Origin of the sequence: Rhodopseudomonas sp. (genome assembly GCF_013377015.1) — a bacterium.
Lineage (GTDB): Bacteria > Pseudomonadota > Alphaproteobacteria > Rhizobiales > Xanthobacteraceae > JARJEH01.
In genome coordinates this window covers 897,691-1,124,154 of record NZ_JACABA010000002.1, presented here as the reverse complement: position 1 = coordinate 1,124,154, position 226,464 = coordinate 897,691, and the positions used below count along the sequence as shown (strand labels likewise).

The window sequence follows — 226,464 nt, the reverse complement described above, 5'->3', positions numbered from 1 at the left end:
GACCTGCTGGCCGGCTTCGTAATTCGAATAGCCCATCACCGCGGTCTTGATCTTGAATTTGTGCTCGTCGCGTAGCGCGACGATGAAGTCGTTGATGGTCTGGGCGTAGCCACGATCGTACGGGTAACCCAGCGTGAACATGTAGTCGGAGCGCGCGCCGCCGGCCCACACCGACAGCGTCGGCATCTTCAATTCGTCGAGCACCGGCGTCAGCGCCAGCATCTGCGCGCTGAGTATGGTGCCGGTGAGCAACTGGACTTTTTCTTCGGTGATCAACCGCCGCGCCTCGGCGGCAGTGCGCGCCGGCTGGCTGGTGTCGTCGGCCATCACCAGCTCGATCTGGGCGCCGCCCTTGCTCTTGATGCCGCCCTCGGCGTTGATCTTCTTGATGATGTATTCGAACGCCGGCTGCCCTTCCTGCGCATAGGCGGCGAGCCCGCCGCTCATGGAATTGACGACGCCGACACGGATGGTGGGCCCGGCGGCGCCGGCACGGCCGATGAACGGCGCGGCAATCGATCCCAGCAGCACGCCGGACGCACCGATTCCGAATGTTCTCCGATTGATGGCCATGTCGTCTCTCCCATATTCACGCGTCTTCAATTTGCGCGTCTCGAGGCGTGGTTTTCGCCGAAACTTAGGCGTTGTTTTTCCCGCGCCGTCAAATGTCATTTTGCTTCGCGCCGGGTCGGCGGCCGCGGCGAAACCATGCGCCGCCGCGGCGTCCGAGAACGCGCGCGTCGGTCAGACCCTGCCGTACAGCGTCACCACGCAGGCCCCGCCCAACCCGAGGTTGTGTTGCAGCGCGTGCGTGACGTTCGGCACCTGCCGGCGATCGGCCGTGCCGCGCAATTGCCAGACCAGCTCCGTGCATTGCGCGAGACCGGTGGCCCCGAGCGGATGCCCCTTCGACAGCAACCCGCCCGAAGGGTTGGTGACGATTTTCCCGCCGTAGGTATTATCGCCGTCCATGATGAACTTCTCGGCGGTTCCTTCCGGGGTCAGGCCGATCGCCTCATAGGTCAGCAATTCGTTGGCGGTGAAGCAATCGTGCAACTCGGCCACCTGGATGTCCTCCGGGCCAAGGCCCGCGGATTCATAAACCGCGGCGGCGGCATCCTTGGCCATGTCGTAGCCGATCAGCTTGATCATCGAGCGATCGTCGAACGTGCTGGCGGTATCGGAGGTCATCGCCTGGGCCTTGATGGCGATCGATCCGTCGAGACCGTGGCGTGCGGCGAATGCCGGCGAACAGACGATCGCGGCGGCGGCGCCGCAGGTCGGCGGGCAGCATTGATAGCGGGTCATCGGGCCGTATTGCGGCGGCGAGGCCAGCACCTCCTCGACCGACAGCAGATTGCGGAACAGCGCAAAGGGATTGTTGGCGGCGTGCACGCGCGCCTTGACGGAGATCTTGGCGAAGGTTTCCGGACTTGCCCCGTACTTCGCGGCATATTCGGCGCCGGCGCCGCCGAAGAACTGCGCCGCGCGCGGCGCCTTCGGATCGTGTGTCTGCAATTCCCCCATCAGCCCGGCATGCCGGGCCATCGGACCAACCCGGTCGGGGAAATTCGAGCCGAGCGCGCCGGGCCGCATTTCCTCGAAGCCGACCGCGAGCGCGCAGTCGATCTGCCCGCTGGCGACCGCCTGGCGGGCCAGGAACAGCGCCGTCGATCCGGTCGAGCAGTTGTTGTTGACGTTGACGATCGGGATTCCGGTCAAGCCGGCGGGATAGAGCACGGCCTGCCCGCAGGTCGAATCGCCGTACACGTAACCCGCATAGGCTTGCTGGATCGCCGAATAGGGCAAGCCGGCGTCGGCCAGAGCCGCCGCCACCGCTTTGGACCCCATCTCGATATAGCTTTCGCTTGCACCCGGCTTGGCGAACGGCACCATGCCGACGCCGACCACCCGTACATCCATGCTCATTGTTGCTTCCCTCGCGGCGGCAGGTTTCGGTGTTACGGCTCGATCGCGTTGATCAGCGCGCCTTCGGGCTCCCAGGTGGTGCCGTTGAAGCGCGCGATCTGCATCTGACTGAACGGCGTATACCGGGTGGGCGTCGTGGTGATGGTGATGCCCGGCAACAGCAGCGGCGCCGGAAGCGCGGTCAGGTTCGTCGCCTGTTTCAGCACATTCTCCCGCGTGAGTTCGTCGCCGCAGCGTTCGAGAATCTTCACCGCTACATAGGCCGCCATGTATCCGGCAATGTTGCTGCTGTCGGTCAGGTTCCCCGCCGGGTACCACTGCTTGAGAAAGGCCTTGTAGTCCAGGACGTCTTTCTCGTTCTCCCACCTCGGATCTTCCGGCCGTTTGACGGCGAGCGCGGTGATCAATCCCTTGGCGTTCTCCACGCCGGCGGGCTCCAGCACCGTCTTGATCGACGACGACACCGCCGACAGGTAGGTCAGCGGCTTCCAGCCCAATTCGGCGATCTTGCGGATCGCCTGCGCCCCGAATTTCGGCGTGGTCATCATGAACAGCGTATCGGCGCCGGTGGATTTCAGCGTCACGATCTGCGAATCGATCAGCGATTCGGTGGTCTCGTAGGTCAGTTCCTTGACGATCATCGTCGCGACCTTGTCGCCGAGACCATCCTTCAGCCCGCGGACATAGTCTCGGCCCGCATCGTCGTTCTGCGAGAACACGCCGAGCTTGGCGTCCGGCTTGTTCTTCAGCAGATACTTGGCGAAGATCTGCCCCTCCAGATGGTAAGGCGAATACAGGTAGGTGGAATAGGGAAACGCCGTCGGATTGTCCCATTTGGCGGCCCCCGAGGTGATCAGGATCTGCGGGACTTTCTTGATATTAAGATATTTCTGCACGGCCGAGGCGGTCAGGGTGCCGAGCTGTCCGACGATCGCCAGCACCTCATCCTGTTCCACCAGCCGGCGAGTCTGTTCCACCGTCTTCGGCGGGCTGTAGGAATCGTCGAGGCTGATCAGCGTGATCTTGCGGCCGTTCACCCCGCCTTGCGAATTGATCATTTCGAAATAGGCGGTTTCCAGCCGGCCGACGGTGCCGTAGGCCGACGCCGGGCCGCTATAGGCCATCGTCTGACCGATCTTGATTTCGGTATCGGTGACACCGGGGCCGTATTTCTTCTCGGCGGCCGAGGATGCGAACGGGGCGGCGCCGGCCATCACCACGGCCAGCACAAGAATCGAGAATCTCATTCGCATGTTTCGCTCCCTCAGTGGTGTTTGCCGATTCCTGCAACGACCAACCTTTGATTATATGGATCGCGTCATTCAGATCGCATCCCAATTGAAGATGTCGGCGGAGCGGTCGAGTTTGTAGAACGACGACTTCAGCGCCGGCATGCCGTGTTCGGCCAGCGACTGGCAGGTCCAGCCTTCGGAGCGATGGATCGAGCGGATCGGACGCGACTGGCTCATCAGGAAGATCTCGTTCATCCGCACCGCGAAGATCTGGCCGGTGACGTCCTTCGCTGCGTCGCTGAGCAGGAACACCGACAGCGGCGCGATCTTCTCCGGCCCCATCTGCTGGATCTTCTTGACCCGCGCCTTCTCCTCGTCGGTCTCGGTCGGAATCGTGCCGATCAGCCGGCTCCAGGCGAACGGCGACACGCAGTTGGAGCGGACGTTGAAGCGCTCCATATCGAGCGCGATCGATTTCGACAGCCCGACGATGCCGAGCTTGGCGGCGGCGTAATTGGCCTGGCCGAAATTTCCGATCAACCCCGAGGTCGAGGTGAAGTGCACGAAGCTGCCGCTCTCCTGCTCGCGGAACAGCCGCGCCGCGGCATGCGAGGTGTAGAACGAGCCCATCAGGTGCACCTTGATGACCTGCTCGAAGGCGTCGATGCTCATGCGGTGGAAGATGGCGTCGCGCAGGATGCCGGCATTGTTGACCACGGCGTCGAGCTTGCCATAGGTGTCGACCGCCATCTTGATGATTTTGCTCGCCGGAACGGCTTCGGCCACGGTCTCGAAATTGGCCACCGCGGTGCCGCCGCGCTTCTTGATCTCTTCCACCACCTCGTCGGCGGGCGCCGCGTCGGTGCCGGAGCCGTCGGCGGCGACGCCGGGATCGTTGACCACGACCTTGGCGCCTTCGGCAGCTGCCAGCAGCGCGATCTCACGACCGATGCCGCGCCCGGCGCCGGTGACGACGATGACTTTGCCGTCGAGTGATTTGGTGGTCATGCTTATTCCCTCCCGTTGTTTCGGTCTGAATGTTCAGTCGTCATTCCGGGGCGCGAGCGGCGCGAGCCGTGAGCGACCCCGGAATCCAGAGATGGTTGAACAGCTCGGGATTCCGGGTCTGCAGGCCAGCCGGCTGCGCCGACCGACCTGCATCCCGGAATGACGGCTATGTCTCATTGGTAAAGATGATCGTGCCTGACGCTGCGAACATGCCGCCGACGCCGTGGCACACCGAGATCTTGGCGCCCGGCACCTGCGCCGGCGCGATGCCGCGCATCTGCCGCACGCTTTCCTGCAGCGCATACATGCCGTACATGCCGGAATGCATGTAGCTGAGGCCGCCGCCATTGGTGTTGAGCGGCAGCTTGCCGCCGGGCCGCGTATGGCCAGCGGCGATGAATGGACCGGTCTCTTCGTGCGGCATGAAGCCGAGATCGCCGAGGCCGTACAAAGGCAGATGCGCAAAAGCATCGTAGATCATCAGATGATCGACGTCCTTGTGGGCGATGCCAGCTTCCCTGAAGGCCGTGGGCCCCGCGGTGCGGAACGCGCGCGAGGAGTCGAACGTCTGCATTTGGCTGACCATCGGGGTCTCGACGCTCTCGCCGGTGCCGAGGATGTAGACCGGCTTGGTCGGAAAATCCTTGGCGCGCTCGGCCGAGGTCAGGATCAAGGCGCCGCCGCCGTCGGTGACCAGGCAGCACTGCAGGATGCGGAACGGATAGGCGATCATCTTCGAATTCAGCACGTCCTCGACGGTGATCGGCTTCTTCATCGTGGCGCGCGGATTCTTCGCCGCCCATTCGCGCTGCACCACCGCCACCATAGCGATCTGCTCATGGGTGATGCCGTGGGTCTTCATGTAGCGCAGCACCGGGATCGGAAACATGCTGGGCGGGCCGTAGACCCCGAACGGCGCTTCGAACTGGCCATTGAGGCTGTCGGCCGGGGTCGAGCGCGGCTGCTTGCCGATCATCGACTTGCCGCTTTCGGCGTGCGTAATCAGCACGGTCTTGCACAGCCCGGCTTCGATCGCCGCCGCGGCATGGCGGACATGCAGCATGAACGAGCAGCCGCCGACCGAAGTGCCGTCGACCCAGCTGGGGGTGATGCCGAGGTAATGCGCGATCTGCTGCGGCGTCTCCACCGCGGTGGCGACGCCGTCGATGTCCGACGGCTTCAGCCCGCAATCCGCCATCGCGTTCAGCGCGGCGTCGGCGTGCAATTGCAGCTGCGACATATGGGGAATGATTCCGAGCTCGGTGGTCTCGGCGGCGCCGACGACGGCGACCTGATTTCTGCGCATCAGACTAACCCTTCGCCGGACGGAACTGGGGAAGGGTGATGGCGTCGTCAAGCTGTTCGAACGCCACTTCCAGCTTCATGTCGAGTTCGAGCGCCTCCGGGGTCTGCGGGCAATCCAGGATGTTGCTCATCATCCGCGGCCCTTCGTCGAGCTCGACCACCGCGATGGCGTAAGGCGGCGTGAAGCCGGGCGCGGCGGGACGGTGATTGATGACGTAGCTGTAGAGCTTCGCCTTGCCGGAGGCCTTGAACACGCTGACCTTGCGGCAGCCGCAGGACGGACAGAACGGCCGCGGTGGAAAGTACACATGGGCGCAGTCGTCGCAGCGCTGCAGCCGCAATTCGCCGGCGCGGGTGCCGTCCCAGAAATGCTGCGTCTCCGGCGTCGGTTTCGGCTTGGCGCGGGCGGGTTCGGCCATGATCGGTGTTCTCTCCCTGAAAATCGGGCTATCGGCCCGTTGATTGCGGTCTTGATGCGACATTTGACCGGCCAGCGTCAACGCCCTGCGGCGCAACGCATAGCCGTATCCGCTGGGCGCACAGCGCGTCGGTGGCGCGCCTTGTGCGGCTGCGACCGGCCGGGTTAGGTTGAGCAAGGCCGCAGGGCCGCCCGAGTGGTTTCGCTACGAATTGCCAAATGTCGCGGCGCGGGATTTCGTGGTGCAACGGCAGTGGGCAATGCGGGGCGTGTGCCGTAGGCGCAGGCGACGTTATCAGGCCCCGCATCGCGCAGACCGACCACGCTGAACAGGATTTCTCATGACATCGCTTCCAACGCTCGCCGCGCTCGCGGCCGATCTCGACGCCGGCCGCACCACCGCCCGCAAACTGGTCGATCAATGCTTGGCCAATATCGCCGATCAGAGCGGCGAGGGCGCGCGGGCCTTCATTCATGTCGATGCCGAGGCCGCGATCGAAGCCGCCGAAGCGATGGACCGGCTGCGCGAGGCCAAGGCGGCGCCGTCGCCGTTCGCCGGCATCCCGGTATCGATCAAGGACCTGTTTGACATTAGGGGCCAGGTGACCCGTGCCGGCTCCCGTGCGCTCGACGACAATCCGCCAGCCGAGATCGACGCGCCCGCGGTGGCGCGGTTGCGGCGCGCCGGCTTCGTGGTGATCGGCCGCACCAACATGACCGAGTTCGCCTTTTCGGGGATCGGCATCAACCCGCATTACGGCACGCCGAAGGGCGCCTGGCAGCGTCAGGTCGGCCACGTTCCCGGCGGCTCCTCGGCGGGCGCCGCCGTCTCGGTCGCCGACGGCATGGCGCATGGCGCGCTCGGCACCGACACCGGTGGTTCGTGCCGGATCCCGGCGGCGTATAACGGCATCGTCGGCTTCAAGCCGATGCAGCGCCGGGTGCCACTCGATGGCGCGGTGCCGCTGTCGTTCAGCCTCGACAGCATCGGCCCGCTGGCGCGCAGCGTGGCCTGCTGCGCCACGATGGACGCCGTGCTGGCCGACGAGCCATTGCAGTCGTTGCACCCCCGCTCGGTTGCGGGGATGCGGTTGGCGGTGCCGACCACGGTGGCGCTCGACGAGCTTGACGATGCGGTGGCTGCGGCGTTCGAACGCGCGCTTGAGCGACTCGCCAACAACGGCGCATTGATCGAGCGCATCGAAGTGCCGGAGTTTCTCGACATTGCGCCGATGAGCGCAAAGGGCGGCTTTGCCGCCGCGGAAAGCTACGCCTGGCATCGCTATCTGATCGTCGCCCATGGCGACGTCTACGATCCGCGGGTGCGCGATCGCATTTTGCGCGGCGAATCGCAAAGTGCGGCGGACTACGTCGACCTGATCCACGCGCGCAAATCGCTGATCGCCCGCGCCGGCGTCCGCATCGCCCCTTACGACGCGCTGGTGTTGCCGACCACTGCCAACACCCCGCCGACGATCGCCGAGATGGCCGACGACAAGGCGTTCACCAAGGCCAACCTGCGGGCCTTGCGCAACTGCACGCTGATCAACATGATCGACGGCTGCGCGATCTCGCTGCCATGTCATCGCGACGGCGAGGTCCCGGTCGGCCTGATGCTGGCCGGTATCGGCGGTTCGGACCGGCGGATATTTCAACTCGCGGCGGGGATGGAAGACATCATTCGTGGTTGATATCGCCTTCGCGCTGGACGCGACCGGGCACCGTTCGCCCCTGACGCTGCCGATCCGCCAGCTGGTGATCGCCGGCTGGACCGGCCGCGATCCGGTGGCGCGCGATCACCATATCGCCGAACTCGAGGCGATCGGCATCGCGCGCCCGGCCTCGACGCCGATCTATTATCGGGTCGCGGCGCGGCGGCTGACCACCGCGAGCAGCATCGAGGTCAGCGGCGGCGACTCCAGCGGCGAGGTCGAATTCGTCTTGTTCGGAGCGCAGGGGCGCATCCTGGTCGGCGTCGGCTCCGACCACACCGACCGCAAGGTCGAGACCTATGGCGTCACGGTGTCGAAGCAGATGTGCGACAAGCCGGTCGCGCCGGAGCTATGGGACTTCGCCGAGCTCGCCGATCACTGGGACATGATCGTGCTTCGCTCCTTCGCCACCATCGATGGCGCGCGGGCGCTGTACCAGGAAGGCAAGCTCGACGGCATGCTGCCGGTCGCCGACCTGATCGCGCGCGGTTTTGGCGGAACGCTGCCCGATGGCTGCGCGCTATTCGGCGGTACCTTCGCCGCCAAGGGCGGGATACGGCCGGCGACACGATTTGATTTCGAAATCGAAGACCCGGTGCTGAAGCGCAGTATTCGCCACGGCTATGATGTGATCGAGTTGCCGGTATTGGGCTGAGGTCGGTGAGCCTCCCCGCATCCGTGGAGCGCGCGCCGTAGTTCCGGGTGAGCTGACGATCACTGCGTCGCGGTCGTCATTGCGAGCCAACGGGCCCGGCTTCGCCGGCTCGATGACAGGCTCCGTGAAGCAATCCAGTGCCCCGAATGCTGAGTTCCTGGATTGCTTCGTCGCTTTTCTCCTCGCAATGACGGCCTTGGGCGCTCGCTCAATACGGCAGCCCGACATAATTCTCCGCCAGCGACGCCGTCGCTGCCGCGGAGCCGACCAGATAGTCCAGTTCGGCGCTCTGAATCCGGCCGGCAAAACCGTCGCTGTCGGGAAAGCGATGCAGCATCGAGGTCATCCACCACGAAAACCGCTCGGCCTTCCAGATCCGCGCCAGCGCGCGGCCCGAATAGGCGTCGATCCCGGCGCTGGATTTCTCGGCGTAGAATTCGCGCAACGCCGTCGACAGATAGTGCACGTCGCTGGCCGCGAGGTTGAGCCCCTTGGCGCCGGTCGGCGGCACGATATGGGCGGCGTCGCCGGCCAGGAACAGTTTGCCGAATCGCATCGGCTCGGCGACGAAGCTGCGCAGCGGCGCGATGCTCTTTTCGATCGAGGGACCTGTGACCAGATGGTCGGCGGCCTCCGGATCGAGCCGCCGCTTCAACTCCTCCCAGAACCGGTCGTCGGACCATTGCTCGACCTGATCGTCGAGCGAGCACTGCACGTAATAGCGGCTGCGATGCTTTGAGCGCATTGAGCACAGCGCAAAGCCGCGCTCGTGATTGGTGTAGATCAGTTCCGGCGACACCGGCGGAGTGTCGGACAACAGCCCGAGCCAGCCGAACGGATAGATCCGTTCGAAATTGCGCACGGCGCCGGCCGGCACGCTTAGCCGCGAGATGCCGTGAAAGCCGTCGCAGCCGGCCATAAAATCGCAGGCCAGTTCCTGTGTCGCGCCGTCCTTGACGTAGCGCACCGTCGGGTTGGCGCCGTCGAAATCGTGCAGGCTGACATCGGCGGCGTCGTAGATCGTGGTCAGCCCGGCCTCGGCGCGGGCTTCCATCAGGTCGCGGGTGACTTCGGTCTGGCCATAGACGGTTACGCTCTTGCCGCCCGAGGCTTGCTTCAGGTCGATGCGGTGGCGCACGCCGCCGAACGCGATCTCGATACCGTCATGCACCAGGCCCTCGCGGTGCAGCCGCGCGCTGACGCCGGCCTCGTCGAGCATGTCCACGGCGCCTTGTTCGAGCACACCCGCCCGGATCCGCGACAACACGTAATCGGGGTCCTTGCGCTCCAGGATGACGTTGTCGATGCCGTATTTGTGCAGCAACTGTCCGAGCAGCAGGCCTGCCGGTCCCGCGCCGATGATGGCAATCTGTGTCCGCCCCATCGTTTTCCTCCCTTATTGGCATTACAGCCTCGTTATGGGATCGCCCGGCCGCCGTCTAGCTGCTGCTCGTTGTCTAGCAGCTATTACGAGTCGGTCACTTGCATTGATGGTTATGGCATATAACAATGTAGCCAAGGGGCCGCGGAAGCCCTGCCAATTGGGAGAGACCTGAATGAGGAAAACCGTTCTCGCGCTGCTGCTCGCCGCCAGCGTGACGCCTGCGCTTGCGCAAGACAAGACCGTGAATTGGAAGGTGTCGCTGTGGGTGCCGCCGGCGCATCCGCTGGTGCCGGCCACCCAGGCCTGGGCCGCGGATATCGAAAAGGCCTCGGGCGGCAGCATCAAGATGACGGTGTTTCCATCAGAGCAGCTCGGCAAGGCGTTCGACCATTACGACATGGCGCGCGACGGCATCGCCGACATCACCTATGTCAATCCCGGCTATCAGCCCGGACGATTCCCGATCGTCGCCGCGGGGCAGCTTCCCTTCGTGTTCTCCGACGGCAAGAAGGGCACGCTGGCGCTGAACGAATGGTACCACAAATATGCGCCGACCGAGATGAAGGACACCAAACTGTGCTTCGCCTTCATTCACGATCCGGGAGCGCTGCACGGCAAGAAGAAGATCGAGGTGCCGGGCGATCTCAAGGGCGTCAAGGTGCGGCCGGCGCAGTCGACGATCGGCGAAATGGTCAAGATGTTCGGCGGCACCAATGTGCAGGCCTCGGCGCCGGAAGCGCGCGACGCGATCGAGCGCGGCGTCGCCGACGAGATCACTTTCCCCTGGGGATCGATCTTCCTGTTCGGGATCGACAAGGTGGTGAAGTATCACATGGACGTGCCGCTGTATTCGACGGTGTTCACCTACAATATCGGACTGAAGGCCTACGATGCGCTGTCGGCGAATCAGAAGAAGATCATCGACGATCATTGCACGCCGGAATGGGCGTCGAAGGTGACCGATCCGTGGACCGAATTCGAGGCCAATGGTCGCGTCAAGATGAAGGCGCTGGAAGGTCACGAGGTCTATCCGCTGACGCCGGCACAGCTCGCCGAATGGAAGAAAGCGGTCGAGCCGCTACACGCCAGCTGGGCCGAGGCGGTGAAGAAAGCCGGCGGCGACCCGGTCGCGGTCGACGCCGATCTGAAGGCGGCGCTGAAGAAGTACGACGCCGGGCTGTGAGACCTGTCATTCCGGGCTCGCTCGCAAGTGCTCGCGCCCCGGAATGACGCTCCTCTTTGTTTGTAAGGTTTCATGACCGCCACCCCGCAAATCTCCAGTGACGGCACGCTCGGCGCTCCGCCGGCCGAGCCCACGCGCAAGAGCGGCATGGACCGCTTCATCGATTCGATCGAATGGATCGCCGCGCTGTTCGTCGGCATCGTGGCGCTGAACACGTTCGTCGCAGTATTCATGCGCAAATTCTTCGCGGTGACGATCCCGGACTATTACAATGTCGGGCAGTTCATGCTCGGCATTTTGATCTTCTGGGGCATCGCCGCCACCAGCTATCGCGGCACTCACATCACCGTGGATCTTGTATGGGCCAACGTCAGGCCGCGCTATCAGCGCTTCATCGACATCTTCGCCACTTTGGTCCTGTTGTTCGTGGTGACGGTGCAGACCTACACGCTGTTCGACAAGGTGATGACGACCCGCGCCGATCATATTGTCACCATGGATCTGCAGATTCCGATCTGGCCGTTCTTCCTGGTGTCCTGGATCGGCGACGTCTCCGCGGTGCTGCTGATCGCGATCCGCACCTATCGTCTGATCTTCCACCCGGAAGATATCCACGACGCCAAAATCAAGCCGGTCGAGTAGCGCATGAGTAACGAGGCAGTCGCTATCTTCGGCTTTATCAGCCTGTTCGTGCTGATGCTGTTGCGCGTGCCGGTCGGCATGGCGATGGGGCTCGTCGGCATTACCGGCTTCGGCTATCTCACCGGCTTTCAGCCGGCGTTGAAGCTCATCGGCCAAACCACGATGCGCACGGTGACGGATTATTCGTTCGGCGTGATCCCGATGTTCCTGCTGATGGGCGCCTTCGTCTCGGTGTCCGGCATCAGCCGCGAGTTGTTCCGCGCCGGCAACACCATCGTCGGGCACTGGAAGGGCGGGCTCGGCATCGCCACGATCTGCGCCTGCGGCGGTTTCGCGGCGATCTCCGGTTCGTCGGTAGCGACCGCTGCGACGTTCTCGGCGGTGGCCTATCCGGAGATGCGCCGGTTCGGCTATCCGCAGTCCTTCGCCACCGGCGTGATCGCGGTCGGCGGCACGTTGGGCGCGATGCTGCCCCCATCCACCGTGCTCGCCGTCTACGGCATCATCACCCAACAGGACATCGGCAAGCTGTTCATCGCCGGCATCATGCCGGGGCTGCTGGCGATCGTGATGCACATCATCACCATCGCGATCATCGGCGTGGTGAAGCCAGGATTTTTGCCGGCCGGGCCGCGCAGTTCGTGGAAGGAGCGCCTCATCGCATTCCGCGACGTCTGGTCGCCGCTCTTGCTGTTCCTGTTTGTGATCGGCGGGCTGTATGGCGGGCTGTTCATTCCGACCGAGGCTGGCGCGGTCGGTGCAGTCGGCGCCTTCATCATCGGTGTGGCGCGCGGCAAATTGAACAAGGACAGCATCCTGCAATCGCTGTTGCAAGCGACCCGCACGGCGGCAGCCGTCTTCACCGTGCTGATCGGCGCGCTATGCTTCGGTTATTTCCTCACCATCACCCAGACGCCGCAGCACGTCACCGAATTCCTGACCGGCCTCGGGCTCGGACCCTACGGCGTGTTGGCGCTGATCCTGCTGATGTATCTGGTGCTGGGCTGCCTGATGGACGCGATGGCGATGGTAATCCTCACCGTGCCGATCGTGTTCCCGGTGGTGATGGCGCTCGGCTTCGATCCGATCTGGTTCGGCATCATCATCGTGATGACGGTCGAGCTTGGCCTGATTCACCCGCCGGTCGGGATGAACGTGTTCGTGATCAAGAGCGTGATCAAGGACGTCAAGATGTCGACGATCTTTGTCGGCGTGCTGCCGTTCGTGGTGACGGACCTGATCCGCCTCGTCATCCTGATCCTGTTCCCGATGATAGCGACCTGGCTGCCGCAACGGATGATTGGATAATTCATGGTCCCAGTTCTGGCGACGAAATACGTCTTCACGATTACGGCGCTGGTCGGCGACGTCACCACGGCCGGCGAGATCGGCCACGGCGTGCGCCGGATCGTTCCGATCCACGGCGGCGAGGTCAGAGGAGAGGGCGTCAACGGCAAGGTGCTGCCGTTCGGCGCCGACTTCCAGATCATCCGGCCGAACGAGCTGATCGAGCTGGAGGCCAAATACGCCTTCGAGACCGACGACGGCGCGGTGGTCTATGTCGAGAACCCCGGCATAAGGTTCGGACCGATCGAGCTGCTGCAGAAGCTGAAGCGCGGCGAGCCGGTCGACCCGAAGCTGATCTATTTCCGCACAAGGCCGAAATTCGAGACTGGCCACCCGGCCTATCAATGGCTGATGCACAGCCTGTTCATCGGGTCGGCGGCGCGCCACGTCGACCGCGTGGTGATCGACGTGCATCAGGTGCTGTGAATGATTGTGCCGAATTGACCAGTTCTTACCCTTCCCGGGGGAGGGGCGCTCGCGCAGCGAGCGGGGTGGGGTGGCAGCCTCTCGTCTTGTGAAGCGTGAATTGTGAGCGCTGTGCTTGTGTCTCACCCCACCCCGGCGAACTTCGTTCGCCGACCGTCCCCTGCAGGGGAGGGTGAAGGCAAGGGCAACGCGTGATTGACTCCGGTCAAAATCGTTATAGTCTATAACTATTCTTCACAGGACCTAAAAGTGCTCACAGGAAACGCCGTCTCTGCCGCCGTCGCGGACCCCGCGACGCTGGTGATCGAAACCGTCGGCCCGGTGCTGACGGTGGGCCTCAATCGTGCCAGCAAGCGCAATGCGCTGAACGACGGCATGATGGCCGCGATCCAGCAGTGCTTCTCCGATTTGCCCGACGGCATCCGCGCCGTCGTGGTGCACGGCATCGGCGAGCATTTTTCCGCAGGGCTCGACCTCTCCGAATTGCGCGAACGCGACGCCACCGAAGGTCTGGTGCACTCGCAGACCTGGCACCGGGTGTTCGACCGTATTCAATATTGCCGGGTGCCGGTGATCGCGGCGCTGCAGGGCGCGGTGATTGGCGGCGGGCTGGAACTCGCTTGCGCGGCGCATATCCGTGTCGCCGAACCGTCGGCCTATTTCGCATTGCCGGAGGGCAGCCGCGGCATCTTCGTCGGCGGCGGCGGCTCGGTGCGGCTGCCGCGACTGATCGGGGTGGCGCGGATGGCCGACATGATGCTGACCGGGCGGGTCTATTCGGCGACCGAAGGCGTCGTGCACGGCTTCACGCAATATCTCACCGAGGCCGGCGGCGCGCTCGCCAAGGCGATGGAACTCGGCGCGCGGGTCGCCGGCAACGCGCCGCTGACCAATTTCGCCGTGCTGCAGGCGCTGCCGATGATCGCCGAGGCCAATCCGCAGACCGGTCTGCTGATGGAATCGCTGATGGCGACGGTGGCGCAGAGCGACCAAGAAGCCAAGACCCGGATTCGCGCGTTCCTCGACCACAAGACCGCAAAGGTTCGTCCGACCTGAGATGGATGCGATGACAAAGCTGAATTCGATTCCGCCCGACGATGCGCACGCGCGTGACGATCGCCATCCATTGCGCGACATTTCGTTCGGCGAGATCGGGATCTCGACCGAGCGTCGCGCCGACGGCACCATCTATGTCCGCTCGACCACCACGCTTGTGGACTATCCGGTGCGCATCACCGACCGGCTGCACCACTGGGCAGAGCAGGCGCCCGACCGCGTGTTCATGGCCGAGCGCAACGCGGCGGGCGGCTGGCGCGAAATCAGCTATTCGGAAATGCTGCGAGCCGCGCGAAAGATCGCCTCGGCGCTGTTGACGCGGGGGCTGTCGGCCGAGCGGCCGGTGATGATCCTGTCCGGCAATTCGATCGATCACGCGCTGATGATGTTCGGCGCGCTCTATGCCGGCGTCGCGATGTGTCCGGTGTCGCCGCCCTATTCGCTGGTATCGAAGGATTTCGGCAAGCTCGATCACATCGTCAAGCTGCTGACGCCGGGTCTGGTGTTCGCCGACGAGGTCTCGGCGTTTGCGCCGGCGATTCTCGCCAAGGTCCCCGCCGACGTCGAGATCGCGGGCACGCGCGGCGAATTGCCCGGGCGCCGCGTCACCCTGCTGGCGGACTTGCTGGCGACGCCCGAACATCCCGATCTCGAACGGGCGCACGACGCGATCGGCCACGACACCATCGCCAAGTTCCTGCTGACCTCGGGCTCGACCGGCAATCCGAAGGCGGTGATCAACACCCAGCGGATGATCTGCGCCAATCAGGTGATGATCCGCGAGGCGATGGCGTTCCTGAAGGACGAACCGCCGGTGATCGTCGACTGGCTGCCGTGGAATCACACCTTCGGCGGCAATCACAATATCGGCCTGACGCTGTTCAACGGTGGATCGATGTATCTCGACGCCGGCAAGCCGACGCCATCGGGGATCGCTGAGACCATCCGCAATTTGCGCGAGATTTCGCCGACGGTGTATTTCAACGTCCCGAAAGGCTACGAGTCGCTGCTGCCGGTGCTGCGCGAGGACGCTGCCTTGCGAAAGATGTTCTTCAGCAAGCTGCATGCGATGTTCTTTTCCGGCGCAAGTCTCGCGCCGCATGTCTGGAACGGCCTCGACGAACTCGGCGTGCAGGAAACCGGCGCGCGGGTGCCGATGCTGACCGGGCTCGGTTCGACCGAAACTGCGCCGTTCTTCATGTCTGTGACGCCGCAGACCAGCCGCTCCGGCCATGTCGGCCTGCCGGTGCCCGGCAACGAGGCCAAGCTGGTGCCGAACAACGGCAAGCTCGAGGTGCGCGCCCGCGGGCCGAACATCACGCCGGGCTATTGGCGGGCGCCGGATTTGACCGCGAAAGCCTTCGACGAGGAGGGCTTCTACAAGCTCGGTGACGCGCTGAAGCCGTCCAACCCCGACGATCTCACCGCAGGGTTCGATTTCGACGGCCGGATCTCCGAGGATTTCAAGCTCGCCAGCGGCACCTGGGTCAGCGTCGGCCCGCTGCGGGCGAAATTCGTCGCCGCCTGCGCGCCGCTGGTGCGCGACGTGGTGATCGCGGGACTCGACCGTGACGAGGTCTCGGCGCTGGTAATCCTCGATCTCGACGGCTGCAAGCTGATCAATCCGACGCTGCCACTTGAGGATCTCGCCGCGATGGCGGCCGACCCGCTGATCCGCGCCGCGTTCACCGAACGGTTCGAGAAATTCCTGGGTCAGGCCACCGGTTCGTCGACGCGGGTGACGCGGGCGATCCTGCTCGCCGAGCCGCTGTCGATCGACCGCGGCGAGGTCACCGACAAGGGCTCGGTCAACCAGCGCGCGGTGCTGGATAGTCGCGCCGCCCTGATCGCCGATCTCTACGCCGAGCCGCCGCCGGCGCACGTCGTCGCGCTGGGGTAGGGCATGTTTACCAACCGACGCGATGTGCAGATCCAGTGGGGCGATTGCGATCCTGCCAACATCGTCTATTACCCGCGTTACTTTGCGATGTTCGACGATTCCACATCGATCCTGTTCGAGACCGCTGGTTGTTCGAAACAGGAGATCATTCATCATTACGGCCTGGTCGGCATTCCGATGGTCGACACCCGAGCGAAATTCTACATTTCCTCGACCCATGGCGACTGGATCACGATCGAAAGCCGGGTCGAAAGCTTCAAGCGCTCCAGCTTCGAGGTGAGTCACAAAGTGTTCAAGGGCGAGGCGCTGGCAATCGAGGCGTTCGAGACCAGGGTGCTGGTCGGGCGTCACCCCGACGATCCTTCGAAGCTGAAATCCGCACCGGTGCCGGAGGATATTGTCGTAAAATTCATGCGGGGCTGACTCGCGGCTCCGCCTGCCTTAAGACTACAACGACCAAGCAAAAGACGCTGGCAAAAGCCAGTTTGTTCGACGCCGAACCAGTACCGTCACCTTGAGGGAGGAAAATATGAAGAAGATTGCTATTTCCGCCGTTGCGATCGCGGCCGCCTTGGCGCTGCCGGGATTGTCGGCGCCGGCGCGGGCGCAGACCGCCGAGATCAATATCGGCATCACTGTCACCACCACCGGCCCCGGCGCCGCGCTCGGGATTCCGGAGCGCAATGCGCTGGAATTCGTGCCGAAGCAGATCGGCGGCGTGCCGATCAAGGTCACCGTGCTGGACGACGGCGGCGACCCGACCGCCGCGACCACCAATGCGCGGCGTTTCGTCACCGAAACCAAAGCCGACATCATCATGGGCTCGTCGGTCACGCCGCCGACGGTGGCGGTGTCCAACGTCGCCAACGAGGCAGGGATTCCGCATTTCGGCCTGGCGCCGTTCCCGATCACGCCGGACCGCGCCAAGTGGTCGGTCGGCATGCCGCAGCCGGTCCCGATCATGGGCAAGGTGCTGTACGAGCATATGAAGGCGCACAACGCCAAGACCGTCGGCTATATCGGCTATTCGGATTCCTACGGCGACCTGTGGTTCAACGACCTGAAGAAGCAGGGCGAGGCGATGGGTCTCAGCATCGTCGACGAAGAGCGCTTCGCGCGGCCCGACACCTCGGTCGCCGGCCAGGTGCTGAAGCTGGTCGCCGCCAATCCGGACGTCATCCTGGTCGGCGCCTCCGGCACCGCGGCCGCCTTGCCGCAGACCGCATTGCGCGAGCGCGGCTACAAGGGCCTGATCTATCAGACCCATGGCGCGGCCTCGATGGACTTCATCCGGATCGCCGGCAAGGCCGCCGAGGGCGTGCTGATGGCGTCGGGACCGGTGATGGACCCGGAAGATCAGCCCGACACCGCGCTGACCAAGAAGCCCGGTCTGGCGCTGAACAGTGCCTATGAGGCCAAGTATGGCCCGAGCAGCCGCAGCCAGTTCGCCGGACATTCCTACGACGCCTTCCTGGTACTGGAACGCGTGATCCCGGTGGCGCTGAAGACCGCGAAGCCCGGCACGCCAGAATTCCGCGAGGCGATCCGCCAGGCGCTGATGACCGAGAAGGACATCGCCGCCACCCAGGGCGTCTACAACTTCACCGAAAAGGATCGCTACGGCCTCGACGACCGCTCGCGCATTCTGCTGACGGTGAAGGACGGCAAATATTTGATGGCGAAGTAGGGCGCCGCGGTCGAGCTGTTCTCCGCCAACCGATCCAGAGCCGGCCTTCGCAAGGAGGCCGGCTTTGACGTTATCCGACTGTTAAGCTTTCCGGCCGGGCGAGGGGCTGTCTTAACATTCCGTGAAAAGATTGGCTGGTAGATTCCCGAGGCAGCAACGGGGCCTCATGACCAGCCAGTTTCTCACCCGCCGGGACGTGATCCGCTACGCCGCGGGGCGTGTGACCTTTACGGTCGCGGCGACCGGCGCGACGACGGCGGCCGTGGTCACGATGCATCTGGGGACCGATCCGGATGCCACCGTGCGTGTTGGGCAGGTGATCGCTTTCAGCATTCTTGTCAGCGTCGCGGTCTCGATGGTGCTGTCGGCGGCGCTGAGTTATCGGTCGGCAATTCTGATGCGGGAGCTGACGAAGACGCGCCGGGAATTGCTGCGGATCTCACGCACCGATCAATTGACCGGCCTGCTCAACCGGCGCGGTTTCGACGACGAGGCCGGCGTGACGCTGGCGCTCGCACAGCAGCAGGATCAGCAGGTTGTCGCGTTGATGTGCGACATCGACCGCTTCAAGTCGATCAACGACCGGTTCGGTCACGAATTCGGCGACCGGGTGCTGGTCGCGATCGGCGATATTCTCCGGGAGTTTTCCGATGTCAGCGATATCCTGATTGCCCGGCACGGCGGCGAGGAATTCGCCGCGCTGATGGTCGGGGTCAGCAACGAGCAGGCGATGCTCTACGCCGAGACGCTGCGCCGGCTGTGCTCGACCGAGGTGTCGGAAAACGGCACCTCCACGCCGGTGACCGTCAGTATCGGAATCACATCGCCGCAGCGCAAAACCGATCTGTCGACCATCATGCGGTTCGCCGATCAGGCGCTCTATCAGGCCAAGGATAACGGTCGCAATTGCGTGGTTCAGATCAACGCGATGCCGGTCGCCGTCGCCGCCGAAGCGGCGTGACGTCTCAGACCGCGCCCTTCTCGGCGTGCGAAAATCCCAGATAGCTTGCCTCGACCTGGGCGTTGGCGGCGATCTCGGAGGCAGTGCCGTCGAGCACGAACTCGCCGAGCTCCATCACATAGGCGCGGTCGGCGATCCGCAGCGCCGCCTTGGCGTTCTGCTCCACCAGTAGCACCGAAACTCCGGCGGCCTTCAGCTCGGAGACGGTCCGGAAGATGTCGGCGACGATAATCGGGGCGAGGCCGAGGCTCGGCTCGTCCAGCATCAACAGCTTCGGTGCGCCCATCAGCGCGCGGCCCATCGCCAGCATCTGCTGTTCGCCGCCGCTCAACGTGCCGGCCAATTGACTGCGGCGTTCCTTCAGCTTCGGAAACAGCGAGTAGACCCGCTCGAAGGACTGCGCCGCGACCGCCTTGACGATCCGGAACGCGCCGAGCTGCAGATTGTCCTCGACCGTCATGGTGGCGAACAATTCGCGATGCTCCGGCACCAGCGACAGGCCGGCGGCGACGCGATCCTCGATATCGTGCCGCGCGATCGACTCGCCGGCGAAGGCGACGTCGCCCTTCAGCGGCAGGATGCCCATCACGGCGTTGAGCAGCGTGGTCTTGCCGGCGCCGTTGGCGCCGATGATGGTAACGATCTCGTTGGCGGCGACCGCCAGCGTGACCGCGCGCACCGCCTCGACCTTGCCGTAGGCGACCGAAACGTCGGTGACCTGCAATAGCGCGCTCATGTCGCCGCTCCGAGATAGGCCTTGATCACCGCGGGATCGGTCTTGATCGCATTGGGCGTGCCCTCGGCGATCCGTGTGCCGAAATCCAGCACCACGATGCGGTCGGCTAGATCCATCACGAACCCCATGTCGTGCTCGACCAGCAGCACGGACATGCCGCCGTCGCGCAATTGCCGCAGCAGCGCGGCGAGCTGCTGCTTTTCCATATGCCGCAGACCGGCGGCGGGTTCATCCAGCAGCAGCAGGATCGGGTCGGCGCATAGCGCCCGCGCGATTTCGACGATGCGCTGCTGGCCGAGCGACAGCGAGCCCGCGAGCTGATCGATCTCCGCGGACAATCCGACGCGCTCGATCTGCCGCGCGGCCTCGGCCAGCAACCGCGCTTCGTCGGCGCGGTCGAGCCGCAGCATGCTGGCGAACACGCCGGCGGTCCCCCGCAAATGTGCGCCGATCGCAACGTTTTCCAGCACGGTCATGTCGGGCACCAGTTTCACGTGCTGGAAGGTGCGGGCGATACCGAGCTTGACCACCTCCTGCGGCGGCGAGTTGTCGATGGTCTTGCCCTGCACCGCGATGCTGCCGCCGCTCGCGCTCAGCACGCCGGTGATCAGATTGAAGGTGGTGCTCTTGCCGGCGCCGTTCGGCCCGATCAGCGCCACGATCTCGCGGGACTGGACCTCGAATGAAACGTCATTGACGGCGATCACGCCGCCGAACTGCTTGCGCGCATGATCGACCCGCAGCAGCGCGCCACTGTGGGCATCGCTGCGCGCGCGTGGCAGCAGCGGCACCGTTGCGTCAGGGCGCTCGCGGCGCGGCTTGATCGGCAGCAGTGCCGTCAGCCACGGCCACACGCCGGTCGGCGCCAGTTGCAACAGCACCACCAGCATGATCCCGAACACGATGATTTCGAGCTGACCCTGGCCGCCGAACAGCAGCGGCAGATAGCCCTGCAGGATCTCTTTCAGGATCACCACCAGCGCCGCGCCGAGCACGCCGCCCCAGACATAGCCAGCGCCGCCGACCACGGCGATGAACAGATATTCGATGCCGGCCTGCGGTCCGAACGGGGTCGGATTGGAGGCCCGCTGGAAATGCGCATAGAGCCAGCCGGACAGCCCGGCCAGTACCGCGGCATAGATGAACACCAGCAATTTGGCGCGCGCGGTCTGCACGCCGAAAGATTCGGCGGCGATATGGCCGCGCCGTAGCGCGCGGATCGCGCGGCCGGTGCGGGAGTCGAGCAGGTTCATGCTCAGTAGCGCGCAGATCAGCACGGCGATCCAGATCACATAATAGATCGAGCCGGGATCGAGCATCTTCAGCGATCCGATTTGCAGCGGCGGGATTCCGGAAATGCCGTCGTTGCGGCCGAGGAATTCCAACTTGCTGAACAGGTAATACAGGCTGATGCCCCAGGCGATGGTGCCGAGCGGCAGATAATGGCCGCTCAACCGCACCGTCATCAGCCCCAGCAGCACCGCGGCGCCGCCGGACACGATCAGCGCCAGCGGCAGCGTCAGCCAGGGCGAGACGCCATAGGCGGTGGTCAGCACCGCGGTGGTGTAGGCGCCAAACCCGCAGAATGCCGCCTGGCCGAACGAGGTCAGTCCGCCGACCCCGGTCAGCAGCACCAGGCCCATCGCCACCAGCGCGGCGAGGCCGATATTGTCCAGCAGTACGATCCAGAACGGCGGCATGCCCGGGATCAGCGGCAGCACCGCCATCGCCAGCGCGAACAGGGCGATCGGGAGTAAACGGGTCATCGCGCTAGTCCTTTTCTTCTTCGACCGCGGGGGCGGCGAGCGAGCGCAGCACCAGCACCGGAAGAATCAGCGTGAAGACGATGACCTCCTTGTAATTCGAGGCGTAGAACGATGAGAACGCCTCCACCGTGCCGACCACCAGAGCGGCGACGGCGGTGAGCGGATAGCTGACCAGCCCGCCGATGATCGCGGCGACGAAGCCCTTCAACCCGATCAGGAATCCAGTGTCGTAATACAGCGTGGTGATCGGCACGATCAGAATGCCGGAGATCGCGCCGATCACCGAGGCCAGCAGGAACGCGATCTGACCGCTCAATGAGGTCCTGATCCCGACCAGCCGGGCGCCGAGCCGGTTCACCGCAGTGGCGCGCAACGCCTTGCCGTACAGCGTGAAGCCGAAGAACAGCCAGAGCGCGACGATCAGCGCGATCGTGATGGCGTAAACCGCGATGCTCTGGCCGGTGAAGCGTAATGACCCGATCGTCACCGCCGCGTCGGAGACGGTCGGGCCGCGCAGGCCCTCGGCACCGAAGAACACCAGCCCGAAGCCCTGCAGCGCCAGGTGGCAGCCGACCGAGGCGATCAGCAGCACCAGCACCGAGGTGTGGGCGATCGGCTGGAATGCGATGCGATAGAGGAACAGCCCGATCGCCGCGACGATCAAGAGTGACAGCGCGATGTTGACCGCGATCGGCGTATGGCTGCCGGCCAGCGCCATGGTCAGGCCGAGGACGGCCAGCGGAAAGCCGAGGTCGACCGCGGCCGCGCGCAGGATCCGTCTGGCATGCAGCGATTTTCGCGCGGCGAACAGGTCGAAGCCGAACGCCACCACGCCCATCGCCAGCGCCAGCCGCGCCGTGCCCGGCACGTTGCCGGTCGCCAGCGTGGCATAGGTCAGTGCGCCGTAGGTGATGAATTCACCCTGCGGAATCAGGATCACGCGGGTGACCGCGAATACCAGCACCAGCGACAGGCCGAGCAGCGCATAGATCGCGCCGGTGGTGATGCCGTCCTGTAGCAGGAACAGCAAGATCGTGGTGTTCAAAGCCGGCGCTCCCCTCACGCGTCGGGCTGTAGCGGGCCTGGAGCCCGTCCAACCATCGCCATCCGGCAGTTGAATTCTGCGCGGGCTATTTGATATGATCTATAACAATTATCGATTATAATCTCAAGGCCCGCGGTCCAGCGCCGGGCTTTTTGAACCATTTGATCTGGATCGCGAGCACCGGGCGATGACCGCTTCAAGATCCGCCATTGTCAAGGCGCCGCGGGCCGGGCGCAAGTCGCCGCCGGTCGAACCGGTCGCCGATGGCGGCGCGCTGCTGATGGGCGAACTGTCCGAGTTGCTGGGCTATTCGCTGAAGCGGGCGCAGCTTCGGGTGTTCGAGGATTTTCTGCACTGCGTTGCGCCGCTGCAGCTGACGCCGGCGCAGTTTTCCGTGTTGCTGCTGCTGGACAATAATCCCGGCCGCAACCAGACCGAGATCGCGACCACGCTCGGCATCCTGCGGCCGAATTTCGTGGCGATGCTCGATGCGCTGGAGAGCCGCGGATTGTGCGTGCGTACGCGGTCGGCCAATGATCGCCGCTCTCATATCCTGATGCTGACCGACAAGGGCCGCGCCACGCTGGCGCGCGCCAAGAAACTGGTGGCGACCAAGCACGAAGCGAGACTCAGCGAATTGCTCGGCCCCGCCAACCGCGCGGCATTGCTGTCGATGCTCGCCACCTTGGCGCGGGAATTCTGAGCTGCATCGATGATTGATCTCAAGCCCGATCATAGACTGCATGAAGATCGGGCCGAGTTCGGAAATCACGCCGATCGAATCCTATGATTTCACCACCCAAGGCCGAATGGACCAATCAGGAAGCCGGCGATAAGGTAGGCGAGGATCAGCGGTTGTCGGAAGAAATGCGCCGAAAGCCCGAGCATCCAGGCGAGCAGAATGCATAGCGTGATGTCGCGAATAGGCTCGTGCATGCGCCAATAGCCGTTATCGTCATCCGAGATTCGAAGACTAAAGGTGCCGCCATGCCGATCAAAGACCTCATTCGCCGGAGCGTCCGTGCGATTTGTCATAATCGCGCGGGCGGAGTGGTTGTGTCGGGCCTGCTTTGCCTGATGCTGGCGCAAGCCGCGCCCGCCTGCGCCGAGCCCAGCAGCATCGAGCAAAGCTTCGCGACGTCGCTGACGGCGATGCCATCGCAGCCTCTCGCGGTGACGGGATCGTTCTACGTGCCGGCCTATTCGAGCGTCTCGATGAGTCAGGGAAAACTGCGCGCCGATTTCTCGGTGACGCTGAGCGTGCACAATGCGTCCGAGACCACGCCGCTGGTGATCAAGCGGATCGCCTATTTCGACACCGCGGGCAAACTGGTCGAAAGCTTTCTCAAGGCGCCGGTGGCGCTGAAGCCGTTCGCGACCATCGAGGCGTTCGTCGCCGCCACCGATATCCGCGGCGGCACCGGCGCCAACTTCGTGGTGGATTGGGCGGCATCGGGCGAGATCGCCGAATCGGTGGTCGAGGCGCTGATGATCGGCAGCATCGCCAGCGGCCATTACGCCTTCATCACCCAGGGCCGATCGGTGAAAACGGTCGGCAAGAACCCAGCTGGGAACTGATAGCGAATGGCGGGGTCGCGCTCAGGGCATACGGCCGGCTTCGAACCGGAAGCTCCAGCCGGCGGCGACAACCGACTGCGCGATGGCGTCGCGCAGCTTCGCGTAGTCGATGGTGCCGCCGCCGCCGACAGATACGTCGCGGCGCCGTCCGGACAGCTTCGATCCGCTCAGCGTCGTCGTCTCGACCGACAGGGTCGGCGGCGGAAGCCCCCAACTCCGTTCGACCACCGCTTCGCGAAAATATACGCTGTGATCGGCTTCGGTCAGCCGGCATGACATGCGGTAGCTGACCTTGCGACCGCCAAGCCACCACTTCGCCAGAATCGATTCGATGTCTCCACTCACCCCGTGTTCGGCGTCGGCGCCCACGTGCAGCCCGTGGGCTTCGGCCTGCTGCCGCAACCGGATCATGAGATCGGCCTCGGTGAGGTAGTCCGACATTGGCATCCTCCACAATTGCCCGACGATATGAGGATGTGTTGCGGCTTTCAGGCATTGACGCAGATCATAAGCACGCCCGGACCCGCGATATCTTGAATTGTTGAAGTTGTGACCCAGACCGGCATTGCGAAGCCGCGGTGTCGCCTAAGTCAGGATCACCCTGATATCGTTGACATTGGTCAGCGTCGGGCCGCTGACGAGCAGATCGCCGGTGGCGGCGAAGAACGCGGTGGCGTCGTTGTTGGTGAGATAGGCGGCGGGGTCGAGCCCGAGCGCTTTGATCTTGGCGAAGCTGCCGTCGTCGATGATGGCGCCGGCCGGATCGGTCGCGCTGCCGGCGCCGCCATCGGCGCCGTCGGTATCGGCGGCCAGCGCCGCGAGACCGGGCATGTCCTTGAGATGCATCGCCAGCGCCAGCGCGTATTCCTGGTTGGGGCCGCCGTGGCCATTGCCGCGCACCGTCACCGTCAGTTCGCCGCCCGACATGATCGCCAGCTTCTTGCCCTCGGCGCGCGCCTGTAGCGCCAGCCGGGCGTGCTCGGCGGCGACGTCGCGGGCCTCGCCTTCGAGATCGGCGCCGAGATCGGCGATGGCGTAGCCGGCGTCGCGCGCGACTTCGATCGCGGCGTCGAGCGATTGCCGCGGCCGCGCGATCAGCTCGAAACTGGCGCGGGCGAAGGCGGCGTCGCCGTGCTTGCAGCTCTCATTGGCCGGATCGTCGAGCGCGTGGCGGATCGCGTCGTCCACCGCGAGGCCGTATTGCGCGACGATGGCGCGGGCGTCGGCCAGCGTGGTCGGGTCCGGCACTGTCGGCCCCGAGGCAATTGCGGAGGGTTCGTCGCGCGGAACGTCGGAGATCGCCAGCGTGACGATTTCGGCGCGCTGTCCGGCGCGGGCAAGCCGGCCGCCCTTGATTCGCGACAGATGCTTGCGGACGGTGTTGACCTCGCCGATCGGCGCGCCGGAGCGCAGCAGCGCCCGCGTCAGCTGCTGCTTCTGCGCGAAAGAAATGCCGGCGACCGGCGCGATCCAATTCGCCGAGCCACCGCCCGACAGCAGCACCAGCAACAGATCCTCCGCGGTGGCGCCATGCGCCAGCGCGAGGCTGGCTTCGGCGCCGCGCAGCCCGGCCTCGTCGGGCACCGGGTGGCCGGCCTCGATCACTTCGATCCGCCGGGTCGGCACGCCATGGCCGTGGCGCGTGGTGGCGACGCCGATCAGACGCTGCGGCTCAAGTCCAAGATCGTCGAGATAATGCCGCTCGGCGGCTGCGGCCATCGCGGCGGCGCCCTTGCCGGCGGCGAGACAGATCACCCGGCCGCGCGGCAAGGGGCGCAGATGCGCGCGCAACACATGAGCGGGATGCGCGGCGGCGACGGCGGCGTCGAAGATCGCGCGCAGCAGTTTGCGTTTGTCATTCATTGCAGCGGTTATGCCGGGCCTTGCCCGGTCCAGCAAGCCGGGGCTGCCCGTCCGGCGCGGCGGGGAACGACGAAGGCCTTGATTCAGTTCAGCAAAAAACTTGATCCCGATCCCGATTGACTCTCGGGCCGCTGTTAGCTTTATATTAGAACATATCATGAACAAATGGGCCGGACATGGGTTGATCCCGACCTGTGACGGCAACCCATTCCAAAGGAGCGGCGCATGACCAGCGCACGCCTGACCGCGCTTGCGGATTTGCGCGGCGATATCGAGCGGATCGAGAGTCACACCGACGCGCAGGATTTGCGCCGGGTGGCGCTCGGCCATGCCGGGGCCGATGCCGCGCTGCAGGGCGGGCTGGCGCTCGGCGCGCTGCATGAGGTGTTCGCCGAGGCCAGCCGGCACAGCGCCGCGGCGACCGGCTTCGTCGCCGGCCTGGCGCGGCGGATCGGCGTCCGGCCGCTGCTGTGGGTGCGGCAGGATTTCGCGGAGCGCGAATCCGGCGCGCTGTCGCTGAGCGGCTATCGCGAACTCGGTCTCGATCCGCGTCTGTTGGTGACGGTGCGCGCACCCGACGCCGAAGCCGCGCTGCGCACCGCCGCCGATGCGCTGGCCTGCGACGCGCTGGGCTGCGTGGTGCTCGAGATCTGGGGCGAGACACGGCATCTCGACCTGGTCGCGTCGCGCAAGCTGACGCTGGCGGCGCGTGGCTCCGGCGTCACCGGGCTGCTGCTGCGGGTGGCGGCGGCGCCAATGCCATCGAGCGCGGAGACCAGATGGATCGTGCGGGCAGCGCATTCGCCGCCGACGCGGTTCGGAACGGCTCCCTGGCAACAAATCTGGGGGGCGCCGGTGCTGGAAACAACACTGGTCCGCAATCGTCATGGCCCGAACGGCCACTGGATCATGGAATGGAAGTGTGATGAGTGCCTTTTCCGTGACGCGCCGGCGCATCCTCAGCCTGTGGCTGCCGCGGCTGCCGACCGATCGCATCCGGCGGCTGCTATCGCATGGCAACGCCGCGCCGGTTAGTAACCAGGCAATTCATCCGCCGTGGATCGTCGTCGCCAAGCACAACAACGCGCTGCAGATTGTCGCGCTCGATGACGCAGCCTCCGCGATCGGCCTCACGGTCGGCGTGCCGCTCGCCAATGCTCGCGCGATCTGTCCCGAGTTGCAGGTGTTCGACGCCGACGCAGCCGCCGACGCCCAGACGCTCGATCATGTCGCCGCTTGGTGCGACCGCTTCACCCCGCTGGTGGCGCTCGATTCCCCCGATGGCTTGCTGCTCGATATCACCGGCTGCGCGCATCTGTTCGGCGGCGAGGTCGCGTTGCTGCAAATGCTGTGTACCGCGCTGGCCGCGCAGGGCTTCGCGGTCAGCGCGGCGATCGCCTCGACCGCGGTATGCGCGCGCACCATCAGTCGCGCTCGCCATGGCCGCATCGTCGCTGATGGCGACGAGGCCGCGGCGGTGGCGCCGTTGCCGGTGGCGACGCTCGGCGCCGATGCGGCGATCACCAGCGGGCTGCGCCGCGCCGGGCTGAAGACCATCGGCGATGTTGCCGCGCGTGCGCGCCACGAGATCACCGCGCGGTTCGGCGCCGGCTTCACCACGCTGCTGGAGCAGGCGCTGGGGCAGGGCGACGCGCCGATCTCGCCGAAGCAGCCGTTGCCGGACTACATCGTCGAGAAGCGCTTCGCCGAACCGGTCGCCACCGATGGCGTGATCGCCGCGACGCTCACCAGCCTTGCTTGCATGCTGGTCGCGGCGATGGACCGGCAGGGCAAGGGCGCGCGGCGCTTGCAGGCCAGTTTCTTCCGCACCGACGGCGCGGTGCGCAGCATCGCGGTCGATACCGGGCAGCCGGTCACCAAGGCCGAGGTGATCGACCGGTTGTTTCGCGAACGGCTCGACGCGATCGCCGATCCGCTCGATCCCGGCTTCGGCTTCGATCTGATCCGGCTGTCCGCCAGCCGCACCGAAATCGTGGTGCAGCAGCAGCGCGATCTCGGCGCCCACATCCACGACAATGACGAACTGTCGGCGCTGATCGACCGCATCGCGGCGCGGCTCGGCGATCGCCGCGTCGTGGTGCATCTGCCGCAGGACACCCACATTCCGGAGCGCGCGGTGCTGGCGGTGTCGGCGCAGCAGCACCTCGGCCACGCCGCGCAGGCGGTGTGGCAGACGCGGGTCGCCGACGAGCCGCCGCTGCGGCCGCTGCGACTGTTCGAACATCCGGAGCCGATCCAGGTGATCGCCGGGGTGCCGGACGGCCCCCCGGCGCAATTCCGCTGGCGTCGCGCCACCCATGCGGTGGTGCGCGCCGAAGGCCCCGAACGCGTCGCGATGGAATGGTGGCGCGCCGAAGGCGTGACGTTGACGCGCGATTATTTCCGGGTCGAGGACGAGGCCGGCTTGCGGTTCTGGCTGTATCGCGACGGGCTCTATGGCAGCGAGGTGATGCCCGCCGCCGGCCAGCCGAACTGGTTCATGCACGGATTGTTCGCGTGACCGCGCCAGAGACCTTGCAAACGACTCCGCAGGACTATGCGGAGATCGGCGTCACTACCAATTTCTCGTTCCTGCGCGGCGGCTCGCATCCGCAGGACTATGTCCGCCAGGCTGCCGAGTTGCGGCTCGCCGCGATCGGCATCGCCGACCGCAACACGCTGGCCGGCGTGGTGCGCGCCTACAAGGCGCTCGACGATCCCGAACTGAAACACAAACCGAAATTGCTGATCGGCGCCCGCCTGGTGTTTGCCGATGGCACGCCGGACATCCTGGCCTATCCGCGCGACCGCGCCGCCTATGGCCGGCTGTGCCAGCTGCTGACCCATGGCAAGCGCGCCGCCGACAAGGGTGAATGCGAGCTGATGCTGGCCGATCTGTTGGGCTACGCCGAAGGCCAGTTGCTGGTGCTGGCGCTGCCGCATCGCTTCGACAGCGCCGACGCGCTGAACGTGCTGGATCGATTGCGGCACAGCCGTGCCGACGGGGTCTGGCTCGGCGCCAGCCTGCTGTATCGCGGCGACGACCGGCGCCGGCTCGCCCGCTTGCTGCGCCTCGCCGCGATGGCCTGCATGCCGTTGCTGGCGAGCAACGAGGTGCTGTATCATCACCCGTCGCGCCGGCCGCTGCAGGACGTGCTGAGCTGCATCCGCGAGAAGGCCTCGATCGAGACCATCGGCAAGCGGCTCGAGGCCAATGCCGAGCGCTATCTGAAACCGGCGAGCGAAATGCTCCGGCTGTTTCGCGATGCCCCGGGCGCGATCGCCGAAACCATCCGCTTCGCGGCGCGGATCTCGTTCTCGCTCGATCAATTGAAATATCAATATCCCGACGAGCCGGTGCCGGCCGGCAAGACCGCGCAGCGGCATCTGGAGGATCTGACCTGGGAAGGCGCGCACCGGGCCTTTCCGGCCCGGATTCCGCCGCGCACCAGAAAGGTGCTGCACAAGGAACTGCGACTGATCCGCAAGCTGCGCTACGCGCATTACTTCCTCACCGTGCACGACATCGTGCGGTTCGCCCGCTCGCAGAACATCCTGTGCCAGGGCCGCGGCTCGGCGGCGAATTCCGCGGTGTGCTTCGTGCTCGGCATCACCGCGGTCAATCCGGCCGAGATCGACCTGCTGTTCGAGCGCTTCATCTCCAAGGAGCGGCTGGAGCCGCCCGATATCGACGTCGATTTCGAGCACATCCGCCGCGAGGAGGTGATGCAATATGTCTATCGCCGCTACGGCCGCCACCGCGCCGCGATCGTCGCCACCGTGATTCACTACCGGCCGCGCAGCGCGATCCGCGACGTCGGCAAGGCGCTGGGGCTGACCGAGGACGTCACCTCGGCGCTGGCCGATACGGTGTGGGGCAGCTGGGGGCCGGGCCTCGACGAAGCGCAGGTCAGGCAGGCCGGACTCGATCCGCACAACCCGATGATTGCCCGCGCGGTTGCGCTGGCCGCCGAGCTGATCGAGTTTCCGCGGCACCTGTCGCAGCATGTCGGCGGCTATGTGCTGACCCAGGACCGGCTCGATACGTACGTACCGATCGGCAACGCCGCGATGGAGGACCGCACCTTCATCGAATGGGACAAGGACGACATCGACGTCCTGAAGATGATGAAGGTCGACGTGCTGGCGCTCGGCATGCTGACCTGCATCCGCAAATGCTTCGACCTGATCGATGCCCACAAAGGCGAACGCTGGGAGCTGGCGAGCGTCCCGCGCGAGGTGCCGGCGGTCTACGACATGCTGTGCCGCGGCGAGTCGCTCGGCGTGTTCCAGGTCGAGAGCCGGGCGCAGATGAACATGCTGCCGCGGCTGAAGCCGCGCCGGTTCTACGATCTGGTGATCGAGGTCGCGATCGTGCGGCCGGGGCCGATCCAGGGCGACATGGTGCATCCCTATCTGCGGCGGCGCAACGGCCAGGAAAACGTCTACTATCCGTCGCCGTCGCCGCTTCATGGCGACAAGGATGAGCTGCGCAAGGTGCTGCACAAGACCCTCGGCGTGCCGCTGTTCCAGGAACAGGCGATGCGGATCGCGATCGAGGCGGCGAAGTTCACGCCGGAGCAGGCCAATGGGCTGCGTCGCGCGATGGCGACGTTCCGCAATGTCGGCACCATCGGCACGTTCGAAGCCCGGATGGTCAGCAACATGGTGGCGCGCGGCTACGATCCGGTGTTCGCGCAGAACTGCTTCGAGCAGATCAAGGGATTCGGCAGCTACGGTTTTCCGGAAAGCCATGCCGCGAGCTTCGCGCAACTGGTCTATGTCTCGTCCTGGCTGAAGCATTTCCATCCCGACGCGTTCTGCTGCGGGCTGCTGAATTCGCAGCCGATGGGATTCTACGCGCCGGCGCAGATCGTCGGCGACGCCCGCGCCAATGGCGTCACGGTGCGCGGCATCGATGTCGGCTTCAGCCACGGCCAGAGCACGCTGGAAGAACGCTGCGGCCGTTATCGCGCGCTGCGGCTCGGCTTCCGCCAGATCGACGGCTTCGTCTGGGCCGATCCCGACGAGGCGCGGGCGCGGCGCGCCGGCGGCAAGCCGCCGGCGGAGGACTGGGCCGAACGCATCGTCGCGGCGCGGACGAGGGGACCATTCACCTCGCTCGAGCAATTTGCGCGGATCACCGGCCTGCCGAAGCGCGCGCTGATCCTGCTGGCGGATGCCGACGCGTTCCGTTCGATCGGGCTCGATCGTCGCGCCGCGCTATGGGCGGTGCGGCGGCTGCCCGACGATGTGGCGCTGCCGCTGTTCGAAGCGGCTTCCGCGCGGGAGCAACCCGATGAAGCAACGCAGCCGTTGCCGCAGATGTCGGTCGCCGAGCATGTGGTCGCCGACTATCAGACCATCCGGCTGTCGCTGAAGGGCCACCCGATGGAATTTTTGCGCGCGATGTTCGATGCGGAGAAGGTGGTCACCTGCCGCAGCGTCTCGGAAAGCCGCCGCAACGGCCGGCGGCTGCGCTGCGCCGGCGTGGTGCTGGTGCGGCAGCGGCCGGGCAGCGCAAAGGGCGTGGTGTTCATGACGCTGGAGGACGAGACCGGGATCGCCAACATCGTGGTGTGGCCGACGGTGATGGCGCAATTTCGAAAGGAAGTGATGGGCGCGCGGCTGCTGCTGGTGGAGGGCCGCATCCAGGCCAGCCCCGAGGGCGTGGTACATCTGGTCGCCGAGCGCTTGACCGATCGCAGTTTCGAGATGGCGCGATTGTCCGACACGCTGACCCGGCGCGCAATTCCGACCGGGCCGTTCCTGGCCGAGCCGCTCAACGACGACCGCCGCGACCATCCGGAAAACCCGGTACAGAAAATCCGTCACCCGCGCGACGTCCGGATACTTCCCCTTTCGAGGGATTTTCACTGAGGACGCTCAGCGCTGTTCCAGCACGCGCAGCTCGGTGTCCGCCACCCTGAGCCGCTTCGACAACGTCAGCGCCAGCCGTTCGAAGATCTCGCCGTACAGCGCCGGGTTGTTGCGAGCCAGTTCATCGAAGCGGCTGCGCGAGAGCACGTAGAGCTCTGTCGGCGTCTCAGCCTCGGCGTCGGCCGAGCGCACCTGATGATCCAGAAATGCCAGTTCGCCGAAAAAGTCGCCGGCCTCGAAAGTGGCGACGTGGTGCCGCTTGTCGCCGGTTAGCGGCAGCAACGCGCGAATTCTGCCGCGCCGCACCATGAACATTTCATCGGTTTGGTCCCCGGCGGCGAAAACGCGGCGGCCGGCCTCGACCGACAGCTCGGTCACGATGCCGGCAAGCGCTGCGATCTCATGGCGTCCGAGGCCCGCCAACAGCTCGATTCCTTCGAGACCGAGCGGTGGCGCTTCACCGTGTGGCGTCCAGCCGGCGGCTTCCAGAATACGTTCCTCCATCCACTGGATCGCAGCGTCGTGCGTCTCGAATGTGCGGATGCCGCCTTGCGCGCCGACCAGGCCGAGCTGAGCCAGGTAGTTTTCGATGTCGTAGCGGGTCGGCAGGCTGGACGGCATGCCGCTGAGCAGCAATTCGCCGTCGCGTTGCTTCAGCCGTTCGCGCATCTGTTCGAACAGATGAGCGGCGGTAAAATCCATCGATTGCACCCGCCGCAGGTCGAACAGCAGAAAGCGCAGCGTCTTCAGATCGGGTTCGAGCTCAGAGAACAGTTCGTCGGTGGTGCCGAAAAACAGATTACCCTGCAACTGCACCGCCATCGCCTGATCGCCGTCGCGCAGCAGCAACTCGTTCTCGGCACCGAGCCGCCGGCGCTTCGATCGTGTCGTGCGCAGGTCGAGTTTGCGGACGATCACCGAGGACCTCACCTGGTCGCGGATGAACAGCAGGATCGCCAGGCCGATACCGGTGGCCGAGGCGGCGATCAGATCGATTTGCGCCACGATCATCACCGCGGCGATCACGGCGAGATCGAGCCGCGTCGAACGTCGCAGCGCCAGCCGGAAGATGCTCTTGTCGAACATCCGCCACGCCACCGCCAGCAGCAATCCGGCCAGCGCGCCGATCGGCACCCAGGCGATCAGGCCTCCGAGCAGCACGAAGGACGCCACCACCAATACGCCCTCGATCACCCCGGACCGGAACGAGCGGCCGTTGCTGGTAATGTTGACCAGCGTCGCGCCCATCGTTCCCGCGCCCGGCATGCCGCCCAGTATCGCCGCCGCCGCATTGGCAACGCCCTGTCCCAGCAGTTCACGATTCGAATCGTGCCGGCTGAGCAGCAGCGAGTCGACCACCACGCCGGTTTTCAGCGTGTCGATCGACAGCAGCAGTGACAGCGTGATGGCAGATACGAGGATCGGGCCGACATCGCCGGGGTGCATGGCGAGCAGGCCGTCGATGCGTGCGTCGATCATCTGGACGAACGAACCGGCGGTCTGGATCGGTCCGATGATCAGCGGATTTCCCGCCAGCTTCAACAGCGCCGGGTCGAACGCGGCGAGTATGAAATAGGTGGCGATGCCGGCGAGCAGCCCGATGATGGCGGCCGGGACCTTGCGGATCACGGTGGGTGCTACGAAGATCGCCACGATGGTGACGATGCCGACCGTGATCGAGGTCCAGTTCCAGAGCTCGGGCGAAATGATCCCGTGCGCCAGCAGCACGCCTTTGGGCAGGCCGAGCAGCTTCGGCATCTGCCCGGTCGCGATCAGCACCGCGACGCCGGACAGATAGCCGGTGACGACCTGATAGGGAATGAACTTGATCAGCCGCCCGGCCCGGATCGTGCCGTAGAACAGCTGCAGCGCTGCCGCGAGCAGCGCGGTGAGCGACAGCAGCACTGCGATTCGTCCCGGCGCGTGGCCTGCGCCGGCGAGTTGCACGGCGAGCGCGGTCAGCACGGCCGCCGCCGGCGCGCAGGGCGCGCTGATAAAACCGCCGTTGCGACCAATCAGCGGCGCGATGATCCCGAGCGTCGCAGCGCCGATCACGCCGGCGAGGGCGCCATCGCCCGCATGCTCCGGCCCGATCCCGGAATACACCAGCACGCCAAATGCAATCGACGAGGGCAGCGCAACCAGCATTCCAGCCAAGCCGCCCCAGGCATCGCCAATCAAACCGTCCGAACCTGGCTGTATCGTCTTCGACATGACTAATGTGAAGCTTGGTCCGGGTGCAGCGGTCCCACCTTGATCCGCATCAACGCCCCGGCATCCAGCCGCCATCGCCCGATTTTCAGGAGGTCCCTGACCTGCCATCACGCCAAGTGTGAGCAGGAGTGCCGGAACCACAACGCCCCCGCGGACAACGGCCTCACTCCGACGCTCAGCGCCGGCTTCGCCCAATCGGTCACAGTGGCGAGCCGCCCTATTCGATAGCAGCCATCGGAAATCCTCCATGGTGGTGCGACAAGCCGAGGGCTATGGAGAGGTTGGAGAAAAACTTCAGCAAACTTGGCGCCCGTGGCCGCTTTTGAGCCTTGAGAGAAGCTATATCATGCGATCCCCCCACGATATTCTCGCCGAGTTGTGGACTGCTTCCGGCGGTGAGCTTGCGGCGCTCGACGCCGTTACGCTGACCGGCGAGGAGCCGCAATTGCCGTCATCGTTTCGGGTCGGCGTGGCGGCGCAGGTCAGCATCGCCGCGGCGGGGCTGGCGGCGGCCGAGATCTGGCGGCTGCGCAGCGGGCAATCGCAACAAGTTTCGGTCGACATGCGCCACGCCGCGGTGGAATGCCGCTCTGAACGCTATCTGCGTTGCGACGGCAATCCGCCGCCGCCGATGTGGGACCCGATCGCCGGAGTCTATAGCACCGGTGACAACCGCTTCGTCCGGCTGCACACCAACTTCCCGCAGCATCGCGACGCGGTTTGCAAGGTGCTGAACTGCAAGCCAGAGCGCGATGCGGTGCAGGCCGCGCTCCGGCAATGGGACGGCGAAGCCTTCGAAACCGCAGCCTACGCCGAAGGCGGCGTGGTGGCGTTGATGCGCTCATATGAGCAATGGCGTGCGCTGCCGCAGGCCGCCGCACTCGCCGCACTGCCATTGGTCGAGATCGAGAAGATCGGCGAGGCTGACCCGAAGCCGTGGCCGGCTGGCGAGCGACCATTGTCCGGATTGCGCGTGCTTGATTTGTCGCGGGTGATCGCGGGTCCCGTCGCCGGTCGCACGCTGGCGGCGCACGGCGCCGACGTCATGCTGGTCTCCGGCCCGGAACTGCCGGCGATTCCGTGGCTCACCATCGACACCGGTCGCGGCAAGCTATCGAGTTTTGCCGATTTGAAAACAGAGGCCGGCCGTGCGGCGCTACGCGACCTGCTCAAGGACGCTGACATTTTCTCGCAGGGCTATCGGCCGCACGCGCTGGCCGCACTCGGCTTTGCGCCGCAGGACGCTGCGCGGATCAATCCCGGCATCATCTCGGTGTCGTTGTCGGCCTATGGCCGTGCCGGGCCGTGGGCCGAGCGGCGCGGTTTCGACTCGCTGGTGCAGTGCGCCACCGGCTTCAATCACGCCGAGGGACAGGCCGCCGGCATCGAAGCGCCGAAGGAATTGCCGGCGCAGATACTCGATCACGCCACCGGCTATCTGATGGCGTTCGGCGCGATGATCGCCAAAGCGCGGCAGGCGCGCGAGGGTGGCAGCTGGCACGTCCAGGTGTCGCTGGCGCGCACCGGGAAATGGCTGTGGGACATGGGCAGGGTCAAAGACGGGCTGGCCGCCGAGGACATCAAGGCCGAGGCGGCAACCCCCTTCATCGAGCAGATCGAGTCCGGCTTCGGCGTGTTGTCCGCGGTGCGCCATGCGGCGGCGCTGTCACGGACGCCGGCCAGTTGGGCGCGTCCGGCGGTGCCGCTGGGCAGCCATCCGCCGCGCTGGCCGTCGTCTTAGGCTGCTTTGTCACCATTCTAGTTAGTAACAGGTCGCAGGAGCGACCGGCGATCGGGGCGGTCGCCGAAGCGATTCGAGCGCCGCGGATGATCCAGATTGTGCGACCGGCGCCGATTTCGTCTTTCCCGCGCCGCCGCGAACGATAGTCATGTTGGCCGGGAGCAGCGCCAACCGTCGAGCCATCGGCTGACGGCATCGACGGCGGCTATGTTGTCGGCGCCTCGATCGATGGGGCATCCTCGACCGGTAGCGCAAACGCGTAGTAATCGTCGCTGCCGTTTGCTGCGTACAGACCCGCGGCCGCGCGATCGTGCGTCGCGGCTCCGGTTGTGGCGGTTCAGCGGGATCAGCCTGGCCCGGTGCGGATCTCGTGCGCCTCACGCCGCCACCACCGATATTCCGTGAACCGATCCGTCAGGCCGTTGCCGCCCAATCGTCCAGACGCGGGGCCATTATCGGTCTGGCGTCGAGTTTGCGGGCAAAGCCGAGCGCCTGCACGGCCGGAGTCGGGCGCGCGAACACGTAGCCCTGGATGATATCGCAATTAAACCGGCGAAGGATTTCGATCTCCGCGGGCTGCTCCACGCCTTCCACCACGATGGTCATGCCAAGGCCGCGGCCAAGGGCGATCACGCCCTGCAGCAATTTCCGCGCGCGCTCCGAGGTGGAAATCCCGTCGACGAAGATGCGGTCGATCTTGAGCTTGTCGAACGGCAACTGGGTGAGATAGCCGAGCGAGGAATAGTCAGTGCCGAAATCATCGAGCGCCAACGTGACGCCGAGCCGTTTCAGTTCCATCAGCACCCGCCGCACTCGGCCCTCGGCGTGGTCGGCGAGCAGACTCTCGGTCAGTTCCAGGCAGAGCAGATGCGGCGGCAGCGCTGTTTCCTCGAGCACGCGCACGACGTCGCCGACGAAGTCGGTGTGCCAGATCTGCGCCGCCGAGACGTTGACCGCGATCTGGCGCGGCGCCTCGTCGGCGTCGAGCCAGGCCTTGGCCTGCCGCGCCGCTTCGCGCAGAATCCATATCCCGAGATCGCAGATCAGATGCGAACTCTCGGCGATCGGGATGAATTCCGACGGTGGAACGTTGCCCAGTGTCGGATGGGTCCAGCGCATCAGCGCCTCGAATCCGGCGACGCGGCCGGTCGCCAGCTCGATCTGGGGCTGGTAGTGGACGAAAAGCCCACTGTTCTCGTTGACCGCGTGACGCAGGTCGCGGCTCAGCGCCATCTTGTGCTGAACTGGGGCGTTCATCGCCGCCTCGAAGAAGTGATAACGACCGCGGCCGTCTTCCTTGGCGCGATACAGCGCGAGGTCGGCGTTGCGCAGCAAGTCGTTCAGGCTGGCGCCGTCGAGCGGCATCATGGCGATGCCGATGCTGGTACCGATCATGACCTCGCCGCGCTCCAGCTGGATCGCGCCGGAGATCGCCGTCAGCACGTCCGTCGCGATGGCTTCGACCGCGGACGCGTTCGTACAGTCGGCCATGATGATCGCGAATTCGTCGCCGCCGAGCCGGGACAGAAAATGATCGTTCCCCAGGACGCGCGAAATCATATTTGCGACCTTGGTCAGGAGTTCGTCGCCGGCGGCGTGGCCGAGTGAGTCGTTGACCTCCTTGAAACGGTCGAGGTCGAGCAGCAGCAGCGCCGCTTCAGTCCCATTGCGGCTGCAGCGCTGCAACACGTCATTGACCTGACGATGAAACAACGCGCGGTTGGCAAGGCCGGTGAGCGGGTCGTAATAGGCAAGCTTCTCCAGTTGCTCTTCGGCGTGCTTGCGCTCGGAGATGTCCTGGATGGTGCCGCGGAAGCCGATGACGCGGCCCTCGGCATCGGTCATCGCCTTGCTGGTCACCGCGCAATCCATCAGCGATCCGTCGCCGCGCCGGCCCTTGACGTCGACAGTCTTGACCTGGCCGGTCCGCAACACTTCGGCCTGCGCTTCCAGAACCCGATGCGCGCCATCGCCGACGTAGATCGACATCACCGCGGCGTGGCTGGAGCCGAAGCTGGGGTCGTAGCCGAGCAGGTTGTAGATTTCGGGCGCCCAGTCGACATGCGTCTCGCCGAGCCGATAGCTCCAGTCGCCGATCTTGCCGAGCTGTTGAGCTTCGATCAACTGGCTGGAGCGATGTTTCAGGGCCGCCTTGGTGGTTTCCAGCGCCCGTTCGCGCACCCGCAGCGCGCGATTCTGGATTTCCAGCTTGGTATTCTTGTCGTGAATGATCTCGTTGGCCTGCTCGAGGTCGCGCAAGGTCCGGTCGAGCGCTCGCAGTGGGAACACGCGCACCGCGAAATAGCTGCACAGGCCAAGCAGCAGGCTGATCAGGCTGGCGATGCCAATTCGCTCCAGCAGCGGGTCCAAAGCAGCGTCGAACTGGACGATCCCTTCGGTGACGCCGGCAACCACGATCGGATAACTCCGGGTGATCAGAAAATGCGCCGGCAACTCGCCGTTGCCTTCAACCAGTAACGTTCGGCCGGCACGATTGACGATCCGGTTTCGGCCGAGTTTGAACGGCGCTTCGGGCAGCTCGATCAGCTCGCCCAAACGCGCCGGTTGATACTCCCACATCTCGGGACTGCGGTAGATGTAACGAGCCAGACGGTTTGCGCTGAGCTCCGCCCTGAACGTCGCGCGTGTCGCTTCGATCTGATATCCGATCAGCCCAAATGCGAGTGGCGCGGAAATCGTGATCGTCAATGCCACGACGAGCGCGACGACATTGACGGTCTTGCGCAACGACCGGGCGTTGGTGGCGATCGAAGTGCGGTCAGGCCCGCTCATGGCTGCGCTGCGAGATTGCCGGTTTCACGCAGCAGCTTTTCGCCTTCGGGGGATCGAATGAATGCGACCAAGCGTTCGATCGCGGGTTTGTTGCGCGCAGGGAATACAATGAACAGGTCCTTGCCATACGGGTAGGTGCCGCGCTCGAAATTCTCCAGCGTCGGCTCGACGCCGTCAATTGCGAGGAAGTGCAGGTAGGGGCTCTCGGTCACGACCTGGGTCAGACTGACCGCCGTCAGCGCCCCCTCGACTTGCCGGGCGATCCGGACATTGTCCTGGTCGGTCACCGCGATCGGAATTTCGGCACGCTGCCTGAGTTGCTCGACCGCAGCCAGCATTCCTGCAAAGGCGGCGCCAAGGGTTGACGTGTCGGAGTCATCCCTTGTCCTCAGGATGATGCGAACCCTGGTGCTGTCGGGCCAGGCCGCCGTCGGATTCAGGAAGAAGGCCGCAATGTCACGGCTGGCGATGTTGCCGGGAGCCGGATACGAACTCGCCAGCCCAAATGGTGTGCGTGCGAGCACCACCGAGGTCAGTGACTTGACGGCCTCGTCGGGCTTGAGCGGACGCCCTGCGACCGCGAAATCGAGCGCGCCGTCGGCGACGGCCGCGATCGCGCCTGAACTGCCGAGACCGGGAATCACCTCGAGCTTGGTGTCGAGATCATGCGCGCTGAAAGCGGCGCTGAGTTGCTGCAGCATTCCGACCGCCGCGCCGGTTCCGCCGGTCCGCAGCGTCTCGCAGTGCGAGTCGGTCGGTGCGATTCCGAGCGCAAACACGACACCCGCGGCGAAGCCGCAGAGCCTTGCGGCTGACAGCGACGGACACGCCAAGCGACGCCTGAGACCTGAGACTGACATGGTGGTTGTCATTCCAAGAGCGACGGACCGGTTGCCCGCGAGCAATAGGTAGCCCCAAAGGGCTAACATTGAGCCAACTCAACCGCGCGTATAACTACGAGGTTCAGATTTCTGGCACGTCCGATTCGGGACTCCGGATTCCGGAGCCCGGCAATTTCTCGCACGCGACCGTATGGCGACAGGTCGCGCGGCAAAAGACCGCATATCGAGATTGACCTGCGTCAAGCAACCCACCGTCATCGCGTGCAAAATTCACGATATGGCTACCTTATTAGTTTACCGATGTCCGCAAATTGGTCTGATGACCCAGACTTGGCTGGCCGAGACGCCGTCAGCCGATCGGCTGACCTATGAGGCTGTGTTCTGTCTCGCCTGCTCGCAGCAGCATTTCATCTGCGCCGCGACTGGCCGTGCCTTGGGCGACACCAACGTGGCGGTCACAAAGGTTCGCGGCCCGACGTTTCCGCCGAAGCAGATCCAGAAGTGCCACGACCGCGTCGCGTCGCCGCTCGATGAGATTAGCCACAGGGCGCCTGGAGTTGCGACCGAACGAGCCTGCAACTACCAGAAGCTGCATTGAGCTGCCGCGAATCTGACGGTTCAGCGGTTCTTGTTCTGCGGCTTGCGTTTCTCGATGAAGGCCGCCATCCCCTCGGCGCGATCCTCCAGCGCGAAGGTGGCGTGGAACAGGTCGCGCTCGACCGCCATCCCCTCGGTCAGCGTGGTCTCGAAGGCGCGATTGACGGCGCTTTTCGCCATTGCCGCCGCCGGGCGTGACATCGACGCGATCTTCTCGGCGATCGCAACGGCTTCTTCCATCAGCTTGTCGGCGGGTACGATGCGGCTGACCAGTCCGGAGCGCTCCGCCTCCGCGGCGTCCATCATCCGGCCGGTCAGGCACAGGTCCATCGCCTTCGACTTGCCGATCGCGCGGGTCAGGCGCTGCGTTCCCCCGATGCCGGGGATGGTGCCGAGCGAAATCTCAGGTTGCCCGAATTTGGCGGTGTCGGCGGCGATAATGATATCGCACATCATCGCCAGTTCGCAGCCGCCGCCTAGCGCGTAGCCTGACACTGCGGCGATCGTCGGCTTGCGGCATTTGGCGACGCGGTCGCCGCCGATGCTGGCGAAATCGCTGTTGAACATGTCGATGAAGGTCTTCGGTTGCATCTCCTTGATGTCGGCGCCGGCGGCGAATGCCTTTTCGCTGCCGGTCAGCACGATACAGCCGATCGCGTCGTCGGCCTCGAGTTCGTCGATCGCCGCGGCGATCTCGCCGAACACCCCGAACGACAAAGCGTTGAGCAGCTTCGGCCGGTTAAGCTGGACGATACCGACCGCGCCTTTGCGCTCGACGATAATGTATTCGAAGCTGCTCATGTTCAATTCCCACGCTGCGCGGCCGACCGCGGCCGCGCGCAATGTGCCCGCTGGCGCGACCGGGTTCAAGGTGGGTGACGCCGGCGGAATTCCGCGTGTCGCCGCGCACCCTAGGCCATGAACATCCGAGCCGCGGAGGCCAGCGTCAGCAATCCGCCGAACGCGATGAAGATCTTGCCGATCAGCGAGGATTTGCTCCAGGCGTCGTCGTCATTGGCGGGCTTCACCTCGGCCGGCGGGGCAACCAGCTTGGGCTTCTCGTCGGCGACCGCGAGATCGAGTTCGTTCAATTGGTCGGAGGCGACGATCTCGGCGTTAGCGGCCGACCCAACCGGTCGCGCGGTTTGCGCATCGCCTTGGCCGACGACCTTCGCCGACGCGGGCTCGCCGGCGGCGACATTGGCCGCAGGCAGTTGGGCATTGGCATTGGCGACCGCAGGTGGCAGTTGCTCGTCGCGGGTCGCGGTGGCTGGAGCGTCGCTGGACTCCGTTTTGGCTGCTGCTTCGGCGGATTTGCGCGATCTGGCCGAGGCATCCTTCTTTAGATGCCGGTGCCTGTGTTTGGCGACCTTCTTGGCCGCCACCGGCGCGGCGGCGTGCTTGATCTTCGCCGCTGCGCCGGAAACTTCCGGCGACGCGGCCGCGCTCTCGGTGATCTGCAACGGTCCCCAGAAGCAAATCCACAACCCTGCTGCGATGATCAATGCCGAGCGCCCGCTGGCTTTGAACTTCATGGCAATCTCCCCAGTTGCCAGCCCCTGCGCCCAAACACACGCGCGGCGTGTCACCAGCGGGGCCAAAACAAGGGGATTCTTCGCTGATCCACGGCAAAACCGGGGCAACTGCAGACCGACGCCGCGGCGGAGGTGGCTCCTGCCGCCCGAACGATGCTATGGGAGGGTCCGGTCGCCGGTGGCTCGGGCGTGCTGAAACCGATCCTTTTTTGGCAGATCACAGTTTCGTGATCGTGCCGATAGCGGTAACAATCTGACAATCGGGCCGAACTGGCTTGTAGGAGCGCGTGTGCGCGGACGTGACGACGAGTGGACCGACCTGATGCGGTCGGCGAATGCAGGGGACACGGTTGCTTATCACCGCCTGCTCAAGGCTGTCGCGCCGGTGTTGCGGGCCGCGGCGCGCCGCGGGCTGGCGCGAGCCGGGCAACCGGTCGATCAATCCGAGGACATCGTGCAAGATATTCTGTTGGCCGTGCACTTGAAACGACAGACTTGGGACCCGACCGCGCCGTTCGCGCCGTGGCTGTTCGCGATCGCGCGCAACAAGCTGATCGACGCGCTACGCCGTCGCGGCCGCCGGGTGTTCGTCAATATCGACGATTTCGCCGAGACGATCCCGAGCGAGCCGGTGGCGGAGACGTTGCCGCCGGGTGAGGTCGCCAAGCATCTCGAGGCGCTGCCGCCGCGGCAACGCGACGTACTGCAATCGATCGCGGTGGAGAGCGCATCGATCAAGGCGACCGCGGACAAATTGTCGATGAGCGAAGGCGCCGTGCGGGTCGCCCTGCACCGCGGGCTGTCGGCGCTTGCAGCCAGATTGAGGTCGACATGAGCATGGACACTGACAGGCTGATCCAATCGCTGGCGGCCGACGCCGGCAACCGTGCCATGCCGGTCGCGCCGGTGCTGGCGGCGTCGCTGCTGGTCGCGATCCCGGTTTCGGCTGCGATGCTGCTGTCGACCATCGGCCTGCGCCCCGACATCATGACCGCGATGCATAATCCGTTCTTCGATCTCAAATTCGTGGTGACGCTGGCGCTGGCAATGTCGGCGGTCGCGGTCAGCCTGCATCTGTCGCGGCCCGAGGCTTCGGCGCAGGGCTGGATCCTGCTGCTGCTGATTCCGGTGGCGGTTCTGGCGCTTGCGATCGGCGCCGAGATGATGGTGCCGCAGCGGCAACCGATGATGCGGCGGCTGGTCGGCAACAATGCGATGCTGTGCGTGAGTACGATTCCGCTGCTGTCGCTGCCGTTGCTGGCGGCGGCGCTGTTGGCGCTGCGCCGCGGCGCTCCGGCGCGGCCGGCGCTGGCCGGCGCGCTCGCCGGTCTGGTATCGGCGGGACTGGCGGCGACGCTCTATGCCGCGCATTGCAACGACGATTCGCCGCTGTTCGTCGCCGCCTGGTACACGCTGTCGGCCGCGCTGGTCGCCGCGATCGGCGCATTGGCGGGCGCGAAATTGCTGCGGTATTGATTGCAAGGCGCGCGCTGACGGGCCGCGATCTGGCGGCCTGCTGCAAATGACTTTGAATCGCCTCCCGGCCATGTTAACCAAAAGTTAAGGGATGGCGGATTTGGGGCTTTTTTCGCGCAAGAGACGGATCGGAACGGCGGCTGCCTTCGCCGCCGCCTATGCGCTTGTGCTCAACGTCATCCTGTCCAGCGCGCTGCTGGCGTCGCTATCGCCGCCAGCTTTCGCCGCCGCGCATGAATTCTGCCTCAATGGCGGCGACGCGACCGCCGCGTTGGATGATGCCGGCAAGCCCGCCAAGTCGGCCACGGTCCGCTGCCCGATCTGCGTCGGCAATCACGTCGCCGGTGCGTTGCCGCCGGCGCAGCCGGTCCTGCTCGGCCGCGTCGCCATTGCGGTGGCGCCGCAACCGACGTTCGAGACGCCGCGCGTCGCACCCGATCCGACCCATGACCACCAGCCCCGCGGTCCACCGCGACTGATCTGACGACCCGCGCTTTTCGCGCTCGCTTCACCGTCACATCAGTAGTTGGGGTTCTCCTATGTCTTCCGCGTTCATGCGGATGCGCAGCGTCATGCTGGCATCTGCCGCCGTTCTCGTGTCCGTCTCCGCCTTCGCCCAAACCGGTCCGCAGCCGTCGCTGCCGGCCGTGACCGTCGACGCTCCGCAGCAGCAACGCGCGGCCGCCGCGCGCCAGCCGCAGCGCAGCGCCGCGCGCGCCACCCGGGCATCGCGGGTTCGCAATCCGGCGCCGGTGGCGCCGCAGGCCAGCGATCAGGCTAGAGGACCGTCGCTGACCGTGCTCACCGTGCAGCAGGCGCTGCGCGACATCCAGCAGACCCCCGGCGGCGTCGCCATCGTGCCGGCCGAGGCCTACAAAAACTCCACTGTCGCCAACACCATCAAGGACATTCTCGACTACGTGCCGGGCGTGTTCGCGCAGCCGAAATGGGGCGACGACACGCGGCTGTCGATTCGCGGCTCCAGCCTGTCGCGCAATTTCCATCTGCGCGGCGTGCAGCTCTATATGGACGGCATCCCGATCAACACCGCCGACGGCTATGGCGATTTCCAGGAGATCGATCCGACCGCGTATAAATATGTCGCCGTCTACAAGGGCGGCAACGCGCTGCAATTCGGCGCCAATTCGCTCGGCGGCGCGATCAATTTCGTGACGCCGACCGGCCGCGATCCGTTCGTCAACGGCGTCAGCATCGACGGCGGCGCGTTCGGCTTCCGGCGGCTGCAGGCCAATGCCGGCGGCGCCAACGGGCCGTGGGACGGTTTCCTCACCGCCTCGACGCAGGCCACCGACGGCTTTCGCGATCACAGCGACGGCCACGCCACCCGCGTCAGCGGCAATGTCGGCTACCAGATCTCGCCCGACATAGAGACGCGGTTCTATCTCAACGCCAACGAGGTGCGGCAGCGCATTCCCGGCAGCGTCACCAAGGCCTCGGCGCTGAATTCTCCGGAAACCGCAGCCGCCGGCAACATCGCGCTCGATCAGCAGCGCAACATCGACACCGTGCGGCTCGCCAACAAGACCACGATCCGGTTCGAGAACACCACGGTGGATGTCGGCGCCTTTGGCCTCGACCGCCATCTGATGCATCCGATCTTCCAGTGGCTCGACTATCGCTACCAGGACTATGGCGGCTTCGCCAAGGTCACCGACGATCGCAATATCGGCGGCTTTCGCAACGTGCTGATCGCCGGCGTCAACGTCGTCAACGGCCAGATCGACAACAAGCAATACGCCAACGTCGCCGGCCAGAAGGGCGCGTTGCTGTCATCGTCGATCGACAATTCGAAGAACACCTCGCTGTATCTGGAGGATTCGTTCTACTTCCTGCCGACAGTTGCATCCGTTGCCGGCACGCAGTTCTTGCACGCCACGCGGAATCGTGCCGACCGTTTCCTCGTTGACGGCGATCAGTCCGGTTCGACGTCGTTCGATCTGTGGAGCCCGAAGGCCGGCTTGCTCTGGAATATCGATCCGACCTGGCAAGCGTTCGGCAATATCTCGCGCAGCGCCGAGGTGCCGAGCTTCGGCGAAAGCTCGTCGGGGCCGGGAATCCCGTTCATCCCCTTCACCAGCATCCGGCCGCAGCGCGCCACCACCTATGAGCTCGGCACCCGTGGCAAGCGGCCGGATCTGACATGGGAACTGACCGGCTATCGCGCTGAGATCAAGGACGAATTGCTCTGCCTGTACAGCGCGTTCGGCAATTGCAACGTCACCAATGCCGACCGCACCGTGCACCAGGGCATCGAGGCGGGGCTGGGTATTGCGTTCTTCAAGGGCCTGTTCGACGCCGGCCCGCAGCCCGACAAGCTCTGGCTCAATCTCGCCTACACGCTGAACGACTTCCGCTTCGACAACGATGCCCGCTTCGGCAACAATCAGCTGCCCGGCGCCCCGCGGCACTATCTGCGGGCCGAACTGCTCTACAAGAATTCGAACGGCTTCTACATCGGTCCCAATCTCGAATGGGTGCCGCAAGCCTACTATGTCGACAGCGCGAATACGCTGACGACCGAGCCGTATGCGCTGCTCGGCCTCAAGGCGGGCGTCGACAATGGCGGGCCGTACTCGATCTACATCGAGGGGCGCAACCTCACCAACAAGGCCTATATCGCCTCCGCCAGCATCATCGATCGCGCCAATGCGGGATCGGCGCTGTTCGAACCGGGCAGCGGTCGCGCGGTCTATGCCGGCGTCAAGGCGCGCTGGTAATCGGCAAATGCGAAACGATCCTGGCGTCCTTGCGGGCGCCGGGATCACGACCGGCGGTGGATCGTCCCGGTTGCACGCCCAAGGAGTTCATGGTGATCGCGAATCGATATCGCCTTGTCGTGGCGATCTTCTTTCTCTCGGCCGGAGTCGTCCGCGCCGAAACCGCCGACGAGATGGCAATTTCCCGCTTGCTGCGAGGCATGTTCGACAAGCCGGGGGCGGTGCTCAGCATCGCCCCCGTTGTCGTGGCAGGAAACCATGCGATCGCCGACTGGTCGCAGAGCGATATGGGCGGGCGCGCCTTGCTGCGTCGGACCCAGGCGGGATGGGCGGTGGTGCTGTGCGCCGGCGATGCCATCAGATCGCGCGACGCGCTGAAACGGGCCGGCGTTGCGGCGGACGATGCCGTTCGGCTGGAGCGCGATCTGGCGGCGAGCGAAGCGACATTGAGCCCGGCGGCCGTCGCGATGTTCTCCCGTTTCGAAGGACTGGTGATGATGGATGCTGCTGAAGGCCAGCCAGCGTCGAGCGACCGCCATCATCGCCGCTAGCGACCGGCTTCGAGCAATTCCGCCTACGCCGCCGGCGCCGAGGCGGCGGCGCCCTGCTGCATCCGGTGGAAGCGGAGCACCTGCTGCGCGGTCGAGGTCCGCAGCCGCTCATAGGTGACGCGGCATTCGTCGAGATCGGTCGATTTCATGCCCGCCAGGTCGTCGCGCATGTCGATAATCGCCTTGACGGTCGACCACGTTAGACCCGCGACCTTGGCCAGAATCAGCACGCCTTCGTCGCGGGATTCGACCATCATCGTCTCGGCGACTTCTACCGTGACATGGGCCAGGCAGGCGATCGCCGCGTTGGTCTCGTCGAATTTCCCGTCGTTCGCGAAGTTTGCGATCATGCGCTCGTCGAGCCGGCCGTCTTCGTACAGCGACCGCACCAGGCCGTGGGCGATGGTGGTCTCGCGGTTGATCGTGCCGGGCGCCGACCGCGCCAGTCTGGTCGCCTGTCGGACTGCATTGCTCACGTCGGCCGCCGCCTTGGGGTTCGCCGCCTCCAGCCGCTGCCGCACCGATGCCGAGGCCACGGCGATCAGCTTCAGATACTGCGCGCGCGGTATCGAGGGCCGCAGGCCGAGTTCGACGGCGATCGCGTCGTTGCTCTCGGCGCGGGCCACCAGCGCGGAATAGCCGTTGTCGGTGAACTGCGCGCCCGGATTCTTCACGGTGCTGTGCACGACCTCCTCGTTGCCGAGTTCGACCAGCACGTCAGTCACCGCGCCGCTCAGCGCGCGCCGGGTCGAGATCGCCAGCATGTGGCCCTGGCTCTTGCTGCGCGCATTGGCGATCAATGTGGCGTCGTCGAGCTGTTCGGACTGCGACAGCACCGGCGCTGCGACCTCGATCAGATCCTCGAACGCCAGGTGATGGATGATACGCGGCGGCGCCTTGGCGATCGGCGCGAGGCGCTGCGCCAGCAGGGCTTTCGCCTGGGTTTCGATCTGCTGGACCATGGCGTTGAAGACGTCGTCGAACACCGCGATCTGATCGTCGGAATAGTCGACGACTCCGTCGAGGAAGAGGTCGGTGACGCGGCGCAGGGTTTCCACCCGGCGCGCCACGGTGCCGTGTGCCAGCGTGGTCTGCAACTCATCGAGCAGGCTTGCTGCGGAACTATTTGATCTGGAACTCATCACTCTATCCTGGAGCATTGTTTCGGTACGCCATTTTCTCAGGCGCTGGCGATCTGGTTTCGTCCGCGGTCCTTGGCTGTGTAAAGCGCGCTGTCGGCGCGCGCCAGGAATGCGTCGGGAGATTCGTCCTGCATCAGTGTCGCGAGGCCGGCGGAAATCGTTACCGACATGCCGGGCGAGAACGCGCTCCAGTCCAGATCGGCGACGATCGCGCGCAGCCGCTCGAGAATGAAGACCGCCTCGTCGTGTGCGGTGTTCGGCAGCACTAGCAGGAATTCCTCGCCGCCGTAGCGGCCGAATTTGTCGAGGTTGCGGATGTTGGCGAAGATCGTGATCGCGAAGGTCCGCAGCACCTCGTCCCCGGTCGGGTGGCCGTGGGTGTCGTTGATGCGCTTGAACCAGTCGAGGTCGATCAAGGCCACCGACAGCGGGCTATGGGTGCGTTCCGCCTGCGCGATCTCGTTGTCCAGCATCCGCATGATGCAGCGGCGGTTGAACGATCCGGTGAGCTCGTCGAGTTCGGCGAGCTGCTCGATCCGTTCATAGGCTTCCTTGAGCTGCACGCCGCGCTTGTAGAGCGACTCACGCAGCGTGCTGGAGATGATGCCGAGGAACATGCAGCGCCCGACCGACAGCGCGATCACCAGCGTGGTGGCGAGGCGCTCCAGCGGCGAGCCGTGCGGCATCGACAGCGGCCGGTCGGTGAGCATGAACAGCACGGCCAGCGCGATGGTCATCGCGACCCAGGCCACCACGGTCTGGCGCGGGGTCGAGCGCAGCGAACTGAAGCTGAACACCACGAACAGCGTGCACAGGAACATGAAGCCGACTTCCGGCACCGCATAGGCGAAGGACAGCATCACCAGCAGATTAACGATCGCCTGCTGGACCACGAAATAGTGATCCTTGAAGCGGTCGTTGAACCCTGCTTCCGACAGCGCTATGAAGACCGCCACCGCGATCAGGCCGCAGGCTGCAAACGCCGGTCCGACCGTGACCGGGATGGTCCCCGCATAGGCATAAAGCAGCAAGATGCCGGCATCGACCACATAGCTGAGACCGATCAGGTCCAGCATCTGGCGACGCTGCCGGCCACGCCGAGCGCGAACCGCCAGTGTCCGAACCTGGTCCGCACCGTCGAAATTGTCAGCAATGGCGCTAGAAATGGCGGCCGTCATGCCCATGGGGCCCCGCAAGGGTGGAACTCAGTTCCCGAAAGCTACCGGCAAAGCCTTTAGGTTTGGTATCCAACATATCTTGCTGGGTCACGCTCCGTTTCGTTACACCATTGATTTGGCTGCAAAATTGTACCTTTTGGCAAAACCAGGGCGCTGGGTGAGCGACAGTCGGCAATTGCTGCGGATATATCGTGCAAATTCTGCTAAGCGGGCGGAGGCTTGATAAGGTTCCAGGGGCTTCGCCGGCCAGGCAATTCGAGTCGCCCGCTCAGGGCTGGTGCCAGTTGCGGCATGTGCGAGCTCGGGGATCGAAACGCGCCGACGCTGATGGATCGGTTCTGTGCGCTACCTCACAGATGCGCCGCGCCTAGCCGGCTAACAGGAAGATTTTGCCTTTGCCCGTCGAACCTTCTGCCCGATCAAACCGACCAACTTTGCGAGACGGCCAGTGAGTACCACGCAAGCCGATGCGGACGACGTTCTGATCGCCCGGATTGCTCAAGGCGACCGTGCCGCGATGCAGGTTCTGTACGGCAGGCATCATGTCAGGGTCTTTCGCTTCGGGCTACGGCTGGTGCGGAACGAACAGCTCGCGGAGGATCTCATCAGCGAGGTTTTCCTTGATGTCTGGCGCCAGGCCGGCAAGTTCGAAGGCCGTTCCGCGGTTTCCACCTGGCTGTTGGCGATCACTCGGTTCAAGGCGCTGTCCGCGCTGCGACGCCGCAAGGATGCTGAACTGGATGACGAGGACGCCGCTGCGATTGAGGACACGGCCGACAATCCGGAAGTGGCGGTGCAGAAGAAGGACACGGGCGAAGCGCTGCGGAAGTGCCTGACGTCGCTTTCGCCGGACCATCGGGAAATCGTCGACCTTGTCTATTACCACGAGAAATCCGTGGAGGAGGTCGCCGAGATCGTCGGGATTCCGGAGAACACCGTGAAGACCCGGTTGTTCTATGCGCGCAAGAAATTGGCCGAACTGCTCCAGGCAGCCGGCGTGGAGCGAGGCTGGCCATGATGGCGATGAGCAGGAAAATGCTGGAGCAGGATCCCGGGGAGATCGAGGCGCTGTTACCCTGGCGCGCCGCCGGCACCTTGAACGCACGCGACACCCGTCGGGTCGACGACGCGCTCGCCCGCGATCCAGCGTTGGCCAGGCAATACGCGGCGATCCAGGAGGAATATTCCGCGACCATCGAACTCAATGAGAGCCTGGGCGGGCCGTCGCCGCGGGCTATGCAGAAGCTGTTCGCGGCGATCGACGCGGAGCCGGCGCGCGGCGCGTCGGCCTCGTCCGGGCTGTCGGCGCGGTTCGCAGGATTTTTTGCCGGTCTGTCGCCGCAGGCGCTGGTCTGGTCGGCCTCGCTGGCCGGGCTGGCGCTGCTACTGCAGGCCGGCCTAATCGGCGCGATGCTGTTCTGGCCGCAGACCGGAGCCTTCCAGGTCGCATCCTACCAGTCGCGGCCGGTGGAAGCGCCGGCGTCGCGGCAGGCCGAGCCGATTACCCGCAGCCTCGGTGTTGAGCCCGCGCCGCGTGCCTTTGTGCGATTTGCGCCCGACGCGCGCGCCGCCGAGATCACAGCGCTGCTCGACCGCTACCAGGCTTCGGTGATCGACAGCGGCAAGGGCGGCATCTTCAGGCTGCAATTCGGCGGCCAGTCGCTGTCGAAGCAGGACACGGCCGCCCTGATCAATCGGCTGCAGGACGAGAAGATCGTCAGCCTCGCATTGCCCGCGCCATAGCGCGCCGCCGGCGATCGGATTCAAATGATGAGTAACCGTGCCGGCCGCCGAATCGCCCGACCGGCAATGCTGGCGCTGGCTACCGTTGCTGCGCTGCTCGCCAACGCACCGGTCGCGCGCGTGCAAGCCCAACTCCGGCCGCCGACGTTCACACCGCCCCCTGTCGTTCCGCCGCCGACGTTCACGCCGCCCCCGGTCGTCCCGCCGCCGACGCTCACGCCACCTCCCATCGTGCCGCCGGTCGTCCCACCGCTGCAACCAACCAACCTCGATCCCGGACGCACCCCCAGGGGGACAGTTCCTGACGTCCTGCCGATGGTCGATCGTGAGTTTCGCCGATTGCGGCACACCAGGATCACGCCCTCGCAGTGCAACTATCTGAACGGCGGCGCCACTTGCGCGCCGCTGTGGGTCATCGACGACTGGCGGGGGGGTAACGGTGGCAAGAAACGCAAGCGGGTGCCTCGCGAGGCCGGCGGCGTACGCCGCGCCAGCCCGCGCGCGGTCGCCGCTCGCAGCTTCGTCCCTGACCAGATCGTGGTCGAACTCGACGGCGCGCTGACCGATGCCCAGACCGATACCCTGGCCCGGCGTCATCGGCTGACGCGGCTCGGCTCGCAGCGCATTTCATTGCTCGACAGCACGATCGCGCTGTTCCGCATCGGCGGCCGGCGTTCGCCGCAGACGGTGGTCCGTGAACTCGGCGCCGACGTCGGCGTACGCTCGGTACAGTCGAATTTCCTCTACGCGCTGCAGGGCGACAAGCCGGCCGCCGCGGCAGAGGAGGGCGATCCCGCCCAATACGCGCTGACCAAGCTGCGCCTGCCGCAGGCGCATGCGCTGTCGCGCGGCGGCAACGTGATCGTCGCGGTGATCGATTCCGGGATCGATGGCGCCCATCCCGAACTGGCCGAAGCACTCGCTGGTTCGTTCGATGCGCTGATCAGCAAGCAGGGTCCGCATCTTCACGGCACCGGCATCGCAGGCGCGATCGCGGCACATGCCCGGCTGATCGGCAGCGCGCCATCGGCGAAGATCCTGGCGATCCGCGCGTTCGGGACGGCGAAGGCCGGCGCGGAAAGCACCTCCTTCGTGATCCTGAAAAGTCTCGATTATGCCGCATCGCATGGCGCCCGGATCGTCAATATGAGTTTCGCCGGGCCGAACGATCCGCTGATTGCGCGGGGGCTCGCGGCGGTCGCAGCGAAGGGAATCGTGATGGTCGCAGCCAGCGGCAATGCCGGTCCGACCTCGCCGCCGCTCTATCCGGCCGCCAATCCCAGCGTGATCGCGGTCAGCGCCACGGACAGTTCGGACGGGCTGTTCGCGGCGTCGAACCGCGGCAGCCACATCGCGGTCGCAGCACCCGGCGTCGATATCTTTCTGCCCGCACCGGGCGGCAAATACGAGATGATGTCGGGGACGTCGTTCTCGGCGGCCTATGTCAGCGGCGTGGTCGCGCTGATGATCGCGCGCGATCCCTTACTCAAGCCCGATCAGGTCCGCGCCATTCTGACGCAGACGGCGCACGATCTCGGCGCGCCGGGGCGCGACGACCTGTTCGGTGCTGGTGAGGTCGACGCCTTTGCCGCGGTTTCCGCGGTGCAGGGTGGGGCGATTGCGGCCCCCGCGGTCGCAATTCCCGAACCGTCCGCGGCGAAATAGCGCCGAGTCCGAAAGTTAAAAATCTCGGCGATCGGCTTGAACGTTTTTCGATGTCTTGAACACCAATAAGGGTGGGAGAGGAAATCCCTCCCCGACGAGGCTGTATTCGGCGCGAGCGCCCATCCACCCCGGCGCCAATATGGCTTGACCCGCCCGGCTGTCCCCCCGGGCGGGTCTCTCGTTTCTGATGTCCCCTGCGGGACAGGCCCGCGTGGCAATGCGCCGAATTGTCGGCATCCGGCGCCGTCGTTGCAACTTTGACGATAGCGTACGGGCCGGCCTTCTCAGCGAAGCGCGACCGCCGCGGTCCGACGGTTAGTCACTCGGCATTGCCCCCTGCTGATCACAGCCGCGCGCCGCTCGTAACGTGCAGGTAGCGCAACTGAGTGGACTCAGTAAACTTTTGTTAACAATATCGCTCGTACAATTCAGTCGATTCGTTCGTGTTGCGTCCGCGTCTGTCCTTCCTCCTGGCGGACCTTTTCATCATGGAACTAACCGACGCAGCGCGTGGGCGCGCCATCCTTGAGCGGTGGTGCGTGCTCGCTGAGCAACGCCTAGAATACCTCACCGATCTGTTCGAAACCGGCCGCTGGCGACGCTATTTCGGCGAACTGGCGTTCCTTGAGAACGTCCAGGAAGCCAAGACCGCTGTGGCGACCTGGCATGGGCTGCTCAACCGCGAGGCCTCGCCGGACAACCGGCCGATTGATCTGTCCTGGCTCGGCCGTCGCTCCGCGCTGCCGCCGCGGTACGTCGCCTTTTTCGAGGACGAGGCTTGCGATCAGCCGTCGGTGCCGATCGCGATCGACCTGCCGGACAGCCTCAGCCCGCCTTCAGCCCCGATGCTTTCCGCTGCGCCGCAACCCGAATCTGCGTTGCCGTCAATTTCGATCGCAACCGAGGACGCCGAGCCGTGGCAACAGGCGCTCGATGCCGAACTGTTGCAGCAGCGCTATCCGCTGTTGCGCAACGCGTTCTGAAGCCAGCGCCAGCTCGCGACAGCACGGCTCAAGTTCCAGGCGAGCAGGTTGCGGGCAGGGCAGGCGCGGTATGCCGCCGCGTCATCGCGTCGCGTTGCTGCCAATCACCACCTGCGGATAGCGCGCGGCCCCTGCGGCGGTTAGATCCGGCGTCACCGGCCTGGCATGATCGAGCCCGACCACGGCGCCACGCGGCGCGCCCGAGATCATGTTGTTATTGACCAACGCGCTGCCGGCACCGTCCGCCACTGAGACGCCGACGCCGATGAAGGTGTCGCGAATCACGTTGCCGGTGATGGCGACGTCGCGCAGGTACTTGCCCCATCCGGCGACAATTCCGAACGACGGCGCCTTCTCGATCACATTGCCGGTCACCGCGGTGTCGGCCTCGACATAGATGCCAACGCCGGCGTCATCGTCGGGTGCGGTGCCGATCGGCCGCTTCGGCAGCAGGTTGCGGATGATGTTGCCCTGCACCACGCTGAGCCGGCCGCCTTCGTTGAAATTGCAGACCGAGACGCCGACCGCGGCGCCGTCGACGGTGTTGTTGGCGATCACCGCGCCCTCGAACGCGAATTCCGAATACAGTGCGACCTCGCGGACGCCGCTGATGCTGTTGCCGGTGATCTGGATGTTGGACGCCGAATTGCCGCGCACGGCCGAATAGTCGCAGTTGCTGATGCGGTTGCCGCTGACGATGACATTGCCGGCGCGAAACGCGTTGATGGCGTTGCCGTATTGTCCGGAGCCGCCAGGCCCGGCCTTGATGTTCTCGATCCGGTTGCCGCTGACGATACTGCCGTCGTCGCCGATCGCGGTGCGCAGGATTTCGATGCCGTTGTCGTTGGTGCCGATGATGGTGTTGCGCGCTACGGTCAGGCCCTGGGCGTCGAACGACACCACTCCGGTGACGGCGATGCCGGTCAGTGTATTGCCGCTGATCTCGCCGGCGACGTTTTCCAGCCAGATGCCGCTGCCGCCGCTGGCGGCGATCTCGCAGTCCTGGATGCGCAGGTCGCGGCCTTGCAGGCAGTGCACCAGTCCGCGTCGGGTCGGCAGCTTGATGCGGGCGCCGTCGAGCGTCAGCCCGGTGAGGCCGATACCGCCGGCACCCTGGCTTTCGAACAGCGATGCCCCGCCGGTGAAGATCAGTTTCGTCGCGCCGCGCACGCCGATCAGTTGCGAGCCGCCGGACAGCCGCAGCATGCCGGAGCGGTAGGTGCCCGGCGGCAGCGCCAGCGGCAGCTGGGCCCGCGCCGCCTCGTCGATCGCACGCTGCAACGCGATGGTCTGATCGTCCGGGCTGTTCGGTCGCACGCCATATTGGGTGGCATCGCGCCCGAGGCTCGATGTCAACGGTGCCGCGCGCAACGGCGTGACGGAGATCGCCAGCGCGCCAGCGGCGGAGGCTGCGAGAAAATTGCGTCGGCTGACGTCCATGGCTGATGCTCGCTGTCCGACCGATATCTGCGTTTGGAGTAACGCAGAATAAGCCGCGCGGTGGCCTGCAGCGTGGACCGGAACCGACGATGTTTGGCGGTAGGGTTAACCTGCGCGGGCGACCCGCCGCGCTTCGCCCACCATCGCCAGCAGGATGGCTTCGCCGGCGTCGACCAGTTGCTCGGCGGTGACGCGCCCAGACGCCTGCCGTCGCGGTGTGACATCGCGCGGCACCGCCGGCACATGCACGAAGGCGGCAAGGCGTGGGCCATCGGCGTCGCCACAGGCCTCGATCGCCCGCCAGCTCAGATAATTGCAGAGGTAGCGCCCGGCGTCGCGCGAAGCGCGCGCATCGATCCCGGTGGCAAGCGCGGCGCGCAGCAGCCGCGCGGTATGCGGCCCGAACGATTGCGCGGCGCTGCCGGGCGCGATCGAGGCGCTGCGCAACTTCGCATGCGCGGCATCCGGCCAGAGCTGGGTGACGGCATTGCGGGCGCGGGTTTCGACGCGCAGATACGGCGTCCGCGTCGCCAGTCCGAACATCAACAGCGCATCCGGCCGATGCTGCGCCAGCAGCATCGGCAACTCGGTATCGACGGCGCGATAGCTCACCGGGAAGATGTGGCTGCGCAGCTCGACCTCGGCGAACGCCGGCCGCCGCAAACGTGTCAGCCGCGCCACCAGTACCGGGGTCGGATTGTACGGCGCGCCGGGAAACGGCCCGAACCCGGTGATCAGGATGCGCAGCGTCAAGTCATCAGCTCCGCGATCTGGTCGGCGCCGAGCGCTGGCGTGACCCGGCCATCGGCGACCGCAGCCTCGGTCGACTTCACTTTGGCGCGGATCGCGGGGTCGGCGCGCAGCCGCGCCTTCCAGCGGTCCTCCAGCATGGTCCACATCCATTTCACCTGCTGCTCGCGGCGGCGCGCGGCGAAATCGCCGCAGGCCTGCATCGCGGTGCGATGGTCGAGAATCTTCTGCCACAATTCCGCGATGCCGGCGCCGGTCAGTCCCGAATAGGTCAGCACCGGCGGGTGCCAGTGCTCCGAGCGCGGGGTCAGGATATGCAGCGCGCCGCGATATTCGGCCGCCGCCAGATTGGCGCGCGCGACATTGTCGCCATCGGCCTTGTTGATCGCGATCATGTCGGCGAGTTCGACCAGGCCCTTCTTGATGCCCTGCAATTCGTCGCCGGCGCCGGGCAGCATCAAGGCGAGGAAGAAATCGGTCATGTCGCAGACCGCGGTTTCGGACTGGCCGATGCCGACGGTCTCCACCAGCACGACGTCGAAGCCGGCGGCCTCGCACAGCAGCATCGCCTCGCGGGTCTTCGCCGCGACGCCGCCCAGCGTGCCGGAGGACGGCGAGGGGCGGATGAACGCGTGCTGTTCTGCCGACAGCCGCGCCATCCGCGTCTTGTCGCCGAGGATCGAACCGCCGGTGCGCGCCGAGGACGGGTCGACTGCCAGCACCGCGACCCGGTGGCCGCGTTCGATCAGGAACATGCCGAGCGCGTCGATGGTGGTGGATTTGCCGACGCCCGGCGAGCCGGTGATGCCGACCCGGATTGCCTGGCCGGTCTGCGGCAGCAGCGCCTGCACCAGATCGCGCGCCGCGGCCTGGTGATCGGCGCGGCGGCTTTCGATCAAAGTGATGGCGCGCGCCAGCGTGGCGCGGGAGCGTGCGCGGAGTTCGTCAGCCATCGATGCGACGTCGATCGGCTTATTGGCGGTCATCGTCGCCCTTCGGCCGCGCGCCGCCGAAAATCGCAGCGCCTTCCGCAGTGAGATACGGCTTCAGCTTCTCCCATGGCACGAAGGCCAGATAGCTGCCCTCCGCATAGGCGCCGACCGCATAGGGCGGATAATGGTAGGTCAGGCCCGAGCTCTTGCCGGCCTCGGTCGATGGAGCCAGCGTCACCGCGCCGAGCTTCAGCAGTTTGGGTTCGATGGTCTTGACGTAGTCGGTGTCGCCGCTGTCGGCGCCGCGGGCTTTCTTCTCGACCTTCAGCGACTCCAGGATGCCGGCGGCGATGGCTTTCAGGGCGGGGCCGCCGTCAGCGGTCTCGGTGAAGAACGGCCGGATGCTGATGCGCTTGCCCGTGGTCTTGTCCCACAGGATGGTGTCGACGTCGGAATTGGGGTGCGCGCCGCCGGTGTTGCTATAGTCGGATCGCACGATGCTGACATAGCGGTCGCCGACCACCGATCGGATCGCGTATTTGCGCTCATAGGTCCAGGGGCCATTGCTGAACTGCTTCGGCTCGTCCTTGTATTCCTGCTCGGCGTCGAGCTTGTTCTGCGCGATCCATTTCCTGCCCTCGGCGAGACTGTCGGCCTCAAGCGCCGGATCGGCTTTGATGCCGGCGTCGAGCAAGACGGTGCCGTCGATCGCCTTGGTCTTGACGGCAAAATCCGGCTTCGGACCGGCGGCGAAGGCGGGAGCGAGGAGCGCGAGGCAGGCGATGGCAGTCAAAAGGCGCATTTGCATTGAAGTATTCATTTCGAAGTTGAGATTGAGCGGAACATCCCGCTACACCGCATGCAAAGTCTCAGCGCCGGACCATCCCGCGTGGCATCGCGAGGATCGAATCCAGCGACACGTCGGCGACGTCGGTCATGTCTCGTGTCTACCACAGAATCGGGCGCCGATCACGCCGGCAGAACGACGACGCCGCGCTGCTGGGCTGCCTCCCGCATCTGCTTGTCAAAGGTGAATAGCGGCAGTGTGTTCGATTCCGCGAGCCAGACATAGAGTTCATCGTAATAGGTGAGGCCGGCCTTGGCGGCCCTGGTCACCGTCGCTTCGATCTCTTCGGTGCGGGGAACGGGCTGCGTGACGATCTGCAAGATGGCCAGATTCTCGATTGCGTAGGCCAGTTGTCCATTGCTCAGTCGGCCGCGTCGCAGATTCGTGACGAACGCGTTGCCGATCTCCGCATGCCAATGCGCGGGCACCAGCAATTGCTGTTCGGCGAGGCTCTCGAATGTTTGGTCGTCGGCCAGAAGGTCTCGCTCGTCAAGACACAGTGCGACAATCGCGGACGCATCGATGACGATCAACGGCGCCCCTCATTGATCCATGCCTTGATCTCGTCCTGCGTTGCAGGGATCTTCAGTTTGCGGGCCAGCGCGCGCAGATTGCGGATGGCGTGTTTTCGTTTGGCGATCTCGTCCGGCGATAGTTCGGCAGTCGCCTGGACCAGCTTTGCGATCGGCTTGCCGTGACGCGTGATCGTGACCTCGCCGCCACGCTCGACCTCGTCGAGCAGGCTGGATAGCTGCGCTTTCGCTTCAAAAATCCCGATCTGCTTCATCTGAATATTCTGGTTTGATCAGACCAGAAAGTCAACGAATCCGCAGTTACGCCGCCGCCTCGCTGTGCCCGAGCCGCGCGTTGAGCTTGTGGATCAGCTCCTCGGCGGCGTCGGCGATCACGGTGCCGGGCGGGAAGATCGCTTCCGCGCCGGCCTTGTACAGCGTGTCGTAGTCCTGCGGCGGCACCACGCCGCCGATGATGATCATGATGTCCTCGCGGCCCTGCTGCTTCAGCGCCGCCTTCAATTCCGGCACCGCGGTGAGATGCGCCGCCGCCAGCGACGATACCCCGAGAATGTGGACGTCGTTCTCCACCGCCTGCCGGGCGGCTTCCTCGGCGGTGGCGAACAGCGGCCCGATGTCGACGTCGAAGCCGATGTCGGCGAACGCCGAGGCGATCACCTTCTGGCCGCGGTCGTGGCCGTCCTGGCCGATCTTGGCGACGAGAATCCGGGGGCGGCGGCCCTCGGCGTCCTCGAAGGCGTCGATCAGCGCCTGTACCTTTTCCACCCGGTTCGACATCGTCGCGGTCTCCCGTTTGTAGACGCCGCTGATCGAGCGGATCTCGGCGCGATGCCGGCCGTAGACCTTTTCCAGCGCGTCGGAGATTTCGCCGACGGTGGCCTTCGCCCGCGCCGCGTCGATCGCCAGCGCCAGCAGATTGCCATTGCCTTCGCCGGCCGAGCGGGTCAGCGCCGCCAGCGCGGCGTCGACCTCGACCTGGCTGCGGTCGCTCTTCAGCCGCTTCAGCTTGTCGATCTGCAGCCGCCGCACCGTGGAGTTCTCAACCTTCAGCACGTCGATCGGCGCTTCGTCGACCGGCTTGTACTTGTTGACGCCGATCACCGATTGCCGGCCAGCATCGATCCGCGCCTGGGTCTTGGCGGACGCTTCCTCGATCCGCAGTTTCGGCACCCCAGCTTCGATCGCCTTGGCCATGCCGCCCAGCGCCTCGACCTCCTGGATATGGCCCCAGGCTTTCACTGCCAGATCGTGGGTCAGCCGCTCGACGTAGTAGGAGCCGCCCCACGGATCGATGATCCGGTTGGTGCCGCTCTCCTGCTGCAGGAACAGCTGGGTATTGCGCGCGATCCGGGCCGAGAAGTCGGTCGGCAGCGCCAGCGCCTCGTCGAGCGCGTTGGTGTGCAGCGACTGGGTGTGACCTTGAGTCGCCGCCATCGCCTCGATGGTGGTGCGCATCACATTGTTGTAGACGTCCTGCGCGGTCAGCGACCAGCCCGAGGTCTGGCAATGGGTGCGCAGCGACAGCGACTTCGGGTCCTTCGGATTGAACTGGGTCAAGAGCTTGGCCCACAGCAGCCTAGCTGCGCGCATCTTGGCGACTTCCATGAAGAAGTTCATGCCGATCGCCCAGAAGAACGACAGCCTTGGCGCGAAGCGGTCGACGTCGATGCCGGCGGCCAGACCGGCGCGCAGATATTCGACGCCGTCGGCCAGCGTATAGGCCAGTTCGAGGTCCTGCGTCGCGCCGGCTTCCTGCATGTGATAGCCGGAGATCGAGATCGAATTGTATTTCGGCATCTTCTGCGAGGTGTAGGCGAAGATGTCGGAGATGATCCGCATCGAGGGCGCCGGCGGATAGATGTAGGTGTTGCGCACCATGAACTCTTTCAGGATGTCGTTCTGAATCGTCCCGGTGAGTTTTTCCGGCGGCACGCCCTGTTCCTCGGCGGCGGCGACGTAGAGCGCGAGGATCGGCAGCACCGCGCCGTTCATGGTCATCGACACGCTCATCTGGTCGAGCGGAATGCCGGAGAACAGTGTGCGCATGTCGTAGATCGAGTCGATCGCCACGCCCGCCATGCCGACGTCGCCGGTGACGCGCGGATGATCGGAATCATAGCCGCGATGGGTGGCGAGATCGAACGCCACCGACAGGCCCTTCTGGCCGGCGGCGAGGTTGCGGCGATAGAACGCGTTGGAATCCTCCGCGGTGGAGAAGCCGGCATATTGCCGGATCGTCCAGGGCTGGTTGACATACATGGTCGGGTAGGGGCCGCGCAGGAACGGCGCGATGCCGGGCCAGGTGTCGAGGAAGTCGATGCCCTCGAGATCGGCCTCGCTGTAGCCCGGCTTGACCAGGATGCCTTCGGGCGTCAGCCACGGCTCGGCGCTGCCGCCGCCGGCCGGCGTCGCGGCGGTCTGGTACGCGATATCGGCGAAGTTCGGAATCTTGCTCATGTTCGTCTTGCTTCCGTCGTCGTGCGAGGCGCGCCTGGGTGCCAATTGATAGCACGCGCGACGCCAAGCGTCATTTCATTGGCCGCCATCAGTCATGGTCCGGCTGCTGATAGCTGAACACGCTGGCGAGCTTTTCCGCGCCGTAGATCTGCTGCGTGGTCTTGCTCGGCATATTGGCGATGGCGCCGACCCAGCCGAGCCGGGATTCGGCGCCGAGCTGCACCGTCGGCACCACCCGGTCCGGGCGGTCGAACGCGCCGGTCATGATCTCGATGCTGGTGCCGTCGTCCTGGCGATAACTCAGCGGCGTGCCGCAGGCCTTGCAGAAATCACGCTCGGCGATCGAGGAGGAGCGGAACGCCGCCGGCTTGCCGTGGGTCCAGGCGAAATTCTCCCGCGCCACCTCGGCCAGCGAGGCGAACGGCGCGCCGGTGGCCTTCTGGCACATCCGGCAATGGCAGATGGTGATCCGGATCGGCGCTGCGGTCAGCGCAAAGCGGATCGCGCCGCATTGGCAGCCGCCGGTGAGCAGGGGTTTGGCGGCTTGCGTCATGCCGCGTCGATCCGCTGCCAGACGTCGGTCAGCAACGCCAGCGCATCGCCGCCGGCGAAGATGAACTCCTGCACCCCGGCCTCGCGCAATCCGGCTTCCAGCTCGCCGGGCCGGCCGGCGAGGTAGATATGCCTGGCGCCCGCGGCCTTGAGCGCGGCGGCCGCGGCGGCGGCGTGGTCGGCATAGAGCTTGTCGGACGAGCACAGGCAGGCCAGCGCCGCGCCGGAGCCGGTGAAGGCGGCGGCGAGCGCGGCCGGGTCGGCAAAGCCCTCGGTGTCGATCGCCTCGATGCCGCCGGTCTCGAACAGGCTCTTGGCGAAGGCGGCGCGCGCGGTGAAGTCGGCCGCGGTGCCGAGGTTGGCGAGAAACACCTTCGGCCGCGCGCCCTTGCGCGCCAGCAGGTGGTCGGACTTGTCGCGTAGCTTCTCGAACGGGGCTGCCAGCCGGATCGGCTCCAGCGCGTTGAATTTGATCTTCTCCTTGCCGTAAGGCCCGGGCTCGACCGGCTTGGCCTTCAGCACGGTGGCGCGGGTCTCGTGTAGGTTCGGGAACTCGCTGGCGCCGGTCAGCACCTCGCGGCGCTTGGCGATCGCTGCCTGCCGCGCCGCGCGGGTGGCGGCGACCTTGGGCTGGATCACATTGTTGCCCAGCGCCTGGAACGCGCCGCCGGCGGCTTCGATCTCCTGAAATTGCGCCCACGCGGCGGCGCACAATTCCTGCGTCAGCGCCTCGATGCCGCCGGAGCCGGCGGCCGGATCGGAGACTTTGGCGAGGTTGGATTCTTCCAGCAGCACCAGTTGGGTGTTACGCGCCGCGCGCCGCGCAAAGGCATCCGGCAGGCCGAGCGCGGAGCTGTGCGGCAACACGCTGATCGAATTGGCGCCGCCGAGCCCGGCCGAGAAGGTCGCCACGGTGGCGCGCAGCATGTTCACGTAAGGGTCGCGCTGGGTCAGCATCCGCCATGCGGTTTCGGCGGCGATGAACAGCGGCTTCGGCGTCAGCCCGCAGCTTTCCTCGACGCGCGCCCATAGCAGCCGAAGTGCGCGGAATTTCGCCAGCGTCAGGAACTGGTCGGCATCCGCGCTGAGCCGCGCGTAAATCATGCCGCGCGCGTCGTCGAGCGGCACATTGGCGTCTTCCAGCGCGCGCAGATAGGCGACGCCGATCGCCAGCACGTAGGCGAGTTCTTGCACCTCGGAGCCGCCGGCATCGTGGATCACGCGACCGTCGGCGACCGCGAACGGGCCCTTGAAACCGGCGGCTGCGACCTTCTTGATCGCATCGGTAAAGGCCGGCGCGATCTCCCACCAATTATAGGCGCTCGATCCCCACACCGCGCAGGCGCCGATCGGGTCGAGCCCGAACCGGATCTCGCATTTGCCCGGGTCGATCCCGCGCTGCTTGATCAGCTCGGCGAGATAGATCGCCGCCATCCGCGCTTGCGGCCCGACCTGCAGTTCGATCGCGATCCCGGCGTCGAGGAATACACCCTCCAGCACCTTGGCGACGGCTTCCTCGGTGGCGGGAAGGCCGAAGCCGCGCGCGCCATTGGCGCCGGCGAACACCAGGGTCAGGCCGTTGGCGCCGTTTTCCAGATCGTGCAGCGCCTGCGCATTGGCCTGTTTGGCGTCCGGATGGTCGATCCGCTGCATGATCTGCCAGGGCGCCGCCGCGGCCCGGCCGGCGATCGGGGCTGCACCCTGCGCGCGCGGATAGATCGGCTGGATCTTGACGCCGTCATAGGTCTTGCTGATCAGCTTCTCGAACGGCGCGCCCTTGAGGACGCCATCGACCAGCTTGCGCCAGTCGTCATAGCTCGCAGGCGCGAAGTCGGCGGCGAGTCGAAGCTCTTTGGTTGCAGAAGGCATTGCTGGAAAATCGCTCCCGGGGCGGCTTGTTCGGTTTCGGCCGGAAAATGCCACGTGCGGCGGCGCAAGCCAAACGGTTGTTTTGGGCCAAAAGGCTAGCCGTCGAGATCGGGCAGCCGCTCGATCCCGGCGCTCGACAGTGTCGCCAGCGCCTGACGCGGGGTCCGGCCGGCGATGATCCGGTCCGGCGCGATCTCCGCCAGCGGCACCAGCACGAAGGCGCGCTCGAACAGCCGCGGATGCGGCAGCGTCAGCTCCGGCTTGTCGAGCGTGACGTCGTCATAGGCGAGCAGATCGAGGTCGAGCGTGCGTGGTCCCCAGCGGGTCTCGCTGGCGCGATCGCGGCCGAACTTCTTCTCGATCTTGTGCAGTGTGAACAGCAGCGCGTGCGGATCGAGACTGGTGTCGATGGCGATGCAGGCGTTGACGAAGCGGTCCTGCTGTTCGTCGCCCCAGGGCGGCGTGGCGTAGTCCGAGGAGCGCGCCAGCAAGGCGGCCTGGGTCATGCCGCAGATGTTGGCGATCGCCTTGCGAAAGGTCGCGCGGACGTCGCCGACATTGCCGCCCAGCGCGATCAGGACCTCGGCCATCAGCTTCGCCGGCTGCGGCTGAGGATCACGCCGACATCGTCGAAAATCGCGGCGATCGGCGCGTGCGGCTTATGCACGGTGACCTTGACCGCGTCGATGCGCGGAAACGCCGTCAGAACGGCGTCGGCGACGGCGCCGGCGGCGCGTTCCAGCAGCCGGTAGTTGGCGTCCTTGAACGCGGCGGTCGCGCTCGCCACCACGTTGGAATAGGACACGGTGTCGGCGAGCCGGTCGGTGCGCGAGGATTCCGCCAGATCGGCGGTCAGCTCGAGGTCGATCACGAAGCGCTGCCCGACCTCGGTCTCGTGCTCCATCACGCCGTGGCGCGCATGGATCACCAGGCCCTTGATGAAGATGGTGTCGTTCATTGGCTGTCCTCGATTGCCTGGGCCACACGCAGCGCCTGCACGGTCTGCGCCACGTCATGGGTGCGAATGATGCGCGCGCCGTGTTGCGCCGCGATCAGATGCGCGGCGATCGAACCGCCGAGCCGCTGTCGCGGTTCCGACGGCGACACCGCGGCGATGAAGCGCTTGCGCGACGCGCCGACCAAGAGCGGCAGGCCGAAGTCGTGGAGCTCATCGAGCCGCGCCAGCGCGATCATGCTTTGCTCCGGCGTCTTGCCGAAGCCGATGCCGGGATCGAGCACGATGTTGCCCCGAGGGATTCCAGCTTGCGCCGCGATGCCGAGCGAGCGGGTGAAGAAAGCCCTGATATCGTCGATGATGTCGAGCGCGGGATCGACGTCATTGCGATTGTGCATCACGATCACCGGCGCGCCGCACGAGGCGACGACCGCCGCCATGTCGGGATCGCGCTGCAGACCCCAGACGTCGTTGGCGATCGCGGCGCCCGCATCCAGCGCCCACGCCACGACCTCGGCCTTCATGCTGTCGATCGAAACCGGCGTGCCCAGCGCCGCCACCTCGGCGAGTATCGGTTGCAGTCGCCGCAGTTCTTCCGCGGCGGACACCGCCCGCGCGTCGCCATAGGGCCTCGTGGATTCCGCGCCGATGTCGATGATGTCGGCGCCCTCGGCGATCATCCGCCGGGCCTGTTCGATCGCGCTTTCCGGCGCCAGGAATTGTCCGCCGTCGGAGAACGAATCCGGGGTGATGTTGAGCACGCCCATCACGGCCGGGCACGGCCGCTGCAACAGCGCGCGCAGCAGCCGATGATCCGCCGGTTCGGCAGTCTCGGCGGGGCTGGACGTGGTTGCGATCATGCGAAGCGCTTTGCGCGGTCGGCGGATCGGAGTCAAGCGCTGGCGGGGAGGGGCGTGCCGCCGGTTAGTAGCTGATCTTGAGCGGAAGCTTGCGCGCTTCTTCGATCAATTGCCCTACCGATTTCTCCGAAGGCAGGACCCGCACCAGCTTGCGCTTGGTATTGGCATCCTTCATGTTTTGCGCCAGCCGCGCCGGATTGCGATGGGTGAATTCGCGCAGCGTGGAGACCCCTGCAGCGCGCAACAGCTCGGCTTTGGCCTTGCCCATGCCCGGAATCCGCATGCAGTCGGCGATGTTCGCCCATTCCAGCAATTGCTGTTCGGCGATACCGGTCTTGGCGGCCAGTTCCTTGCGGCCCTTCACGGTCTTGGCTGCCTCCAGCAGCGCTGCCGTGGTACGAATTCCAACCGATTTCAATCTGGTTGCGGCGACTGCGGTGATACCGTCAATCTTTGAGATCGAATATGTCATGGTGCTCGGAAATACAAAGGTTCAAGAAAACTGGCGCAGGCCTGGCGTTCCGGAGATGATCGCGCCCATCTGATCCGCTCCGATCTTGTCGCGGCCGAACTTGAAAAGTTCACGCGCCACACTTTGAATTTCTGCCATGCCGAGACCGAGGCCCATCAGCTTGGCGCCGAGCGCCATCACGCCGCCGCCCATCAGCCGGCCAATCCCACCGCGCGTCGAGCCGGCGGATTCGATTGCCGCTTCAGCACCCGGAATGGTGTCGATCAATGCCTGAACCTGATCGGCGGGACCTTCGTTGCGAAGGAAGCCGAGAATGATGCCGACGGTCTTACCGGCAACAGCTTTCTCCAAGCCGACCTTGATGGCCAGCCGCTCAATCAACTCTTCCATAACGCCCCCGCCGCTGCGCTCCCGGTTTTTTGCCGGATCGTTCTTATGTTTTCATCCTGATCCTCCGCGCCGCGAAACACAAGCGATGCCAGCATTCATGGGCTCGATTCGGCTTCATCGAGTCGCGAGTGTTGCAACATTGCAAGAGCATGTGCGCTGTTTGCGCGCTGCAGCAGTGGATTTTCCGTTGCGATTTCGGCCGACAATTGTGTCTTGAATTTGGTTTTTGGTTTTCGGTTTCGATTGCAATCGACGTTGAACAGTTTCAACCGATGTGCAGGATATGCCGGCAATGGGACGCCCAGCGCCGGGCCGCTCCTGCGCGCGGAGAAGCGATACGATGGCGACCAAAGATACCGGTATCGGAGACACCGAGGACAAGATCTTCATCGGCAAGGGCGAGCAACCGGCGTGGCTGACCCTCGGCTTGGCCAACCGCCACGGTCTGGTCACCGGCGCTACCGGCACCGGCAAGACGGTGTCGCTGCAGGTGATGGCGGAAGGCTTTGCGCGCGCCGGCGTTCCGGTGTTCGCCGCCGATATCAAGGGTGACCTCTCGGGAATCTCCGAGGTTGGCGAGCCGAAGGATTTCATCCTCAAGCGGGCCGCCGAGATGGGGCTCGCGTTCCAGCCCGACCAGTTCACCACGGTGTTCTGGGACGTGTTCGGCGAACAGGGCCATCCGGTGCGCGCCACGGTCTCGGAAATGGGGCCGCTGCTGCTGTCGCGGATGATGGACCTCAACGATGTCGCGGAGGGCGTGCTCAATATCGCCTTCCGGGTAGCCGACGAGCAGGGCCTGCTGCTGCTGGACATGAAAGACCTGCGCGCGATCCTGTCGTTCATCGCCGAACACGCTGCCGAACTGACCACGGAATACGGCAACGTTTCGAAGGCAACGGTCGGCACGATTCAGCGCCAGCTGCTGGTGCTGGAAAACCAGGGCGCCGACAAATTCTTCGGCGAACCGGCGCTGGCGCTGAAGGATTTCATGCGGACCGACCGCGACGGCCGCGGCAACATCAATATCCTGGTCGCCGACAAGTTGATGCAGTCGCCGCAGCTCTACGCCACCTTTCTATTATGGATGCTGTCGGAACTGTTCGAGCAACTGCCCGAGGCCGGCGATCCGCCGAAGCCGAAGCTGGTGTTCTTTTTCGACGAGGCGCATCTGTTGTTCAACGACGCGCCGAAGGCGCTGCTGGACAAGGTTGAGCAGGTGGTGCGGCTGATCCGCTCCAAGGGCGTCGGCGTGTATTTCGTCACCCAGAATCCGATCGACGTGCCCGACAAGGTGCTGGCGCAGCTCGGCAACCGGGTGCAGCACGCGCTGCGCGCCTTTACCCCGCGCGACCAGAAGGCGGTCGCCGCGGCGGCGCAGACCTTCCGGCCCAATCCGAAGCTCGATACCGCGAAGGTGATCACCGAGCTCGGCAAGGGCGAGGCGCTCGTGTCCTTCCTCGAAGGCAATGGTACGCCGGCGATGGTCGAGCGCATCATGGTGCGGCCGCCCTCGGCGCGGATCGGGCCGATCACGCCGGAGGAGCGCCAGGCGATTATGGCTGCGAGCCCGGTGAAGGGCAAATACGACACCACGATCGATTCCGAATCCGCCTATGAGATATTGCAGAAGCGCGTCGCGACCACTGCCGCGCCAGCCGATGCTGGCGCCGGCGGCGGCGTGCTCGGACAGATCGGCGCCATTGTCGGCACTATCTTCGGCACCAACACGCCGCGCGGCAAGCTGTCCACCGGCCAGGTGATCGCCCGCGACGTCACCCGGTCGGTCACCAACAAAGTGGTCGGCGGCGTCGTTGCCGATCTGGGAAAATCGATGGGCGGCTCGCTCGGAAGCTCGGTCGGCCGCGCCATCGTGCGCGGTGCGCTCGGCGGCCTGTTACGGCGCTAGCCGGCTCACGCAAGGAAAATGAAAATGTCCAGCCCTTCGCAACTGCAAGCGGTGCTCGACCGCGTCGATGCCGATTTCGACCAATCGCTGGAGCGGCTGTTCGCGTTGCTGCGGATCAAGTCGATCTCGGCCGATCCGGCTTTTGCCGCCGATTGCAAGGCGGCCGCCGTGCATCTGGCCGCCGACATCGCCTCGCTGGGCTTTGCCGCGGAGGTGAGGGCGACCGCGGGCCATCCGGCGATCGTCGCCAAGGCGAAAGGCAATACCGGTAGCCGCCCCCATGCACTGTTCTATGGCCATTATGATGTGCAGCCGGTCGACCCGCTGGAGCTGTGGCATCGTCTGCCATTCGAGCCGGTGGTGACCGACCACGCCGACGGCCGCAAGATCATTGTCGCGCGCGGCGCCGAGGACGACAAGGGCCAACTCTCGACCTTCGTCGAGGCCTGCCGCGCCTGGGTGGCGGTGACAGGTTCGCTGCCGCTCGACCTCACCATCGTGATCGAAGGCGAGGAAGAGGTCGGCTCGAAGAACTTCGTGCCGTTCCTCGAGGCCAACAAGGCCGATCTCGCCGCCGACTTCGCGCTGGTGTGCGATACCGGGATGTGGGACCCGACTACGCCGGCGATCACCACCTCGCTGCGCGGGCTGGTCTATGAGGAAGTGAAGATCAAGGCCGCCAACCGCGACCTGCATTCCGGCATTTTCGGCGGCGGCGCGCAGAATCCGATCCGGGTGCTGACCCGGATACTCGGCGGGCTGCATGACGAGCACGGCCGCGTCACCATCCCGGGATTTTACGAGGGCGTGAAAGACCTGCCGCCCGACATCCTGGCGCAGTGGAAGAAGCTCAACCTGACGGCCGACTCCTTCCTCAAGCCCATAGGGTTGTCGATTCCGGCGGGCGAGGACGACCGACTGCTGATCGAGCAGATTTCGTCGCGACCGACCTGTGACATCAACGGCATCGTCGGCGGTTACACCGGCGAGGGCTCGAAGACGGTGATCGCGGCGGAAGCCTCGGCCAAGGTCTCGTTTCGCATCGTCGAGGGTCAGGACCCGATGAAGATCCGCGACGCCTTCCGCGCCTATGTCACAGCAAGGTTGCCGGGCGATTGCAGCGCGGAATTCCTCGATCACTCCAACGCGCCGGCGATCGCGCTGGACTGGAACATGAAGCCGCTGGCGGCGGCGAAGCGCGCGCTGACCGACGAATGGGGCAAGGACGCGCTGCTGATCGGCTCCGGCGCCTCGATCCCGATCGTCGCGGATTTCAAGCGCACGCTCGGCCTCGACAGCGTGCTGATCGGCTTCGGCCTCGATGACGACAACATCCATTCGCCGAACGAGAAGTACGACCTGCAGAGCTTTCACAAGGGCATCAGGTCCTGGGTGCGGATTTTGGCGGCGCTGGCGGAGGCGCCAAAAACCTGACCGGGCGGCACGATCGGCCGCTACCGGTGGCCAGCGGACAGTTCTATTTGCTCAGGTCGTCGAGCAGCCGCAGCACTTCTTTCGAAGCGACATCCACGTGTTGGATCTCGGCGATGGCGCCCTGAAGATCGCCCGCCTGGAACATTTTCGCGGCCTGCTTGCCGTGCTGATGAACCAGCGCGTGTGGTTTTTCGAGCGCCTGGAAAGCCCGATGATTGCGGGACTCCAGTGAGGCATCGCCGTAGTACCATTTGCCGAGCCGGCAGGAATGATGGTCGGTGAGTTCGTCCGCATTCAGCTTGGTGCGTCCAACGGCCATATCGCAAAGGCGCTTTTTCCAGATCACGTGATCAGCCTTGGCCAGGCGCGTGATCTTGTTGGCGAAGCTCGAATGGGACAGTTCCTGAAGCTCTTCGTCGACCAGGGCATGGGCGACGTCGAGCTGGTTTGAAATCTCGTTGACCTGTTCGACGCTTCTCTTGGTCATCGTGGCGATCGACAGAATACCGCCGGCGATCTCGCGGGATGCCTCGGTCTGCTGGTTCAGGATCGAGGCGATTTCCGACATCCCGTTAGTGACCCCGGAGACCTGTTCGCCCACGCCCGCCATCGCGCCGCCGAGCGAGGTGACGACCTCACGGCTCTCGTTCGCCGCATTGGTACAGTCGGACATGGCCGTCACGATGGTTCCGATATCGTCTCGCAACCGGTCGATCCGCGCGCGAATATCCACGGTTGCGCTGCTGGTTTGTTGCGACAGACTCTTCACCTCGGTGGCGACGACCGCAAACCCTTTGCCGGCTTCGCCGGCCCGGGCCGCTTCAATTGTGGCATTCAGGGCCAGCAGGTTGGTCTGCTTTGCGATCGCATCGATCGAACTGACAATTGTTCCAATCGCCTCGGACGCCTCGCTCAGCGCGGTAATTCGTTGCGAAGCCAGTTCGGCGGTGCTGCTGACGCGTCCCATTGCCTGGGATGCCGAACTGGCAGTCGACATGCCGCGCTCGGCGCTGGCCCGCATCTCCGCTGCCCCCATCGCGGCCGCCTGGGCGGTGGCGCGGATCTGACCGATCGAGGCCACAAGCTCCTCGCTCGCGGTCGCCAGCGTCTGGGTACGGCCATCGATGTCGCGCGACGACGACAGCATGGAGGCGGCCGACATCGCATTCTCGCTGCCCTGGATGCTCAGTTTGACCATGCGGTCGAGATCGCGCGACAGACTCGCTGCGAGCCTTTGCTGCAATTTTCCGATGGCGCGGGACATCGGATCGTTCGCCGAGGGCGGTTCGATATCGAGTTGGCCTTCCAGGATTTTGTCAATACAGGCCATCAGGGCTTCGTCCCGCGCCTGGAGACCTGCGAGTTCGCTTGCCAGAAGCGCCTCGCTGGCCGATTTTCCCTCGGAGCGCCCACTGAGGACCCTGCTTGCAGAAGCTAGAATAGACATCGGACCTCACAAGGTTGCTGCGAATCATGTGCACCTTGTGGTCACGTTAGTTAAATTTATGTTGGAGCAAGATCACCGCATTGGTCTCTGTCCGCTACTTGTCATAGCGGTCACGGCCGCGACTGATCGATCCGCTCACGAAAACGCCGCCCGGAATTGGGCGGCGTTTTGAATCGGCGTGCAGAGGTATATAGGGTAAAGCTACATCAAATCCGCGAGCGGTTCAATTGCGATAGCTCGGGTCGATCCGGTCCAGCTTGCGCAGCAACGGCGGCCACACCAGCTTGGTCGAGCGCAGCTCCATCGCGTCCTGATTGGCGATCAGATTGTGGTTCTTGTCGACCACCATCTTCTCGATCGGATAAGCGCTCGGGCCCAGCATCCGGGTCCGTACCTGCATCGTGCAGGAGCGTTCCAGATGATACATCCGCTCGAACGCCGAGGCGACCGAGCGGCCGACCGTCAGGGTGCCGTGATTGCGCAACAGCATGTGGTTGTGGCTGCCGAGATCGCGCTGCAGTCGCGGCCGTTCGTCGTGATCGAGCGCGACGCCCTCGTAGTCGTGATAGGCGAGGTCACCGGTGACGAAATGCGCGGTCTGGTTCAGCGGCAGCAGCCCTTCCAGGCAGCTCGCCACCGCGGTGCCGTCCGGAGTGTGCAGATGCATCACGCAGCCGGCGTCTTCGCGGACTTCGTGGATTGCCGAGTGGATAGTGAAACCAGCGGGGTTGATCTTGTACTCGCTCTGCGTCAGCTGATTGCCGTCGAGATCGACCTTGACCAGGCTTGAGGCGGTAATCTCGTCAAACATCAACCCGTAGGGGTTGATCAGGAAGTGATGGTCCGGTCCGGGGACGCGGGCGGAAATGTGGGTGTCGACCAGATCGTCCCAGCCGTAATGGGCGACAAGCCGATAGCACGCGGCGAGATTGACCCGCTGGCTCCATTCGGCATCCGTCATCTCCGACGGCACTTCCTTCAGGCGAGCTTCCGCTGGCGACATGGTCGTTTCCCCGTTGCTGGTTATTATTTTCGGACCGCAGCTTAATCCTGCGACTGCCTCGCAGCAAGCCGTTGGCCCGCGGGGCTGTCATGTTGAGTCGGGGCCGTCGTAACGGCGTGGCGCGGGCATGGCCAAGCCGCCTGAACGGCCCGGGCGCAGCGTGGCCAGATGCTGCAATTGCGAATACCGTCGGGCCCGGAGAGTCGTCCCGCCAATCCGGCGGCGGGGGCCGAACTCTGTCCGAACAAGTTGTTTGCAATCTGCGACGGCAATTGCCGATCCGCACATTATGACGTTATCGTGGCGGAGGCGGCCGCAGCTCCAGAGCTGCGGGGGATTGGAGCTGAGAATGATAGTGCTGTTGCTGGCGGGAATTGCCCTTCTGTTGGCTGGCTTTGTGGCAATCGCCTTTGGCGTTCCGGTCAAGGAATTCAGTTTCGGCAACACGTTGATCATGTCGGGCGTGATTGCAGCCGGGACCGGCGCCATCCTGCTTGGGCTCAGCGCTGTGCTGCGCGAGTTGAAGTCGATCACAGACGTGCTTGCCGCAGGCGTGCCGATCCCGGCGGCCCGGATGCCGACCCAGCCGCGGCTTGCCGCGCTGGAAGCCGACGACAAGGTAGAGCCGGCGGCCGGCAATGACGGCTTCCCGTTTCCGCGCGATCATTCGGCGGCTGAGCCTTCGATCGACGTCCAGCCCTCTTTGCCGACGTCGCCGGGCGCCGAATCGACGCTGGCCCCCTGGCAGGAGGAGGCGCGCGACCGCGCCCGCCAGCGCGGCGTGGCGCCACCGGCCGATCAGGCTCCGGAACCGGTCGCCAAGCCTCGGCGCAACCTGCTGTTCTCATCATCGTCGCGCAAGGAACGGGAGCGCGCGGACAAAGCTCAAGCCGCGATCGATGGCGCGCCCGCGACCGCCGCGGCGGCCGAGCCGCCGCCGCGCACATTCGAAGAGGCCTGGCCGGAAACCGAGCGGGGGCGTAGCGACCTTGCGACGCGGCGCAGCCGACCCGCGCCGGCCGCCGCTGTCGCGACCGACGCGGTCGCCGTGCCCGAGCCGGCTCCGGCCGAGAACGCCGCGCAGGTCACCGTCCTGAAGTCCGGTGTGGTCGATGGCATGGCCTATTCGCTATATTCTGATGGCTCGATCGAAGCGCAGATGCCGGAAGGTATGATGCGGTTCGCGTCGATCGACGAATTGCGCTCGCACCTCGACCAGCGCCCCTAGGCTTTTGGTCTAGCTTTGCTGTGACTGTATATTTTGAAATGATGCACGTATTCGCAGGGTCGATGAAGTCGTTCGGCCGCGATCAACCCAAAATTGCCTAGTAACAAAAAGGTTTCGATCGGTGCAGCGCGCAGCCGATCCAGATCGCAGGCCAGCCGGCTTTTCGAAAGACAAATTTGATGAGTGATGTTTCGAGCAAGAGCTTCATCGAACTGACTGCCAATATTGTTTCCGCCTATGTCAGCAACAATCCTGTTCCGGCCGCTGAATTATCGGCTCTGATTGGCCAGGTTCATGGCGCATTGCTGCGGGTATCGAGCGGACGCGTCGAGCCCGCCGTGGAGCCGATCAAACCGGCGGTGCCTTTAAAGAAGTCGATGACCCCGGAATATCTGGTCTGTCTCGAGGACGGCAAGCGCTTCAAATCGCTCAAACGGCACCTGCGGACGCAGTACAAGATGACCCCGGAACAATACCGTGAGAAATGGGGCCTGCCGGCGGACTACCCGATGGTGGCCCCGAATTATGCGGTGGCTCGCTCGAATCTCGCGAAGAAGATGGGCCTCGGACAGCAGCGGCGTCGGCGCAAATAATTCCGCCATCGCCCCCGCCATCGTTCCGACCGGCGGATCGCGAAATAATTCGGCGGATGCTTATCCCCGGGGTTGGAATGCCGACTAGGATATGTGAAAATATTCCTAGAAAGGCGTCCCCATGTTCCAGCCCGCTCGCTTCACCGATCCGCGTTCCGAACCGCCTCCCAGTCTGCCGGCCTCGCCGGAGGTGATCTGCCAATTCGTGGCCAGCTGCGTCGCGGCCGATTTCAATCTCGACGCGGTCGCCTTGACCGCCGCCACCAGGGGCTCGCCGCGGGTGGCGTTCGCCCGGCAGGTCGCGATGTATCTCGCGCATGTCGGCTTCGCGCTGAGCTTCGAGATGATTGGCCGCTGCTTCGGGCGCGACCGCACCACCGTTGCCCATGCCTGCCGGGTCGTCGAGGATGGTCGCGACGATATCTGGCTCGATTGCCGGCTGGCCACGCTGGAACGGGTGTGCCGCGCCGATGTGACAGGTTCGCGGGAGGCCGAGCGATGAAGCGCCGGGATCGCGGTGCCGAAGCAGCCGCACCGCGCGGTGCGAAGGCCGGCCCGACCGAAGACATCGATGGCTTTCGCGCGCAGCATCTCGATCTCGCCACGCGTGAGATCATGACCGCGGACGGCGTCGCCAGGGTCACCGTCAACGATAGCGAAAGTCCGCTGGCGTGGCTTGCGCGTCGCAAGGGTCGTGACGGGCGCAGCCTGATCAGTCCGAACCAGTTCGTCGCCGGCGAACGACTGCGCGCCGATTTCACCCGCGGCAATCTGTCGCCGCGCGTGACATCGAACTGGGGCGCACCGATCGGGCGCGCCGGCAGTGGTGCCGGCGCCGGTGAGATGACCGATTGGGTCGTGGCCTCGCGCCAGCGCGTGCAGCTGGCGCTCGAAGCCTGCGGTCCGGAATTTTCCGGAATCCTGATGGACGTCTGCTGCTTCCTGCGCGGTCTTGAAGATGTCGAGCGCGAACGCGGCTGGCCGGCGCGGTCGGGCAAGATCGTGCTGCAACTGGCGCTCGACCGGCTGGCGCGACACTACGGTATCGACCAACACGGCGGCGAAGGCAGCGCGCGAATTCGCACTTGGCTGGCCGGCGACGCCTGCTCGACCGACGGTTAGTCGACCATCAGGTCGAGGCGGCGAGTGTTTCGCGGGCGTCGTTGCGAATCCGCTCGACCATCGAGCGCAATCCATTGGAGCGCTGCGGCGTCAGATGTTCGCGGAATCCGAGTTCGTCGAACACCGCGGCGGGTTCGGTGGCGAGGATTTCGGTCGGCGTGCGGCCCGAGCACAGCGTCAGCAGGATCGCGATCAGGCCGCGCACGATATGCGCGTCGCTATCGCCGAGATAGCTCAGCACCGGCTCGCCCTTGTCGTTCCGCGTCAACTGGCGCGACAGCCAAACCTGGCTCGCGCAGCCCTGCACCTTGTTGGCGGCGGAATGCTCGCCCTCCGGCATCGGATCGAGCGTACGTCCGAGTTCGATCACATAGCGGTAGCGATCGTCCCAGTCCTCCAGCAGCGCGAAATTGTCCCTGATCTCGTCAATCGTCATCGTGACCCGTATCTGTTCCGAGGTGTTCCCGCAGGGCGGAACCAGTTCAGACAGATATATGGGATCGCGCCCGCTCGAAAGCGAAGAAATTGGGCGATTGGCGCGAAACCCGCCGCGCTAGTTGACTGCCTTGGGATCCGGCTCCGGCAAGCGCCATTGCGCCTGCAAATCGTCCGGCAGCAGCGTGTCGCGCGGCGCGATGCCCATCAGCGATTCATCGACATTGTCGACGCCGCCGATCGAGCCGGTGTGATCGCTCGAGCGCTTGTCGGTGATGATCTGGTACAATTTGCGCGCGCCTTCCTGGGCGCGATGACCAATCACGGTGGCGGCCTGGCCGCCGACCTCACAGGCCGCGGGCTGGCGTTTACAGAACTGGCTCATGTCGGACACCGCCGCGGTTGCGGCGGACACCGCCTCAGACGCGCCGAGTTGCGGAAGTTTTTCGGAATCCGGCGTCTTGTCGCGCGGTAGCAAGACCAGCACCAGCCCGAGCCAAAACACCATGCGAAGCAGAAAGAACATCTCGCGACCCCGTCCGTCCTTCATCCCGTTGCGATTGATCACGCAATCCGGTCGGGTTTTAGCAGCCGTCGATAAACGCGGGGTGTGCGGGGTCCTTTCAATTCGCACAAAATATGCGGAAAATCCGATCGATGCGATTCGCCGTAAATTTTCGATTGATGCTGTTTGCGCAATTGGAAACGAACAATTGGCGCATCCACCAATTCGAAACCATACGGTGACGGTTTTTCGAAACGATACGTTCACCATCAGCATCGAATACGGGCGCCGCGGAGCGCCAAAATGGCGGGAACACGCGCCGTTCGCCAGAGCCCGCGCCCGCCTTAGCGTTCGCTTAATTCGGCTCTGACACGGTGGCTCAACAATAAGGGGGCGTTCCGTCCCGTCAGATCTGACGAGCGAGCGCAGAAGAAGTGGCCGTGTCGAATATCATCAGCGATTGTCTTGATGCGTTGCTGCATCCGTCGGCGCGGTACGATGCGCTGGCCAGCGCGCGGCATCGCGCCTTCATCGCGCCGCGGCTGCTCGGAAGCCTTGCGGCCTTCGCCGCGTTCCCGATCTATCTCGCGGTGCGCGGCGCGCCCGCCGCGCTCGAGGTTGCCGCCTTCGCCTGGCTGATCGCGCCGATCCTGCTGTCGTATTTCCTGTCGCGGACCGGTCGCTATGAAAGCGCGCATGTGCTGTCGTCGCTGGCGCTGGCGGGCCTGATCATGGTGGTGACGATCACCACCGGCGGCATCGAATCCTTCGCGGCGGTCTGGCTGGTGGTGGTGCCGCTGGAGGCCGCGCTGTCGGCATCGCGCCGTGTCGTGGCGTTCGCCTCGGCGCTGGCGCTGAGTTGCGCGATCGCGCTGATCGCGATCGGTCATTTCGACATGCTGCCGCCGTCGATGGCGAACGCCGGCTCTAACGTCGTGCTGATGGCGTTCGGTGTCACCTCGGCCACGTTGTACGCGGCGGGGCTTGCTTTCGGCGCGGAATCGTTGGCCCGTATCAGCGTCGCGCTGCTCTATGACGAGGAAGACCGCTATCGGCTGTTGGCGCGCAACATGAGCGACGTGATTTCCCGGCATAGCCGCAACGGCGCGGTGCAGTTCATTTCGCCCGCGGTGGAAACGCTGCTCGGCACCACTGCATCGCGGCTGAGCGGGCATGGCCTATTCGACCGCGTCCACGTGGCCGACCGGCCGGCGTTTCTGACGGCGCTGTCGGACGCTGGGCGTGGCGAAGCCCGCAGCGTGGAATTCCGGGTGCGGCGCGATCTGCCGCGTGACGAGCGCGGCCGCAGCGCGGCGGTCGATTTCATCTGGCTGGAAATGCGTTGCCGGCCGCTGGAAACGGCGAACGGAAAAACCGCCGCGGACGAGACCGAAGTGGTGGCGGTGATGCGCGACGTCACCGACCGCAAGAATCAGGAACAGGCGCTGGAGCTTGCGCGTGCCGAGGCCGGGCGCGCCGACGCCGCCAAGAGCCGTTTCCTCGCCACGATGAGCCACGAATTGCGCACTCCGCTGAACGCTATCATCGGTTTTTCCGAAATGATCGTACAGGAAGACGCGCTCATGATTGGCGCCGCGCGCCGCAAGGAGTACGCGCAGCTGATCAACGATTCCGGTCAGCATCTGTTGAGTGTGGTGAACGGCATTCTCGACATGTCGAAGATGGAGTCCGGCAATTTCGAGATCACGCCCGAGCCGTTTGCGCCGCGCCCGGCGCTGCTGAACTGCTGCAATCTGCTGGCGCTGAAAGCGCGCGACAACGACATCGACCTGGTAACCCGTGCGCCGGAAGACCTGCCGCAGATCCACGGCGATCCGCGCGCGTTCCGGCAGATCGTGCTGAATCTGGTATCCAACGCGATCAAGTTCAGCGAGCGCGGCGGCACCGTCACGGTATCGGCCGCGGTCGACGGCCAGCGGCTGACGCTGCGCGTTAGCGACACCGGCGTCGGCATTTCCGAGGACGATCTGAAGCGGCTCGGCGATCCGTTCTTCCAGGCCGGCAAGACCTATCAGCGCCGCCACGAAGGCACCGGGCTCGGCCTGTCGATCGTGAAGAGCCTGGTTGGCTTGCATGGCGGTGAGATCAACGTGCAAAGTCGGATCGACCAGGGAACCACCGTGACCGTGACATTGCCGCTGGCATCGCCGCAGCAGGGGCCGAACAATATCGCGACGCTCAATCCGCCGTCGCCACCAGCGGGCCAGTCTCAAGATTATCAGGTGAAGAAGAGTGCGTAAGATCAAGAGTAAGAACGACAGCGACGGATCGCGCCGCCGCGGCGCGCTTGCGATCGCGGATGGCGACGAACGCGGCCTAGTGCTGCGGCTGCTGCTGCACAGCCCGAAGGATCTGGCCGCAGCGATGTTCGCATCGGCTGCCGTGATTGCCATCGTCTCCAACGCGATGTTCATGCAGGCCGGTCGTCATCCGTCGCCGATGTTCGGGACCACCGTATCGTTGTCGTCCGCGCCGGAGACGGCCAGCCCGTTGCCGCGACCGCGTCCGATCGATGCGCTGGCGCGGCCTGAGCGGCTCGAGATGCGGGTCGCCGAGCCGAAAGCCGCCGACCTCCGCAGCGTCGAGATCCACCCGGCGGAGCCGCGGAAGAGCGATCCGCTCGCCAATCTGGTCCGAACAACGGCTCCTCCGGCTGCGCCGGTTCCCCTGGCTCCCCCGGTTGCGCCTGCAGCAGCGGCGAACCATGTCCCGCGCCCGCCGGCGCCAATCCCGTCGGCGGCGCGCGATTCGCTCGGCGAGATGATCGTATCGTCGCGCCGGGTGGCTTCGGTTCAACGCGCGCTGACCGAATACGGCTACGGCCAGCTGAAACCGACCGGGACGGTCGGCTCCGATACCCAGGCGGCAATTCAGCGGTTCGAACGCGCGCGCAAGATTCCGGTGACCGGGCAGATGTCCGACCGGCTGGTGCGCGAACTCATCGCGATGACCGGCCGTCCGATCGACTAGCGCGGGTCCCGTGGCTGGCCTAACGTCGATCCCATGAGATTGAAAAGCAGCATTTGGGTGGCGGCCTATCTGCGCCGTTGCCAGACCGAGGGCATTTTCGGCGCGGTGCGCCGGCGCGGCGCCGAAGAGGCGGGCGCGGTGTTCGTCAAACTCGCGCTGCTCGACGGCACTGCCATGCTGTACATGCCGGCGCCGCAAACCGCCTATGACGACAGTCGTCCGTTCGAACGGGTGTTCACGCCGTCATCCGCGACGCCGGTCGCCGAGCAGGCAATCGAGGAGCGGCTCGCCAAGGAGATCCGGTTCGATCCGGATGTCTGGATTGTCGAGATCGAGGACAAGGCCGGCCGGCACTTTCTCGATCTGGCGAAGCACTAGCTTCCGGAATCCCGGTCGGTGCCGGTGCGTGGCAGCACGCTGGCTCCCGGCTGCACCGCCGGGCGGCTCTGCGGCTGCGCCGCGCGCGCGCGCTGGCGTTCGTCGTCATATAGCGCGGCGCGATATTTGGCCCGCGTCGTCGCCACCGTGGCGCCGCGCCATGCCGCCACCATGATCAGCGCGGAGCGCTCGCTCAGATTGTCGTACAGCCGCGACAGCCGATAGACCCGGTTGACCGACCCGCCGAGCGCGGGATCGAGGAACATCAGCACGCGCTCGAACAGCTCGCCCGACATGCCCAGCGCCATCGCGGCGCAGGCCAGCGGCTCGCCGCCGGGATCGTTCACCACCCGCTCGGCGACCTTCGCCGGCAGGATCAGCGCGTCGCCCAATTCGCGGATGAAATTCTCGCCGTCGGCTGCGAAGGCGGCCATCTGCAGCGTCTCGATCGCGCGTTCGGCGCGCGGCTGATAGATCCGCGCCGCCGGCTTCAGCGGCGTGTCGGCGAGGTTGTGCAGGATCAGCGCGCGCTCGCTGGCGTTGGCGGCGAAGAACATCTCGTTGATCTGCGATGCGTCGTCGGGCTGCATCGACAGGTTCGACGATCGCAATTGGGCTTCAGTCGGCGGTCGCGCCGTGGGCACGGACGGTTCAGCCGGCTCGATCCGTTCGGCCTGCGGGACGCGCTGACCCGGCGCCGCGGTTCGCAGCGACAATCTTTGCGCGATCGCGGTCGGGGTGTTCGGATAGATCGAAAGCCTGGCGCGGACTGCCGCGCGCGTCGCATCGTCGACCTGATCGATCAGTCGCGACGTCAGTTCGACGAATTGCTGCTCTTCGTCGATGCTGTGGACGTTGCTCTGGACATAGAGATCGGTCAGCACCCGCAGCAGCGTCGGACGAATATCGACGCCCTCGCGACGCGAGAGCGTCATCAAGCCGTCGAAACCGGGAAACATTGGCGGTGCGGTCATATCGGCGATACGCGACTGAGGAATTGTCGCTTGGAATCTATCGCGGTCGATTTAACAGGCCGTTAAGGCAAACGTTTGGTTAATGCCCGCGGCGCGCGCCGCGGGCATCGTGGCGGGAATTAGTTGGCGCCGCCGCTGACGGTGCGGACCACGCTGGCGATCGGCCGGGCGTCGCTGCTGCGAACCGGCTGGGTCGCGGCGACGATCGCGGAATCATATTCCGGCAGCGTGGTGACATTGTCCTTGGCGGTGATGAACACCACCTTGTAGCCGCCGGCCTTGAGCTGCAACAGCAGCTCCGGCAGCGCCAGCGCCGTGGAGTGCTGGAAGTCGTGCATCAGGATGATGCCCTTGCCGGCCTTTTTCAGCTTCGCCATGGTCGAGGCGATCAACTGATCGGGCTTGTGTATTCGGAAATCCTCGGAGTCGATATCGATCGAAAACGTCGCGATGTTGCGTTCTGCCAAATAGGCTTTGAGTTCCGGGGTCTGCCGCAGCTGCGGGAAGCGGAAGAACGGGGCGGTAGGCCGGCCGGCCGCCATCACGACTCCGCTGACGCCCTTTTCGATTTCGGCTTTGGCCTCGGCCAGCGGCTTGATCGCGAGATTGAGATGCGACCAGGTGTGCGAGCCGATAGTGTGGCCTTGGGCCACCACCTGCTTCAGGATCTGCGGGTGCCACGAGGCGTGCTTGCCGATCGGAAAGAACACTGCCTTGACGCATTGCTGGGCAAGCGCGGCGAGCACGGCCGGCGTATTGACCGGCCACGGACCGTCGTCGAAGGTGAGGGCGACTTCGCCCGGCTGCAGGAAGTCATAGTCCCTGTATTGCGACATGCCGAGGCCGGGGCCGCCTTTGCTGTCGATCTCCACCGTGCGGGAGATGCCGAGCGCATCGGGATTGGCGCAGGCGGGCGGGGCGGGCCGGATCGGCGCCGGCGTTGCGGCGACCGGCTGAATGCTCGGCGCAGGCGCGGCGGCGGCGCTGGCCTCCGGCACTCCCGGCCATCGGGCCGCGATCGTTCCGGTCGTCAACTCGGGCGCGGCGGTGGCACGGGACGCCTCGCTCGCACCGGGCCTGCTGTTGAAATAGGAGCGACCGGCTCCCAACCCGATCAGGACCGCCAGCACGCTGCAGCCCGCAGCCAGAACCACACCTCTACGCATTACCAACTCCTGAACACGACCATCGCAATTGAAGCGACGTTCGACGGAATTGGTTAAGTCCAGGTTCGCGTGGGTAACCTAACTGTGCGATTTGCCGCGTTTGCGCGCCGCGCTGTCGAGCCGCGGCTTCGTCCTGCCGTGAACGCGGCTGTGCCTGGCTGGCTTGCTGCGCACCGTGGCCGATGGGGCGGCTTCGGAAGGCTGAACGCTGGCGAAGGATTGCCGCAGATGATCGAGGCTCTCGGTGAGGCCACCGACCTGCTCGGACAAGCGCTTCGATTCCAGTCGCTGCTCGGCGAGAAGCTGCCGGATGCCCTGCAGCTGATCCTGAACCACCTGTAACTGGTCGATTGACTGCAGTTGCGACGCTTCCAGGTCCTTGGTCTTCTCGACGATCTGCTCGGAAACCTGCGCGACGCGGGCCTGCATCATCCGGCCTTGGGTGACTCGCTCCTGCTCGGGTACGGTGCCGGTGGCGCTGCGCCAGGCAACAATGCCGCCGATGCCGAGGACGATGACGATCAGCGCCGCGGTCGCGACGGCGATCGGCTGCCCGCTGATTCGCCCGATCGATCTGACTTGTGTGTGGTCCATGGGGAACTCCAACATGGTAACCAAAACCCTAACGCCGGCCAAAGTTCCCCGCAAGCACAAGGCTTCGTCAAGTCCTGGTCGAGTCTTCATCAGTTTTCGCCAGGTTACTGTCCGCGCCGCGAAAAGCCCATGACTATGCCGGATTTGAACCGCGTAGCAGGCGGAACCAGATGCGCGCCATTAACAGGCCATTAACCATGCCTGTACTTAATGAAGCTGCGCCGGCCGGATCGTGGCCAACGGCGCGGAGAGAATCGACATGGGCACCATCATTGAATTTCCGGCGGATGCGGCTTCGCGACGCCCGGGGTCAACCATGGTCGCGCCGCGCGAGGGCGGGGGGACAATCGTGATACTCCCCGTGGTCCGGATCGAACGTCATGCCGAATCCAACGGCGACGGCGGCCCGGAACAGGGAGACGCGCCGCGCCGCGGCCGCCGCCGCCGGGCCCGTTCCTGATATCGGATCCGATGCAATGCCCGCGACCAATCATTCGGTCTCGATCAAAGCCGATCGCGGGCCTTTCCTATTGCCGGCGACGACGCTGCTTCTGACGGCGATCCTTGGCGGTTGCAGCGGCGGCGATTTCGGCCGCACCCGCCAGGACTTCGTCAATGACGACATGCATCGATGGATCGGCGCCGAGGCGACCGGCAGTATCGGCATGCGCGCGTCGCAATTTCAGCTCACCGAAGCCGAACGAAGCCTGCGCGATCTCGCCTATCCGCTGATCGAGCCGCCGCACTCGCGGCCGGCCTGGAAGACCGTGTTCGGCGACTACCAGTCGATCGCCGCACCGTGGCGGCAGGCGCCGGCGTTCGATCGCGCCGCTTACGGAAAGCTGCTGATCGACGAACCGCACCGTTCGCATAGCTCGCGTTACGCCGTGCTGATGGACGACGTGCGCAGCGATCTCACCCGATTCGATCCATTCTACGCCAACGCGGCGCGGGTGATCGAACTCGACAACAAGCGCAACGCCAGCCTGAAATTCGTTTCCGAACTGTCACCACGCGAACGCGACGACGCGGTCGCGCGTATGCAGGAGAATGCGCTGATCGTGCAGTGGGTCGAGCAGTGCCTGCAACGGCGGGTCGCCTCGTATCGCTGGGCGTTGCAGCGGATGGTGATTCAGGCGCCGGACAATATCGCGGCCGACGCCGACCGGCTGATCGCCGAGCTCGAAGCGCGCGCCAACAGTGCCACCATCGCCGTGCAGTCCGGGCGCGGCCACGCGGTCAGTGCTCGCGGCTAGGCCGCGTCGCTCGCGGCGATCAGCGCTTCGCCGGTGGTTCGGTCTGGACCTGGCAGCTCGAAGCAGCGATCGCGGCGCGGGCCTGCGGCATCAGTCCGGGCTCCGACGCCAGCGCCTTCAACACGATCAGGCCGGTGGTGCTGGGGGAATCGATGATCAGTCGGTCCGCCGCCGTGACGTCTTCGTCTTCCGGCAATTCGCCGTGCTGGGCGGCGGTCATCAGGTCGAGCTCGATCACCTTGCGGCCCGCCGAGCGATCGTTGATGGCGTAGTAGGCGATTTCGCTGCGGGTATAGAACGACACCGAAGTATAGGCCTGGCTCACCGGCACGGAGAGCTTGATCGGACCGCCCGACAGGTCGTAGCGGCAGATTGCGATGGCGAAAGCCGGATCGAGGAACGGCATCGGCGCGTTGCTAGGGTCGACCTGCGGCAATGCCGTCACCGCATTGAGCTTGGTCAGCGGCGTCAGCCGCGAATAGGCATCCTGGGTCGCGATCCGCGGCAGCGCCAGCACGCTGACGAGATGCACGACTCCGCCCAGCACGATTCCAGCGACGATGGCGAATAGCAGCCGGATCATGGGCAGCCCACCGTAGTGATCGACGGCATCGGCGCTTCGCGCTGGCTGCGCGTCGCGACCCCGACCGGCGTATCGTAGAGTCGAAGCGTCAGGATGTAGCGGTCGATTCCGCCGGTCGGCAGCCAGTTGCCGGATCGCGACCGCGCCGCCACCCGCAGTTCAAACGCGCCGTCAGAGCCCCGAACGATTTCCTGACTGGTGAAACCATAGCGCTGCAGCGAATTGGCCACCAGGTAGCCCTTAGGATCGTACAGCGTCAGCGTCCAGAACCGCGCCGCGGGCGTCACGCCGCTGACGACGACATCGCATCTGCCATCGAGCGGACGGTTGTTGTCGTCCATCGTCGCGGTGAACGCCACGCCGTCGCCGGTACCGACCGGCAATTCACCGCTGCGGGCGATCGAAGCGCGCGCATAGGGGTCGATGTCGGCGGTGCCGTTTTGCGGTCGCGCGGTCCAGGCGCCGATCTTCAGGGTGCCGAGATCGGTTCCGCGCGTCGCCGTCATCCAGGTCGCGCCGACACCGATGCCGGCGGCGATCATCAGCGCCAACAGAGTGAAGAAGATCAGGCGCACGTTCGAACCGTTCTCATGCTCACCACAAGACTCAATTCTTGCGCGGCGAAGCTGCGGCCGGATTGCCGGGAGTGGCGGCAGCAAAACTGTCCGGGAAAGCGACCGGATTGGACGACACCGGCTTGACTGGTTCGGTCGCGGGAATCTTCTCCAGCGCCTTGCTCGCCTCGTCGAACAGTTTCTCCACGCGCACCAGGATGTCGGCGCCGCGCTTGGTGAGGATTGGCGGCGGGCCTGGCTTGGTGTCGGGGGCATTGGCCGCCTGTCGGCCGGCGGCGGCCTCCGCCGGCAGCTTGGTTCCGGCGCCGATGCCCGGAATTTCCTTGATCTCGACGCCTTGATGCGCGGCGACCATGATGTCGTGCCAGGTTTGCGCCGGCAGCGAGCCGCCAGTCATGCGGTTAGTCGGCGAGTAGTCGTCGTTGCCGTACCACACCGCGCAGGTGAAGTTACCGGTGTAGCCGACGAACCAGGCGTCGCGGTACGCATTCGTGGTGCCGGTCTTGCCGGCGGTCGGAATGCCGTCGAGCGCGGCGCGGCGCGCGGTGCCTTCGGAGACGACGTGGCTCATCATGCCGGCCATGTCGGCGGCGACCGATGCCGGGATCGCCTGTAGTGGCTTCTTGCCGTCGCGGTCGAACCGCCACACCAGGTCGCCGGCGCCGGTGCGGACTTCCAGCACCGCATGCGGCGTCACCGACTTGCCCTTGTTCGGGAAGGTGACGTAGGCCACGGCATGTTCGAGCACGGTGACTTCGTCGGCGCCGATCGGCAGCGACGGCGTATCCGGCAGCGGCGCCTTGATGCCGAAGCGACGCGCGACTTCGACGATCTTGGCGCGGCCGGCTTTGGCGGGATTGGGGCTGCCCTTGCCGAGGGCAATCGAGATCTTCACCGGCACGACGTTGATCGAGCGGGTGATCGCCTGGGTCAGCGTCACGTTGCCGGAATAGGAGTGGCCGTAGTTCTGCGGGCACCAGTTGCCGATGCAGACCGGGCCGTCGACGATGATCGATGTCGGCTTGAAGCCGTTGAGCAGCGCGGTGGTGTAGACATAGGGTTTGAACGACGAGCCGGGCTGCCGATAGGCGTCGACCGCGCGGTTGAACTGGCTGGCGCCGTAGTCGCGTCCGCCAACCATGGCGCGCACGCCGCCGTCAAGATCCGACACCACGGTCGCGGCTTGGGTCGCGTGATAGTCGCGGCCGAACTGGCGCAGCTGGTTTTCGATCGCGGATTCGGCGGCGCGCTGCACGTTCATGTCGATCGCGGTGCGTACCACGAACACCCGCTCGACATAGGATTTCGGAAACGTATCGACCAGCTTGCGCATCTCGTCGAACGCCCAGTCGAGATAGTAGTTCGGCGAATTTTCGTCGCGACGGTCGACCGCGTTGGCGGGATTGCGCCGCGCGCCGAACACCTGGCCCTCGGTCATGAAGCCGGCTTCGACCAGATTGTCGAGCACCTGGTTGGCGCGGGCGCGCGCCGCGGGCAGGTTGATGTGCGGCGCGTATTTGGTCGGCGCCTTGAACAGCCCGGCCAGCATCGCGGCCTCGGACAAGTTCACATCGCGCACCGACTTGTTGAAGTAGAAATGCGCCGCGCCGTCGACGCCGAAGGTGCCACCGCCCATATAGGCGCGATCGAGATACAGCTTCAGGATCTCGTTCTTGGTCAGTCGGGTCTCGAGCCACACAGCGAGGAAGGCCTCGTTGACCTTGCGCTCGATGGTGCGCTCGTTGGACAGAAACAGGTTCTTCGCCAATTGCTGGGTGATCGAGGAGCCGCCCTGGCGCACGCCGCCGGCCTGCGCGTTGGTGACCAGCGCGCGCGCGGTGCCGGCGAAATCGATGCCGAAATGATCGTAGAAGCGGCGGTCCTCGGTGGCGAGCGTTGCCTTGATCAGGCTGTCGGGAAATTCCTCCAGCGGAATCGAATCATTGTGCTTGATGCCGCGGTTGCCGATCGGGTTGCCGTAGCGATCGAGGAACGTCACCGCGAGGTCGGACTTCTTCAGCCAGTCGTCGTCGGCGGTTTCGCGAAACGCCGGCACCGCGAGCGCCAGCATCAGGATCAACCCGCACAGACCGATGGTGGCGGCTTCCGACAACGGCTCGATGAAGACCCAGCGTTTCCAGCGGCCGACATAGAACCGATCCATGAAGGTGGAGAAGCGCTCGTACAGTTCGCGCACGCCGACCGCGGAAGAGAACAGCGTGGAATCGATACGCGCGTCGAGATCCAGCAGCCAGTGCCGGATTTTCGTCGTCCATTCGCTTGGCACGAGCTTGCGCACCGGGGCCCTTGATCAATTTGCAGCGTTCGGGAACCGAAGCGGCGCCGATGGAACGTCTTGCGGCAGTGTTGCGGCAAACCCAAGGCGCCGATCGCCCCCGTGGGGAATCTGTCACCTTCTAGCCGAGCGCGACCGATAAACCAATGGTCGGAAAGGGATTTTGATGACCACAGTGAACGTCGGCACGGCCCCTGGCGCCGCCGCTGCTGCTAACCGCTTGCGCCGTCGGCATTCCTGCCCCTAGAAGGGCTTCCTCCCGCGATCCGGACGGCCTCGACAGCATGACAGCAAGCCCCAAACGCCCCTCGGATCAGGACGAATTCTTCTGGAAAACCAAAACATTGGAGCAGATGTCCAAGTCCGAATGGGAGAGCCTGTGCGACGGCTGCGCGCGCTGCTGCCTGGAGAAGCTCGAGGACGAGGACAGCGGCCGGATCTATTTCACCCATGTGTCGTGCCGACTGCTCGATGCCGGACTCTGCGCCTGCAAGGATTATCCGAATCGCTCCAAGAAGGTTCCGGACTGCGTGCGGCTGACGCCGGCCAATGTCCGCACCCTGAACTGGCTGCCGCCGAGCTGTGGCTACAAGCTGGTGGCCGAGGGGCGCGATCTGTATTGGTGGCACCCGCTGATCTCCGGCAATCCCAAAACCGTGCACGAAGCCGGCGTGTCGGTGCGCGGCCGGGTGCAGGGCAGCGAGAACGATATTCCGGACCATGAGCTGGAAGACCACATCGTATCGTGGCCGGCGCTGCTGCCCAAGCGTGCCAAGCTGAAGAAACGGCCGGCGTAACCGGCGGCGATCGGGCGATTGTCCGGCGCCAACTGGAAGTTTCCCGAGGTGCAGCCGGGGAAATAGGGATACTCATCTCCGGACCGGCTCCTCCGTCCCCGAGGTCCGATGATCCGGACCGCAGATCATTGACGATCACGTCTCGGTTATCTGTCCAGAACCTTTCCGGGGTCTGACGAGACCTACGAGTCATCGCGGAACAATGCCGAATGATGATTTCGCGCTGACAGGATGGTTGGTGATGTGGGGACGCGATGGATAGCAGCTTGAAAATGCACTTCGATGAGATCGATCGTCCGCCGACAATGCGGTGCAAGCGCTGCCGGCTGGTTGCGGATGCCGCCTCATGGCGCGGGCATGGAGTGAACGCATGACCACCCTCGTGTCCGGGGGCCCGCGGATCTCGGTGCGCACGGGCGAATCCGGTTTCTATTTCTATATGTCGCTGTGCTGCGCCGCGGTCGCCTTCATCGGCTTCGCTCCGACCTACTGGCTACCGATGGCAACGAAGACCCTGAACGTGAATCCGGTAGTTCACCTGCATGGAGCGCTGTTCTTCGCGTGGTCGCTGTTCCTGGTGTTTCAAACCTGGCTGGCGTCATCGGGGCGGATCGCCAGGCATCGTGCGGTCGGCATGATCGGCGTGTCGTTTGCGACGGCGATGACGATCTTCGGCACGCTGGTTGCGATCAACGCGATGAAGGCGGCCGCTGCGATCGGGATGCGGAGCGAAGGAATCGCCTTCGCCATCGTGCCGCTGAGCGGCATCGCCTTCTTCGCCGTGGCGTTTACGCTCGCCGTGGCCAATGTGCGCCGCCCGGAGATTCACAAGCGGCTGATGATGCTGGCGGCGATCTCGATCCTGGATGCCGCGATCGCGCGCTGGTTCATGACCTTTCTGGCACCGCCTGGCGCAGTCGGCCCGCCCCCGGTTGCGGTCGCCATTCCGCCGGCGATCGTTGCGTATCTGCTGGTCGTCGTGGCGATGATCTACGACTGGCGCAGTCGAGGCCGTCCGCACGCGGTCTACCTGATCGGCGGAACGGCGCTGCTGCTGGTCAAGCTGCTCAGTCTGCCAATCAGCAGTTCGCAAGCTTGGCACGATGTCGCCGGTGGCATCTTGAATCTCGCGCAATAGCCGACGCGGAGCACCTTCGCTGAGCCGCTGGCGGACCTTCTCATAGGCTTGCGATTTGCCTGCTGAAACCCAGTCGCCATAGTTCCGGGGCGCGGAACCGCCGCGTCAGGCCTTGAGCGCGCTACTGGCCCGGCTTGCCGGCGGTGACGCGCGCCGGCGTCGTTTCCGGCGGAGGGGCCGCTGATAAGGCCCGTCCGACTTCCCTCAGCAGGGTGCACGCTTGTCTGGCGCAATGCGCGACCAGCCATCGCTCGAAATCCGCTGGCGCCATGGCCGGGGCATAGAGGAATCCCTGGACGACGTCGCACCCGAGTTGCATCAGTAACCGGCGCTGGTCTTCGGTTTCGACACCTTCGGCCACCACGATCATCTTCAGGCTCTGGCCGACACGGACCACGGCAGTGATGATAGCCTGAGCGCTGTCGTCAACCTCGATTCTGTTCATGAGGCTGCGGTCAATCTTGAGCTCGCCGATTGGCAAATGTGCCAGCCGGCTGAGGCTCGAATAACCGGTGCCGAAATCATCCAGCGACAGGCCGACGCCGAGCTTGCGGATCGCATCCATGGTCTGGATCGCGGCCGAATTCTCGTCCAGGATCACGCCTTCGGTGATCTCGAGCATCAGCGCTTCGGGCGGCAGGCCGCTGTCCCGGAGCACGTCGGCCACCACCGTCGCGAGCTTCGCGTTGTGGAAATTCAGCGGCGACAGATTCACCGACACGCAGGGCACGTCCACCCCCGCATTACGCCACAGCGCGATCTGCCGGCACGCCTCACGCATCGACCAGACGCCGATCTGTTCGATCAGCCCGCATTCTTCGGCGAGCGGAATGAACTTCGACGGCGAGACTTCACCGAGCACCGGATCATGCCAGCGTGCCAGCGCCTCGACGCCGTACAGAGCGCCTCCGTCGGTGCTGATCTGGGGCTGGTAGTGCAGCTTCAAATGGCCTTGCGCGACGGCGTTGCGCAGCGCCGTGACGTAGGCCAACCGTTGCTCGGCCATCACGTTCATATCGACGCTGAACACGCGGTGGGTGGATCGGCCGGCCTGCTTGGCCTTGTACATCGCGGCGTCGGCAAATTTCATCAGTGAGTTGATATCCGTCGCATTGTCCGGATAGACGCTGATCCCCATGCTGGCCGAGACCTGTACCGTGTGGCCGCCAAGACGCATCGGGACCGCCAGCACGTCGGTGATGCGGCGGGCGATCGTCGCGGCGCCCTCGGCATCGCAGTCCGACAGCATCAGGATGAATTCGTCGCCGCCCAAACGGCTGAGGAAATCCCCCGACCGGGTCTGGCCCATCAGGCGTTGGGTGACGCCGACCAGCAATTCGTCGCCGACCGAGTGTCCGAGTGTGTCGTTGACATCCTTGAAATGATCCAGGTCGATGAACATCAAGGCGATGTGCTGGTCGGCCGGGCAATCCCTGATCGCCTGCTCGGTTAGTTCGAGCAGGCGCGCGCGGTTGGGCAATCCGGTCAGCATGTCGTGGTAGGCGAGCCGCGCGATCTGGTTGCGGGATTCCTCGCGCTCGATGGCCAGTGCGCCGAGATGAACGCAGGCGTCGACGATTTTCTGATGCCAGCGGCCGGGCGCGCGCGATTCCCTGAAATAGAACGCGAAAGTCCCGATCACGCGGCCGTCCTTCGCCTTGATCGGCGACGACCAGCAGGCCCGCAGGCCGCCTGCGAGAGGCATCTCATTATAGGGCAGCCACCGCGGATCGGTTGCGATGTCCCGCGCCAGGACGGGGACGCCGAGGGCGGCGGCCGCCCCGCAGGAGCCCACCTCGGGACCGATCGCAACGCCGTCGAGCGCCTCGCCATAGCCGGCGGGAAGATTCGGGCCGGCGAGAGGACGTATCAAGCCGGCCGCAGTGATCTGCAGCACCGACGACACCACGTCGGGCGCGATGATCTCCACCCTGCGACACAGCAGGTCGAAGACGTCGCGGATCGGCATTTCGAGGGCGAGTGCCTCGAGCACGTCGCGCTGCAGCGAATGCAGCTGCCGGCTCTCGGTGATATCGGTGAGCAGCATCACAATGTTCTTGAGCTTGCCCTTGTCGTCCGTCACCGCGCTGATCGCGGCCGATATCCAGACCGCATTGCCGGTCTTGGTATAGGCCAGGATCTCGTCTTCCACATCATTGCCAAGCTCGATCTGGCGGCGCAGCCGCTCGAGCGTCGCCTGGTCGGTGTATTTGCCGGCGAGCAGTTCACTCGGCAATGCTCCGATCGTCTCCGATGCAGAGTATCCGAACATCCGGAAGAACGCGTCATTGGCATAAGCGATCCGCCGATCATGGTCGGTCACGAGCACCATGCGCGTGGTCTTGGACGAGACCAATGAGTGCAGCGCCAGCGCTTCTCGGCTCCTCACCTCGGCGGTGACGTCGCGAACGAACCCCATGTAGGTGATTTCGTTGCCGAGCGCGACGCGCGACATCGACAGCGCTCCCCAGATCTCGCTGCCGTCCTTGCGGGTGATCTTTACTTCACGGCTGGTCCCGACGATGCGATTGACGCCGGTCGTGCGGTTCGCCTCGATGTATCCATTGTGATGCGCCTGAATCTGCGCTGGCACGAGACAGTTGACATTGCGGCCAAGGATCTCGTCGCGGGGATATCCCCACATCAGCTCCGCGGCGGCATTGAAATGGGTGATGTTGTTATTGCAGTCGATGATGACGATCGCATCGATCGCCTGATCGAGCGCGGCCAGAAGGAATTCCGGTGCCTCTTCAGGATTTTGAAGATCGGGATGCATCGATTGACCAGCACTCATGCTTGCAACCCGCGAACCCGGACAAGAACGAGCACGATTGGCTGGCGACGAAAAACGAAAAGCCGGCGAGTCTTATGATCGAGGTGGTAGAATTGTAGGGCGATTCCGTTAAGAATCCAATAAATTGCTGAACTGCCGGCCTCGCTTTGCGAACGGATGGCGCCTGCCTGTTGCGGCGGGCCGATACGTCCGGGGAGGCTTCTCGCTCCCGTACCAATACGCCTCGGAGTCTCACGCAATAGCGGTGTGACGACGAATCGGAGAGAGAGGGTGAAGCCGCGACGCCCGCGTCGCGGCTGCCCTGCTTGGGGCGTTTCCTCCCTTGACTTGGCCCGGGCCGCTGAAGCGACCGGGCCGTTTTCTTGTCGGGACGTTTTCCGGGCCTGACCGGAGCTGCGCTGGAAAGATTGCGGACCGATATCGCCATCGCAAGTGCCGCGCCGGCTGCGAGCTGCCCAATCCTGAGCTCCGCGGGACCCTCCCATGCGCTGTGGCGGCTGTCTTGCAAATCATTCGCAGGCTAATGTCCTCGCGACCCCGACGCGGTGCAGCCATTCCGGTTTCGCGTCGTCTTTCAACAAGAGCGATTTTCCCCGCCGCATGAGCATGTCCGAACGCCACGGCCGCGAGCCCGACGAAACCGTTTTGTCCGACGAGGCCGCCGCCGAATTGACGCGGATCGCCACCGAGGTGATCGACATCGGCGAGGCACCGCCGCTGGCGCCGTCCTCGCCGCTGACCAAGGCCGAAGTTCGCGGCATCCTGATCAGCCTGCTCCTGGCGATGTTTCTGTCGGCGCTGGACCAGACCATCGTCGCCACCGCGCTGCCGACGATCGGCCGGCAGTTCAACGACGTCTCCAACCTGTCCTGGGTGATCACCGCGTATCTGTTGGCCTCGACCGCGGTGGCGCCGGTGTTCGGCACGCTCAGCGACATCTATGGCCGCCGCGCCACCATCGTCACCGCGATGAGCCTGTTCATCGCCGGTTCGTTGCTGTGCGCGGTGGCGCCGAACATGATGGTGCTGATCGTCGCGCGCGGCCTGCAAGGACTCGGCGGCGGCGGCATTCTGCCGATCGTGCAGACCGTGATCTCCGACGTGGTGAGCCCGCGCGAGCGCGGCCAGTACCAGGCCTATTTTTCCGGCGTCTGGGTCGCCGCCGGAATCGGCGGACCGATCCTCGGCGGCGTGTTCGCCGAACATCTGCACTGGTCGATGATCTTCTGGATCAACCTGCCGCTCGGGATCGGCGCGCTGGCGCTGCTGCTGCCGAAGATGGCGAAGATTCCGGTGTTTCATCGCCGCCGCAAGGTCGACTGGTCGGGCGGCGTGCTGCTGATGGCCTCGGCGCTGGCGGTGATGCTGGTGCTGACCTGGGGCGGCAACCGCTTTGCGTGGGCATCGCCGACCATCGTGGCGCTGACCGGCGCCGCATTGCTGCTGGCGCTGAGCTTCATCTGGCACGCACTGCGGACGCCCGAGCCGTTCCTGCCGCTGCAACTGATGGCGGGATCGGTGGTGCCCTGGGCGATGGCGGCCGGCGGTTTTGCGATGGGGGCGATGATCGCGCTCACCGTGCACATGCCGCTGTACTACGAGGTGGTGTATCATCTCAGCGCCAGCGAATCCGGGCTGGCGCTGATCCCGATCGCCGCGGTCTCGGTCGGCGGCGCCGCCATTGCCGGCCGCGCCATGACCCACATGATTCACTACAAGCGCGTCGCGATTCTCGGCACCGGCTTTGCCGCGCTGATGGCCTGCGCGCTGGCGGCGGTGGCGCCGATGCCGCTGTGGTTGCTGCTCGTACTATTGTCGCTGTTCTCGCTCGGGCTCGGCACCGCGTTTCCGGTCTCCACCGTGTCGGTGCAGAACGCGGTGGCGCGGGCACAGGTCGGCACCGCCACCGGCGCGATGAATTTCTTTCGGGCGCTGCTGGCCTCGTTCACGGTGGCGGCATTCACCGCGATCCTGCTGACGGCGCTCGGCGGCAATGTCCCGCTCGCCGGCGAACATCGCCAGACCGGTGCGCAGGTCGCCGCGATCCCGGCCGCCGACCTGATCGCGGCGTTTCGCTACGTGTTCGCGGCCGCCGCCGCGATGCTGGCGGCGGCGGCGATATGCGTGGTGACGATGGAAGAACGGCCTCTGGCCGGACCCAAGCTGCCGGCGGAGCTGGCGGAGTAGGGCGGTCTGCCGTCGCCCGGCATCCCCGCGCTATCAATGTGCGGCGACTTGATCTAAAGGGCGGCATCCAGGGCCCGAGTTGGCGTCGACCGCCCCCCAAAGACAGGAAAGTCCATGAGTAAGCCCACCGTTGAGCAAACCAAAATGGGAACCGAAGCGGTCGCATTCTGCATCGCCCGCACCCTGATCGAGCGCGATCCGTCGCTGAAGGCGCCGATGCGCGCCAATCTGCGCAAGATGTGGGAGCTGCTGGAAGCCCGCGACGACCACGGCGCCGCCGACATCGTCGATACCCTGATCAAGGCGCTGAACGATCCGGCTTTCTTCAAGCCGTAACCACAACGTGCTAATACTGCCACGCGGAAATTGAGTAGGCTGGCCACCAACAGCCAAAACGGGCGCGGGTCGAGGCAGATGGCAATATCCGAGGGCTCGGCCAAAACGGCCAGAAAACCGCGCCGTGGGCAGCGTGCCTTGCTGACGCTGGTGGTGCTGCTGGGCGTGGTCCTGGCGCTCGCTGCGACCGCCGGAGCGGTCTGGTATGCACTGCAGCCGGTGACGCTGCGGATCGCGGTCGGGCCGCCAGGCAGCGACGATCAACGGCTGATCCAGGCGCTGGCGCAGGGCTTCGCGCGCGAGCGCAGCTCGGTCCGGCTGGCGCCGATCCAGACCGCCGGCGCGACCGAGAGCATCGCGCTGCTGGCCGCGGACAAGACCGACCTCGCGGTCGGCCGCGGCGATCTGGAGATGCCCGCCGCCGCGCAATCGGTCGCAATCCTGCGCAAGAACGTCGCGGTGCTGTGGGCGCCCGCGTCGTTGCCGAAGGGCGCCAAGAAGTCTGGCGCCGCGGTGAAGTCCATCGACGGGCTCGCCGGCCATCGCATCGGCGTGATCGGCCGCACCAAGGCCAATGTCACCCTGCTCAACGTCGTTCTGACCGAGTCGGGGGTTGCGCCGGACAAGGTCACCATCGTGCAGTTCGGCACCGACCAGATCGCCGACATGGCGCGCGATCCGAGCCTCGATGCGTTCCTGGCGATCGGTCCGCTGGACAGCAAGATCACCACCGAGGCGATCGCCGCGACGGTGCGCAGCCGGGGCGAACTGAAATTCCTTCCGATCGACGTCTCGGAATTGATTGCCAAGAAGCATCCGCTCTATGAGTCCGAGGAAATTCCCGGCAGCACGTTCAGCGCGGCGCCGGCGAGGCCGGAAGACAAGGTCGAGACCGTCAGCGTCAATCATCTGATCGTGGCGCAGAAGTCGCTGTCCGAGGTCACGGTGGCCGATTTCACCCGGCAATTGTTCGCGGCGCGGCAGTCGCTGGCGCACGAAGCGCCCGGAATCACCAAGGTCCAGGCGCCGGACACCGACAAGGACGCCGCATTGCCGGCGCATCGCGGCGCCGCGGCCTTCATCGACGGCACCGAACGCACCTTCCTGGAGCGGTACAGCGACTACATCTGGGGCGCGGTGCTGCTGCTGTCCGGCGTCGGCTCGGTCGGCGCCTGGTTTCGCAGCTATCTGAAGCGCGACGAGACCAGCAAGAGCACGCAGATGCGGGATCAGGCGCTGGCGCTGGTGTCGCAGGCGCGCCAGGCCGCCTCGGTGGACCAACTCGACCGGATGCAGCTGGAGGTCGACGGCATTCTGCGCGAGACGCTGGAATATTACGACGACGGCGCGATCGAGGATCTCTCGGCCTTCAGCCTGGTGCTCGAGCAGTTTCAGCAGGCGATCGCCGACCGAAAGGCGACGCTCGGCAACATGGACACAGAAGCCGACGCAGACGCGCCGCAGGCGCGGACGTCGGCGACCTTGATCGATCTTCCCGGCCGCTGATCGGGTGACATCACAAGCGCCCGCGGGTCGTGGGTGCGGCCTCGCGCCCGGACAACCGCTTACTCGTTCGAAGCAGGCTACGCCGGCGACCGGATGCCGTCGGCTTCGAGCAGCGTCGTGGCCGCTTGCCTGGCGGCGCGCGCCATCGCCGGGTCGCGTCGGACCAGCCCCGCGGCGATCGCGCTGAGCGGTTTAGCGGATTGTCATGCGCGCCGGTCAACCATCCGTCAACCATTCGGCTTTAGCTTTGCGGCAGCTTCGAAGCGGAAGAAACCGCGAGCCATCAACAGGAGTGTGCGGTGCGACGCCTGGTTTCCAGATTTTTCGCCGATGATTCCGGCGCGACCTCGATCGAATACGCGCTGATCGCGGTCGGCCTCAGCATCGTCATCGTCGGCGCGGTGACCAATATCGGCACAGCCGTCAACGGCAAATACGCCGCCGTCAATTCTTCGATCAAGTAAGCGCGGCGCCTTGCCATGCGCGATCGACGCCCTGCAGCCGAACCGCCGCCGCTCGGTTAATCCACGGTAACGACTGTGTTCAAATGCGAGCGAATTCGCGACCGGGATCTTAGAATCCGAGCGCTACTACTTGCCCCCGATAGATCAATCACCGTGCGGGGGCACAATGGAGCTGACTCAAGTCGAACCGGCGATCAAGCCGGATACGCTGACCGTTCACGACATCCTGGCGTCGCTGGCGCTGACCGCGGTCGGACTGTTGCTGACGCCGGTGGTGGGATTTTTCGTGCTGCTGGTCGACTAGGGCGATCTGTTCAATCACCGAACTGACTGTGATCCCGTAACGGACCGGCGGCGCAATGACGGCGTCCGGTCGGGGCGAGCGCGGTTATTTGGTGATATGCGCGGTCACCAGCGCCTGGTTGAACATCGCGTTCAGCGCGGCGGTGATGTCGGCCGGCGTGTTGGCGGTGAAGAAGAAGTTCGGTGACGCGCAGGCCTTCAGCGTCGGCGGGATGTTTGGGATGATCGCGTTGACGGCAAAGTCCTCGTTGTTGGCGAAGCTGGTCGGGTTCTGGATCGGCTGATAGGGAATATACAGCACCGCGATGATGACGCCGCGGTTCTTGATCGTCGTGCACGGCGAGGTGTCGATCACGGTGGCGTTGTTGTTGCCGGACCAGTCGCCGTTCCACTGGGTCTGGTTGTTCTGCGCGCCGTCGGTGACCAGGAAGACGTACGGCAGGGTGTTGTTCCAGCTGCCGCCGGTGCCGACGCTGGTGATCAGGCCGTTCATGGTCGGGAATGCGTTCTCGAAATGGGTGCCGCCGGAGCCGAGCGTCGAATTGGCGCCGGTGTCGAGCAACGTCGCCAGATTGGCCGCGGCGTAGTTGATTGTCGAGGAGTTGGTGGACGAGCCGGAAATGCTGCTGGTCAGCGGGAAATACGCGTAGAGATTCTGGATGAACGGGTACAGCCCGATCCGGAACTGGTTGGCCACCTTCGCGGTGCTGTTGGCGGTCAGCAGCAATTGCTGCACGGCGTAGCCGACCGCGTCGGCGCGCAGCTGGATGCAGGCGCTGGTGCCATCGGTCGAACAGGCCGTCACCGGCGTATTGTTGGAATGCCCGGCGGTGCGCGACAGCGCATAGCCGGTGCAGTAATTGTTGGTGCTGTATTTCTGCGTGGAGTCGTCGCAGGCGCCCTGCCTTGTGAAGTGGCAGGCGAAGGTGCAGCCATTGGGATACAGCGTGAAGTTGTCCGGGTTGATCGCGGCCAGCCGGGTCTGCTCGGCGTTGGTCGAGGGCAGTCCCATCGAGCCGGAGACATCGAGCATCAGATAGAAGTCGAGATACAGCGGCAGCGACGAGGCCGAGCTCGAACTGCCGCCGACCGTCAGGGTTTGGAAGCCGATCACCTTGAGGAAGGTCACCGGCACCTGGGCGCTGAACACCACCTTGGCCGCCAGATCGGAGCCGGTCTTGGTCACCGTCGCCGAGGACGTCAGGTTGGTGTAGCCGGTTTCGCCGCTCATGTTGCCGTTGAACACGTTCAGCGCGTCGGTAACGCCGGCGGCAACCGAGCCGTTGCCGGTCATCGCGGTGGCCGCAAGGAATCCCGGGGATTTCGCCGCCAGCGCCGCCACGCTGGCGGCGTCCGCCGCGGCCTGCAGCTTGGCACGCACCCTTGTTGCGGTGGAATAGTCGACCGCGCAGCCGATCGCAGTCAGAAGCGGAAGCAGCGCGATGGCAAAGATCACGGCGACGTTGCCGCGCTTGTTGCGGCGGAAATCGGCGGCAACTCGCATCAGTCGGATCATCGAGGGCATGCTGGCTTGGTCACCGATCTGATGTCGGGTTTGGCTTGCGAATCATGCACCATGATACCTGAGGAATGCCCGTGCGGCCGGACGGAGTTCCAAAAATGAAACCCGCCAGGAGCCGGCCGCCTGCCGCGCTAGAACACAACCACGCCGCGCAAGTTCTTGCCGGCCTCGAGGTCGGCGTAACCGCGGTTGATGTCGGCCAGCGTGTAGGTTTGCGTGATCAGCTCGCGCAGCTTCAGCGCGCCGGTCCGGTACAGCCTGAGCAGCTCCGGGATCTGCAGCCGCGGGCTGTTGAAGCCATAGACCGCGCCCATGATCGCCTTCTGCGTGACGAACAATTCCAGCGGCGGGATCTTGATCTCGGTGACGCTGTCCGGCGTCAGCGCGGTCACCACCACATTGCCGCCCCGCGCGGTGGCGCGAAACGCCGGCAGCAGCGTCGCCGGCGGGTCGATGCAGACGAAGGCGTGGTCGACGCCGATGCCACCGGTCAGCGCCAGCACCGCCTCGGTGAGGGCTTCGCCCTGCGCATCGACGACATCGGTCGCGCCGAAGCCGCGCGCCCAGACGAGCTTGGCCGGCACGATATCGGCGGCGATGATCTGCGTGGCGCCGCACAGCCGCGCGCCCTGCACCACATTCATGCCGTCGCCCCCGCAGCCGACCACCAGCACGCTGTCGCCGGGTTTGACCTTGGCGCGGTGGCGTGCGGCGCCGACCCCGGCCGGCACGCCGCAGGCGACCAGGCTGGCCAGATCCATCGGAATGTCGTCGTCGATCGCCACCACAGAGGCCTGATCCACCACTGCGTATTCGGCGAAGCCGCCGATCATGCAGAACGCGCCGACGTCATGGCCGTCGCGGTCGCGTCGCCGGAAGCTGCCGTCGAGCTGCGGTCCTTTGGTGATCCGCGCGCCTTCGGCGCACAGATGATGCAGGCCCTTGCGGCAGAAGTGGCAGACCCCGCAGCCGGGAATGAAGGTCAGCACGACGTGATCGCCGGTCTTGATGTCCGCCACCTCGGCGCCGACCGCCTCCACGGTGCCGGCAGCCTCGTGGCCCAGCACCATCGGCCGCATCGCCACCGCACGCTCGCCGCGCATCACGTGATAGTCGGTGCGGCACAGGCCGGCCGCGGCGATCCTGACCAGAAGTTCGGTCGGGCCGGGCGGATCGAGTTCGATGCGCTCGATCGACAGCGGCGCGCCGATCTCGCGAAACAAAGCGGCCTGGGTTTGCATCGATGACAACTCCATGTCGCAGCGTGTCGCGGCTGCGATCGCGCGCGAATCGTGCGCGCTTCAGTTCGATTTGCCGTCCGGATTCTCCACCGGCTGGCCGATCAGCAGTGCCGCATTGAGGGCGTCGCGCAATTGGGCCGCGGCGACCGTCGTGCAACGCAGATGCGCGACCGCGACCGGCACCACATTGGTGGCGGGGCTGGCAGTCGGCAGCACGATTCCGGCGGCCAGCATGATGTTGATCAGGCCGTTGTTGTTGCCGAGCGTCGGGCAGAATTCGAAGAAGATGATCGGGGCGCGGGGCAGATCCTGGATCGGCTGGAACCCGTCCTCGGGCTTGGCTGCTGGTTTCTCTGTCATGACCGCTCTCTGGGTGGTGTGAGGCTATTGAATCCGCAGGCAAATCGATCTGGCCGAGGGGTGCTGTATGCTGACCTTGCCGTGGTGTCGAGCGGATTTCGACAGAGCGGCCGGCATCGCAGGATCGGGGCGCGAGCGTCGACTCCCGAAATCGGAGAGTACGTCGAGGCCAATTCGCCTGCGCTGCCTCGGTCTCAATCACCGGCGACCGGCATCGGACGTCCTTGTCCAGCATGTCGGAATAGAGCCGGTCGATCGCGTCGATCTTCGATGCGGAATACCAAGGGCACCGGGAGGCATCGAAGCCATGCGGCCGTCATTCCGACGCAAGGGCTGGCCGCATTCGGAATCCTGGCGGCGCTCGCCAACGGACTGATCCGCGAGAGCGAGTCGGCCGCGGGTTGATCGGCTTCGCCTGCAGCAATGATCAGTCGGACTTGCCGTCCGGATTCTCCACCGGCTGACTGATCAGCAGCGCCGCGTGTCCGCCGAGAGCTGATCGCATCCGCAGCGACTTTTCGATTCGTATCGGGTGTTTCGTTTCGTGTGAGTCGTGCCCGCGGTTGGCGCGAAGCCTTTGCAGAAATCGCGAATGACAACTGATATCAGTTAGTTGTGACTGTCAAAAATACCGGCCGCGCCAGTCAAGCGCGGCCATCGCTATTGTATTACCATGGGCCTGCGTAGAAACCTCACCATTTGATCCGGCGGGCTTTGAAATTTTACCAAGCTTGAAGAATCTTTTGACTTACTACCTTGGCACGAGAGGTCGTTCCTCGTCGTCATCAGAAGATGTGCGCTCCGATCCAACGGACCCGACAAGTAGTTCATCGCAGCTTCGGCTCCGCTCAGACTCTGATCGGCTGACCGCAACAAGACGAGGCAATTCCGTGAAAATTTCGAATGTGAAGATACTCTACAAAATTCTCGCCTGCTTCTTTCTGCTCAGCATCGTGGTCGGATGCGGGGTCTGGTATTCCGCGTCGAAGATGGAGGCGATCGATCGGCTGTATTCCGACATGCTGGAGAAGGATGTCCAGGGACTGAAGGCCGGTATGCGCGCCAACCAGCGAGTTTACAATTTCGGTCGGCTGTCGTGGCGGATCATCGCCGAAAGCGACATCGCCGACATGCAGAAGACCAGCCAGGAGATCGCGGAGAACTACAAGGAGTTCGTCGATTACATCGCAACGGCGAAGAAGCTGTTGCCGGCTTACGCGGCGGATTTCGACCGGGCGGCCCGCATTTTCGACGACGTCCAGACCAAGCAATACCCGCCGGTCGAAAAGGCGACGATGGCCAACAACAATGACGAGGCCGTTCGGTTGTCCAAGTTGATGGCGCAGCAAACCAAGCTGTTGCGCGACCAGATGGTGGCGATCACCGCGAAGCTGGAAAAGTCGCTCGAAGAACGTTCCGGCGCGGCCTCCACCGACGTCGTCAGCACCGTCTGGTTGACGGTCATGGCGATTGGCGGCGCGTTCCTCGCGGTGCTGGCGCTGGCCTTCGCGATCATACAATTCGGCATCGCCCGGCCGATGGGCCGGCTGGTCAGCGACCTCAACGCGCTCGCCCGCGGCGAGACCATCGAGATCGTCGGCACCGACCGCCGCGACGAGATCGGCCAGACCGCGAACGCCGTCAACGGCATCAAGCAGATGCTCGACGACAAGGCGCGACGCGAGGCCGCCGAGAAGGCCGCGGCCGATCGGAAGCTCGAGGCCGAACGCAAGGCTGCGATGATCCACCTCGCCGACGCGTTCGAATCCGCCGTCGGCGAGATCGTCGAGACGGTATCGTCGGCCTCGACCGAGCTGGAAGCGTCGGCCGGCACCCTGACCAAGACCTCGGAGCGCTCGCAACAGCGCACCACGATGGTCGCCACCGCCTCCGAGGAAGCCTCGACCAATGTGCAATCGGTGGCCTCGGCGACCGAGGAGATGGCCTCGTCGGTCAACGAGATCAGCCGCCAGGTGCAGGAATCCGCCCGGATCGCCAACGAAGCGGTGGCGCAGGCGCGCAAGACCAATGACAGCGTCGGCGAACTCTCGACCGCGGCGGCAAGGATCGGCGCCGTGGTCGAACTGATCAACACCATCGCCGGGCAGACCAATCTGCTGGCGCTCAACGCCACCATCGAGGCGGCGCGCGCCGGCGAGGCCGGCCGCGGCTTCGCCGTGGTGGCGTCTGAAGTGAAGGCACTGGCCGAGCAGACCGCAAAGGCCACCGGCGAGATCAGCCAGCAGATCACCGGCATCCAGGCCGCGACCGATCAGTCGGTGATGGCGATCCGCGAAATCGGCGCGACCATCGGCAAAATGTCGGAGATCGCCTCGACCATCGCCTCGGCGGTGGAAGAGCAGGGCGCGGCGACGCAGGAAATCTCCCGCAACGTCCAGCAGGCCGCGCAGGGCACCCAGCAGGTGTCGTCGAACATCGTCGAGGTTCAGCACGGCGTCAGCGAGACGAGTTCGGCCTCGAGCCAGGTGTTGGCGGCCGCGCAGTCATTGTCGGGCGACAGCAACCGGCTGCGGCTCGAGGTCGGCAAGTTCCTGGCGACGGTGCGCGCGGCGTGATCGACCGGCGCGCGCCCGGCTGATCCCGGGCGCGCTGCCAGATCAAAATCCTAGGAAAATATCCCTTGACAGCGTGGCGCTGCCGGGGTAGGTTTGCGGCATGCTCCACAAGTGGGTTCGAGACGAGCCAGCGCCGGCGCTTTGCGCCGCGCGCTGGTGAAGCAAAGCGCTCCTCGCCTTAACGCCGCGATAGCTGTCGTCCGTTGCGATTGCCCACAAGGGTTTCCGAGAAGCATGGCAGCAAAGCGACCAGCCGGACCGGTGCGCAAATCGGTGCGGACGACAGCTGTGTCCAGGGCAAAGAAGACGACCGCAAGCAAGAAGGCTGTCGTCAAGAAGAAGCCGGCCCCGATGAGGACGATCGGCAAGACGCCAGGCATCACGACATCGATCAAGAAGCCCGTGACGGCGGCGAAGCGGACGACAGCGGACGCCGCGCCGACAATCTCCGCCAAACAGCGTCGGCTGCTCGCGGCGAAGCGAGCCGCCGCGGTCGAGGCGCGCAAGGCGACGATGTCAGCCACCATGGTCCGTGGCGACAGGTCAGGGTTGATCGCCGATCCGGACGATGAAGCCGCCCGCGCCGCGATCGACAAGCACGCACCCTCGGCGCGGCGAAAGCGCAGCGCCACCGAACGCCTCGACGATCCGCCGCCGGCGACCGGCCTGCCGCTGCTCGACCGCGTCACCTCGGCGATCGAGCGCGAACTGACCCAGATCGAACGCATCGTCGGCGGCCACCACGTTCCGCCCGCGCAGCGCACCGAGGCGGAGCGCCGCGCCCGCACCCTGGCCTCGCTGGCGCGCACGCTCGGCGCGGTACGCAAGCTGCGCGCCGAGGAGGAGCACAAGAGATTGCCCGATGACGACGCCATCCCCCGCGACCTCGACGAGCTGCGGCGCGCGCTTTCGCGACGACTGGAGCAGATGGTCACAGGCGCAGCGGAACTACCTGCTGCAGGGGATGAGTGAGGCCGAACTCGCCTTCCTCGACGCGCAATGGGACATCTTTGCGCATGATCACCAGCGCCCGCCGGAGCTGGCGCCGAACGGCGCCCCATGGCTGACCTGGCTGATGATCGGCGGTCGCGGCGCCGGCAAGACCCGCGCCGGCGCCGAATGGATCCGCTGCCAGGCGCTGGGGTTGCCGCCGTTCGCGACGCAAGCGGTGGCGCGGATCGCGCTGGTCGGCGAAACCGAACATGACGTCCGCGAGGTGATGATCGAGGGCGTCTCCGGCTTGCTGGCGGTGCATCCGCCGGACGAGCGGCCGATCTGGCTGCCGTCGCGCAAGCGGCTGGAATGGCGCAACGGCGCGGTGGCGCAGGCATTTTCCGCCGAGGACCCGGAAAGTCTGCGCGGGCCGCAATTTTCCTGCGCCTGGTCCGACGAGATGGCGAAGTGGCGCTACGCCGAGGCGGCGTTCGACATGCTGCAATTCGGCCTGCGGCTGGGACCGCAGCCGCGGCAGTTGATCACCACCACGCCAAGGCCGACCGCGCTGCTGAAACGGCTGATCTGCGATCCCGCCTCGGTGACGACGCGGGCGCCGACCCGCGCCAATGCGCTGAACCTGGCGCCGACCTTTCTGCAGGGCGTGATGGCGCGCTACGCCGGCACGCGGCTGGGGCGGCAGGAACTCGACGGCGAGATCATCGAGGATCGCCCCGACGCGCTGTGGTCGCGCGCGGCGCTCGAGCAATGCCGGGTCGGCGAGGCGCCACAGTTGCGGCGCATCGTCGTGGCGGTCGATCCGCCGGCGTCGAGCGGCAAGCGCGCCAATTGTTGCGGCATCGTCGCCGCCGGCATCTGCGACGCCGGCATCGTTTACGTGCTGGCCGACGACAGCGTCGCCGCCGCGACGCCGGCGCTGTGGGCCAACAAGGCGATCGCGCTGTGGCGCCGGCTGGAGGCCGACGCGCTGGTGGTCGAGGTCAACCAGGGCGGCGACATGGTGCGCGCGGTGATCGGCGAGGTCGACCCGGCCGTGCCGGTGACGCCGGTGCGGGCGCATCGCGGCAAATGGCTGCGCGCCGAACCGGTGGCGACGCTGTACGAGCAGGGCCGGGTGAAACACGCAGGCTGCTTCGCGGCGCTGGAAGACGAGATGTGCGACTTCGCGACCTCGGGATTGAGCTCCGGCCGCTCGCCGGACCGGCTCGACGCGCTGGTCTGGGCGGTGTCGTCGCTGGCGCTCGGCCCGAAGGGTGGCGGCCCGCGGGTGCGGGGCTTGTGAAATAGCGGAACACAGAAGGATGTCGCCGTGTTCAACTTCGTCAAATCGATCCTCGCCGCGCCCGAAACCAAGTCGAGCCGCACCGCGAAATTGCTGGCGTTCGAGAGCGGGGGGCGGGCGCAGTGGACGCCGCGGGACTATGCGGCGCTGGCGCGCGAGGGCTATCTCAGCAACGCCATCGTGCATCGCTGCGTGCGGCTGATCGCCGAGAACGCGGCGTCGTGCAGTTATCTGGTGTTCGACGGCGCGCAGGAGAAGGACGGCCATCCGCTGGCGCAATTGCTGACGCGGCCGAATCCGCGACAGGACGGCGGCGCCTTCTTCGAGATGCTGGTGGCGCATCTGCTGCTCGCCGGCAACGCGTATGTGGAGGCGGTGACGCTCGGCGATAGCGTGCGCGAGCTCTACGCGCTGCGGCCGGACCGGATGAAAGTGGTGCCCGGTCCCGACGGCTGGGCCGAGGCCTATGAGTACAGCGTCGGCGGTCGCAGCGTCCGGTTCGACCAGCTGGCATCGCAAGTGCCGCCGATCCTGCATCTGACGTTCTTTCATCCGCTCGACGATCACTATGGGCTGGCGCCGATCGAGGCCGCGGCGATCGCGGTCGATACCCACAACGCCGCGGCGCGCTGGAACAAGGCGCTGCTCGACAATTCGGCGCGGCCGTCCGGCGCGCTGGTCTATGCCGGACCGGAGGGCGCGGTGCTGAACGATCAGCAGTTCGATCGGCTGAAGCGCGAGCTCGAAGATACCTATCAGGGCGCGCGCAACGCCGGACGGCCGCTGCTGCTGGAAGGCGGGCTGGACTGGAAGGCGATGGCGCTGTCGCCGAAGGAGATGGACTTCCTCGAGGCCAAGCACACCGCGGCGCGCGAAATCGCGCTGGCGTTCGGGGTGCCGCCGATGCTGCTCGGCATTCCCGGCGATAACACTTTCGCCAACTACCAGGAGGCCAACCGCAGCTTCTTCCGCCAGACCGTGCTGCCGCTGGCGCAGCGGGTCGGCGCGTCGCTGGCGCAATGGCTGGCGCCGCAATTCGGCGATCAGCTTCGCGTCGCGATCGACACCGACAAGATCGACGCGCTGGCCGCCGACCGCGCCGCGCTGTGGGATCGCGTCTCGGCTGCGGCCTTTCTGACGCTGAACGAAAAGCGCGAGGCGACGGGCTACGCGCCGATCGAGGGCGGCGACCGGCTGGGGTAGGGGCTCGGACTAATTCTTTCGCCAATCGGATGCCCGCTCCGCGCTCTCGAACGGCGCGCGCCTGAGCGCGGCTGCCGTGTTCTAAGCCAGCGGATCACCCAACATGATCGATCAGCAAGCTGCCTGGCTGGCGCATCAGCGCCAGCGATGGATGCGGCCGGACGCGCAACGCTTCATGCGCCCTGACGCTGCGCGCTGGATCAGGCCCGACGTCGCGCGGTTTCTCAGGCCCGGTACCAACCCCGCCGACGTCTTCCCCGCGCTTGACCGCAAATACAATCCGAACCAGCCGCGCGTACCGGCGGGACATCTGGGCGCCGGGGAATGGACGGATGGGGGAGGGGGCGATCGTCGAAATCGGGACGCTGGCGGGTACGACGCCCGGTTGGCGAGTTCGGACAAGCCGCCGCTTGGCCGGGCCTCAGTTCTCGGCATCATGGCAAGGGCGGCCGCGCGGTTGATCGAAGCCTATCGATCAGAGAATGGCCTGCGTGACTTGTTTGGGCGCAACGAGGGAACGGTTGCCTTCACCCAGATCGATGGTCATGACATCTTTGGCTCGAACTCCAGTTCGCCGACCTATACATCGACTGATCGGCGTGACGCCGAGACGATGCGGGATCGATTGATAGCGAAATATCCGGATGATATGGAGACCGAGTTAGTCGGACGAATGCCAAACGACGCTCTTTTTCATGCAGAATCAAACGTGCTGATGAGAGCGTCACGAGAGTTTGGCGGGACCTTGCAAGGCCGCGATATGGTGGTCGTGGTGGATCGACCCATGTGCAATATTGCGGTGCCGTGCTGCCGCTGATCGGAAGAGAACTGGGCAACCCGAGGGTTACCTTTGTAACACCGTCAGGTTCCTCTAAGGTCATGCAGGACGGACGCTGGTCGAAATGAGGGCATCATGTGGAAGCGGGTTTATTTCGACGAATTCTTCGGTGATTTCTGGCCTAGTCTAGATCAGTTGCGGCCGTATTTTCTGTTGCCTCCAGGACAGCGATGGTTCTTTGATAGCGGCAATGACGGTGCGGTGTTGTCCGCAGGGACCGGCGAGTACACGGGTGATCCGGTGGCCCGTCGCGCGCAGGATAAAGTAGACTTCTACATTAACGGACACCCGACTCATGGCGTCCTTTTATTTTACAGGCGATGGGACGGACGTCACCAGAAACAGCAGGGATTCTACTCAAGAGGCGATCTTACCCGCTTGAACGAATTCGTCCGCACCCTGCATGATGATCGCTTGTCGGTCGGCCTGTTCATTCCGTTCGAGCAGGCCTGGAATGCGGTTAAGGAATTCATCGAGACCGACGGCGCGTTGCCGACCAGCATCGCATGGATCGCCTCGCGCGATCTGCCGCCGGAGGTCTTTCCAGAGCCGTGATCTTTGCCGCGTTGTGTCATGTGGAATGGCGCATAGGTGATCTGGAGACGGAGGTGAAGAAGACCATCCATTTTCAGGAGTTCGATTGGATCGGCTGGCCGCCATCGAGCGCGCTGGAGCCATATTTCCTCGCGCCGAACGAGAATCCATGGTCCCCCGGTGTGCGCGGCAATGACGAGTGGGGATTGGACATCGATGGGTTGTACGGCACCGCCGACAAGCCGGCGGTCGACCAGGTCAAGGTGCAACTGACGATGGTCGGCACGCCCGATTTCGGCGTCTACCTTTACTATCGCAAATGGGACGGCCGGATCAGGCAGTCGCAGGATTGTTTCTCCAAAGGCGACATGAGTCGCATACGGGAATGGCTGCGGACGCTGCAGGGCGATCTGCGGCCGATCGGTCAGTTCATCCCGTATCCGCAAGCCTGGAAAGCCGTGAAAGAGTTCATGGAGCGCGATGGCGAGTTGCCGACCAGCATCGAATGGGTCAGCAGCCGCGATCTGCCGCCCGACACGTTTCGCTTTCCGGGATTTTATCGGCCCGGGCCGGAGCCGCGAGTTTTGCGCGAAGAGGATCTGTGATGCTTCGCTCGCGGCCCTGACGTTGCGGTGCCGGATTGCAGCGACGTCGGCTTCTTTCCTCACGCAGCGGGGGCAGACAAATTCCAATGTCCGATCTGATCAAGACCTTCACCGAGCGCGGCGATCTGGCGCATCTGGCGCTGCTGCTGTGGGCCGGCGCGGCGTCCGCGGCGCTGTGGTTCGTGCTGCGTGAGCTGGCGGCGGCGTCGCGGCGGTTCGACGATTTCGTCCACGCGCTGGAACTGTTCAACCGCCGGGCGCGGCGTCGCGCGCCGGATGAGTCCGATCACGACTGAGGAGGGCCGCGATGGATAGCTTGCACAAGATGCTGTCGTCGATCCGCACCGAGACCAAGGCGAAGACTCATCTCAGCGTATTCCGCGAATTCCTCGCCCATCTCGATCAGGTGCAGCGCCAGGCGCCGGTCCAACGCCCGCGCAGCAAGCCGCGCCGCCGCGTCGCCAAGCGCGCGAAGTAGCTCGTCGCCGTCCCCGCAAGGGGGCGATCGCCGCGCGCAACCACGACCTCTCGTTCTGATCGCCATCGTCTTCAATTGTTCACCCACGCAGTTGCGAGGCCGCCGATGCACGCCCCATTGCCAACGCCCGCTCGGTTGTCACTCGGCGCCGACGGCAGCGTCGAGGGTTATGCCAGCCTGTTCGGCGAGATCGACCAGGCCCGCGACATGGTGATGCCGGGCGCGTTCGCCAAAACGTTGCAGCAGCGCGGCTTGCGAAAAATCCCGATGCTGTTCCAGCACGATCCGGCCGAGCCGGTCGGGGTCTGGCTGGAGCTGATCGAGGATCTTCGCGGACTGCGCGCGCGGGGCCGGTTGATCCCGGATGTCGCGCGCGGGCGGGAGCTGCTGGCGCTGCTGCGCGCCGGCGCGATCGACGGGCTATCGATCGGCTATCGCACGGTGCGCGGCGCGATCGATCCGCGCACGCGGGTGCGGCGGCTGTACCAGGTCGACCTCTGGGAGATCTCGATCGTCACCTTCCCGCTGCTCGCTGGCGCGCGGGTCAATGCGGTGAAGGACGCGCCGCGCGTCTCGCAGCTGCGCGAAGCCGCCGAGCGCGAGTGGCGCAGTTTGCAGGTCTCGGGCGCCGCGGACGCACCGGCGCCGCCGGCGCGGCGCGGGAGGAACGCGGTGACGCTCGCCTCCCGCGCCGATCGCAAGCGGGCCTTCGCTTGTGTCGCGCGCGGCGGACTGTAACCGCGGCGCCGTTCGCCGCGCCGCCGACACCGATCGCAATTCAAACATCGCAGGCCTGACGATGCCGAGTTCCGCCGAGGCTTACGCCGCGCATCAACGCGCGCGTCTCATGCGCCCCGATGCCGCGCGCTGGATGCGCCCGGACGCGGCGCGCTGGATCCGGCCCGACGTCGCGCGGTTCCTGATCCCGGGCACCGATCCTGCGGACGTATTTCCGGCAATGGACCGCAAATACAGTCCGACCCAGCCGCGCGTGCCGGCGGGGAATCCGGACGGCGGGCAGTGGACGGATGGAGGAAGTGATGGCGGTCTCAGCGCGCGAACCGGACGTAACGATCCTCGTGTGTTGTCGGACGCTACCCCCGATCGCGTCAAGCCTGGTGAACAGTACGCCCAGGCGCGCGGTCGCCGCGGCGGCGGCACCGTTCTCATCAATGGACAGCAATTCGAATTGACGCCCGCGCAGGGCGCGCGCCTGACCGCGGCCCAGGCGCGCGCCGACTCCGCCATGTCCCGCATTCGGGAGATGAATCCGGAATGGAAACGGCCAGCGAGCGAATACAACACGCCCGAGGGACTAATACGGGCATACGAAGCCGATGCTGCTGCGGCAGAAATGCGGGCGAACGAATTGGCAGCAGGGCGTGCGTTGCCCGGTCCATACTCCGGTGAGTCGATCCCAGCGAGAGGCCCTGAACGCAATTTTACCGCGGCCGAGAGGCGAGAGATCAATCGCATCGGTGCCGAGACCGGATGCCACAGCTGTGGTACACGTGATCCTGGAACGACGAGTGGGAATTTTTACATCGATCATCAATTGCCGAATGCGATCAATCCTGCAGGTCGACCGCAGCGGCTCTACCCGCAGTGCCAGAGCTGTAGCGCCCGGCAGGGACCATTCGTCAGAGACCTTCGATGAATGAAAGGTATCAGATGAAGCAATCAGTTCGCATTGCTCCGCCGAATTCCCTGTTTTTTCTCGAAGACCCCTCAGGCGGCAAGTCGCCGGAGATCGACGACAGACCGGTCAGGATATGGTCGACGCGGTCATGCATCATCGTTGCCTGTCTGTGCTTTGTCGATGGTGAGACAGAGTTTGACGCATCGACATCGGCTGCGGATGTTCCCTCAACACCGGCCGCATTTGACGGCATTCTCGATACGCCAAGCGGCATCGTCGAAGTCTCCACGTCGGAGCGAGAGGTGTTGTTGCGATGTGATGTTGGTACCCACGTCACGCGTGTTCGCGTCTGGACGGACCATCCGACGGAGCCCGAGCACATCCACGTCTCGTTCGGATGACGGCAATGACGCGCGACGCCGTGCGCGGCTGAACCAACTCCCATCACCCCGCTACCCACCCGCCGTGGCCGTCCGCCGCGGTGTCTTCGTTTGCCGCCTCACTAAGGAGAACCCCATGGACTACGACATCGCCACCGCCGCGCTCGAGACCAAGGCCGGCTTCGCTTCCGCGCAGGACGCCCAGGACGAGCTGCTGCGCAGCCACGAGGACTTCAAATCCGCCAATGACGAGCGGCTTGCCGCGATCGAGCGCCGGCGCGCCGATGTGCTGCTGGAGGAGAAGGTCGACCGCATCAACGGCGCGATCGACGCCCGGCTGCGGCGGGTCGAGGATCTGGCGCTGAAGCAGGCGCGGCCGGCGCTCGAAGGCCGGCGTGCCGTCAGCGATGTGTCGAGCCGCGAGCACAAGAGCGCGTTCGACGCTTACGTGCGCTGCGGCGAGGCCGGCGCGCTGCGCGCGATCGAGACCAAGGCGTTGTCGGTCGGCTCCAATCCCGACGGCGGCTACCTGGTGCCGGTCGAGCTCGAACACAGCATCGGCACGCGGCTGGCGGCGATCTCGCCGATCCGCGGCATTTCCTCGGTGCGGGAGATCTCCGGCAGCGTCTACAAGAAGCCGTTCATGACCGCGGGCCCGGCCACCGGCTGGGTCGGCGAGACCGACGCACGCGCCCAGACCGCGTCGCCGACGCTGGACGCGCTGTCGTTCCCGGCGATGGAGCTCTACGCCATGCCGGCGGCGACCGCGACGCTGCTCGACGACTCGGCCGTCAATATCGACGAGTGGATCGCCTCCGAGGTCGAGCTGACATTCGCAGTGCAGGAGGGCGCGGCATTCGTCAACGGCGACGGCGTCAACAAGCCGAAGGGCTTTCTCAGCTACCCCACGGTGGCCAACCCGTCGTGGAGCTGGGGCAATCTCGGCACCGTCGCCACCGGCGCCGCCGGTGCGTTCCCCGTCGACGATCCTTCCGACGTGCTGGTCGATCTGATCTACGCGCTGAAGGCGGGTTACCGGCAGAACGGCGTGTTCGTGATGAACCGCAAGACCCAGGCGCAGATCCGCAAATTCAAGGATTCCGGCGGCGCCTATCTGTGGCAACCGCCGGCGCAGGCCGGCGGCCGCGCCTCGCTGATGACGTTCCCGCTGATCGAGGCCGAGGACATGCCGGACATCGCCGCCAATTCGCTGAGCTTGGCGTTCGGCGATTTCCGCAGCGGCTATCTGGTGGTCGACCGGCTCGGCGTCCGCGTGCTGCGCGATCCGTATTCGGCGAAACCCTACGTGCTGTTCTACACCACCAAACGCGTCGGTGGCGGCGTGCAGGATTTCGACGCCATCAAGCTGTTGAAGTTCGCGGTGAGCTGAGGCGACCGATCGCAACGACGAGCGGCGCGCCCGATCGGCGCGCCGTTCGCGTTTCAAGCCCGTCCCTGCATTGAACCACGGACCACGTCGCATGCCGCAACGTGACGATGCCTGGCTGCGCCATCAGCAGACGCGATGGCTGCGGCCGGACGGCGACCGCTGGGTCCGCCCCGACGCCGCGCGTTTTCTCATTCCCGGCAGCGATCCAGTCGATTCGTTTCCGGTGCTGGCGTTCAAATACAGCCCGACCCAGCCGCGTGTGCCGGCCGGCCATCCGGATGGCGGGCAATGGACCAGCGAGGGCGGGGGCTTCTCGGCACAACTTGACCCAGGACCACCTCCCAGCAACGCGCAGCCGATGGGCAACTTCGATCCCGGCGATGTGAGCAGCTTGGGCGAGGAGTTGGGACTGTTTCAGATCGCGCCAAGCAAGCCGGATCGATCCGGCGTGCGGCTGGCGGGAGATTCTCCGGAGGGAGGAACGCCGAGCGAGAAGCCGCCGGAGATTCCGCAGCAGATGCCTGAGACGCGCGATGAGCGAATGGGATTCGTGCGCGAAGCGGCCAGATGGATTGCAAGAGTTGGCCGGTTTGCGCCTGCCGTCGACGCGTTTCTGGGAGCGCTGGATCAGATTGAGGAGATCAACCGACTCGCTGACATGATCCGAACGGCCAACGATCCGCCCCTGCCACTCCAAGAACTTCAGGATCGGGTCCTGACGTCGGCAGAACCGGGCTATCATAAACATAATCTTGCGGAAGAATCAGCGGCTCGCGATGCTGGTGATCCCGAGTCGTTGATCCAAGGCCGCGACAACCTCGTTCAAATTCCAATCTTGAAGCATATCGAAATTACCAGATACTATGCCACCGCAGTGAGGCAAGCTGACGGAACTTATCTCTCACCGCGCGACCAGTTGAGAGGCGCTGATTTCGAGACGCGACGGCAATTCGGAATTGACGTGTTGCGGCGATACGGAGTGCTGAAATGAGCGAGGCCGGCCTTTCCAAGATGAGCATCGATGGGTTGCTCGACGCGTTTGTTCGGCTGAGTGCCGCGCGCGGCATCGCGATGGATCTGTCCAAGGTGTCGGAAACGAATCGTCTTGGCGCCAAGATCGGGAAAATCGAGGACGAGTTGAAGCGTCGGCCAGGTGATCAGCGATTTGTTCTAGCCAAGAACTTTGCGCATCCAAATCCGTACGTTCGGTTCAGCACCGCGACCTGTCTTATCGAAGTCATGCCTGAAGAGGCAAGACGGCAGCTGCAGCTCATCGCCGACTCGAAATATTATCCGTTGGCCGGTGATGCGGGGATGTATCTCAGCAATCTCGATAGTGGTTTCTTTGAGCGTGGAGCGCTTTCCAGGTAGCCGCAGATCGCGCTGGACGGGCGTCGTTCTGGACAATATCGCCTGGAACAGATCACCCCGGCATCGACTTGTCGCGACGGGTCGGGCAGGCTGAGCGCCGATCGAACGGGAGTGACCGCCATGCCACGCATCGTCCCACTCGCCGCAGCTTTGGTGCTGCTCGCCGGCACGTTCGGCGTCACCGTCATCGACGCCGCATCGGCGCGCGGCGGGGCGGCGAATCTGATGAACTCGCCGGGCTATCAGCGCCGGCTGCAGGAATCCCGGCAGCAGCTGGCCGCGCCGGAGCCGCGGTCGCCGCGCGTCCATCATGGCAAGGTCCGGCATCGCCGCCACTGAGCCAGCCGCGCGGCGCTCAGCAGTAGCCGTGCCAGCCGCAGGCGTAGGGCAGGCGGGTGAAGATCGTCACCGGCGAGGTGCCGTAATACGAGTTGTGATAGTACGAGTTCGGCTTGCCGTAATAGCCGTTGACCAGCGGCGGGAGATAGACCTGCGGCGCGTAGAAGAACGGCGTGCCGGCCTCGACCGGCTCGTCGATCGTCGCGACCGGGTCGGCGAAGATCACGCCGATGCCGCCGCGGCGCGCCGCCAGGTCGGCGGCGCAGGCCGGTGCGGCGATCGCAATCGCAAGCGTGATCAGGATCGCAAGGCGCGGCATGGCGAGGCTCCGGTTGATCCGGCATCCTGGCGCAACATGGTTAACAAAGGTTAACGCTGACGGGGTGTCCCGCCGGCCGTCGCCGCGCAAGGCAGCGCGGGCGCGTGGTCACGCGCGCCGCGCCGCTCATTGCAGCGGCGGTCGATCAGTCCCGATCGCGGTCGCTGTCGCGGTAGCCGCCGCGTTCGCCGTCGCGGTCGAAATTGCGGTCGCGATGACGGCCGCCCTGCAGCAGGACGTCGGCAAAGCGGCGCTTCTGCTGGTCGTCGAGGCTGTCATACAGCGGCTTTGCCGCCTTGCTCAGGGTCTTCCAGTCATTGGCGCGCTCGATCCTTGCGTCGGCGTCGCGGTTGATCTGGTCGATCAGGTTGAACCGGTCGGGCGCGGCGCTGCCGGTCGTGGTCTTGTCAGTGGTGCTCTTGTCGCTCTTGTCGGTGGTGCTCTTGTCGGCGTCCTTGTTGCGCTCCTCGCGCATCGCCATCACACGATCGGCGCGACGCTTGCTCATGTCGTGCATCGCGGATTCGAAGCCGGGCCAGTTCTTTTCCTGCTCCGGGGTCAGGCGCAGATCGACCTTGATCCGCGCGGTCTGCGCGTCGGCCTCGTTGACGATCTGGTTGCTGGTCTGCTCCGGGCGGTCGCGATCACGATCGCGGGCATTGGCCGACATCGGCGCGATGGTGATCAGGGCGGCGCTTGCCATCAGAAGCATAGCTTTTCGCACGTTGTATCCTTTCGGGGGAATGGTCACGCCGGACGAAGTCGCAACCCCCGCAAAAGGTTCCCGTGGCACGGAGATATTTTCCGGCGGCGGCCGGCGCCGGGTGCGCGCTACAGCGCCGCGCCCCAGGCCTTGGCGGTGCGCAGGATCCAGTCGCGATACAGCGTCAGCGGGGTGACGCCGGTGAGGCCGCCGCAACCGGCGGCGTTGTTGGCGGCGGTCGACCACGACACCAGGCCGACGATCACCGCGCCGCCGGCCTGGCGCTGAAACACCGGCGCGCCGGAATCGCCGGTGCAGGCGCCGAGGCCGGGGCGCGCATTGTTGGTGATGGGGTCGACCAGGCGGATCTGCAGCCGGCCGGGGTGGCTGATCGACACCAGCGTCGCGGCGCGGACCACGCCGCCGCTCTTGCCGTCGCCGCGTCTGGCGACGCCGATTCCGGCGACGCTGAAGCTTTGTCCGGCGGCGATCGGCTCATCCGGCGCGCCGATCAGCGCCGGCGCGTTGGCGCGCGGCAGCGGCTCGGCGAGTTGCAGCAGCGCCACGTCGGCGCTGGCGCGATGCGCCAGGATACCCTGGACGTTGAACCCCGGATGCGTTGCGACGCGTCTGACGTCGCGCAGCGTCGGCTGGCGCTGGGCGTCGTACAGTACGATCTTGTAGTCGGCGCCGGGGCTCACGCAATGCGCCGCGCTCAGCACCAAATCGGGCGCGATCACCGCGCCGGAACAGAAATTGCCGCGCGAGCCGACGATGGTGACGACGCTGCGGCCGATCTCGTCAGCGCTGGGCGGTGCGCCGCCGACCATCGCCACCGCGGGCGATGCAGCGGACAGCGCGATCAACAGCGGAAGGATGCGATGCAGGCGGACCATCGCGCAGCTTGAGCGCATCCGCGGCCGCGCTGTCAACACCACAGCAACCTCGAGGACATTCCATGTCAGCCATGCTTCTGGCCGGGCCGAGCGCCGAGCCGTGGACGATCGCCGAGCTCAAGTCATATCTGCGGGTCGAGCATGACGACGACGACGCGGTGATCGCCGCCTTGCTGGCCGCGGCGCGCAACCAGATCGAGGCGCTGACCCGCCGCGCGCTGCTGCTGCAGAGCTGGCGGCTGGTGCGCGACGCCTGGCCGGCGGACGGCCGCATTCGCTGCCGGATCGGGCCGCTGCGGACTCTGAGCGCGGCGCGGGTGTTCGATGCCGCGGGCAATCCGCATGCGATCGCTGTCGATGGCTTCGTGGTCGATGCGGCCGACAACGCGATCGCGGCGCCGTGCTGGTCGTTGCCGCAGCCCGGGCGCAGCGTCGCCGGGATCGAACTCGATCTCGAACTCGGTTACGGCGCGCTGCCGACCGAGGTTCCGGCGCTGCTGCGCCACGCGGTCCGCGCGCTGGTCGCGCATGGCTACGAGAATCGCGGGCTGGCGGCGATCGGGTCGAGCGTGGCGATGCTGCCGGGCAGCGTCGCTGCGATGATCGCGTCCTATCGGGTGCTGTCGCTATGATCGATCCGGGGCGATTGAGGACAAGGCTCACAATCGAGGCGCCGATCGAGAGCGACGACGGCCAGGGCGGCGTGACGCTGAGCTACGCGACGCAAGCCGTGGTGTGGGCGGCGGTGACGCCGCTGGCGTCGCGCGAAGCAGTCGAGGCCGGCGCCTCCGGCGCCACGCAGCGGGCGCGGATCGTGATCCGCCGCGGCGTGGCGCTGACGCTGCGGCACCGCCTGCTCGACGGCGCCAAGCGCTATCGCATCGTCGCGCTACGCGAGGTCGATGACCGCCGCTTGATCGAGATCGACGCCGAGCAGCGGCTGGAGTGAGCGCTACGGCGCGCGATGTCTTCACCCTCCAGGGGAGGGTGAAGCGCAGTCTGTTTCGGAGAAAACCAAATGCCCACCGCACCGGCGGCGCTGCGCGCTGCGATTCATCAGGCGCTGATCGCCGATGGCGGCCTGATCGCCGCGCTCGGCGGCGCCAAAGTCTATGATGAGCCGCCGCGCGATGCCGCGTTTCCCTATGTGGCGCTCGGCGAGGCGCGGATCGTCGACGCTTCGGTCGACGACGGACCGACGCAGGAGCATCAGCTGACGCTGCACGCCTGGTCGCGGCAGGGCGGCCACAAGGAGGCGCATGTCATTACCGGCGCGCTCCTGCAGGCGCTCGACGACGCGCCGCTGGCACCGATCGGGCATCGGCTGGTGAATCTGCGTTTCGCCATCGCCGACATCCGCCGCGAGGCCGACGGCCGCACCTATCACGCACTGGTGCGGTTTCGCGCCGTCACCGAACCCGCAAGCTGACTGGAGATTTTCATGGGTGCGCAGAAGGGCAAGGACCTCTTGGTCAAGATCGACAACGGCGCCGGCTTCGTCACGGTGGCGGGGCTGCGCAGCCGCAAGATCGCCTTCAACGCCGAACTGGTCGATATCACCCACGCGGAGTCGGCCGATCGTTGGCGCGAATTGCTGGCCGGCGCGGGCGTCAGGCGCGCGTCGATCTCCGGCCGTGGGCTGTTCAAGGACGCCGCCTCCGACGCGCTGGTGCGGCAGGCGTTCTTCGATGGCACGATCAATCTGGCGCAGGTGGTGGTGCCGGATTTCGGCACCATCGAGGGCCTGTTCCAGATTTCCAGCCTGGAATTTTCCGGCGAGCACAATGGCGAGGTGAGTTTCGACGTCGCGCTGGAATCCGCCGGCGCGCTGAGCTTCACCGCGATCTGAGGACCGATCATGGCCAACAAACACCGCGGCGAGATCGACGCCGAGATCGGCGGCAAGCGCCGCACGCTGGTGCTGACGCTGGGCGCGCTGGCTGAGCTGGAAGCAGCCCTGCAGGCCGGCGATCTGGTCGCGCTGGCGGAACGCTTCGGCAGCGGACGATTGAGCGCGCGCGACCTGATCCGGATCATCGGCGCCGGCTTGCGCGGCGCCGGCGAGGCGGTCAGCGACGACGAGGTTGCGGCGATGAGTGTCGACGGCGGCGCGGCGGGCTATGTGCGGATCGCGGCTGAGCTGATCGCCGCCAGTTTCGAGGATCGCGCGCGATGAAACCCTTTCCCTGGGCCGAGGCGATGCAGTTCGGCTTCGGCGTGTTGCAGCTTTCGTCCGATGCGTTCTGGCGGCTGACGCCGCGTGAACTGGCGGCCGCGATCGTGGCGCGGCATGGCGGTTCGGCGACACCGCTCGATCGCGCCGCGTTCGATGCGCTGCTGCGACAATTCCCCGACCGCCAGGAGCAAGCCCATGACTGACACCAGCCTGCTCGACACCGCCACCACGCTCGACAGTCTCAATCTGAAGACCCGCGATCTCGCCAGTTCCGCCAACGGTTTCGCGCGGGCGATGACGACGGCATTTTCGAGTTCGATCACCGGCGGCAAGCAGTTCGATGACGTGCTGAAATCGCTGGCGCTGCGGATCTCGGACCTCGCGGTGCGGCTCGCCTTCAAGCCGCTGGAGCAGAAGCTGGCGAGCGGGATCGAAAGTCTGTTGTCGGGATTGACCGGGACCGCCGCGACGCCATCCGTGAAAGCCGCGGCCGGCGCAATCAAACCATTCGCATCCGGCGGCGTGATCGGCACGCCGACCTACTTTCCGATGCTGAATGGCGGTGTCGGCCTCGCCGGCGAAGCGGGGCCCGAGGCGATTTTGCCGCTGGCGCGTGGCCCCGACGGGCGACTCGGCGTGTCGGGCAGCGGCGGCGGCACCACCGTTCATATCCAGATCGCGACGCCCGATCCCGACAGCTTCCGCCGCTCCGAGACCTACATCACCGGCCAGATCGCCCGCGCAGTGTCGCGCGGCCAGCGCGGGTTGTGAGTTAGCAACAGACCGCGCTGCTCTACCCTCCAGGGGAGGGTGACGAAGCAACTAATCGGACTTCGCGCATGACTGCCTTTCATGAAATCCTGTTTCCGCTCGACATCGCGCTGAAGAGCGTCGGCGGGCCGGAGCGGCGCACCGATATTATTTCGTTCGGCTCCGGCCGCGAACAGCGCAACGCGCGCTGGGCGCAGTCGCGGCGGCGCTATGACGCGGGTTACGGCGTCAAGACGCTGGAGGCGTTGCAGGCGGTGGTGGCGTTCTTCGAGGAGCGGCGCGGCCAGCTCTATGGCTTTCGCTGGCGCGACCGGCTCGATCATACGTCGAGCGCGCCCGGCCAGCCGCTGTCGCCGTTCGACCAGGGCATCGGCGCGGGCGACGGCGCGACCGCTTCGTTCCAATTGCAGAAGACCTATGGCGCGGACTTTGCGCCCTATGCCCGGCCGATCGCCAAGCCGGTCGCGGGCTCGGTGCGGGTCGCGGTCGGCGGTGTCGAGGCCGCGTCCGGCGCGTTCGCCTGCGATGCCGCGAGTGGCATCTTGAGCTTCGTCGCGGGCCACATTCCGCCGCCGGGCGCGGCGATCACCGCGGGCTTCATGTTCGACGTGCCGGTGCGGTTCGATACCGATTACCTCGAAGTCGATCTGTCGGCCTTCGCGGCCGGCGCGATCCCGAAGATTCCCGTGGTGGAAATCAGGGTGTGAGTTTCACCCGAAGAAAGAGGGTCTCTCCATGCGCGCCATTCCCGCTGCGCTGCAGGTGAAACTGGATTCTGACGTCACCACGCTGGCGCAGTGCTGGATCTTGCGACGGCGCGACGGCGTCGTGCAGGGATTCACCGATCACGACTCCGATCTCGCGATTGGCGGCGTCAGTTGCCGCGCCGGCACCGGCTTTGCCGCCTCCGAAGCGTCGCAGCGTTTCGCGCTTTCGGTCGATGGCGCGGAGATCTCCGGCGCATTGAGCGACACGGCGCTGACCGAGGCCGATCTCGCCGCCGGACGCTATGACGCGGCGACCATCGAGACCTGGCTGGTGGACTGGAGCGATCCGTCGCTGCGGATCCTGACCGCGCGCGGCTCGCTCGGCGAGGTCAAGCGCGAGGGGCAGGCGTTCACCGCCGAATTGCGCGGGCTGGCCGATCTGTTGTCGCAGGAGAGCGGGCGGCTCTACACCGCGAGCTGCGGCGCCGATCTGGGTGACGGCCGCTGCCGCGTCGATCTCGGCAATCCGGCGTGGCGCGGCAGCGGAACGGTCACCGCGGTGCTCGGCACTTCGAGCGTCGCGGTCTCCGGCCTCGACGGTTTTGGCGCGGCGCTGTTCAACGCCGGCCGGCTGAGCTGGACCAGTGGCGCCAATGCCGGCATGGCGATCGAGATCAAGCAGCACCGCGTCGTCGCCGGGCAGGTCCGGCTGTCGCTGTGGCAGGCGATGGCGGAGCCGATCGCGGCCGGCGACGGCTTCGTGGTGACGGCGGGCTGCGACAAGCGCTTTGCGACCTGCCGCGATCGCTTCGGCAACATCGCCAATTTCCGCGGCTTCCCGCAGATTCCCGGCAATGATTTTGTCATCAGCTATCCGGTCCCCGGCGCGCCTGGCAACGACGGCGGCCCGTTGGGGGAAAAGGGGTGAGCTGCGATCCAATTCGAAATGGGTCTGGCATGGCGGTGCGTCTGAGTTCGTCATTGCGAGGAGCTCTTGCGACGAAGCAATCCAGTCCTTGCTTGGCGCACCTGGATTGCTTCGCCTTCGGTCGTCGCTCCGCGCCGGCCTCGGCTCGCAATGACGAACTTGCTGGAGTTGGCTTGCTGCATTCCCACGCACGGCGCTCAGATGGAGATCCGATGATCGAACCTCTCACCCGCGACGCCATCGTCGCCGAGGCGCGGAGCTGGATCGGCACGCGTTATCGACATCAGGCCTCGCTGAAGGGCGTCGGCTGCGATTGCCTCGGTCTGGTGCGCGGGGTCTGGCGCAACTGCATCGGCGACGAGCCGGAGACGCCGCCGCCTTACGCGCCGGATTGGGCCGAGGCGCGCGGCGAGGAGGCGCTGGCGGACGCGGCGTTACGGCATCTGGTGCCGATCGCGCGCGAGGATTTTGGCGCCGGCGACGTGCTGCTGTTCCGCTGGCGCGATGGCTACGTCGCCAAGCACGTGGCGATCGCCAGCGCCGCCGACACCATGATCCACGCTCATGACGGCGCCGCGGTCTGCGAAGTCAGGATCGCGCCGTGGTGGCGGCGGCGGCTGGCCTATGCGTTCCGGTTTCCCGGACTGGATTGAGCTGGCGCGGTCGCGGCCGTAGCTTACCGCGCGATCAGCAGATCTTCTTGAACCGCGCCTTCCAGTTCGGCGCGTCGACCGGCGGCAGCACGTAGCTTTTGCCTTCGGCCGAAATCGTCAGCGGCTTGCCGGAATCGAGCAGGTTGAACAACTTGTCTTCGAGCTTGTGCCACGCCTTTTCGTACAATTCGGGGTCCTGCCTTCGGTAGCCGAGATCCTGCTGGGCAAACCGCGCCGGCCCGGTCTCGCCTGCCTCGGGCTCTTCGATCTCGCCCTTGAGGGTCATCGACGATTGGGCGCTGCTGATCGTAATCGACGCCGCGCCCTTGCGGTCCTGCGCGCCAGGGTAGTTGGCGTTGATCGCGAAGGCATGGCCGCACCCGACGAAGAATACGTCCCGATCGCCGACCGAGTAGGTCAATATCGGGTGTTCACGATCATCGACGACGAATTTCCAGGCGCCATCAGCGGCGAAAGCTGGGAAGCCGGAAATCGCGGCCATCGCGGCCAGCAAGATCAGTCGTCGTGTCATTCGGCCCTCCGCGGCGATCCGATGCCGGGGCGTTGGCCGGCGTCGCAAGCATAACCGAAGTCAAATCCCATGGCAGCTCTCGTTCTCTCCGTCGCCGGCGGCGCCGCCGGCGCGCTGTTCGGTCCGGCCGGCGCGATTGCCGGACGGATCGCCGGCGCGCTGGTTGGCAACATCATCGACCGCTCGCTGTTCGGCGCCGGGGACCGCAGCGTCGAGGGGCCGCGGCTGGCCGATCTCGATGTGATGGCCTCGACCGAGGGCGCGCCGATTCCGCGCGTTTATGGCCGGGTGCGGTTGTCGGGGCAGGTGATCTGGGCAACCCAGCTCGAGGAAGTGATCTCGACCGAGACCACATCCGGCGGCAAGGGTGGCGGCGGCGCGACCACGACCACCACGAACTACAGTTACTTCGCCAATTTTGCGGTCGGGCTGTGCGAGGGGGCGATCGGCCGGGTGGCGCGAATCTGGGCCGACGGCAAGCCGCTGGATCTGTCCGGCATCAACGTCCGAGTCCATCGCGGCAGCGAGGACCAAAGCGCCGACGAGTTGATCGTCGCCAAGGAAGGCGCCGCCAACGCCCCGGCCTATCGCGGGCTGGCCTACGTCGTGTTCGAGCGGCTGCCGCTGGCGGATTTCGGCAACCGGATTCCGCAATTGTCGTTCGAGGTCATCCGGCCGATCGGACTGCTGGAAAAGATGGTGCGTGCGGTGACGCTGATCCCGGGCACCACCGAATTCGGCTATGAGCCCGCGACCCTGGTACAAATCATCGACAAAGGGACGTCGGCCCCGGAGAACCGTCACGTCGCCAACGCGGCGTCGGATGTGATCGAAGCGCTCGACGATCTGCAGGGCATCTGTCCGGCGCTACAGCGCGTCGCATTGGTGGCGGCGTGGTTCGGCTCCGATCTGCGCGCGCAGGTTTGCACTGTGCGGCCCGGCGTCGAGAACCGCGGCAAGCTGCTGAACCGAACGACATGGTCGGTGGCCGGCGCGACCCGCGCCGACGCCTGGCTGGTGTCGCAGGTCGCCGGCCGACCGGCGTTCGGCGGCACGCCGTCGGACGACAGCGTGGTGCATCTGATCGGTGAGCTGAAAGCGCGCGGGCTCAAGATCACGTTCTATCCGTTTGTGATGATGGACGTTCCGATCGGCAACGCGCTGCCGAATCCCTGGACCGGCGCGGCGTCGCAGCCGCCCTATCCGTGGCGCGGCCGTATCACCTGCGATCCGGCGCCGGGGCGGCCGGGATCACCGCAAGGCACCGCGACGGCCGCGGCGCAAGTGGCGAGCTTCTTCACCGGCGGGGTGTGGAACTATCGCCGCATGATCCTGCACTACGCCAATCTCTGCGCCGCGGCGGGCGGCGTCGATGCGTTCCTGATCGGCTCGGAACTGAAGGCGCTGACGCGGGTGCGCTCCGGCCCCGGCGTCTATCCGGCGGTGCAGGCGCTGGTGTCGCTCGCGACCGAAGTGAAGGCCATCGTCGGCGCGTCCACGCTCGTTACCTATGGCGCGGACTGGACCGAATATGGCTCCGACGTGATCACGCCCGACGCCTCCGAAGTCCGGTTTCCGCTCGATCCGCTGTGGGCGTCGAGCGCGATCGGCGCGGTCGGGATCGATTACTACGCACCATTGGCGGACTGGCGCGACGACGCCGGACATCTCGACCAGGCGGCGGCGGCTTCGACCTACGACCGGGCCTATCTCGCCGGCAATGTCGCCGCCGGCGAGGGCTATGACTGGTACTACGCCGATGACGCGGCGCGCGCCGCGCAGAATCGCGGCGCCATCACCGACGGCCTCGGCAAGCCCTGGACCTATCGGGTCAAGGACATCTGGAATTGGTGGTCGCAATCGCATCGTGAGCGGGTTGGCGGCGCCGAGCTGTCGCCCACCGCGTGGTTGCCGATGAGCAAGCCGATCTGGCTCACTGAAGTCGGCTGCCCTGCGGTCGACAAGGGCGCCAACCAGCCCAGCGTGTTTCCCGATCCGAAATCGAGCGAGAATTTCGCACCGTATTTTTCCAGCGGCGAGCGCGACGATCTGATTCAGCGCCGCTATCTCGAAGCCATTATCGCGGCGTTCGATCCGGCGTTCGGCGCCGGCGACGCGCGCAACCCGGTGTCGCCGGTCTATGGCGGGCGGATGATCGACGTCTCGGCGATCCATCTGTGGACCTGGGACGCGCGGCCCTATCCGGTGTTTCCGGCCGCCGACGAGGTCTGGAGCGACGCGCCGAACTGGCAGAACGGCCACTGGCTCACGGGTCGGCTCGGTGGCGCGCCGCTCGACGCGCTGGTGAGCCAATTGCTGGCGGATTCCGGCGTCACCGGCGTCGACAGCAGCGCGTTGCGCGATGCTTGCGACGGCTATCTGGTGGATCGGCCGATGGCGCCGCGCGCGATGATCGAGCCGCTGGCGATGGCCTACGCCTTCAACGCGACGAGCGCGGACGGCACCTTGCGCTTCATCCAGCGCGGCGGCGCGGCGGTGGCGGAGATCGCCGAGGACGAACTGGTCGCGTCGGCGCAGGGCGCGGCGTCGCGTTTGACGCGGGCGCAGGAGACCGAATTGCCGCACGAAGTCTCGTTCGGCTTCACCGACGGCATGACCGACTACCGCCGCGCCGCGGCGGTCTCGCGCAAGCTGGTCGGCGGCGCCAATCGCACCGTGCATGCCGACCTCGCGGTCGTGACCAACGCCGCGGCGGCAGCGCGGCGCGCCGAAATCCTGCTGCAGGACCTGTGGGCCGGCCGCGACAGCGCCAGCTTTGCAATCGGCATCGACCGGCTGGCGCTGGTGCCCGGCGACGTGGTCGCACTCACCGTCAACGATCGGCGGCGGCTGTTCGAGATCGACGAGGTGGTCGACACCACGGCGCGGCAGGTCAAGGCGCGGAGCATCGATCCGGAGGTGTTTGCGATGCCGCTGCGGGCGCCGCCGCGGGTGCCGGCGCAGATTCCGGCGGCGCTGGGGCCGGTGCAGGCGCTGTCGCTCGATCTGCCGGTGATCGATGCGGCGGCACCCGCGGTGCTGACCCGGCTGGCGATCTTCGCCAATCCGTGGCCGGGATCGGTGACGATCTGGAACACCGCCGACGGCGCGAGCTACCAGCCGATCGCCGTCGCGGCGGCGCGCGCGACCATCGGCGAGACGCTCGATCCCTTGCCGGCCGGGCCGACCGCACTGTGGGATCGCCGCAATGTGTTTCGGGTCCGGCTGTTCGGCGGCGCGCTGGCGTCGCTGTCGGACGCCCGCGTGCTGGCCGGCGGCAACGGCGCGGCGCTATGTAATCCCGGCGGCGATTGGGAGATCCTGCAATTCGCTAATGCCGAGCTGGTCGACGGCAACATTTATGCGCTGTCGCGGTTGCTACGTGGCCAGGCCGGCAGCGAGCACGCGATGCAAGATCCGCTGCCGGCGGGCGCGCCGTTCGTGCTGCTTGACAGCCATCTGGTGCCGCTGGCGCAGGGGCTCGATGCGCTGGGACGAAACCTGCAACTACGCATCGTCGCTTCGGGGCGCAGCCATGACGACCCGACCGCGGTGGAACTGGCGGTGACACCCACCGCGACGGCGTTGAAGCCGCTGGCGCCGGTGCATCTCGCGGCGGCGCGCAAGCCGGACGGCGTTCACATCTCATGGATCCGCCGCACCCGGATCGACGGCGACGGCTGGGGCGTCGAAGTGCCGCTCGGCGAGGACGTCGAAGCCTACACGCTCGAAATCCTGTCCGGCGCCGCGGTGATGCGTGCGATCGCCTGCGCCACGCCGGCGGCGATTTACGCCAACGCCGACGAACTAACGGATTTCGGCGCGCCGCAGACGAGCCTGCACATCCGCGTCGCGCAATTGTCCAGCACGGTCGGCGCTGGATTCCCCGCCGAACTCACTCTCAACCCCTGAGTTGCCATGACAGACACAGCAAATCTCGGCCTGCCTCTGATCGAGGCCAGCCAGGCGCAGAAGCACGTCACCCATAACGAAACGTTGTTCAGCCTGGATGGGCTGGTGCAGCTCGCGGTGATCTCGGCGGCGGTCACCACGCCGCCAGGCTCACCGAGCGCGGGTCAGCGCTGGGTGGTGCCGGCCGGCGCCAGCGGCGCGTGGACCGGCAAGACCAACGCGATCGCGGCCTATTATGACGGGGCATGGAGGTTCTATACCCCGAAGACCGGCTGGCTGGCCTATAACCTCGCGACCGGCATTCTGCTGGCGTGGAACGGCAGCGCCTGGATCAACGCGCTGTCCGCGTTCCAGAATCTACCGATGATCGGAATCAACACCGCGGCCGACAGCAACAATCGGCTCTCGGTGAAGACCAATGGCGTGCTGTTCGGCAATGACGACGTCACGCCCGGCACCGGCGACATCCGTATCATCCTGAGCAAGAGTGCGGCCGCCAAGGATGCCGGCTTCACCTTTCAGGACAATTGGAGCACGCGGGCGCTGTTCGGCCTGCTTGCCGACGACAATTTTCACATCAAGGTCAGTCCGGATGGCGCGGCTTTCACCGACGCAATCCAGATCGACAAGACCACCGGCAATGTCGGGATCAGAACGACGCCGAGCAGCGGCGCCAACGCGCTGCAGGTCGCGGGCTCCAATGCGCTGTTCAGCAACGGCTCGGGCGGCTTCTCCTTCACCTTCAGCAAGAATGCCACCGCCAACGATGCCGCACTCTACATGCAGACCAATTTCAGCACCAAGGCGCTGTTCGGCCTGCTCGGGCTCGACGATTTTTCGTTGAAGGTGACGCCGGATGCGTCGAACTACTATCCCAGTCTGCGGGCCTGGAATGCGCTGCACGGCCGGCTCGATATCAAGGACGCGCGCCGCCGACAACCGATGCAATGGTCGCCGCGGCCGGGCTCGACCACGCTGGACATGGTCGGTCTCACCGCGACGATCACCGGCACCGCCACCGCGGTGGCGCCATCGGCCGGCAATTTGTTCCTGTCGTCGCCGCGGATCGATTTCAATTCGGCCGGCAGCGCCGGCGCGTCGGCCGGCGCCAACGGCGCGGCGCTGACGTTTTGGCGCGGCAATGGCGCCAGTCTGGGCGGGTTCTATCTCCTGATCCGGTTCGGGATCGAGACCTTTCAATCGACCTCGCGGTTGTTTGCCGGGCTCTACAGCTCGGCCAGCGCGATCGGCAACGTCAATCCGAGCACGCTGCTGAACCTGATCGGCGTCGGCTTCGATTCCAGCGATGCGACGCTGTCGCTGCTCAGCAATGACGGCAGCGGGGCGGCGACCAAGACCAGTCTCGGCGCCGGCTTTCCGACCACCGGCGGGCAGGATTTCTACGAACTGATATTGTCGGCGGAGCCCAACGGCGCCGACGTCAAATACCGGGTCGAACGGTTGAATTCCGGCGATGTCGCCAGCGGCACGGTGAGCGCCGATCTGCCGGCGACGACGCAGTTCCTGACGCCGCATCTCTGGATGAACAACGGCAGCTCGGCCGGCGCGGTGAGTGTGGCGTTGTTCCAGATGTATTGCGAGCCGGCGGCGCTGCTCGGGTCGCGCGGTCTGATCGCGTAGTACGGAGCTCCCATGACCATCGATGAACGAATGCTGCGGCGGCTGTGGCCGCAGGGCGACAGCCGTGTCGCCGGATTGCTCGCGGGAATCGCGGCGCAATCGGAGGCCGTGTTCGCGCGCTACGGCATCAATACGCCATTGCTGGTCGCGCATGTGATGGCGCAGATTTCGCACGAATGCGGCGCCGGCCGCGACGTCGTTGAGAATCTCAACTACACGGCGGGCCGTATGATGCAGGTGTGGCCGTCGCGGTTTCCGACCATGGCCAGTGCGCAGCCCTACGCCGGCAACCCGCCCGCGCTCGCCAACAAGGTCTACAATGGCCGGATGGGCAACCGGTCCGGCTCCGACGACGGCTGGAATTTTCGGGGCAGGGGCGCTTCGCAGACCACCGGCCGGGAAGGGTACGAACGGCTCGCGCGGGCGACCGGGCTCGATGTCGTCGCCAATCCCGATCTGGTGCTTGACCCGAAGTACTTCCTGCTCTGCGGCGTCGCCGATTTCGTCAATTGCGGCTGCCTGCCATTCGCCGAGGCCGACGACATCGTCAATGTCACCAGACGCCTGAACGGCGGCACCATCGGCCTGGCGCAGCGCAAGGCGTGGCTGGCGAAATGGCGGGCCGCGCTCGACGCCGTGCCGTCGGTGACGTCGCCACCGGTGGTGATCACGTCCCCGCCGCTGGCGCCCGACGCGCCGGCCGTGCCGCAGCCGCGGCTTGCCAAATTCATTGCCGCGATCCTGGCGGCCATCGGAAGGAATTGAACGATGGATTGGAGCGATCTCGCCAAACAAGTCATTCAACTCGGGGCACCGATGCTGGGCACCGCGCTCGGCGGTCCGCTCGGCGGCGCCGCTGGACAAATCCTCGCGCAGGCGCTGGGCTCGCCGACGCCGACGCCAGCGGCGGTGCAGGCGAGCCTGCCGTCGGCTGATCCGGAGAAACTCGCGGAAGCGGAAGCGTGCTGGGCGGAGATGATCCGCGCCGAGGCCGAAACCCAGCGCGCTGCGATCGCCGAGACCGGTGTTACCATGCGCGCCGAGATCGCCAGCAATGACGTGGTTCAGCGCTGGTGGCGGCCGGCTTACGCCTGGGAACTGACGCTGGAATGTGCGGCGCTGTGGACCGTGCTGGTGCACGAATTCTGGGCCGGCGACATCCAGACCATCAACGCGCTGATCGGCGCAACCACACTGCTGGCGACCTATTGGGGCTTCCGATTCGGCGTGTTAGGCGTCTATATCAGTGGCCGAACCCGGGAAAAGGTCAGCGCCGCCACCGGGCAGGATAGTCCGGGCGTGATCGAAAAGCTGGTGAAGGCGGTTGTGAAGAAAAAGTAATGTGACGCGGGCGGCGGTGTTCATTTGGTATTCACGCCGGCGCGCCTCATCTGGATGGCGGCAATCTCGCCGGCAGATTTTTCGGAGTGCATCTTGCGCCTGCTCGTCGTTGAAGATGATCCCGACCTCAACCGTCAGCTCACCACCGCGCTGACCGACGCCGGCTATGTGGTCGACCGCGCCTTCGATGGCGAGGAGGGGCATTTCCTCGGCGACACCGAACCCTATGACGCGGTGGTGCTCGACATAGGACTGCCGAAGATGGATGGCATCTCGGTACTGGAAGCGTGGCGCCGCAACGCCCGGGCCATGCCGGTCTTGATCCTCACCGCGCGCGACCGCTGGAGCGACAAGGTGCAAGGCTTCGACGCCGGCGCCGATGACTACGTCGCCAAGCCGTTTCACCTCGAGGAAGTGCTGGCGCGGATTCGTGCCTTGCTGCGCCGCACTGCCGGACACGCCCAGTCCGAGCTGACCTGCGGCCCGGTGGTGCTCGACACCCGCACCGGCCGGGTCAGCGTCAACGGCAATCCGATCAAGATGACCTCGCATGAATACCGGCTGCTGGCCTATCTGATGCACCACGCCGGCCGGGTGGTGTCGCGGACCGAACTGGTCGAGCACCTGTACGATCAGGATTTCGACCGCGATTCTAACACCATCGAGGTGTTCGTCGGCCGCATCCGCAAGAAGCTGGACGTCGACATCATCCAGACCGTGCGCGGGCTCGGCTATCTGCTGACGCCGCCGGTCGATGCGCATTAGGCTCGCGCCCATGAACCGGAGGCCGGACGCGGCTTTGGTTCAGACGTGACGAACGTGCAGCATACCCGGACCGGCACGGCGAAGGTTCGCACCAGTTCGCTGGCGACACGGCTGTTCGTGTCGGCGACCGCCTGGGTGGTGATCATCCTCGCGCTCACCGGGATCGTGCTGTCGTCGGTGTACAGGCAGGGCTCGGAGCGCGCCTTCGACCGCCGGCTCAATCTCTATCTGCGCACCATCATCGCCGAAGTGGCGACGCCCGACTCCACGCCCGATCAGTTCCAGTCGCTCGGCGAACCGCTGTTCGATCTGCCGCTGTCGGGTTGGTACTGGCAGATCGTCCGCACCGATACCGACAAGGTCGATCCCCGCGCGTCGCGGTCGCTGTGGGACCGCAAGCTGCCGAAGCTGGAGGACCAGGGCGTCGGGCTGAGCGCCGCCGGGATCCGGCAGGGCTATGTCGACGGCCCCGAGGGCCAGACCTTGCGGATGGTGGAGCGGCCGGTCGACCTCGGCATCGACGGCAAATTCGTGGTCACGGTGGCCGGCGACGCCAGCGAGATTTTCGAGGAAACCCGAACCTTCGATTACTACCTCGCCGGGACCTTCGTGGCGTTGTCGATCGGCCTGTTGCTGACCACGATCTTCCAGGTCCGCTTCGGTCTCGCGCCGCTGAAACGGATCTCGGAGTCGATCGCCGATATCCGCTCCGGCCGCGCCGAACGGCTGGAGGGCGAGTTCCCGGTCGAGATCGCGCCCTTGGCGCGCGAGACCAACGCGCTGATCGACGCCAACCACAAGATCGTCGAGCGATCGCGCACCCATGTCGGCAATCTGGCGCATGCCATCAAGACGCCGCTGTCGGTGCTGGTCAACGAGGCCTCGGCGCGGCCCGGCGATCCGTTCGCGGCGAAAGTGCTGGAACAGACCGAGGTGATGCGCGACCAGGTCGCGCATCACCTCGAGCGGGCGCGGATTGCGGCGCGGGTCAGCGTGATCGGCACCGTCACCGAGGTCGAGCCGGTGATCGAGGCGCTGTGCCGGACCATGGAGAAGATCCATCGCGACCGCGACATCGCCATCGACATCACCGCGGCCCCCGGGGCGAAATTCCGCGGCGAGCGCCAGGACCTCGAGGAGATGGTCGGCAATCTGGTCGACAATGCCTGCAAATGGACCAATCGCCGGGTGTTCATCGAGGCGCGGGTGGAGCGCCGCGCCGGGTCAGATCCGACGCCGCAGCTGCGCATCGTGGTCGACGATGACGGCCGCGGGCTGTCGGCCGAGGAGCGGGCGCAGGTCGCGCGCCGCGGCCAGCGGCTCGACGAAACCAAGCCGGGCTCCGGCCTCGGCCTGTCGATCGTGGTCGACCTCGCCGCGCTGTACGGCGGCGGCCTGACACTGGGGAATGCGCCGATCGGCGGGTTAAGGGCGGAACTGGTGTTGCCGGCGGTGTGAGAATGTTGCCCGTCCTGCTGCCCCGTTCTCGCCTGAATCTTCCGCTTCCTTTGCCACAAGCGCTGCTGCCATCCGGCGCGCTTTGGGATCGCCATGACCAAGCCGTCGACATCGCTGATGCCGCTGACTGCGCTGCTGCTTGCCGCGCTGGCGCTGGGCGGTTGCGATCGCACCACCGGCTTCGGGACCGGCGTCGATTCCTTCACCGGCAGCCTCGGATCGCGCTTCGACCGGGGCGGTGACCGGGCCGCCGCCGCGGTCAACAATGCCGCGATGGGCGGGCTGATCGGCGCCAAGATCGGTGCCTTGCTCGACGACGAGGATCGTCGTCTCGCCTATCAGGCCGAGATCGACGCGCTCGACAATGGCGCGTCCGGCGCGCCGGTGCCGTGGCGCAATCCGGCTTCGGGCCGGTTCGGCAACATCGTTCCGGGGCCGGCCTATGCCAGGCAGGGCGCGACCTGTCGCGGCTATTCCCATACCGTGACCGTCGGGGGCCAGCTCGAGATCGCGCGCGGCACCGCCTGCCGAGCCCAGGACGGGCCGTGGACCGCGGCCGGCTAGCGGCTCCGAAAAATCCCGGGCCGACCCGAATATTCAAGCGGAACCAGTCGCTTGTCGCAGCGATCTAATGTTCTTGCGGATCATGAGCGCGACCATTTCTGTGATGCCCTCAACCCCTTCTTAACGCCGAGCCTGCTATCTCTTGAGGCGACGCCGTGGCCTGGCGACGCACGAGGTGCGGCCGGCGCGCGGCCGAAGCGTGCAGATTTGGGCGTATGAGTCAGACATCGATCGAGCGGCTGAGGGACTATCTCGGGCAGCTTCCGCCTCAGTCGAAGGCGTTGCTGATGCGGGAGTTCGAGCGCGCCATCGAGCGCGGCGAGGACCTCGCGGTCGCCAATTTCGTCCTGGAGGAACTGCGCAAGATCGTGCGCGGCGCCGACGACGACAACCAGCCGCGGACCGACGATCCGGCGCGGCTGGCGTTCCGCGCCCTGGAACCGTTCCTGATCGAGAGCAGTCAGACGCCCCGGCCAGGGCAGATCCGGCGCGGCTCGCTGGCATCGGTCTGGCAATGGCTGGTCCGCGACGGCATCCCCGAGCAGGCACGGGAATTCGACACGGCGCTTGCGGGTCTGCGCGGCGCTGGAAGTTCAACCGAAATCCACAATCTGGTGCGTAAGCTGCAGGTCGCCGCGGCGGATGCGATCGCCAAAATTACCCATCCCGAACCCGGCGTCGACCGCCAGCGCGCGATGTCCCGGGTCGGTCCGCCGGCTACGGTCGAGGACCTGCCGGGGATCGGTGCCGTTCTGAAAAACCGTGAAGCGCTGGATGTTTTCAACGGGAAGCTCACCAGTCATCTCAGGGTGTTCGGGGACTCCCAGGTCAGTTCGATGCTCGCCGCGCTGAACGTGCCGGCATTGCAGACGCCGGTGCTGCTACCGTTCGCGCTGTCGCTGATCATGCAACATCTGAGCGCGCCCTGGCAGATCATCCGTCTGGCGCTCAAGGTCGCTGGCTCCGACGACGAGATCAAGGTGGCCGCAACCCCGTTCGGCGTTACCGTCACGATGGCGATCCACGACCTGGCGCAGGTTGCCGCCGACATGCGCAGCGAAATCAAGCGCGGGCACTTCGTCAACGTCTCGGAACATCTGAAAACCATCCATGATGGCGTGCGGGGTCTGCGCACCGAACTCGATCTGCGCAACGACTCGCCGTGGGGCAAGCAGCTGGCGTCGATCCGGGTCGACATTTCGAACTCGCTGAAATCGGAGATCGAGAGCGTTCCCGGTCGGGTCCGGCGGTTGCTGCGGCAGCGGCCCGACAAGGATATTTCCGTCGGTTCCAAGCTCGATCAGCTGGAAATCGACGAGGCCGCGGCGTTGATCGATTTCGTCGCGATCTGCCGCACCTATGCCAGCGAACTTGCGATCAACGAGATGACGCTGCGGACCTATTCGGACCTGCAGCAATATGTCGAGAAGTCGACCGAGGCGCTGGTGCAGGCGCTGCGCGGCGCCGACGCCCGGGTGCGGCCGTTCCGGCAGATGCAGGTCCAGGCCGCGATCCGGTTCTGCGAGGTGCTGTTCGGCCGCGATTATGCCTCGCTGATGAGCCGGGCGGCCGAAAGCGCGATGGTCGTGGTGGAGCGCAAGCCGGCCCGGGCGGGGTGACCTGTTTCGGGTTTAGATCGGCGCCTGTGGGACTGGCAGAACCCGTCACGTAGCCTATAATGGCCAAATGGCAGTGCAGGCGCTCAGTTCAGCGATCAACTTGTTCTCCGCGCCGGCGGCAGATCGGTTTTGGCTTGGGCCAAATCTGCCTGAAAGCGAATTTCAAGAGGAATTGAAAAGTCATATTTCAAAGTTGTCCGATCTCATTCGGCGACGCCGAACTAACGCCGTTCAGGAAAAGCTGCGTTTAAACTCTTCATTTAGGTCTCTGGCCCAGGCAGGTGGTGAGCCGTTCGAGAAAGCAATGCTTCAACTCGACGAAACAATTTCGCAGTTCGAAATATTCATCGGGCAAGACAAGGCGACAATCATTCGGCAACAGGAGGAATTGGACACCGCATTGGCAGGTCTCGCATCGATGTCCGTTTCAACCGCAAGGCTTGCTCGCCGATCGTTGAACAGGTTTGTTGAACTTAATGGCGAATTGCACAATGAGATTATTGAATTTTACTATTTTCTGCTTGCGCTTCGTGCAGAATATATTCCCGATGCGCACGACGGGCCCGCGTTTGGCGACCCAACCGCGCTCGAAGATTACCTTCGCGAGCAACTTAAGACATGAGCGTATCGGTCAAACCGACCGGTGCCTTCCTCCGCGACCTCAAACGGATTGGCAAGGGATCTCGCCAGGACGATGTGATCGCAGCACTCAAGGTTTTCGCGGGAAATCCCTATTCTTCAAGACTCAATTTTGAGCCGATCCGAAGCCAGCGGGGCTACTTTTCGATCCGCGCGAATTACCATGACCGCATTGTTCTAAGAGAGACGGGCCAATCGGAATATGAGGCAGTCGCGGTCGGAAATCACGACTATGTCTATGTTTCCTTCTTTCGCAGGAAATGAGGTTATCAGCCCACAATCAATGCTTTTTTGGCTTTCCGCTGCCGCAATTGTCAATTGCGCCGCCCTCCTAGTCATGGTGTAAACCGGCACAACCGGCGCTTGCGATGTCGCGGCGCGGTGGTCCGGTACCCGCTTGATGACGCTCTGGTTTGTGTTCGCGATGATGACGGCTGCGGCGGCTTTTGCCGTGCTGTGGCCGCTGTCGCGCGGCCTGCGGGCGCAGCGTGAGGGCAGTGAAGCCAATGTCTACAAGGACCAGCTCGCCGAGGTCGAACGCGACGCCGCCTCTGGCCTGATCGAGCCGCCGGAAGCCTCCGCGGCGCGGGTCGAAATCAGCCGCAGGCTAATCGCCAGCGCCGACGCCGAGCGCGCGCCGCCGACGTCGTCGCGCAAGGGATTGCGCCGCGCGGTGGCGGTGTTGGCGCTGCTCGGGCTGCCGGCGATGGCGGTGGCGTTGTATCTGCCGCTTGGCTCGCCGCAATTGGCCGACGCTCCGCTGGCCCAGCGCGCCAAGGCGCCGACGACCGCGCAACCGCTGGAGAACCTGGTGGCGCAGGTCGAGGCCCATCTCGAAAAGAACCCGGCCGACGGCCGTGGCTGGAGCGTGCTGGCGCCGGTGCTGGCCAAGCTCGGCCGGTTCGACGATGCCGCGCGGGCCTATCGCAACGCGATCGCCTATTCCGGAGACAGCGCCGAGCGCCGCGCCGATCTCGGCGAGATCCTCACCATGGCGGCGGGCGGCGTGATCACTGCCGACGCCAAGGCAGAATTCGAACGCGCGCTCGCGCTGAACGCCGACGAGGTCAAGTCGCGGTATTTTATGGGGCTCGCCGCCGAACAGGACGGCCGCGCCAAGGACGCGGCATCGATCTGGCGCGCGATGTTGGAAAAGGCGCCGGCGGACGCTCCGTGGCGGCCGATGCTGCAGGCCGCGCTGGCCCGCGTCGGCGGCGCCAAGGTTCCGGCGCTGCCGGACGACAAGGTGGCCGCGGCCAAGGATATGACCGCAACCGACCGCGACGCGATGATTCGCGGCATGGTCGATCGGCTCGCGACGCGGCTGAAGCAGAACGGCGACGACGTCGAGGGATGGCTGCGGCTGGTGCGTGCCTATATGGTGCTGGGCGACGCCGACAAGGCCAAGGGGGCGCTGGCGCAGGCGCGGCAGGCGGTCGGCGGCAATGCTGACACATTGCGGCGGCTCAATGAGGGGCTGAAAGATCTCGGGCTCGACGGATGAGCCGGACATTCAACACTGACGGGTTGCGATGACGCGGAAACAGCGGCGTTTGACGATGATCGGTGGCGCGGGCGTCGTGCTCGCGATCGCGGCTGCGCTGGTGCTGAGCGCGTTGCGCGACTCCATCGTGTTTTTCTCGACCCCGCAGATGGTGGCCGAGCAGCACATCGCGGCCGGCAAGCGGTTCCGACTCGGCGGTGTGGTGGAACCGGGCTCGCTGCAGCGCGGCGCCGATCTCGCGGTGGCTTTCAAGGTCTCCGACGGCAGCAACACGCTGCCGGTCGCCTATAAGGGCATCCTGCCCGACCTGTTCCGCGAAGGGCAGGGCGTGATCGCCGAAGGCGCGCTCGATGCGGCCGGGGTGTTCAAGGCCGACACCGTGCTCGCCAAGCATGACGAGACCTACATGCCGAAGGACGTCGCCGACGCGCTGAAGAAGCAGGGCCACTGGAAGGACGACTACGACAAGAAGCCCGGTGGCCAGGCGGCGAGCGCGCAGCCGGCAGTTGCCAAGCAAGGTCTGACGCAATGATCGCCGAAGCCGGACACTACGCGCTGGTGCTGGCGCTCGGTCTGGCGCTGATCCAGGCCACCGTGCCGATCCTCGGCGCCTGGCTGCGCGACGGCGCCCTGATGAATGTCGCGCGCTCCACCGCGCTGGCGCAGCTGGCCTTCGCCGCCGCGTCGTTTGCAGCATTGGTATGGCTACACGTCAGTTCGGATTTCTCGGTCGTCAACGTGTTCGAGAATTCGCACTCGATGAAGCCGCTGCTCTACAAGATCACCGGCGTGTGGGGCAATCACGAAGGCTCGATGTTGCTGTGGGTCTCGATCCTGGCGCTGTTCGGCGGCCTGGTCGCGGCGTTCGGCAACAATCTGCCGCTGTCGCTGCGCGCCCATGTGCTGGCGGTACAGGCCTGGATCGCATCCGCGTTCTATCTGTTCATCCTGCTGACCTCGAATCCGTTCCTGCGTATCGCCGATCCGCCGATCGAGGGCCGCGATCTCAATCCGGTGCTGCAGGACATCGGCCTCGCGATCCATCCGCCGATGCTCTATCTCGGCTATGTCGGATTCTCGATTTCATTCTCCTTCGCCGTCGCCGCGCTGATCGAGGGCCGGGTCGACGCCGCCTGGGCGCGCTGGGTGCGGCCGTGGACGCTGATGGCGTGGGTGTTCCTGACGCTCGGCATCGCGATGGGCTCGTACTGGGCGTACTACGAACTCGGCTGGGGCGGCTGGTGGTTCTGGGACCCGGTCGAGAACGCCTCGCTGATGCCATGGCTGGCCGGCACCGCGCTGCTGCATTCCGCGGTGGTGATGGAGAAGCGTAACGCGCTGAAGGTCTGGACCATCCTGCTGTCGATCCTGACCTTCTCGCTGTCGCTGCTCGGCACCTTCCTGGTCCGCTCCGGCGTTCTGACCTCGGTGCATGCGTTCGCCACCGACCCGACCCGCGGCGTGTTCATCCTGCTGATCCTGTGCGTCTTCATCGGCGGCAGTCTGACGCTGTTCGCCTGGCGCGCGTCAGCGCTAAAGCAGGGCGGACTGTTTGCGCCGATCTCGCGCGAGGGCGCGTTGGTGCTCAACAATCTGTTCCTCACCACCGCCTGCGCCACGGTGTTCGTCGGCACGCTGTATCCGCTGGCGCTGGAAGTGCTCACCGGCGACAAGATCTCGGTCGGCGCGCCGTTCTTCAACCTCACCTTCGGGCCACTGTTCGTGCCGTTGCTGCTGGCGGTGCCGTTCGGGCCATTGCTGGCCTGGAAGCGCGGCGATCTCGCCGGCGCGGCGCAGCGGCTGATTGCGGCCGGCGTCACCGCGCTGCTCGCGGTGGCAATGGTGGCGGCCTGGACCCGTGGCGGCGCCGTGCTGGCGCCGCTGGCGATTGGCCTCGCGGTGTTTGTGATCGCCGGCGCCGTCGCCGATCTCGCCGAGCGGATCGGCTTGTTTCGTAATCGGTTTGCGGTGACGCTGCGGCGCGCGTTCGGACTGCCGCGCTCGACCTGGGGCACCATGTTTGCCCATGCCGGTGTCGGCGTGGCGCTGATCGGTATCGTCTGCGAGACCACCTGGAACAGCGAATACATCGCCTCGATGAAGGAGGGCGATGTCGCTCGCATCGCCGGCTACGCATTGAAGCTCGAGGGTGCGACGCAGCGGCAGGGGCCGAATTTCCGCGAGCAGATCGCGCGGTTCGCCGTCAGCCGGGGCGGCAAGGCGCTCGACCCCATGACGCCGTCGAAGCGCAGCTTCAGCACCCGCGGCATGTCGACAACCGAAGCCGCGCTGCAGACCCACGGCGTCAGCCAGCTCTACGTTTCGCTCGGCGAGACCGCCGCCGACGGCACCATCGCGGTGCGGATCTATCACAAGCCGCTGGTGCTGCTGATCTGGTTCGGCCCGCTGCTGATGGCATTCGGCGGACTGCTGTCGCTATCCGACCGACGCCTGCGGGTCGGCGCGCCGAAGCCGGCAAAGCCGTCGCGGGCGATGCAGGCGGCGGAGTAGGCAAGCGAACCCGATTCAGCGTAGTCCGCGCTGTCGCTTCACCTTGGCGACCGCCGGCTTGCGCTTGACCAAGCGTCCCGGTTCGGCTTCGTCAGCCGCGACAGCGATTGGCGCGAGTAGATCGACCGGCACGTCGAGAACGGCCGCAATCTTGCGGTGGAGCTCGAACGGGCCTTTGCGCTTACCGGTTTCGAGGTCCGACAGGTAGTTCTGGGTGATCTGGATTTTTTCAGCGGTAGCGAGTTCGGCTTGGGTCAGGCCCCGAAATCGGCGCAGCACCCGGATCGGATTCTCACCGCTCGCCAATTGTTCGACGATCGCGAGGGGCAAGCGCAAACCGTCACCTTTCTTCGCACGCGCCACCAGCCGCGCGGTACCGGCGTCCTCGGCGGCTTCGTCAGCCAAGGCCTTCAGCCGCTCATATTCGGCGCGCGGCATGATCGCGACCTCGCCGGTGGGGGTTTGCTTGAATTCGACCTTCATCGCCTGTCCTCAGTCGTAAATATCCCGCCGATGGCCGACGGCAACGACGACAATGTCGCCGGATTCCTGATAGAAGATGACGCGGTAGTCCCCGACGCGGAGCCGTGCGCCATCTTGTCCCTTCAGCTTTTTGATATCGCCCCGACCGGTTTGCGCAAAAGCTTCCAGCTTGGCGCCGATGCGCTTGCGCAGCTGTGGCGCCAGTTTCACCCATTGCCGCGACGCGGTTGCCGTGAAGACGACCTCGCTCATCGCTTAAAATATCGCATTGTGCGATATTTATGTCAAGCGATGGTGGCGATCGCGATGACGCTGTCGGCGCCCGCCCATGCTGTGCAGCCTGACGAGATCATGTCCAATCCCGCGGAGGAAGCGCGGGCGCGCGACCTGTCGCAGGAATTGCGCTGCATGGTGTGCCAGAACCAGTCGATCGACGATTCCAATGCGCCGCTGGCGCGCGACCTGCGGCTGTTGGTGCGCGAGCGGATCGCCGCCGGCGACAGCGATTCCCAGGTGATCGATTTTCTGGTGGCGCGCTACGGCGAGTTCGTGCTGCTGAAACCGCGGTTCAGGACCCATACGTTGCTGCTGTGGCTGTTGCCGCCGCTGGTGCTGGTCGGCGGCGCGGCGGCATTGTGGGCGCAGAACCGGCGGCGATCGACCGTTGTCGGGCAAGCAGTGGATGCGTCGTTGGCGCTGACCGCCGAGGAAGAAGCGCGGATCGAGCGGCTGCTCGGCGCCGACTCCGCGCCGGACAAGCCGGCCCGAACGGGCTGACGGTCTGTTCGCTATTGCCCGCCGCAATCGTCGCGCCGCGCTGCGGCGGTCGGGCCAGCGGCTGCGCGTGGCAGATAAAGGTTGACCGAGGTGCCCGCACCCGGGGTGCACCAGACGATCACTTTGCCGTGGCAGTGTTCGGCCAGTTCGAACGCCCCGGCAAGTTCAGCACCGGCGGCGCTGTCCGGCTTGTCTTCGCCGGCAACGGTCGCGTTGAATTGCGCAGGGGGATTCAGCGGCACTTCCGGACGCATATCGCACACCGCGAAGTGCACGTAGTCGCCGGGTGGCAGCGTCGGCGGCAGCTCGGAGTCACGGCAGTTCTTGACCCGCACCGTAACCATGCCGCCGTCCGACATCGTGGCCACGGCGTGTGACAGCAGGTTCAAAAACACCGCTCGCAGTTTGCTCGGGCTCGCTCGCACCGGCCAGCACGCGGGTTCGACATCGAGGCCGAGGGTGATTGTGCCGCCGAACAGTTGACCGGCTAGGGTCGCGGTGGCGTCGACAAATTCGGGCGTATCGATCAATTCCGGCTCGGTCGCCTCGATCCGCAACAGCTCGAGCAGGTGCCGAACCAGCAGGCGGCCGCGTTCGATCGCCTGATCGATATTGTCGAGGATGTCGGCTTGCAACTTCGGTGCGACGCCGCGATGCAGGATGCGCGAGGAACTGCTCAGCACCATCAGCACATTGTTAAAGTCGTGAACGATGTTGCCGACGAACTGGCCGAGCAGACGGATCTTCTCGGCGTGCGCCGCGCGCGCGGTGGCTTGCGCCAGCCGATGCGACTCCGATTGCAGCTCGCGCGTTAACGCGCCGAGCGCCGCCTCGGTCGCGGTCACCGAGTTTTGCAGGTCGGATTCGCGTAGTTTGTAGGAGGTGACGTCGCGTGACTGAACCAGGATTTGTGCCAGATTGCCGGAGACGTCGGTCACCGGGCCGACGGTGAGGTCGAACCAACGCAGCTGCCCCTTCAGGCTCTGACACCGCGCGGTGAATCGGGTCGTCAATCGCGCATGCGCGCGCTCAATCGCTTTCACGGCTTCGGCGCGCATATCGGTGGGCCACAGGTCTTGCCAGTTCAGGCCGTCGAGTTCGGCGTCCGACGTCACCTCCATGGCGGCGCGCCAGGTCGGATTGGCGTGCTGGATCACACCGACCGCGTCGAGCGTCGCCATGCAGTCGCTGCTGGAATACATGAATGTCGAGACCAGCGACGCCGGGATGGTGAGGTGGCGCTGGCCGCCGCCGCCGCTCTGGCGATTTGTGCTGGACATGACCACCCTTGCGCGAATGATTTTACGATCAATCTGGCTTGCTCGGGGAGATCGGAACTTGATCCAGATCATGCGCGCCGCCGCTGACGCGGGGTGTGCGGTGCGCATATCGGAGGCGTAGGGTCAGGCGCAGTTGGCGAGCCGGGAAGGTTGGTCGGATAGCGGCTTTCGCGCACCCATTGCGGTGCGCCGTCGCTGGCCGCCTGAATCGGCTGGCCGATCCAGGCGAACCATTGTTGCGGGTCGGTCAGGTCAGAACGGCGTGATTTCCATCGGCAGCGGCTTGCCGGCCTTGTGCAGCGCGATCCATCGGTGCAGTTCGGCGACGTGGCCGCTTTCTTCGGCGACGAACTCCTTGGCCAGCGCCCGGATTTCCGGATCGTTGGTGGTGTCGAGAACGTTCTTGTACCATTCATACGCGCCGGTCTCGGCTTCCAGCGCGATTTCCAGCGCTAGATCGCGACCGATGAAGGGATCGGTGCCCCAGATCGCCGCGGTCTCCGGACTTTCCAGACCGGGCCAGCTGAAGTCTTCGGGCTTCAGCTCCGGGATCTCGCGAAAGCCGGCGCGGGCCTGCGCGTCGGCCTGATGCATTCGGGAATAATCCGACAACTGCCGAAACAGTTTCGAGACTTCGCGGTTGCCGCAGGATTCCATCGCGTCGGCAAGTTGACCGAAACGCAGTGCGGCCTCCTGCTCGAGCTTGATCGAGTGTGCGAGAAATTCTTCGACCGTATCCATCATTCAATTCCTTCGCTGTTGCGCCGCCGGCATCGCCGACGGCGTTGCACAGATGCGGTCAGGCGTTCTCGTGCGCCTTGGCGTTCTTGACCGCCCACTCTTCCTGGGTGATCCAGGCTTCCAGGATCTTGACGTGCTCGGCCTCTTCCTTGACGAATTCCTTGGCCGCCGCCGCGACCGCGGGATTCTTCGAGGTGGCTTCGACCGCGCTGTAGAATTCATAGCCGCGGCGCTCGCCCTGCAGCGCCACCTTCAGACCGCCCAGCCGTGACATCGACGGATCGGCCGCCCACACCGCGGTGGATTCCGGCGTGGCGTGGTTGGGCCAGGCATAGTCCGGTGGAACGTTCTTGCCGAGATCGATCGAGCCGGCGCGTGATTTCACTTCGGCGAGATGCAGGCGCGAGAAGTCGGCCAGCTGCTTGAACAGCTTGGCGACCTCGAGATTGCCGACCTTGGTCATCGCTGCCGCGAGTTCGTCGTAGTTCAGCGCAGCGTCTTCCTCGACCTTGGCGGCGTAGCCGAAGAATTCGTCGAGCGTTGCGATTTCGGTGCCGCCCTTGTAGCTCTTGGCCACGCTGGTGACGTGCGGGCGCTGCGCCGGCAGGGTCTTGTCGCCCTCGAACGTCACCAGGATGTCCTCGTTGCGCACGAAGCACTGGCACGCCAGCCGGTAGCGCGGCGGGATGTCGTTGACTTCGGCGTTCTTGATCTCTTCCTTGGTGATCTTGCCGAGCTGCTTGAGGACTTCCTTTTCCTTCTCGGTCAGGGCGACCGCGGATTTGGCGTGCGGATTGAAGTGCTCGACCTGCACCAGGCAGGAGCCGCATTCGCCGTCCTGGCAATCGAACGGGATCGGAATCTTGTGCGACTTGGCAACCGCCAGGATGGTGCCGCGATCGCCGGCGACGGCGTAGACCGTGACGTCCTTCGCCATGACGGGGGATGAAAAGGTAATATTAGCCACGACGAGCCTCCTGTTTTCTGACGATCACGTTGGGACGCGCTTCAGCGTCACTGGCTGCGGCTTGGCAAGAACCAGGCCACAGCGGTTTCGTTTGGAAATCAGGTAGTTGGGTGGGGGGATCGGGCGAGAGGCGGCGACAACGGGATCGGATTCCCGACATCGTGTGTAGGGTGACTGACAATTGCGCGGGCACGTGTGCTTCGCCGGCGCCGATCCATCGCCTCCTGGGTCGCGGATTTCTTCAATATTACAAAACTTTAATTCCCCAGCCAGCGCGCCGTAAGGCGGCAACACCCATCTTCACAACCACAAGGTGCTCGCCCCCCGCACCGTCGATTTACTGGTATCTGGAGACTGCTGCATGACTGACCGCCCGATTGATCTTTCCTCGCTTCCGCCCGTCCGTCATTCGCCGTTCTCGGCGCGCAAATTGGCTCTGATGGCGTCGGTGGTGGCGGGCCTCGGGATCGCCGGCTTTGGGCTCAGCCCGGCGCCGCATTCGTTCGACAACGTGTTTTCGACCGCCGCTCATGCTCAGGTCGACAAGCTGGTGAAGCAGGTTCAGCACCCGGTCGGGTTCGCCGACATCGTCGAAAAGGTGAAGCCGTCGGTGATCTCGGTCAAGGTCAACATCAACGAGAAGGTCGGCAAGGACGACGGCGCCGATAACAATAACGACGACTCGCCGTTCCAGCCCGGCTCGCCGATGGAGCGCTTCTTCCGCCGCTTCGGCGGACCCGATGGCCTGCCGCCCGGAATGCGCGGCGGTCCCCGCGGCCATCGCGGGATGACCGGTCAGGGTTCGGGCTTCTTCATCTCGGCGGACGGCTTTGCGGTGACCAACAACCATGTGGTCGATGGCGCCGACAAGGTCGAGGTCACCACCGACAGCGGCAAGACCTACAAGGCCAAGGTGATTGGCACCGACGCCCGCACCGACCTCGCGCTGATCAAGGTCGAGGGCGGCTCCGATTTCCCCTACGCCAAACTGTCCGACGGCAAGCCGCGGATCGGCGACTGGGTGCTGGCGGTCGGCAATCCGTTCGGCCTCGGCGGCACCGTCACTGCCGGCATCGTCTCGGCCTCCGGCCGCGACATCGGCAACGGACCGTATGACGATTTCATCCAGATCGACGCGCCGGTGAACAAGGGCAATTCGGGTGGCCCGGCCTTCAACACCGAAGGCGAAGTGATGGGCGTCAACACCGCGATCTACTCGCCGTCCGGCGGCAGTGTCGGCATCGCGTTCTCGATTCCGGCCTCCACCGTGAAGACGGTGATCGAACAGCTCAAGGACAAGGGTTCGGTCAGCCGCGGCTGGATTGGGGTGCAGATCCAGCCGGTGACACCGGAGATCGCCGACAGCCTCGGACTCAAGGCTCCGGAAGGCGCGCTGGTGGCCGAGCCGCAGCGTGACGGCCCGGCGGCGAAGGCCGGCATCGAATCCGGCGACGTGATCACCGCGGTGAACGGCACCCCGGTCAAGGACGCCCGCGAACTCGCCCGCACCATCGGCGGATTCGCGCCCGGCAACGCGGTCAAGCTCAACGTGTTCCACAAGGGCAGTGACAAGGTCGTCAACCTCACCCTCGGCAAGCTGCCGAATACGATCGAGGCCAAGGCTAGCAACGACAACAACGATCGCGGCCGCTCCGATAGCCGCGGCACCGAAGTTCCGAAGCTGGGTCTGACGCTGGCTCCGGCCAGTTCCGTCGCCGGCGCCGGCAAGGATGGTGTCGTGGTGACGGAAGTCGATCCGAAGAGCGCCGCGGCCGATCGCGGCTTCAAGGAAGGCGACGTGATTCTCGAGGTCGCAGGCAAGGCCGTCGGCAGCCCTGGTGAAGTTCGCGAGGCGCTCGACGCGGCGCGCAACGACAACAAGAACAGCGTGCTGATCAGGGTTCGCAGCGGTGGCTCGTCGCGCTTCGTCGCGGTTCCGATTGCGAAGGGGTGATCGCATTAGAGTTGGAAGGCGCTGCCGGCAATGTCGCCCCCCGCTGACGGCGCCTTCTGGGGACGGGTCAAAAACTCGTCCCCTCCCAATACCTTCCGGCAGGAGTAAGCCCCCCTCCGTCGGAAGGCTAGGCGGGCGGTGAAGTTCCCCCAGCTTCACCGCCCGTTTCCTTGCCCATCGGGGAGCGCCGACCGCCTTGCATGGCGGGGGAAGCCAAGCCATGGTGACAGCAATCCAACAGACCTTGAGCGAACCCGACACACCGATGCGCCTGCTGATCATCGAGGACGACCGCGAATCCGCCGATTATCTGGTCAAGGCGTTTCGCGAGGTTGGCCATGTCGCTGATCTCGCAAGCGACGGCGAGGAAGGCCTGGCGCTGGCCGATTCCGGCGACTACGACGTGCTGGTGATCGACCGCATGCTGCCGAAGCGCGACGGCTTGAGCGTGATCGGCACCCTGCGCGAGAAGGGCAACCGCACCCCGGCGCTGATCCTGTCGGCGCTCGGCCAGGTCGACGACCGCATCAAGGGCCTGCGCGCCGGCGGCGACGATTATTTGCCAAAACCCTATGCGTTCGCCGAATTACTGGCGCGCGTTGAAGTGCTGTCGCGCCGTCACGGCGGCCCGGCCGAGGAAACCTCATACAAGGTCGGCGACCTCGAACTCGACCGGCTGTCGCATCGCGTCGTGCGCGGCACCGAGGAACTGACGCTGCAGCCGCGCGAGTTCCGCCTGCTCGAATATTTGATGAAGCACGCCGGCCAGGTGGTGACCCGCACCATGCTGCTGGAAAACGTCTGGGACTATCATTTCGATCCACAGACCAACGTCATCGACGTCCACATCTCGCGGCTGCGCAGCAAGATCGACAAGGGCTTCGAGCGGCCGCTGCTGCACACGATCAGGGGCGCTGGATACATGATCCGTGACGGCATTCGGTAAACTGTTTCGCACCACCGCGTTTCGGTTGACGCTGGTCTATCTGTTCCTGTTCGCGCTGTTCGCGGCGTCGCTGCTGGCTTACTTCGCCTGGAACACGCACCGCCTGATCACCGATCAGATCACCACCACGGTCGACGCCGAGATCGGCGAGATCGACGATATCTATACGCGGCGCGGCTTGCGCGGGCTGGTGTTCACGATCGAGAACCGCGCGCTGCGGCCGGGCGCCAATCTGTACCTCGTCACCACGCCGGCCGGGCAGGCGGTGGCCGGCAATATCGGGGCGCTGGCGCCGGGGGTGATGGCCAAGAACGGCTGGTCCGAGACGTTCTACGAACGGCTGGACGATGGCGGCCAGCGGGATCATCGGGCCCTGGTGCGGGTCTCCGAACTCAGCGGCGGCTTCCGGCTGCTGATCGGCCGCGACCTCGCCGAGCGTCGCCGGCTGTTCGGCGTGGTCGCCAATGCGGCGCGCTGGTCGGTGCTGATCGTGATCGTGCTCGGGCTCGGCGGCGGCGTGTTCGTGGCGCGACGGGTGCTGCGGCGGATCGACGCCATGACCGGCACCACCCGGCGGATCATGGCCGGCGACCTGACCGGCCGACTGCCGGTCGGCCGTAGCGGCGACGAACTCGACCGCCTGGCCGAAAACCTCAATGCCATGCTGGAGCGCATCGAGGCACTGATGACGGGGCTGAAGGAAGTCTCCGACAACATCGCCCACGATCTGAAGACGCCGCTGACGCGGCTGCGCAATCGCGCCGAGCAGGCGCTGGCGACGGCCGGCAGCGAGGCCGAATACCGCGCGGCGCTGGAGCGCACCATCGAGGAATCCGACGGGCTGATCCGGACCTTCAATGCGCTGCTGATGATCGCGCGCGCCGAATCCGGGCAGGCGCGCGACAACATGGTCGATTTCGACGCCGCCGAAATCGCCAACGGTATTCACGAACTGTACGAACCGCTCGCCGAGGATAGCGGCTTGACCTTGCAGGTGAAGGCCGTGCCGACGCCGCTGCATGGCAATCGCGAATTGATCAGCCAGGCGCTGGCGAACCTGGTCGAAAACGCCATCAAATATGGCCAGCCCGCACCAACGTTGCAACCGCTCGGGGCCGACGCGGTGCCTGGCGCGGCCGCGGTCGGCGACGCGGCCAGCGAGAACGACAAGGTGATCCTGATCGAGGCGCGGCGCGACGGCGATCAGGTGCTGCTGAGCGTCACCGACCACGGGCCCGGCATTCCCGAGGCCGACCGCACCCATGCGGTGCAGCGCTTCGCCCGGCTCGAGGCCAGCCGCACCCAGCCGGGCTCCGGCCTTGGCCTCAGCCTCGCCTCGGCGGTTGCCACGCTGCATGGCGGCGATCTCAGGCTGACTGATGCGCAGCCCGGGTTGCGCGCGACGCTTGCAATTCCCGCCCGCGCGGGCGATGCACGTGCCGTCCCAACAGCGAATTCAGAATAGATCACGCATGACCTCTTCCGCGACCGGCGACGCGGACCATTCGCAACTGGCCGCGCGGTTTGCTGCCGGACCGCGTCTGTTTGCGCCCACCGAGGCGGCGCGGCGGTTCGACGATTGGCTCGCCGGCCTTGCCCCGGAGCTGTCGGCGTCGCTGCGCGCCGTCACTGAAAATTTCCCCCATGCTGGTCCGATACTGCAATCGATCGCCGAAGCCTCGCCCTATCTGTTCGACCTGATCCGCGCCGACCCGTCACGACTACTGCGGCTACTGCGAACCGCGCCGGAGCAGGGGCTGGCTGCGCTGATGGAAAAGACGGCCGCGGATGTCGTCGCGGCTGCTGCGGAAGCCGACGCGATGCAGGCGCTACGGCTGATGAAATCCGAAGCCGCATTGTTGATCGCGCTGTGCGACATCGGCGGCGTCTGGCCGGTGTTGCAGGTAACGCAAGCGCTGACCGATCTCGCTGTGACCTCGGTGCAGTCCGCATTGCGATTCCTGTTGCGGCAGGAGGCTGCCCGCGGTCGCCTGTTACCGCCCAACCCCGAGCGTCCCGAGCAGGACAGCGGCCTTGTGGTTCTGGCGATGGGCAAGATGGGTGCGGGCGAGCTGAACTACTCCAGCGATATCGACCTCATCGTGTTCTTCGACCTCGATGCCCCGACGCTGGCGCCCGACATCGAGCCGCAGCCGTTTTTCGTCCGCGTCACCCAGGGCCTCAGCCGGATGCTGCAGCAGCGCACCGGCGACGGCTATGTGTTCCGGGTCGATCTGCGGCTGCGGCCGGACCCGGCATCGACCCCGGTGGCGATCTCCACCGCGTCGGCGATGAACTATTACGAGCGCGAAGGCCGCACCTGGGAACGCGCCGCGATGATCAAGGCGCGTCCCTGCGCCGGCGATCCGGTCGCCGGCGAGGCGCTGGTCGCCGAGATCGCGCCGTTCGTCTGGCGCAAGCATCTAGACTTCGCAGCACTCGGCGACGTCCACGACATGAAGCGACAGATGCAGACGTTCCGCGGCCAGACCGAGGTCGCGGTCGAGGGCCACAACGTCAAAGTCGGCCGCGGCGGGATTCGCGAGATCGAATTCTTCGCGCAGACCCAGCAATTGATCGCTGGCGGTCGGCATCCCGAATTGCGAGTGCGCCCGACGCTGGCCGCGCTGAACATCCTGGCGTCGCGCGACTGGATCACCTACCAGGCACGCGACGAATTGACCGCGGCCTACGAATTCCTGCGCCGGGTCGAACACCGGCTGCAGATGATCGCCGACGAACAGACCCACACCTTGCCGGACGAGATCGAGGCGGTGGAGCGGTTCGCGCGGTTTCTCGGCTACGACAGCCGCGCCGCCTTCGCAACGGAGCTGCTGCGGCATCTGAACTGCGTGCAGGGGCATTACAGCAAGCTGTTCGAGGGCGATCCGACCGGCACCGAGAAACTTCCCGAGATCGACTACGCCGCCGGCCCCGAGGACACCAGGCTGCTCGAGCATCTGGCCGGGCTCGGCTTCAAGAAGCCGGTGATGGTCGCCGGCACGCTGCAGCAATGGATGGCCGGCGGCTATCGCGTGCTCAAGGTCGAGACCACGCAGCGCGCCTTCATCGAATTCGTGCCGGCGCTGATCGAAGGGTTGTCGCGCGCCGAGGAGCCCGACAACGCGGTGACGGCGTTCGACCGGCTGCTGCAGGCGTTGCATCGCGGCGGCCGGCTGATCTCGCTGCTCAGCCAGAACCGCGAATTGCTGGCGCTGGTGGCGCTGGTGCTGGGCGCGGCGCCGCGGCTCGGCGATATGCTTGCGCGGCAGCCGCAGATCATGGACGGGTTGATCGACCCGCGCTTTTTCGGGGCGATGCCGGACCGCGACGAGCTGTCGGCGCGGTTGGCGGCGACGCTGGCCGACGCCGGTTCCTACGAAGAATTTCTCGACCGCTTGCGGCTGTTCGGACAGGAGAGCCTGTTCCTGATCGGCACGCGAATCCTGTCCGGCACGGTCTCGACCCAGCAGGCCAGCGTCGCCTTCGCGGACGTCGCCGAAGGCATCGTCGGCACCGTGCATGGTCTGGTCAGCGACCAGTTCGCCACGCAATATGGCCGGATCAAGGATCAGCAGACCGCGATCCTGGCGATGGGTCGGCTCGGCAGCCGGGAGATGACGGCGTCGTCCGATCTCGACCTGATCCTGATCTACGATTTCGATCACCAGCAGCCGGATTCCGATGGCGCGCGCTCGCTGCACGGCGCGCAGTATTTCGCGCGCTTCACCCAGCGGCTGATCTCGGCCTTCACCACGCGAACCAATTACGGCGTGCTGTACGACGTCGACATGCGGTTGCGGCCGTCGGGCCGCGCCGGCCCGGTGGCGTCGCGGCTGGATTCCTTCGCCGACTATCAGGACCGCGAGGCCTGGACCTGGGAGCATATGGCGCTGACCCGGGCGCGGGTGATTTCGGCGTCGCCGGAATTCCGCGGCAAGATCGAGCGCATCATTCGCGACGTGCTGACCCGGCCGCGCGATCCCGCCGTGATCGCCACCGACGTCGCCGAGATGCGCCGCGCTATCGCGCAGGAAAAGGGCGAGGATGACATCTGGGATCTGAAATACGCCGCCGGCGGGCTGGTCGATATCGATTTCATCGCGCAGTATTTGCAGTTGATCCACGCCGCAGCGCAGCCGGAGATTCTCAACGTCAACACGCTCGCGGTGCTGGACAACGCGGCGCGGCTCGGCCTGCTGCCGCAGGGCGCGGCCGAGGTGCTGCGGCCGGCGGCGAGGCTGTATCACGATCTGACGCAGATCCTGCGGCTCTGCGTCAGCGAGAAATTCAAGCCGGAGACCGCGGGCGAAGACCTGCTGCGCGTGCTGGTCCGCGCCGGCGACGCGCCGGACTTCTCGTCGCTCGAGGCGCGGGTGAAGGAGACCCAGGCCGAGGTGCGGGCGGTGTTCTTGAAAGTGGTGCAGGGCGGGAATTAACTCGGTCGGCGATCCGGCGCGGCTATTTCCTTGCGGCGTCTGCGGCGTTGGGCGCGCGCTCACCGGCCACCTGCGGCAGGGCTGGCAAATTCTGGCAGTCCATCGAATAGACCAGTTTGCCGGACGCGGTGTGGCCGATCGGCTGGCACGGCGGGAATTCCCCGGTCTCGCTGCCGGCCGGTGTGGTCGCCTGCATCGCGGCCGGCGCGGGGCCGTCACTCGGCTTGGTCAGGTAGATGTAGACGACGCCCGCCACTCCCGCCGCGATCGCGATACGGAACAGCCACACCGATGTCGTGTGGAAATACGCACTCCAGTTCACCGCTGAACCCTCCGCGGACGGCTGCAGCGCTCATACACGGCGCGGGGCCGGTCCCACAATACGGATTTCGGCTATGTCGGGTGCCGCGATCAAGCGATTAGGGGATGTTGTCAGGCGGCGGCTGACACCCGGGCGGGCTTGCGCTGGCCGTCGCGCGGCAAGCTGACCAGCACGACGGTGCCGGTGCCCAGCGTGGAGCGCAGCCGCATCGAGCCGCCATGCATGGTCGTCAGCGACTTCGCGATCGCCAATCCAAGGCCGGAGCCGTGATAGGTCTTGGTCAGCTGGGTTTCGACCTGCTCGAACGGCTGCCCCAGCCGGCGCAGCGATGGTTGAGCGATGCCGATCCCGGTGTCGGCGATGAGTAGCGTGATCGAGTCGTTCAACACCCGGCTGCGCACGGTGACCCGGCCGCCGTCGGGCGTGAACTTGACGGCGTTGGACAGCAGATTGATCAGGATCTGCTTGATCGCGCGACGGTCGGCGACGATCGGGATGGCTTCGCAGATGTCGGCGCGAAGCACCAGGTTCTTGTGCTCGGCGCGCCCCGCGACCACCCGGAGCGACTCGGCCAGCGCGCGGCCGAGGTCGATCGATTCCATTTCGAGCTTCATCCGCCCGGCCTCGATCTTCGACATGTCCAGAATGTCGTTGATCACTTCCAGCAGATAGTGACCGCTGGTGAGGATGTCGTGGCAGTATTCCTGATACTTCTCCGAGCCGAGCGTGCCGAACATGCCGCTGCCCATGATCTCCGAGAAGCCGATGATGGCGTTGAGCGGGGTGCGCAGCTCGTGGCTCATATTGGCGAGGAATTTGGATTTGGTCTGGTTGGCTTCTTCGGCGCGGTTCTTTTCGTCGGAGTATTTCTGCGCCAGATCGGCGAGCTCGATGGCCTGCCGTTCGAGCGTGGTCTGCGACCGCTTCAGATCGATCACGGTGGCGCGCAGCCGAAGATCGTTGTCGACCAGCTTCTGCTCATGCGCCTTGATGCGGGTGATGTCGGTGCCGACCGCGACATAGCCGCCGTCCTTGGTGCGGCGCTCGCTGATGTGCAGCCAGCTGCCGTCGTCGAGTTGCGCTTCGAAGGTGCGGGCGCCCGGGGTCGCCACGCCGCCGGTCTCGCACAGCCTGCTGCGGATTTCCGGCATCCGGCCGACTTCGATCACCGTCTCGTAGGAGGTTCCCGGCGTCACCGCGGAGTCCGGCAATTTGTGCAGCTGCTGGAAGTGCGTGTTGCAGAGCACCAGCCGGTTTTCCGCGTCCCACAGCACGAAGGCCTCGGGGATCGTCTCGATCGCATCGCGCAGCCGCAAATCCGCTTCGACGGTGCGTTCCGCGAGACTCTTCTGTTCAGTGATATCGACGGCGATGCCGAGCAGATGCTGATTGCCGCCGGGTTCCTGGCTGAGTTCGCAGCGCATCCGCAGCCAGATCCAGTGGCCATGGCAGTGCCGCATCCGGAAGGTGTGATCGATGTGGTCGATCTTGCCGGAGATCAGTTGATCGGCGATCGCGAACAGGTCGATGTCGTCGGATTTCACCAGCGCGTTGACTTCGCCGAAGGTCAGAAGGTCGTTGCGGCTTTCCAGTCCCAGTAACGTGAACATCGATTGCGACCAGAACACCCGGCCGCGCGACAGATCCCAGTCCCATAGTCCGCAGCGGCCGCGGTTGAGCGCGGTGTCGATCCGGCTGCGGACGGCGTCGTTGATCAGATCGCCCTCGCGCGCCCTGGTCGATTGCCAGTGGAACGCGAAGCCGAGGATCAGCACGACGAAGCCGGTGGTGAACGACAGCGTCACCTGTAGCGCGGTGTCGGACGCCCAGATCGATGCGGTGTTCTCCTGGATGATGACGACCTGACCGGGCAATGATTTGACGACCCGCAGCGTCGCCAGTGCCCTGGCGCCGCTGGGCAGGATGATTTCGGAGATGCCGGACTGCAGCCCGGACATCGTCAGCGGCTGCGCCGCGCTGACGACTTCGAGGAATTTGCCGGAGTCGCCGGCGGCGTCTTCGCCGGGCACGCGTGCCAGGATGCGCTGGTCGGCGCTGGTGACGATGACATGGCGCCCGGCCGCGATGCCCCAGGCTGGCAGCAGGCCGGGCAGCAGGCTCTGCAGTCGTTCGACCGATTCCGCGCGGTCGAGCCGGATGACGCCGATGTGGTTGAGACGTTCGGCGAGCAAATCGGCCAGCGCGGACAGGTCGCGGTTGGTGGCGCCGCGCTTTTGCCGGGTCTGGTCGACGATCTGAACGATCGCGCCGATGCAGATGGTGATGAGAAAGGCAATGATCAGGAGTGGTACCGCGCGGCGCAGTACCGGCTCCGCAAGCAGCAGCCGATGGTAGGCCGGTTTAGCTATCGACTGCGCCAATCCCTTGATCGAATCGGATTGAGCGCAGGCGCTCGCCACTTGTGCGCGCGCCATGCCTGGCCCCCAAAAAAATGTCTGTCTGCACCTGATCCGAGCGACACCCCCGCCGTTCGAATCAATGCGATTTGAATCCAGTTTTGCCGGGCTGTCGAGAGTCAACGATTCGCTAATTCAAATAAATCTTGTCCAACGAAGAATCCGAGTGCCGATATCGTGACAACCGAGTCCGAAACAAGAACGGAGAGTCGTCGAAATACCTAATCGGCGGCGTTCGGCGGCTCGGCATGACTGATCACGCGCTTCACGCTGGGGAAGGCGCGGCGCAGTCGCCGCTCGATTTCGTCGACATGCTCATGCACCGCGATGACGCTGAGCGACGGCGACGCGCGGCAATGAAAATTCACAATCTCGCCGGCGTCGGTGTCGCGTACCCGGACGCTGTGGATGTCGTAAATCACGCCGTCGGTCGCCAGTCCGGTCAATGCATTGTGGATTTCCGCGGCCCGCGCCGGCGTGGCGTCGGCGCCGTGCGGCAGTTCCGGCTCCAGCGGTTCGATATGGGTATCGACCTCAACATCGGGGCCGAACTCCTCGTAAATATGCCGCTCGAGCTGGTGCGCGATATCGTGCGCCTCGAGCAGCGGCATCTCGCCGTCGACTTCGAGATCGATGCTGACGGTCAATTTGCCGCCGAGGTCGTGCACGGTGACGTGGTGGACCGCGAGGCCTGAATTGCGCGCGATCACCATGATGCGTTCGCGCACGCTTTCATTATCGCGCGCCACCGGGATCGCGGTGAAGCTCAGATCGGCGTCTTCGAGCGCGAGGGTGACGGCGGCTTGCGCCCGCCGCTTGATCTCGTCGACACGGTCGATCGGATAGGTTCGCGGCACTTCGACGTCGGCATCGATGAAATGCGTCGGGCCGACCATGCGCACCCGCAGCCTTTCGATCCCGACCACGCCAGGCACGGCGCTGATCGCCAGCCGGGCTTTTTCCGAGACGCCCTCGGGGGCGCGGTCGAGCAGGGTCTGGACCGTGGCGCGTCCGAGCCGCAGCCCGAGGATCGAGATCATCACCGCGACGCCGATCGCGGCCGCGGAGTCGCCCCATTGGAAGCCGAAGGCCGACAGCGTCAGTCCGACGATCACCGCGAACGAACCCATCACGTCGGAGGCGAAATGCAGGGCGTCGGCGGCCAGCGCTTGGCTCTTAGTATCCGTGGCGGCACGGTGCAGGGCGTGCGCGCGCCACAGATTGACGCCGATATCGATCGCCAGCACCACGAAGGCGAAGGCGGAGAAGGTCGGCGGAACCACGCCCTCGCGCAGCCGGCCATAGGCCTCGACCAGGATGCCGCCGGCCAGCACGTAGAGCATTGCAATCACGCCGAGCGCTGACAGGCTTTCGATCTTGCCGTGACCATAATGATGGGCGTCGTCGGCCGGGCGGTCCGACACCCGCACCACCAGCCAAGTGATCACGGTGGCGACCAGGTCGATCGACGAGTGCAGCGCCTCGGAGATCAGCGCCAGACTGCCGATGGCAATGCCGACCGCGAATTTAATCGCGGCCATGCTGCCGCTGGCGACGATCGAGATCGCGGCGACGCGTGACTTGGTGTGGGTGATCGTATTCATCAGCGCGGTGTAGCAGCCCGCACTGCAACAGAAAAGCTGCATGGCGCCGCAGGCGCCGGCCATTTGGGGTCAATATCTGCGAATGGTTCCGAAACGGCCTCGCAGAACGGCGTCCGGCTGTGACCGCGTCACAGCGTCACCACGATCTTGCCGAGGTGGCGGTTGGCGTCCATGTGCTCGAATGCCTTGCCGATCTCGGCGAACGGGAACACGCGGTCGATCGGCAGTTTCAGCTTGCGGGATAGCACCGCGGGCCAGATGTCGCCGCGAGCCTGGGTGAAAATCTCGCGGATCTCCTCGATACTGCGGGTGCGGAAGGTGACGCCGATGTAGTTGATCCGCCGCGCGGCGTGCAGGTCGAAATTGAAATCGCCATGGGTGCCGCCGAGCCGGCCGACATTGACAATGCGGCCCTTGATTTTGGTCGCCGCCAGATTCTGGTTGGCGAGCTTGCCGGAGATCTGGTCGATGATCAGGTCGACGCCTTCGCCGCCGGTGGCCTTCAGCACCTCGTCGACCCAGCCCGCATCGGCGGAGTCGATGGCCAGATCGGCGCCGAAATCCTTCAGCCGTTCGCGGCGTCCCCGGTCGGTGGACGAGCCGATCAGCAATTTGGCGCCCTTCAATTTGGCGATCTGCAGCGCCATCAGGCCGACACCGGAACTGGCGCCCTGTACCAGCACCGACTGGCCGGGCTTGACCCCGCCGACCGCGACCAGCGCGTTGTGCATCGTCGTCAGCGCGACGGGGAGGGTGGCGGCATCCTCGAAGCTCATGTCGTCGGGGATGTGGAACAGCCGGCCGAAATCCGCCAGCGTGTATTCGGCAAAGGCCGCGGCGCCCGATCCCATCACCCGGTCGCCGACCTTTACCCCGTGAGCGTCGGCGCCGATCTTGGCAACCTCGCCGGCCCATTCCATGCCGAGCACGGTGCCGACGCCGCCGGCCGAGCCGTGCACATGGCCCTTGGTCATGCCGAGGTCGGCGCGGTTGAGCCCGCAGGCGCGCACCCGGACCAATAGCTGCGGTCCGTTCGGCGAGGGCTGCGGGACATCGCTGATCGAGGCGCCATCGGCGCCGTAGACAAAAGCCTTCATCGGACTGCCTTCTGTTGCCGCTGTGGCGGCGTGGATTATTCCGCGGCTTCGCGCTGGCCGCCGGACATCATGCTTTCGAGCCGGGAGCGAATGATCGTCTCTGCCTCATGCATGATCCGCGATACCAGTTCGGCGCAAGTCGGAATATCGTGGATCAGCCCCTGCACCTGTCCGGCCGACCAGATCCCCTCATCGGTATCGCCCGTGGCATAGACCAGTTTGCCGCGGGCGCCGGCGACCAGTTCGCGGACCTGCTCGAAGCTCGCGCCCTGCTTTTCCAGTGCCACAACCTGTTGACTGACGGCATTCCTCGCCACCCGCGAGGTGTTGCGCATGGTGCGGAAGATTAGGTCGGTCTCGCGTTCGTCATTGGCGACGATGCGTTCCTTGACGTGCTGATGGATCGGGCTCTCCTTGGTGCACATGAAGCGCGTGCCCATGTTGATGCCCTCGGCGCCGAGCGCCAATGCGGCGACCAGTCCGCGGCCATCGGCGAAGCCGCCGGAGGCGATCATCGGGATCTTCACCTTGTCGGCAGCTGCCGGAATCAGGATCAGGCCCGGGGTGTCGTCCTCGCCGGGATGGCCGGCGCACTCAAAGCCATCGATCGAAATCGCATCGACGCCCATCCGCTCGGCCGACAGCGCGTGGCGGACGCTGGTGCATTTGTGTACGACCACGATGCCGTGCTTCTTGAATTCGGTGACGTGCTCCTGCGGCTTGTTACCGGCGGTCTCGACGATCTTGATGCCGCTCTCGATGATCGCCTGACGATATTCGGCGTAAGGCGGCGGCTTGATCGAAGGCAGGATGGTCAAATTGACGCCGAACGGCTTGTCGGTGAGGTCGCGGCAGCGCGCGATCTCCTTAGTGAGATCCTCCGGCGTCGGCTGGGTCAGCGCGGTGATCAGCCCGAGCGCGCCAGCGTTGGCCACCGCGGCGACCAACTCGGCGCGGCCGACCCATTGCATGCCGCCCTGAACGATCGGATGTTCGATGCCGACCAGTTCGGTAAATCGCGTCTTGATCATTGTCGCTCCCCAGCACATGCCCGTTTCGGGCTGTTGAATTGCGCGGCAGGATGCCGTCGCCGGGAAGAAATGTCCATCGCGGGAGCGCGCGTATCGATCATTCGAAATGGGTCATTCCGGGGCGTGAACGGCGAAACCGTGAGCGAACCCGGAATCTTGCAACAAGGCAGGCGCAGCGGCTGGCCGCAAGATTCCGGGTTCACTCGCAGCTTCCGCTGCTCGCGCCCCGGAATGACACTGATACTCGCTCAGCTATGGAATTCGTTGTGCAACTCGCCGATGCCTTCGATCGCGATGGTGACGGTGTTGACCGACTCCTTCATCACGCCAACGCCGACCGAGGTGCCGCAGCAGATCAGATCGCCGGGCAACAGCGTCATGTCGTGCGAGATCCACGCCACCAACTGCTGCGGGGTGAAGATCATGTCCGCCACCGGGTAGTTCTGGCGCTCGGCGCCATTCAGGATGGTGCGCACGCTCAATCCGGACGGATCGATCCCGGCCGCGATCCATGGCCCGAACGGTCCGAAGCCGTCGAAACTCTTGGCGCGCGCCCACTGCGCGAAGGTGGCGTCGCGGTTGAGGATGTCGGCGGCGGTGATGTCGTTGACGCAGGTGTAGCCGAAGATGTGGGCGTCGGCCTGTTGATCAGAAATTCCGCTGCACGATCTTCCGATCACGATGCCGAGCTCGCCTTCGTAGACCACCTTGCCGTCATAGGATGCCGGGCGCTTGACCACGGCACCGGGCGACGCGGCACTGGAAGGCGCCTTCAGGAAATACAAAGGCTCGGCCGGCTCGGGTGAATTCAGCTTGGCGGCCAGCGCGTGAAAATTATTCCACAGCCCGATAATCTTCGACGGCTGCGCCGGCGCCAGCAATGCGACGTCCGACAGCGCGTAGCTCTGGCCGTTCGGGAAAGAATTGCCGAACATCTCGCCATCATGCGCGATGATTTCGGATTGATCGAGCGTTCCAAAGCCTTCGGTGCCGCGATGGCGAAAGCGAACCCAATTGGTCACGGCGGTGCTCCCCTGCAATTCTTGTGATGTCGACGTCACGCGTCGCCTTCGTCATTCCGGGGCGCGAGCCCTTGGGCGAGCGAGCCCGGAATCTTGCTGCTGGCAAGGTCGTTGCGAGATTCCGGGTTCGCGCGCAGCTGGCGCTGCTCGCGCCCCGGAATGACGGCAGTGCGAATTGATCAGTACAGCCCCGCCACCTTGGCGCGCTGGATCACCAGGCCGAGCACCGCGTCGATCGCCGGTGTCGGAATCTTGGTCAGCCGTCCCATCTCCTGCACCACGGTGACCAAGGGATCGATCTCCATCGGCCGGCCGCGCTCCAGATCCTGCAGCATCGAGGTCTTGTGCGCGCCGACTTTGCGGGCGCCTTCGATCCGGCGCTCGACATCGACCCGGAACTTGACGCCGAAGGTCTCGGCGATCGCCTGAGTTTCCAGCATCATCGCCTTCGACAGCGCGCGGGTCGCGGGATCCGAGCAGATCACGTCGAGCGTGGCATGGGTCAATGCGCTGATCGGGTTGAAGCAGACATTGCCCCACAGCTTGAGCCAGATCTCGTCGCGAATCCGGTCCAGCACCGGCGCCTGCAATCCCGCCGCGACAAACAGCTTGGCGAGGTTCTCAACATCGGCGGTGGTCTCGCCGGACGGCTCGCCGAGCGGAAACTTGTCGCCATAGACGTGGCGGATCACGCCGGGGGCTTCGATTTCGGTGGCGGGATAGACGATGCAGCCGATCGCGCGTTCGGCGCCGAGCTCGCGCCACTGCCGGCCGCCGGGATCGACGCTTTCCAGCACCGAGCCTTCGTGCGCGCCACCGTGCTTGTAGAAGTACCAATAGGGGATGCCGTTGACCGCGGTGACGATGCGGGTGTTGGGTCCGAGCAGCGGCTGCATCTGTGGGATCACGCCAGTGATCGAATGCGCTTTCAGGCAGATGATCACGACATCCTGCGGGCCGAGTTCGGCGGGCTTGTCGGTGCAGCGCGGCTTCACCACGCGCTGCTCGTCGCCGATCAGGAGCTTCAGGCCGTTGGCCTGCATCGCCGCCAGATGGGCGCCGCGCGCCACCAGGCTGACATCGGCACCCGCCTGTGCCAGTTGCACGCCAAGGTATCCACCGATCGCGCCGGCGCCGTAAATACAGACTTTCATCGACCATCCCTAGACAAGCGCCACACCGTATCCGGCACAACCTTCCCGATAGGCTGAGAAGCTGGCTCGAAACGGCCGTTGCGCTTGAGGCTGGTCCTCAGGCGAGCGCGGGTTGTGCCGCGCGGATGCCGTCTTGCTCGAGTGCCGTGCTGATGTCCCTGATACTGACCACGCCGATCAACGTGTGGTCATCAATGACAGGCACATGCCGGATGTGGTTCTTATTCATCAGATGGCGGACGTGTTCAAGCGTGTCGTCGGAGCGGCAGGCGATTAATTGCTGCACCGAGATCAGCGCGGAAACCTTGAGATTGACGCCCGCGGCGCCGTGTTCGGCGATGGCCCGGACGACGTCGCGTTCGGAGAACATCCCGACCGCGGTATTGCCCTCGGTGCGGCAGACATCCTTGACCACCAGGGCGCTGATATTGTCGGTGCGCAGCAGCCTGGCGGCGGTTGCGACCGTCTCATTCATCCGAATGGTTGAAATCCGGGTGCCTTTCTTGCGCAGGATGTCCCCAACTCGCATCTCAACCTCCCTGGAACTGCTGAAGCGGCGCATTTTGATACCTCATTCTGGTATACTGTATGCCAACTGTCAACGTCCGAGCCAAAAGAAATGGCGCGCTCAACAGGGTTGAGCGCGCCATTCGGTCTGCGGGGGTGCTACGCGCGTGATTGTGCGATCACGGACCTTCGCCAGGGTTTCAGGACCGCGATGGCCAGCAACGAGGCCAGGATGTTGGCCCCGGCGGCGATCAGGAACACGGTGTCCCAGGTTCCGGAGGATTGCTGCATGTAATTCGCCACCGGCACCAGCAGCGCCGCGGTGCCCTTGGCGGTGTAGAGCAGGCCGGCATTGGTGGTGGCGAATTTCGAGCCGAAGGTGTCGGTGCAGGTCGAGGGGAACAGCGAGTAGATCTCGCCCCAGGCGAAGAACACCAGGCCCGACAAGATCACGAACATCACCGGGTTGTGCCCAAACATGTACAGCGCGTAGATGCCGAGGCCCTCGATGCCGAACGCGATGAACATCGTGTTCTCGCGTCCGATCTTGTCGGAGATCCAGCCGAAGAACGGCCGGGTCAGGCCGTTCAGGATACGGTCAATGGTGGCGGCGAAGGTGACCGCGGTCATCGTCATTGCCATCAACGTCACCGGCACGTTATCGATCTTCCAGTCGGCGGCGATCGGCTTCAGGTTGGCCGTCACCATCAAGCCACCGGCGCCGACGATCACAAACATGAAGTACATCAGCCAGAAGATCGGATGGCGGACCACCTGCGTCGGCTGATAATCGCGGCGGGTCTGAATCACGTTGACGTTCTGGGTGACCGCAGGCACTTGTCCGGCCTTTGGCGGAAACAGGAAGAACGCCAGGATGACGATGATCAGTCCCTGGCCGAGACCGAAATACAGGAACGTGGTCTGAAAACCGGAGTCCTTGATCATCGCCTGGATCGGCGCGACGGTCAGCGCGGAGCCCGCGCCGAAACCGGCGGCGGTGATGCCTGCGGCGAGGCCGCGCTTGTCGGGAAACCACTTCAGGGCATTGCCGACGCAGGTACCGTAGACCCCGCCGGCGCCGATGCCGGCGATGATCATGCCGAGATAGTACCCGTTGAGCGTGGTGGCCTCGGCATTGATCGCCCAGCCGATCGCACAAAGGATGCCGCCGATCAGGACCACCAGGCGCGGACCATACTTATCCACGAACCAGCCTTCGATCGGGACCAACCAGGTCTCGAACAACACGAACAGCGTGAAGGCCCACTGGATCGAGGCGCGGTCCCAGCCGAATTTCTTCTGGATGTCGGGGACGAAGAAGGTCCAGCCGTATTGGTAGTTGGCGATCATCACCATGGCGCCGACGCCGATGGCCAATTGGGTCCAGCGGTATGCGTCGCTGACCCGCGCGGCTGTTGGAGCCGCTGCATGAACTGTATCCGTCATCGTTCCTCCCCCGACACGCTGCCTCTGATGGGCGAGCGTTGCCTGTACGACAGTTTGGTATGTGATATGCCAGAGCGCAAGCAAATTAGATGGCTGCCGGCAAATCTTGTTGATTTGTCGGAAGTTCTCATCAACCGGGGCAGGTGGCAAACAAAAAGGCTCCGGAAACCGGAGCCTTCGTCAAAGGGATGGATCGGCGGCCGTGGTCAGGTCGGCCGCGCAAATTTCAATTTGCTCAGGAACTACAGCCCAAAATACGGCAAATCGCCATTGCGGTTGGCGATCCGGGCCAATTTCATCAAAGCATGGTCGAACGCGGCGGCGAAGCGGCCCCAGACGGTGTGGGAATGGCGAATCGGAAATGAGGCGGTTCTGGACATCTGACTACTCGTGGCTCGGGGGTGATTCTGCAAGAGCGTGATCGTTCCAGTCAATCTACGTATACCAGATGCCAAGGACAATATTCATGTTTGCATGGCAGCATCCGCGCTGGTGCAATGCAACAAAAGTCTATCACCCGATTGGATTATCCAATGAAAGGGCCGCCGGAACGACCGGCGGCCCTGGAAACAGTCGATTTCGCCGCCTTATTCGGCGGCGGCCTTGCGCGGCGGGTCGAGCGCGCCGGAATCGTGGATCTCGGCGACCTGGTGATCGCTGAAGCCCAGCACCTGGCGCAGGATCTCGTCGGTGTGCTCGCCGAGCAGCGGCGAGCGGGTCACCTCGGTCGGTGAGTCCGACATCTTGATCGGATTGCCGACCGACAGATATTTGCCGCGGGTGGGGTGGTCGACCTCGACCACGGTGCCGGTGGCGCGCAGCGACTGATCCTCGGCGAGTTCCTTCATCGACAGGATCGGGCCGCAGGGGATGTCGTTCTTGTTGAGGATGTCCATTCACATAATCCTCTCGGCCAACCTCGAAAGAATCTGTCGTGCTGCTTTGCAAACGAGGCAGGCGGGCGCAAGAGTCTAAACTGTACCTCTTCGGCGCGTGTTGAAGCGTGCGGCTTGCCGAGAAGAGCCAGTCTACACCCGCTGCATCATTCTACCGCAAGTCCACCTGCGCCCAAAGTTGCGATTGATTGGGTCCCGCACTCAGGCTGCGCAGGTTAACAATATGAACCACCTTGTTCTTAGCCACGACGGACGCAGCACTCCAGTCCGCCGCCTCCTTCCTTAGGTTGACATCTTTATTCGTGGTTAGAATGTCGCCAACATTGATGTTGGCGGCGTTGATTGGGTGGCCAGCCTTATTGAAGAATGACGATGTCGCGCCCACATCGTGAAGCGCCATCCAGCCATCGAATTCCTGACCAGTCGCCTTGACCAATCGCTCGGTCTTATCCGTATCGTCTTTCGTGATGTTCAGCGCCAGTCCGCCCGTCGATGTCGATACGGTTATTCGCGGGATGTTGCAATTTTCGATATTCTTCCATCCGTACAGTTCGATAACTGCCTTTGATTTTTGGATCGCGTCCCGCTCGAGATCGATGTCATCGTGAATATCAATACTCTTTTTCTCGATGATCTTCCCTGCGCCTTTTGCGATATATTCGGCTAAGAAAGGTCGGACGCCTCCTCGCTTGCTGGCCTGTACAGAGTGCTCCAACTCATGTGCCAACAGGCAAATGCCGCCTATGTTGGTAAAGTCCATCCTTGTGGTGAAGAATATCTCGTTACCAAGCGTTATGTGTTGCTTATGTATCGTATCGATCTCAGTCGCATAGCGAGTAGTATGGAGGTCGATGTCCGGATATTTGGGAGCGATTATATTGATGACAGACTCAGGCAGGGATTGCCATTTCCCTGCAGCTTGGCCCTGAAGATAGGAAAGATATTGATCGACAATCGGCGCTACGACTGAATAGGCAAACCCAGAGACGACCACGGACGCACAGGAGTTCGGGTCCGTCAGACATTTTTTCAGATCCTCGCCGGTGATTGGCCCAACACCAGGGCCTCCCGGTCCAAAAACGCCCCCCGGACCGGCCGGCATGCCGGGTCCAGTCACGATGGGACCAACCACCGGCACCTTGCATGCGGCTTTCCGTGCATCGCAAACAGCATCATGGGCCGTTTGGGCGCATCCACTGAGTGGCCATGGTCGGGGCAGAATGCAAATTTCGCCGCAAGATTCGTTCGCGTCGCAAGCGAACGTTGGGCTAATCGTGACGAGAAAGAAAAATAGCGACCACCTTAAAACATCCATTTAAGCCTCCCAATCCCAACATAATAAGCGCCACGCTCAACAAAATAAGCGCTACGCTACTGTCGCGACCGAAAGTTGTAAATAGGCGGGCTTTATCCTAAAGCGAGTTTTAGCGATGGCTGTCTGCAAGGCCGCACGATATTTTCATCCATTGCGCGAGCGCTGACTGGATCGCCCCCCAATTTCATCCAACAGTAATGTCCAACATCATGTGCAATGTTCGAGTCACTAGTCACGGAGAACCAGAGGTCGGAGCGTTGCTCTGGCAAGGCTCCGACCTCTTCCTGCGGAAGAGCGGGGAGGGGTTGGGAACGCGCTATTCCGCCGCGACCTTGCGCGGCGGTTCCAGCGCGCCGGAAGCGTGGATCTCGGCGACCTGGCTGTCGCTGAAGCCCAGCACCTGGCGCAGGATCTCGTCGGTGTGTTCGCCGAGCAGCGGCGAACGGGTCACCTCGGTCGGCGAGTCCGACATTTTGATCGGGTTGCCGACCGACAGGTATTTGCCGCGGGTGGGGTGGTTGACCTCGACCACAGTGCCGGTGGCGCGCAGCGACTGATCCTCGGCGAGTTCCTTCATCGACAGGATCGGACCGCAGGGGATGTCGTCCTTGTTGAGGATCTCCATCGCCTCGAACTTGGTCATCGTCATGGTCCATTCCTCGATCCGGGCGAAGATCGAGTTGAGGTGCTTCAGCCGCGCTGCCGGCTTGGCGTATTCCGGATGGGTCTTCCATTCCGGCTCGTTGATGACGTCGCAGATCTTCTCCCACACCGGCGCCTGGGCGATGAAATAGATGTAGGCGTTGGGGTCGGTCTGCCATCCCTTGCACTTCAGGATTCGGCCGGGCTGGCCGCCGCCGGAATCATTGCCGGCGCGCGGCACCGAGTCGCCGAACGGAATGCCTTCGCCGAACTGGCTGTATTCCTTCAACGGGCCATGGGCGAGGCGCTGCTGATCGCGCAGCTTCACGCGCGACAGATTGAGCACGCCGTCCTGCATCGCGGCGGTGACCTTCTGGCCCTTGCCCGTCACCGTGCGCTGATACAAAGCGGTGACGATGCCGAGCGCGAGATGCAGCCCGGTGCCAGAGTCGCCGATCTGGGCGCCGGTGACCAGCGGCAGTCCATCGCGGAAGCCGGTGGTGGAGGCGGCGCCGCCGGTGCATTGCGCGACGTTTTCATAGACCTTGCAGTCTTCGTAGGGGCCGGGGCCGAAACCCTTGATCGAAGCGACAATCATCTTCGGATTGATCGCCTGGATTTTCTCCCACGGGAATCCCATCCGGTCGAGCACGCCGGGGCCGAAATTTTCCACCAGCACGTCGCAGCTCTTGATCAGCGCGGTGAGGACTTCCTTGCCCTTGGGATTCTTGGTGTCGAGCGTGATCGAGCGCTTGTTGTGGTTCAGCATGGTGAAATACAGGCTGTCGACGTTCGGCACGTCCTGTAGCTGACCGCGGGTGATGTCGCCGACGCCGGGGCGCTCGACCTTGATCACGTCGGCGCCGAACCAGGCCAGCAATTGCGTGCAGGTCGGTCCGGACTGGACGTGGGTGAAATCGAGAATGCGAACGCCCTCGAGCGCCTTTGTCATATCATTTGCTCCGTTGATTCAGTGTCGTCAGCCCACGATGGGAGGCATCACTTCTTGCGCAGTTTGCTCTGCGGATTGAGATTGCCGATCCGGCCGCTTTCGCTGCCGGCGGCCGGGTCGATCACGGCGTTGATCAGGGTCGGCTCGCCCGAGTCCATCGCGGCATTGACCGCACGTCTGAGTTCGTCCGGTGTGGTGGCGTTGACGCCGACGCCGCCGAACGCCTCCATCATCCTGTCGTAGCGCGCGCCTTTGACAAACACGGTCGGCGCCGCGTCGGAACCGCCGCTCGGGTTGACGTCGGTGCCGCGATAGATGCCGTCATTGTTGAAGATCACGATACAGACCGGCAGATGATAGCGGCAGATGGTCTCGACTTCCATCCCGGAGAAGCCGAAGGCGCTGTCGCCCTCGATCGCTAGCACCGGCTTGCCGGTTTCGATCGCGGCCGCGATGGCGAAGCCCATGCCGATGCCCATCACGCCCCAGGTGCCGACATCGAGCCGCTTGCGCGGCTGGTACATGTCGATCACGCCGCGCGCGAGGTCGAGCGTGTTGGCGCCTTCATTGACCAGGATGGCGTCGGGCCGCTCCTTGACGATGGTGCGTAGCACGCCGAGCGCGCCGTGATAGTCCATCGGCGAATTGTTGTTCATTAGCCGTGGCGCCATCTTGGCGACGTTTTCCTCGCGCTTCGCCTGGATCGCGGCGAGCCAGTCGGCCGGCGCGAGTGGCCAGTTGTCGCCCATGCCCGCGAGCAGCGCGGCGGCGCAGGAGCCGATGTCGCCGACCACCGGGGCGACGATCTCGACGTTGGAATCCATCTCCTTCGGTTCGATGTCGATCTGGATGAATTGCTTCGGCGCGTCGCCCCAGCTCTTGCCCTTGCCGTGCGACAACAGCCAGTTCAGCCGCGCGCCGATCAGCATCACCACGTCGGAATCCTTCAGCACCGTGGAGCGCGCCGCGCCGGCGCATTGCGGATGGGTGTCGGGCAACAGGCCCTTGGCCATGCTCATCGGCAGGAACGGCACGCCGCTCTTTTCCACCAGCGCCCGGATCGCGTCATCGGCCTGCGCATAGGCGGCGCCCTTGCCGAGGATGATCAGCGGGCGTTTGGCGCTCTTCAGCGCATCCAGCGCGCGTTTGATCGAATCCGGCGCCGGCAGCTGCGCCGGCGCGGCGTCGATCACCTTGACCAGCGATTTCCGGCCGAGTTCGGCGTCGATCACCTGGCCGAACAGCTTGCCCGGCAGATCGAGATAGACGCCGCCGGGCCGGCCCGACACCGCGGCGCGGATCGCGCGCGCTAGGCCGATGCCGATGTCGGCGGCGTGCAGCACCCGGAACGCCGCCTTGCACAGCGGCTTGGCGATGGCGAGCTGATCCATTTCCTCGTAGTCGCCCTGCTGCAGGTCGACGATCTCACGCTCCGACGAGCCGGAGATCAGGATCATCGGGAAACAGTTGGTGGTGGCGTTGGCGAGCGCGGTGAGACCGTTGAGGAAACCGGGCGCCGACACCGTGAGGCAGATGCCGGGCTTCTGGGTCAGAAAGCCGGCGATCGCCGCGGCGTTGCCGGCGTTCTGTTCGTGACGGAACGAGATGACGCGGATGCCGGCGGCCTGCGCCATGCGGCCGAAATCGGTGATCGGAATCCCGGGGACGCCGTAGATCGTGGTGAGGCCGTTCAGCTTCAGCGCGTCGATCATCAGGTGAAAGCCGTCGGTCTGCTCCCGTTCGTCATCGACCACATTGACGGCAATGCTTTGTACGATTGCGGGCATCGGCTTCTCTCCCTGTTCTTGTTTTAGCGACGAGTCGCTCGTCTTTTTAGGTAAAGAGTTCTTGTCCGTGTGCCTCGACATAGGCGGCGAGTCCAAGCGTGTGATCGCGCGCGCGTTTCTCGGCGAGTTCGGTGTCGCGCGCTTCGAGCGCTTCGATGATGGCCAGATGCTCGGGCAGCGAGGTCGCGGTGCGATCCACCCGTCCGATCGTCAGTTGTCGATAGCCGCGCACGTGCAGCAGGATGTCGTTGGTCATGTCGACCAGCACCGGCGATTCGCTCAGCGAGATCAGCGCCTGATGGAACGCGATATTGGCCTTGGAATATTCCTCGACGTGATCCTGCGGCAGCCGGTCCGGGCCGAAATCCTTGAAGAAGTCGCGTAGTGCCGAAATATCCTTCTTGCGCGCCGCGGTGGTGATCAGGCGTGCCGCCATGCTTTCCAGCGCCGCCCAGGCGCGGATCATGTCGACGATCTCGGTCTTGGTCTTGCGCACCACCACGATGCCGCGGCGCGGCACGGTCTTGACGAAGCCGTCCTGCTCCAGCATCGCGATCGCTTCGCGGATCGGGGTGCGGCTGACACCAAGGCGTTCCGACAAGGCGCGCTCGTCGAGCATCACCTGTTCGGGGGTGGTGTAGATGTCCATCTTGAGAATGGCTTCCTTCAAGGCGTCGTAGGCCTTGTTCTTGAAGCTGGTCTCCGGGGCGATGCGGACGATCGCGATATCTGGCTCAGCCATCGTTGCCGGCGCCTTGGGTTTGTTCCGAACGGTCATCATCATCTCCCCCTCAGGAAGATGAGCTATAGCAGAGTAATCGCTTCATTGTTTTTGGCATACCAAATACCAGCGTGTCAAGTAAGCGCCCGATGCTCGGATATTCGCGCGCATGCCGACTTGACTTTCTATTTTCTGGCATACCAAATGCCAAAAAGGAAGACCGATCACGGCGCGGGCCGCGAATCTCAACAAAAACGTCAGGGAGAATGCCGATGTCTGGTTCTAAGGATGAGGTTCGCAAGGTTCTGGCTCAGGTCAAAGCCGACAACCGCACCAGCCTCACCGCGCCGGAGGGCAAGCTGGTCTGCGACGCCTACGGCATCCCGGTCCCGAAGGAAGGCGTCGCTACCTCGGCGGCAGACGCCGCGAAACTAGCCACCGCCATGGGCTTCCCGGTGGTGATGAAGATCGTCTCGCCGGACATCCTGCACAAGACCGAGGCCGGCGGCGTGGTGGTCGGCGTCAAGACCGCCGCAGACGTCGAAAAGACCTATGCGACCATCCTGGCCAATGCGAAGTCGTACAAGGCCGACGCCAAGATCGACGGCGTCCAGGTGCAGCAGATGCTGCTCGGCGGCCAGGAAGTGATCATCGGCGCGGTGACCGACGGTTCGTTCGGCAAGCTGGTGGCGTTCGGCTTGGGCGGCGTGCTGGTCGAGGTGCTGAAGGACATCACCTTCCGGCTGGCGCCCGCCACCAAGGACGACGCGCTGTCGATGCTCGACGGCATTCAGGCGCACGAGATGCTGAAGGGCGTGCGCGGGTCCGATCCCGCCAATCGCGATGCGATCGCCGCCATCATCGTCAAGGTGTCGGAGCTGATCACCGATTTCCCGGAAATTTCCGAGATGGATCTCAATCCGGTGTTCGCCACCAGGGATCACGCGATCGCCGCCGACGTGCGGATCGTGGTCGACTTCGCGCCGAAGCCGGCGCGACCGCGTCCCAACCACGACGACATCGTCCGGCAGATGAACCGCATCATGAAGCCGAAAGCGGTCGCGGTGATCGGCGCCTCGGCCGAGGCCGGCAAGATCGGCAATTCGGTGATGAAGAACCTGATCAACGGCGGCTACAAGGGCGAGATCTATCCGATCCACCCCAAGGCCGACGAGATCCTCGGCAAGAAGGTCTACAAATCGGTCAAGGACGTGCCCGGCGAGATCGACATCGCGGTGTTCGCGATTCCGGCCAGCTTGGTGGCGCCGGCGCTGGTCGAATGCGGCGAGAAGAAAGTGGTCGGCGCGATCCTGATTCCGTCGGGCTATGCCGAAACCGGCAACATGGCGGGGCAGGAGGAGATCCAGGCGATCGGCCAGAAATACGGCATTCGCCTGATGGGGCCGAACATCTACGGCTTCTACTACACGCCGGCCAATCTGTGCGCGACGTTCTGTACCGCCTATGACGTGCAGGGCAAGGCTGCGCTGTCGTCGCAATCCGGCGGCATCGGCATGGCGATCATCGGCTTCTCGCGCTCCGCCAAGATGGGCGTCTCGGCGATCGTCGGGCTGGGCAACAAGTCCGACATCGACGAGGACGATCTCTTGACGTTCTTCGAACAGGACGACAACACCCAGATCATCGCGCAGCATTGCGAGGACCTGAAAGACGGTCGCGCTTTCGCCGAAGTCGCCAAGCGGGTCTCGAAGAAGAAACCGATCGTGGTGCTGAAGGCGGGGCGCACCTCGGCCGGCGCCAAGGCCGCGAGCTCGCACACCGGGGCGCTGGCCGGCAACGACAAGATCTATGAGGACGTGTTCAACCAGTCCGGCGTCATTCGCGCGCGCAGCTTGCGCGACATGCTGGAATTCGCCCGCGGCATTCCGGTGCTGCCGACGCCGAAGGGCGAGAACGTGGTGATCATCACCGGCGCCGGAGGCTCCGGCGTGCTGCTGTCGGACGCCTGCATCGACAACAAGCTGTCGCTGATGACGATCCCGCCGGATCTCGACGCCGCGTTCCGCAAATTCATTCCGCCGTTCGGCGCCGCCGGCAATCCGGTCGACATCACCGGCGGCGAGCCGCCGATCACCTACGTCAACACCGTGAAACTGGGACTCGAAGACCCGCGGATTCACGCGCTGATCCTCGGCTACTGGCACACCATCGTGACGCCCCCGATGGTGTTCGCCAAGAACATGGTCGAGGTGAAGAACGCGATGAAGGCGCTCGGCATCGAGAAGCCGATCGTGGCCTCGTTGGCCGGCGATATCGAGGTCGAGGAGGCCGCCGACTATCTCTACCAGAACGGCATCGTCGCCTATGCCTATTCCACGGAAATCCCTGTGCAGGTGCTGGGCGCCAAGTACAAATGGGCACGCGGGGCGGGGCTGCTGTAGGCCGAAAAACGTCGCGCCGCGGCGCAAGATAGGCTAGGCACATGCTGGCCAAACGATCAGCATGCCTTGGGAAGATGCCGACAAATCAATCACACCGATTTTCCGTCGCGCCGATGATGGACTGGACGGAGAGTTTCACGAAATCAAATAGTTAGAGGGTGGGCGTGTGCAAATCCTGTGCCCGAACGTTCTAGGAGTTTTTACGATCCGTTCTCCCGATGTTACCCTCATTCGCTTTCTTCATTGCGCGCTCGCGCGCTAAGCGACGCCAGCCATCTCGGATGTGACCATGCGTGCTCGTGCACGCGCATATATGCGATGGCGAGTTGAAGCTTCTCACGAGTGGGGGGTTCGGCGCATCGGTTTAGGGGATAGCTCGGGAGATGCGTAACCGATGGTGCGACTCGTAGAGCTAGATATCGACGAGCGCTGCGTTGATGTTGAGCTTCATACGCGTATGTTGCAAAGCCCCAAGGCGCGCCACACGCATCACTACGTTGCAACGGACGATGGGTCGGAAGTTGCCTTCCTCGCGCTCGACCAGATTCCCGACGTTGACTACCTCGTTCTGTACGAGATTTTCGTGCGGCCGGGATGTCGCGGTAGAGGGATCGGTTCTTGTTTGCTGGGAGAGGTCGAACGTCTTGCCGCTGCGCTCGGTTACGCAAAGATCACGCTATCGCCGTGGCCGTTGGAGCAGGGGTATCCCGAAGCAACACTCATCGCTTGGTATAAGAGGCACGGTTACGTCGAAAGGCCGGATTCCCTGACCGAATTGGAAAAGAGCATTGTGGCTTGACGGCTAGTTAGACGGGCGGATCGCTAAAATCATATACGGCGGAAGCATGCCGTAGGAGGCGGCGCAGGCTGGTGTTCTGGCTCGCATGCTCGTGCGACGTCTAGTCGCAAGCAGATCGCCGCACGCGCACGGCTGCAGCTCTGGTTGTTCGAGAGTAACCGAACGCGCGGCCAAAGCTTGTTGCCCCGGCCGCGACGGTCAGATTAGATCATTTAAGCGCAGAAAACCAATTATCTATGTCGTTGCGAGCCTGATCCTTTGCGAGCCCATATCGCTGTTGCAGCCGACCTTCCAACTGGTCACGCTTGCCATTGATCGCGGTCAGATCATCGTCCGTGAGCTTGCCCCACTTCTCCTTGACCTGACCCTGAAATTCCTTCCAGTTACCTTCGATCCGATTCCAGTCCATGAAATTTCTCCATTGTTTGAGGTGGTCGACGCCCCTCCCGTGAGGGGAGCGCCGCCGTGTGGGATCTTCGTGATCAGTTGTATTTGAACTGGGACATCGCCTTAAGCTGATCAGCGGTGATGTTGACGACAGCATGGTCAGGATACCACTGTTCGTCGGTGGTTCGGGCTGGGCGCGCAGTTGCTGGACCATCATCGGGCTCGCCGAGTATCTGCCGTATCCGGTAGGCGACGAAAGCGTCGATCGTATCGCCGATGTAATGAACCGCCCGTAGAAACTGTGTCCGAAGGGAATTCGCGGTTGGGGTTGCGTCAAGGGAAATTGCGGTCATGGCGGCGTCCTCGAATCGACACCCATATTGTTGCCCGCTACGCCATAGGAATTCGAGACAATGTGCCCGTGTCTCTCATAGGGGCGGCATAAGCAAAAGCCGCAACCAGCTTGATCGCCGGGCCCTCCTATACAATGCTTACGAGATCGGCCGGCAAGCCGTCTCGATTTACTATGCAATCGGGTTCATCTGTCATCTGCGATCTGATTCCGGTCGTAGTGAAGGACGATCAAGATGGCCCGTTCAATTCCAGGCGACGATGGGTTCCCCGAGCTGTCCCACAATGATGACTATCGTTCTTATCTGATCAGCCGGAGCAATCTGCCTGGCGATTATCGCTTCGCCAGAACCAACGCAAAGCGAGCGCGCGTGCAGATCCGTACGGCTCTACGCCATGTCAACGGCTATTTCAGGTCGATCATCGAGGCCGTGGTCGATGCCAAAATCCGACGACTCGAGCGCGAACTGACGCTTCGCGGCATTCGCTATGACCTGCCGGTTAGCAATCAAGTCGCATCTGAGAGCGAATCGCGCGCCTTAGGGCCGCGTCAATAGTAACCAACCGAACATCGATCGTCAGTTGAGGAGCTTAACGTGTCTGAGGTTCCGTTTCGTACAGCTTCTGCAATCGCTTCATTTTTCTGGAACGCCGGCAGGGCTCTGGTGAAATTCCTGGGGCCATCCTGGGACGGGTCTCGTACGAAATATCGACCGGAAAGCCACTATATGCGCGGGCGCGGACCAAAGTGGCGCGAAAAGAATAACGAAGATCGCGGACGGGGAGTGAGCGCATAGTCCCCGGTTTGCATGATTGGCAATGGAGATCATTTTCGCTGGTGGCGGACTATCCGGGGCGTGCGGGTGTGCTGCTCACTCCAGCTTCCCTGCATCGCCGCGTGGTGCAGGTCCCAGTCACATAACGCGGCAATTGCTTTAGCGACCATGATTTTCGAGGCCCGGTCCGGTTCGACCAGCGGCAGCCGGAGCCCAGGTGCCATCAATCCCAGCAGGCTCAAGGCGTATTTCGTGCATGCCGGCGTAGCGTCCTGTGACAGCGCTTCGGTGGCGGCTGCGAGCCGTGAGCCGAGGGCTCTGGCGGTTTGCAGATCTCCCAAGCTGCAGCGTTCATAGAGGGTCTTGCAAAATTCGGGGGCGATATTGGATACGCCTGAGAAGCAGCCATCGCCACCGCTCACCAGATGCGCCAACGCGGTCGAGTCTTCGCCGGAGAGCATCTTGAAGTGGCCTGGCAGGACAGTCTTCAGCCGCAACAGACGGGCGATGTCTCCGGTATCATCCCGCAGCCCGACGATTTGCGCTGTCTTTGCCAGTTGTCCGATCGCCTCGTCAGACAATTCGCGCGCGGTGCGGCCCGGGGCATCGTGCAGAATGATTGGCAACAGGGTCGACGTCGCAATAGCCTTGAAGTGAGCGACAATTCCGGCCTGCATCGGCTTGTTGTAGTACGGCACCACGGACATGACGGCGTCGGCGCCGCTGGCTTCGGCCCGCATGGTGAGATCGATGGCCTGGCTGGTCGAATTCGATCCGGCCCCGGCAATCACCGCGACGCGCCCGCGCGACAGCCTGACGGCGGCGCGAACCAAGCATTCCTGCTCATCCCGGCTCAACGTTGCGGCTTCGCCCATGGTTTCGCCAACCAGGATCGCGCTCGCACCCGATCCGATCTGGTGCTCGCAGAGCCGTTCAAGCGAATTCCAATCGATTGTCTGATCTTCGTTGAATGGCGTCGGCAGGTCGGCAATGAAGCCAGTCAACCATGGGACCGGGTATGATGCGGATCCTGTCATGGCGCGTCAGGCCGCCTTTGCAATCGAAGCGACATTGCATCGATAGGCCGAGAGCAGGAAGGCCTGCTGGCACCGCACGCCGGCCTCGATCCTGAATCTAAGCTGGTCGAGTCTCGTACGCACACGTAAGCTCAGCCCCTTTTCTTCGGAGTCGATCGAAACCACGACGGATGCAGTGGCATCCAGTAATGGTGAGACGCGAGCCAGCGAGGCTTCCAGCGCCTGATGGGAGCGATCTCCCGCGATCAGCGCCGCGGAATAGCGTCCAAATTGAACGCCGGAGCCCACGATCGAACAACGGGCGAACCCGCGCCGGTGCAAATGCCGGTGGATCTGAACACTTTCACTGCCGGCGACGGCGATCCGGTGCGAACGTGTCAGTCGCGCAAGATCGATCATGATGTCGACGGCTTGTTGCCGGGGGGTTGCGCAAGGGTCCAGTGTCATGTGGGTGTTCTCAAATGAAATGGCTCGATTCACGCAGCGCGGCGCTCAATCGGGATGCGGTCGTGCGGAGCCGCGAGATCGGGAGCAAGCGTAGCGCTGTTCGAGTGAAGTTCCAGAATATGGGCAGCGTCGAAAATCGCGTCCGGACGATTGCCGTTTTCAAACAGGGCAAATTTAACCGCCGCAGCCCGGCTGACAAACAGGCCGCCAAACAGTCCATTCTGTTCGCGCGCAACCCAACGGCCCCGATCATTTTTCCCGATCAGAACAATGTTGGAGCTGCACGACGGAGGTTCGGTCTGTTTCACAACGGGTCTCCTGCGGGTCTGTTTGTTGTTCAATTGCATTCCCAATTCGGGATGCGTCCAATATGTTCGGAATGGCATATAGATGCGAGATCGGGGCGGCGCCTATTGCATAGGAACGATGTGGGGAAATCTTGAGATCAATAAGCGGTCGGCCATAGCCAGGAAGAGCAGGTCAGACGGCATGGACCTGGCGCATGGTGAAGATTAGCGCGTAGAACAGGCCGTAGACGGCGGCTTCATCCCAGTAGGTGAGCGCGGAATCGAAGGGCTTTTCGCTTCGAAGCGTTGCTGCGGCAAGACAGAAGAGGATCGAAAGCATCAGCAGTGCAGCCAGCGTACGGCCAAACTCGTTGCCGCCAAGTGCCGCAAAGAGGCAAAGGATCACCATTCGGATGCAAAAGCGCCCGATCACCTGAATCGATTTGAGGTCATTGAGCGCGACAGGCCGATCAGCCATTTATCGAATCCGCAAGCAGGTCATGCATAGTTTTCGCAGCACAATGGTTCGGACCAACCAGAGCGCGATTGCGGGACCGATGGCCGGCCTGGCATGCGCGACACCTCGACTTGCCTGGCTGCTTCGAGGTAGGTGCCGAGAATGGCCAGCGTGAGATCGGCATGGCGGGCTTCGACCGCTTGATCCAGCCAGTCCGGAAGCTCGCGCTGCCGGGACAATGCGCAATGCCATTCGCCTTCGTCATAGGCGATGCGGCGCAGCTTCCATTGCGGCAGTTCCAGTTCGATCACCGCCAACGCTGCCTCGGTGAAAGCGCCGTCGTCGATCAGTCGATGCAGCCGCTCCGTGCCGGACGGCTTCGGCGGCGAGGGACGTCGGCTGGTTTCCGTGACGACCAAGGACAGCAGTCCGGACGAGGCACTTTCGGCGGCGCTTACCTTGATGGCTATCGCCTCCAGTTGGTCTAATCGCGAATGGTGAGAGAACATGGCGTGCTCCCGAAGCACCAGGCCGCTCTGTTGCGGCCGCAGCTTCTCAAAATGCGATAAGGCGCGTTGGAATTCGAGAGGGAAGGACGCATCAAGAAATATGAGGTCCATAAGCGTCTCGAGCGATTGTGTGTCTGGCCGCCGGCTCGGTGTTTTGGAAACCCGCGCAAAGATCGGTTTCGGGCATTCCGGCGGGAAACCGCTCGACGGTCGAAAATGGCTTGCAAGTAGGGTCTTGCGACCTTCTTCAGGCTTTCGCTTATGAAATTCCTATAACGTTGCTATCGCACCAACCTCGAAAAAATATGCTCCATCGGGCACATCTGCGCCACGTGCGATGCCGTAGGAATCGCGCTTCGATTCACTTGCGACCCGATCGGCCCGATGCCATCGGTTCGCTGACGGAAACCGCAAGGAGCACCCCATGTTGGATATCGTCATGCTGGCCCTCGGTCTGGGCTTCTTTGCCTTGTCGGTGGGCTACGCTTTCGCCTGCGAACGGCTTTGAGGAGCGCGACCATGACCTTCGACTATTCGCTCGCCGCCCTGATCTCCGCCGGGCTCCTGATTTATCTCACCTATGCACTGCTCCGCCCCGAGCGCTTCTGATCGCGTGATCCGACCGAGCGAGCGACGCCGTTCGGACCTCACCGTGCAAAAATCAAAAGGCTGATCCCCATGACAATCATTGGCTGGACTCAAATTCTGCTGTTTTGCGCGATCATCGTCGCGCTGGTGAGGCCGCTGGGCTGGTATATGACCCGCGTCTTCAACGGCGAATGGACGTTTCTCTCTCCGGTACTGCGGTCCGTCGAAACCGGCCTTTACTGGGTCGGGGGCATCGATGCCAAGCGCGAGCAGCATTGGCTGACTTACACGGTAGCGATGCTGCTGTTTCATGTCGGCGGTTTCCTCATTCTTTATGCTCTGCTGCGGCTGCAAACAGTCCTGCCGTTCAACCCGGCCGAACAGTCGGCGGTGGCGGAGGATCTGTCCTTCAACACCGCGATCAGCTTCATCACCAACACCAACTGGCAAAATTACGGCGGTGAGAGCACGCTGTCCTATCTGAGCCAGATGCTGGGTCTGACCCACCAGAACTTCCTGTCGGCGGCTACCGGCATTGCACTCGCGGTTGCTCTGGTCCGCGGATTCGCGCGGTCATCGGTTCGCACCATCGGCAATTTCTGGGTCGACGTCACCCGCGCTACGCTCTACGTGCTGCTGCCGATCTGCATCGTCTATACGATATTCCTGGTCTGGCAGGGCATTCCGCAGACCTTGGGCGCCTACGTGGAGGCGACGACGCTGGAGGGCGCGAAGCAGACCATCGCGGTCGGGCCGGTGGCGTCGCAGGTCGCGATCAAGATGCTCGGCACCAATGGTGGCGGCTTCTTCAACGCCAATGCGGCGCACCCGTTCGAAAATCCGACCGCGCTGTCCAATTTCGTCCAGATGCTGTCAATCTTCTTGATTGGGGCGTCGCTGACCAACGTGTTTGGCCGCATGGTCGGCAACGAGCGCCAGGGTTGGGCGATCCTGGGCGTGATGGGCGTGCTGTTCATCGTCGGCGTCGGCGTCACCTATTGGGCCGAAGCCAATGGCACAGCCGCGCTTGATGCTTTGGGCCTCGCTGGCGGCAATATGGAGGGCAAGGAAGTCCGGTTCGGCATCGTCGCCTCCGCCCTGTTTGCCGTCATCACCACCGCTGCATCCTGTGGCGCGGTCAATGCGATGCACGATAGCTTCACGGCGCTTGGCGGCATGATCCCGCTGATCAACATGCAACTCGGCGAGATCATCATCGGCGGCGTCGGTGCTGGCCTCTATGGCATGCTGCTGTTCGTCGTGCTGGCGATTTTCGTCGCCGGCCTGATGGTTGGCCGTACGCCCGAATATGTAGGCAAGAAGATCGAGGCCCGCGAGGTCAAGATGGCGATGCTGGCGATCCTGGTGCTGCCCTTGATGTATCTCGGCTGGACCGCGGTCGCGGTGGTGTTGCCGTCGGCGGTGGCGTCGATGGCCAATGCCGGCCCGCATGGCTTTACCGAGGTGCTTTATGCCTTCACCTCGGCGACTGGCAACAACGGATCGGCGTTCGGTGGGCTCACCGGCAATACGCTCTTCTACAACCTGACGCTGGCGAGTTCGATGTTCGTCGGCAGGTTCTTCATGATTGTCCCCGCAATGGCGCTCGCAGGCTCGTTGGCCGGCAAGAAGTCGATTCCGGCTTCCGCAGGCACGCTTCCGACCACCGGCGGCCTGTTCATCGGACTCGTCGTCGGGGTGATCCTGATCATCGGCGGACTCACCTTCTTCCCGGCGCTGGCGCTCGGGCCGATCGTCGAGCACCTCGCGATGAACGCCAACACCCTGTTCTGATCGAACTCATTTCGGAGTTACTTCAATGGAAGTCGTCCAAAAATTGAACAAGCGTATGCCGGTATCGGCGATGCTCGATCCGAAGATCGTGATCCCGGCGATCGGTTCGTCGTTCGCCAAGCTCGATCCCCGGCTGATGATCAAGAATCCGGTGATGTTCGTGGTCGAGGTCGTCGCCGCGCTTACGACGGTGATCTTCGTCAAGAACGTCGTTACCGGCGGCGCCGATCTTGCCTTCACGTTTCAGATCATCCTGTGGCTCTGGTTCACGGTGCTGTTTGCTAATTTCGCCGAGGCAGTCGCGGAAGGCCGCGGCAAGGCGCAGGCTGAATCGCTGAAGAAGACCCGGACCGAAAGCCAAGCCAAACTCCTGACCGGATCGGACAAGACGTACAAGCTCGTGTCCGGCACCAGCCTCAAGGTCGGCGACATCGTACTGGTCGAGGCCGGTGACAACATCCCCTCGGATGGCGAAGTGGTCGAGGGCGTGGCCTCGGTCAACGAAGCAGCCATTACGGGTGAATCCGCCCCGGTGATTCGGGAGTCCGGCGGCGACCGCTCGGCGGTCACCGGCGGCACGCAGGTGCTGTCCGACTGGATCCGCGTCCGCATCACCGCGGCACAGGGATCGACCTTTATCGATCGCATGATCAAGCTGGTGGAAGGCGCCGAACGGCAGAAGACGCCGAACGAGATCGCGCTCAATATCTTGCTCGCAGGCCTGACGATCATTTTCGTGTTCGCGACCGTCACGATCCCGAGCTACGCGGCCTATGCCGGCGGTTCGATTTCGGTGGTGGTGCTGGTGGCGCTGTTTGTGACGTTGATCCCGACCACGATCGGCGCGCTGCTGTCGGCGATCGGCATCGCCGGCATGGACCGGCTGGTCCGCTTCAACGTCCTGGCGATGTCCGGCCGAGCCGTCGAGGCCGCGGGTGATGTCGATACGCTGCTGCTCGACAAGACCGGAACCATCACGCTCGGCAACCGCCAGGCGACGGCGTTCCGGCCGGTGCGCGGCGTCAGTGAAGAGGAGTTGGCGGATGCCGCGCAACTCGCATCATTGGCCGACGAAACGCCGGAAGGCCGATCGATCGTGGTTCTGGCCAAGGAGAAACACGGCATCCGCAGCCGCGACATGGCGGAACTTAACGCAACATTTGTCCCATTCACGGCGCAAACGCGCATGAGCGGCGTCGATGCCGGCCATTCGTCCGTCCGCAAGGGCGCGGTGGACGCGATTCTGAACTACGTCAGCGGCGGCGGAAAAACCCAGGCTGTTGCATCTGGCAACACGGTCCGGGCAATGCAGTCGGCTGGCATGAGCGATGTCGCCCGCGAGATCAACGTGATCGCCGACGAGATCGCGAAAGCCGGTGGAACCCCTCTCGCCGTTGCAAAGGACGGCCGCCTGCTCGGCGTCGTTCACCTCAAGGATATCGTGAAGGGCGGCATTCGCGAACGCTTCGCCGAACTGCGCCGGATGGGGATCCGGACCGTGATGATCACCGGCGACAACCCGATGACCGCCGCCGCGATCGCCGCCGAGGCCGGCGTCGACGATTTCCTGGCGCAGGCGACGCCGGAAGACAAGCTGAAGCTCATTCGCGACGAGCAGGCCAAGGGCAAGCTGGTGGCGATGTGCGGCGACGGCACCAACGACGCACCCGCGCTCGCTCAGGCCGACGTCGGCGTCGCGATGAACACGGGGACCCAGGCGGCGCGCGAGGCCGGCAACATGGTCGATCTGGACTCCAACCCGACCAAACTGATCGAAGTGGTCGAAATCGGCAAACAACTGCTGATGACCCGCGGCGCGCTGACGACATTCTCGATCGCAAACGACGTGGCGAAGTATTTCGCCATCATCCCGGCAATCTTCCTTGCCTTCTACCCGCAGCTCGAGACGCTCAATATCATGCATCTGGCCAGCCCGCAGAGCGCGATCCTGTCAGCGATCATCTTCAACGCGCTGATCATCATCGCGTTGATCCCGCTGGCGCTAAAGGGCGTCGCCTACCGGGCGATCGGCGCCGGCGCGCTGCTGCGCCGCAACCTGATGATCTACGGCGTCGGCGGCATCATCATTCCATTCATCGGCATCAAGGCGATCGACCTCGCGATCACCGCCTTGCACCTCGTCTGAGGAGACAGATCATGTTGAAAGAAATTCGTCCCGCGATCGTCATCCTCGTGGTGTTGACGGCCATTACCGGACTTGCATACCCGCTGGCCATGACCGGGGTCGCCGGGGTCATCTTCCCCAAGCAAGCCGCGGGCAGCCTGATCGAACGCGACGGCAAGGTCGTGGGATCAGCGCTGATCGGCCAGGAGTTCAAGGACGACAAATACTTCCACGGGCGTCCGTCCGCCACCTCGGCGCCGGACCCGGCCGACTCGACCAAGACTGTTTCGGCGCCCTACAACGCCGCGAATTCCAGTGGGTCCAACCTTGGTCCCACCAGCAAGGCGCTGAATGATCGCGTCAAAGAAGACGTCGACAAACTTAAGGCCGAGAACGGCTCGGCCTCGGTTCCGGTCGATCTCGTGACCACGTCGGGCAGCGGCCTCGACCCCGATATCTCTCCGGAGGGGGCGCTGTTCCAAGTGCCGCGCGTCGCGAAGGCGCGTAATATGTCTGAAGACGCCGTCCGCAAGTTGGTGGCACAGCAAACCAGCGGCCGGCTCGCCGGCCTGCTTGGCGAGCCGCGCGTCAATGTTCTCGCTCTCAACCTGGCGCTGGACGCGTCAAAATAGCGACCAGCAGGCTGGAGCAAATCCGAGTCGATCCCAATGGCGACAAATGCCCGAGCCCCCGATCAACGACCCTCGCCGGAAGCCTTGCTTGAGGCCGCCCGGCGAGAGGAAAGTCAGTCCGGCCGCCTGAAGATCTTCGTGGGCGCCGCTCCTGGCGTCGGCAAGACCTATGCCATGCTCAAGAATGCGCGAGCAAAGGTGAAGGCCGGTATCGATGTTGTCGTCGGCGTGGTCGAGACACATGGACGACTGGAAACCCAGGCGCTTGTCGATGGACTTGAAGTCGTCCCACGCAGACGGTTTGAATACCGCGACCAGACGATCGACGAGATGGATCTCGACGCGCTAATCGCGCGTCACCCGAAAATTGCGCTGGTTGATGAACTCGCCCATACCAATGCGCCGGGAAGCCGTCATCCGAAACGCTATCTCGACGTCGAAGAGTTGCTGAGCCACGGCATCGACGTCTACACCGCCGTCAACATCCAGCACATCGAAAGTCTCAACGATGTCGTCGCCCAGATCACTCATGTCCGGGTAAGGGAGACCGTGCCGGACTCGGTGTTCGATCGCGCGGATGCGATCGAACTCGTCGATCTGACGCCTGACGATCTGATCCAGCGACTGAGGGAAGGCAAGGTTTACGTTCCGGCCCAGGCCGAACGCGCACTGGATCATTATTTTTCTCCCGGCAACCTGACGGCGCTCCGAGAACTGGCATTGCGGCGCACCGCGGAACGCGTCGATGAGCAGTTGCTCACGCACATGCAGGCCAATGCCATCTCAGGTCCATGGGCCGCGGGTGAAAGAATACTGGTCTGTATCAGCGAGGATCTGCGTTCTGCGGGTCTCGTTCGCTACACCAAGCGGTTGGCCGACAGGCTGCGCGCGCAGTGGACCGCGATTTCGATCGAGACGCATCGCAGCCTTCAATTGACCGAGGAGGAACGAGACCGTCTGGCCAATACGCTGCGGCTCGCCGAAACTCTTGGCGGTGAGGCGCTAATCTTTCCGGGCACACAACGTCGAATTGCCGATGACATCCTGACCTTCGCACGTTCAAACAATATCACCCAGATTGTCACCGGGAAGGCGAGACGGTCCTGGTTGTTCGAATTGCTGAGAGGTTCCCTCGTCCACGACCTCGTCCGCCACGCTGGCAATATCAGCATCCATGTCATCGCTGGCGACGACTTGGAGTCGGCCCCAGTGCCAGTCAGGGACGTCCGTACCGCCGAGCGGTCCAAGTCGCTCGATCCGGTGCCCTATCTGATGGCGCTTCTATTTGCCGCCATAGGCTTGGGGATAGCCGAGCTGATCCAACCGTTCTTTGGCATCGAAAACGTCGACCTGGTGTTCCTGACCGCCGTCGTGGGCGTCGCGGTTCGCTACGGTCTGTGGCCGTCGATATTTGCAAGTGTGGCGGCGTCGCTCTGCTACAATTTCTTCTTCCTCCCACCAATCTACACCTTCACCATTGCCGATCCGACCAACATTGCGGCGTTCTTCTTCTTCATGTTGATCGCATTCCTGATCTCCAACGTAGCGGCGCGTGTCCGGGGGCAGGCGACCGCAGCGGCCGAGCGAGTGAGAACCACCGAGTCGCTCTACTCCTTCAGCAGGAAGCTGGCCGGCACGGCTACAATGGATGACGTGCTCTGGGCAACTGCCTATCAGGCCGCGCTAATGCTCAAGGTGCGTGTCGTTCTGCTTCTGCCTGAGGAAGGCACCATTGCGGTCAAGGCCGGATATCCGCCAGAGGACGAGCTCGACCTCGCCGACATCGCCGCGGCAAACTGGGCGTGGGCCAATGATCGGCCGGCCGGCCGCGGCTCCGACACCCTGCCGGGCGGAAAGCGTCTGTTCCTGCCGATGCGCACGGGTCGCGGGCCGATCGGCGTGATCGGCATCGACAACGACAAGACAGGGCCACTGCTGACCCCGGATCAGCGCCGGCTGCTGGATGCGTTGATGGATCAGGGGGCGCTGGCGATCGAACGGGTAGGCCTTGTCGAAGACATGGACAGGGTCAAGCGCACCGTCGAAACCGACAGGTTGCGGTCGGCCTTGTTGACCTCGATCTCTCACGATCTGAAGACTCCGCTGTCGTCGGTTCTGGGCGCCGCCAGCACGTTGCGGGCATTGTCGCCGAAACTATCCGACGCCGAACGATTGGACCTGCTGACGACGATCATCGATGAATCCGAGCGCCTGAACCGGTTCATCGCCAATCTGCTGGACATGACGAGGTTGGAATCCGGCGCCATCGTGCCCAACACCGCTCCTCACGATCTCGGGGAGGTCATTGGAAGCGCTCTTCGGCGCGCTGGCAAGATTTTGTCGCATCATCGCGTTGAGCTCGACATTGCGCCCGAACTGCCAATGCTGGAACTTGATGCTGTGCTGTTCGAGCAGGTACTGTTCAACCTGCTGGACAATGCCGCGAAATATGCGCCCGAACAGACCACGATTGGCCTCAAGGCCTGGCGAGCGGATCGGCACGTGATGCTGCAAATACTGGATGAAGGCGAGGGTATCCCGGTCGATGATCTCGACAGCGTGTTCGACAAGTTCTATCGCGCCCAGAAAGGTGATCATGTTCGCGCTGGCACTGGTCTCGGCCTCGCCATCGCGCGAGGGTTCGTCGAGTCACTGCATGGCACGATCGCGGCGGCCAATCGCACCGATCGTAGCGGGGCCGTGATGACAATCGCGTTGCCGGTTCCGATCTCGACGCGGTCATTGGATACGGCTGCATGAGTAGCATCCCGCTCAAGATCATGATCGTTGATGATGAACCGCCGATTCGGAAGCTCCTTCGGATGGGGTTGGGCACGCAAGGGTACGACGTGCTGGAAGCATCAAATGGCAAGATCGCGCTGGATCTTCTGAAACAGGATCCCGCGCTAATCATTCTTGATCTTGGACTGCCCGACATTCAAGGCCATGATCTGCTGCGCATGATCCGAGCTCGAAACGACAGCGTTCCGATCGTCATTCTATCGAGCCGCGGCGACGAGGCCGGCAAGGTGCAGGCGCTGGATCTTGGCGCTGACGACTACTTGACCAAGCCGTTCGGGATGGACGAACTATTGGCGCGCATGCGCGCGGCGCTCCGGCATCAGTTGCAGGTTCATGGCGAGCGGCCGATCTTTCGGTCTGGAGAACTGTCGGTGGATCTGGTTCGGCGCGTCGTCAAGGTCGGTGACAAGGATGTCAGGTTGTCGCCGAAGGAATACGAATTGCTCAGGATCCTGGTGCAGCATGCCGGCAAGGTATTGACGCACAAATTCCTGCTCGGGGAGCTGTGGGACCCCTCGACCGACGCGCAGTATCTTCGGGTCTATGTCCGGCAACTTCGACAGAAGATCGAAGTCGACCCGGAACGCCCGCAATTTGTCCTCACCGAAACCGGCATCGGGTACCGGCTGCGCGCGCCGGATGAAGTTGTCCGATCTGCCCTCCCGTCTGAGATCTAACCCCATGATTTCGACAACGCAACTTGCTGGACCTGTCATGAACATTTCGAACTTGCTGTCGCCGGCCGATGTCCTGCTCGATCTTCGAGCCGGAAACAAGCTCCAGTTATTGCAGGATCTGGCGAATAGGTCGGCGCTGAGCCTCGGTCTCGATGCCGAAAAAGTGGTGCCCTATCTGCTCAAGCGAGAAGAGCTCGGTTCGACCGGAATAGGACGCGGCGTGGCCATTCCGCATGCGCGGCTGCCCGATCTGCAACGACCATATGGGCTGTTGGCAAGACTGAGGCAGCCCATCGAGTTTGATGCGATCGACGGCGAAGCCGTGGACATCGTATTCGTGCTCTTGTTGCCGGCGAGCGCCGAAAATAGACAGCTTGGTGCGCTGGCATTGGTGGCTCGTACCCTCAGATCGTCTGAAACTCTGAGTCGGATGCGCCGTGCGAAAGATGCATCCGAGCTTTTCGCTGCACTTGCCTAAGTGGCCACAGAGCGCGCTCATCCGGTTCTCTTCAGCGGGTTCGCCATGGGCCAAGATGGGTTTTCTGTCGGGGACAACGCCGATGGGTCGATAGATCGTCAAAGATGTTGATCCTCGAAGTCATTGTCGTTTTCGCGCTGTTCGTGCTGAATGGATTCTTCGCGATGGCCGAGCTTGCCATTGTGTCCTCGCGCCGTGCTCACCTGGAGCGCCTGGCGAAAGAGGGGCAGCCGGGAGCGCTGGTGGCCATCGCGCTTGCCGACGATCCAGCGCGGATGTTGGCCGCGGTTCAAATCGGCTTCACCACAAGCGCGACGCTCGCCGGAATCTTCAGTGGTGCGACACTCGCCGAGCGACTTGAGGAAGCGTTGTTGGCGGTTCCCGTGCTGCATGACTATGGCAAACCACTGGCTATCGCCATCATGACGATCGGCGTAACCTACACCGCGCTCATTGTTGGAGAACTCGCGCCAAAATACATCGCGCTGAGCAATCCGGAGCCGATCGCGATACTGGTCGCGCGGCCGCTCGCGGTGGTGGCGAGGACCGCCGCGCCGGTGGTCTGGCTGCTTAACGCATCGACCCGTGTTATTCTTCGTCTGCTCCGCTTACGCCCACAACTGAAGCGCCCCGTAACCGAGGATGATATCCACTACCTCGTGGCCGAAGGCGCGCGATTGGGCGTCATCCACGCGGTCGAGCGCGACATGATTGAGGGCGTGCTCGACCTGGCCGATAGCCCGGTGCGAGCGATCATGACCCCTCGTCCGCATGTGCAATGGGTTGACGTCAATGTCAGCCAGGAACAAATCATCAGCCGGATCCGTTGCTGTCCGCATGCTCAACTGCTGGTTTGCCGCGGATCGATCGATGAGGTGGTCGGCATTGTAAGAAAACAGGATCTCGCCGACCATCTATTGGATGGAAGATCGCTGGATGTGAAGGAAGTAACACGGCCTCCTCTGATCGTCCATGAGTCGACGCCCATCTTGCGAACGCTCGATCTGTTCCGAAAAACGCCGGTTCACACCGCCATCGTGGTGGATGAGTTCGGAGCCCTTCAGGGCATCGTCACCCGGACCGATTTGTTGGAGGCGGTCGCCGGTGATTTGCCCAAGATCGACTCGCCGACAAAGCCAAGAATTACGCAACGTGAAGATGGATCATTCCTGCTCGACGCCTTCATTCCCTTCGCCGAGGTGATGCAGTTGATCGGGATCAGCGACGCGCAGTCTGGCGATTACGTGAGTCTGGCCGGCTTCGTTTTGTCGCAACTGCACGAACTGCCAAGACCGGGAGACCATTTCACCTGGAACGGCTGGCGATTTGAGGTAGTCGATACCGATGGACGGCGGATCGACATGATTCTATTGCAGCGCCAGCTGGCTCAATGATGAAAACAGCTAATCATTGACAGGCAGCCTTCTGTTGTTCCCTCAAGAGTTCTTCCGGGCAACGCCTGCATGTTTCCGATCGGGCCTGGACCTTCGATGGCCGCCTGATGGGTTAGGATGCCCGCAGATCTTCCCGCCTATTGGGTCCTAGGAGGCTGAAGAGGGCGTTTTGCTTATTATTTTTATATATCGTCGCTCTCTCAGCCCCCTCGAAATCATATGGTCGTGGAATCCATAATGGCTGCGGATCTGGTGAATCGTTTTCGTGTGTGCTCAGTGGCGGGCCTTCGAGTCGGATCTCCGGTGGATTGAGTCTAGGATTGTCCAGGCCATGTTCAGCTGGTTAAAATCTACCACGCGTGCTGTCGAAGGTATTGGGAATCGCATTGAGGCCGACGACCTGTTTTGGCATCGTCGTCACCGGCAGCGCCGGTTGATTGAGAACGGGTGCCTTCGCCGGCCCGACCCGAGCATTCTGAGTGCATCGATTCCGGTGGTCTTTCTCGGTCGAAATAGCGATGGCCTTTGGGTGGTTCGTGACGCGGTGGGCCGCCGTGGGGGCGTGTTTCTCTTCCGCGCGTCGGCATTGCGGTTCGCCCGCAAATTGGGCGGCGACGAGCCGCCGGCCATTTTACTGGATCAGTTCCCGATTGCGTTGGACGCCGGCAATGCGGGGAATTCTCCCGTTTCAGTGCTGCGAAGATTCGGCTCCTTGTTGAGCGCCATTTTCGCTCGACCCGAGCGCAGCCAGCCAATGCCGGGCTCGCCACGGGTCAATCGAATTCGATCGAAGCGCAGTCCTGTGGTGAAGCTTGCCCACTAGCGTCCAATCCACGCGCCTGGCGGAACCGAGTCGTCTGCGGCGCCCTTCCACTGCTCAATTGCTATCGGTGCTGGCGGCGGCGCTTTCGGCGGCCGTCCTATGGCTCCAACTGATCCCCTCATGGCTCGCATTCGCGAGCCTCGGCGTCACGCTGGCGGCAGCCGGGATGATGTCGGACGTGCGATACGGCCGGATCAGATTGAAAAGGGGCAACGCTGGGACCGGTAAACTGCGGCTCGATACCAACCCTGCTGATCGCTGGACGGCATTTGCGCGCGTTTCGGAGCCGTTCGCAAAGCGGCGGACGCTGCGGCAGTTGGCGCGGGCGTCGCAAGGATCCGAAGCCATTCATCAGAAGCGACTTCGAGCCGAGGCACTGTTCTATGATCTGGTCCAGAAAACGCCCGCAGCCGAAATGCTGACGTCGCCAGCACTCGGCCGGCAGCGCGATTTGATCGCGACCCTGTCCATCAGAGATTCGGTTGCGAAGGCCGAACTGGAAGCTCGCGCTGATTCCATCAGAACGGAGGTCCTGGGGCAATTGCGGAACGGCACTGCGATCGCCCAGGGAAAAAGTCACCCCGGCGACGAGCGTGCAATTATCCAGCCAGCTCAGTGGCTGGATCTCGAACTTGATGGGGCGATGCAGAACGCACTCGGTGCCGTCGATGGCAAGGTGGTTTATTCGGAATTGAAGATCACCCGGCAGAACTGACCTCTAACTATCAGCCAATTCCGAGACCGGTTGGGGAGCGTGCCCCCCGGCTCGGCGGATAGAGCGAGGCATCCTACGCGAGACAAGCGAGAGCCGGTACGATCCTCATCGCGGGCCATTCAAACGTTGATTTGCATACCCACTTCGACCGCGCGGCCGGTCGGAATTCGGAAGTAAAGGCTCGCATCGTCGGACCATTTGGCCATGTTGATGAAGAGCAGGTTCTGCCAGCGCGGCATTTCCGACTCGGCCGCCGACCGGACCACTCGGCGCGACAGAAAAAACGACGTGCTCATGATGTCGAACGCCAAGCCCATCGGCCGGCAGGCCGCAAGCGCCTTGGGAACGTTCGGGGTTTCCATGTAGCCGAAGCGCAGCGTGATCTTGGCGAAGCTGTCGGTGACGTTTTCGAAGGTGGCCCGCTCTGATTCGGCAACACGCGGGACGTCTTCGGTAGCCACCCTCAGAATGATGTTCTTGTCGTGCAGAACCTTGTTGTGCTTGAGATTATGCATCAGCGCGGTCGGCGTGGAATTCGGATTGCCGGTAAGGAACACAGCCGTTCCCCGCACGCGGGTGATCGAGGACGACGCCGAGATCGTCTTGATAAACTCGTTGAGATCGATTTCGTCGCGAACGGTTTTCTTTGCGACTAACTTTGTACCGCGCCGCCACGTCACCATGACGACCATCAGGAAGGCGCCGATCATCAACGGAATCCATCCGCCCTCGACGATTTTGAGCAGATTGGCCGCCAGGAAAATCAGTTCGACAATCAAAAAGGGAACAATCACCAGCGTCGCGGTGAGGACCGACCAGTGCCAGCATTTGCGCATCACGAAGAATGCCATGATGCTAGTCAGCACCATCGTTCCAGTGACCGCGATGCCGTAGGCGGACGCCAGCGCACTGGATGATTTGAAGGCGAACACCAGGTACAGCACTGCAATCAGCAGCAGCCAGTTAGCGCGCGGAATATAGATCTGGCCCTTCTCGGTTTCCGAGGTCCGGCGGATTTCCATGCGCGGCAGAAGTCCGAGCTGAATGGCCTGCTGCGTCAGGGAATAGGCACCCGAGATCACCGCCTGGCTGGCGATGATGGTCGCGCCGGTTGCGATCAAGACCATCGGCAGCAGCGCCCATTCCGGAAACAGCAGGAAGAAAGGGTTTTCGAGCTTCTCGGGGTGAGCCAGAAGCATGGCGCCTTGTCCGAGATAGCAGAGCATCAGCGACGGGAAGACCAGGACGAGCCAGGCGAACTGGATGGGCTTCCTCCCGAAATGTCCCATATCCGCATAGAGTGCTTCGGCGCCCGTGACAGTCAGGAAGACGGCGCCGAGCGCGAGCAGGCCCGCGTGACCGTGGTGAAGCAGAAAGTCGATGCCGTAGAGCGGATTGATCGCGTAGAGAATACTGAGGTCGCCGAGCAGGTTCGCAGCGCCGGCGCCCCCCATCAGTACGAACCAGATCAGCATCAGCGGTCCGAACCACGCCGCGACGGCAGCCGTGCCCCAGCTTTGCACCACGAACAGTCCGACCAGGATCACCATGCTCAGCGGCAGGATATACGGGTCGAAGCCCGGCGCCACGAGCTTCAGGCCTTCGACCGCGGACAGAACGGAAATCGCCGGGGTGATGATCGCATCGCCGTAGAACAGCGCGGCGCCGGCCATGCCGAGCAGCGCGATCGTGGCAAATCGCCGGTGCATGACGCCCTGAAGCAACGCCATCAGCGTCAAGGTGCCGCCTTCGCCGTGGTTGTCTGCGCGCATGATCAACAAGACGTATTTCAGTGTGACGATGATGACAAGTGTCCACAGCATCAATGACATGACGCCGAAGATCATTTCGTGCGTCAACGCTCCACCTGCCGATGCAGCGGTCAAACTCTCTTTCAGCGCATAGAGTGGACTTGTGCCGATGTCGCCGTAGACGACTCCGATTGAACCAATCGCAAGCGTCCAGAACGAGCTCGGACGATGAGGCGTCGTGGATGCGGTTGGTTCGGAAATCGTTTCGCTCATGGCGCCCTCGAGCTTTCGTGTTTCGGGCGCAGCTATAGTGCAAGCGGCAGCGGCGACCAAATCAGGATCACTCCCCCTAGCTGCATCCATTGCTCGTTGGCCGGGAATAGCTTTCGCCGCAATGAGAGGATTTTCGGAGCTAAGTAAATGAAATAATTGGTTTAATCTGACAAGAAAGCAGGCGTCGGAATGGCAGGGAGGCAATTTTGGACGCTGATCCCCGGCTAAGGGGTCAAAATTAAAATTGCACACCGAAACACACCATCGCGCGGAAGGTTGCGAAATGTTGGAACAACTGTTGAAAATATTCAGAAAATCAGGAGACTTCCAATCTGAATACGGGATCTGCGCCCCCGAAGGTTCTGTTTAGGCAGCTGTCTCAAGGAGCAATTTGAGATGGTTGCAGGTCCTGGATTTGAACCTACACGCCAAGGTCAAGCAAACGGTCGGAGAAAATATCGCAGATTTGGGTGATGTGGGGAAAAGCGGTAGCGCTCTCCCGCTACCAGATCATTCCGGAAACCAACTTCGGAAATTTCTCAACAAAATCAATGATAGGCGCCTTGGGCGGCTGGCGATCTGTGTCGTGTGTCACATGGATCGTTCACACCGCAGGGGCCAAAATTGGCACGTTCCGCCTTCATCTCCCGTCGCGAAGGTCGCTACATTTTCGCGATCCGTACCCCCGCCTGTCTAAGGACCGTTTACCGGTCTGGGTCTATCAGGATTGCGCTCGGCACCGCGGACTACACGCGAGCATCGCTGCGGGCCGCCCGATTGGCGTCTTGGATGCTCAGGATCAAAGGCATGGACGAGGATCCGCAACAGGCGCTGCGCGCCCCAAACATCGACAATAGAAGACTGAAAACCTGACCAGTTCCTTTCCTGCTCCGAAGTGAGGCGAAGATCAGCCTTAAGCTGTGCAGCACGGGCAGCAGCTTGATCCGTGATCTGGCTCGCGGTCAATTCCGCACGGTCCGATCGACATGATGAAGGAGCGGAGTGAAGGCCGACTGCTGGCGACATCTCACACCGACGCCCTGACCGGTCTTGCCAATCGTCGCGGCTTCTTTCTCAAAGCCCGAACGTGTCTTGGCCCGCTCCCGACGCAACGGTACTCCGGTTGCCCTCGTGGCTTTCGACCTGGATCACTTCAAGGCCATCAACGACACTGGCGGTCACGCGACCGGCGATCGAGTACTGCAGGTCTTCGCCGAAGTCTGTGGAAGGATTCTCCGGCCTGGCGATTTAATCGGTCGCATCGGTGGTGAGAAGTTCGCAGCGATCATGCCGGGTTCGGGCATTGAAGCCGGCTATGCACTGGCCGAACGGGTTCGCAAGGCCGTGGCCGAGGCTGGCGCAATTGTGGACGGGTCGCCGGTCAATTGCACGGTCAGTGGTGGTGTCGTGGCCAGTTCGGCTCCGGACGATGACATCTATGCCTTGCTTCGTCAGGCGGATATCGGCCTCTATCGGGCTAAGTCTCTGGGACGAGACCGCATCGAGTGCTTTGGTACGACGAATCAAAGCCATGCTGCTTGATCCATTGCCGACGCCTCGCGCCATCGCATGGAAATCTCCCGAAAAGGGCGTTTTGTCCATTGTGAAATCATCGATGACCGCCGTTCGCTCGCTCCGGCGCTTTTGGTGGACACGCTCGCGACCGGCTACGCGACCGCCCAGATACCCCACCGGACGGGGTTGACCGTAATTCACAGTCGATGCCTTCCCGCTCAGCGCTCCATTCGTCGTCGCTGAAGTCGGGTTGTTCGTTGCAGAATGTTTCGGCTGCGGATGTCTCTTACAGAAAGAAGCGATCAGCGCAGCACCTGCTGGGACTTGTTGCCGCGTCGATGACGTCCGATCGGGCAAACATCTCCGTTTTCCAAATTCGATGCCGATAGCACGCCTTTATTAACCACGAGATCATAATTAAAGGTGAGACTGGCGACGATCTGGAGATGTCGATGGGCGCAATATCGCTGGGGACGAACGGGTATTCGACTGCGTTACAGCTCTTGCAGTCGGACCTGTCCAAGAACGGCTCCGCCGAAACCCCCAATTCAAGTGTCCAGATCGCGCCAACGGCGGCCGCCAAGTCTGATGCATCGCCTGGCGCGGTTCGAGCCGACGAGACGAGCAGCAATTCGGCGTCGCCCGACGATCTGAAGGCGAAAATAGACGCCCTCATCAAGAACGAAGTGAGCAACGGACGACTGACCAGCGATCAGGCCATCAAGCTGCAGAATGTGTTCTCGATCGCGTTCGAGGCGGAAGCGGCCGGTCACGGCGGCGTGCAGGGCGATGGTACTGAAGCACCGGCGACGAAGCCAGCCGACGCTTCGCCGTCCGCCGCCGGATCTGCGGCGGCCAGCCCCGCGACCAGCGCCGGCCGCACAGCGAGCGCATCGTCGGAAGATGTGGGCAGCATTCTGAACGATTTTCTCAAATTGCTCCAAGACGCCCAATCGACGGCTTCGGGCTATGGCGCGCGCGGCAATTCCAGCGCGACCGCCACGTCAAAGAGTGCCCAACTCATCAACTACAGAGCATAATTTTCACCAGCTCGTGAGCCTGCGGCCGAGATTCCCACCAGATAGCCGATATCAGACGCGAACAAATGCCGGGCCCTATCATGACCAGAGCCGATCGATGACCCTACGAACACACGCACTCGTCGCCGATGACGACGAGTTCTTTCGAATGGCCTTGAACGGCATCCTGACCCGGCAACTGGCCTTTTCCAGAGTGATCGAGGTCGGGTCGTTCGATGACGCGATGGAGCAGCTCGGCAACGATCCGTCGCTGACCCTCGCGTTGTTCGACCTATCGATGCCTGGCATCACCAGCGCGGCCAATCTTTGCGCGGTTCGCGAATGCGCCCCTGCGACAAAGCTGATCGTTGTTTCCGGATCGAACGCGCGTCGCGACGTCATGATGTCGCTCGATGCCGGCGTTCATGGCTATGTGCCTAAAAATCTGGGTCCCGTAGAACTTGCGCGCGCGCTGGAAAGCGTATTGGGCGGAGCGATCTTTGTCCCGGCATTTCTTGCCGAGGTTGGGGCCGAGCCGGTCAAGATCGACGCCACACTTGAGCAGCCTCAGGTCAGGCCAGGAGCGGATCTGATCAGGTCGCTGACCTCCCGGCAGCTTGACGTGTTGAAGCTGCTGGTCAAGGGACACGCCAACAAGGAAATCGCCAAGGCGCTCAATCTGGGCGAGGGCACGGTGAAGATTCACGTTGCGGCGCTGTTTCGCAGCCTGAAGGTGCAGAACAGGTCGGCGGCTGCCGCAATGGGTGCGCGGATGCTGGATCCGGTGTCCTGATGGTCGGTCGGTTGCCGGTCGATGGCTGTGGTGTCCACGGCGCCAGATCCGGTGGTGCGATCGGGTGAGGCCGGGCCGATGCGATCAAACGCCAGCATGGGTGCGCGATGAACCAGGAAATTGGCGAACTGAGATCGATGTTGGGAGCAGAGCGGGTAGTTGCCCTGTTGGCCCGCTTCCGATCGGAGCTGGAAGCACCTCTCACGATAGGTGATGACACGGTCGAACTGCGTGATCGCGCCCACAGGACCATATCCCAGGCCGGCATGCTCGGTTTCCACAACCTGTCGGATGCGGCGCGGAAACTGGAAAACGCGCCCCGCAACAATGTCGAACTGTCCGATGCCGTCGCGGTCGTCGTTGAACTGCAGGGCGAGGTGTTGGCGCAGATTGCGGTGCTGCTCGATGAACTGGCGTATGACCCGATGGACAAAACCAGATAGGTGATTTTGATGAAGGATGGCCTCGCCGGAAATGGCCAGATGCGCAGCGCGCCGGCGGAATTGCTGCTGGCCGCGCTGAACCATGCGCAGGACGGCTTGATCGTCGTGGACCATCACGGCCGCGTGGCGTTCTGCAATCGGAGCGCCATCGAACTTCTTGGTCTATCGCCGCAGCAGGTCCTTTCGCGACCGCTGATCTCGGAGCTGATGGCCCGGTATCGTGATGTTCAGGCTGCGAACGCGCCCAATGAGGCGGCGCAGAGCATTCCGCCCTCGGCATCTGCAGAAGACGGCCGTTACGAATATCAGCGACCCGACGGAATCGTCCTCAACATTGCGGCGGCGCCGTTCAATGGCGGTATGCTCTACACATGCAAGGACGTCACCGAACTGCGGCAGGTTCAAGCCAGTTTGTCGGAATGCGAGCGCGAATTCGGCGAACTCGCGGAGAAGTTCAGGGGCGTGATCGGGACGGTCATGCGCGACGTGACCGAACGCCAGAATCGCGCGGCCGAACTTTTGTCGGCAAAGGTCGCGGCCGAAGCCGCCACGGTGGCGAAGTCGGAATTCCTGGCTTCCATGAGCCACGAGGTGCGCACGCCGCTGAACGGCATCCTAGGATACACGGATCTGCTGTTGTGCGACGAAAGCCTCGAGAGCCGACATCGCCAGCGTGTCGGGAAGATCCGCTCGGCCGGCAATGCGCTTCTGAGTGTGGTCAACGACATCCTGGATTTTTCGGAAATCGAATCCGGTGGTGTTGTCATCGACAATGGCGAATTTTCTGTCACGTCGCTGATCGGATCGGCGCTGGAGATCGTCGAACCGTTGATCCTGGCCAAGGGATTGCGTCTGGTCACGTCGATCGACCCTCGCATCGCGCCATTGGTCTGGGGCGACGAGGCCCGGCTGCGGCAGATTTTGCTGAACCTGCTCAACAACGCCGTCAAGTTCACGGCCGCGGGTTCGGTCGGGATTTCCGTGACGCTGTCGGCGGCAGGCGGCGGGCAGCTTCTGCGATTCGATGTCAGCGATACCGGCATCGGCATCCCCGAGGCTCAGCGCGGCAAGCTGTTCCAACGCTTCTCGCAGATCGATACCTCTGTCCGACGAAAATTCGGTGGGGCCGGGCTCGGGCTCGCGATCTCCAAGCAACTCGTCGAGCGGATGGGCGGCACCATCAGCTTCGAATCTGCCGAAGGCAAGGGATCCACGTTCTCGATCGTATTGGAATTGCCGACGGCAGTGCGTTCCTCGGTGCAGGAAGTGGCAGAGGCCGAACCGGTTTCGAAGGGCAAGCGCGTACTTCTTGTCGAGGACATTGAAATGAACGGCGAGATCGCGCAGGCCATGATGGCGGCGGCCGGCTACGAGGTCGACATGGTGGCCGACGGCGTCTCGGCGATCGCGTCGGTGCAGACGAGCCACTATGACGTCATCTTCATGGACATCCAGATGCCCGGCTTGGATGGCGTGACGGCGACCCTCCGCATCCGCGAGCTTGAACACAACGGTGCGAATACGCCGATTGTTGCGATGACGGCCCATGTGATTCCAAGCGAAGTCGATCGGTTTCTCGCAGCCGGAATGAATGATCATATCGGCAAGCCGTTCAAGCGCGAGACGCTCCACGCCAAGCTGGCAAAGTGGTGCTCGCCAGGTCTTACAACAGCCCTCGCGCCACCATCGTCGCGCTCACCCCTGTCATCCTCCGCAAAGATACGAAATCCGACCGAGAGTGAACTATCCGGTTAGTCGATCATCGCTAACCGCCGCGGTGCCGGAGTTGGGCCGCCGCGAGAGCATCGATTCGGTTTGTCGGCAAATTAGCTGAATTGTTCGACGGCATGATTGATCAAGTATTAAGTACTAAGTCCCGCCTGCTAGGTCGCTCGGTCTAGGTCGATCAGTACGCTGGATGATCCCTCAGAGAAATTGTTGTGCGCTGAGGTCAAGAGATCTGCCGCGACGCTTGAACGACCAATTCGCGGACCGACCCCGACCAGTCGATCTAGTCCATTCGGAATTTGGGCCGTCGCCGGGCGGTCAAGGCTTCGTTTACTTCGCAAATGCCTGATGCACTTCTGAGTTCACCGGTCGAGGTGAGGTCCAGAACCGCCGCTTTTCTGCTGTGGTTGTGTGTTGGGAGCATGTTGTGTTTGGCATCTGCTTAGTTAGAAAGCTTGGAACGCTGTTCAATCGGGTCGCCGTGATCGCCGCGCTTGTTCAAATCGGCGGGTCGATGCAAGCGAAGGCGGCCGATTGGTACACCGGCGCCTCCGAGCCGAAGCCGTCGAAGGACTGGATCGTCGCTGTCGACTCATCGGCGACCGCAACTTCGACGGGGGCCGAATTTGCCTCCGTTACCGGTACCGTTGCCCTGGACCAGTCGCTGAATGTGAGTGGGACGCGGCTGCGAATCGAGACGCTCGCCGGGACCTACAAATACGATTCATCGACGACCGGCGAACGGATCAGGGGCGACCAAGCTGGAGTTGCGGTGTTGGGTGGTTATCAGTGGATAGCGCCACGCTCGGCGCTGTCGGTGTATGGCGGCGTTGACGTCCGCGATTGGCGGTTTTCAGGCTCCGAGGTCGGAGGTCCAAGTGCGGGGGTGCGCCAGGGTCTTAAGACGGCGGTGGAGTATTACGCCTCGCCATCCGACAGACTGATGCTGTTTGCCTATGGCTCCTATTCGACGATCTATAACGCCTATTATGGCAGGGTGAAATTGGGCTTGGCGGCGCTTGGGCCGGTCTATGTCGGCCCGGAACTGGCCGCGCTCGGCGACGATTTCTATCGGCAGTGGCGGATCGGCGGGCATGTCACGGGTCTTCAACTCGGCGGGCTGCAATTCGGCGTGTCGGCCGGTTACCAGATCGACAAGTCCGGTAGCGGTGGCGCCTACGGATCGCTCGACATTCGCGCCGCCTATTGAGCGTCAGCAACAGAAATCTCCCGAACATGCCGCCTCGCATCAATCAAGAGAGCTCGAACGGCAAAACCGCGCCGCCGGCACAGCGGCGCTACGCCGTTGCCGCGATCGCAAGATCGGCGGGATGGGCAGCGGCGCTGGCAATGATGGTCGCGTTCGTCGCCCAACCGATCAGCGTCTCGGCGCAATCCACCCTGGCGATTTTCGCCATTGTCGTGATGGCCGCGATCTGGCGCTTCGCGTCTGGCGCGCTGGCACGAACCGCCTTCCTCGCCACCGGAAGCCTGGTCGTGCTGCGATACGTGTATTGGCGAGCCAGCTCTACGCTGCCGTCGATCGACGAGCCTTTGAGCTTTGTGTTCGGGATCATCCTGTTCGCAGCCGAACTCTATTGCGTCGGGTTTCTTGCGATCAATCTGGTGATCAACGCCGATCCCCTGGTTCGCAAGGCTGCAACGGTTCAGTCGGACGAATCCCTGCCGAGTGTCGACGTGTTCGTTCCGAGCTACAACGAGGATCACAGTATTCTGGCCGCCACCCTGAGTGCGGCCGTTTCGCTGGACTATCCGCGCGACAAATTGACGGTCTGGTTACTTGATGACGGCGGCACCAATCAGAAATGCAACGATAGCGACCGTGCCAAGGCAGCGCTGGCGCTGCAGCGACGGATCGCGCTGAAGGCGATGTGTGAGCGACTCGGGGTGAGCTATCTGACCCGCGAACGCAACGAGCATGCGAAGGCAGGAAATCTCAACGCCGGCCTCAACGCCTCCAAGGGCGAAATCGTCGTGGTGTTCGATGCCGATCACGTGCCGTTCCGGTCCTTTCTGCGGGAGACGATCGGATATTTCGCCGAAGATCCGCGGTTGTTTTTGGTCCAGACCCCGCACGTTTTCCTGAATCCCGACCCGATCGAAAGGAACCTGCAGACCTTCGATCGGATGCCGTCAGAGAACGAAATGTTCTATTCGATCACGCAGCGCGGGCTCGACAAGTGGAACGGCTCGTTCTTTTGCGGCTCCGCCGCGCTGCTGCGCCGCGCGGCGCTGCTGGAAGCCGGCGGCTTTTCCGGCGTTACGATCACCGAAGACTGCGAGACCGCCTTCGAGCTTCACGCCAAGGGCTGGACCAGCCTCTATGTCGATAAACCGCTGATCGCCGGATTGCAGCCCGAGACCTTCGAATCATTCATCGGTCAGCGTTCGCGATGGTGTCAGGGCATGTTCCAGATCATGCTGCTGAAGAATCCGGCGCTCAAGCGCGGGCTCGCGCCGATTCAGCGGCTCGCCTATCTGTCAAGCATGATGTTCTGGATGTTCCCGCTGCCGCGGCTGATCTTCATGTTCGCACCGTTGCTGCACATCTTCTTCGACGTCAGGATCTTCAGTTCGAGCATCGACGAGACCGTCGCCTATACCGCCAGCTACATGGTGGTGAATGTGATGTTTCAGAGCTATCTGTTCGGTCGCGTCCGCTGGCCCTGGATGTCGGAACTATACGAATATGTTCAGGGCATGTACCTGCTGGGTGCGATCGTTTCCGTTGTGATGTCTCCGCGCAAGCCGACGTTCAACGTCACGGCGAAGGGCCTGTCACTCGATCGCGATCATCTTTCGGCGCTTGCTCTTCCTTTCGTGGCGGCGTTTCTGTTGCTGGCAAGCGGGGTGGCCACTGCCGCCTACAGGTACGCGTTCGAGGCGGGCACAACCAACCTGATGCTGGTGGTCGGGCTGTGGTCCGCAACAAATCTGCTGGTGGCGGGCGTGGCACTTGGCGTGGTTGCCGAGCGCGGCCAGGCCGATTGCAGTTCGCGTCTCGATATCGACCGAACAGGGACGCTGTCGTTTGCGGATCGTGCAATCGATGTCGCCATTCACAATGTGTCGGCAAGCGGCTGCTTGATCAGGACCTCCGAGACCGAAGCCTTGGATCAGGCCGCGGCGGCCGGCTCGGTCGGCAGTCTGACCGTGGTGGCGCTCGACGGACGGCCGTCACCGGCTCCCATTGCGGTGCGGCTGGTGCAGCCTAACGGAGAGAACGATGCAAATGGCCGCGCGCTGAGCTTCGATCAACTGCAAACCGAACAATATCTCGGTCTTGCCGAACTGATGTATGGCGACGGCGACGCGATGACCCGGTTTCTCGCCAGTCGGCGCGACCGCATGACATTCCTGCAAGCCACGCTGCAGTTCATCTTGTGGGGTTTCGAAGGCCCAGTGCGGGCATTGCTGTATTGGCAACGCGGAAGAGCGGCCCCGCCGATCGCGGTCGTCGAAACACGTGTCGAACCAGCGAACGTGGCGGCGCCGGCGCTCGCTTCCGCAGGGCCGATCGACGAGATCGAGCAAGATGTGATGCCGTCCTCTGCTCCGTCGGCGCCGATCATTCATCCGGCGTTTCCGGCGTGTTCGCGCGAGCCGATGTACGACGTCTGGATGCAGTCCATGCTCGCGCTCGCGGCGGAGGAATTGAGGAAGGCATCCGATCAGGACCGCGCGGCCGGCGCCGCGCTTCGGGTGGCGTGATGCGGGCAATTGCTCCGAGTTACAGGGGGATCCGCTCGATTGCTCTCGTCGGCGGCGCGGTACTGGCATTGCTGGCGACGCAGACGCCTGATGCTCTGCGTGCCCAAACCGTGCTCGGCACCGCCGGTCTCTATCAGGACGCAGCGTTTGGTCGGCCCGCGCCGACAGGTGCCGCGCCGCTGCCGAGCCATCCGTCGGGGGATGATGCGAGGTTAGCTTCGCCGATGCTTCGCCATCTTCCGCTGTCGGCCGCCGGCTGGCGGATCGACGGGGAAATCGGCGCGCTGACCTGGCAGATTTATCTGAGTAGTCCCGAAGCCGCGTCGACCAGATTGTTCCGACTTGGCTACGAATCGGCCGCGTCCGTGTTGCCGGAGGTGTCGTTGCTTGCTCTGCGCATCAACGGCGTCGAGATCGGCCGGACAGGAATTGCCGCGCCGGGGGATCTGGCACCGATCGAATTCGCGATTCCGCCCAATGTGCTTCGTCACGGCTTCAATGAAGTCCGGATTGCCGTCGATCAGCGTCACCGCGTCGATTGCTCCACGGAAGCAACCTATGAACTCTGGACGCAGATCAATCCGGCCGCTACCGGCTTTGTCGTGGTGGGCGACCTCGCTCTGTCGAGACCATCCGATCTCGCCGCCGTCTATCCGCGCATCGACGGCAGCCTGGTGGTTCGCGTCCTGTTCGATGGCCGGATGAGGCCACAGCGCATCGACCAGATTATCCTTGCAGCCCAGGCAATCGCCCTCGCCGGGCGGTTCGAGCGCCCGCTGATCAGCTTCGCGGCCGATCCCGATGCGGGTTTCGGAATCAACCTGATCGTGGGCACCGCCGCGGAAGTGAGCGGCGCGCTGGTGGCATTCGGCCAGCGTTCAGACATTTCCGGCCCCACCGTTGTGCTGACCAGAAGTCGCCCAGGCGCGGCTCCCACCCTGATTGCGACGGGACGCAACGATGAAGAGGTTGCCGCCGCCGTCGCGCAATTGTCCGCGCCGGCCGAGCCGGGCGGACCGGTCGGGACTGCGACCTCCACTTGGCCGACGCAGCGCAACGCATTGCGGATTGCGGGCGGTGAGCAAATTCATCTCGACGACCTTGGGCTTTCGAATCTGGAATTTTCGGGGCGGGTGTTCCGGCTTCCGATCGAGATCGCAATGCCGGCGGATTTTCTGGTCGCCGACTACGGCAAGCTCTCGATCAATCTGCACGGTGCCTATGCGGCGGGACTCCTGAGCGGAGCGCAGCTGCAAGTGAATCTGAATGGCCGCGATGCTGCGAGCGTGCCGTTGTCGAATGCGTCGGGTGGGCTGTTCCGCCACAACGACATCGTCGTGCCGCTGGGCGGGATGCGGCCGGGCCGCAACATTCTGGAGATCACCGCGAAGCTTCCGCATGGCAGCGACCAAATCTGTGACAACGGCGTTGCGCTGAACGAAGCCTCAGAGCGGTTTCTGCTGCTGGGCGATTCCGAAATCCGGTTTCCGCGCATTGCCCGTGTCGGGCAAATGCCGGATCTGGCGCAGACGATGGCCGGGGGCTATCCCTATTCCATTCCGGGATCGCGACCGAAACTCTATGTACCGAGCCCCGATCGCGAAACGCTCTCGGCCGCGATCACCTTGGCGGTGCGATTGGCGGTGGTCGCCGGTCATCCGATTGCGTTCTCGCTGGTCGCGGCCAATCCCGGTGCCGATTCCGGCCACGGTCTGGTGGTCGCCCCGGCCCGTGCACTCGATCCTGCATTGATGACGGACATCGGGCTTGACCCGAAGGCGGTCCAGCGCGGCTGGCAAGAGCGCGCGACACCCGCCGCCCAAAGCGCCGACGCTTCGACGTCCGATAATCCCGGGCCGGTCAAAGCCGGCGGTCATGCCGGGCGACGTCATATGGTGATGGCAGCCCTGCACGGACGCTCGCGCGTGGAGCCGTTCGCCGTCGAGATGGATACGCCCGACCCCAATGGGCGGGCCGCTCCGAGCAAAGCCTGGAGTGATATGCTCAGCCACAAGCCCGTTGTCGATCAGGCGTTGGATCTGGCCCGCTCCGCCGCGGCTCGGTCAGCGGCCACGCTGAACGCAGCGGTCGCTGCGGTGCGCGTGCAACTTGGCGCGCATCGCGCATCGGCCGATCTCGAGATCGGCCGATCGGTGTCTCTCATCATGGCGCAAGGCTATCGCGCCACTGATCGCGACGATGTCGTGACGATCGTCACCGCGCCCGATCCCGGTAGTCTCGCGCGTTCCGTCGAGGCCATGGTGAGCCCGGCCCGATGGACCGGGTGGCGTGGCCGGCTCGCGGTGATGAACGAGGCCGCGGAGATTCTGGACACCACCGATGCGAGGCAGATTCGCCTGATCGAGACCCAGCCGATTTCGCTGCTCAACTTGCGGCTTGTCGCGGCCGGCTGGTTGTCGCTGCATCCATCGATCTACGTCATTGGCGCGCTGCTGATGGCGGCGCTGCTGGCGCTCACGGCAAATGCGTTGGTCAAGAACGTCGGACGGAGAAATGCAACATGAATTGGTGGCGGTCTCCGATCTTGCAATCGTTGTTCGCGATCGCCCTGATATTGATGGCGACGAACGCTGCTGTGATGGCGCAGTTTTCGGATCTCAAGGCGTCTGATGCGCAGGCCGACAGCGCGCCGGCGCTCGCCGGCACGCTATTGGATCAGGCCGCCTGGCGCGCCTACAAAGCGCGTTTCGTCACCGAACAGGGGCGGGTCGTCGATACCGGCAATGCGCAGATCAGCCATAGCGAGGGGCAGGGCTACGGCCTGGTGTTGGCTGTCGCAGCCGGCGATCGCGACGCGTTCGACCGGATCTGGGGGTGGACCCGGGCAAACCTGATGGTGCGCGGCGACGAATTGTTGGCATGGCGCTGGGAGCCGGACAAGCGCCCGGCGATCGCCGATATGAATAATGCAACGGATGGGGATCTGCTGGTGGCCTGGGCTTTGACGGAAGCCGACAGTACCTGGAAGAATACGTCCTACCGAATTGCCGCACGTCGCATCGCCGTGGAGGTCGGTCGCAAGCTGATCCTGCCGCAGACGCAGCATGGATCGCTACTACTTCCAGCCCTTGCCGGATTTGCGGCGGAGGAGCGGCAGGACGGCCCGGTCGTCAATCTCTCGTATTGGGTGTTTCCGGCGCTGGATCGACTTCCCACCATCGCGCCGGAATTCGACTGGGCCGCGCTGTCTCGCAGCGGCTATGAGTTGTTGCGGAAGGCCCGTTTCGGAGCTCAGGGGCTCCCGGTGGAATGGACCGCTCTTGGCGCCTCCGATCCGCATCCAGCCACGGGCTTTGCGCCGAGCTTTGCCTACAATGCGATTCGGATTCCCCTCTACCTGGCTTGGTCCGGAATCGGCAGGGAAAGCGATCTCGCTCCGTTCGTCGCGCTGTGGGCCAAACACCCGGCGCGGGGCTTGCCGTTGATCGATACCGCGGGCGGCCGCCAGATTGGGTGGCTCGAGGAAAAGGGCTACGCCGCGATCGCCGATCTGGCCGCCTGCGCCGCCTCCGGAACCAAACTTCCGGCATCATTCAAGGCCGCCAACATCGCGGAAAACTACTATCCGGCCACGCTGCATCTGCTGGCGCAGATCGCCGCACAGATGAGGTATCCGTCATGCTTGCGCGGCTGACGCTGCTTCGCGTGCTCATGGTGCTGCCAATGCTGTGCGGTGCGTGCGCGCCATGCCTTGCCGCCGGGGCGGCAGGCGGCGATGAGTCCATCGTGAAAAGCCGGATCGAACGGCCGAAAGCGCGCGTCGACGAGGTCGCGCTTCGCTACTACGCGTCGCGGAAGCAGACGGCGCGGGTCGAGGCGGAGACGCGGCGATTGCGCCGACTCTATCCGGATTGGCAACCGCCGGCGGACTTGTGGACGTTCAAGCCAGGCAGTCCTGAGGACGGTCCGCTATGGGATTTGTTCGCCGCGGAAAAGCTCGACGAACTGCGCGCCGCGATCGCCGCGCGCATCGCGCGCGACAGCAATTGGACGCTGTCGTCCGACCTGGAGCAAAAATTACGGCGCAAAGAGTTGCGCGTGGCACTGCTGGCGAATGCCCGAGCAAAACGCTGGGGCGAAGTGGCATCGGCGGCAGGCAATTGGCGCGCCGATGTCGCAGCCGACGATGTCGAAACGCTCTGGTATGTCGCCGAAGCATTTTCCAGGATCCGGCGAAACGTCGACGCCCTGCAGGTGTTGGACGCCATCCTGGTCAGTTCCGCAATCCCTAGCGAACGGACCGCGACCGTCCAGAAGGCGCTCGGCCTGCTGTCGATCAACGACGTCGATCGATTATTGCAGCGCGCCCGGGTGGATGCCGCCGGCGGCAGCGAATTCGATGGCATCGCCGTCGACATCACCCGGGCGCGGATCAGTGCCTTGCTCAACGACACACGGGCCAGGGACATTTCGGCAACCGATTTCGCCAAATTCAGGGACTACGCGCAGGCCGCGTCGGAGCCGGATCAGGCCGCGCTCCTGGCGTGGTACGCACTGAAACGCTCCGACCCGATGGAGGCGCTCGATCAGTTCAAAACGGCGATCGCAAAAGGCGGCGATGCAACCGTCGCTCTTGGGCTTGCGCTCACGCTGAGAAGGCTCGGTCGCCTGCGCGACGCCGAAGAAGTCGCCTATGCATGGCGCGATCCGTTGCCTGCCAATATGACACTCTACATCGACATTGTTGCGGAAGAACTGGCCCAGCGCGCCCCGATGGATCCTAAGCGGCTCGCACGCTATGCCGAAGTCACGCTGGAGACGGCGTCCGGCGAGGGCGCGCAGGCTCTAGCATGGTACGCCTATAACAATTGCCAGATGGAACCCGCCTCGGAATGGTTTCGGCGCGCGATAGCCTGGTTTCCGAAGGAGACGACCGCACTCGGCTATGCCTTGACCTTACAGCGGCTCAAGCGCAATCGCGATGCCGTCGAGATCATCAACCGCTATGACGGATTGTTCGCCTCCGTCGTCGAATTGATGTTTCCCAACCCCCAGCGCGCAGCGGAGGACGCCTGCAGCAAGAGCCAGGTCCAGGCGGACGGATCGGACAATCGCGGTGCCGAATCCTTCATGTCCGATCTTCGGACTGCTTCGCCGTCACAGGCGCTGGTCGCACAACGCAAAGGCGGCCGGTGGTCGGTGCCGATGCCGGACAGGATCGAAGCAGGCAACCGGGAGCGAGGCGCGCCAGGCCGCGGCGAATTTCCGATCGCGGTTGTTCTCGAAAATCCATTCCGCTCACCGGCCCCAGGCGGCATCGGCGTAAAATCGCCCGCGGCGGGCTGGAGGCCTTCCGATGTTGCAGCGCCGATCACCGAAGCGCGACGGGTGCCGGGTGTCGTAGCCATGCCCTACGAACGCTTTGGCAGAACGCTGCTGCCGGGCTGGAACAGGATTCAGCAGGCGAGCTCGTCGCCGAACGCGATGCTGCGGTCGCCGCAGGGGACGCAATGGGCCGCCGAGCAGGCGCTGGTCGATGCGTCGCAGCGGCAGTCCGCCGACGCCGCGGCCGCTAATTCCGCCGAAATCGGCAACGCGACCGCCGCAAACCGCTTTCATCCTTGAGCGAGGACCGCTGCTATGAATCGCCCGATACTTGCTTTGATGCTCCCGACGTTGCTCGGTGCCTGCGGTCTGTCCGGACAGGACCGTGTCGCAAGTGTGAGCCTGGACCGGGCGGTGCAGCCGGCCCGGGCTCCGATCTCACGCGACGCGGGAAGCTCCGCCGAACTGGCAATCGCCACGCTGCCTTCCGAGGCTGGCCGGATCGCAAAGATCACCAGCCAGCCGTTTCCCGACGGCATTCGGCAGACCATCGCCTATGACGGCGTCATTCCGGGTCTCAAGCCAGGCCAGATCAATCTCAGCCTGCGCACCGCGACGCGGTTGGAGCCAGGCGACGGCCCCGCGATTGCGCTGTACAAACCGACTGAAGCCGCGATCCGGGCCGAACTGGCCTCGGAATTTCCGACCATGGAGATGCGCATCGTCGATCCGCCGAGGTCCAATGCCTATGGCGTCTACGGACTTGCCGCGGGCAAGTGGGCGAACGGCGCCGCCTGCATTTATGCCTGGCAATGGTTGGAGCGGCTGGACGCTCTGGACACCAGCGACGTCGCGGCGCCGGTTTCGCTGCGGGTGCGATATTGCCGGATGGGAGCAACGCCCAATCAGCTCGCAAGCCTGATCGACGGCATCAGGCTGGACCTGTCCCGGCGTCCCGGCGATGTGCAAGCTGGCGTCATCGAACAGGTAGCCAAGTCAATTGAGCCGCCGCAACCATCCCCCCCGAAAAAACAAACAGGCAGAAGCCGTCCGCAGCTCGCGTCGTTGCGGCCCGCGAAGCCAGCTCCGGCGACGCAGGCGGTGCGCAGAATAGAAGCGTCGGCTGACGCACCGGCGCCTGCGCTCGATCCGACTCTGCCCGCCGCCGCTTTTCGGGGGCCGCTGACCGTGGCTCGCTCCAACAGATATTGAGGTCACATGGCAACGCCGCGAATACTTCTTGTCGAGGACGATCCGTTCGCTCAAGAGCTGATCACGTCGATACTGGAAAGACATGACTGGAGGGTCGACCTCGCAGCCGACGGCTTTGCCTCGTTGCGGCTGTTGCGCGATAACGTCTACCAGGTCGCGCTGATCGATTACCATTTGCCCGAGATGGATGGCTACGCGCTGGCGCGCCTGATGCGCGATGACTGCGGAGCGCATACCGACCACCTGCACCTGATCGGTATGACGGCGGATCGGCACGGTCTGGCGGCGCGTCGCGGCGTCGATCACGTGTTCGACGACATCCTGGCCAAGCCGTTCCAGCCGGACGACCTGATGGCCGCATTGGCGAAGGCGTCGCCGGCCGATTCCGAGCGTCGGGACGTGATGGAGGCGGCGGCCGCACTGCTGGCCAATCCAGATTTCGATCGGGCCCGTAGCGCCGCCGCATCGATCTGGCGAGCGCGGGGGCTTCGCGGCTTTCCCAGGGCACAGGTTGTGCCCGCACCGACTGCCGAGCAGTCGGCGGCGGTTCGGATCTGCTTCGATATCGTCGAGGATGCGTCCGCGGAGATCGTTCTGATCCTCGATGCGCGGGGTCTTCAGGAATTGCTCCGCTCGCGCCTCTCGACGGCATCGCATCTGCCGATCGTGACACTCGACAACGCACTCGCGATCGTCGCGGATGCCTATTTTTCCGTGGCTGAATCCGCGTCGTGGTCGAGCGTCGCAGGACTGGTAAGCGGCGGTGAGATTCGCGAAAAGCCGACGATTGCGGGTCGCGGCGGCTAACGACACAGCCACGCAAGCGGCCGCGCTGAGCAGGTGACTCGTCGTTGATATCAATCAGCCGGATGGGCTAGATCGGAATAAGAGGATCCAAAACTCCCGCTGGCGCGGCAGATGCCAATAAATTTAGGAGATACGCTATAGCGTTGTCCATGAGGATCGCTCGGCTACAACTACCTGGAAATGGCAAGGCCAGCAGCGATCGACGCGTTCGGCTCTGGTGATTGGCTCACTGCAGACAATCCATCGAGGCGTTTGCGGGTAATACCTCAGGCCGAGCTTAGGAAAACGCAGCATGTTACATCTTATGACGATCTCCGCCCCGGAACAAATGCCGGCGGTCAATGCTCCCGCTGTCTCGCAGTTGATTTTTATTGCCCAGTCCAGTGTTGTGGCGGCGACGATTTTTCCACCCGATCATCCTCAGCTATACTTGTTTATGGGTCTGCTGCTGGTCGCGGCCTTGCGCTTGAACGCTCGGAGAATTGTGATCGCCAATTTGGCGGTGAGCATCGTCGCGTTGGGGGCCATCGTCGCGGCGATGACGTTGAACCGGATCGAGGCGGGGGCCGTGGCACTTCACATGCCGTTGCCGCCGATCTTTCTGGCGTTGTTTCCAATTGTTGCGGTGGCGCTGGTTCTCAGCCCCTTGAAACGACGCGGAGGTCAGCAGATGAACCGCAGCACGCACCTGCCGGTCGCGCAGAGGCGCCTCAGGTCGCTGTGGCCTACCGACGCCGTGCTTACCGTCGGGCGATTTGCCGTGGTCAAAAATCCGATCGCGCTGCTGCCCGTGGTCGATAGTTGCGTCTCGGCAATGATTGAGACGGCCGAGCGCAGACAGATCGAGATCAAGATCGATGTCTCGCCAAGCGTACCACGATATCTCAATGGAGACGAGGCATCATTGCGTCGATTGCTATGCCGGCTTCTAGAAAACGCCATTGAAGCTGCGACACAGCGATGTATCGTGATAACGGTAACGGTCGATGAAGTCGGACGGTCCGGTGTGGTGCGATTCGCCGTTGGGGATCGCACAACGCAGCGATCGCACGCCACGCAAGGCGCGCGTTTCGAAGCGGTCTGGCGAGTGGTCGTCTCCAAAGGCATTGCTCGCGAGCAGCGCGCAGACATTGCTGGCGAAGAGATTTAGCCTTCGATCGTTCACTCTATCGATAATCATATTGGATCCGAGCGACAACTCACGCTCCGATTTGTCTGATCTGCCGGGAACTGATCCCGAGCAGCGACCGGAGCGGAACCGGAGGAGACGAACTCAGCGCACTGGCGTGAGTGTTCGATAAACTCCCTGCCGCCGATGCTCTGAGTCGATGGCGGCTGCCGCATTTTGATGTTCGGGGCGAGGGACGTGGGCTGCCGAGGAAGTTTGCGTCTACTACGCCGCCAATCACTTGCCTATTTGAAAAATGGCTTCCTGCGCAGAGGTTTACACTGCTCGTCGTCGATACGAGAACAGCGCGTCAGCGGTAGTGGGTAATGCACTGTAGCGCTCTCCCGACTCGAACCCCCGAAATAGTTTGGTGGCGAGCTCGTCGACGCGGCAACTGGCCGTGAGCCTTGTTGATATAGAATTTGAGGGAAGCAGCAGTACTTCATCTTATCCGTGATTGAATCTGAATTACGCCATCCGAGCCGGATGAATTGAGTGCAGGGTTTCAGGCTTGAGGTGAGTGTAGCGGCGCAGCATTTTCCAATCCTTGTGCCCGGTCACCAGCGCCACCTGTTCGATCGAAAATCCAGCTTCAAAAAGTCGGCTGGTGGCCTCGTGACGTAGATCGTGAAAATGGAGGTCGATGATTTTCAATTCTCGGCATTGACGACGAAATGCTGTCCCGACGGATCGTCCATTGTATGGAAAAATCCGGCCTTCGCGAATGTTTGAAAACCGGCCTGTTCTTCCAAGATTTTGCATGCGTCATAGCCGGATACGTCCAACAACGGAATTCGTTGGTCATTACCCTTTTTCTTTCGAGGATCCTTACGGTCGCGAACAACAAGCATTCGCCCCCTGGGATCAAAATCGCGCCACTCTATTCGCGCTATTTCATTTTGCCTCATTGCCGTTGCGACCGCAAATCGCACAATTCTACCAACCGGGATCTTTTGCCGAACGTTCCCTTCCAGCTCTGAAATGATACGATCAAGCTCATCTTGCGTAGGACGACGATCGCGCTCATCGCCTTTGCCGACAAGTCCGAGGCGCCCGAGAGCAATGCGGGCGAGATCTATCGGTTCAGTTGAAACGATAACGCCATGCACCGCTGCCGCATGCGATAGGATCGTCTTGATATATCCAAGATCAATACCAACCGTGACAGGACCGGCGCCCTCAAGCGCGCGCTCTTTTCCAAACTTGATAAGGCAGTCTCGATCTAATTCTGGAAGACGAAGGTGCCCAAGTCTCTCGTCGAGGAAGATCAGACTGGCGCTCTTCGAGCGTCCGATGTTCTTGCCCACTTCCACTAAGTCTTGGCGATGAAGTCCGATACGATCGCAAAAGAGCTGAGCATCTCGTGATTTGCGTGTCGCCGCCGGGTTCTTGCCGATCAATCCGACGCTCAATATCAATCCCCCATTCCTCAGCATCCTTTCGGCGAAGGAATGTCTCATTGACATACTTCCCCTTTCGTCGGACTTGGACTCGCCAGGAGCCTGATTTCAGTCTCGTGATGGTCGCCACGCGTGTGCGCTCCGTGTGCACTGAGGCGTCGAAAAACCGGAAAAAACGTCGCGTCATGGCGTAGAATGGAGTGCACACGACGCGACCTAACGAGTTGAATGTACTCGAAAAATGCAGATAAATCAATTACATAGATTTGCCATTGCGCCTATGATGGACTGGACCGACCGTCATTGTCGGGTGTTCCACCGTCTGTTGACGCGTCGCGCTCGGCTGTACAGCGAGATGGTGGCGACGGGCGCGGCGATCCACGGCGACCGCCAGCGTCTGCTTGGCTTCGACGACTCCGAACATCCGGTGGCGCTGCAGCTTGGCGGTTCCGATCCGCGCGATCTCGCCACCAGCGCGCGGATCGGCGAGGATTTCGGCTATGACGAAATCAATCTCAACGTCGGCTGTCCGTCCGATCGGGTGCAGGATGGCCGGTTCGGCGCCTGTCTGATGGCGGAGCCGGCGCTGGTCGCCGCATGCGTCGGGGCGATGAAGCGCGCGGTGAAAATTCCGGTGACGATCAAATGCCGGATCGGGATCGACGATCAGGACCCGGAGGTCGCGTTATTTGCGATGGCGCGCGCGGTGGTGGCCGCCGGTGCCGACGCACTGATCGTGCACGCCCGCAAGGCCTGGCTGCAGGGTCTGTCGCCGAAGCAGAATCGCGACGTGCCGCCGCTGGACTACGCGCTGGTATATCGGCTGAAGGCGTCGCTGCCCGATGTCCCGATCAGCATCAATGGCGGCATTGCGGGGATCGACGAGGCGTTGCCGCATCTCGATCACGTCGATGGCGTGATGCTGGGGCGGGCGGCCTATCAGGAGCCATGGCGGCTGCTCGCGGTCGATCCAAAACTGTTCGGCGAGGCGCCGCCGCATGCCACCATGAAGGATGCGCTGGAGGCGATGACGCCCTATATCGCCGAGCAGCTTGCGCAAGGCACACGGCTGCATGCGATCACCCGGCATTTCGTCGGCGCGTTCCACGGCGTGCCGGGCGCGCGGGCGTTCCGCCGCCATCTCGCGGAGAACGCCACCAAGCCCGGCGCCGATGTAAGCGTGCTGCGCGATGCGATTGCGCTGGTCGATCAGAACGCGACGGCGTTCGAGGCCGCCTGAGCGGCGCCGTCGCCCTCTACGGGTAGCCGTGCAACCTCAGCTGGTCAGCACGGACTTCCCAGCTCTCCAGCCGATCCAGAAAACTCATGCCGAGCAGATTGGTTTTCATCTGGCCGCGCGGCACCACCAGTGCCGGCACCGAGCGCTCGACCAGCTTGCCGATCGCCAGGCTGTCGAGCGACAGCTTGGCGGCGCGGGTGTGACCGCCCGCGGTCTCGACATCGACATTGAAGTTCAGCAATTCCAGCGGCAGCCCCGCGGCCATCGCGGTTTCATAGGTCAGCACCACCGAGGTCGCGCCGGTGTCGATCACCATCGGCGCGCTGACGCCGTTGACCTTGGCTTGCAAGGCGAATTCGCCGCCGCGTCCGCGTGCGATCTGCACCGACCGGGTCGGTCCGGCGCTCTGCTTGCGCAACATGCTCGAAACCGCCTGGCTCGCATGCGAGATCCGCTCCGGATCGCCATAGGCAACCACTGCACCCGCGGTCGCCACCAGCAACAACGCTATCAGCAGAACGCGGCTCACGCTGCACCTGTCACGGGTTGTTCTCCGCGGCGCGCGGTCGGCCCGGCGGACTGAGCCCCGCATCCGCCATCCGCGCCGGCAGCAGCGCCATGATCGACAGACGGCCGGCGCGATCGAGCCGGTGCCAGCGCGCGATCTCCGGCAGCGTGCGTCCGCAGCCGAGACAGAGGCCGCTTTCGGGATCGATCATGCAGACGGCGATGCATGGAGTTTCCGTTGGGGTTTCAATTCTCATGGCCAACAGTGATGGGCATTCGGCTTCTTTCGCAAGCATCGGCGTCACAGCCCGGTGCCGGCATTCATGATCGGCTTGTTGCGCGGCCGGTTCTTTTCGTCGATGTCGAGATGTCCGGGTTGCAGCGGCGGCGCCTCGTCGGCCATCGGTGCCAGCGCCGACATCACCCGTTCCGGCGGGAAGGTGATGATGACCTCGGTGCCGATCCGCAGCTTCGATTTCAGCGTGAAGGTGCCACCGTGCATGTCGATCAGACTCTTGGCGATCGGCAGGCCAAGGCCGGCGCCCTGTTCGGCGGATTTGATCGAATTGGAGCCCTGGCCGAACGACGCCAGCACGATCGGAATTTCATCCTCGGCGATGCCGGAGCCGGTGTCCTTGACGCTGAGATACTGGCCGCCGGACGCGGTCCAGCCGACCTTCAGCCAGATCTCGCCGCCCTGCGGCGTGAACTTGATCGCGTTCGACAACAGGTTGAGCACGATTTGCCGCGCGGCGCGCTCGTCGGCCCAGACCCGCGGCATGCCCTGCTCGAACACTTCGTGGATAGTGATGCCGCGGCTGGAGGCCCTCAGTTTCAACAGATGATGACAGTCGGCGACGACGTGGACCAGCGAGATCGCTTCCTCGTTGAGCTCGTAGCGCCCGGCCTCGATCCGCGACAGATCGAGGATCTCGTTGATCAGGTTCAAGAGATGAACGCCCGAATTGTGAATATCGGCTGAGTAGTCCTTGTACACCGGCACGGCGTGAGCGCCGAAGATCTCGCTCTTCATCACTTCTGAAAAGCCCAGGATGGCGTTGAGCGGCGTGCGCAACTCGTGGCTCATCTGCGCCAGGAATCGCGATTTCGCCACATTGGCGGCCTCGGCGCGATGCCGCGCCTCGTCGGAAATCGCCTTGGCCTGTTCGAGCTCGCCGATCAGCGCGTCCTTCTCGGCGCGCGCCTCCAGCGTCGCCAGCGTGGTTGAGTGCAGCCGGTGCGCGAGCAGCGCGAAATAGCCTTCCGCGGCGACCGTGAGCAGCGCCAGCACGTAGTTGTCAAAGGTGCCGGTGAGAATGAAGTCGAGCGCGATCGCCGTTGTCACCGGCGCGGTCGCCGCCAAGGCTGCGATCGGCAGGCTTGCCGCCAGCATGCTGGAGACCGCGACTACCAGCAGCATCAGGAACATCATGAAGGTGTTGGAAACGACGTCGGCGCCGGCCGGGTGAATCAGCAGCGTCGTCCAGGCCAGGCCGTAGAGCAGATCCAGCAGCACGAACCGCGATCGCCATTTGCGGGTCCGCGCCGGCGAGGGCGCCTCGTTCAGAAATCGGTTGCAGTTGCGGATCACCACGGTGTGGATGCAGAGCATGCCGACGGTCCACGCCGCGGCCGAAATCGGGTTCTTCCAGATCCCGAACAACAGCCCGGTCGCCACCACCAGCAGCATGACGACGTAAGACGCCGACAGCCTTGTCTGGGCGTATTGCCGAACCAGTTCGTGATCGAACGCCGGACGGGTGCCGCTGGTCGAGGTCAGCCGGTCGCGCGCCTCGCGGACCCGCTGCGACGCTGCACGCCGATTGCGCGCCGGCACCGCGACCGTGCTGTCAGCCGGAAGCTGGAAAACTTCAGGCCTTTCGGCGGGGTTACTCATCAACCAACACAAATCCTGCGCGGAACCGCGCGCGTTTTAGCTGTTCTATCTCTGGCTCCAAATCCTTAAGAGCAGCCTTAAAGGGAAAGATAATCAGGTTAACAACAAGCTAACGGAGTCGGCCGCCGGCCCCACCGGGCGAAACTCTCCCCGGGTTGCCGCGGACGCGGGGTGGGGAGGCGAGGAACTTTCCGGAGACCCGCCATACCTTGTAATGAATATACCCTTTGATATATATTGCGTTGATGGGTTGGCGGGTCGAATTTCATCCGGCGTTCCTTGAGGAGTTTGTCGAACTGTCGGACGCCGTCCAGGACGAACTGGGCGCGATGGTGGAATTGCTGCAACTTGTCGGGCCGCAATTGAAACGCCCGCGGTCGGACACGTTGAACGGCTCCAAGCATGCCAACATGAAGGAATTGGCTTCGATGCCGATCGCGGTGTCTGGCGCGTCGCCTACGCTTTCGATCCAGCCCGCAAGGCGATCCTGCTGGTCGCCGGCGACAAGTCCGGCGGCTCGGAACGACGATTCTACAAAGCCCTGATCGAGAAGGCGGATCAGCGATTCTCGCAGCAGCTAGCAGAACTGAACAAGGCCCGGAGGGCAACATGACCGACCAATATCGAACGGTGCCGACATCCGAGGTGTTCGACAAATTCCCGGCCGCCCGGCGCGCCAGGATCAAGAAGCGTGCTGCGGTCCTGATCGCCGAGGAACTCGGCCTGCAGGAGTTGCGGCAATCCAGAAAGCTGACGCAGGAACAGGTCGCAAAGCGCGTCGGCGGCAAACAGGTCTACGTCTCTCGCCTGGAAAAGCGCGGTGACATGAAGGTCTCGACGCTGCGCGACTATGTGAAAGCGATCGGCGGCCGCCTCGATCTGGTCGTGACCTTTCCGGAAGGCCCAAGCGTCCGGCTCAAGGACGCCCGGGAAAGTCCATTGCGGCGCCGCAAGGTCGCTAAGCCCTCGGGCAGGGACGGCTAATCGGTTCGCTCAGCGCTCCAGCCGGGCCAGCAGGCTCGACGTATCCCAGCGGCGGCCGCCGATCTTTTCGACTTCGGAGTAGAACGCATCGACCAAAGCCGTGACCGGAAGGCTGGCGCCATTGCGGCGGGATTCGGCGAGGCAGATCGCCAGATCCTTGCGCATCCACTCGACCGCGAAGCCGAAATCGAACTTGCCGTCGTTCATGGTTTTGTAACGATTTTCCATTTGCCACGATTGTGCGGCGCCCTTGGAGATCACTTCGATCACCGCGTTGACATCGAGGCCGGCCTTCTTGGCGAAGTGAATGCCCTCCGACAGCGCCTCGACCAGTCCGGCGATGCAGATTTGATTCACCATCTTGGTGAGCTGGCCGGAGCCCGCGGGGCCGAGCAGCTTGCACATCTTGGCGTAGGCCGCGATCACCGGCTCGGCGGTGGCGTAGGCGTCCGCGCTGCCACCGCACATCACCGTCAGCGCGCCGTTTTCGGCGCCGGCCTGACCGCCCGACACCGGGGCGTCGATGAATTTGAATCCGGCCTTGGTCGCTGCGGCGTCGAGTTCGCGGGCGACTTCGGCCGAGGCGGTGGTGTGGTCGATGAAGATCGCGCCGGCCTTCATGCCGGCAAAGGCGCCGTCGGCGCCGATCGTCACCGCGCGCAGATCGTCGTCATTGCCGACACAGGCCATCACGAAATCCTGACCGGCCGCGGCTTCCTTTGGCGTCGGCGCGGTGCGCCCGCCGAATTTGTCCGCCCAGTCCTTCGCCTTGGCCGACGTCCGATTGTACACCGTGACCTCGTGGCCGCCCTTCTTGACCAGATGTCCTGCCATCGGAAATCCCATGACGCCGAGACCGAGAAAAGCGACTTTGGCCATGACTGGAACCTTCAGGTTTTTCGGCGCCCGTCGGGGCCGATCGGTGTGTTGGGGGGTGGATCAACGGAGCCGTCGGGAACGGCGCCCAGCAAGATGAAGTTGCAGCATAAACGTCGCGCGATGATGGGCAAAGCCCTTCGAGGCCGAGGATTTGAGTTGCTCGGCTTTTGGCCTATAGAAGATTGAACGTGGCCGCGCGGCCCGGCGATTTCGTCAGCCGCAAGATCGCGGTTCTTGCATTGCACAAATTGTGCTGCAGCGAAGTGCAAAAAGGTGCCCCGGCATGAGCGTAGGTCTGCTCGATCATTTCAACATTCGGACCGGCAGATTGGCCGATACGGTCCGGTTCTATGAGGACGTCCTCGGCCTGACGAACGGCGATCGTCCCAACTTCGACTTTCCCGGCGCCTGGCTGTACAGCGAGGGCAAGCCGGTGGTGCATCTGGTCGATATCTCCTCGACCGCGGAACCGCAGAAGCCGGATTCCGGCGTGGTCCATCATGTCGCATTTGCCAGCCGCGATTTCGCCGGCATGAAGCAGCGGTTGCGCGACAAGGCGGTGCAGTTCGATACAAGGACGGTGCCGGGCGGCGCGGTCTGGCAGATCTTCGTCCGCGATCCCAACGGCGTGATGATCGAGCTGAACTACGAAGTCGCGAACGAGTAGGGCTGACGGCTCGCCGGATGGCCGGCCCGGTTCCAATTCCTGTCTTGAATCCATCGCCCTCATATGATCGGTCTCGGCTGGGCCGGGCCGCAGGAGATTTCATTGAGCGTCACACAGCAGCAAGTTCTCGATCGTCTGGCGCAGGTGATGTCGCCGCGCGGCGTCGCCCTGACCAAGTCCGATGTGCTGTCGGAGATCGCCGTCAACAACGGCAAGGTGTATTTCTCGATCAATGTTGACGCCGCGGAGGCGCGGGCCTGGGAAAGCGTCCGTGCTGCGGCGGAAACCGCCGTGCGCGGCATTCCGAGCGTCACCGGCGCGATCATCGCGCTGACCGCAGAGCGCCGGCCCGGCGCTGCCGCGGCACCGCAACCGCACCGGCATGATCATGGCGTGGCGCCGGCCTCGGCGCACAAACCGTCGGCGGGACCTGGGCCGTCGTCGCCGATGTCCAAACAGGCCGAGATCCCCGGCGTCGCCGCGATCATCGCGGTGGCGTCCGGCAAGGGCGGCGTCGGCAAGTCCACCACCGCGCTGAATCTGGCGCTGGGCCTGCGCGACCTCGGCCTGCGTGTCGGGCTGCTGGACGCCGACATTTACGGACCGTCGGTGCCGCGGCTCACCGGCATTCACGAAAAGCCGCAGCTCGACGATAGCCGCAAGATGATTCCGATTCAGCGGTTCGGACTTTCGATCATGTCGATCGGCTTCCTGGTCGAAGAGGAAACCGCGATGATCTGGCGCGGGCCGATGGTGATGTCGGCGATCACCCAGATGCTGCGCGACGTGGCATGGGGCACGCTCGACGTGCTGGTGGTCGACATGCCGCCCGGCACCGGCGACGCCCAGCTGACGCTGGCGCAGAACGTTCCGCTGAAGGGCGCGGTGATCGTTTCCACGCCGCAGGACCTGGCGCTGATCGACGCTAGGCGCGGGCTGGCGATGTTCAACAAGGTCAACGTGCCGGTGCTCGGCATCGTCGAGAACATGAGCTATTTCCAATGTCCTGAATGCGGCACGCGGTCCGACATCTTCGGGCATGGCGGCGCCCGGCACGAGGCGGAGCGGCTTGGTGTGCCGTTCCTGGGCGAGATCCCGCTGCACATGTCGATTCGCGCTACCTCGGATGCCGGAACTCCGGTGGTGGCGAGCGAGCCGGATGGGCCGCATGCGGCGATCTACCGCGACATCGCCGCCAAGGTGAGGGATCAGCTGACAATCACCGCCGCGGTCTGACTCGATATCGCAGTGCACACTTCTCGGATTTCGTGACGGTCGCGGCTGCTGTATTCGACTTTCGTTCAATGTTGGCAAACAAGAGCGTTGCCGCGTTTTCCGCGGGCGTACATCCGTGTTACAGACCCTCACGCCAAAGCCTTCTAGGGAAAGGCGAACCGCGCTCGTCGATCGAAAACGCGCCATGAAATTCCGGGAAAATCCGGCAACAAGGAGATGCCTTATGAAACGTCGTGACTTTTTGAAAGTATCAGCAACCGGCGCCGCGGTGGCCGCGGTTGCTTCGCCGGCGATCGCGCAGTCCTCCCCCGAGGTGAAGTGGCGGTTGGCGTCGAGCTTCCCGAAGTCGCTCGACACCATCTATGGCGGCGGCGAATATCTGGCGAAGCAAGTCGCTGAAATGACCGACAACAAGTTTCAGATCCAGGTGTTCGCGGCGGGCGAAATCGTTCCCGCCTTGCAGGTGCTCGACGCCACCTCGAACGGCACGGTCGAGATGAGCCATACCGTTTCGTATTATTACGTCGGCAAGGATCCGACTTTCGCGATCTTCGCCTCGGTGCCGTTCGGCCTCAACGCCCGGCAGCAGAACTCCTGGCTGTATCAGGGCGGCGGCAACGAACTCGCCAACGAGTTCTACAAGAAATACTCAGTGGTCGGCTTCCCCTGCGGCAACACCGGCACCCAGATGGGCGGCTGGTTCCGCAAGGAGATCAAGACCGTCGCCGACCTGTCGGGTCTGAAGTTTCGGATCGGCGGCATCGCCGGGCAGGTGCTGCAGAAGGTTGGCGTGGTGCCGCAGCAGATCGCCGGCGGCGACATCTATCCCTCGCTGGAAAAGGGCACGATCGACGCAGCCGAGTGGGTCGGCCCCTATGACGACGAGAAACTTGGCTTCCAGAAGGTCGCGAAGTACTACTACTATCCGGGTTTCTGGGAAGGCGGCCCGACCGTGCATGCCTTTGCCAATCTCGAGAAGTTCAACGCGCTGCCGAAGAACTACCAGTCGGTTCTGACCAACGCGGCGCAGGCCACCAACTCCTGGATGGCCGCGCGCTACGACATGCTGAATCCGACGGCGCTGAAGCGGCTGGTCGCCGGCGGCACCCAGTTGCGTCCTTTCTCCAACGAAGTGCTGGATGCCTGCCTGAAGGCGACCAACGAATTGTGGGGCGAAATCTCCGCCAAGAACGCCGACTTCAAGAAGGTCATCGATGCGATGCAGGCCTACCGCTCTGACCAGTATCTGTGGTGGCAGGTCGCCGAATACACCTACGACAGCTTCATGATCCGTTCGCGTACCCGCGGCTGATCGCAGCTTTCTCGGTCACGCACGAAAGAGCCCGGTCCTCGCAAGAGGGCCGGGCTTTTTCGTTTGCGGTTACTTTGCGCAAGACAAGCGCACCGTCATTCCGGGGCGCGAGCAGCGACAGCTGCGAGCGAACCCGGAATCTCGCGACAGGCAGGGGCGTGGAGCAAGATTCCGGGTTCACGCGCGGCTCACGCCGCTCGTGCCCCGGAATGACAAATCATGTCGTCAATCCGCGGCGGCGCCCGCTACTTCGAGGGGCCGAAATCCAGCGGCGGCTGTTCCATCTGCGGAATATTGAACTCGATCTTGCTGGGATCGACGGTCGAGGCCGCGCCCTTGTAGTGCATCACCATCGCCGGGAAGGTGATCACCAGTCCGACCATGATCACCTGGATGATCACGAACGGCACCGAGCCCCAATAGATCTGGCCAGTCGTCACCGGCTCCATGCGTTTGCCGGTGAGTCGGTCGAGATAGGATTCCTTCGGCGCGACCGAGCGTAGATAAAACAATGCGAAGCCGAACGGCGGGTGCATGAACGAGGTCTGCATGTTGACGCCGAGCATGACCCCGAACCAGATCAGATCGATGCCGAGCTTTTCGGCGGCGGGGCCGAGCAGCGGAATCACGATGAAGGCGAGTTCGAAGAAGTCGAGGAAGAACGCCAGCACGAACACGAAGGCGTTGACGAAGATCAGGAAGCCGATCTGGCCGCCGGGCAGGCCGACCAGCAGTTCCTCGACCCAGCGATGGCCGTCGACGCCGTAGAAGGTCAGCGAGAACACGCGCGCGCCGACCAGAATGAACACCACGAAGGCCGAGAGTTTCGCGGTCGCCTCGGTGGCCTGCCGGGTCAGGTCGAAGGTCAAACGGCCTTTCATCATCGCCAGGATTATCGCGCCGGCCGCACCCATCGCGCCGCCTTCGGTCGGGGTGGCGACGCCGATGAAGATCGTACCTAGCACCAGGAAGATCAGACCGAGCGGCGGCACCATCACGAACACCACCTGCTGGGCCAGCTTCGACAGCAGTTTCAACCCCAGCACGCGATTGATCACGGCCAGCACGAACGACAACCCGACCGTCATCGACATCGTCAGCACCACGTAATCGGCGCCCGACTTCACGTCGGTAAAGCTCATCGCAACCATGCCGATCGCGGTCGACGCCACGATCACCAGGAACAACGAAATCGTCATGGTCCGGATGATGCCGATGAACGGCCGGAACAGCACGGCCAGCAGGATGACGAACCAGAAGCCCTGCATCACCAGTCTGCCGAGCCCGATTTTGTCGAACGCCGGCATGGTCCAGTCGAACAGCCCGACATGCACGACGAAGAAATACGCGGTCGCGGCGGCCGAAATTGCCGCCAATGGCAGCGTCAGCGGATGCTTGGCGGTCTCGACCTCGCGCAGCGTCTGCGCTTCCAGCGGCAGTCCGGGCACCGCCTTCGGCGCGACGACGGAGACGATGAAGATATAGACCGCGTACAGCAGCGCCAGCACGATGCCGGGAATGAACGCGCCTTCGTACATGTCGCCGACCGAGCGGCCGAGCTGGTCGGCCATCACGATCAGCACCAGCGACGGCGGGATGATCTGCGCCAGCGTGCCGGAAGCCGCGATCACGCCGGTGGCGACGCGGCGGTCGTAGCCGTAGCGCAGCATGATCGGCAGCGAGATCAGGCCCATCGAGATCACCGAGGCCGCGACCACGCCGGTAGTCGCCGCCAGCAGCGCGCCGACGAACACCACCGCATAGGCGATGCCGCCGCGGATTGAGCCGAATAGCTGCCCGATGGTTTCCAGCAGATCCTCGGCCATGCCGGATCGCTCCAGCACCAGCCCCATGAAGGTGAAGAACGGAATCGCCAGCAGGGTGTCGTTGTTCATCACCCCGTAGACGCGCTCGGGCAGCGCCTGCAGGAAGTCCGGACGGAACAGCCCAAGCTCGATGCCGATGAACGCATAAATCAGGCCGTTAGCGGCCAGCGAGAACGCCACCGGATAGCCGAGGAGCAGGAACAGCACCAATGACGCGAACATGATCGGCGCCATGTAGTGAATGAACAACGCGGTCATTCAGATTTTTCCCTCAACACAACGACCACGATGAAATTCACGGCTTGTCGCCCGCGATGTGCATGACCAGCCGTTCGGCCTCAAGCTCGGCGGCGCGCTGCGCGCTGATCACGGTGGCGTTGGAGTCCGGAATGATGCCCATCATCATAGCCGCGCGCTTGATGATCTCGGAGAAGCCCTGAACCATCAGCAGCACGCAGGCGATCATGATCAGCGATTTGGCCGGCCATTGCGGCAGCCCGCCGGCGCTGAAGGATTGCTCGTTCTGGTGCAGCGAGGTCAGGAAGAACGGGATCGACCACCACAGCATCACGATGGTGAACGGCAGCAGGAAGAACAGGTGCCCGATCATGTCGATCCAGCCGCGCAGGCGCAGCGGCAGGGTGTGGTTGATGATGTCGATCCGGATGTGTTCGTTGCTCAGCAGGGTCCAGGGCGAGCACAGCAGGAACACGACGCTGAACAGCACCCATTGCAGTTCGAGAAAGGAATTCGACGACATGTCGAGCGCTTTTCGAATGATGGCGTTGGCGGCGGAAATTACCACCGCAAGTACGATCAGCCATGACAGCCAGCGGCCGATCACGGTGTTGAACGCATCGATCTTCCGGCTCAGTCCCAGCAGCGCCCGCAACGGTGATCTCCCCCTCAGTCGCTTCGCCCTTCGATGCTGAGGTAGCAACGGCTTTTCAAGCCGAGGGTATGCGAAGCGTCGGCACCATTTCAGCGCGCGGCGACGCCGTCAATTGGAAAATGGACAATTTGATGCAGGGTCAAGCCGTTATGTGCGGCAGAAGGCGGCCGGAACGGCGCCGACGAGGATGCGCCGGCCAACACGGATCAACCGCCGGTGACGCTCATGTGCCGGCTGACGCTGGGCCGATCGTGGCGTCGGTCGATGATGAAGTCGTGGCCCTTGGGCTTCAGCCCGATCGCGCGGTCGATCGCCTCGCCGAGCAGCTGATCGTCGGCCGACGCGCGAAGCGGCTTGCGCAGGTCCGATGCGTCCTCGTGGCCGAGGCAGGTGTGCAGCGTTCCGGTGCAGGTGATGCGCACGCGATTGCAGGATTCGCAAAAATTATGCGTCATCGGGGTGATGAAGCCGAGCTTGCCGCCGGTTTCGCCGACCGCCACGTAGCGCGCGGGGCCGCCGGTGTCATCGGCGAGGTCGGTCAGCGTGTATTGCTTGGCGAGCCGCGCGCGGACCAGCGACAGCGGCACGTATTGATCGATCCGCCCTTCGCCGATTTCGCCGAGCGGCATCACCTCGATCAGCGTCAGCCCCATGCCGAGGCCGTGCGCCCATTCCATCAGCGCCGGAATTTCATCCTCGTTGGAATTCTTCAGCGCGACCGCGTTGATCTTGACGGCGAGGCCGGCGGCGCGCGCCGCCGCGATTCCGGCCAGCACCTTGTCGAGGTCGCCCCAGCGGGTGATGGCGCGGAATTTCGCCGGATCCAGCGTATCCAGCGACACGTTGATCCGGCGCACGCCGCAATCCGCCAGTTCGGCGGCGAAGCGCTCCAACTGCGAACCGTTGGTTGTCAGTGTCAGTTCATTCAACGCACCGGTCGTGAGATGCCGGGACAGCGAGCGCACCAGCGACATCATGTTGCGCCGGACCAGCGGTTCGCCGCCGGTGAGGCGCAGCTTTCGCACGCCCTTGGCGATGAAGGCCGAGCACAGGCGGTCGAGCTCTTCCAGCGTCAGCAGATCGGCGCGCGGTAGAAAGGTCATGTCTTCCGACATGCAGTACACACAGCGGAAATCGCAGCGGTCGGTGATCGAGACCCGCAGATAGCTGATGGTCCGGCCGAACGGGTCGGTCATCGCACCGGAACCATCGCCCGAAGGATTCAACGAAGTCTTGATCATCCGACGTGCCGTGTTGTCGACGCCGCCGTGGCGGCAGCAGGCTCGTCAGTACTTACGCACGAAGTCGGCCGGATACAATCGCGGGTTTTGCTGCGTTGCGGCGCTGTCAGCGGGCAGGGGCCGCGCTCGGCGCGGGAAACGGCGAACTTGCAGCCGGAGCGGCGTCCGGCGCGACCGCCGCCGGCTTCGGCTTCTTCGGCTTGCGGATCGTCGCGACCGGCCGCTTCCGCACCGGCGCGACCGGCTGCAACTGCGCCACCACCGGATTGGGATCGACGGTCGTGGTCGGCGAGGTGAAGATGTCGCCCGGCTTGGTCACCACCTGCACCGGGACCGTCATGGTCTGATACCTGTTCAGTGTGTAGGTCACGCTGAAATTATCTGGCGGCACCGATATGGAGCAGGGCGTCTTGCATCCCGGTCCGGTGGAGGTGCTGGCATTGGCGCCGGGCGGAACCGAGTCGAGCTGCACGGTGACGGGCGGCGGGGCTGACTTGAAGACGTCCATGGACGAGCAGCCGGCCAGACCGAGACCTGCCACGGCGATTACGACGACACGACGCATGCTGAAAATCCGCCACTGTGGTGCGGCTAACCGCCACACGCCTCTGGGCGACAATAGGAGCGTCCAAATCGGCTTGCAACCGTGCGCAGCATAATCGTTAATTGATGGTTAATGCGACTTTCGGACCAAAGCATTTTTTCCTGACAATTCAGGGTATTATGCTGAGGTTAGCGCGATGGCAGCAGCCGCGCGACGGCGTTTGGAAGTTCCCGCATATGCCCGATCAGCAGGTCCGGATTGAGCTCGGCGATCGGCGTTTCGGTATAGCCGAATTCAACCCCGATCACCGGAATCCCGGCGCGACGGGCGACCCCGACATCCGGACCGGCATCGCCCACCATGACGGCACTGGCGAGCACCCCGCCGGCCTTGGCAACGGTCTGGCGCAGGATCGTCGGGTCGGGCTTGGCCACGCCGAACGTGTCGGCGCCGCAGATCGCGGCGAAACGGGAACTCAGATCGAGCCGGTCGAGCAGCAGTTTCGACAGCCATTCCAGCTTGTTGGTGCAGACCGCGAAGCGATAACCGAGGCCGGACAGTTCATCCAGCGTGGCTTCGAGGCCGTCGAACGGCCGCGATTCATCGGCGATGTGGTCGGCGTAATAGGCGATGAAATCGTCGGTCAGCCGCGCCATGTCGGGCGGGCTGAAGGTGCGGCCGTCGAGCTCCAGACCGCGTTCGAGCAGCCGCTTGGCGCCCTGACCGATCATGTTGCGCGCGGCCGCGATCGGCACCGAGGGCATGCCTTCGCGGTTGAGGATGTGGTTCAGCGCGTTGATCAGGTCGGGGGCGGTGTCGACCAGCGTGCCGTCCAGATCGAATACGACGATGCGAGATGATGTCATCGTCAATCGCTAGCGTCCCTCGCGCGATCGCGCAACCGGGTCAAGCGGCCGAATTGGACAATCCGCCCTGTTCGCCGCCGGCAAACGTCGCTAGATAGGCCGTGCCGTTCGGGCGGCTTGATCGGTCCGACAGCTGGGGTGAGGCGTTCGATGACCATGGACGAACTAAAGAGGAAGGCCGCGGCTTGTGCGCTGGAGCACGTCCGCGACGGCATGAAGCTCGGCCTCGGCACCGGCTCGACCGCCAAGCATTTCGTCGAACTGCTCGGCGAGCGGGTGCGCGGCGGCCTCACGGTCGTCGGCGTGCCGACCTCCGAAGTCACCCGCGCCGACGCGCAGCGCTGCGGTATTCCGCTGACCACGCTGGATGAGATCGACCGGCTCGACCTGACCGTCGACGGTGCCGACGAAATCGATCCCGCGCTCAACCTGATCAAGGGCGGCGGCGGCGCGCTGCTGCGCGAGAAGATCGTCGCGGCGGCGTCGGATCGCATGATCGTGATCGCCGATGAATCGAAATGGGTCGATACGCTGGGGCGCTTTCCGTTGCCGATCGAGGTGATTCCGTTCGGTCTGTCGGCGACGCGGCGGGCGCTCGAACACGCGTTCGCGGAAGTCGGCGCCTCGGGGCCGATCAAGCTGCGGAATGGCAAGGACGGCCATGCTTTCGTCACCGATGGCGGCCACTGGATCGTGGATGCCGATCTCGGGCGAATCCCCGATGCCCCGCGCCTGGCAGGGTTATTGTCCGTGATACCGGGCGTTGTCGATCATGGGCTGTTCATCGGAATGGCCAGCTTGGCGATGCTTGCGGGCCCGAATGGAATTCGAACTGTTGAACGGCCCTAGCGCCGCAATCCTGGAGAATCGGAATGAACTATCTTTTGAACGTATTGTTTGCCGCCGCAATCGCACTCGGCATGGCGTTTTCGGGCAGCCAGGCGCAGGCGCAGGCGACCCCGACCCCGGGAGGGATCGCCGCCGCCAAGGAGCTGATGGCCTTGAAGAAGGCGAGCGTGATCTATGCCAATGCCGTCCCCGGCATGATCCAGCGCGTCAAGGACTCGCTGCTGCAGAACAACCTGAACTATCAGAAGGACCTCAACGAGGTGGCGCTGGTGCTTGCCAAGAAGCTGGCCGGGCGTGAAAATGAAATCGGCGACCAGATGGCGAAGATTTACGCCAGCGATTTCACCGAACAGGAACTGAAGGATCTTGTGGTGTTCTACAAATCGCCGCTCGGTCAGAAACTGCTGACCCAGGAGCCGGCTGCGATCTCCGCCAGCATGAGCTTCATGAGCGGCTGGGCCCAGAAGTTCTCCGAGGAGGTCAACGGCGAGTTCCGCGGCGAGATGCGCAAGCGCGGCAAGGAAATCTGATCACAACAAGAGGCTGACATGGCCGAATTCGACGCGGATCTGTTCGTCATTGGCGGTGGTTCGGGCGGCGTGCGCGCTGCCCGGATCGCCGCAGGGCACGGCGCCCGCGTCGTCGTCGCCGAGGAATACAGGTTCGGCGGGACCTGCGTCATCCGCGGCTGCGTGCCGAAGAAGCTGATGGTCTATGCTTCCCATGTCCATCAAGAGATCCGCGACGCGGCGGGATTCGGCTGGACGATTCCCTCCGCGACCTTCGATTGGCCGACGCTGATCGCCAACAAGGACAAGGAGATCGCGCGACTCGAAGCGATCTACACGTCGAATGTGGAGAAGTCGGGCGCGCGCATCGTCAAGTCGCGCGCGGTGTTCGAGGATCCCCACACCCTGCGCCTGAGCAATGGCGAAGCGGTGCGTGCCAAATACGTGTTGATTGCCACCGGTGGCGCCCCCAATCACGGCAAGGCGATTCCCGGCATCGAGCACGTGATTTCGTCGAACGAGGTGTTTCATCTCCCGGCGCTGCCGAAGCGGATCTTGATCCAGGGCGGCGGCTATATCGCGCTGGAGTTCGCCTGCATCTTCGCCGGGCTCGGCAGTGACGTCACGGTGGTGTATCGCGGCGAAAACATCTTGCGCGGCTTCGACGAGGACGTCCGTCACCATGTGCGGACCGAGATGGAGAAGGAAGGCATCACCATCCTGACCGGCTGCACCGTCGCGGCGATCGACAAGCACGGCTCCGAATACACCTCGCATCTGTCGAATGGTTCGAGCGTGGCGTCGGATCAGATGATGTTCGCGATCGGCCGTCATCCCAGCGTCGCCAATCTCGGGCTCGAGAAGGCCGGCGTCGCGATCAATCCGGACAATGGCGGGATCGCCGTCGACGAATTCTGCCAGACCTCGGTGCCGCATATCTACGCGATCGGCGACGTCACCCATCGCATCAATTTGACTCCGGTGGCGATCCGCGAGGGACACGCCTTCGCCGACACCGTGTTCGGCAAGCGTCCGGTCAAGGTCGATTACAGCGATATTCCGACCGCGGTGTTTTCCCAGCCGGAAGTCGGAACGGTGGGGCTGACCGAGTCCCAGGCGCGGGCGCGCTACACCCATGTCGATATCTACAAGAGCGATTTCAGGCCGATCAAGGCGACGTTGTCGGGCAGCCAGGGCCGGATTCTGATGAAGCTGATCGTGGACGCCTCGACCGATCGCGTGCTCGGCTGCCACATCGTCGGCCCCGAGGCCGCCGAACTGATCCAGGTGATCGGCATCGCGGTGAAGATGAAAGCCACCAAGGCCGATTTCGACGCCACCATGGCGCTGCATCCGACCGCCGCCGAAGAGCTGGTGACGATGCGGACGCCGACCGCACGCCACGTCCGCGAAGCCGCGGAATAACCGCGCGCACAGCGTCTCCATCTGTAATCTGAACATGCCCCGAGCGCTGACTCACCTCTCCCATAGGGAGAGGTTGGCGCGTAGCGCCGGGTGAGGGGTTGCGACCGATCGGGAGTCCTCAACCCCTCACCCGGATTGCTGCGCAATCCGACCTCTCCCTATGGGAGAGGTGGGCGAAACGCCGGCTCATGCAGGTGAAGCGAAAAGCTCAGTCCGTGTCCTGCAGCCATTCCGCCGCGGCGAGCCACAACGTGTCGCGATGCTCGGGGCGGAAGAAACCGAAATGTCCGATCTTCTTGACGCCGACTTCCGCCGGCGTGACGGTCACGATCTCGGGCTTGATCGACGTGAAACCGGAGCACAGCAGCTCCACCGCGGGCAGCGTCGCCCACGGGTCGTCGGACAGGCAGATCGAGCGCAGCGCGCCCTGGTAGTTGGCAAAATTAGCCAGCGGGACGATCAACGACTTGTCGTCGAACAGATAGCGTTCGCTCATCACCCACTTGACCCATTGCAGGAACACGCCCTTCGGCAGGTCCTCGCCCAATCCGGTGCGGCGACCGGAGGAGTAGCCCATCAGATGGGTGAGCGGCACGCCGACCAGATTCAGCAGCAGATAGATGCGGTATCGCTCCGGCGCGGCGATCAGCTTCCAGTAAGCGGCTTGCGCCGCGACGAATAGCGCGCGCGAGACTTCGGAATTGTTGGGCAGCAGGCCCAGCGCCTGACCGCCGAACGAATGGCCGACATAGGCGAGCGGCAGCGTGTCGTAGCGTTCGCGCATCCAGGCCACCGCGGCGGTGACGTCATGCATGGCCCAGTCCGACATCGACGCCTCGAAGCCGACCAGCGATTTTGGCTGGTTGTAGCCGGTCATCGACTTCCGCCGGGAATCGCCGGTGCCGCGATAATCATAGGTCAGCACCGCGCAGCCGCGGCGGGCGAGGTAGCTGGCGAAGCCCCGGTAGATCTTGCGCGGTGTCGCGGTGGCGGAATTGATCAGGACCGCATTGCGTTTGGCGCTTCGCGGCAAGAACAGCGTTGCCGCCAGCACATAACCATCGGTGGCGGGAAAAGTGATGTCGTCGATAAAGACGTCGTCCAGCGTAGCCATCGTGCAGCCGATTCCTCTTCCCCCGACCGCCAACAAAGGCGAATTCGACTTTGACGGCAAGGGGTTGTATCCGAAGGTCGAATTCCAACTGGCGGTCGGCAACCAGCCTGTGTATAAGGCGCCCTCCGCCGCTTCCGATAAGTGGCGGTTTTTCCTGAGGAGTTTGTTCCATGTCCGAACGGTGGACACCCGATAGCTGGCGCAGCAAGCCGGTTCAGCAAATGCCGGTCTACCCGGACGCAAAAGCATTGGCTGAAGTCGAGGCGCAGCTGGCGACGTTTCCGCCGCTGGTTTTTGCAGGTGAGGCGCGCAACCTGAAGAAGGCGCTGGCCCGGGTTTGCGCGGGAGAGGCGTTCCTGCTGCAGGGCGGCGACTGCGCCGAGAGCTTCGCCGAACACGGCGCCAACAATATTCGCGATCTGTTCCGTGTGTTCCTGCAGATGGCGATCGTGCTGACCTATGCGGGCGCCTCGCCGGTGGTGAAGGTCGGCCGCATCGCCGGCCAGTTCGCCAAGCCGCGTTCGTCGGACACCGAGAAGCGCGATGGCGTCGAGCTGCCGAGCTATCGCGGCGACATCATCAACGACATCGCCTTCACCGAGGAAGCGCGTCGGCCGGATCCGCGTCGCCAGGTCGAAGCCTACCGCCAGTCGGCGGCGACGCTGAACCTGCTGCGCGCCTTCGCCAAGGGCGGCTACGCCAGCGTCGAGAACGTGCATCAGTGGATGCTGCAGTCGGTCTCGGGCTCGCCGCAGTCGAAGGCCTATGCCGACCTCGCTGATCGGGTCTCCGGGGCGCTGGATTTCATGCGCGCCTGCGGCCTGACCTTCGCGGTCGACTCCACGCTCGGCACCACCGATTTCTACACCAGCCACGAGGCGCTGCTGCTCGGCTACGAGCAGGCCTTCACCCGGGTCGATTCCACCACCGGCGACTGGTACGCGACCTCCGGCCACATGCTGTGGATCGGCGACCGCACAAGGCAGCTCGACCACGCCCATGTCGAGTATTTCCGCGGCATCAAAAATCCGATCGGGCTGAAATGCGGCCCGTCGCTGAAGCCGGACGAATTGCTGAAGCTGATCGACGTGCTCAATCCCGCCAACGAGCCCGGGCGGCTGACGCTGATCACCCGGTTCGGCTCCGACAAGGTCGGCGACAGCCTGCCGCCGATCGTCCGCGCGGTGCAGCGCGAGGGCCGCGCCGTGGTGTGGTCGTGCGATCCGATGCACGGCAACACCATCACCTCGTCGAGCGGCTACAAGACCCGGCCGTTCGACCGCATCCTGTCGGAGGTGAAGTCGTTCTTCACCGTCCACGCCGCGGAAGGCACCCATGCGGGCGGCGTGCATCTGGAGATGACCGGGCAGGACGTCACTGAATGCATCGGCGGCGCCCGCGCCATCACCGACGAGGACCTCAACAACCGCTACCACACGGTGTGCGATCCGCGCCTCAATGCCGAACAGTCGATCGACATGGCGTTCCTGATCGCCGAGCAGCTGAAGCAGGGACGGGTCGGCAAGGCCAGCCCGCTGCCGGCTGCGGCGGGCCTGTAGCGCATGATCCCGAAAAGTGGCGACCGGTTTTCGGACCAGATCATGCGCGGAATGACACGATAGTGCTCAGGTTCTGGCGGGCGACGATCAATTCCCGCAACGGCCTCGCCTTTGCGATCCGCTCGGAACAGGCGATCCGCGAGGAGCTGATCGCGCTGGCGCTGGCGTTGCCGCTGGCCTGGCTGGTCGGCGTCTCGATGATGCGCCGGCTCGAACTGATCGCCGTGGTGGTGCTGGTGCTGGTGGTCGAACTCCTGAACACCGCGATCGAAAAACTCGCCGACCGCCTGACCACCGAACAGGACCCGCAGATCGGCCGGGTCAAGGACATGGGCTCGGCCGCGGTCGGCGTCGCCCTGGCGATGGCCGGGCTGTTCTGGCTGTTCGCCGTCGCCGAGCGCATCGGGCTTCTCTAGTTATCAGCGCTGCTGTTCTGCCACCTCTCCCCACCGGGGAGAGGTCGCCCGGCGAAGCCGGGCGGGTGAGGGGGCGCGGCATATCGAGAGTCCGTACCCCCTCACCCCGACCCTCTCCCCATGGGAGAGGGAGCGCGCTGCCGGCGTGACAACGCATCGTTTCACCGCGCCAGCGGTCGAGGCGAAACGCGCCCGCCGATTGCGAAGCCGGTCGCCGGCGGCTACATCTGGGCCATGACCGACACCCGTTTCACCATCACGCTGGCCCAGCTCAATCCGACGGTCGGCGACATCGCCGGCAACGCCGCGATGGCGCGCGTCGCGCGGGCGCAGGCGGCGCGCGATGCCGCCGACCTGATCGTGTTTCCCGAATTGTTCATCGCCGGCTATCCGCCCGAGGATCTGGTGCTGAAGCCGTCGTTCCAGGCGGCCTGCCGCGCCGCGATCGAGCAACTGGCGCGCGACACCGCCGACGATGGTCCGGCGGTGCTGATCGGCACGCCCTGGGTCGATGCCGGCAAGCTCTACAATGCCTGCCTGCTGCTCGACGGCGGCCGGATCGCGGCGATCCGCTACAAGGTCAACCTTCCCAACTACGGCGTGTTCGACGAGAAGCGCGTGTTCGCCCGCGGCCCGGTGTCCGGTCCGATGACGATCCGCGGCGTCCGCATCGGCGTGCCGATCTGCGAGGACACCTGGCTCGAGGAATCCGAGGACTACGAGAACGTGGTCGAGTGCCTGGCCGAGACCGGCGCCGAATTCCTGATCGTGCCGAACGGCTCGCCCTATGCGCGCGGCAAGACCGATCTGCGGCTGTCGGTGTCGGTGGCGCGGGTCACCGAAAGCGACCTGCCGCTGCTCTATCTCAACCAGGTCGGCGGCCAGGACGAACTGGTGTTCGACGGCGCCTCCTTCGTGCTCAACGCCGATCGCACGCTCGGCGCCCAGCTGCCGGCGTTCGCCGAAAGCGTCACCACGCTGCAACTGATCAAGAGCGCCGCCGGCTGGCGCTGCGACGGGCCGATCGCACAGGTGCTCGACGGCGACGCGGGCGACTACGCCGCCTGCGTGCTGGGCTTGCGCGACTACGTGCAGAAGAACGGCTTCCCCGGCGTGCTGATGGGCGTGTCGGGCGGCATCGATTCGGCGCTGTGCGCGGCGATCGCGGTGGATGCGCTGGGTGCCGAGCGGGTGCGCGGCGTGATGCTGCCGTTCCGCTTCACCGCGCAGGTCTCGCTCGACGACGCCGCCGATCTCGCCACGCGGCTCGGCATTCGCTACGAGGTGCTGCCGATCGCCGCGGCCGTCAACGGCTTCGAGGAGATCCTCGCCGGCACCTTCAAGGGCCTGCCGCGCGATATCACCGAGGAAAATCTGCAGGCCCGCACCCGCGGCACGCTGTTGATGGCGATCTCCAACAAGACCGGCGCCATGGTGGTGACCACCGGCAACAAGTCGGAAATGTCGGTCGGCTACGCCACGCTCTATGGCGACATGAATGGCGGCTTCAACCCGATCAAGGACATCTACAAGACCGAGGTGTTCCGGCTCTGCACCCTGCGCAACGCCTGGAAGCCCGACGGCGCGCTGGGGCCTGCGGGCGAAGTGATTCCGGTCAACATCATCACCAGGCCGCCGACCGCGGAGCTGCGCGAAAACCAGACCGACCAGGATTCGCTGCCGCCCTATGACGTGCTCGACGCCATCCTGGAACGCTTGGTCGAGCGCGAGGAGCCGCTTTCGAAAATCTTCGAGGCCGGGTTCGATCGCGACACCGTGGTGCGGATCGAGCGGCTGCTCAACATCGCCGAATACAAGCGCCGCCAGGCCGCGCCCGGCGTGAAAGTGACGCGGAAGAATTTCGGCCGCGACCGCCGCTATCCGATCACCAACAAGTTTCGCGATCCCGGCAAAGAGCTGCCCGCGCCCGACGACCCGCTCGTGACCCGCGCCAGCCGCGCCTCGAGCGACGCGTTCGAGGGGTAGGGGCGGGCGATGCGTTAGTTCCTCATGGTGAGGAGCATCGCGTGAGCGATGCGTCTCGAACCATGAGGCCTCATC

Annotated in this window: 219 protein-coding genes and 2 pseudogenes (1 of these 221 only partly in view); 130 read left to right on the top strand and 91 right to left on the bottom strand. The window is 64.2% G+C overall.

The window, feature by feature from the left end; translation table 11 throughout:
* From HXX15_RS13745 to HXX15_RS13720, 6 genes are all read right to left on the bottom strand, one after another.
* On the bottom strand, positions 1-573 hold the 5' end (the start) of the coding sequence (locus HXX15_RS13745; RefSeq protein WP_296516618.1) for an ABC transporter substrate-binding protein. 672 nt of this gene lie to the left of the window's left edge; 573 of the gene's 1,245 nt are visible here — the first part of the coding sequence; it begins with the start codon at positions 571-573; the stop codon falls past the left edge of the window.
* 171 nt (positions 574-744) lie between these two features.
* Positions 745-1,929: a lipid-transfer protein gene (locus HXX15_RS13740; RefSeq protein WP_296516617.1), complete on the bottom strand. Its 1,185-nt coding sequence runs from the start codon at positions 1,927-1,929 to the stop codon at positions 745-747.
* A gap of 32 nt (positions 1,930-1,961) precedes the next feature.
* Entirely contained in the window at positions 1,962-3,182 is a 1,221-nt protein-coding gene (locus HXX15_RS13735) for an ABC transporter substrate-binding protein (protein WP_296516616.1), read from the bottom strand.
* 69 nt (positions 3,183-3,251) lie between these two features.
* Positions 3,252-4,169 (bottom strand): SDR family NAD(P)-dependent oxidoreductase, encoded by a 918-nt coding sequence (locus HXX15_RS13730; RefSeq protein ID WP_296516615.1) that lies wholly within the window; start codon positions 4,167-4,169, stop codon positions 3,252-3,254.
* Positions 4,170-4,335: 166 nt separating this feature from the next.
* Positions 4,336-5,475 carry a thiolase gene (locus HXX15_RS13725; RefSeq protein ID WP_296516614.1) on the bottom strand — a complete coding sequence of 380 codons (1,140 nt, stop codon included), beginning with the start codon at positions 5,473-5,475 and terminating at the stop codon, positions 4,336-4,338.
* Between the two features lie 4 nt (positions 5,476-5,479).
* On the bottom strand, positions 5,480-5,893 hold the full coding sequence (locus HXX15_RS13720; protein ID WP_296516613.1) for a Zn-ribbon domain-containing OB-fold protein: 414 nt from the start codon (positions 5,891-5,893) through the stop codon (positions 5,480-5,482).
* Between the two features lie 340 nt (positions 5,894-6,233).
* On the opposite strand from HXX15_RS13720, the gene HXX15_RS13715 reads away from it, so the two are divergent.
* Both HXX15_RS13715 and HXX15_RS13710 read left to right on the top strand, forming a co-directional pair.
* Positions 6,234-7,583 carry an amidase gene (locus tag HXX15_RS13715; protein ID WP_296516612.1) on the top strand — a complete coding sequence of 450 codons (1,350 nt, stop codon included), beginning with the start codon at positions 6,234-6,236 and terminating at the stop codon, positions 7,581-7,583.
* Positions 7,576-8,259: a DUF2848 domain-containing protein gene (locus HXX15_RS13710; RefSeq protein WP_296516611.1), complete on the top strand. Its 684-nt coding sequence runs from the start codon at positions 7,576-7,578 to the stop codon at positions 8,257-8,259. The genes HXX15_RS13715 and HXX15_RS13710 overlap by 8 nt, the downstream gene beginning before the upstream one ends.
* Before the next feature lie 208 nt (positions 8,260-8,467).
* Here the strand turns inward: HXX15_RS13710 and pobA are convergent, their stop codons facing one another.
* On the bottom strand, positions 8,468-9,643 hold the full coding sequence (gene pobA / locus HXX15_RS13705) for a 4-hydroxybenzoate 3-monooxygenase (protein WP_296516610.1): 1,176 nt from the start codon (positions 9,641-9,643) through the stop codon (positions 8,468-8,470).
* A gap of 172 nt (positions 9,644-9,815) precedes the next feature.
* On the opposite strand from pobA, the gene HXX15_RS13700 reads away from it, so the two are divergent.
* From HXX15_RS13700 to HXX15_RS13660, 9 genes are all read left to right on the top strand, one after another.
* Complete coding sequence (locus tag HXX15_RS13700) at positions 9,816-10,826, top strand: TRAP transporter substrate-binding protein (protein ID WP_296516609.1); 1,011 nt, start codon at positions 9,816-9,818, stop codon at positions 10,824-10,826.
* 147 nt (positions 10,827-10,973) lie between these two features.
* Positions 10,974-11,468, top strand: coding sequence for a TRAP transporter small permease (locus HXX15_RS13695; protein ID WP_296516949.1), 495 nt, complete (start codon positions 10,974-10,976; stop codon positions 11,466-11,468).
* A gap of 3 nt (positions 11,469-11,471) precedes the next feature.
* Positions 11,472-12,776: a TRAP transporter large permease gene (locus tag HXX15_RS13690; RefSeq protein WP_296516608.1), complete on the top strand. Its 1,305-nt coding sequence runs from the start codon at positions 11,472-11,474 to the stop codon at positions 12,774-12,776.
* Between the two features lie 3 nt (positions 12,777-12,779).
* Positions 12,780-13,241, top strand: coding sequence for a DUF3237 domain-containing protein (locus HXX15_RS13685; RefSeq protein ID WP_296516607.1), 462 nt, complete (start codon positions 12,780-12,782; stop codon positions 13,239-13,241).
* A gap of 297 nt (positions 13,242-13,538) precedes the next feature.
* The gene (locus tag HXX15_RS13680) at positions 13,539-14,297 is read left to right on the top strand and encodes a crotonase/enoyl-CoA hydratase family protein (protein WP_296516948.1); all 759 of its coding nucleotides are present in this window, start codon (positions 13,539-13,541) and stop codon (positions 14,295-14,297) included.
* A gap of 10 nt (positions 14,298-14,307) precedes the next feature.
* Complete coding sequence (locus tag HXX15_RS13675) at positions 14,308-16,197, top strand: feruloyl-CoA synthase (RefSeq protein WP_296516606.1); 1,890 nt, start codon at positions 14,308-14,310, stop codon at positions 16,195-16,197.
* A gap of 3 nt (positions 16,198-16,200) precedes the next feature.
* The gene (locus tag HXX15_RS13670; RefSeq protein ID WP_296516605.1) at positions 16,201-16,620 is read left to right on the top strand and encodes a thioesterase family protein; all 420 of its coding nucleotides are present in this window, start codon (positions 16,201-16,203) and stop codon (positions 16,618-16,620) included.
* A gap of 106 nt (positions 16,621-16,726) precedes the next feature.
* On the top strand, positions 16,727-17,884 hold the full coding sequence (locus HXX15_RS13665) for an ABC transporter substrate-binding protein (protein WP_296516604.1): 1,158 nt from the start codon (positions 16,727-16,729) through the stop codon (positions 17,882-17,884).
* A 166-nt stretch (positions 17,885-18,050) separates the two neighbouring features.
* Complete coding sequence (locus tag HXX15_RS13660) at positions 18,051-18,845, top strand: GGDEF domain-containing protein (RefSeq protein ID WP_296516603.1); 795 nt, start codon at positions 18,051-18,053, stop codon at positions 18,843-18,845.
* A 4-nt stretch (positions 18,846-18,849) separates the two neighbouring features.
* On the opposite strand, the gene HXX15_RS13655 is transcribed toward HXX15_RS13660, so the two are convergent.
* The 3 genes from HXX15_RS13655 to HXX15_RS13645 are packed head-to-tail and all read right to left on the bottom strand — an operon-like array spanning position 18,850 to position 22,392.
* On the bottom strand, positions 18,850-19,581 hold the full coding sequence (locus HXX15_RS13655) for an ABC transporter ATP-binding protein (protein WP_296516602.1): 732 nt from the start codon (positions 19,579-19,581) through the stop codon (positions 18,850-18,852).
* Positions 19,578-21,347 carry a branched-chain amino acid ABC transporter ATP-binding protein/permease gene (locus HXX15_RS13650; protein ID WP_296516601.1) on the bottom strand — a complete coding sequence of 590 codons (1,770 nt, stop codon included), beginning with the start codon at positions 21,345-21,347 and terminating at the stop codon, positions 19,578-19,580. The genes HXX15_RS13655 and HXX15_RS13650 overlap by 4 nt, the downstream gene beginning before the upstream one ends.
* A 4-nt stretch (positions 21,348-21,351) precedes the next feature.
* Positions 21,352-22,392: a branched-chain amino acid ABC transporter permease gene (locus HXX15_RS13645; RefSeq protein ID WP_296516600.1), complete on the bottom strand. Its 1,041-nt coding sequence runs from the start codon at positions 22,390-22,392 to the stop codon at positions 21,352-21,354.
* Between the two features lie 187 nt (positions 22,393-22,579).
* On the opposite strand from HXX15_RS13645, the gene HXX15_RS13640 reads away from it, so the two are divergent.
* Entirely contained in the window at positions 22,580-23,095 is a 516-nt protein-coding gene (locus HXX15_RS13640) for a MarR family transcriptional regulator (RefSeq protein ID WP_296516599.1), read from the top strand.
* Between the two features lie 12 nt (positions 23,096-23,107).
* Here the strand turns inward: HXX15_RS13640 and HXX15_RS13635 are convergent.
* A pseudogene (locus HXX15_RS13635) lies at positions 23,108-23,328 on the bottom strand (cation:proton antiporter); the annotation flags it as partial.
* Positions 23,329-23,469: 141 nt separating this feature from the next.
* Between HXX15_RS13635 and HXX15_RS13630 the strand changes: the two are divergent.
* On the top strand, positions 23,470-23,970 hold the full coding sequence (locus tag HXX15_RS13630; RefSeq protein WP_296516947.1) for a DUF3124 domain-containing protein: 501 nt from the start codon (positions 23,470-23,472) through the stop codon (positions 23,968-23,970).
* 21 nt (positions 23,971-23,991) lie between these two features.
* Here the strand turns inward: HXX15_RS13630 and HXX15_RS13625 are convergent, their stop codons facing one another.
* The gene (locus HXX15_RS13625; protein WP_296516598.1) at positions 23,992-24,411 is read right to left on the bottom strand and encodes a hypothetical protein; all 420 of its coding nucleotides are present in this window, start codon (positions 24,409-24,411) and stop codon (positions 23,992-23,994) included.
* Between the two features lie 144 nt (positions 24,412-24,555).
* Positions 24,556-25,833: a DUF4147 domain-containing protein gene (locus tag HXX15_RS13620; protein ID WP_296516597.1), complete on the bottom strand. Its 1,278-nt coding sequence runs from the start codon at positions 25,831-25,833 to the stop codon at positions 24,556-24,558.
* Positions 25,834-26,058: 225 nt separating this feature from the next.
* Between HXX15_RS13620 and HXX15_RS13615 the strand changes: the two genes are divergently transcribed.
* Genes HXX15_RS13615 through HXX15_RS13605 form a run of 3 tightly spaced genes read left to right on the top strand, consistent with a single transcriptional unit; the run spans position 26,059 to position 31,713 of the window.
* Positions 26,059-26,868: a DNA repair protein gene (locus tag HXX15_RS13615; protein ID WP_296516596.1), complete on the top strand. Its 810-nt coding sequence runs from the start codon at positions 26,059-26,061 to the stop codon at positions 26,866-26,868.
* Positions 26,759-28,354, top strand: coding sequence for a DNA polymerase Y family protein (locus tag HXX15_RS13610; protein ID WP_296516595.1), 1,596 nt, complete (start codon positions 26,759-26,761; stop codon positions 28,352-28,354). The genes HXX15_RS13615 and HXX15_RS13610 overlap by 110 nt, the downstream gene beginning before the upstream one ends.
* A complete protein-coding gene (locus HXX15_RS13605; protein WP_296516594.1) occupies positions 28,351-31,713 on the top strand; it encodes an error-prone DNA polymerase in 3,363 nt (1,120 codons plus the stop codon). The genes HXX15_RS13610 and HXX15_RS13605 overlap by 4 nt, the downstream gene beginning before the upstream one ends.
* 6 nt (positions 31,714-31,719) lie before the next feature.
* On the opposite strand, the gene HXX15_RS13600 is transcribed toward HXX15_RS13605, so the two are convergent.
* Complete coding sequence (locus HXX15_RS13600; RefSeq protein WP_296516593.1) at positions 31,720-33,927, bottom strand: SulP family inorganic anion transporter; 2,208 nt, start codon at positions 33,925-33,927, stop codon at positions 31,720-31,722.
* Positions 33,928-34,273: 346 nt separating this feature from the next.
* On the opposite strand from HXX15_RS13600, the gene HXX15_RS13595 reads away from it, so the two are divergent.
* Positions 34,274-35,668 (top strand): CoA transferase, encoded by a 1,395-nt coding sequence (locus HXX15_RS13595; RefSeq protein WP_296516592.1) that lies wholly within the window; start codon positions 34,274-34,276, stop codon positions 35,666-35,668.
* A gap of 414 nt (positions 35,669-36,082) precedes the next feature.
* On the opposite strand, the gene HXX15_RS13590 is transcribed toward HXX15_RS13595, so the two are convergent.
* Positions 36,083-38,461, bottom strand: a complete 2,379-nt coding sequence (locus tag HXX15_RS13590; protein WP_296516591.1) for a GGDEF domain-containing phosphodiesterase — start codon at positions 38,459-38,461, stop codon at positions 36,083-36,085.
* Positions 38,458-39,321 (bottom strand): substrate-binding domain-containing protein, encoded by an 864-nt coding sequence (locus HXX15_RS13585; RefSeq protein ID WP_296516590.1) that lies wholly within the window; start codon positions 39,319-39,321, stop codon positions 38,458-38,460. Before HXX15_RS13585 ends, HXX15_RS13590 begins: the two co-directional genes overlap by 4 nt.
* Positions 39,322-39,622: 301 nt before the next feature.
* Between HXX15_RS13585 and HXX15_RS13580 the strand changes: the two genes are divergently transcribed.
* Complete coding sequence (locus tag HXX15_RS13580; RefSeq protein WP_296516589.1) at positions 39,623-39,901, top strand: hypothetical protein; 279 nt, start codon at positions 39,623-39,625, stop codon at positions 39,899-39,901.
* Positions 39,902-39,921: 20 nt separating this feature from the next.
* Here HXX15_RS13580 and HXX15_RS13575 read toward each other — a convergent pair whose 3' ends face one another.
* Together HXX15_RS13575 and HXX15_RS13570 are read right to left on the bottom strand one after the other, a co-directional pair.
* Positions 39,922-40,701 (bottom strand): enoyl-CoA hydratase, encoded by a 780-nt coding sequence (locus HXX15_RS13575; RefSeq protein ID WP_296516588.1) that lies wholly within the window; start codon positions 40,699-40,701, stop codon positions 39,922-39,924.
* Between the two features lie 110 nt (positions 40,702-40,811).
* A complete protein-coding gene (locus tag HXX15_RS13570; RefSeq protein ID WP_296516587.1) occupies positions 40,812-41,435 on the bottom strand; it encodes a hypothetical protein in 624 nt (207 codons plus the stop codon).
* Positions 41,436-41,724: 289 nt separating this feature from the next.
* On the opposite strand from HXX15_RS13570, the gene HXX15_RS13565 reads away from it, so the two are divergent.
* The 5 genes from HXX15_RS13565 to HXX15_RS13545 all read left to right on the top strand — a co-directional run bounded on the left by HXX15_RS13565 (position 41,725) and on the right by HXX15_RS13545 (position 46,200).
* Positions 41,725-42,270 (top strand): sigma-70 family RNA polymerase sigma factor, encoded by a 546-nt coding sequence (locus tag HXX15_RS13565; protein WP_296516586.1) that lies wholly within the window; start codon positions 41,725-41,727, stop codon positions 42,268-42,270.
* A 2-nt stretch (positions 42,271-42,272) separates the two neighbouring features.
* Positions 42,273-42,911 carry a DUF1109 domain-containing protein gene (locus HXX15_RS13560; RefSeq protein ID WP_296516946.1) on the top strand — a complete coding sequence of 213 codons (639 nt, stop codon included), beginning with the start codon at positions 42,273-42,275 and terminating at the stop codon, positions 42,909-42,911.
* A gap of 100 nt (positions 42,912-43,011) precedes the next feature.
* Positions 43,012-43,395: a hypothetical protein gene (locus HXX15_RS13555; protein ID WP_296516585.1), complete on the top strand. Its 384-nt coding sequence runs from the start codon at positions 43,012-43,014 to the stop codon at positions 43,393-43,395.
* 55 nt (positions 43,396-43,450) lie between these two features.
* On the top strand, positions 43,451-45,649 hold the full coding sequence (locus HXX15_RS13550) for a TonB-dependent receptor (RefSeq protein WP_296516584.1): 2,199 nt from the start codon (positions 43,451-43,453) through the stop codon (positions 45,647-45,649).
* A gap of 89 nt (positions 45,650-45,738) precedes the next feature.
* Complete coding sequence (locus HXX15_RS13545; RefSeq protein ID WP_296516583.1) at positions 45,739-46,200, top strand: copper uptake system-associated protein; 462 nt, start codon at positions 45,739-45,741, stop codon at positions 46,198-46,200.
* Between the two features lie 23 nt (positions 46,201-46,223).
* Here the strand turns inward: HXX15_RS13545 and HXX15_RS13540 are convergent, their stop codons facing one another.
* The gene (locus tag HXX15_RS13540) at positions 46,224-47,342 is read right to left on the bottom strand and encodes a DUF2336 domain-containing protein (protein WP_296516582.1); all 1,119 of its coding nucleotides are present in this window, start codon (positions 47,340-47,342) and stop codon (positions 46,224-46,226) included.
* Positions 47,343-47,380: 38 nt separating this feature from the next.
* Positions 47,381-48,526, bottom strand: coding sequence for a GGDEF domain-containing protein (locus HXX15_RS13535; protein WP_296516581.1), 1,146 nt, complete (start codon positions 48,524-48,526; stop codon positions 47,381-47,383).
* A 442-nt stretch (positions 48,527-48,968) separates the two neighbouring features.
* On the opposite strand from HXX15_RS13535, the gene HXX15_RS13530 reads away from it, so the two are divergent.
* The 4 genes from HXX15_RS13530 (at position 48,969) to HXX15_RS13515 (ending at position 52,911) form a co-directional block, all read left to right on the top strand.
* Positions 48,969-49,538, top strand: coding sequence for a sigma-70 family RNA polymerase sigma factor (locus HXX15_RS13530; protein ID WP_296516580.1), 570 nt, complete (start codon positions 48,969-48,971; stop codon positions 49,536-49,538).
* Positions 49,535-50,263, top strand: a complete 729-nt coding sequence (locus HXX15_RS13525; protein WP_296516579.1) for a hypothetical protein — start codon at positions 49,535-49,537, stop codon at positions 50,261-50,263. The genes HXX15_RS13530 and HXX15_RS13525 overlap by 4 nt, the downstream gene beginning before the upstream one ends.
* Positions 50,264-50,290: 27 nt before the next feature.
* Entirely contained in the window at positions 50,291-51,928 is a 1,638-nt protein-coding gene (locus tag HXX15_RS13520) for a S8 family serine peptidase (protein WP_296516578.1), read from the top strand.
* A gap of 488 nt (positions 51,929-52,416) precedes the next feature.
* Complete coding sequence (locus HXX15_RS13515; RefSeq protein ID WP_296516577.1) at positions 52,417-52,911, top strand: TIGR03809 family protein; 495 nt, start codon at positions 52,417-52,419, stop codon at positions 52,909-52,911.
* An 81-nt stretch (positions 52,912-52,992) separates the two neighbouring features.
* Here HXX15_RS13515 and HXX15_RS13510 read toward each other — a convergent pair whose 3' ends face one another.
* The 14 genes from HXX15_RS13510 to HXX15_RS13445 form a co-directional block, all read right to left on the bottom strand.
* Complete coding sequence (locus tag HXX15_RS13510; RefSeq protein ID WP_296516576.1) at positions 52,993-54,351, bottom strand: TIGR03808 family TAT-translocated repetitive protein; 1,359 nt, start codon at positions 54,349-54,351, stop codon at positions 52,993-52,995.
* 105 nt (positions 54,352-54,456) lie between these two features.
* Positions 54,457-55,104 (bottom strand): pyroglutamyl-peptidase I, encoded by a 648-nt coding sequence (locus tag HXX15_RS13505; RefSeq protein WP_296516575.1) that lies wholly within the window; start codon positions 55,102-55,104, stop codon positions 54,457-54,459.
* On the bottom strand, positions 55,101-56,087 hold the full coding sequence (gene meaB, locus HXX15_RS13500) for a methylmalonyl Co-A mutase-associated GTPase MeaB (RefSeq protein ID WP_296516574.1): 987 nt from the start codon (positions 56,085-56,087) through the stop codon (positions 55,101-55,103). Before meaB ends, HXX15_RS13505 begins: the two co-directional genes overlap by 4 nt.
* The gene (locus HXX15_RS13495; RefSeq protein ID WP_296516573.1) at positions 56,074-56,841 is read right to left on the bottom strand and encodes a DUF3298 and DUF4163 domain-containing protein; all 768 of its coding nucleotides are present in this window, start codon (positions 56,839-56,841) and stop codon (positions 56,074-56,076) included. Before HXX15_RS13495 ends, meaB begins: the two co-directional genes overlap by 14 nt.
* Positions 56,842-57,002: 161 nt before the next feature.
* A complete protein-coding gene (locus HXX15_RS13490) occupies positions 57,003-57,413 on the bottom strand; it encodes a type II toxin-antitoxin system VapC family toxin (protein ID WP_296516572.1) in 411 nt (136 codons plus the stop codon).
* Positions 57,410-57,667, bottom strand: a complete 258-nt coding sequence (locus HXX15_RS13485) for a type II toxin-antitoxin system prevent-host-death family antitoxin (protein ID WP_296516571.1) — start codon at positions 57,665-57,667, stop codon at positions 57,410-57,412. The genes HXX15_RS13490 and HXX15_RS13485 overlap by 4 nt, the downstream gene beginning before the upstream one ends.
* A gap of 46 nt (positions 57,668-57,713) precedes the next feature.
* Positions 57,714-59,870 (bottom strand): methylmalonyl-CoA mutase, encoded by a 2,157-nt coding sequence (gene scpA / locus HXX15_RS13480; protein WP_296516570.1) that lies wholly within the window; start codon positions 59,868-59,870, stop codon positions 57,714-57,716.
* Between the two features lie 88 nt (positions 59,871-59,958).
* Positions 59,959-60,423: a GFA family protein gene (locus HXX15_RS13475; RefSeq protein ID WP_296516569.1), complete on the bottom strand. Its 465-nt coding sequence runs from the start codon at positions 60,421-60,423 to the stop codon at positions 59,959-59,961.
* Entirely contained in the window at positions 60,420-62,291 is a 1,872-nt protein-coding gene (locus tag HXX15_RS13470; protein ID WP_296516568.1) for a methylmalonyl-CoA mutase subunit beta, read from the bottom strand. The genes HXX15_RS13475 and HXX15_RS13470 overlap by 4 nt, the downstream gene beginning before the upstream one ends.
* A gap of 95 nt (positions 62,292-62,386) precedes the next feature.
* Positions 62,387-62,881 (bottom strand): 2-amino-4-hydroxy-6-hydroxymethyldihydropteridine diphosphokinase, encoded by a 495-nt coding sequence (gene folK / locus HXX15_RS13465; protein WP_296516567.1) that lies wholly within the window; start codon positions 62,879-62,881, stop codon positions 62,387-62,389.
* Complete coding sequence (gene folB, locus HXX15_RS13460) at positions 62,881-63,249, bottom strand: dihydroneopterin aldolase (protein ID WP_296516566.1); 369 nt, start codon at positions 63,247-63,249, stop codon at positions 62,881-62,883. Before folB ends, folK begins: the two co-directional genes overlap by 1 nt.
* A complete protein-coding gene (gene folP / locus HXX15_RS13455; protein ID WP_296516565.1) occupies positions 63,246-64,106 on the bottom strand; it encodes a dihydropteroate synthase in 861 nt (286 codons plus the stop codon). The genes folB and folP overlap by 4 nt, the downstream gene beginning before the upstream one ends.
* Before the next feature lie 64 nt (positions 64,107-64,170).
* Positions 64,171-64,578, bottom strand: coding sequence for a DUF4332 domain-containing protein (locus tag HXX15_RS13450; RefSeq protein ID WP_296516564.1), 408 nt, complete (start codon positions 64,576-64,578; stop codon positions 64,171-64,173).
* 21 nt (positions 64,579-64,599) lie between these two features.
* Positions 64,600-64,968, bottom strand: a complete 369-nt coding sequence (locus tag HXX15_RS13445) for a DUF2267 domain-containing protein (RefSeq protein ID WP_296516563.1) — start codon at positions 64,966-64,968, stop codon at positions 64,600-64,602.
* A 340-nt stretch (positions 64,969-65,308) separates the two neighbouring features.
* On the opposite strand from HXX15_RS13445, the gene HXX15_RS13440 reads away from it, so the two are divergent.
* Complete coding sequence (locus HXX15_RS13440) at positions 65,309-66,877, top strand: helicase HerA-like C-terminal domain-containing protein (RefSeq protein ID WP_296516562.1); 1,569 nt, start codon at positions 65,309-65,311, stop codon at positions 66,875-66,877.
* 24 nt (positions 66,878-66,901) lie between these two features.
* Complete coding sequence (locus HXX15_RS13435) at positions 66,902-68,311, top strand: M20/M25/M40 family metallo-hydrolase (RefSeq protein ID WP_296516561.1); 1,410 nt, start codon at positions 66,902-66,904, stop codon at positions 68,309-68,311.
* Positions 68,312-68,354: 43 nt separating this feature from the next.
* On the opposite strand, the gene HXX15_RS13430 is transcribed toward HXX15_RS13435, so the two are convergent.
* Together HXX15_RS13430 and HXX15_RS13425 are read right to left on the bottom strand one after the other, a co-directional pair.
* A complete protein-coding gene (locus HXX15_RS13430) occupies positions 68,355-69,641 on the bottom strand; it encodes a methyl-accepting chemotaxis protein (RefSeq protein WP_296516560.1) in 1,287 nt (428 codons plus the stop codon).
* A 340-nt stretch (positions 69,642-69,981) separates the two neighbouring features.
* Positions 69,982-70,761 (bottom strand): class II aldolase/adducin family protein, encoded by a 780-nt coding sequence (locus tag HXX15_RS13425; protein WP_296516559.1) that lies wholly within the window; start codon positions 70,759-70,761, stop codon positions 69,982-69,984.
* A gap of 127 nt (positions 70,762-70,888) precedes the next feature.
* On the opposite strand from HXX15_RS13425, the gene HXX15_RS13420 reads away from it, so the two are divergent.
* From HXX15_RS13420 to HXX15_RS13405, 4 genes are all read left to right on the top strand, one after another.
* A complete protein-coding gene (locus tag HXX15_RS13420; protein WP_366558585.1) occupies positions 70,889-71,989 on the top strand; it encodes a hypothetical protein in 1,101 nt (366 codons plus the stop codon).
* A gap of 179 nt (positions 71,990-72,168) precedes the next feature.
* Positions 72,169-72,582, top strand: coding sequence for a MucR family transcriptional regulator (locus tag HXX15_RS13415; RefSeq protein ID WP_296516558.1), 414 nt, complete (start codon positions 72,169-72,171; stop codon positions 72,580-72,582).
* Positions 72,583-72,703: 121 nt separating this feature from the next.
* Positions 72,704-73,084: a helix-turn-helix domain-containing protein gene (locus HXX15_RS13410; protein ID WP_296516557.1), complete on the top strand. Its 381-nt coding sequence runs from the start codon at positions 72,704-72,706 to the stop codon at positions 73,082-73,084.
* Positions 73,081-73,704: a DUF6456 domain-containing protein gene (locus HXX15_RS13405; RefSeq protein WP_296516556.1), complete on the top strand. Its 624-nt coding sequence runs from the start codon at positions 73,081-73,083 to the stop codon at positions 73,702-73,704. Before HXX15_RS13410 ends, HXX15_RS13405 begins: the two co-directional genes overlap by 4 nt.
* Before the next feature lie 7 nt (positions 73,705-73,711).
* Here HXX15_RS13405 and HXX15_RS13400 read toward each other — a convergent pair whose 3' ends face one another.
* Both HXX15_RS13400 and HXX15_RS13395 read right to left on the bottom strand, forming a co-directional pair.
* A complete protein-coding gene (locus HXX15_RS13400; RefSeq protein ID WP_296516555.1) occupies positions 73,712-74,140 on the bottom strand; it encodes a SufE family protein in 429 nt (142 codons plus the stop codon).
* Positions 74,141-74,257: 117 nt separating this feature from the next.
* Entirely contained in the window at positions 74,258-74,665 is a 408-nt protein-coding gene (locus HXX15_RS13395) for a DUF5330 domain-containing protein (RefSeq protein ID WP_296516944.1), read from the bottom strand.
* 413 nt (positions 74,666-75,078) lie between these two features.
* Here HXX15_RS13395 and HXX15_RS13390 point away from each other — a divergent pair, with 413 nt between their 5' ends.
* Genes HXX15_RS13390 through HXX15_RS13380 form a run of 3 tightly spaced genes read left to right on the top strand, consistent with a single transcriptional unit; the run spans position 75,079 to position 78,013 of the window.
* Positions 75,079-76,905 carry an ATP-binding protein gene (locus HXX15_RS13390; protein WP_296516554.1) on the top strand — a complete coding sequence of 609 codons (1,827 nt, stop codon included), beginning with the start codon at positions 75,079-75,081 and terminating at the stop codon, positions 76,903-76,905.
* Positions 76,898-77,635 (top strand): peptidoglycan-binding domain-containing protein, encoded by a 738-nt coding sequence (locus tag HXX15_RS13385; RefSeq protein ID WP_296516553.1) that lies wholly within the window; start codon positions 76,898-76,900, stop codon positions 77,633-77,635. Before HXX15_RS13390 ends, HXX15_RS13385 begins: the two co-directional genes overlap by 8 nt.
* A gap of 33 nt (positions 77,636-77,668) precedes the next feature.
* Complete coding sequence (locus HXX15_RS13380; RefSeq protein WP_296516552.1) at positions 77,669-78,013, top strand: DUF1491 family protein; 345 nt, start codon at positions 77,669-77,671, stop codon at positions 78,011-78,013.
* On the opposite strand, the gene HXX15_RS13375 is transcribed toward HXX15_RS13380, so the two are convergent.
* The 3 genes from HXX15_RS13375 to HXX15_RS13365 form a co-directional block, all read right to left on the bottom strand.
* A complete protein-coding gene (locus HXX15_RS13375) occupies positions 78,010-78,987 on the bottom strand; it encodes a DUF2336 domain-containing protein (protein WP_296516551.1) in 978 nt (325 codons plus the stop codon). The two genes, HXX15_RS13380 and HXX15_RS13375, sit on opposite strands and share 4 nt — an antisense overlap.
* Positions 78,988-79,106: 119 nt before the next feature.
* Positions 79,107-80,153 (bottom strand): polysaccharide deacetylase family protein, encoded by a 1,047-nt coding sequence (locus tag HXX15_RS13370; protein ID WP_296516550.1) that lies wholly within the window; start codon positions 80,151-80,153, stop codon positions 79,107-79,109.
* A 78-nt stretch (positions 80,154-80,231) separates the two neighbouring features.
* Entirely contained in the window at positions 80,232-80,747 is a 516-nt protein-coding gene (locus HXX15_RS13365) for a hypothetical protein (RefSeq protein WP_296516549.1), read from the bottom strand.
* A gap of 259 nt (positions 80,748-81,006) precedes the next feature.
* On the opposite strand from HXX15_RS13365, the gene HXX15_RS13360 reads away from it, so the two are divergent.
* The gene (locus tag HXX15_RS13360) at positions 81,007-81,207 is read left to right on the top strand and encodes a hypothetical protein (protein WP_296516548.1); all 201 of its coding nucleotides are present in this window, start codon (positions 81,007-81,009) and stop codon (positions 81,205-81,207) included.
* Positions 81,208-81,223: 16 nt separating this feature from the next.
* Positions 81,224-82,003, top strand: coding sequence for a hypothetical protein (locus HXX15_RS13355; protein ID WP_296516547.1), 780 nt, complete (start codon positions 81,224-81,226; stop codon positions 82,001-82,003).
* A gap of 19 nt (positions 82,004-82,022) precedes the next feature.
* Here HXX15_RS13355 and HXX15_RS13350 read toward each other — a convergent pair whose 3' ends face one another.
* From HXX15_RS13350 to HXX15_RS13340, 3 genes are read right to left on the bottom strand one after another with little or no spacing between them, the layout of a single operon-like run.
* On the bottom strand, positions 82,023-82,586 hold the full coding sequence (locus HXX15_RS13350) for a DUF1254 domain-containing protein (protein WP_296516546.1): 564 nt from the start codon (positions 82,584-82,586) through the stop codon (positions 82,023-82,025).
* Entirely contained in the window at positions 82,583-83,161 is a 579-nt protein-coding gene (locus tag HXX15_RS13345) for a DUF1214 domain-containing protein (RefSeq protein WP_296516545.1), read from the bottom strand. Before HXX15_RS13345 ends, HXX15_RS13350 begins: the two co-directional genes overlap by 4 nt.
* Positions 83,162-83,192: 31 nt before the next feature.
* Positions 83,193-85,460, bottom strand: coding sequence for a transglycosylase domain-containing protein (locus HXX15_RS13340; protein WP_296516544.1), 2,268 nt, complete (start codon positions 85,458-85,460; stop codon positions 83,193-83,195).
* Between the two features lie 281 nt (positions 85,461-85,741).
* Here HXX15_RS13340 and HXX15_RS13335 point away from each other — a divergent pair, with 281 nt between their 5' ends.
* Together HXX15_RS13335 and HXX15_RS13330 are read left to right on the top strand one after the other, a co-directional pair.
* Positions 85,742-86,254, top strand: a complete 513-nt coding sequence (locus tag HXX15_RS13335; RefSeq protein WP_296516543.1) for a YcgN family cysteine cluster protein — start codon at positions 85,742-85,744, stop codon at positions 86,252-86,254.
* Positions 86,255-86,693: 439 nt separating this feature from the next.
* Positions 86,694-87,392 (top strand): hypothetical protein, encoded by a 699-nt coding sequence (locus HXX15_RS13330; protein ID WP_366558592.1) that lies wholly within the window; start codon positions 86,694-86,696, stop codon positions 87,390-87,392.
* Positions 87,393-87,513: 121 nt separating this feature from the next.
* On the opposite strand, the gene HXX15_RS13325 is transcribed toward HXX15_RS13330, so the two are convergent.
* Positions 87,514-90,186, bottom strand: coding sequence for an EAL domain-containing protein (locus tag HXX15_RS13325; protein ID WP_296516541.1), 2,673 nt, complete (start codon positions 90,184-90,186; stop codon positions 87,514-87,516).
* Positions 90,187-90,786: 600 nt separating this feature from the next.
* Between HXX15_RS13325 and HXX15_RS13320 the strand changes: the two genes are divergently transcribed.
* The 5 genes from HXX15_RS13320 (at position 90,787) to HXX15_RS13300 (ending at position 94,983) form a co-directional block, all read left to right on the top strand.
* Positions 90,787-92,373, top strand: a complete 1,587-nt coding sequence (locus HXX15_RS13320) for an MDR family MFS transporter (RefSeq protein WP_296516540.1) — start codon at positions 90,787-90,789, stop codon at positions 92,371-92,373.
* A 114-nt stretch (positions 92,374-92,487) separates the two neighbouring features.
* The gene (locus HXX15_RS13315) at positions 92,488-92,709 is read left to right on the top strand and encodes a hypothetical protein (RefSeq protein ID WP_296516539.1); all 222 of its coding nucleotides are present in this window, start codon (positions 92,488-92,490) and stop codon (positions 92,707-92,709) included.
* A 78-nt stretch (positions 92,710-92,787) separates the two neighbouring features.
* Positions 92,788-94,215 (top strand): TAXI family TRAP transporter solute-binding subunit, encoded by a 1,428-nt coding sequence (locus HXX15_RS13310; RefSeq protein WP_296516538.1) that lies wholly within the window; start codon positions 92,788-92,790, stop codon positions 94,213-94,215.
* Between the two features lie 299 nt (positions 94,216-94,514).
* Entirely contained in the window at positions 94,515-94,679 is a 165-nt protein-coding gene (locus HXX15_RS13305; RefSeq protein WP_296516537.1) for a Flp family type IVb pilin, read from the top strand.
* 166 nt (positions 94,680-94,845) lie between these two features.
* Entirely contained in the window at positions 94,846-94,983 is a 138-nt protein-coding gene (locus tag HXX15_RS13300; protein WP_296516536.1) for a hypothetical protein, read from the top strand.
* A gap of 84 nt (positions 94,984-95,067) precedes the next feature.
* On the opposite strand, the gene HXX15_RS13295 is transcribed toward HXX15_RS13300, so the two are convergent.
* The 3 genes from HXX15_RS13295 to HXX15_RS13285 form a co-directional block, all read right to left on the bottom strand.
* The gene (locus HXX15_RS13295) at positions 95,068-96,486 is read right to left on the bottom strand and encodes a pilus assembly protein TadG-related protein (RefSeq protein ID WP_296516535.1); all 1,419 of its coding nucleotides are present in this window, start codon (positions 96,484-96,486) and stop codon (positions 95,068-95,070) included.
* A gap of 149 nt (positions 96,487-96,635) precedes the next feature.
* Positions 96,636-97,745: a Zn-dependent alcohol dehydrogenase gene (locus HXX15_RS13290; RefSeq protein WP_296516534.1), complete on the bottom strand. Its 1,110-nt coding sequence runs from the start codon at positions 97,743-97,745 to the stop codon at positions 96,636-96,638.
* Positions 97,746-97,805: 60 nt separating this feature from the next.
* Positions 97,806-98,105, bottom strand: coding sequence for a hypothetical protein (locus HXX15_RS13285; protein WP_296516533.1), 300 nt, complete (start codon positions 98,103-98,105; stop codon positions 97,806-97,808).
* Between the two features lie 890 nt (positions 98,106-98,995).
* Between HXX15_RS13285 and HXX15_RS13280 the strand changes: the two genes are divergently transcribed.
* The 16 genes from HXX15_RS13280 (at position 98,996) to HXX15_RS13205 (ending at position 111,694) form a co-directional block, all read left to right on the top strand.
* Positions 98,996-100,681: a methyl-accepting chemotaxis protein gene (locus HXX15_RS13280; protein WP_296516532.1), complete on the top strand. Its 1,686-nt coding sequence runs from the start codon at positions 98,996-98,998 to the stop codon at positions 100,679-100,681.
* A gap of 288 nt (positions 100,682-100,969) precedes the next feature.
* Positions 100,970-101,653: a hypothetical protein gene (locus HXX15_RS13275; protein ID WP_296516531.1), complete on the top strand. Its 684-nt coding sequence runs from the start codon at positions 100,970-100,972 to the stop codon at positions 101,651-101,653.
* A complete protein-coding gene (locus HXX15_RS13270; protein ID WP_296516943.1) occupies positions 101,646-102,917 on the top strand; it encodes a terminase family protein in 1,272 nt (423 codons plus the stop codon). The genes HXX15_RS13275 and HXX15_RS13270 overlap by 8 nt, the downstream gene beginning before the upstream one ends.
* A 27-nt stretch (positions 102,918-102,944) precedes the next feature.
* Entirely contained in the window at positions 102,945-104,120 is a 1,176-nt protein-coding gene (locus tag HXX15_RS13265) for a phage portal protein (RefSeq protein WP_296516530.1), read from the top strand.
* A 103-nt stretch (positions 104,121-104,223) separates the two neighbouring features.
* Positions 104,224-104,937: a hypothetical protein gene (locus HXX15_RS13260; RefSeq protein ID WP_296516529.1), complete on the top strand. Its 714-nt coding sequence runs from the start codon at positions 104,224-104,226 to the stop codon at positions 104,935-104,937.
* 96 nt (positions 104,938-105,033) lie between these two features.
* Positions 105,034-105,513 carry an Imm1 family immunity protein gene (locus HXX15_RS13255; RefSeq protein ID WP_296516528.1) on the top strand — a complete coding sequence of 160 codons (480 nt, stop codon included), beginning with the start codon at positions 105,034-105,036 and terminating at the stop codon, positions 105,511-105,513.
* A 53-nt stretch (positions 105,514-105,566) separates the two neighbouring features.
* Positions 105,567-106,097, top strand: a complete 531-nt coding sequence (locus HXX15_RS13250; protein WP_296516527.1) for an Imm1 family immunity protein — start codon at positions 105,567-105,569, stop codon at positions 106,095-106,097.
* Positions 106,098-106,183: 86 nt separating this feature from the next.
* Positions 106,184-106,393 carry a hypothetical protein gene (locus HXX15_RS13245; protein WP_296516526.1) on the top strand — a complete coding sequence of 70 codons (210 nt, stop codon included), beginning with the start codon at positions 106,184-106,186 and terminating at the stop codon, positions 106,391-106,393.
* 11 nt (positions 106,394-106,404) lie between these two features.
* Positions 106,405-106,575, top strand: coding sequence for a hypothetical protein (locus tag HXX15_RS13240; protein WP_296516525.1), 171 nt, complete (start codon positions 106,405-106,407; stop codon positions 106,573-106,575).
* Positions 106,576-106,680: 105 nt separating this feature from the next.
* Complete coding sequence (locus HXX15_RS13235) at positions 106,681-107,313, top strand: HK97 family phage prohead protease (protein WP_296516524.1); 633 nt, start codon at positions 106,681-106,683, stop codon at positions 107,311-107,313.
* Positions 107,291-108,232 carry a hypothetical protein gene (locus HXX15_RS13230; RefSeq protein ID WP_296516523.1) on the top strand — a complete coding sequence of 314 codons (942 nt, stop codon included), beginning with the start codon at positions 107,291-107,293 and terminating at the stop codon, positions 108,230-108,232. The genes HXX15_RS13235 and HXX15_RS13230 overlap by 23 nt, the downstream gene beginning before the upstream one ends.
* A 14-nt stretch (positions 108,233-108,246) precedes the next feature.
* Positions 108,247-108,615, top strand: coding sequence for a hypothetical protein (locus tag HXX15_RS13225; RefSeq protein WP_296516522.1), 369 nt, complete (start codon positions 108,247-108,249; stop codon positions 108,613-108,615).
* Between the two features lie 115 nt (positions 108,616-108,730).
* On the top strand, positions 108,731-109,984 hold the full coding sequence (locus tag HXX15_RS13220; protein ID WP_296516521.1) for a phage major capsid protein: 1,254 nt from the start codon (positions 108,731-108,733) through the stop codon (positions 109,982-109,984).
* Between the two features lie 91 nt (positions 109,985-110,075).
* On the top strand, positions 110,076-110,975 hold the full coding sequence (locus tag HXX15_RS13215; RefSeq protein WP_296516520.1) for a hypothetical protein: 900 nt from the start codon (positions 110,076-110,078) through the stop codon (positions 110,973-110,975).
* Complete coding sequence (locus HXX15_RS13210) at positions 110,972-111,355, top strand: DUF2019 domain-containing protein (RefSeq protein ID WP_296516519.1); 384 nt, start codon at positions 110,972-110,974, stop codon at positions 111,353-111,355. The genes HXX15_RS13215 and HXX15_RS13210 overlap by 4 nt, the downstream gene beginning before the upstream one ends.
* Before the next feature lie 120 nt (positions 111,356-111,475).
* Complete coding sequence (locus HXX15_RS13205; protein ID WP_296516518.1) at positions 111,476-111,694, top strand: hypothetical protein; 219 nt, start codon at positions 111,476-111,478, stop codon at positions 111,692-111,694.
* A gap of 16 nt (positions 111,695-111,710) precedes the next feature.
* Here the strand turns inward: HXX15_RS13205 and HXX15_RS13200 are convergent, their stop codons facing one another.
* The 3 genes from HXX15_RS13200 to HXX15_RS13190 all read right to left on the bottom strand — a co-directional run bounded on the left by HXX15_RS13200 (position 111,711) and on the right by HXX15_RS13190 (position 113,612).
* Positions 111,711-112,013, bottom strand: coding sequence for a hypothetical protein (locus HXX15_RS13200; RefSeq protein WP_296516517.1), 303 nt, complete (start codon positions 112,011-112,013; stop codon positions 111,711-111,713).
* 145 nt (positions 112,014-112,158) lie between these two features.
* A complete protein-coding gene (locus HXX15_RS13195; protein ID WP_296516516.1) occupies positions 112,159-112,725 on the bottom strand; it encodes a Spy/CpxP family protein refolding chaperone in 567 nt (188 codons plus the stop codon).
* A 119-nt stretch (positions 112,726-112,844) separates the two neighbouring features.
* Positions 112,845-113,612 carry a trypsin-like serine protease gene (locus HXX15_RS13190; protein ID WP_296516515.1) on the bottom strand — a complete coding sequence of 256 codons (768 nt, stop codon included), beginning with the start codon at positions 113,610-113,612 and terminating at the stop codon, positions 112,845-112,847.
* A gap of 62 nt (positions 113,613-113,674) precedes the next feature.
* Here HXX15_RS13190 and HXX15_RS13185 point away from each other — a divergent pair, with 62 nt between their 5' ends.
* From HXX15_RS13185 to HXX15_RS13140, 10 genes are all read left to right on the top strand, one after another.
* On the top strand, positions 113,675-114,244 hold the full coding sequence (locus HXX15_RS13185; RefSeq protein WP_296516514.1) for a head-tail connector protein: 570 nt from the start codon (positions 113,675-113,677) through the stop codon (positions 114,242-114,244).
* Positions 114,241-114,561 (top strand): head-tail adaptor protein, encoded by a 321-nt coding sequence (locus HXX15_RS13180; RefSeq protein ID WP_296516513.1) that lies wholly within the window; start codon positions 114,241-114,243, stop codon positions 114,559-114,561. The genes HXX15_RS13185 and HXX15_RS13180 overlap by 4 nt, the downstream gene beginning before the upstream one ends.
* Positions 114,562-114,630: 69 nt before the next feature.
* The gene (locus HXX15_RS13175) at positions 114,631-115,041 is read left to right on the top strand and encodes a DUF3168 domain-containing protein (RefSeq protein ID WP_296516512.1); all 411 of its coding nucleotides are present in this window, start codon (positions 114,631-114,633) and stop codon (positions 115,039-115,041) included.
* Between the two features lie 12 nt (positions 115,042-115,053).
* On the top strand, positions 115,054-115,461 hold the full coding sequence (locus HXX15_RS13170) for a phage major tail protein, TP901-1 family (RefSeq protein WP_296516511.1): 408 nt from the start codon (positions 115,054-115,056) through the stop codon (positions 115,459-115,461).
* 9 nt (positions 115,462-115,470) lie between these two features.
* Complete coding sequence (locus HXX15_RS13165; RefSeq protein ID WP_296516510.1) at positions 115,471-115,788, top strand: gene transfer agent family protein; 318 nt, start codon at positions 115,471-115,473, stop codon at positions 115,786-115,788.
* Complete coding sequence (locus tag HXX15_RS13160) at positions 115,785-115,991, top strand: rcc01693 family protein (protein ID WP_296516509.1); 207 nt, start codon at positions 115,785-115,787, stop codon at positions 115,989-115,991. Before HXX15_RS13165 ends, HXX15_RS13160 begins: the two co-directional genes overlap by 4 nt.
* Positions 115,984-116,559: a phage tail tape measure protein gene (locus tag HXX15_RS13155; protein WP_296516508.1), complete on the top strand. Its 576-nt coding sequence runs from the start codon at positions 115,984-115,986 to the stop codon at positions 116,557-116,559. The genes HXX15_RS13160 and HXX15_RS13155 overlap by 8 nt, the downstream gene beginning before the upstream one ends.
* 68 nt (positions 116,560-116,627) lie before the next feature.
* Positions 116,628-117,266: a DUF2460 domain-containing protein gene (locus tag HXX15_RS13150; RefSeq protein ID WP_296516507.1), complete on the top strand. Its 639-nt coding sequence runs from the start codon at positions 116,628-116,630 to the stop codon at positions 117,264-117,266.
* Positions 117,267-117,294: 28 nt separating this feature from the next.
* Positions 117,295-118,194: a DUF2163 domain-containing protein gene (locus tag HXX15_RS13145; RefSeq protein ID WP_296516506.1), complete on the top strand. Its 900-nt coding sequence runs from the start codon at positions 117,295-117,297 to the stop codon at positions 118,192-118,194.
* 212 nt (positions 118,195-118,406) lie between these two features.
* The gene (locus tag HXX15_RS13140) at positions 118,407-118,847 is read left to right on the top strand and encodes an NlpC/P60 family protein (RefSeq protein ID WP_296516505.1); all 441 of its coding nucleotides are present in this window, start codon (positions 118,407-118,409) and stop codon (positions 118,845-118,847) included.
* Positions 118,848-118,881: 34 nt separating this feature from the next.
* On the opposite strand, the gene HXX15_RS13135 is transcribed toward HXX15_RS13140, so the two are convergent.
* Entirely contained in the window at positions 118,882-119,379 is a 498-nt protein-coding gene (locus HXX15_RS13135) for a hypothetical protein (RefSeq protein WP_296516504.1), read from the bottom strand.
* Between the two features lie 69 nt (positions 119,380-119,448).
* Between HXX15_RS13135 and HXX15_RS13130 the strand changes: the two genes are divergently transcribed.
* The 13 genes from HXX15_RS13130 to HXX15_RS13070 all read left to right on the top strand — a co-directional run bounded on the left by HXX15_RS13130 (position 119,449) and on the right by HXX15_RS13070 (position 135,333).
* Positions 119,449-123,291: a glycoside hydrolase/phage tail family protein gene (locus tag HXX15_RS13130; protein WP_296516503.1), complete on the top strand. Its 3,843-nt coding sequence runs from the start codon at positions 119,449-119,451 to the stop codon at positions 123,289-123,291.
* 6 nt (positions 123,292-123,297) lie between these two features.
* Entirely contained in the window at positions 123,298-124,932 is a 1,635-nt protein-coding gene (locus HXX15_RS13125) for a DUF2793 domain-containing protein (RefSeq protein ID WP_296516502.1), read from the top strand.
* Between the two features lie 12 nt (positions 124,933-124,944).
* Positions 124,945-125,697, top strand: a complete 753-nt coding sequence (locus HXX15_RS13120) for a glycoside hydrolase family 19 protein (protein ID WP_296516501.1) — start codon at positions 124,945-124,947, stop codon at positions 125,695-125,697.
* A 3-nt stretch (positions 125,698-125,700) separates the two neighbouring features.
* Positions 125,701-126,273: a 3TM-type holin gene (locus tag HXX15_RS13115; protein ID WP_296516500.1), complete on the top strand. Its 573-nt coding sequence runs from the start codon at positions 125,701-125,703 to the stop codon at positions 126,271-126,273.
* Positions 126,274-126,366: 93 nt separating this feature from the next.
* The gene (locus tag HXX15_RS13110; protein WP_296516499.1) at positions 126,367-127,038 is read left to right on the top strand and encodes a response regulator transcription factor; all 672 of its coding nucleotides are present in this window, start codon (positions 126,367-126,369) and stop codon (positions 127,036-127,038) included.
* 45 nt (positions 127,039-127,083) lie between these two features.
* On the top strand, positions 127,084-128,496 hold the full coding sequence (locus HXX15_RS13105) for a sensor histidine kinase (RefSeq protein ID WP_296516498.1): 1,413 nt from the start codon (positions 127,084-127,086) through the stop codon (positions 128,494-128,496).
* 93 nt (positions 128,497-128,589) lie between these two features.
* On the top strand, positions 128,590-129,060 hold the full coding sequence (locus tag HXX15_RS13100) for an RT0821/Lpp0805 family surface protein (RefSeq protein ID WP_296516497.1): 471 nt from the start codon (positions 128,590-128,592) through the stop codon (positions 129,058-129,060).
* Between the two features lie 215 nt (positions 129,061-129,275).
* Positions 129,276-130,679, top strand: a complete 1,404-nt coding sequence (locus tag HXX15_RS13095) for a hypothetical protein (protein ID WP_296516496.1) — start codon at positions 129,276-129,278, stop codon at positions 130,677-130,679.
* A gap of 67 nt (positions 130,680-130,746) precedes the next feature.
* Positions 130,747-131,301 (top strand): hypothetical protein, encoded by a 555-nt coding sequence (locus HXX15_RS13090; protein ID WP_296516495.1) that lies wholly within the window; start codon positions 130,747-130,749, stop codon positions 131,299-131,301.
* Positions 131,298-131,582, top strand: a complete 285-nt coding sequence (locus HXX15_RS13085; protein ID WP_296516494.1) for a hypothetical protein — start codon at positions 131,298-131,300, stop codon at positions 131,580-131,582. The genes HXX15_RS13090 and HXX15_RS13085 overlap by 4 nt, the downstream gene beginning before the upstream one ends.
* 136 nt (positions 131,583-131,718) lie before the next feature.
* Positions 131,719-132,822, top strand: coding sequence for a c-type cytochrome biogenesis protein CcmI (ccmI, locus tag HXX15_RS13080; RefSeq protein ID WP_296516493.1), 1,104 nt, complete (start codon positions 131,719-131,721; stop codon positions 132,820-132,822).
* A 28-nt stretch (positions 132,823-132,850) separates the two neighbouring features.
* A complete protein-coding gene (gene ccmE, locus HXX15_RS13075; RefSeq protein ID WP_296516492.1) occupies positions 132,851-133,354 on the top strand; it encodes a cytochrome c maturation protein CcmE in 504 nt (167 codons plus the stop codon).
* Entirely contained in the window at positions 133,351-135,333 is a 1,983-nt protein-coding gene (locus HXX15_RS13070; RefSeq protein WP_296516491.1) for a heme lyase CcmF/NrfE family subunit, read from the top strand. The genes ccmE and HXX15_RS13070 overlap by 4 nt, the downstream gene beginning before the upstream one ends.
* Positions 135,334-135,348: 15 nt before the next feature.
* On the opposite strand, the gene HXX15_RS13065 is transcribed toward HXX15_RS13070, so the two are convergent.
* Complete coding sequence (locus tag HXX15_RS13065; protein ID WP_296516490.1) at positions 135,349-135,771, bottom strand: helix-turn-helix transcriptional regulator; 423 nt, start codon at positions 135,769-135,771, stop codon at positions 135,349-135,351.
* A gap of 54 nt (positions 135,772-135,825) precedes the next feature.
* On the bottom strand, positions 135,826-136,068 hold the full coding sequence (locus HXX15_RS13060) for a type II toxin-antitoxin system RelE/ParE family toxin (protein WP_296516489.1): 243 nt from the start codon (positions 136,066-136,068) through the stop codon (positions 135,826-135,828).
* A 39-nt stretch (positions 136,069-136,107) separates the two neighbouring features.
* Here HXX15_RS13060 and HXX15_RS13055 point away from each other — a divergent pair, with 39 nt between their 5' ends.
* Positions 136,108-136,593 carry a cytochrome c-type biogenesis protein gene (locus HXX15_RS13055; protein WP_296516942.1) on the top strand — a complete coding sequence of 162 codons (486 nt, stop codon included), beginning with the start codon at positions 136,108-136,110 and terminating at the stop codon, positions 136,591-136,593.
* An 11-nt stretch (positions 136,594-136,604) separates the two neighbouring features.
* On the opposite strand, the gene HXX15_RS13050 is transcribed toward HXX15_RS13055, so the two are convergent.
* The 3 genes from HXX15_RS13050 to HXX15_RS13040 all read right to left on the bottom strand — a co-directional run bounded on the left by HXX15_RS13050 (position 136,605) and on the right by HXX15_RS13040 (position 139,581).
* Positions 136,605-137,873: a PAS domain-containing sensor histidine kinase gene (locus tag HXX15_RS13050; protein WP_296516488.1), complete on the bottom strand. Its 1,269-nt coding sequence runs from the start codon at positions 137,871-137,873 to the stop codon at positions 136,605-136,607.
* A 252-nt stretch (positions 137,874-138,125) separates the two neighbouring features.
* The gene (locus HXX15_RS13045; protein WP_296516487.1) at positions 138,126-138,614 is read right to left on the bottom strand and encodes a ferritin family protein; all 489 of its coding nucleotides are present in this window, start codon (positions 138,612-138,614) and stop codon (positions 138,126-138,128) included.
* A gap of 58 nt (positions 138,615-138,672) precedes the next feature.
* Positions 138,673-139,581, bottom strand: a complete 909-nt coding sequence (locus HXX15_RS13040; RefSeq protein ID WP_296516486.1) for a 2Fe-2S iron-sulfur cluster-binding protein — start codon at positions 139,579-139,581, stop codon at positions 138,673-138,675.
* A 361-nt stretch (positions 139,582-139,942) separates the two neighbouring features.
* Here HXX15_RS13040 and HXX15_RS13035 point away from each other — a divergent pair, with 361 nt between their 5' ends.
* From HXX15_RS13035 to HXX15_RS13020, 4 genes are all read left to right on the top strand, one after another.
* Entirely contained in the window at positions 139,943-141,535 is a 1,593-nt protein-coding gene (locus tag HXX15_RS13035; RefSeq protein ID WP_296516485.1) for a Do family serine endopeptidase, read from the top strand.
* A 265-nt stretch (positions 141,536-141,800) separates the two neighbouring features.
* Positions 141,801-142,481, top strand: coding sequence for a response regulator transcription factor (locus tag HXX15_RS13030; protein ID WP_296516941.1), 681 nt, complete (start codon positions 141,801-141,803; stop codon positions 142,479-142,481).
* Positions 142,465-143,946, top strand: coding sequence for an ATP-binding protein (locus HXX15_RS13025; RefSeq protein ID WP_296516484.1), 1,482 nt, complete (start codon positions 142,465-142,467; stop codon positions 143,944-143,946). The genes HXX15_RS13030 and HXX15_RS13025 overlap by 17 nt, the downstream gene beginning before the upstream one ends.
* A 7-nt stretch (positions 143,947-143,953) precedes the next feature.
* Positions 143,954-146,920 (top strand): bifunctional [glutamine synthetase] adenylyltransferase/[glutamine synthetase]-adenylyl-L-tyrosine phosphorylase, encoded by a 2,967-nt coding sequence (locus HXX15_RS13020; protein WP_296516483.1) that lies wholly within the window; start codon positions 143,954-143,956, stop codon positions 146,918-146,920.
* 22 nt (positions 146,921-146,942) lie between these two features.
* Here the strand turns inward: HXX15_RS13020 and HXX15_RS13015 are convergent, their stop codons facing one another.
* The 9 genes from HXX15_RS13015 to oxlT form a co-directional block, all read right to left on the bottom strand.
* Positions 146,943-147,242, bottom strand: a complete 300-nt coding sequence (locus HXX15_RS13015; RefSeq protein ID WP_296516482.1) for a hypothetical protein — start codon at positions 147,240-147,242, stop codon at positions 146,943-146,945.
* 110 nt (positions 147,243-147,352) lie between these two features.
* Positions 147,353-149,677, bottom strand: coding sequence for an ATP-binding protein (locus HXX15_RS13010; protein ID WP_296516481.1), 2,325 nt, complete (start codon positions 149,675-149,677; stop codon positions 147,353-147,355).
* A gap of 203 nt (positions 149,678-149,880) precedes the next feature.
* On the bottom strand, positions 149,881-151,263 hold the full coding sequence (locus tag HXX15_RS13005) for a cation-efflux pump (RefSeq protein WP_296516939.1): 1,383 nt from the start codon (positions 151,261-151,263) through the stop codon (positions 149,881-149,883).
* A gap of 128 nt (positions 151,264-151,391) precedes the next feature.
* On the bottom strand, positions 151,392-152,360 hold the full coding sequence (locus tag HXX15_RS13000) for a zinc-binding dehydrogenase (RefSeq protein ID WP_296516480.1): 969 nt from the start codon (positions 152,358-152,360) through the stop codon (positions 151,392-151,394).
* 35 nt (positions 152,361-152,395) lie between these two features.
* Positions 152,396-153,391 carry a nitronate monooxygenase family protein gene (locus HXX15_RS12995; protein WP_296516479.1) on the bottom strand — a complete coding sequence of 332 codons (996 nt, stop codon included), beginning with the start codon at positions 153,389-153,391 and terminating at the stop codon, positions 152,396-152,398.
* Between the two features lie 248 nt (positions 153,392-153,639).
* Positions 153,640-154,413 carry a fumarylacetoacetate hydrolase family protein gene (locus HXX15_RS12990; RefSeq protein WP_296516478.1) on the bottom strand — a complete coding sequence of 258 codons (774 nt, stop codon included), beginning with the start codon at positions 154,411-154,413 and terminating at the stop codon, positions 153,640-153,642.
* Positions 154,414-154,592: 179 nt separating this feature from the next.
* A complete protein-coding gene (locus HXX15_RS12985; protein WP_296516477.1) occupies positions 154,593-155,567 on the bottom strand; it encodes a 2-dehydropantoate 2-reductase in 975 nt (324 codons plus the stop codon).
* A 97-nt stretch (positions 155,568-155,664) separates the two neighbouring features.
* Positions 155,665-156,096 (bottom strand): CBS domain-containing protein, encoded by a 432-nt coding sequence (locus HXX15_RS12980; protein ID WP_296516937.1) that lies wholly within the window; start codon positions 156,094-156,096, stop codon positions 155,665-155,667.
* Positions 156,097-156,233: 137 nt separating this feature from the next.
* Entirely contained in the window at positions 156,234-157,520 is a 1,287-nt protein-coding gene (gene oxlT, locus HXX15_RS12975; protein ID WP_296516476.1) for an oxalate/formate MFS antiporter, read from the bottom strand.
* Here oxlT and HXX15_RS12970 point away from each other — a divergent pair.
* On the top strand, positions 157,503-157,904 hold the full coding sequence (locus tag HXX15_RS12970; protein ID WP_296516475.1) for a hypothetical protein: 402 nt from the start codon (positions 157,503-157,505) through the stop codon (positions 157,902-157,904). The two genes, oxlT and HXX15_RS12970, sit on opposite strands and share 18 nt — an antisense overlap.
* Positions 157,905-158,107: 203 nt before the next feature.
* On the opposite strand, the pseudogene HXX15_RS12965 reads toward HXX15_RS12970, so the two are convergent.
* From HXX15_RS12965 to HXX15_RS12945, 5 genes and pseudogenes are all read right to left on the bottom strand, one after another.
* Positions 158,108-158,416 (bottom strand): annotated as a pseudogene (locus tag HXX15_RS12965) (CoA transferase); the annotation flags it as partial.
* Positions 158,417-158,567: 151 nt separating this feature from the next.
* Positions 158,568-159,518: a DUF4157 domain-containing protein gene (locus HXX15_RS12960; RefSeq protein ID WP_296516474.1), complete on the bottom strand. Its 951-nt coding sequence runs from the start codon at positions 159,516-159,518 to the stop codon at positions 158,568-158,570.
* Positions 159,519-160,047: 529 nt separating this feature from the next.
* A complete protein-coding gene (frc, locus tag HXX15_RS12955) occupies positions 160,048-161,325 on the bottom strand; it encodes a formyl-CoA transferase (RefSeq protein WP_296516473.1) in 1,278 nt (425 codons plus the stop codon).
* A 47-nt stretch (positions 161,326-161,372) separates the two neighbouring features.
* Positions 161,373-163,112 (bottom strand): oxalyl-CoA decarboxylase, encoded by a 1,740-nt coding sequence (oxc, locus tag HXX15_RS12950; RefSeq protein ID WP_296516472.1) that lies wholly within the window; start codon positions 163,110-163,112, stop codon positions 161,373-161,375.
* A gap of 46 nt (positions 163,113-163,158) precedes the next feature.
* Complete coding sequence (locus HXX15_RS12945; RefSeq protein ID WP_296516471.1) at positions 163,159-163,890, bottom strand: GntR family transcriptional regulator; 732 nt, start codon at positions 163,888-163,890, stop codon at positions 163,159-163,161.
* Between the two features lie 215 nt (positions 163,891-164,105).
* Here HXX15_RS12945 and HXX15_RS12940 point away from each other — a divergent pair, with 215 nt between their 5' ends.
* Positions 164,106-166,235 (top strand): acetate--CoA ligase family protein, encoded by a 2,130-nt coding sequence (locus HXX15_RS12940; protein WP_296516470.1) that lies wholly within the window; start codon positions 164,106-164,108, stop codon positions 166,233-166,235.
* A gap of 394 nt (positions 166,236-166,629) precedes the next feature.
* On the top strand, positions 166,630-167,034 hold the full coding sequence (locus tag HXX15_RS12935; protein ID WP_296516469.1) for a GNAT family N-acetyltransferase: 405 nt from the start codon (positions 166,630-166,632) through the stop codon (positions 167,032-167,034).
* A 208-nt stretch (positions 167,035-167,242) separates the two neighbouring features.
* On the opposite strand, the gene HXX15_RS12930 is transcribed toward HXX15_RS12935, so the two are convergent.
* Both HXX15_RS12930 and HXX15_RS12925 read right to left on the bottom strand, forming a co-directional pair.
* Entirely contained in the window at positions 167,243-167,443 is a 201-nt protein-coding gene (locus HXX15_RS12930) for a CsbD family protein (protein WP_296516468.1), read from the bottom strand.
* A 73-nt stretch (positions 167,444-167,516) separates the two neighbouring features.
* A complete protein-coding gene (locus tag HXX15_RS12925) occupies positions 167,517-167,774 on the bottom strand; it encodes a hypothetical protein (RefSeq protein WP_296516467.1) in 258 nt (85 codons plus the stop codon).
* 234 nt (positions 167,775-168,008) lie between these two features.
* Between HXX15_RS12925 and HXX15_RS12920 the strand changes: the two genes are divergently transcribed.
* Positions 168,009-168,329 carry a hypothetical protein gene (locus HXX15_RS12920; protein WP_296516466.1) on the top strand — a complete coding sequence of 107 codons (321 nt, stop codon included), beginning with the start codon at positions 168,009-168,011 and terminating at the stop codon, positions 168,327-168,329.
* Between the two features lie 269 nt (positions 168,330-168,598).
* Here the strand turns inward: HXX15_RS12920 and dapA are convergent, their stop codons facing one another.
* The 5 genes from dapA to HXX15_RS12895 all read right to left on the bottom strand — a co-directional run bounded on the left by dapA (position 168,599) and on the right by HXX15_RS12895 (position 171,396).
* Positions 168,599-169,552 (bottom strand): 4-hydroxy-tetrahydrodipicolinate synthase, encoded by a 954-nt coding sequence (dapA, locus tag HXX15_RS12915; protein WP_296516465.1) that lies wholly within the window; start codon positions 169,550-169,552, stop codon positions 168,599-168,601.
* A gap of 39 nt (positions 169,553-169,591) precedes the next feature.
* Positions 169,592-170,032, bottom strand: a complete 441-nt coding sequence (locus tag HXX15_RS12910) for a hypothetical protein (protein WP_296516464.1) — start codon at positions 170,030-170,032, stop codon at positions 169,592-169,594.
* 29 nt (positions 170,033-170,061) lie between these two features.
* On the bottom strand, positions 170,062-170,340 hold the full coding sequence (locus tag HXX15_RS12905) for a hypothetical protein (protein WP_296516463.1): 279 nt from the start codon (positions 170,338-170,340) through the stop codon (positions 170,062-170,064).
* A gap of 172 nt (positions 170,341-170,512) precedes the next feature.
* Entirely contained in the window at positions 170,513-170,797 is a 285-nt protein-coding gene (locus HXX15_RS12900) for a hypothetical protein (RefSeq protein WP_296516462.1), read from the bottom strand.
* Positions 170,798-170,817: 20 nt separating this feature from the next.
* A complete protein-coding gene (locus HXX15_RS12895; protein ID WP_366558584.1) occupies positions 170,818-171,396 on the bottom strand; it encodes a hypothetical protein in 579 nt (192 codons plus the stop codon).
* Between the two features lie 408 nt (positions 171,397-171,804).
* Here HXX15_RS12895 and HXX15_RS12890 point away from each other — a divergent pair, with 408 nt between their 5' ends.
* The 10 genes from HXX15_RS12890 to HXX15_RS12845 all read left to right on the top strand — a co-directional run bounded on the left by HXX15_RS12890 (position 171,805) and on the right by HXX15_RS12845 (position 183,313).
* Positions 171,805-171,894, top strand: coding sequence for a K(+)-transporting ATPase subunit F (locus HXX15_RS12890; protein ID WP_296516461.1), 90 nt, complete (start codon positions 171,805-171,807; stop codon positions 171,892-171,894).
* Positions 171,895-171,963: 69 nt separating this feature from the next.
* Entirely contained in the window at positions 171,964-173,667 is a 1,704-nt protein-coding gene (gene kdpA / locus HXX15_RS12885) for a potassium-transporting ATPase subunit KdpA (protein WP_296516460.1), read from the top strand.
* Positions 173,668-173,692: 25 nt separating this feature from the next.
* Entirely contained in the window at positions 173,693-175,813 is a 2,121-nt protein-coding gene (gene kdpB / locus HXX15_RS12880; RefSeq protein ID WP_296516459.1) for a potassium-transporting ATPase subunit KdpB, read from the top strand.
* 11 nt (positions 175,814-175,824) lie between these two features.
* Entirely contained in the window at positions 175,825-176,424 is a 600-nt protein-coding gene (locus HXX15_RS12875; protein WP_296516458.1) for a K(+)-transporting ATPase subunit C, read from the top strand.
* A 36-nt stretch (positions 176,425-176,460) separates the two neighbouring features.
* Positions 176,461-179,184 carry a sensor histidine kinase KdpD gene (locus tag HXX15_RS12870; RefSeq protein WP_296516457.1) on the top strand — a complete coding sequence of 908 codons (2,724 nt, stop codon included), beginning with the start codon at positions 176,461-176,463 and terminating at the stop codon, positions 179,182-179,184.
* On the top strand, positions 179,181-179,903 hold the full coding sequence (locus tag HXX15_RS12865) for a response regulator transcription factor (protein WP_296516456.1): 723 nt from the start codon (positions 179,181-179,183) through the stop codon (positions 179,901-179,903). Before HXX15_RS12870 ends, HXX15_RS12865 begins: the two co-directional genes overlap by 4 nt.
* Before the next feature lie 37 nt (positions 179,904-179,940).
* Complete coding sequence (locus tag HXX15_RS12860; protein ID WP_296516455.1) at positions 179,941-180,381, top strand: PTS sugar transporter subunit IIA; 441 nt, start codon at positions 179,941-179,943, stop codon at positions 180,379-180,381.
* 104 nt (positions 180,382-180,485) lie between these two features.
* Complete coding sequence (locus tag HXX15_RS12855) at positions 180,486-181,775, top strand: hemolysin family protein (protein ID WP_296516454.1); 1,290 nt, start codon at positions 180,486-180,488, stop codon at positions 181,773-181,775.
* A gap of 331 nt (positions 181,776-182,106) precedes the next feature.
* Positions 182,107-182,598 (top strand): hypothetical protein, encoded by a 492-nt coding sequence (locus HXX15_RS12850; protein WP_296516453.1) that lies wholly within the window; start codon positions 182,107-182,109, stop codon positions 182,596-182,598.
* A gap of 67 nt (positions 182,599-182,665) precedes the next feature.
* Positions 182,666-183,313, top strand: a complete 648-nt coding sequence (locus HXX15_RS12845) for a hypothetical protein (protein WP_296516452.1) — start codon at positions 182,666-182,668, stop codon at positions 183,311-183,313.
* Positions 183,314-183,432: 119 nt separating this feature from the next.
* Here HXX15_RS12845 and HXX15_RS12840 read toward each other — a convergent pair whose 3' ends face one another.
* Positions 183,433-185,337, bottom strand: coding sequence for a potassium transporter Kup (locus tag HXX15_RS12840; RefSeq protein ID WP_296516451.1), 1,905 nt, complete (start codon positions 185,335-185,337; stop codon positions 183,433-183,435).
* A gap of 588 nt (positions 185,338-185,925) precedes the next feature.
* Here HXX15_RS12840 and HXX15_RS23185 point away from each other — a divergent pair.
* The 14 genes from HXX15_RS23185 (at position 185,926) to HXX15_RS12775 (ending at position 203,022) form a co-directional block, all read left to right on the top strand.
* Positions 185,926-186,210: a DUF6538 domain-containing protein gene (locus tag HXX15_RS23185; protein ID WP_366558583.1), complete on the top strand. Its 285-nt coding sequence runs from the start codon at positions 185,926-185,928 to the stop codon at positions 186,208-186,210.
* A 177-nt stretch (positions 186,211-186,387) separates the two neighbouring features.
* Positions 186,388-186,879 (top strand): GGDEF domain-containing protein, encoded by a 492-nt coding sequence (locus tag HXX15_RS12835; protein ID WP_366558582.1) that lies wholly within the window; start codon positions 186,388-186,390, stop codon positions 186,877-186,879.
* Between the two features lie 425 nt (positions 186,880-187,304).
* Complete coding sequence (locus HXX15_RS12830; RefSeq protein ID WP_296516449.1) at positions 187,305-187,892, top strand: hypothetical protein; 588 nt, start codon at positions 187,305-187,307, stop codon at positions 187,890-187,892.
* A 97-nt stretch (positions 187,893-187,989) separates the two neighbouring features.
* Positions 187,990-188,664, top strand: coding sequence for a response regulator transcription factor (locus HXX15_RS12825; RefSeq protein ID WP_296516932.1), 675 nt, complete (start codon positions 187,990-187,992; stop codon positions 188,662-188,664).
* Positions 188,665-188,771: 107 nt separating this feature from the next.
* Positions 188,772-189,107 carry an Hpt domain-containing protein gene (locus HXX15_RS12820; protein WP_296516448.1) on the top strand — a complete coding sequence of 112 codons (336 nt, stop codon included), beginning with the start codon at positions 188,772-188,774 and terminating at the stop codon, positions 189,105-189,107.
* A gap of 9 nt (positions 189,108-189,116) precedes the next feature.
* Positions 189,117-190,862 carry an ATP-binding protein gene (locus tag HXX15_RS12815; RefSeq protein WP_296516447.1) on the top strand — a complete coding sequence of 582 codons (1,746 nt, stop codon included), beginning with the start codon at positions 189,117-189,119 and terminating at the stop codon, positions 190,860-190,862.
* Positions 190,863-191,349: 487 nt separating this feature from the next.
* Positions 191,350-192,045 carry a cellulose biosynthesis protein BcsS gene (bcsS, locus tag HXX15_RS12810; RefSeq protein WP_296516446.1) on the top strand — a complete coding sequence of 232 codons (696 nt, stop codon included), beginning with the start codon at positions 191,350-191,352 and terminating at the stop codon, positions 192,043-192,045.
* Positions 192,046-192,149: 104 nt separating this feature from the next.
* Positions 192,150-194,567 carry a UDP-forming cellulose synthase catalytic subunit gene (bcsA, locus tag HXX15_RS12805; protein ID WP_296516930.1) on the top strand — a complete coding sequence of 806 codons (2,418 nt, stop codon included), beginning with the start codon at positions 192,150-192,152 and terminating at the stop codon, positions 194,565-194,567.
* Positions 194,567-197,092, top strand: a complete 2,526-nt coding sequence (locus tag HXX15_RS12800) for a cellulose biosynthesis cyclic di-GMP-binding regulatory protein BcsB (protein ID WP_296516445.1) — start codon at positions 194,567-194,569, stop codon at positions 197,090-197,092. The genes bcsA and HXX15_RS12800 overlap by 1 nt, the downstream gene beginning before the upstream one ends.
* A gap of 74 nt (positions 197,093-197,166) precedes the next feature.
* Positions 197,167-198,222: a glycosyl hydrolase family 8 gene (locus HXX15_RS12795; RefSeq protein ID WP_296516920.1), complete on the top strand. Its 1,056-nt coding sequence runs from the start codon at positions 197,167-197,169 to the stop codon at positions 198,220-198,222.
* Entirely contained in the window at positions 198,207-200,153 is a 1,947-nt protein-coding gene (locus HXX15_RS12790) for a hypothetical protein (protein ID WP_296516444.1), read from the top strand. The genes HXX15_RS12795 and HXX15_RS12790 overlap by 16 nt, the downstream gene beginning before the upstream one ends.
* Before the next feature lie 15 nt (positions 200,154-200,168).
* Positions 200,169-201,065, top strand: coding sequence for a cellulose biosynthesis protein BcsN (gene bcsN, locus HXX15_RS12785; protein WP_296516443.1), 897 nt, complete (start codon positions 200,169-200,171; stop codon positions 201,063-201,065).
* A gap of 6 nt (positions 201,066-201,071) precedes the next feature.
* Positions 201,072-201,872 carry a response regulator gene (locus HXX15_RS12780; RefSeq protein WP_296516442.1) on the top strand — a complete coding sequence of 267 codons (801 nt, stop codon included), beginning with the start codon at positions 201,072-201,074 and terminating at the stop codon, positions 201,870-201,872.
* A gap of 292 nt (positions 201,873-202,164) precedes the next feature.
* A complete protein-coding gene (locus HXX15_RS12775; protein WP_296516441.1) occupies positions 202,165-203,022 on the top strand; it encodes a hypothetical protein in 858 nt (285 codons plus the stop codon).
* A gap of 486 nt (positions 203,023-203,508) precedes the next feature.
* Here the strand turns inward: HXX15_RS12775 and HXX15_RS12770 are convergent, their stop codons facing one another.
* Together HXX15_RS12770 and HXX15_RS12765 are read right to left on the bottom strand one after the other, a co-directional pair.
* Complete coding sequence (locus HXX15_RS12770; protein ID WP_296516440.1) at positions 203,509-203,694, bottom strand: tyrosine-type recombinase/integrase; 186 nt, start codon at positions 203,692-203,694, stop codon at positions 203,509-203,511.
* Positions 203,691-204,500, bottom strand: a complete 810-nt coding sequence (locus HXX15_RS12765; protein ID WP_296516439.1) for a tyrosine-type recombinase/integrase — start codon at positions 204,498-204,500, stop codon at positions 203,691-203,693. Before HXX15_RS12765 ends, HXX15_RS12770 begins: the two co-directional genes overlap by 4 nt.
* A 181-nt stretch (positions 204,501-204,681) precedes the next feature.
* Between HXX15_RS12765 and dusA the strand changes: the two genes are divergently transcribed.
* Positions 204,682-205,680, top strand: a complete 999-nt coding sequence (dusA, locus tag HXX15_RS12760; RefSeq protein ID WP_296516438.1) for a tRNA dihydrouridine(20/20a) synthase DusA — start codon at positions 204,682-204,684, stop codon at positions 205,678-205,680.
* A gap of 16 nt (positions 205,681-205,696) precedes the next feature.
* Here dusA and HXX15_RS12755 read toward each other — a convergent pair whose 3' ends face one another.
* From HXX15_RS12755 to HXX15_RS12745, 3 genes are read right to left on the bottom strand one after another with little or no spacing between them, the layout of a single operon-like run.
* Positions 205,697-206,209, bottom strand: a complete 513-nt coding sequence (locus HXX15_RS12755; protein WP_296516437.1) for a TIGR02281 family clan AA aspartic protease — start codon at positions 206,207-206,209, stop codon at positions 205,697-205,699.
* A gap of 10 nt (positions 206,210-206,219) precedes the next feature.
* On the bottom strand, positions 206,220-206,444 hold the full coding sequence (locus tag HXX15_RS12750; RefSeq protein ID WP_296516436.1) for a DUF1289 domain-containing protein: 225 nt from the start codon (positions 206,442-206,444) through the stop codon (positions 206,220-206,222).
* Positions 206,445-206,488: 44 nt separating this feature from the next.
* A complete protein-coding gene (locus HXX15_RS12745; RefSeq protein WP_296516435.1) occupies positions 206,489-208,084 on the bottom strand; it encodes an ATP-binding protein in 1,596 nt (531 codons plus the stop codon).
* Between the two features lie 245 nt (positions 208,085-208,329).
* Between HXX15_RS12745 and HXX15_RS12740 the strand changes: the two genes are divergently transcribed.
* The 3 genes from HXX15_RS12740 to HXX15_RS12735 are packed head-to-tail and all read left to right on the top strand — an operon-like array spanning position 208,330 to position 209,068.
* Positions 208,330-208,629 (top strand): type II toxin-antitoxin system RelE/ParE family toxin, encoded by a 300-nt coding sequence (locus tag HXX15_RS12740; protein WP_366558581.1) that lies wholly within the window; start codon positions 208,330-208,332, stop codon positions 208,627-208,629.
* Complete coding sequence (locus HXX15_RS23180; protein WP_366558591.1) at positions 208,569-208,697, top strand: hypothetical protein; 129 nt, start codon at positions 208,569-208,571, stop codon at positions 208,695-208,697. Before HXX15_RS12740 ends, HXX15_RS23180 begins: the two co-directional genes overlap by 61 nt.
* Positions 208,694-209,068, top strand: a complete 375-nt coding sequence (locus HXX15_RS12735) for an XRE family transcriptional regulator (RefSeq protein ID WP_296516434.1) — start codon at positions 208,694-208,696, stop codon at positions 209,066-209,068. Before HXX15_RS23180 ends, HXX15_RS12735 begins: the two co-directional genes overlap by 4 nt.
* Positions 209,069-209,077: 9 nt before the next feature.
* Here the strand turns inward: HXX15_RS12735 and HXX15_RS12730 are convergent, their stop codons facing one another.
* Positions 209,078-209,947 (bottom strand): NAD(P)-dependent oxidoreductase, encoded by an 870-nt coding sequence (locus HXX15_RS12730; RefSeq protein WP_296516433.1) that lies wholly within the window; start codon positions 209,945-209,947, stop codon positions 209,078-209,080.
* 283 nt (positions 209,948-210,230) lie between these two features.
* Between HXX15_RS12730 and HXX15_RS12725 the strand changes: the two genes are divergently transcribed.
* The 3 genes from HXX15_RS12725 (at position 210,231) to HXX15_RS12715 (ending at position 213,162) form a co-directional block, all read left to right on the top strand.
* The gene (locus HXX15_RS12725) at positions 210,231-210,614 is read left to right on the top strand and encodes a VOC family protein (protein ID WP_296516432.1); all 384 of its coding nucleotides are present in this window, start codon (positions 210,231-210,233) and stop codon (positions 210,612-210,614) included.
* Between the two features lie 102 nt (positions 210,615-210,716).
* Positions 210,717-211,850, top strand: coding sequence for an iron-sulfur cluster carrier protein ApbC (apbC, locus tag HXX15_RS12720; protein ID WP_296516431.1), 1,134 nt, complete (start codon positions 210,717-210,719; stop codon positions 211,848-211,850).
* A gap of 223 nt (positions 211,851-212,073) precedes the next feature.
* Positions 212,074-213,162 carry a TRAP transporter substrate-binding protein gene (locus tag HXX15_RS12715; RefSeq protein ID WP_296516430.1) on the top strand — a complete coding sequence of 363 codons (1,089 nt, stop codon included), beginning with the start codon at positions 212,074-212,076 and terminating at the stop codon, positions 213,160-213,162.
* 245 nt (positions 213,163-213,407) lie between these two features.
* Here HXX15_RS12715 and HXX15_RS12710 read toward each other — a convergent pair whose 3' ends face one another.
* The 5 genes from HXX15_RS12710 to HXX15_RS12690 all read right to left on the bottom strand — a co-directional run bounded on the left by HXX15_RS12710 (position 213,408) and on the right by HXX15_RS12690 (position 218,531).
* Positions 213,408-215,246: a TRAP transporter large permease subunit gene (locus tag HXX15_RS12710; protein ID WP_296516429.1), complete on the bottom strand. Its 1,839-nt coding sequence runs from the start codon at positions 215,244-215,246 to the stop codon at positions 213,408-213,410.
* Positions 215,247-215,283: 37 nt separating this feature from the next.
* Entirely contained in the window at positions 215,284-215,880 is a 597-nt protein-coding gene (locus tag HXX15_RS12705) for a TRAP transporter small permease subunit (RefSeq protein ID WP_296516428.1), read from the bottom strand.
* 206 nt (positions 215,881-216,086) lie between these two features.
* Positions 216,087-217,121, bottom strand: a complete 1,035-nt coding sequence (gene moaA / locus HXX15_RS12700; protein ID WP_296516427.1) for a GTP 3',8-cyclase MoaA — start codon at positions 217,119-217,121, stop codon at positions 216,087-216,089.
* A 106-nt stretch (positions 217,122-217,227) separates the two neighbouring features.
* Positions 217,228-217,686: a hypothetical protein gene (locus HXX15_RS12695; protein WP_296516426.1), complete on the bottom strand. Its 459-nt coding sequence runs from the start codon at positions 217,684-217,686 to the stop codon at positions 217,228-217,230.
* Between the two features lie 167 nt (positions 217,687-217,853).
* Entirely contained in the window at positions 217,854-218,531 is a 678-nt protein-coding gene (locus tag HXX15_RS12690; protein ID WP_296516425.1) for an HAD-IA family hydrolase, read from the bottom strand.
* 150 nt (positions 218,532-218,681) lie between these two features.
* On the opposite strand from HXX15_RS12690, the gene rpiA reads away from it, so the two are divergent.
* From rpiA to gor, 3 genes are read left to right on the top strand one after another with little or no spacing between them, the layout of a single operon-like run.
* Positions 218,682-219,380 (top strand): ribose-5-phosphate isomerase RpiA, encoded by a 699-nt coding sequence (rpiA, locus tag HXX15_RS12685; RefSeq protein ID WP_296516424.1) that lies wholly within the window; start codon positions 218,682-218,684, stop codon positions 219,378-219,380.
* Positions 219,381-219,403: 23 nt separating this feature from the next.
* Entirely contained in the window at positions 219,404-219,910 is a 507-nt protein-coding gene (locus HXX15_RS12680; RefSeq protein WP_296516423.1) for a DUF2059 domain-containing protein, read from the top strand.
* Positions 219,911-219,928: 18 nt separating this feature from the next.
* Positions 219,929-221,314 carry a glutathione-disulfide reductase gene (gor, locus tag HXX15_RS12675; protein ID WP_296516422.1) on the top strand — a complete coding sequence of 462 codons (1,386 nt, stop codon included), beginning with the start codon at positions 219,929-219,931 and terminating at the stop codon, positions 221,312-221,314.
* A 208-nt stretch (positions 221,315-221,522) separates the two neighbouring features.
* On the opposite strand, the gene HXX15_RS12670 is transcribed toward gor, so the two are convergent.
* Complete coding sequence (locus HXX15_RS12670; RefSeq protein WP_296516421.1) at positions 221,523-222,428, bottom strand: alpha/beta fold hydrolase; 906 nt, start codon at positions 222,426-222,428, stop codon at positions 221,523-221,525.
* Between the two features lie 170 nt (positions 222,429-222,598).
* On the opposite strand from HXX15_RS12670, the gene HXX15_RS12665 reads away from it, so the two are divergent.
* The 3 genes from HXX15_RS12665 to HXX15_RS12655 all read left to right on the top strand — a co-directional run bounded on the left by HXX15_RS12665 (position 222,599) and on the right by HXX15_RS12655 (position 226,389).
* Entirely contained in the window at positions 222,599-223,987 is a 1,389-nt protein-coding gene (locus HXX15_RS12665; protein WP_296516420.1) for a class II 3-deoxy-7-phosphoheptulonate synthase, read from the top strand.
* 62 nt (positions 223,988-224,049) lie between these two features.
* Entirely contained in the window at positions 224,050-224,403 is a 354-nt protein-coding gene (locus HXX15_RS12660; RefSeq protein WP_296516419.1) for a diacylglycerol kinase, read from the top strand.
* 234 nt (positions 224,404-224,637) lie between these two features.
* Positions 224,638-226,389, top strand: coding sequence for an NAD+ synthase (locus tag HXX15_RS12655; RefSeq protein WP_296516418.1), 1,752 nt, complete (start codon positions 224,638-224,640; stop codon positions 226,387-226,389).
* The last annotated feature ends 75 nt before the right edge of the window (positions 226,390-226,464 follow it).

Bases quoted from the DNA above. Each gene is read 5' to 3' on its own strand.
- HXX15_RS12820 (WP_296516448.1), top strand. From the start codon at position 188,772: ATGAACCAGGAAATTGGCGAACTGAGATCGATGTTGGGAGCAGAGCGG.
- moaA (WP_296516427.1), bottom strand. From the start codon at position 217,121: ATGATCAAGACTTCGTTGAATCCTTCGGGCGATGGTTCCGGTGCGATG.
- HXX15_RS13630 (WP_296516947.1), top strand. From the start codon at position 23,470: ATGCTGGCGCAAGCCGCGCCCGCCTGCGCCGAGCCCAGCAGCATCGAG.
- HXX15_RS13130 (WP_296516503.1), top strand. From the start codon at position 119,449: ATGGCAGCTCTCGTTCTCTCCGTCGCCGGCGGCGCCGCCGGCGCGCTG.
- HXX15_RS13205 (WP_296516518.1), top strand. From the start codon at position 111,476: ATGCCACGCATCGTCCCACTCGCCGCAGCTTTGGTGCTGCTCGCCGGC.
- HXX15_RS13215 (WP_296516520.1), top strand. From the start codon at position 110,076: ATGCCGCAACGTGACGATGCCTGGCTGCGCCATCAGCAGACGCGATGG.
- HXX15_RS12690 (WP_296516425.1), bottom strand. From the start codon at position 218,531: ATGACATCATCTCGCATCGTCGTATTCGATCTGGACGGCACGCTGGTC.
- HXX15_RS13240 (WP_296516525.1), top strand. From the start codon at position 106,405: ATGGATAGCTTGCACAAGATGCTGTCGTCGATCCGCACCGAGACCAAG.
- HXX15_RS13415 (WP_296516558.1), top strand. From the start codon at position 72,169: ATGAGTGATGTTTCGAGCAAGAGCTTCATCGAACTGACTGCCAATATT.
- oxc (WP_296516472.1), bottom strand. From the start codon at position 163,112: ATGCCCGCAATCGTACAAAGCATTGCCGTCAATGTGGTCGATGACGAA.
- HXX15_RS13425 (WP_296516559.1), bottom strand. From the start codon at position 70,761: ATGTCGCCAGCGGAAGCTCGCCTGAAGGAAGTGCCGTCGGAGATGACG.
- HXX15_RS13640 (WP_296516599.1), top strand. From the start codon at position 22,580: ATGACCGCTTCAAGATCCGCCATTGTCAAGGCGCCGCGGGCCGGGCGC.
- bcsS (WP_296516446.1), top strand. From the start codon at position 191,350: ATGCAAGCGAAGGCGGCCGATTGGTACACCGGCGCCTCCGAGCCGAAG.
- HXX15_RS13315 (WP_296516539.1), top strand. From the start codon at position 92,488: ATGAGTAAGCCCACCGTTGAGCAAACCAAAATGGGAACCGAAGCGGTC.
- HXX15_RS13355 (WP_296516547.1), top strand. From the start codon at position 81,224: ATGCCCGCGACCAATCATTCGGTCTCGATCAAAGCCGATCGCGGGCCT.
- HXX15_RS13245 (WP_296516526.1), top strand. From the start codon at position 106,184: ATGTCCGATCTGATCAAGACCTTCACCGAGCGCGGCGATCTGGCGCAT.
- HXX15_RS13405 (WP_296516556.1), top strand. From the start codon at position 73,081: ATGAAGCGCCGGGATCGCGGTGCCGAAGCAGCCGCACCGCGCGGTGCG.
- HXX15_RS13185 (WP_296516514.1), top strand. From the start codon at position 113,675: ATGTCAGCCATGCTTCTGGCCGGGCCGAGCGCCGAGCCGTGGACGATC.
- HXX15_RS12860 (WP_296516455.1), top strand. From the start codon at position 179,941: ATGAACATTTCGAACTTGCTGTCGCCGGCCGATGTCCTGCTCGATCTT.
- HXX15_RS13430 (WP_296516560.1), bottom strand. From the start codon at position 69,641: ATGGCCTGTATTGACAAAATCCTGGAAGGCCAACTCGATATCGAACCG.
- HXX15_RS13685 (WP_296516607.1), top strand. From the start codon at position 12,780: ATGGTCCCAGTTCTGGCGACGAAATACGTCTTCACGATTACGGCGCTG.
- HXX15_RS12655 (WP_296516418.1), top strand. From the start codon at position 224,638: ATGACCGACACCCGTTTCACCATCACGCTGGCCCAGCTCAATCCGACG.
- HXX15_RS13330 (WP_366558592.1), top strand. From the start codon at position 86,694: ATGTCGCTGTGCTGCGCCGCGGTCGCCTTCATCGGCTTCGCTCCGACC.
- HXX15_RS12865 (WP_296516456.1), top strand. From the start codon at position 179,181: ATGAGTAGCATCCCGCTCAAGATCATGATCGTTGATGATGAACCGCCG.
- HXX15_RS13535 (WP_296516581.1), bottom strand. From the start codon at position 48,526: ATGGGCATGACGGCCGCCATTTCTAGCGCCATTGCTGACAATTTCGAC.
- HXX15_RS13310 (WP_296516538.1), top strand. From the start codon at position 92,788: ATGGCAATATCCGAGGGCTCGGCCAAAACGGCCAGAAAACCGCGCCGT.
- HXX15_RS13520 (WP_296516578.1), top strand. From the start codon at position 50,291: ATGAGTAACCGTGCCGGCCGCCGAATCGCCCGACCGGCAATGCTGGCG.
- HXX15_RS12830 (WP_296516449.1), top strand. From the start codon at position 187,305: ATGGGCGCAATATCGCTGGGGACGAACGGGTATTCGACTGCGTTACAG.
- HXX15_RS12960 (WP_296516474.1), bottom strand. From the start codon at position 159,518: ATGCCGGCCGGTCCGGGGGGCGTTTTTGGACCGGGAGGCCCTGGTGTT.
- scpA (WP_296516570.1), bottom strand. From the start codon at position 59,870: ATGAGCAAGATTCCGAACTTCGCCGATATCGCGTACCAGACCGCCGCG.
- HXX15_RS13495 (WP_296516573.1), bottom strand. From the start codon at position 56,841: ATGCAAATGCGCCTTTTGACTGCCATCGCCTGCCTCGCGCTCCTCGCT.
- HXX15_RS13055 (WP_296516942.1), top strand. From the start codon at position 136,108: ATGGTGGCGATCGCGATGACGCTGTCGGCGCCCGCCCATGCTGTGCAG.
- HXX15_RS12745 (WP_296516435.1), bottom strand. From the start codon at position 208,084: ATGAGTAACCCCGCCGAAAGGCCTGAAGTTTTCCAGCTTCCGGCTGAC.
- HXX15_RS13620 (WP_296516597.1), bottom strand. From the start codon at position 25,833: ATGAATGACAAACGCAAACTGCTGCGCGCGATCTTCGACGCCGCCGTC.
- HXX15_RS13210 (WP_296516519.1), top strand. From the start codon at position 110,972: ATGAGCGAGGCCGGCCTTTCCAAGATGAGCATCGATGGGTTGCTCGAC.
- HXX15_RS13135 (WP_296516504.1), bottom strand. From the start codon at position 119,379: ATGACACGACGACTGATCTTGCTGGCCGCGATGGCCGCGATTTCCGGC.
- ccmE (WP_296516492.1), top strand. From the start codon at position 132,851: ATGACGCGGAAACAGCGGCGTTTGACGATGATCGGTGGCGCGGGCGTC.
- HXX15_RS13360 (WP_296516548.1), top strand. From the start codon at position 81,007: ATGGGCACCATCATTGAATTTCCGGCGGATGCGGCTTCGCGACGCCCG.
- HXX15_RS13715 (WP_296516612.1), top strand. From the start codon at position 6,234: ATGACATCGCTTCCAACGCTCGCCGCGCTCGCGGCCGATCTCGACGCC.
- frc (WP_296516473.1), bottom strand. From the start codon at position 161,325: ATGACAAAGGCGCTCGAGGGCGTTCGCATTCTCGATTTCACCCACGTC.
- ccmI (WP_296516493.1), top strand. From the start codon at position 131,719: ATGACGCTCTGGTTTGTGTTCGCGATGATGACGGCTGCGGCGGCTTTT.
- HXX15_RS12730 (WP_296516433.1), bottom strand. From the start codon at position 209,947: ATGGCCAAAGTCGCTTTTCTCGGTCTCGGCGTCATGGGATTTCCGATG.
- HXX15_RS13010 (WP_296516481.1), bottom strand. From the start codon at position 149,677: ATGGCGCGCGCACAAGTGGCGAGCGCCTGCGCTCAATCCGATTCGATC.
- HXX15_RS13260 (WP_296516529.1), top strand. From the start codon at position 104,224: ATGATCGATCAGCAAGCTGCCTGGCTGGCGCATCAGCGCCAGCGATGG.
- HXX15_RS13610 (WP_296516595.1), top strand. From the start codon at position 26,759: ATGAGTGCCTTTTCCGTGACGCGCCGGCGCATCCTCAGCCTGTGGCTG.
- HXX15_RS13550 (WP_296516584.1), top strand. From the start codon at position 43,451: ATGTCTTCCGCGTTCATGCGGATGCGCAGCGTCATGCTGGCATCTGCC.
- HXX15_RS13665 (WP_296516604.1), top strand. From the start codon at position 16,727: ATGAAGAAGATTGCTATTTCCGCCGTTGCGATCGCGGCCGCCTTGGCG.
- HXX15_RS12725 (WP_296516432.1), top strand. From the start codon at position 210,231: ATGAGCGTAGGTCTGCTCGATCATTTCAACATTCGGACCGGCAGATTG.
- HXX15_RS13060 (WP_296516489.1), bottom strand. From the start codon at position 136,068: ATGAGCGAGGTCGTCTTCACGGCAACCGCGTCGCGGCAATGGGTGAAA.
- HXX15_RS13485 (WP_296516571.1), bottom strand. From the start codon at position 57,667: ATGAAGCAGATCGGGATTTTTGAAGCGAAAGCGCAGCTATCCAGCCTG.
- HXX15_RS13165 (WP_296516510.1), top strand. From the start codon at position 115,471: ATGGCCAACAAACACCGCGGCGAGATCGACGCCGAGATCGGCGGCAAG.
- HXX15_RS13515 (WP_296516577.1), top strand. From the start codon at position 52,417: ATGGAACTAACCGACGCAGCGCGTGGGCGCGCCATCCTTGAGCGGTGG.
- HXX15_RS13090 (WP_296516495.1), top strand. From the start codon at position 130,747: ATGGCAGTGCAGGCGCTCAGTTCAGCGATCAACTTGTTCTCCGCGCCG.
- HXX15_RS13050 (WP_296516488.1), bottom strand. From the start codon at position 137,873: ATGTCCAGCACAAATCGCCAGAGCGGCGGCGGCGGCCAGCGCCACCTC.
- HXX15_RS12925 (WP_296516467.1), bottom strand. From the start codon at position 167,774: ATGACCGCAATTTCCCTTGACGCAACCCCAACCGCGAATTCCCTTCGG.
- HXX15_RS12930 (WP_296516468.1), bottom strand. From the start codon at position 167,443: ATGGACTGGAATCGGATCGAAGGTAACTGGAAGGAATTTCAGGGTCAG.
- HXX15_RS13690 (WP_296516608.1), top strand. From the start codon at position 11,472: ATGAGTAACGAGGCAGTCGCTATCTTCGGCTTTATCAGCCTGTTCGTG.
- HXX15_RS13375 (WP_296516551.1), bottom strand. From the start codon at position 78,987: ATGACCGCACCGCCAATGTTTCCCGGTTTCGACGGCTTGATGACGCTC.
- bcsN (WP_296516443.1), top strand. From the start codon at position 200,169: ATGAATCGCCCGATACTTGCTTTGATGCTCCCGACGTTGCTCGGTGCC.
- HXX15_RS13150 (WP_296516507.1), top strand. From the start codon at position 116,628: ATGACTGCCTTTCATGAAATCCTGTTTCCGCTCGACATCGCGCTGAAG.
- HXX15_RS12875 (WP_296516458.1), top strand. From the start codon at position 175,825: ATGTTGAAAGAAATTCGTCCCGCGATCGTCATCCTCGTGGTGTTGACG.
- HXX15_RS13335 (WP_296516543.1), top strand. From the start codon at position 85,742: ATGACAGCAAGCCCCAAACGCCCCTCGGATCAGGACGAATTCTTCTGG.
- HXX15_RS13585 (WP_296516590.1), bottom strand. From the start codon at position 39,321: ATGTCAGTCTCAGGTCTCAGGCGTCGCTTGGCGTGTCCGTCGCTGTCA.
- HXX15_RS12715 (WP_296516430.1), top strand. From the start codon at position 212,074: ATGAAACGTCGTGACTTTTTGAAAGTATCAGCAACCGGCGCCGCGGTG.
- HXX15_RS12870 (WP_296516457.1), top strand. From the start codon at position 176,461: ATGGCGACAAATGCCCGAGCCCCCGATCAACGACCCTCGCCGGAAGCC.
- HXX15_RS12740 (WP_366558581.1), top strand. From the start codon at position 208,330: ATGGGTTGGCGGGTCGAATTTCATCCGGCGTTCCTTGAGGAGTTTGTC.
- HXX15_RS12775 (WP_296516441.1), top strand. From the start codon at position 202,165: ATGTTACATCTTATGACGATCTCCGCCCCGGAACAAATGCCGGCGGTC.
- HXX15_RS13540 (WP_296516582.1), bottom strand. From the start codon at position 47,342: ATGAGTTCCAGATCAAATAGTTCCGCAGCAAGCCTGCTCGATGAGTTG.
- HXX15_RS12765 (WP_296516439.1), bottom strand. From the start codon at position 204,500: ATGAGACATTCCTTCGCCGAAAGGATGCTGAGGAATGGGGGATTGATA.
- HXX15_RS12890 (WP_296516461.1), top strand. From the start codon at position 171,805: ATGACCTTCGACTATTCGCTCGCCGCCCTGATCTCCGCCGGGCTCCTG.
- kdpA (WP_296516460.1), top strand. From the start codon at position 171,964: ATGACAATCATTGGCTGGACTCAAATTCTGCTGTTTTGCGCGATCATC.
- HXX15_RS13735 (WP_296516616.1), bottom strand. From the start codon at position 3,182: ATGCGAATGAGATTCTCGATTCTTGTGCTGGCCGTGGTGATGGCCGGC.
- HXX15_RS13155 (WP_296516508.1), top strand. From the start codon at position 115,984: ATGACTGACACCAGCCTGCTCGACACCGCCACCACGCTCGACAGTCTC.
- HXX15_RS13590 (WP_296516591.1), bottom strand. From the start codon at position 38,461: ATGAGCGGGCCTGACCGCACTTCGATCGCCACCAACGCCCGGTCGTTG.
- HXX15_RS13475 (WP_296516569.1), bottom strand. From the start codon at position 60,423: ATGACGCAAGCCGCCAAACCCCTGCTCACCGGCGGCTGCCAATGCGGC.
- HXX15_RS13160 (WP_296516509.1), top strand. From the start codon at position 115,785: ATGAAACCCTTTCCCTGGGCCGAGGCGATGCAGTTCGGCTTCGGCGTG.
- HXX15_RS12910 (WP_296516464.1), bottom strand. From the start codon at position 170,032: ATGACACTGGACCCTTGCGCAACCCCCCGGCAACAAGCCGTCGACATC.
- HXX15_RS13125 (WP_296516502.1), top strand. From the start codon at position 123,298: ATGACAGACACAGCAAATCTCGGCCTGCCTCTGATCGAGGCCAGCCAG.
- HXX15_RS13170 (WP_296516511.1), top strand. From the start codon at position 115,054: ATGGGTGCGCAGAAGGGCAAGGACCTCTTGGTCAAGATCGACAACGGC.
- HXX15_RS13350 (WP_296516546.1), bottom strand. From the start codon at position 82,586: ATGATCCGGCTGCTATTCGCCATCGTCGCTGGAATCGTGCTGGGCGGA.
- gor (WP_296516422.1), top strand. From the start codon at position 219,929: ATGGCCGAATTCGACGCGGATCTGTTCGTCATTGGCGGTGGTTCGGGC.
- HXX15_RS13115 (WP_296516500.1), top strand. From the start codon at position 125,701: ATGGATTGGAGCGATCTCGCCAAACAAGTCATTCAACTCGGGGCACCG.
- HXX15_RS12995 (WP_296516479.1), bottom strand. From the start codon at position 153,391: ATGATCAAGACGCGATTTACCGAACTGGTCGGCATCGAACATCCGATC.
- HXX15_RS13730 (WP_296516615.1), bottom strand. From the start codon at position 4,169: ATGACCACCAAATCACTCGACGGCAAAGTCATCGTCGTCACCGGCGCC.
- HXX15_RS13255 (WP_296516528.1), top strand. From the start codon at position 105,034: ATGTGGAAGCGGGTTTATTTCGACGAATTCTTCGGTGATTTCTGGCCT.
- HXX15_RS13065 (WP_296516490.1), bottom strand. From the start codon at position 135,771: ATGCCGCGCGCCGAATATGAGCGGCTGAAGGCCTTGGCTGACGAAGCC.
- HXX15_RS13400 (WP_296516555.1), bottom strand. From the start codon at position 74,140: ATGACGATTGACGAGATCAGGGACAATTTCGCGCTGCTGGAGGACTGG.
- HXX15_RS13725 (WP_296516614.1), bottom strand. From the start codon at position 5,475: ATGCGCAGAAATCAGGTCGCCGTCGTCGGCGCCGCCGAGACCACCGAG.
- HXX15_RS12900 (WP_296516462.1), bottom strand. From the start codon at position 170,797: ATGGCTGATCGGCCTGTCGCGCTCAATGACCTCAAATCGATTCAGGTG.
- HXX15_RS13220 (WP_296516521.1), top strand. From the start codon at position 108,731: ATGGACTACGACATCGCCACCGCCGCGCTCGAGACCAAGGCCGGCTTC.
- HXX15_RS13575 (WP_296516588.1), bottom strand. From the start codon at position 40,701: ATGAGCAGCTTCGAATACATTATCGTCGAGCGCAAAGGCGCGGTCGGT.
- HXX15_RS13440 (WP_296516562.1), top strand. From the start codon at position 65,309: ATGGCGACCAAAGATACCGGTATCGGAGACACCGAGGACAAGATCTTC.
- oxlT (WP_296516476.1), bottom strand. From the start codon at position 157,520: ATGACGGATACAGTTCATGCAGCGGCTCCAACAGCCGCGCGGGTCAGC.
- HXX15_RS12670 (WP_296516421.1), bottom strand. From the start codon at position 222,428: ATGGCTACGCTGGACGACGTCTTTATCGACGACATCACTTTTCCCGCC.
- HXX15_RS13290 (WP_296516534.1), bottom strand. From the start codon at position 97,745: ATGCAAACCCAGGCCGCTTTGTTTCGCGAGATCGGCGCGCCGCTGTCG.
- HXX15_RS13545 (WP_296516583.1), top strand. From the start codon at position 45,739: ATGGTGATCGCGAATCGATATCGCCTTGTCGTGGCGATCTTCTTTCTC.
- meaB (WP_296516574.1), bottom strand. From the start codon at position 56,087: ATGACCGCCAATAAGCCGATCGACGTCGCATCGATGGCTGACGAACTC.
- HXX15_RS13510 (WP_296516576.1), bottom strand. From the start codon at position 54,351: ATGGACGTCAGCCGACGCAATTTTCTCGCAGCCTCCGCCGCTGGCGCG.
- HXX15_RS13445 (WP_296516563.1), bottom strand. From the start codon at position 64,968: ATGGAAGAGTTGATTGAGCGGCTGGCCATCAAGGTCGGCTTGGAGAAA.
- HXX15_RS13285 (WP_296516533.1), bottom strand. From the start codon at position 98,105: ATGACAGAGAAACCAGCAGCCAAGCCCGAGGACGGGTTCCAGCCGATC.
- HXX15_RS12940 (WP_296516470.1), top strand. From the start codon at position 164,106: ATGTCTGGTTCTAAGGATGAGGTTCGCAAGGTTCTGGCTCAGGTCAAA.
- HXX15_RS13175 (WP_296516512.1), top strand. From the start codon at position 114,631: ATGCCCACCGCACCGGCGGCGCTGCGCGCTGCGATTCATCAGGCGCTG.
- HXX15_RS13660 (WP_296516603.1), top strand. From the start codon at position 18,051: ATGACCAGCCAGTTTCTCACCCGCCGGGACGTGATCCGCTACGCCGCG.
- HXX15_RS13200 (WP_296516517.1), bottom strand. From the start codon at position 112,013: ATGCCGCGCCTTGCGATCCTGATCACGCTTGCGATTGCGATCGCCGCA.
- HXX15_RS13650 (WP_296516601.1), bottom strand. From the start codon at position 21,347: ATGACCCGTTTACTCCCGATCGCCCTGTTCGCGCTGGCGATGGCGGTG.
- HXX15_RS13670 (WP_296516605.1), top strand. From the start codon at position 16,201: ATGTTTACCAACCGACGCGATGTGCAGATCCAGTGGGGCGATTGCGAT.
- HXX15_RS13720 (WP_296516613.1), bottom strand. From the start codon at position 5,893: ATGGCCGAACCCGCCCGCGCCAAGCCGAAACCGACGCCGGAGACGCAG.
- HXX15_RS13450 (WP_296516564.1), bottom strand. From the start codon at position 64,578: ATGACATATTCGATCTCAAAGATTGACGGTATCACCGCAGTCGCCGCA.
- HXX15_RS12735 (WP_296516434.1), top strand. From the start codon at position 208,694: ATGACCGACCAATATCGAACGGTGCCGACATCCGAGGTGTTCGACAAA.
- HXX15_RS13325 (WP_296516541.1), bottom strand. From the start codon at position 90,186: ATGAGTGCTGGTCAATCGATGCATCCCGATCTTCAAAATCCTGAAGAG.
- HXX15_RS13700 (WP_296516609.1), top strand. From the start codon at position 9,816: ATGAGGAAAACCGTTCTCGCGCTGCTGCTCGCCGCCAGCGTGACGCCT.
- HXX15_RS13595 (WP_296516592.1), top strand. From the start codon at position 34,274: ATGCGATCCCCCCACGATATTCTCGCCGAGTTGTGGACTGCTTCCGGC.
- HXX15_RS12855 (WP_296516454.1), top strand. From the start codon at position 180,486: ATGTTGATCCTCGAAGTCATTGTCGTTTTCGCGCTGTTCGTGCTGAAT.
- HXX15_RS13560 (WP_296516946.1), top strand. From the start codon at position 42,273: ATGGACACTGACAGGCTGATCCAATCGCTGGCGGCCGACGCCGGCAAC.
- dusA (WP_296516438.1), top strand. From the start codon at position 204,682: ATGCAGATAAATCAATTACATAGATTTGCCATTGCGCCTATGATGGAC.
- HXX15_RS12790 (WP_296516444.1), top strand. From the start codon at position 198,207: ATGCTTGCGCGGCTGACGCTGCTTCGCGTGCTCATGGTGCTGCCAATG.
- HXX15_RS12680 (WP_296516423.1), top strand. From the start codon at position 219,404: ATGAACTATCTTTTGAACGTATTGTTTGCCGCCGCAATCGCACTCGGC.
- HXX15_RS12970 (WP_296516475.1), top strand. From the start codon at position 157,503: ATGAACTGTATCCGTCATCGTTCCTCCCCCGACACGCTGCCTCTGATG.
- HXX15_RS13410 (WP_296516557.1), top strand. From the start codon at position 72,704: ATGTTCCAGCCCGCTCGCTTCACCGATCCGCGTTCCGAACCGCCTCCC.
- HXX15_RS13625 (WP_296516598.1), bottom strand. From the start codon at position 24,411: ATGTCGGACTACCTCACCGAGGCCGATCTCATGATCCGGTTGCGGCAG.
- HXX15_RS12800 (WP_296516445.1), top strand. From the start codon at position 194,567: ATGCGGGCAATTGCTCCGAGTTACAGGGGGATCCGCTCGATTGCTCTC.
- HXX15_RS13190 (WP_296516515.1), bottom strand. From the start codon at position 113,612: ATGGTCCGCCTGCATCGCATCCTTCCGCTGTTGATCGCGCTGTCCGCT.
- rpiA (WP_296516424.1), top strand. From the start codon at position 218,682: ATGACCATGGACGAACTAAAGAGGAAGGCCGCGGCTTGTGCGCTGGAG.
- HXX15_RS13140 (WP_296516505.1), top strand. From the start codon at position 118,407: ATGATCGAACCTCTCACCCGCGACGCCATCGTCGCCGAGGCGCGGAGC.
- folK (WP_296516567.1), bottom strand. From the start codon at position 62,881: ATGGCCGAGGTCCTGATCGCGCTGGGCGGCAATGTCGGCGACGTCCGC.
- HXX15_RS13235 (WP_296516524.1), top strand. From the start codon at position 106,681: ATGCACGCCCCATTGCCAACGCCCGCTCGGTTGTCACTCGGCGCCGAC.
- HXX15_RS13300 (WP_296516536.1), top strand. From the start codon at position 94,846: ATGGAGCTGACTCAAGTCGAACCGGCGATCAAGCCGGATACGCTGACC.
- HXX15_RS13145 (WP_296516506.1), top strand. From the start codon at position 117,295: ATGCGCGCCATTCCCGCTGCGCTGCAGGTGAAACTGGATTCTGACGTC.
- HXX15_RS12815 (WP_296516447.1), top strand. From the start codon at position 189,117: ATGAAGGATGGCCTCGCCGGAAATGGCCAGATGCGCAGCGCGCCGGCG.
- HXX15_RS13740 (WP_296516617.1), bottom strand. From the start codon at position 1,929: ATGAGCATGGATGTACGGGTGGTCGGCGTCGGCATGGTGCCGTTCGCC.
- HXX15_RS13470 (WP_296516568.1), bottom strand. From the start codon at position 62,291: ATGCCTTCTGCAACCAAAGAGCTTCGACTCGCCGCCGACTTCGCGCCT.
- HXX15_RS13395 (WP_296516944.1), bottom strand. From the start codon at position 74,665: ATGTTCTTTCTGCTTCGCATGGTGTTTTGGCTCGGGCTGGTGCTGGTC.
- HXX15_RS13000 (WP_296516480.1), bottom strand. From the start codon at position 152,360: ATGAAGGCTTTTGTCTACGGCGCCGATGGCGCCTCGATCAGCGATGTC.
- folB (WP_296516566.1), bottom strand. From the start codon at position 63,249: ATGAACGACACCATCTTCATCAAGGGCCTGGTGATCCATGCGCGCCAC.
- HXX15_RS13035 (WP_296516485.1), top strand. From the start codon at position 139,943: ATGACTGACCGCCCGATTGATCTTTCCTCGCTTCCGCCCGTCCGTCAT.
- HXX15_RS12850 (WP_296516453.1), top strand. From the start codon at position 182,107: ATGTTCAGCTGGTTAAAATCTACCACGCGTGCTGTCGAAGGTATTGGG.
- HXX15_RS12980 (WP_296516937.1), bottom strand. From the start codon at position 156,096: ATGCGAGTTGGGGACATCCTGCGCAAGAAAGGCACCCGGATTTCAACC.
- HXX15_RS13020 (WP_296516483.1), top strand. From the start codon at position 143,954: ATGACCTCTTCCGCGACCGGCGACGCGGACCATTCGCAACTGGCCGCG.
- HXX15_RS13225 (WP_296516522.1), top strand. From the start codon at position 108,247: ATGAAGCAATCAGTTCGCATTGCTCCGCCGAATTCCCTGTTTTTTCTC.
- HXX15_RS13580 (WP_296516589.1), top strand. From the start codon at position 39,623: ATGACCCAGACTTGGCTGGCCGAGACGCCGTCAGCCGATCGGCTGACC.
- HXX15_RS13600 (WP_296516593.1), bottom strand. From the start codon at position 33,927: ATGTCGAAGACGATACAGCCAGGTTCGGACGGTTTGATTGGCGATGCC.
- HXX15_RS13435 (WP_296516561.1), top strand. From the start codon at position 66,902: ATGTCCAGCCCTTCGCAACTGCAAGCGGTGCTCGACCGCGTCGATGCC.
- HXX15_RS12795 (WP_296516920.1), top strand. From the start codon at position 197,167: ATGGCGCAGTTTTCGGATCTCAAGGCGTCTGATGCGCAGGCCGACAGC.
- HXX15_RS13085 (WP_296516494.1), top strand. From the start codon at position 131,298: ATGAGCGTATCGGTCAAACCGACCGGTGCCTTCCTCCGCGACCTCAAA.
- HXX15_RS13380 (WP_296516552.1), top strand. From the start codon at position 77,669: ATGAGATTGAAAAGCAGCATTTGGGTGGCGGCCTATCTGCGCCGTTGC.
- HXX15_RS13180 (WP_296516513.1), top strand. From the start codon at position 114,241: ATGATCGATCCGGGGCGATTGAGGACAAGGCTCACAATCGAGGCGCCG.
- pobA (WP_296516610.1), bottom strand. From the start codon at position 9,643: ATGGGGCGGACACAGATTGCCATCATCGGCGCGGGACCGGCAGGCCTG.
- HXX15_RS13045 (WP_296516487.1), bottom strand. From the start codon at position 138,614: ATGGATACGGTCGAAGAATTTCTCGCACACTCGATCAAGCTCGAGCAG.
- HXX15_RS12895 (WP_366558584.1), bottom strand. From the start codon at position 171,396: ATGGACCTCATATTTCTTGATGCGTCCTTCCCTCTCGAATTCCAACGC.
- HXX15_RS12935 (WP_296516469.1), top strand. From the start codon at position 166,630: ATGGTGCGACTCGTAGAGCTAGATATCGACGAGCGCTGCGTTGATGTT.
- HXX15_RS13195 (WP_296516516.1), bottom strand. From the start codon at position 112,725: ATGCTTCTGATGGCAAGCGCCGCCCTGATCACCATCGCGCCGATGTCG.
- HXX15_RS13370 (WP_296516550.1), bottom strand. From the start codon at position 80,153: ATGCGTAGAGGTGTGGTTCTGGCTGCGGGCTGCAGCGTGCTGGCGGTC.
- HXX15_RS12695 (WP_296516426.1), bottom strand. From the start codon at position 217,686: ATGCGTCGTGTCGTCGTAATCGCCGTGGCAGGTCTCGGTCTGGCCGGC.
- HXX15_RS12710 (WP_296516429.1), bottom strand. From the start codon at position 215,246: ATGACCGCGTTGTTCATTCACTACATGGCGCCGATCATGTTCGCGTCA.
- folP (WP_296516565.1), bottom strand. From the start codon at position 64,106: ATGATCGCAACCACGTCCAGCCCCGCCGAGACTGCCGAACCGGCGGAT.
- HXX15_RS12665 (WP_296516420.1), top strand. From the start codon at position 222,599: ATGTCCGAACGGTGGACACCCGATAGCTGGCGCAGCAAGCCGGTTCAG.
- HXX15_RS13070 (WP_296516491.1), top strand. From the start codon at position 133,351: ATGATCGCCGAAGCCGGACACTACGCGCTGGTGCTGGCGCTCGGTCTG.
- HXX15_RS13695 (WP_296516949.1), top strand. From the start codon at position 10,974: ATGGACCGCTTCATCGATTCGATCGAATGGATCGCCGCGCTGTTCGTC.
- HXX15_RS13295 (WP_296516535.1), bottom strand. From the start codon at position 96,486: ATGCGAGTTGCCGCCGATTTCCGCCGCAACAAGCGCGGCAACGTCGCC.
- HXX15_RS13030 (WP_296516941.1), top strand. From the start codon at position 141,801: ATGCGCCTGCTGATCATCGAGGACGACCGCGAATCCGCCGATTATCTG.
- HXX15_RS13095 (WP_296516496.1), top strand. From the start codon at position 129,276: ATGAGTCAGACATCGATCGAGCGGCTGAGGGACTATCTCGGGCAGCTT.
- HXX15_RS13570 (WP_296516587.1), bottom strand. From the start codon at position 41,435: ATGAAGTTCAAAGCCAGCGGGCGCTCGGCATTGATCATCGCAGCAGGG.
- HXX15_RS12780 (WP_296516442.1), top strand. From the start codon at position 201,072: ATGGCAACGCCGCGAATACTTCTTGTCGAGGACGATCCGTTCGCTCAA.
- kdpB (WP_296516459.1), top strand. From the start codon at position 173,693: ATGGAAGTCGTCCAAAAATTGAACAAGCGTATGCCGGTATCGGCGATG.
- HXX15_RS12945 (WP_296516471.1), bottom strand. From the start codon at position 163,890: ATGACCGTTCGGAACAAACCCAAGGCGCCGGCAACGATGGCTGAGCCA.
- HXX15_RS13120 (WP_296516501.1), top strand. From the start codon at position 124,945: ATGACCATCGATGAACGAATGCTGCGGCGGCTGTGGCCGCAGGGCGAC.
- HXX15_RS13655 (WP_296516602.1), bottom strand. From the start codon at position 19,581: ATGAGCGCGCTATTGCAGGTCACCGACGTTTCGGTCGCCTACGGCAAG.
- HXX15_RS12840 (WP_296516451.1), bottom strand. From the start codon at position 185,337: ATGAGCGAAACGATTTCCGAACCAACCGCATCCACGACGCCTCATCGT.
- HXX15_RS12920 (WP_296516466.1), top strand. From the start codon at position 168,009: ATGGCCCGTTCAATTCCAGGCGACGATGGGTTCCCCGAGCTGTCCCAC.
- HXX15_RS13675 (WP_296516606.1), top strand. From the start codon at position 14,308: ATGACAAAGCTGAATTCGATTCCGCCCGACGATGCGCACGCGCGTGAC.
- HXX15_RS13525 (WP_296516579.1), top strand. From the start codon at position 49,535: ATGATGGCGATGAGCAGGAAAATGCTGGAGCAGGATCCCGGGGAGATC.
- HXX15_RS13420 (WP_366558585.1), top strand. From the start codon at position 70,889: ATGGCCAAGCCGCCTGAACGGCCCGGGCGCAGCGTGGCCAGATGCTGC.
- HXX15_RS12825 (WP_296516932.1), top strand. From the start codon at position 187,990: ATGACCCTACGAACACACGCACTCGTCGCCGATGACGACGAGTTCTTT.
- HXX15_RS13615 (WP_296516596.1), top strand. From the start codon at position 26,059: ATGACCAGCGCACGCCTGACCGCGCTTGCGGATTTGCGCGGCGATATC.
- HXX15_RS13100 (WP_296516497.1), top strand. From the start codon at position 128,590: ATGACCAAGCCGTCGACATCGCTGATGCCGCTGACTGCGCTGCTGCTT.
- HXX15_RS12985 (WP_296516477.1), bottom strand. From the start codon at position 155,567: ATGAAAGTCTGTATTTACGGCGCCGGCGCGATCGGTGGATACCTTGGC.
- HXX15_RS13270 (WP_296516943.1), top strand. From the start codon at position 101,646: ATGAGTGAGGCCGAACTCGCCTTCCTCGACGCGCAATGGGACATCTTT.
- HXX15_RS13005 (WP_296516939.1), bottom strand. From the start codon at position 151,263: ATGAATACGATCACCCACACCAAGTCACGCGTCGCCGCGATCTCGATC.
- HXX15_RS13365 (WP_296516549.1), bottom strand. From the start codon at position 80,747: ATGGACCACACACAAGTCAGATCGATCGGGCGAATCAGCGGGCAGCCG.
- HXX15_RS12750 (WP_296516436.1), bottom strand. From the start codon at position 206,444: ATGAGAATTGAAACCCCAACGGAAACTCCATGCATCGCCGTCTGCATG.
- HXX15_RS13320 (WP_296516540.1), top strand. From the start codon at position 90,787: ATGAGCATGTCCGAACGCCACGGCCGCGAGCCCGACGAAACCGTTTTG.